The following is a 230,686-nucleotide window of genomic DNA, read 5'->3' on the forward strand; positions in this document are numbered from 1 at the left end:
ACCTGACCCCATGCCGAACTCAGAAGTGAAACGCCGTAACGCCGATGGTAGTGTGGGGATTCCCCATGTGAGAGTAGGTCACCGCCAGGTATTATATTATAGCCGAGAGGCAGAAGTCCTAGCAGGAATGCTGGGGCTTTTTTGTTATAGGTAAACTATGTTTGCCTATAAAAACCATACGCTATGCGTATGGATTAAAAGAGCTTAAGCGGTGAGCAAAATAAAAAATCCTCGCTATATACTGAACAAGGCTGACAACCAAAATTCAAAATATAGGAGGAATATTAAGGCAGTTATGTAACTACAAAAATGTAGAAATAATAGAAGCGTATGCAATGAAAGATCATATTCATATGCTGCTAAGGAGCCCATCCAAATTGGCTGTATCAAGTTTTATGGGATATTTGAAAGGAAATCATCACTGATGATATTCGAAAGGCATGCTAATCTAAAATATAAATATGGCAATCGAAACTTTTGGGCAAAAGTTATTATGTAAGTACAGTAGGTTTAAACACAAAAGTCGTAGAAGAATATATCAAGAATCAGGAAAAGAAGATATGATTCAGGATAATTTATCGAACAAGGAATATGTGGACCCCTTTAAGGGGTAAGCCATAGAATTATTGTGCGGTTGTCGGTCTTTTCACATGCCCCTTGAGGGGCATGTGAAGTCCTAGGCCCTTATAGGGTAGCCTAAAAACCGCCCGTTTCACGGGCGGATTGTTATTGTTATAAAACGCAAAAACGGCAGAGAATAAATGATGAGAAATGAATGATGAGAACTGCATGATGAAAGAGGATGATTCTTAATCATAGGTTATCCCATTCATTATTTTTATGTACCGATATTCTAAGCATTAGCACTACAGATATTTCCATATATGATTTCATCTTTCCCTCTTCTACTCATTCTAAGTAAAGTGCGGTCATTTCCCCTAAAATTTCTGTCTCTGGCATTTCTATTCCTAACTGAGTTTTGAAATAAATAAAATAGCTTAATAATAATTCGTATTAGAGATAGAAAGTGAATTATTGGGTATTTAATCCACTTGAATAACACATAATTACAGCCGTAATAAAAGTATTTACCATCAAACCTCCTAATAGATTGCAAGATTTATTGCAACTTTAAATCATTGAGGGTTTAATAAGTTAAGGCTATATCCCTTAAGAACTCAAAAGTGCGGTCATTTTTTTATGAAATTTTATAGGATACTCTTACATAATATTAATATCTAAGTTAAACATTAGTTTTCCATTCTGAATAAATACAAACCTTTTTTAATTAAACGATAATGTTGTTCGCGTATTAAGAAAGAATTAAATCAGATAAAATTAATGAAAAATAGACCGTACTTGTGTGAGTTGTATTGATTTTTCTTAATTTAGAAAGTAAAAAGCCTACCCCGAAAGGTAGGCTTAAAATTTATAATTATTAACCTTGTGAAGAAATGCGTTTCATATCTGTCATATAGCCACGTAATTCTTGACCGATTAATTCTACTGGGTGGTTACGGATTGCGTCATTAATATCGCGTAGATACACATTATCAATTTCTGCAGCTGGTGTTGGTTCACCTAAATCACCTTTTTGTAGAAGTGGAATTAATTTTTCTGCAAGAATTGGGGTTGCTACATTTGAGAATAAATAGTTGCCGTATTCTGCTGTATCTGAAATCACCACGTTCATTTCATATAAGCGTTTGCGTGCAATGGTATTTGCAATTAATGGTAATTCGTGTAGTGATTCATAGTAGGCAGATTCTTCATAGATACCACTTGCTACCATCACATCGAATGCCATTTCCACACCCGCTTTTACCATCGCAACCATTACTACGCCATTATCGAAATATTCTTGTTCAGAAATTTTGATACCGTCCGCTTTTGGTGCGTTTTCAAAGGCAGTTTTGCTGGTTTCTTCACGCCATCTAAATAAATCTTTATCACCGTTTTCCCAGTCTGCCATCATAGTTGCTGAGAAGTGGCCGCTGATAATATCATCCATATGTTTTAAGTATAAGAAACCTAGCTGTTCTTTAATTTCTTCTGCTAATTCAAAAGCACGGATTTTGGCAGAATTTGAAAGGCGATCCATCATTAATGTGATACCACCATGTTTTAAGGCTTCTGTGATAGTTTCCCAACCGTATTGGACTAATTTGCCTGCATAAGCGGGATCTTTGCCATCGGCAACTAATTTATCGTAGCAAACAATTGAGCCCGCTTGTAACATACCACAAAGAATGGTTTGTTCTCCCATTAAGTCAGATTTCACTTCAGCGACAAATGAAGATTCTAATACGCCCGCGCGATCGCCGCCTGTTGCTGATGCCCAAGCTTTCGCAATAGCCATACCTTCGCCTTTCGGATCATTATCTGGGTGAACAGCGATTAAAGTTGGTACACCAAAACCACGTTTGTATTCTTCACGAACTTCAGTACCTGGGCATTTTGGCGCTGACATGACTACTGTAATATCTTTACGAATTTGTTCGCCCACTTCAACGATGTTGAAACCGTGTGAATAACCGAATGCAGAGCCTTGTTTCATTAATGGCATCACATCCGCCACCACTTTAGAGTGTTGTTTGTCTGGTGTTAAGTTAATCACCAAATCTGCAGTAGGGACTAATTCTTGATATGTACCAACTTTAAAACCATTTTCTGTGGCACGTTGGAATGATGCACGTTTTTCAGCGATAGCTTCTGCACGCAATGCGTAAGAAATATCTAAACCGCTATCACGCATATTTAAGCCTTGGTTTAAACCTTGTGCACCACAACCTATGATTACGATTTTTTTGCCTTTTAAAAAGTTGCAACCATCAGCAAATTCGCTGCGTTCCATAAAACGGCAACGACCTAGTTGGTCAAGCTTTTGACGTAAGTTTAATGTATTAAAATAGTTAGACATTGTAATTTCCTTTGTTTGAAGGGTTGATATTGTGTTGTGTTTGCACACTACTTTCTTGTTATGCGCTCGATTATACGCTTTTTTTGTGTTGCATAAATTGATATTATTGAAACTAATCATTGCAAATTCTGCAATCATTCTAATCTCAAGTGTGGTCAAATTTTATGGAATTTAACGATTTAAATCTTTTCATTCATCTAGCTCAAACTCAGAATTTCAGTAAAACAGCGGTGCAACATCATATGTCGCCTTCCACCCTTTCGCGCCAAATTCAACGTATGGAAGACGAACTGGGACAACCCTTATTTTTAAGGAATAATCGCCAAGTGGTGCTCACAGAAATGGGGCAACAGTTTTTGCAATTTGCCCAACGAAATTGGCAACAATGGCACCAATTTAAGCAACAAATTCGCACAAATTCAGAAGAATTATCTGGTGAACTTAAATTATTCTGTTCCGTCACCGCGGCTTATAGCCACCTGCCGCAGGTGCTGGAAAAATTTCGTGTACGTTATCCCAAGGTGGAAATTCAGCTCACGACGGGCAACGCCGCGCTAGCCGTGGAGCGCGTGCAAAGTCAGCAGGCGGATCTTGCATTAGCGGGTCGCCCGATGAATTTCCCTAACACGTTAGCATTTCATCACATAGATGATATTTCCCTGTCTTTAATTGCCCCGCGTGTTGCTTGCACCGCAACACAACTTTTGCAGCAAGACCCCATCGATTGGCAGCAAATGCCGTTTATTTTGCCTGTGGATGGTATGGCGCGTCAGCGTTTTGAACAATGGGCGAAAGAAAAGAAAATCAAACACCCAAAAATCTATGCAACAGTCGCTGGTCACGAAGGCATTATGCCAATGGTTGCACTCGGTTGCGGACTGGCGATTTTGCCTGATGTGGTGATCAAAAATAGCCCAATGCATACGCAGGTTTCATCGCTTCATTTGGATATGCCCATTGCGCCTTTCGAGCTAGGCATTTGCGTGCAGAAACAAAGCCTTGAATTGCCCTTGATCAAAGCATTTTGGCAAACCTTGCAAAATTAGTGCATTTCACCTTATTTTTGTGATCTGCATTCCAGAACTATCTCAAAAAACTCGTAAAATTTGACCGCACTTACATAATTTGATTTGGTATGAACTCAAAGTGCGGTCAAATTTATGGATAATTCTCTTGAGATCTTATTGCGTCTATCGCAAGTCCCTCGCCTAGGAGCAGCTGCAATACAAGATTTACTCGCTCAGATTTCTCTTTCTACCTTGTGCGATTATGATCGCGATGCGTTACGCGCAATGGGTTGGACGTCTGCGCAAATTCAACGTTGGTTTTGCCCTGAGCAGAAATTTATTGAGCCGATTTTAGAATGGAGAAGTCGGCACGGAAATCATATTTAGCATTGCTTTCATCCACAGTATCCTTATTTACTCAAGCAAATTGCCAGTGCACCGACAATTCTTTATCTGCAAGGCGAGGTGGAAACCTTATCTCAGCCCCAAATTGCGATGGTGGGTAGCCGTTATTGCTCGAGTTATGGCGAATATTGGGCAAAATATTTTGCGAGCGAGTTATGGGCGGCGGGTTTAGTGGTCACCAGTGGGCTTGCTCTCGGCGTGGACGGTTTTAGCCATCAAGCCGTGGTCGATGTGCAGGGCAAAACGGTTGCCGTATTAGGCAATGGCTTGAATAAGATTTATCCTTCGCGACACCGCTATTTAGCGCAACGAATTTTGGAATATGGCGGGGCGCTAGTTTCAGAATTTGCACCAGATCAACCACCCATCGCCGCCAATTTTCCAAGACGAAATCGCATTATTAGCGGTTTATCGTTAGCCACTCTCGTGGTCGAAGCCACAGAGCGGAGCGGTTCGCTTATCACCGCGCGCCTTGCGCTAGAACAAAATCGCGAGGTGTTTGCCATTCCTGGCAGCTTGCAAAATGGGCTAAGCCAAGGCTGTCATAAATTAATTAAACAAGGGGCGTTGCTGGTTGAGAATGTGGCGGATATTGTAGAAAATTTACCAAACTATTATTTCTCGAGCGGTTCATCTGAAACAGCCCATAAAACTTTGCCAAAATCGACCGCACTTAGCAGCCCAAACACGCCAAATATTGAGCCTGCGCATCCTGAATTATTTAATGCCATTCGCCACGAATTATTGAGTATTGATGAACTCGCGGCTAAGACCCAATTAACGGTTGAGACCTTGCTCACACAGCTGCTCGATTTGGAGCTGCAAGATTTAATTGTGTGCGAAGAGGGCTGCTATCGGAGACATTGGTAAAAGTATCAAAATATTCTATAAATCTTCTGAAAATAGTTTAAATTTTTGTTACAATCATCCCCAGTTTTTATTCGTTTAGGAATTTATTTATGTCTGTTGTGGGAAGATTTCATTCTTACGAATCCTGCGGTACAGTAGATGGACCAGGGATCCGATTTATTTTATTTTTACAAGGCTGTTTGATGAAATGCCTGTATTGCCATAACCGCGATACCTGGGATTTACACGGCGGCAAAGAGATCACCGTAGCAGAATTGATGAAAGAAGTGGTGACCTATCGCCATTTTATGAATGCGACAGGTGGCGGCGTGACTGCATCGGGCGGTGAAGCCATTCTGCAAGCGGAATTTGTGCGTGATTGGTTCCGTGCTTGCAAAGCAGAAGGCATTAACACTTGCCTTGATACCAACGGTTTCGTGCGCCATTATGAATTTATCGATGAATTATTAGATGTCACTGATTTAGTCATGCTTGATCTTAAGCAAATGAATGATCGTGTGCATCAAAGTTTGATTGGCGTGCCAAATAAACGTGTGATTGATTTTGCCAAATATCTTGAGCAACGTAACCAACGCACATGGATCCGCCATGTAGTGGTGCCGGGTTATACCGACAATGATGAAGATTTACATATGTTGGGCAAATTTACCCAAAATATGAAAAATATCGAGAAAATCGAATTGTTGCCTTATCATCGTTTAGGGGCGCACAAATGGGCGGTTTTGGGCGATGAATACAAATTAGAAGATGTTAAACCACCAACAAAAGAATCTATGCAACATATCAAAGCCTTACTAGAAAGCTATGGGCATGAAGTCAAATACTAAGAGCTAAGATCTTCAATCATTAAAAAGGGATGTAAAAACATCCCTTTTTTTGACCGCACTTTGCGCTTATTTCACTAAACCTAATTGCCCAATTTTCACACCTAAATTGCCGAGCGAAACAGCATCTAAATAATCCGCTAAAAAGATAAATAATTCATTTAAATCAGTAAAAGTGCGGTGAATTTTGACTTCATTTTCCACTTTTCGAGTAAATTCATATTGTACATTTTCGCCGTCAACATGGGCTTCAAGCGTAATATAAATCGTTTCAAAAAAATGGCTATGAGTGCCTTCTTCACCTAGATCGCTAATACGCACATTCCAATTATTGCTATATAAAAGTGTTGTTGTTGCCGACATATTTACCTCTAATGTTGTGTTTATATTGCTGTATTTATCGTGAAATCAGTGAAGAAAAACCCGATTATAAAATCTCTCAAACTAGACATTTTATAATCGGGCTTTTCAAAGTAATGATTGGTATGTTTTGCTTTACGTTGATAACTTCCTTTGCCTTTTAATTTTTTCTCAATGCGTTGTCGGAAAAGACGATCATGCAACAATGCTTGAATAGCATTATCTTTTATTACGCCTCGATTATGCTGATAGGTCGTTGCACCCTGTGCCTTGGAAACGCTAGGCACATTTTGCTTTTTCTTCGCCATAGTTTCGCTCCTTATGAATAAACGGCGGACATTATATATGTAAATCAGGAAAATTTTAACTTATAATCAAGAAAATTTTATGTAAGGATAGTTAAATGATTGATTTATTTAAGAGCTGGTATGAACGCCGTTTTAGTGATCCGCAAGCAATGGGGCTAGCCGCCATTTTATTCTTCGGTTTTGTGGCAATTTATTTTTTTAGTGATCTAATTGCGCCACTACTGATCGCCGTGGTGCTTGCCTATCTGCTTGAAATTCCCATTAAATTTCTCACCGAAAAATTAAAACTGCCACGAATGCTGGCAGTAACCTTTATTCTGGGGGGCTTTATTACCTTGGCATTGGCAATGGCGTTTGGCGTTCTTCCGACTTTGGTGAATCAAACCATAAAATTATTGAGCGATTTGCCCGCGATGTTCAACAAATTTCATGAATGGGTGGTGAGATTGCCAGAAAGTTATCCCGAGTTGGTGGACTACCAAATGGTGGACAGCCTGTTTAGCTCTACGCGCGAAAAGATCCTGACTTTCGGGGAAAGTGCGGTCAAATTTTCCCTCAGTTCGATTATGAATATGGTGACGATTGGCATTTATGCCTTTCTTGTGCCGTTGATGATGTTCTTTATGCTAAAAGATAAACAGGTGCTGATTGATTCATTTGTGCGTTTTTTGCCTAAAAATCGCACACTGGCGTTAAATGTTTGGGCGGAAATGCAACAACAAATTGCGAATTACATCCGTGGGAAATTGTTAGAAATTGCGATTATGACGGTTGTAACCTATGTCGCATTCTTATTTTTTGGCTTAAATTACCCACTTTTACTCTCTTTCGCAGTGGGAATGTCGGTGCTCATCCCTTATGTCGGTGCTGTGCTAGTCACAATTCCCGTGGCATTGGTGGCGATATTCCAATTCGGCGATCATTCCATGTTTTGGTATCTCATCTCGACCTATATCATTTTGCAACTTTTAGACGGCAACCTGCTCGTGCCATTCCTGTTCTCCGAAGCCGTCAATTTGCATCCATTGACAATCATTGTCTCCGTGCTAATTTTCGGCGGATTATGGGGTTTTTGGGGCGTATTCTTCGCAATTCCACTAGCAACCTTAGTCAAAGCCGTAGTGAATGCTTGGCCTGAAACGGTATAAATTTCGCAAAAAATGATCGCACTTTGAGCGGCAGAAATAATCTTAAATATAGAAAATCGTTTTTAAGTCAAGATGTTATTTTTAGCCCTAAGGTTGTTTAGGGCCTTTTTATAAAGTGCGGTCAATTTTGTGATTGTTTTATATGTTAGGCACTTTCACGCGCTATAAAGTCAGTGTCGATTTGAATGTACCTTGGTGTACTTTTTTGTCCGCTTTTCAGCAATTCTGCCAATTGTTCTCCTGCAATTTTGCCGAGTTTAGCATAGGGAATACGGAGCGTGGTTAAAGAGGGTGCGGTGGTTTGGCTGATTTCAAGATCGCCAAAGCCAATAATTGCTACTTCATAAGGCACGGCGATATGTTGGCGGTGAGCTTCAAATAATGCACCACAGGCGAGTTGATCGGATAAAAACACAAAAGCATCAATTTTTCCCCAAGTGGAAATGCCTTCGTTGAATAGCTTTGCTCCCGCCGAGAATGAAACAGGCTCAGAGCAATGCAAAATTTGATGTGAGTTAAGGTGCTTGCTATGCAAGGCTGAATGCCAGCAGGCAAGATATTGTTGGAAAATCGCTTGTTCTTGTTGTGCACAAAGCAATCCGATATCACGATAACCTTTTTGCACTAAAAAATTGACGACCTTTTGCACCGCAGTTTGGCTATCAATACAGACATTAATGCCTAAAGGTGCGGTCTGTTTCGAGCCAATTTCAAGGCAAATCAAACCACTATTACGAATCCATTCCGCTTCTGTTTCTGGACAAGTTAAATTTAACAATATTACCGCAAGTGGTGCATTATTAATCAGCTCCCGCAACCAGCCTTTTTGATTTGCAACGAGAATAATTAATTGCACGTCAAGATGTTGGAGTTGTTTTTGTAATCCATTGAGAATTAAATTATTTTCCGTTGAAATTAAGGATGATGTAACGATAACGATATTGCGGGATGAAACGGAAGCGAGTTCTCGTGCTGCAGAGTTTGGTACATAACCCAGTTTTTGCACCGCAAGGTGAATTTTTTTGCGTAATGTTGCAGAAACCATCTCAGGCGTGCGTAAAGCACGGGATACTGTCATCGTGCCAGTGCCTACTTCACGCGCTACATCAGCGAGTGTCACTTTGCCCGTTGAACGGCGGTTTCGATTAGAATGATTGGATAGCGACATCATAACTCTCCTACAACACCTGCCTAAAATTACAATAAAAAAGCAATAAATAAAAATATTTTATCTTAAAAATGTTACCGCTATCACAAAATTAAAATTTTCTGATTGATAACGCTATCATTCGGGTTTACATTGAAAATACTTCAGAAAAATAGAGGTGTGTATGTTAAAACAATTTTTACCTTTATCTCACATTCAGTTGCTCAATTCTGTCGATGACTGGCAACAGGCGGTGCGTTGTAGTGCTGCACCTTTGTTGGCGGAGGCGCTGATTGAACCTAGTTATGTAGAATCTATTTTCAAAACCCATCAAGAAATTGGTCCTTATTACGTGATAGCACCACAAATTGCGATGCCACATTCTCGTCCAGAAGAAGGTTCAAAAGCACAAGCATTGTCCTTAGTTGTGTTAAAACAAGGGGTGAATTTTGGATCAGATAATGATCCTGTTCAGCTGGTGTTAATGTTAGCTGCAAAAGACAGTGAGTCGCATTTAGAAATGTTGTCAGCGGTGGCAGATCTGCTTTCAGATGAAAATGCTGTACAACAAATTATTCAATCAAACAATGTGGCGGAAATCGCTGAAATTGTTCATCGTTATTAATTATACAGGAGAAATGATTATGAAAATTATGGCAGTCTGTGGTCATGGCTTAGGTAGTAGCTTTATGATGGAAATGAACATTAAAAAAGCATTAAAAGCCTTGGGAAAAGAAGCAGAAGTTGGGCATCAGGATTTAGCGTCTGTCACAGCAAATGAAGCGGATTTATTTATTATGGGAGCAGATATTGCGAGGAGTAGTGGTTTACCTGCGGAAAAAGTTTTAGTGGTGAAAAATATTGTCAGTGTCAAAGAGTTTGAAGAAAAACTTGCGGAATACTTTAATAAATAGGAGCGAGCTATGGACTCTATTCTTTTCTTTATCTTAGATATTTTGAAAGTGCCTTCCGTATTGGTGGGATTGATTGCGTTAGTTGGCTTATTAGCGCAGAAAAAGCCGTTTCCTGATGTAGTAAAAGGCACAGTAAAAACCATTTTAGGTTTCTTAGTATTAGGTGGTGGTGCAACGTTATTATTAAGTTCATTAACTCCACTTGGCAGTATGTTTGAACATGCTTTCAACGTACAAGGAATTATTCCAAATAATGAAGCTATCGTTTCTATGGCATTAGAAAAATACGGCACTGCGACCGCACTTATTATGGCGTTTGGTATGGTTGCAAATATTATTGTGGCACGATTCACCCGCTTGAAATTTATTTTCTTAACTGGTCACCACACTTTCTATATGGCTTGTATGATAGGGGTTATTTTAACTGTAGCAGGTTTTGAAGGCGTACAACTGGTATTTGTTGGTGCATTAACTATGGGCTTGATTATGGCATTCTTCCCTGCTTTAGTGCATGTTTATATGCGAAAAATTACGGGCAGTAATGATGTTGGCTTTGGTCACTTTGGTTCTATTGGCTATGCTTTGTCAGGCGCTATTGGTCAGCTTGTGGGAAAAGGCTCTAAATCTACCGAAGATATGGACTTGCCAAAAAATCTTAGTTTCTTACGTGACAGCTCCATCTCAATTTCTATTACGATGATGGTGATCTACTTTGTGTTGGCAATCGCATCTGGTAATGAATATGTATCTACTCACTTTAGTAATGGACAACATTATTTGGTTTATGCCACTATTCAAGCGATTACCTTCGCTGCAGGTGTGTATGTGATCTTATCGGGTGTACGTTTAATCCTCGCTGAAATTGTCCCAGCGTTTACTGGTTTCTCAGAAAAATTGGTGCCTGATGCAAAACCAGCGCTTGACTGTCCAATCGTATTCCCTTATGCACCTAATGCCGTGTTAGTTGGCTTTTTATCAAGTTTCGTTGGTGGTATTGTGGGATTGGCATTGTTAGGACAACTTAACTGGGTATTGATTTTACCTGGCGTTGTACCACATTTTTTCTGTGGGGCAACCGCAGGCGTGTTCGGTAATGCGACAGGTGGTCGCCGTGGTGCAATTTTAGGTGCATTTGTGCATGGCTTATTAATCACTTTCTTGCCAGTGTTCTTATTGCCAGTATTGGGTTCATTAGGATTCGCCAACACTACATTCTCTGACACTGACTTTGGTGGCGTGGGTATTGTGTTAGGCAATATGGCACAATTTATGTCAAAAGATATGATTATGGCAACGATTGTCGGGATTTTCTTGGTATTAGTGATTTACAACTATACGGCGAAGAAACCTGCGAAAGTGGAAGAATAATTGCGCTATAAGCGATAAATTTTGATGTAAAAAAAGTGCGGTCAAAATTCTTTATATTTTTTGACCGCACTTTGTGTTTGAGATAGGGGATAGCTTATGAATTAAGCCATTTCTTCGCTAATTCATCATTAATCTCTTCGTGTGACCACATACTCCCAAATTCAGGGGGAGGATATTTGCTGTGGTTGTAACCCACTAAACGGACGAAATCAAAAACGGCATGTGGGTAGCCATTAATTAATAAAAAGGCTTGATTGCCATCTTCGTTCCAACAAATTTGTAATTGGCGGGGTTCTTGCTTATTTTGGATATCCTCTGCGCTATACACAAATAAACTATCGACTACCGGGTTTTCTTGCTGACGTAAATCAAGAGCGTAGAAATAGCCTGTTTCGCCGTCATCTTCAAACATAACCACTAAATCATCATTGGTTGTGGAATGAGCGCCTTGGCGTTTGGCTTGGCCCATTAAATGGCGATCTTCTAAAACTAAATGTAACATATTATTTCCTTTTACTAATCAAATTCGGTGATCCAATGTGAGCTTTGATGCGCTTTAAAGCAGAGTAGCACTTGTTCTTTGGTATTCTTTTCATTATGCATATCGGGGATCTCATCAATGCCAAAATAGGCAGACTGTAAGGTTTCACTATTCGCTTGAAATTTACCACCGAGTAATTCACACATCACAAAGGTTTTGAGTACGCGGTGTGCGAAAGCGGGAACATTGCGTTTATGTTGATCGTGGATAGCGATCAAATATTGAGGTTTAACGTCTAATCCTGCTTCCTCTTTAACTTCTTTAATTGTGTTGCTATATAAGGTTTCTGTCACATCGACCCAGCCACCGGGTAAACTCCATTGCCCATTGTTTTCTTGAACAAGCAGAATTTTATTATCTTTAAAAATGGCGGCTCGACTGTCTATTTTAGGTGTTTGATAACCTTGTTCATTACAAAATAAGGATTTGACCTTGTCTTTTGGAATTTCAGTCTTATAACTCAACATTTCTGCCGCAATATCGCGTAGTTGCTGATAGCGTTCAATATCATATACATTGTCGCAATATGCTAATCCATTTTGTGCAATGGCTTGAATCTGAATTGCCCAACTCAGCCAAGGTTCATGAAGTAATCGCTCATCTGCCATCACGTTATACCTGAAAATATTGATAGAAAAAACCGCACTTTAATTGCTCAAAGTGCGGTGCGATTTTATTGCGTTTTAATCAAACTCAAAGTGCTGATTACGCTTGACCTTTAACCGCTTTTAAACCTAAGAATGGTGCTTTGTCACCTAATGCTTCTTCGATACGGATTAATTGGTTGTATTTTGCAATACGGTCAGAACGGCTCATAGAACCAGTTTTGATTTGACCTGCTGCAGTACCTACCGCTAAATCTGCGATAGTGGCATCTTCGGTTTCGCCAGAACGGTGTGAAATAACCGCTGTGTAACCTGCATCTTTAGCCATTTTAATTGCGGCTAAAGTTTCAGTTAATGAACCGATTTGGTTGAATTTGATTAAGATTGAGTTTGCGATACCTTTTTCGATACCTTCTTTTAAGATTTTAGTGTTAGTTACGAATAAGTCATCGCCGACTAATTGAACTTTATCACCTAAAACTTTAGTTTGGTATGCGAAACCGTCCCAGTCTGATTCGTCTTGACCATCTTCGATAGACACGATTGGGTATTCTTTGCATAAACCTTCTAAGTAATGTGTGAATTCTTGAGAAGTGAATGATTTACCTTCACCTTTCATTTCATACATACCGTTTTCTTTGTTGTAGAACTCAGATGATGCGCAGTCCATCGCTAGAGTTACGTCTTTACCTAAAACATAACCTGCTTTTTCTACTGCTTCTTTGATACAAGCAAGGGCGGCTGCATTTGATTCTAAGTTAGGTGCGAAACCACCTTCATCACCCACAGCTGTGCTTAAACCTTTAGATTTTAATACTTTAGCAAGGTTGTGGAATACTTCTGCACCGATGCGTAAAGCTTCGCGTAAAGTTTTAGCACCTACTGGTTGAATCATAAATTCTTGAATATCAACGTTGTTATCTGCGTGCTCACCACCGTTGATGATGTTCATCATTGGCAATGGCATTGAATATTGACCTGGAGTACCGTTAAGTTCTGCAATGTAAGCGTAAAGTGGTAAGCCTTTTGATGCAGCAGCGGCTTTTGCTGTGGCTAAAGATACCGCTAAGATTGCGTTTGCACCAAATTTAGATTTGTTCTCTGTGCCATCTAAATCGATCATGATTTGGTCGATTTCAGCTTGGTTTGATGCTTCTTTGCCAACTAATGCGCTTGCGATTTCGTTATTTACAGCGCCCACTGCTTTTAATACGCCTTTACCTAAGAAACGAGCTTTGTCGCCATCGCGTAATTCTAAGGCTTCGCGTGAACCTGTTGATGCGCCAGATGGTGCAGCGGCTAAACCGACAAAACCACCTTCTAGGTGAACTTCAGCTTCAACAGTTGGGTTACCACGTGAATCGATGATTTCACGACCAATTACTTTAACGATTTTTGCCATTTTATTTTCCTCTATGGTTAATCTAAAATAGGTATTTAAACGAGCGATATAGTAAATGTATTTCGCTCGTTTGTCTTGTAAAAAATCACGATTATTTGATCTAAGATCAAGTTTTCTTTGTTATTTTTACGATTTAGCTTGATTTTCTTTCGCCGCTTTCACAAAACCCGCGAATAATGGATGCCCATCACGCGGTGTCGAAGTAAATTCTGGGTGGAATTGTGCTGCAACGAACCAAGGATGGTTTGGAATTTCGATAATTTCGACCAATTTTTTATCCGCACTTAAGCCGGTCACTTTCAGACCCGCTGCTTCAATTTGTGGTAATAATCGGTTGTTGACTTCATAACGATGGCGATGACGCTCTTCAATGGTTTCTTTACCATATAATTCGCGCGCTTTTGATCCTTCGATGAGATGGCATTGTTGTGCGCCCAAACGCATTGTACCGCCTAAATCCGAATTCTCACTGCGTTGCTCAACATTGCCGTCTGCATCTTGCCATTCGGTGATTAAACCGATGACGGGTTGTTCACAAGTGCGGTCAAATTCTGAAGAATTTGCTTGTTTCAAGCCTGCGACATTACGCGCATATTCAATTAAGGCAATTTGCATACCTAAACAAATGCCTAAATAAGGAATGTTGTTTTCACGGGCATATTGTGCGGTTAAAATTTTGCCCTCTACGCCACGATAGCCAAAGCCACCTGGCACGAGAATACCGTCTAAGCCTTTGAGAATATCTGTGCCTTTGGTTTCCACATCTTGCGAATCAATATATTTAATATGCACATTTAAGCGGTTGGTTAAGCCCGCATGTTTTAAGGCTTCGTTGACTGATTTGTAAGCGTCTGGTAATTCTACATATTTCCCTACCATACCAATGGTGACTTCACCAACTGGATTGGCTTGGCGATATAGCACTTGCTCCCATTCTGAAAGATCCGCAGGTTTTGCTTCTAAATGGAAACGTTGGCAAACAAACTCATCCAAACCTTGTGATTGCAACAATGCAGGGATTTGATAAATCGAATCCACATCTTTTAGTGAAATCACGGCTTTTTCTGGCACGTTACAGAACAAGGCAATTTTTGAGCGTTCATTGGCAGGAATCATACGGTCTGAACGGCATACTAATACATCAGGCTGAATGCCGATGGATAATAATTCTTTCACGGAATGCTGTGTCGGTTTAGTTTTCACCTCACCAGCCGTTGGAATATATGGCACTAATGTTAAGTGCATGAAAATGGTTTTTTCACGCCCTACTTGCACCGCGAGTTGGCGCAGTGCTTCTAAAAATGGCAGAGATTCAATATCACCAACCGTGCCGCCTACTTCAATAATCGCAACATCATGCCCTGCCGCACCATCAATAACGCGGGCTTTAATTTCGTTTGTGATGTGCGGAATAACTTGAATTGTTGCTCCAAGATAGTCGCCACGGCGTTCTTTGCGTAACACTTCAGAATAAATTTTACCTGTGGTGAAATTGTTGCGTTTGGTCATTTTGGTGCGAATAAAACGCTCATAATGCCCTAAGTCTAAGTCGGTTTCTGCGCCGTCTTGGGTAACGAATACTTCACCGTGCTGCGTTGGGCTCATTGTGCCTGGGTCAACATTAATATAAGGGTCAAGTTTCATGATCGTGACATTTAAACCGCGCGCTTCTAACAATGCTGCAAGCGATGCCGCTGCGATACCTTTCCCTAAAGAAGAAACAACACCGCCTGTAACAAAAATATAATTGGTAGCCATATTGAAGAACCTAAATATGTTTGGGTTGAGAAAATAGAGTTGATGATATGTATCAAGACGGGAGCATAGTTTACAGGAAACAGCCTTTTAACTCAATCAAGTGCGGTCAGAATTGTAAGATTTTTTATGAGATTTCCGCTATAATTCCCCAAAATTTAAAGGAATACAAAATGTTAGATCTTGCTTATTTACAAACTCCGCCGCAACAGACCGCACTTTTGAAGGCGTTGCCTGAAGATTTTATTGTGAAAGAACAATTGGGTTATGAAATGTCAGGAGATGGTGAGTTTGTTGCGGTAAAGGTGCGTAAAACGCAAGCAAATACCCTTTGGGTGGGCGAGCAGTTGGCGAAGTTTTGTGGTATTTCCGCGCGTAATATGAGCTATGCGGGCTTAAAAGATCGTAATGCGGTGACAGAACAATGGTTCAGCTTGCAAATGCCTGGGCAGCCAACGCCCGATTTTAGCCAATGCCATATTGATGGCGTGGAGATTTTAGCGGTGACTCGCCATCATCGCAAAATTCGCACTGGCAGCCTTGAAGGCAATCATTTTGAGATTTTATTGCGTCAAGTGAGCGAAGATGATGCTCTGAAAGTGCGGTTAGAAATCGTGAAGAATTTAGGCTTTCCGAATTATTTTACCGAACAACGTTTTGGGCGCGATGGCCATAATTTGACGGAGGCTATGCGTTGGGCAAAGGGCGAGATAAAAGTTAAAGATCGCAAAAAGCGCAGCTTTTATTTGTCTGCGGCGCGCAGTGAAGTGTTCAATTTAGTGGTGTCACAACGCTTGAAAATGGGGTTGGCGACACAGGTGATGCCCAATGATATTTTGCAGTTAGCTGGCACGCACAGTTGGTTTCAGGCTGATAAAAATGATGAACTTGCCGCATTGCAAGTGCGGTTAGAAAATCGTGATATTTTTTTAACCGCGCCTTTAATCGGCGAAAATGACCAGTTGGCGAGTGAATTAGAAAATCAAGTGGTGGCGGAACATAGCATATTGCGTTCGTTGATGAAACAAGAACGCCTTAAAGCGGCTCGCCGCGCGTTATTAATGCAAGCAAAAGATTTTCAGTGGCAATTTGAAGAAAATGGATTGCGGCTAAAATTTTTCTTGCCCGCGGGCAGTTATGCAACAGCATTGGTGCGAGAATTGGTCAAAGTTGAGAATTTGTAATATTGACGTTAAAGCCCGTCTTTGCGCGGAAAATACAATTTATATTGTTCATAAATTTAAGAAAATGGAAGGGAAAAATGAATATACTTTTATCTAATGATGATGGTTATCACGCCGAGGGAATTCAGACTTTAGCCGCACATTTGCGTAAGTTTGCCAATGTGATTATTGTGGCGCCCGATCGCAACCGCAGTGCGGCTTCTAGCTCACTCACTTTAGTCGAACCATTGCGCCCACGCCGTTTGGATAATGGGGATTATTGCATTAATGGCACCCCTGCGGATTGTGTTCATCTTGCGTTAAACGGTTTTCTCACTGGAAAAATTGATTTGGTGGTGTCAGGCATTAATGCAGGGGCAAATTTAGGGGATGATACCCTTTATTCGGGGACCGTGGCCGCCGCCTTTGAAGGGCGCCATTTGGGGCTGCCTTCCATTGCCATCTCTCTTGATGGGCGTCAACATTATGAAAGTGCGGCGAAAATTGCTTGCGATTTGATCCCCAAATTACATGGCGAAATGCTAGGCAGCCATGAAATTATTAATATCAATGTGCCAGATTTACCTTTGGATGAAATTCGTGGCATAAAAGTATGCCGTTTGGGCGCGCGCGAGTCTGCTGCAGAAGTGATTAAACAGCAAGATCCCCGTGGCGAAAATATTTACTGGATCGGCCCAGCTGGCTTGCCAGAAGATAATGGTGTAGGCACGGATTTTTATGCGGTTAAACAGGGTTATGTCGCTATTACACCCATTACACCAGATTTAACCGCACATCATTCACTTCAGGCTTTACAAAACTGGCTAGAAGGTGAATAATACAGCGCCTATTTTGAACAAGGATAAAAAGGAATCGCGTGAAAATTTTTGGTGCAATGTATGATAAAACTATGGCGTGGTCGAAACATCGTTTCGCAACCTATTGGCTGAGTTTTCTCAGTTTTATTGAGGCGATTTTTTTCCCTATTCCGCCTGATATCATGCTGATTCCTATGGCGATGTCAAAGCCTAAAAGTGCGGTCAAATTTGCTTTAATTACGGCAATTGCTTCCGTGCTCGGTGGCATGATCGGCTATTCTATCGGTTATTATGCCTTTGATTTAGTTCAAGAATATATTGTTAAATTCGGTTATCAAGCCCATTGGGATAAAGCGATTTCTTGGTTTGAACAATGGGGCGTACTTGTGGTTTTTGTCGCAGGTTTTTCACCAATTCCCTATAAAGTCTTTACCATTGCAGCAGGTGTGATGCAAATGGCATTTTTGCCCTTTGTAGCAACAGCGTTTATTTCGCGAGCAGCTCGGTTTTTATTGCTCGCAAGATTGGCTGCTTGGGGTGGTGAAAAATTTGCCGCCAAACTACGTCGTTCTATTGAAGTGATTGGATGGTCAGTCGTGCTTTTGGCTATCATTGCCTATTTGATTCTTCGTTAGAAAAATTTTCTGAAAATATTAAGGATACAAAATGAAAAAATTAGTTTTTTTATTATCTATAACAGCAATGTTAGCCGCTTGTTCTTCATCTGAATCAGTTGCACCAAAATCATCGTCTAATGAAGTTGTTCAATCAACAAACGGAGCCAAGGCGGAAACTACGGCAGAAACTAAAGCAATAGAAGAGCAAGATGAAGAAGGTGTGGATGAAAATACTGCAGCGCCTGAAGTAGAACAAAATATGTCTGATGATATGGACTAAGGTTATTGCTTAATAACTAGCCCCAAAGTGCGGTCAAATTTGCTTATAAAATTAGCTGGCAGGGATGACAAGAATTTGTAGCTAAACTATATTGTGCAAGTTGTTCTATTGAAGTGATTGGATGGTCAGTCGTGCTTTTGGCTGTCATTGCTTACTTGATTCTTCGTTAAAAATTTTGGGAAATTTTAAGGAATATAAAATGAAAAAATTGGCTTTTTTGTTGTCTATAACAGCAATGTTAGCTGCTTGTTCTTCACCAGAGCCTGTTGACCCTGATGCATTGCCAAATGGAATTATGCAACCCGTCGCTGGAACTGGCGCTGTGGAAGGGGGAACTTTTATGCCTGAAGTAGAACAAAGCAGTATGCCTGCAAATATGAAATAAGTGATTTAGTGAGAATACAATGAAAAAGACATTTTTATTATTGCCTATTGCCGCCGCTGTATTAGCAGGCTGTACCTCTTCAACGCCAGCGCCTGTGGATAGTGTTGATGGCACGTTATCTTCGCAACCTATTCAACCGATTGAAACTCCAACTACAACGGGTTCATGGGAGCCGCAGGTGCAACCAAGCGCCATGCCAGCGGGAATGAATGCACCGGTCGTGAACCAACCTGTTGCTAATCAAGTGGGGACAATGGCTAATACCACGGCTGTTAATCAACAATCTCAATCCAATCAGCAGCAAACTCAACCTGCCCCAGCTGCACCAACTACAACCACGAAAACGGTTTGTAAAACCGTACAAAAAACGAAAGCGGCTAGCACTAATCAAAGCCAAAGCGTAGAGATCCCGCGTAATACACAAACGAATGCGCCTGATTATGCCAAAATTGATAAAGGTTTTTACAAAGCTAACGAATATACGGTGAAAAAAGGTGACACAATGTTCTTAATCGCTTATATCGCAGGAATTGATGTTAAAGAGTTAGCGTCATTGAACGGCATGAGCGAACCTTACACGTTGAAAGTGGGACAAACGTTAAAAGTATCTAATGGTTCAGCTGCGGTAACCACAGAACAACAATGTACTGAAGTGACGGTTCCTGTACAGCCACAAGTCACCTATACTCAAGCGGCAAATGGCACACAATATGGTTCTGATGGCACGGTTACAGGCCCTGTAAAAGCTGGTGTGGGATCATCATCAACTGTTGCTGCCCCTGTTGCGGGTGGTGTTGTGGCTGGCGTAGGGACAGCGGCGACAGCAGCCACAGTAGCTACAACGGCGAGTACACCAAGTTATTCGAGCTCGACAAGCCAAACTGTGGCACCTGCGTCTAACTTAAAATGGCAATGGCCAACGACAGGTAAAGTCGTGCAAGGCTTCTCCAGTGTTGATGGTGGTAACAAAGGTATCGACATTAGTGGCTCAAAAGGGCAGCCAATTTATGCAGCAGCACCTGGTCGAGTTGTTTATGCCGGCAATGCATTGCGTGGTTATGGCAACTTAATCATCATCAAACATGACAATAATTTCTTAAGTGCTTATGCGCATAACGACAGCATTTCGGTGAGCGATCAACAAGAAGTGCGAGCGGGTCAGCAAATTGGGAAAATGGGTAGCACCGGTACAACAAGTACAAAACTTCACTTTGAAATTCGCTATCAAGGAAAATCAGTGGATCCAACACGCTATCTTCCACGTCGTTAATCGCAAATCAACATAAATAAAAGAATGGGTAATCACAGAAGTGGTTGCCCATTATTTTTGTCGATGATTTAGCCTAAGGCTAAAAATTTTGCGAAAATTGACCGCACTTTTTGCTGAAGATGCTTTTTATATCGCTCGCTATCTGAACGTTTATTTTAGCGATAAGCTATTTCCAGCTAGCAATTTCATCGCTTAATGCTTTTGGCATACGGCGTGGCCCGCGAACAGCGGTAATGCCGAATTGACGCAATAGGTCGCGCGAAAGTTGAGTAGGGGAAAATTCTTTTAGACATTGAATGCGCATAACCCGATCAACGCGTAAATCTTTATGTTTCGAGCGGTGGGGAATATTGGCTTCAAGCACCAAACATTGATAACGAATCGCAGCAGTGGGCGCGGTGACATAAATATAAACAATATCATCCACGGCAACATTATTGCTTTGTTTCCAAAGGATTATGCCGTTTTCGCGCAGTTCTTTTTCCACATCATAATATTTAGGATTGGCTGGCACAATCCATTCTGTTTGCGTATCAATTTGCAACGCTTGTTTAGTCTGGCGAGTTGCCGTGATATCAAAACTGCTGTTAATTAAAAACAACAGCGTTTCTTGGTCAACACTGCCGTCTAATAATACGGTAATCCAGTTCGCTTTATTCATATGGTAAGCAGGCAAAAAGCCTTTTTGCTGCAAGAAATCGTCCACCATTTCAGTGGGGCATTTGAGATTGATCGCATCTATGCGCCCTTCGCCTTGCAACCCCAAACTTGAGCGCGGTATATCCATAATAATGGCATACCATTTGCGGTTATCTTGGTGGCGCAAAACCGCGTAATTAGGATCACGTTTCCATAAATATTCAGGAGCGGTATTGTAGTGGCGATCGACGTAATCAAGAATGAATTGGCGAAGATTTGGGTTTGACATAAATGCTCCCTTTCCCTTTAATGCAAAAGTGCGGTCAGAATTTTGCAAATTTTTGACCGCACTTTAGGATTAGGCATTAAGAATATTTTGAATTTCTTGCATACTTAAACGATAACCGTGTGGGCAAGCGTGCCATACATCAAGCATTTTGCTGTATTTATCCCACATTGGAGTTTGCGAATCGCAGCCGTGTTCGCATTGCATAAATTCTTGATATTTGCCTTCTACGCCCGAAATAAAACGTAAATAGTTCAAATATTTTTTCTCGCGAACCGCACAATAACCCACAAATTGCAAGCGAAGTGGCGTGATTGCCGATTTGTCCGCTAAGTTGTTGTAAGACACGTGCAATGCTTTATACATTTCAAGCGTATCAAGCACAATTTGACATTCTTGCTCTGTCACTTCACTGAAATCATGGCTGAGTTCTTTCAGCTCAAGTTCAAATCCGCCTCTCACAATGGCTTCTGCCCGTTGATAAGCTTTGGCATTATCAGGCTCTAACAAGCCCAAAAGTTTATATTGATTCGCTAATATCAAACGTTGAATTGTTGTCATTTCCATGGAAATTTTCTCCTAGTCAATACTATTTAAATCTTCTTGTGAAAGCCCTGAATCTTTGGCTTTGATCTTGCCGTCAGTGGCGCGATATTCTAAATTTTGGTAATAAGCTTCGCGGAATGTGATATACGGATCCGTTGCTTGATTTAACAGTGCTTCTTGGCTCATGGCTTTGGCTCGTTTATCAACAGCTTGCACCCCATATTTCACGAGCGACCAAGGTCCGCCAACCCAATCCCAGAAAGGATAAGTATAGGCAGTATCCACCGCTGCACCCGTTAATTCACGCGGGGTTGTCGCATTATATACAGGCAAGACTAAATAAGTACCCGGTTTCACGCCATAACTGCCCAAGGTATCGCCGAAAGTGCGTTGATTTTCAATTTTAAGCGGATCGCTATAACTTGCCCAGTCGATTAAACCACCTAAACCAAAAGTGGAGTTAATAATGAAGCGATTTAAATGCACCATCGCTTTTTGTCCTTCGCCTTCCCATAAACGGTTGATGAAACTCACGGGCTCATCAAGGTTATTCGCCACGTTAGATAGCCCTTTGGTTAATGGAGAAGGGAGCGCGTCCCAGCCTTTTGCAGCAGGTTTTAGCAAATAAGGATCCAATACTTTATAGTTAAAATCCCACATCGTGCGGTTAAATCCTTGTAATGGATCTGAACGTTCGCCAGTAACAGGATCTATTGTTCCAGCACAGCCTGTCAGCATAACTGAGCTGAAAAGTGCGGTCACAAATAATGGTGTTTTTTTCATTTATAACATCCCTATGTTGGATAAATTAAATGCATTGTAAATGAGTTGCCCGAAAACGACAAATAAAATGCGTGCAGTGGAAATTAGATTGAATATTAAGTTGAATAAAGTGAATTTTTATGCAATATTACAGCATAAATAATCACATTAACCTTTGCGAATTTGCTTGAAACCACATTCATTGTCCTTTAGAATAGCTGAAATTTGGCTATTAAAGCGAAATTAATGAGCGAATTTTGTCAATGTGATGCATCAGCGTTCTAAACTTGCCTAAAAGTGCGGTGATTTTTTGACAAAATTTGTGGTTAATGAACATTCGCAAGTGTTCGACCGAATAACAATTTATAGGAGATATTCTATGTCTGAACCAGCAATTTTAGTATTGGCTGACGGCAGTGTTTTCCACGGCACATCCATTGGGGCAGCAGGCTCCGCGATTGGAGAAGTCGTTTTTAATACCTCAATGACGGGGTATCAAGAAATTCTTACCGACCCTTCTTATTTCCGACAAATCGTCACACTCACTTATCCACATATCGGCAACACTGGGGCAAACCCTGAAGATCTTGAAAGCAAAGGCGTCTATGCCGCGGGCTTAATTATTCGTGATCTTCCGTTAATTCATAGCAATTTCCGTGCAAACCAAAGTCTTCCTGACTATTTAAAAGAAAATAATGTGGTTGCCATTGCGGATATCGACACTCGCCGTTTAACGCGTCATTTGCGTGATAAAGGTGCCATGGCAGGTTGCATTATGACAGGCGAAGTTGATGAGAAAAAAGCTTTAGAACTCGCCTTAAGTTTTGGTTCTATGGCAGGGAAAGATTTAGCGCAAGAAGTAACCTGTCAAGCGCCTTATGAGTGGACACAAGGGGAGTGGGAATTAGGCAAAGGCTATAATCCACAACCAGAACAAAAATATTACATTGTCGCCTACGATTTTGGGGTAAAACATAATATCTTACGTATGCTTGCTGAACGTGGTTGCAAAATCACCGTGGTGCCAGCAAAAACGCCAGCAAAAGACGCGCTAGCATTAAATCCAGACGGCGTTTTCTTGTCTAATGGCCCGGGCGATCCAGAACCTTGTGATTATGCGATTACCGCAATTCAAGAAATTTTAGCCACGAAGAAACCGGTATTTGGCATTTGCTTAGGGCATCAATTACTCGGATTAGCCGTTGGCGGCAAAACAAAAAAAATGCCATTCGGACATCACGGTGCCAATCACCCCGTGCAAGATTTAGACACACAAAAAGTGTTTATCACCAGCCAAAACCACGGCTTTGAAGTGGACGAACACAGCTTGCCAAAAAATGTAAAAATTACTCACCGCTCTTTATTCGATGGTTCAGTGCAGGGTATTGAACTCACAGACCAAGTGGCATTTTCATTCCAAGGTCACCCAGAAGCAAGCCCAGGACCGAATGATGTCGCCTATTTGTTTGATAAGTTTATGACAGCGTTAGCACAACAAAAATAAACGCTATGAAAGGCAGAAATAACAGTAAGATTTTAATGAATAGAGAGAAAGAATAATGCCAAAACGTACAGATATAAACACTATTTTAATTATCGGCGCGGGTCCGATTGTGATTGGGCAGGCGTGTGAATTTGACTATTCGGGGGCGCAGGCGTGTAAAGCCTTGCGTGAAGAAGGTTATAAAGTGGTGTTGGTCAATTCAAACCCAGCGACCATTATGACCGATCCGAATATGGCGGACGTCACTTATATTGAGCCAATTCAATGGCAAAGCGTTGAAAAAATTATTGAGAAAGAACGCCCAGATGCCATTCTTCCTACAATGGGGGGGCAAACCGCATTAAACTGTGCGCTGGATTTATCAAAAAATGGCGTGTTGAAAAAATATGGCGTGGAGCTGATTGGTGCTACTGAAGATGCCATTGATAAAGCGGAAGATCGCGGTCGTTTTAAAGATGCGATGGCGAAGATTGGCTTAAATACACCAAAATCTTTTGTTTGCCACAGTTTTGATGAAGCTTGGGCTGCACAGGCGGAAGTGGGTTTCCCAACCTTAATTCGCCCGTCTTTCACAATGGGCGGTTCGGGCGGCGGTATTGCTTATAACCGTGATGAATTCCAAGCGATTTGTGAACGTGGTTTTGAAGCGTCACCAACTCACGAATTATTGATCGAACAATCTGTTCTCGGTTGGAAAGAATATGAAATGGAAGTGGTACGCGATAAAGCGGATAACTGTATTATCGTTTGCTCCATTGAAAACTTCGACCCGATGGGCGTGCATACGGGGGATTCTATTACCGTTGCCCCAGCTCAAACCCTTACCGATAAAGAATATCAGATTATGCGTAATGCCAGCCTTGCGGTGTTGCGTGAAATTGGCGTGGATACTGGCGGTTCTAACGTGCAATTCGCGATTAATCCAGCCAATGGCGAGATGATTGTAATTGAAATGAACCCGCGTGTGAGCCGTTCTTCTGCCCTTGCGTCAAAAGCCACAGGCTTCCCAATCGCTAAAGTGGCGGCTAAATTGGCGGTGGGTTATACGCTTAACGAATTGCGTAACGACATCACTGGCGGTTTAATTCCTGCATCATTCGAGCCGTCTATTGACTATGTGGTGACCAAAGTGCCACGTTTTGCCTTTGAAAAATTCCCGAAAGCAGATGATCGTTTAACAACGCAAATGAAATCTGTGGGCGAAGTGATGGCAATGGGACGCACATTCCAAGAGAGCTTACAAAAAGCCTTGCGCGGTTTAGAAACGGGCATTTGTGGTTTCAATTTACTTTCTGAAGAACCTGAAAAAATTCGTAGCGAGCTTGGCAACCCAGGTCCAAACCGCATTTTATATGTGGCAGATGCTTTCGGTGCAGGTTTTTCATTAGAAGAAGTGCATCATTATTCAAAAATTGATCCTTGGTTCTTAATTCAAATTCAAGATTTGGTGCAAGAAGAGTTAGCCCTTGAAAAACGCCGTTTAGATGAACTAGATTATGCAGAATTACGCCGTTTGAAACGCAAAGGTTTCTCTGATAAACGTATCGGTCAGCTCACTAAAGCAGGGGAAAGTGCGGTCAGAAATAAACGAAATATTTTAAACTTACACCCTGTGTATAAACGGGTGGATACTTGTGCGGGCGAGTTTAAATCGGACACTGCCTATCTCTATTCTACCTATGAAGAAGAATGTGAAGCGAAGCCAACAGATCGTAAAAAAGTGATGATCTTAGGGGGCGGACCAAACCGTATCGGACAAGGGATTGAATTTGACTATTGTTGTGTGCATGCCGCCCTTGCTTTGCGTGAAAGTGGCTTTGAAACCATTATGGTGAACTGCAACCCAGAAACCGTTTCAACGGATTTTGATACCTCTGATCGATTATATTTTGAGCCATTAACCCTTGAAGATGTGCTAGAAATCGTACATAAAGAACAGCCTTGGGGCGTGATTGTGCATTATGGCGGTCAAACACCGTTGAAATTAGCCAATGCCTTACACGAAAATGGCGTGAATATTATAGGCACTTCGGCAGACAGTATTGATGCGGCAGAAGACCGTGAGCGTTTCCAAAAAATCTTGCAAGATTTAGGCTTAAAACAGCCGAATAACCGCACCGCGCGTAATGCAGAAGAAGCAGTGAAATTGGCGGAAGAAGTGGGCTATCCTTTGGTTGTTCGTCCGTCTTATGTATTAGGTGGCCGTGCGATGCAGATTGTTTATAACGTGGATGAACTCAATCAATATATGCGTGAAGCGGTGTCTGTATCTAACGACAGCCCAATTTTGCTCGATCATTTCTTAAATAATGCGATTGAAGTGGATGTGGATTGTATCTGCGATGGTACCGATGTGATCATCGGTGGCATTATGCAGCATATCGAACAAGCGGGCATTCACTCTGGGGATTCAGCTTGCTCATTGCCGCCTTATTCCTTGAGCCAAGCTATTCAAAATGAAATCCGCCGCCAAACAGCAGCAATGGCGTATGCATTGAATGTGGTGGGCTTGATGAATGTGCAATTCGCTGTGCAAAATGACGTGATTTATGTACTCGAAGTCAACCCGCGTGCTAGCCGTACCGTGCCATTTGTGAGTAAAGCCACCAGCCAACCGTTAGCCAAAATTGCGGCGCGTGTAATGGCAGGAATTAGCTTGAAAGAACAATCGGTGCAAGGTGAAATCATTCCAACACATTTTAGCGTGAAAGAAGCCGTATTCCCATTCATCAAATTCCCGGGTGTGGATACGATTTTAGGGCCAGAAATGCGCTCAACAGGCGAAGTGATGGGCGTTGGCATGACATTCTCCGAAGCTTTCCTAAAAGCACAACTTGGCGCCAATGAACGCATTCCGAAAACAGGCAAAGTGTTCTTATCAGTTGATAATGCGGATAAAGCTCGTTTATTACCTGTGGCGCGTGCTTTGCAAGAGCAAGGTTATGGCTTATGTGCCACTATGGGCACGGCAAAATTCTTGCGTGAAAATGGTATTGCAACGCAAATGGTGAACAAAGTCCGTGAAGGTCGCCCAAATATTGTCGATGCGATCAAAAATGGTGAAATCGCAATGGTGATCAACACCACAGGCAGCTTGCCAGAATCCGTTGCCGATAGTCATTCGATTCGCCGTAGCGCATTACAACAACGTGTGTTCTTGCAAACAACGATGGCAGCGGCAGAAGCCCTTGCTGAAGGTGTGAAAAGCATTGATAGTTGCGATGTTTATTCGGTGCAAGGTTTACACGCACAATTAAATTAAAAAATTAGTGTTCCTAATTTTTCGCTAATTTTGGCAGTCTATTATACTCACATCGAAAGGCGAGAGCTGATAGATGACAAAATGTTTTTTTCATAATAATGTATAACCGCGCTTCATCCAAAAGTGCGGTTATTTTTTTAATTATTTTTGTCACCATGGATAGAAAAGGATAATGCAATGCGAATTTTGCTGGTTGAAGATGATAGGATGATTGCTGATGCGGTTTCGGCAAATTTACAAGACAGCCATTATGCGGTGGATTGGGTGAATAATGGTAAAACGGCGGAAGAAGCCTTAATGAGTCAGGCTTATGATCTGGTTTTGCTCGATCTTGGTTTGCCGGGGCAAGACGGCTTAAAAGTGCTTGCGCATATCCGCCAAAATCAAAATAGCACGCCAGTGTTAATTGTGACGGCACGAGATGATTTAGAAAGCCGTCTTTCTGGCTTGGACGGCGGTGCCGATGATTATATTGTTAAGCCTTTTGATATGGCAGAATTGCAGGCGCGTATGCGTGCGGTGTTGCGCCGCCATAGCGGGCATAGTTCACCGAAATTAACCAATGGCACGATTACGCTCGATCCCACCACCTACTTGGTGGAAGTAAAAGGGCAAGCAGACGCCATCACCTTGAGCAACAAAGAATTTTCCGTATTGCAGGCTTTAATGACGCGTGCGGGCATGATTTTATCCCGTGCGGATTTAGAAGATAAAATTTATGCTTGGGGCGAAGAAGTGGAAAGCAATGCCATTGATTTTTTAATTCACAGCTTGCGGAAAAAAATTGGTAAAGAGCAAATTAAGAATGTGCGTGGCGTGGGCTGGATGATCCCCAAAGGAGAGCATAATGTTTAAATCCATTCGGGCAAAATTAATCACCAGTTTGCTGCTTTCTACCGCGATAATCAGCTTTATTGCGGCGGGGATCGCTTTTTATGATACCTATCGTGAAACCTACAAACAGCAAGACCGCACCTTGAAAAAAATCGCGTCCTATATCACTTCGCCTACTTATTTAGCCAGTGGTTTTAGTGAAGGTGATGATAACCGTATCGCTGTTACTTGGATTGCCAATAACCAACCGCACCCGCATTTTCAATTGCCCGAAAAATTAGAAAATGAGTTTTATAATTTTATTCAAGAGCAAGGCACATTTAAGCTCTCGAATAACCAAAACCCGCGGAATATTTTCACGAATTTATGGTATGGCGAAGTGAGTTATCGCGGTTATTTGCAGATTAGGGAAGACGGCATTCTGGTCATTATGCAAGAAAATGAATATCGAGAAGAGCTTGCGCTCCACGCCGCTTGGGCAAGTTTAATGCCATTATTAGTTTTATTACCGCTGATTGGCTGTTTAACCTTTTGGGTGGTAAAACGCACGATGTCGCCGATAGAAGAACTGTCGAATAGCCTTGCGTTGCGCCAAGAGCAAGATCTAACAGCGTTGCCACTGGAAGGTGTTCCCACTGAAATCACAGGTTTTGTGCAGGCAATCAATCAGCTTTTAGCACGAACGCGTGCTTTTATTGAACAGCAAAAACGTTTTATCGCCGATGCCGCCCATGAATTGCGCACGCCGATCACCGCGCTTTCTTTACAAGCCGAACGCCTTAACAATCAAGAAATGTCGGAAGAAGCAAAATCACAGGTGCAGAAACTGAATCAAGGCATACGCCGTAGCCGTGATTTATTAGAGCAACTTCTCTCTTTAGCCCGCACTCAAAATAAAGATCATAAAGATAAAACTACTTTGAATTTGCACAATATTTTCAGCCGAGTGATTGAAGATCTTTATCCGCTTGCAGAACAAAAAATGCAGGATCTTGGCGTGGTGTCTGAAGGCAAAACGGAATTTTACGCTAACGAAACAGATTTTTACTTATTAATCAAAACCTTAGTGGATAATGCAATTCGCTATACGCCAGCGGGTTCACAAATCGACTTAAGTGCGGTGGAAAAAGACGGAATTTTGGAAATTTTTGTGGAAGATAATGGCGATGGCATTCCTGAACAAGAACGCCAGCGTGTGCTTGATCCTTTTTATCGAGTATTAGGCTCGGAGCAACAAGGATCAGGCTTGGGCTTGGCTATCGCGAATCAGATTGTGCAAGATTATCATGGCAACATTCAATTACTTGATAGCCAAAATTTTGCGCGCGGTTTGATGATAAAAATAACGTTCAACAAATTGCAAAATTCATTCAATGCTAATTCTTAACTAATTTTCCCCATACATAATAGCTCTTAGGATACATAGCGTCTCTTACTTTGCTGAGCCGCTATAACGATTAAAAAATATTCGTATTTTTGACCGCACTTTAGGAGCTATCATGTCAATAAGCTTACCCCGTTGGAAAATGTCATCAATAAAATTAAATTTATTGTTGTCATTGTATTTTACACTGGTTCTTAATCTCGCTTTTTTCCGTCAAGTATTTTTGCTTAGTGGGCCGACAGACTACTTTTTACTCACCACGCCATTGGTGTTGTTTGTCGCCTGTAATATCGTATTTAATATTTTATCCGTTCCTTTTCTACACAAGATCATCATTCCGCTATTTTTATTAGTTAGCGCCGCAGTGAGCTACAACTCTCTGGTTTTTAACGTCTATTTTGACCGCGATATGCTAACCAATGTGTTGCAAACAAACCTTGCTGAAAGCTCACGCATGCTTAGCTTTTCATATATTGCGTGGTTGCTCATTTTAGGTGTTTTACCAACCATTTTATATTTATGTGTCAAAGTGGATTACAAAAAATGGACGACAGAACTTTTCGCACGAATAGCATCAATATTGGTTTCCGCATTGTTCATTTTTGCCGTTGGCACAATGTTTTATCAAGACTATGCGTCATTTTTCCGTAACAACAAATACCTACCGCATTTGTTAGTGCCTTCTAATTTTGTGGCAGCGAGCATAAGCAAAATTAAGCATGCGCGTATGGAAAATATGCCTTTTGTGCAAACGGGCATTGATGCCAAAATGGAAAAAACGGACAACAATGTGAACGTGTCTGTGATCGTAGTGGGCGAAACAACACGCGCGCAAAACTGGGGATTAAACGGCTACACTCGTCAAACCACCCCGAATTTAGCCGCCCGTATAAAGCGCGGTGAAAATTTAATTAATTTTACCGATGTGAGCAGTTGTGGCACCGCAACCGCCATTTCTGTGCCTTGTATGTTTTCTAGTTTAACTCGGGCGAATTATGATGCAGCACAAGCTGATCACCAAGATAATCTGTTGGATACCTTGCAATATGCGGGCGTGAATGTGCAATGGATTGACAATGATGCGGGCTGTAAAGATGTTTGCAATCGTGTTCCAACGATCAATACCTTGGATCTGCAAGTGCCAGAATATTGCAACGATGGCGAATGCCTTGACAATATTATGTTGCCCGAATTGAAAAAATTGCTAGCAAATGTGAAGCAAGACACCCTGATTGTGTTGCACACCATTGGTAGCCACGGTCCAACCTATTTTGAGCGTTATAGCGAAAAAGAGCGCCAATTCACGCCAGATTGCACCACAAAAGAAATTAATCATTGCTCCCGTGACGAGCTAGTGAATACTTATGATAACGGCGTGCTTTATATCGACCAGTTCTTAGACAAAGTCATTAGCCAGCTTGAAACCCATCCTGAGTGGAAAACCTCTATGTTATATGTTTCCGATCACGGTGAAAGTTTAGGCGAAAGCAATATGTATATGCACGCCGCACCTTATGCCATTGCCCCTAAAGAGCAAACTCAGGTGCCAATGGTGATGTGGTTTTCTCAAAAATGGGCGGAAAACAAACCCGTGGATTTAAACTGTTTGCGCCAAAACGCCAATAATGCCTACTCCCATGACAATATTTTCCATTCGGTGTTTAGCCTAATGGATATGAAAATGTCGAGTTTAAAAGAATATCGCAAAGAGTTAGACATTCTCGCCGCTTGCCGAAAATAGCGTTTAGGCTTAGAATTCAGCGTTAATACCGTTCATCATTCAAAGTGCGGTCGAAAATTGCAAAATTTTGACCGCACTTTGCTATTTCTAAAAGAGAAAATTATGTTAGATATCGTTTTATATGAACCTGAAATTCCACAAAATACAGGAAATATTATTCGCTTATGTGCCAATACAGGTTTCCGTTTGCATTTGATCGAGCCCCTTGGTTTCACTTGGGATGACAAACGCCTACGCCGATCTGGTTTGGATTATCACGAGTTTGCTGAAATTAAACGCCATAAAACTTTTGAACAATTTTTAGCCGCTGAACAGCCGAAACGTTTATTTGCAATGACCACCAAAGGCGGCCCCGCTCATAGCGATGTGCAGTTCGCCTTAGGGGATTATTTGATGTTTGGCCCCGAAACCCGCGGCATTCCTATGTCCATTTTAGACAGCCTAGCGATGGAGCAAAAAATCCGAATTCCAATGACCGAAAACAGCCGCAGTATGAATTTATCCAATTCTGTTGCCGTTGCCGTTTATGAAGCATGGCGACAATTAGGTTATCAAGGTGCGGTAAATCTTCATCGTTAATTTTACCGCTAATCTATTCTCAGGGTCGGGCATATTGCTCGACTTTTCTTTTGCAAAACTTCTCAAATTCTGACCGCACTTTGAACGGCATAAAACTGTGCTTTTTTGCCTATTTTCTGTTATAATTTCGGCTAATTTTTCATAGCAAAATAGAGAATTTTTATGTCAGAAAATACTACAGCCACACAAGCTTCAGAACAACAACCAGAATATGGTGCAAGTAGCATTAAAGTCTTAAAAGGCTTAGATGCGGTGCGCAAGCGTCCTGGTATGTATATCGGTGATACGGATGATGGCACAGGCTTACATCATATGGTTTTTGAGGTGGTGGATAACGCCATTGATGAAGCGTTGGCTGGGCATTGTAAAGACATCATTGTGACCATTCATGAAGATAATTCAGTATCAGTGCAAGATGATGGGCGCGGTATTCCTGTGGATATTCACCCTGAAGAAGGCGTTTCTGCGGCGGAAGTCATTATGACCGTGCTGCATGCTGGTGGTAAATTTGACGATAATTCTTATAAAGTATCGGGCGGATTGCACGGCGTGGGTGTGTCTGTGGTGAATGCGCTTTCCGACAAATTACAACTTACTATCCGCCGCCAAGGGCATGTGCATGAACAAATTTATCGACTTGGTGAACCGCAAGCCCCACTCGCCGTAATTGGCGACACCAATAAAACAGGGACAAGCGTTCGTTTTTGGCCAAGCCCAACAATTTTCACCAAAACCGTTTTTGAATACGATATTTTGAAAAAACGTTTACGCGAATTGTCATTCTTGAATTCTGGCGTTTCCATTAAATTAATTGATGAACGTGACGGCTCGCAAGATCACTTCCATTACGAAGGCGGGATTCAAGCATTCGTTGAATTCTTAAATCAAAATAAAACCCCAATTCACCAAAAACCGTTTTATTTCAGCTTAGAAAAAGACGGCATTGGCGTGGAAGTATCATTGCAATGGAATGACAGCTACAACGAAAATATTTACTGCTTTACCAACAATATTCCGCAACGTGATGGCGGCACCCATTTGGCGGGTTTCCGCAGTGCATTAACGCGTACCTTAAACGCCTATATGGATAAATCAGGGCTAAACAAAAAAGGCAAAAGCGAAAAAGATAAAGTGGATACCTCGGGCGATGACGCGCGTGAAGGGCTCGTTGCCATTATTTCAGTGAAAGTGCCTGATCCAAAATTCTCATCGCAAACAAAAGATAAATTAGTGTCTTCGGAAGTAAAAGGTGCGGTGGAATCCGCAATGAATGAACGCTTGCAAGAATATTTAGAAGAAAATCCGAACGATGCGAAAATCATTGCCACGAAAATTGTAGAAGCTGCACGCGCCCGTGAAGCCGCGCGCAAAGCTCGCGAAATGACGCGCCGCAAAGGCGTGTTAGACATTGCTGGCTTGCCTGGTAAATTAGCCGACTGTCAAGAACGCGATCCTGCCCTTTCAGAACTCTACCTTGTGGAGGGGGACTCTGCGGGTGGATCGGCAAAACAAGGGCGCAACCGCAAAAACCAAGCAATTTTGCCATTAAAAGGGAAAATCCTAAACGTAGAAAAAGCGCGTTTCGACAAAATGTTATCTTCCCAAGAAGTGGGAACGCTGATTACCGCGCTGGGCTGTGGTATTGGTCGTGATGAATATAACCCCGACAAAATGCGTTATCACAAAGTGATCATCATGACTGATGCGGACGTGGACGGTTCTCACATTCGCACGCTGTTATTAACGTTCTTCTATCGTCAAATGCCAGAAATTATTGAACGTGGCTATGTTTATATTGCACAACCGCCATTGTACAAAGTGAAAAAAGGCAAACAAGAGCAATATATCAAAGACGATGAAAGCATGACTCAATATGAATTGGCGATTGCCTTGGAAGATGCGGCTTTATATGTGAATGAAAATGCGCCAGCAATGAACGGTTTAGCCTTGGAAAGCTTAGTGTCGGAATTCAATGGCGTGAAAAAATTGATTTCACGTTTGCATCGCCGCTATCCAGAAACCTTACTCAATGAATTGCTTTATCACCCAACCTTGACTACGGAAGTTCTGGGCGACCAAAGTGCGGTGGAAAATTGGGCAAATTCTTTACTCGAAAAATTGTCTTCTAAAGAAACAGGCGGCAACCATTACAGCCTACGCACTCAATTCAATGATGAACGCAAATTATATGACATTGTGTTAACCGTACGCGCTCATGGTATCGATCACGATTATTTATTGGATTACAATTTCGCCAACGGCAATGAATATGCACGCATTGTTAAATTAGGTAATCAAATCAATGGGTTACTCGAAGAGGGTGCGTATGTTCAACGTGGCGAAACCAAGAAAGCAGTCGAAAGCTTTGAAGAGGCGATTAACTGGTTAGTGACACAATCTCGCCGTGGTTTAACGGTGCAACGTTATAAAGGGTTAGGTGAAATGAACCCAGAGCAACTTTGGGAAACCACAATGGATCCTGAAGCACGCCATATGTTGCAAGTGACCATTAAAGATGCGGTCGAAGCCGATCAATTATTCACTACATTAATGGGTGATGAAGTTGAGCCACGCCGCGACTTTATTGAAAGCAATGCGTTGTATGCAAATCTTGATGTATAACCACTAAAAATTAGATAAAAATCGACCGCACTTTACTTATTTATAAGCTCAAAGTGCGGTCGTTTTTTTATATATTTTTTGTGCTTTATTTTATGCGTGAATGCGTGCTTTGGCTTCAGCAATGGCTTCTGCGACACGCACTGGCGAAACCCCGCCTTTGGCGCAACGTTTATCTAAACAAGATTGTAGCGACAAGATTTCATACACGTCATCAGAAACCACATCGCTGAATTGGCGGAATTCTTCAACGGATAAATCTTCCAAGCCTTTATGAACGCTAATCGCATACACCACCGTTTCACCCACAATATGGTGAGAATCGCGGAATGGCACGCCTTTCGCCACTAAATAATCAGCCAATTCGGTAGCGTTTGAATAGCCTTTCAATGCGGCTTCACGAGTGCGTTCCACATTCACTTTAATGTCTTCTAAGACAAATGCCGCCATCGTCAAACAATCATGCCAAGTGTCTAAAGCATCAAAAATTCCTTCTTTGTCTTCTTGCATATCTTTGTTGTAGGCAAGTGGCAAGCCTTTTACTGTGGTCAGCATGCCCATTAATGAACCAATGACGCGTCCTGCTTTGCCGCGAATTAATTCGCAAGCATCTGGATTTTTTTTCTGTGGCATTAATGATGACCCAGAAGTAACACGATCAGATAATTCCACAAAATCGGCTTCGCCACTGTTGAAGATAATCATATCTTCAGCAAAACGGGAAAGATGCGCCATGCTGAGCGAAGCGGTTGAAAGCAATTCAATGATATGGTCGCGGTCTGATACGCTGTCTAAACTATTGCGTGTGGCGTAGGCAAAGTTTAGATCTTTCGCCAGCTGTTCGCGATCCACAGGATATGCGGTGCCAGCCAAAGCACCACTGCCTAATGGGCAACTATTCATACGATGGTAAGCGTCCGCCAAGCGGCTGTGATCGCGCTCTAACATTTCCACATAAGCCATACACCAATGGGCAAAGGAAATTGGCTGCGCTCGCTGCAAATGGGTATAGCCCGGCATTACCGCATCTTGAGTATTTTCTGCGGTTTCTACCAATTTCGCTTGTAATGCACGCACACTGCGTTGCAATTCAAGCACTTGTGCTTTACACCACATTTTGATATCGAGCGCCACCTGATCATTGCGCGAACGCCCCGTGTGCAATTTTTTACCCAAATTGCCCACTTTATCAATCAGTTTTGATTCCACCCAGCTGTGAATGTCTTCCGCGTCATCTTGTAAAATTGCTTGCGGATTTGACCGCACTTCGATCAATAATTCATTTAAAGCGCGCTCGAGTTGTTGTTGTTCATCGCGAGTTAATACATTCACGCTAACCAAGGCTTTTGACCAGCCGATTGAGCCTTCAATATCTTGTTTCGCCAAACGATAGTCAAAACGTAGTGAATCGTTGAAATCTTTAAAACGTTTATCTGCCGCTTGTGTGAAGCGACCGCCCCATAATGCCATATAATTTTCCTTTTTATTATTCCGTCAGTTGCTGATCTTGTTGAACCATTGACGGAATGGTGTCGATCTTTTGTTGAAATTAAGATTTTATTTTAAGGTTCAATTCTGGTGCCGATGATTTCGCCTGCAAAAAGTGCGGTCAATTTTTCAGGGTATTTCCAGTTAGCAATATCCACGCCTCGCCCTAAAATTTTTGCGGCATCCAAGGCAGCATTGACTTTCACGATCATACCGTCTGTAATCACATTGTCTTCAATTAATTGCTGAATTTGGGCGGAATTGAGGGTAGAAATCAGCTGTTTGTTCGCGTCTAAAACACCGTTTACATCAGACAGCATCACCAAATCACCATCAATTAAAGCGGCAATGGCAGTGGCAGCTTGGTCGGCATTAACATTCATCAGCAAGCCGTTTTCGTCCACTGCAATAGAGCTGATGATCGGTAAAAACGCATTGGAAAGCAAGCAATCTAATAAATCTGCTTTGTAAGGTTGTGCATTGGCAACGTGCCCTAATTCGGGATCAAAGGCTTTCGCTACCGTCATATTGCCATCGGCAAGGCTTAAACCCACAGGGTTTAATTTGAATTTTGCCGCTTGCGCCACGAGCGTTTTGTTGGCAATTCCAGCCAATGCGCCCGTGATAATATCAATTTGATCGCTTGGCGTAACGCGCAAACCGTTTTTTTTCTGCACGGGTAAATTTAGGCGTTTGAGTAAATGATCAACGACAACCCCACCGCCATGAACAATCACCAGTGGGCGATTGCCATTTTTAAAATAATCGCCAAGGGCTGTGAGCAAGTTGGTCATGGCTTCTGGCGTATCTAATAGCACGCCGCCGAGTTTAATGACTAATGGTCTCATATTAAATCAATCCTAATGTTTCGTTATAACCATAGCGAATATTGGCACATTGCACGGCTTGTGCGGCAGCGCCTTTGAGTAGATTGTCTTCTGCACCAACAATAATAATGTGTCCATTTTTTGTAGCAAAACCAATATCGCAATATGGCGTAAACTCTACGGCTTTAATGGACGGCAAGCCATTTTCATAGACCCGCACGAGCGGACGATTTGCATAATATTGCTGATAAGCCGCCTTGATTTGCTGTTCTGTTACGCCCGCATTCAATTTTGCTGTAATGGTTGCCAGAATACCGCGTTTAAAATTGCCTAAGTGCGGGGTGAAAATCACTTCCGCGCCCAAATGGGTTGAAATTTCTGGTTGATGGCGATGATTAAACACGCCATAAGCATTGAGGCTAACTTCACAAAATGAACTGGTTAAACTGGCTTTGCGCCCTGCGCCGCTCACACCGCTCACGGCATTTATGATCGGCAACTGATTGAGATCTAACAGATTATTTTCAATAAGCGGTTTTAAACTTAATTGGGAAACCGTTGGATAACAGCCAGCCACAGCCACTAAATCTGCGTCGGCAAGTTGTTTGTGATTCCATTCAGCCAAACCGTAAACCGCGCGGTTTAATAATTCAGGAAATTGGTGGGTAAATCCATAATATTGGGTGTAAAATTCCGCACTATTGACACGATATGCCCCCGAAAGATCGAACACTTTACATTGATTTTTTAGAAAAATTGGGGCGAGATTATGGCTCACTTCGTGGGCTGTGCCGAAAAAGGCGAGATCGGCATTTTGAGCAATCGCGGTTAAATCTTCAGGCAATGGTTGCAATGGCAAATCACAAATGGAACGCAGTTGGGGATAGAGTGCAGAAATTGGCTTATTTGCGTCCGCACTTTGGCTAGAAACATATAAGCCTGTTAATTCAAATTCGGGATGATGAGAGAGAATTCTTGCTAATTCGGCGCCTGTGTATCCGCTCGCACCGATAACGATTGCTTTTTGTGCCATAATCAATCCTGTATAATAATAAAACTCACTTTAGTGATTAGTTATGCTATTATTCTGCATAAATATGTAAAAATCAACCTTTATTTGCTGGTGAACCCTATGAAAAAACTTCCCCCATTCATTGATATGTATTCCCAACTTATCGCCATTCCAACCATTAGCGATATTGACAAAAATAATGATATTTCTAACCGCACTTTAATTGAATTATTAGCCACTTGGTTGCAGGATTTGGGGTTTAACACTGAAATTCTCGCGGTGGAAGGCAGCAACGATAAATATAATTTACTGGCGACCTATGGCGAAGGCGAGGGCGGCTTGTTATTGGCAGGGCATACGGACACCGTGCCATTTGATGCGGGGCGTTGGACATTTGATCCTTTCAAACTCACCGAAAAAAATGGCAAGTTTTATGGTTTAGGCACGGCAGATATGAAAGGTTTTTTTGCCTTTGTATTGGACGCCCTACAACAAATTGATTTAACAAAACTGACTAAACCGCTGCGTATCCTTGCCACGGCAGATGAAGAAACCACTATGCTCGGCACCCGCACTTTTATTCAGCACGCACATATTCGCCCCGATTGCGCGATTATTGGCGAACCAACAGAATTGCGCCCAATCCGCGCGCATAAAGGACACATCGGCAAAGCGTTGCAGATTATCGGAAAGTCGGGGCATTCAAGTGACCCTGCAAAAGGCATTAATGCCATTGAATTAATGCATGAAGCGACAGGCTATTTGCTGCAAATGCGCAATGAATTAAAAGAAAAATATCATCATGCAGGGTTTGCGATTCCATACCCTACGATGAATCTCGGGGCTATTCACGGCGGCGATGCTGTTAATCGCATTTGTGGTTGTTGCGAATTGCATTTTGATATTCGCCCATTGCCGAATATGTGCTTGGAAGATTTAGATGAAATGCTACAACAAAAATTAGCCCCCATGTTTGAACAATATGGTGATCGCTTAACCATCCGAAGTTTGCACGAACCAACGCCTGGTTATGAATGCGAGCATAGCGCGCAAGTGGTGCAAGTGGTGGAAAAATTATTGGGTGAAAAATGTGAACTAGTGAATTTCTGCACCGAAGCACCTTATATCCAGCAACTCTGCCCAACCTTAGTGCTAGGGCCCGGTTCAATTGAACAAGCTCATCAACCCGATGAATTTCTATCAACAGAATTTATCGCCCCTACTCGAGAGCTATTAACGAAAATGATTCACCATTTCTGTGCAGCTTAAAAGTGAAAATATAACGTGAATGTTCATTCACAAAAAGATAAAACCGCTAAGAAATTAGCGGTTTTTTTAGTTGATTAGTGAGCCTAAAATTAAGATTGCTCTGTCTAATTACTTCTCGTATTTATAGCAGAGTCAATCATATATAGTGGTATCCATATAAGATCGATTGCTAAAGTCAACGGCGTCAGCATTATATTCGCGGAGATAGCCTCTGCATTCAGCTCAGTTGTTTTGACATTAAATGTTAATTTAATTGGCACGCGTGTTTGGAAGTGGTAATCAGCTTGTGTTCCTGTTGGTTTGCTATAAATCATTCCTTTTACGGTAATGCAACGACTATAAATACCACTTTTGTTTAATTTTTCTAACTCAAATTTGCGTGAAGTTAATTGAGCCGTTTCGGTAGCATTTTGGGGTGTATAATTCAAACATAGATTGCTTTCAAATCGATTATTTTCCTGACGCGTGACAGGTAGTTCGGTCAACCTTTTGCCTTTATTATTGGTAAGTGTGTAGGGTTGTGGCAAGTTGATGGTTAATATAGGGAGTAGATAATCAGAAATATCTCTATCCACCACATACCAATAACGTTCGCCCATCATCACCACTTGTCCTTTTTGGAGTGGAGCTTTATCTGCTTGCGTGCGCCCAAAAGCGATTAAGGTATCAATGCCATCATCACGCTCTCTATCATGGGTCTTAACGATGGGGCTCATTTCCCAAAGCAATGCAGTGCAACCACTTAATAGTAATACTGCAAGCCCTGTGCTAAAAAAAGCGAATAATTTTTTCATAGTTTTTCCCTTTAAATAACCAAAACCAAAAATATATGCATTCTCTATTCATGATTGAAACGGTAAGACGATTATCGCATCAGCTGCGTTCGCGTTTTAGTATAGCACAGTGGCATGATAATGCAGTTTATCAATCGCGGCGATTAACTGTTCGTCCGCCACTTTTTCCTCTGCGATCACTTTCACTGAGCGGTCATTGAAATTGGCTTTGGTTGATATCACACCATCAATATTGCGAAGCTGTTTATTGACTAAATAAACGCACAGTTGGCAGTTCATTTCTTCAATGTGTAATGTCAGGTTGCGTTCAGCGGCAAGGCTTGCCATTGATGTGAAAAGTGCGGTCAAAAAAACGAAAATTTTTTTCATTCTATCAGCTCCAAAATATAGGGTAGCACATAGGGATAAGTTAAGAAAAAGCCAATCACTATCGCCATAATCCAATACAAAATTTGCAATGTTTTGCGCGAGAAATATTTGCTGCAAATAATTTTATTGGAAAAGTTGAGCAACCAAAATCCATAGCCGAACGCGCCTAGCGATATGATTAACATCGGTATTTGTAAAAATGAATATTCGTTTAAGCTGACAAGCCACGAACTGGAAATACCGAATAAAAGATAGAACAGGGGCGCGATACAACACAAGGTGGACGCCACCGCAGCGGCAACTGCTGTGGTGCACATTGTCCAAAAGCGGGCATTAGAGTTCTTTTGAAATGAACTCATAACCAAACTCTTTGGCATCAAATGAATTTAATGGATCGCCGCCCACTTCTGCGTAGGGATAGCCGAAATTGTTGATTGGCGCAAGTTCAGGTGCTGGGAACAGCGTGAAATCACGGGCATGGTTAAAGCCCATCCAGTTTGCTTCCCAATTGCCGAATAAATATTGCGAAACCGCTTGAGTGGCTTTGTCATCTACGGCTTTATTCTCGGCTAAACGATATTTTGCTACATCAGCAGAATCTACCGGCACCCAGCCAAAACCCGCAAGATAGAATTCAGCACGGCAATGTTGGTCGCTATTTTCGTTCGCAACTTTATCTTTTGCACCGCCAAATGCGGTTTTTGAATATTCCCCCATTTTCACGGCTTGTCCTAAACGAATGCCGAACACTTCACGCGCGGGAATATTGGCGGCACGGGCTAAGGCAACGAATACGGAATTAATGTCTGTGCATTTTCCTTTTAATACGCCAGTGGTTAAGATTTTTTCTACATCGCCATCGCCACAGCCTAATACAGAATTATCACGTTCCATATTGTTGACGATCCATTGATGAATCAATTGCGCTTTTTTCAATGGATTGGTTTCATTGCCAACGATTTGATCCGCATATTTTTTCACAATGCCATCGGTTTTAATGTGCGCTGTCGGTTTCAAATAGGGCTGAACATCAATACCATATTCAATTTTTCCCGGGGCTTGGTAATCTTTCAATAAGCCCTGTTTCATTGGCTCGCGATCTTTGGTTTCGACTACCAATTTGACTTCTAAATCACGTTTTTGCGCATCAGGTTCCCAAGTGGCAAATAAAGTGCTCGCACCATAACGGTTATTTTCTGTAATGTAAGCCTGTTTATAATTGCCGACAAATTCTATGGATTTGACGGTTTGATAATCGTTATTAAAGGGCAACGGCACCCATAATTTAGTTTCCCCAGAAGAACCTTTTGGCACTTGCAAATCATAGTGTTGAGTGAATTCGTAAGTATGGGTTGTTGTATTGGGATTAGGCAGTGTTTGAGCCTGTGAAGACATCGCCACAAAAAGTGCGGTGGCTAAAATGAGTTTTTTCATGGAAAATCCTTTGCGTTAAATAAACAAAACTTGTCATATTTACACTCAGAGCTGCAAGCAGGATAAGTGCGCGTATCATACAGGAAAATTTTCCAAATTTTAACCGCACTTTGGGGATTTATTGCGTTAGCGATGGCATTTTTCATACAAAGGCAACAATTCACGAATAGTATCCGTAATAAATTGCACCACATTGCACTGATCTAACTCGGCTTTTTCTTTATTTTTACCAATGCACCAAAAATCTTCATCGGAACGCAACAACAGATCAGCGGCTGAATGTTGCTTAACGGGGAGAAAATCATTGTATTCGCTCTCATCGCCACGCCATAGCTCGAAATCGGCAAAGCGTGCAAAATCGAAATTATCAAGCCATTGATTATATTGTTGAAGATTAATTTGCGAACGGTCGGCACGATAACAATGCCAATCTAGGCAAATTTGCAGACGGCGGCGATTCAAAATCACGGATAAAATCGCTGCAGAATTGCGGTTAAATTCATACTCAAAATAGGCAAAAAAATGCGCTCGCACCTGCCAGCCATTGCACCATTTTTCGATATGCGGCTCGGCAAAAGGGGAACCAAGTTGGCGCGATACCTGTAAAATCGTTTCTTTCCAATTATTCCACTCGCGTTTGTAATTGGCCTTGATGTTGGGAATTTCCTCAGGGCAATATTTTTTCATTTGAGAAAATTGGAAATAGGGAATCTTGAAAAGATCGCAAGTTTGGTTGTTAATCATAAGAAATTTCCGATTTTTTGACCGCACTTTGGCTGAATATTTGTTTGTCTTCCCAACGCAGCAAGGTCATACGATTGCCCCAAGCGCAGCCCGTATCAAGGGCGTAAATATTGCTCGGCGTTGGATAATCCACAAGGCTTGCCCAATGCCCAAAGAGAATATTCTCTGTGCTGAAAAGTGGATTGTTAAGCGCAAACCAAGGGTGAAGCTCAGGCGGTGCCTGTTCAACGGGCGATTTACAATCGAAATCGAGGCGATGATCCGCATAGCAAAAACGCATACGGGTGAAAACATTAATGCTGTAACGCAAACGTTCAATGCCACGCAATTCAGGCGACCAGTGGTCTGGCTGGCTGTCATACATTTGGCTGAGCAAGGCTTTAAAATCGCCTTGCTGCAAAATCTGTTCCACTTCTCGCGCGCAATGTTGTGCGGTGGCAATATCCCAATCTGGCGAAATGCCTGCGTGAGCAAGGCTAAAGCCTAATTGCGGATCGTGCACGAATAAAGGCTGGTGGCGTAACCATTCCACCAGTTCACCAAAGTCTGGGGCGGCAAAAAGTGCGGTCAAATTATCGCGAGTTTTGACTTTTTTAATGCCATAAGCGCAAGAGAGCAAATGCAAATCATGATTGCCTAACACGGTTTGCGCAGCACTGCCCAAATTTTTGATAAAACGTAAACATTCTAATGATTTATCACCACGGGCAATCAGATCGCCTGTGAGATAGAGCTTGTCTTGTTTGGGATTAAAAGCCACACGCTCGAGTAATAGTTGTAGCTCGTCAAAACAGCCGTGTAGATCGCCAACAAAGTAAGTGGACATTCAAGATTCCTAATTTTATTCATAAAAAGAGCAGGGAAAATCCCTGCTGCAAGATATTATGCGATGTCTTCGATGATTTCATCTTTTGTGTCATCGGCGGGCGGATTGTCGCATAGCCAATTTGCCAGACGCACATAATCTGCGATGGTTAAATTTTCCGCGCGGGCATTCAAATCCACGCCAAGTGCAGTGAGATTTTCCGCAGAAAATAATGTGGATAACGCATTGCGTAATGTTTTACGGCGTTGGTTAAAGGCTTGGCTGGTCACACGATTGAGCCAATAAAGATCCTTGGCTGGGTGTGGCAATTCTTGATGTGGAATCAAACGTACAACCGCAGAATCGACTTTTGGCGCGGGTTTGAAAGCGGTCGGTGGCACTTCAAGAACGGGCATCACTTGGCAAAAATATTGGGTCATAATGGTTAAACGACCGTATGCTTTGCTATTCGGGGCGGCGCATAAACGTTTCACCACTTCTTTTTGCAACATAAAGTGCATATCTTGAATTTTATCGTGGAATTTCAGCAGATGAAAAATCAAAGGGGTGGAAATGTTATAAGGCAAATTGCCAAATACGCGCAATTTCTGCCCTTGCTCTGCCAGTTTTTCATCTTCATATAACTGACCAAAATCAAATTGCATCGCATCGGTTTCGATGACATTAAGTTTTTGGTGTAAGAATGGGTGGTGGCGTAAACGCTCGGCTAGATCGCGGTCAAGTTCGACAACGGTAAGGCGGTCTAGCTGATCGGCGACAGGCTCGGTTAATGCACCAAGACCAGGACCAATTTCAATAAGATATTGCCCTTTTTGCGGATAAATCGCGGCAACAATGCCTTGAATGACGTTGTCATCATGCAAGAAGTTTTGCCCAAAACGTTTGCGGGCAGTGTATCCTAGGTGTTTTTTGGAATTACTCATAATAACGATATAACAATAAAAAAGAGTGGGCGAAAACGCCCACTGAGAAATAGATTAGTTAGTTAGCACTTTAATATCTGCCCCTTTGCGTAGGGCTTTGACCCAATCTTTCGCATCTTCTTGAAGTTGCTGATGGACTAACTGTTCATAGGCTTTTTGACGATAGGCGGCTTCGGTAACATCGCCTTGACGCGTATCGGTCACTTCTAAAATATGCCAACCGAATTCGGTTTTAAATGGCGCGGAAATTGTTCCTTGTTTGGTTGTTCTCACCATTTGCGCAAATTCTGGCACATAATTTTCAGGGAAGGCAAAACCTAAATCTCCGCCGTTTGCCCCAGAAAGAAAATCTTTTGAATAATCTTTCGCAGCTTCAGCAAAGGTAATTTTACCCGATTGAATATCAGCGCGCACTTGTGCTAATTTGGCTTTAGCCTGTGTATCATTAAGTAATGGATTTAACTTCAATAAAATATGGCTGACTTTATATTGTGTGGCAGTGACTGGTTTTCCGTTGCCGCTGCTTTTAGCCTGTTGCAACATTTTTTGGCTGAGCTCTTCCACTTGTTCGCGTGTCACATTAATATTTTTACCAATGCTACGATTACGCACTTCCGCCATCATAATTTGGTTAGCGATATTGGCTCTAAATTGGGCAAGGCTGATACCTTGATAATCCAACGCATCCAAAAGTTGCCCATAGGTCAAACCATTTTGAGTAGCGATATTATGCACAATTTGATCCACTTGCGCAGGGTTCACTTTCACCCCAGATTCTTTAATGGCTTTTTGCACGAGAAAATCATCAATGATGCTATCTAATGCAACGCGGCGATTGGCTTCCGTATTGGCTTTTTTGCCTAACGCACGTCTGACTTGGCTTTCTAAAATTGGATTGCCATCGACTGTGGCGACCACTTGTTCCACGGCGTGTACATTCGTTGCGAATGCGAGTAAACCCATTGCAACAAATAACATATTTTTCAGTTGTTTTAATTTCATTTTTATTTCCATTTAACGCTTAAAAATTACAGGATTTAGAACGGATTAGATTAAAAAAGTTCCCATTATTACGAGATAAGTGCCACTTCATAGCAGCTGTCAAATTTCATTGTGCGCACTTGCACTTTTTCGGCACGGCTAGTTGGCACATTTTTCCCCACATAATCGGCACGAATTGGCAATTCTCGGTGTCCACGATCGACAAAAATCACCAGTTCGACTTTTGACGCGCGCCCAAAATCAACTAATGCGTCTAAGGCGGCGCGAATTGTGCGCCCCGTGAATAACACATCGTCCACCAAAATCACCGTTTTGCCTTGCACGCTAATATAATCGCTAGAGCCATTATATACAGGCGATTGGCTATTGGGTTCTGCGTATTCTAAATCATCACGATAGAAGGTAATATCCAAATCAATGGACGGTAATTGTGAGCCTGTCAGATCACTGATTTTACGCTTAATCAGCTCAGCAATTTCCGCACCACGGCGCTTGATTCCAACAATAACAATATCATTGAGCGTTTCGTGTTTTTCAATGATCTCGTGAGAAATCCGCGAGATTGTGCGCATAAATTGAGCTTCATCAATGATGATTTTTTCCATTCAATGCATCTCCTACATTAGGTGACAAAAATTTGCGTTACTATAACAAAAATTTCAGCAAATTTGACCGCACTTTAGAAAATTATTCGGCAGCATAGCCGTTTGGGGGCAATAATTTGCCATCTAAATAGGCTTTGCCGTTCATTTCGGTTAAACGCCCATCAATAAACCATTTGATTACCAGCGGATAAATCTGAATTTCTTGGGCTTTGACGCGCTGTTCAATATCGCTAATTTCATCTTCTGGGAAAATCGGCACTTTCGCTTGCAGTATGACTGCGCCGCTGTCGAGTTCTGCGTTGACAAAATGCACGCTGGTGCCGTGTTCCGTTTCGCCCGCATCTAATGCCTGTTGATAGGTATTCAGCCCTTTGTATTTGGGCAACAAAGAGGGATGAATATTTAAGATTTTGCCGCTAAAATGCGCCGTGAATGCGGAGCTGAGTATTTTCATATAGCCAGCCAAAACAATGAGATCGGCGCCAAGCTGCTCAATATGCGCGGCAATAGCTTCGTCCATTTCTACATTATTAGCGTAACTTTTGCGCTCAAAAAGTGCGGTCGGAATTTTCGCTGTTTTCGCTCGAGTGAGCCCGTAGGCATTGGCGTTATTACTGATGACAGATACAATTTCCGCTTGAATATCGCCCGCTTGGCAAGCATCGATGATCGCTTGTAAATTGGCGCCATTGCCAGAGATAAGAACAACAATTTTTTTCATATTAAAAACTCGAAAGCCCAATCCATTGATTGGGCTTGATTTAGAGAGATGATGATTAACCAATAATCACTTGTTTTTCGCCAGCGGCTAAAGGTTCAATTTGACCGATTAACCAAGCGTCTTCGCCCGCTGCTTTCAATACCTTGAGTGCTTTTTCCACTTCGGCTTGTGGCACGGCAATCACCATACCAACGCCGCAGTTAAAGGTGTGGTACATTTCATAGGTGTCGATATTGCCTTTTTCTTGCAACCATTTGAATACAGGCTGCCATTCCCAGCTTTTCTCGTTAATAACGGCTTTCACGTTATCTGGCAACACGCGGGGAATATTTTCCCAAAAACCGCCGCCAGTTAAGTGGGCGATAGCATGCACATCAACTTGTTCGATTAATGCTAACACCGATTTTACATAGATTTTTGTTGGTGCAAGCACTTGCTCACTCAGTGGTTTGCCCGCTAATTGCTCTGTGGCTGGATTAACGCCTGCTACATCAATGACTTTACGCACCAATGAATAACCGTTTGAATGTGGGCCACTAGAGGCTAACGCAATCAATGCGTCGCCTGCGACCACTTTTGAACCGTCTAAGATTTTTGATTTTTCAACAACGCCAACGCAGAAACCCGCTAAATCGTAGTCGCCTGCGTGGTACATTCCCGGCATTTCTGCGGTTTCGCCGCCAACTAAAGCACAACCTGATTGAACGCAGCCTTCTGCAATGCCTTTCACCACATCAGAGGCAACGTCAACATCTAGTTTGCCCGTGGCATAATAATCTAAGAAAAATAAAGGTTCAGCCCCTTGCACCACTAAGTCATTCACACACATCGCCACCAAGTCAATGCCGATGGTGTCGTGTTTTTTCAAATCAATGGCAAGGCGCAATTTGGTGCCCACTCCGTCCGTGCCAGAAACCAAAACGGGCTCTTTATATTTGCTCGGTAACGCACACAATGCGCCAAAACCGCCTAAACCACCAATCACTTCTGGGCGAGTGGTGCGTTTAACATGGGGTTTAATGCGCTCGACTAATTCATTACCAGCATTAATATCTACGCCAGCGTCTTTATAACTTAATGATGCTTTGCTCACGGTTGTTTCCTTTTGAGTTTGAAAATTGAGGCTATTATACAAACTTACGTAATCGTTTGCGACTGTTTTTAGATAAGATATTTCCATTTAAAAAGAAATTGGGAATGACTATTTTCTGTTTAAAATTTAATCAGTTTTATTACCTTAAAACTCGCGCTATTTTCACCGTACTTTATTAATGATTTAACATATTGATAATAAAAAAGAAATGCTGAATTCGCGGTTTTGGTTTTATTTTTTATTCTTGCTTTGCGGAGATTCAACCACAAATTTATCCACAAAAAAGTGGAATAACTCACAATCTGATGACAAATTTAGCCAAATCTATAAAACTTCTGTGGATAAAATTAGAGATAACGGTGGGTTTAGATTTAATTTTGCACAAGGAAAAGTGCGGTCAAATTTGTCAAGATTTTTGCCGTTGAAAATTTAGTCAGATAATTTTTGGATGAAAAGATCCGTTGCTATTTTTGGTTGCGCAACAAAATTTATTTTTTCATTCTAGGCTTATCGCCAAGTTGTGCACAGAATTATCCACAATGCGAAAAAACTTACGAAAAAATGACCGCACTTTTTAGGGCGTATCAGAGGGAAAATTGAGATAGAGTATTGCGAAAATCCCACGCTGTGCCATAATTCACCGTTACAAATTTAGATCTAAATAATAAAGGTGAACGATAGTGATCGATTTCGATGGCTACCGTCCTAATGTTGGCATTGTTATTTGCAATCGCAAAGGGCAAGTGCTGTGGGCAAAAAGGTACGGGCAAAATTCTTGGCAATTTCCGCAAGGGGGCATCAACGATGGTGAATCTCCCGAGCAGGCGATGTATCGAGAACTGTTTGAGGAAGTGGGCTTGACCAAAAAGGATGTGAAAATCCTTTATGCTTCCAAGCTGTGGCTACGTTACAAATTGCCAAAACGTTTGCTGCGTTATGACAGCAAGCCTATCTGCATCGGTCAGAAACAGCGTTGGTTTTTATTGGAATTAACTTGTGATGAACAAGATATTGATATGAACCGCACGAAATCACCTGAATTTGATGGCTGGCGTTGGGTGAGTTTTTGGTATCCCGTGCGCCAAGTGGTTTCCTTTAAACGTGATGTGTATCGTCGCGCTATGAAAGAATTTTCACAATTTCTCTTCGATTCTACGCGTAATGAAGACGCGTTCACCGAACTAATAGAGCAGCGCACTGTCGCAAAAAGAACACCTTATTACCATAAATATCAACCTCAGGGTAAAAAGAAAAAAGGAAAAAAATACAAATGATGACGTTATTTTTAATCTGTCTATTAGTGGGCTGTTTAGTCGGTGTATTGGCAGGTTTATTTGGCATTGGTGGTGGCTTAATCATCGTGCCAATTTTGGTGTATTTATTGCCTATGGCGGGCGTGCCAGACTCTTTATTAATGGCGGTGGCATTGGGCACATCTTTTGCCACTATTATTATTACGGGCGGCGCTTCGGCTTATAACCATTATAAAGCGGGTAACATTGATTGGTCATCGCTGAAATTATTCGCCCCAGTGGTGATGGCGGCAACCTATATTTCGAGTTTCTTTGTAAGCCATTTACCAAAAGAATGGGCAAGTAAAATTTTTGCCGTGTTAGTGGTGTATCTCTCCATTAAAATGATTCTTTCCGTGCGCGCTAAAACAGGAAATAAACCCTTCACCAACAAATCAGCGATTGTTGGCGGCACCTTAATTGGCATTGCATCAAGTGGTGCGGGCATTGGCGGCGGCAGCTTTATTGTGCCATTTTTGAATGCGCGTGGCTATGAAATGAGACAAGCCATTGGTTCGTCTTCATTTTGTGGTATGTTACTGGCGGCTTCAGGTTGTTTGAGTTATATCGTGAGTGGTTGGCATAATGCAGAAATACCCGCATTTTCATTAGGTTATGTTTTTCTGCCAGCCGTATTGGGGATTACATTAACTTCTGTTTTCACCACAAAATTTGGCGTGATTTTGGCTTCTCGTTTGCCTGTGGCACAATTGAAAAAAGCCTTTGCGGTCTTTTTATTATTAATTGCCATTAAAATGATTTTCTAATTAGGAAAGCTATGACCGATTTCATTCATTTACCCTATATTGATCCCGTTGTTTTTAGCCTTGGACCGATTAGCCTCCATTGGTATGGTGTGATGTATTTGCTAGGCTTTGGCTTTGCCTATTGGCTAGGTTCACGCCGAGCTAACGCGTCCAATGGAGTGTGGACAACAGAGCAATTCGATAGCCTTTTATATAACTGTTTTGCTGGAGTCATTCTTGGCGGACGTATCGGCGATGTGTTCTTTTATAGCTTCGACCGTTTTGTGCAAGATCCGCTTTACCTGTTCCGCATTTGGGAAGGGGGAATGTCATTCCATGGCGGATTAATAGGGGTAATTGTGGCGATGCTATGGACCTCTTACCGCCAAAAACGCAGTTTCTGGCAAACCGCTGATCTGATTGCGCCATTGGTGCCCTTTGGTTTAGGTTTAGGGCGTTTAGGCAATTTTATTAACAACGAATTATGGGGGCGCCCAGTTGAGAATTTGAACGCCGTGCCTTGGGCAATGTACCCTTATGGCTACACGGGTTCTGTTCCCTTGCACCCATCGCAACTTTATGAAATGTTGCTAGAAGGTGTGCTCTTATTCATTATTTTGAATCTGTTTATTCGTAAAACACGCCCTATGGGGGCGGTTTCGGGCTTGTTCTTATTTGGCTATGGTGTATTCCGTTTCTTGATCGAATATGTGCGCGAAATTGACCATAATGTGAATACGGCAACAGATTTAATTACACGCGGACAAATGCTATCGTTACCAATGATTATTGGTGGTCTTGCCATTATGCTTTGGGCTTATTCACGCCAAAGTGCGGTCAAAAAATAGGGAATTTTAGGGAGTTTATCGTATGCGCCAATATTTAGATTTATGCCAGCGAATTGTAGATCAAGGCACTTGGGTGGAGAATGAGCGTACAGGTAAACGCTGCCTAACCGTCATTAATGCCGATTTAACCTACGATGTGGCGAACAATCAGTTTCCAATCATCACAACGCGTAAAAGCTATTGGAAAGCGGCTATTGCTGAATTTTTAGGCTATATTCGTGGTTATGACAATGCCGCTGATTTCCGCCAATTAGGCACAAAAACGTGGGATGCCAATGCCAATGAAAATCAGGTTTGGTTAAACAATCCTGCGCGCAAAGGCACGGATGATATGGGGCGTGTGTACGGTGTGCAAGGGCGCGCGTGGCGCAAGCCGAATGGCGAAACCGTGGATCAATTGCGTAAAATTGTAAATGATCTAACCCGTGGCATTGATGACCGCGGCGAAATCCTAACATTTTTAAACCCCGGCGAATTTGATTTAGGCTGTTTACGTCCTTGTATGTACAATCACACCTTTTCCCTGCTTGGCGATACTCTTTATTTAACCAGCTATCAGCGTTCATGTGATGTGCCGTTGGGCTTGAATTTCAACCAAATTCAAGTGTTTACGTTCCTTGCCTTAATGGCTCAAATCACGGGTAAAAAAGCGGGCACGGCATATCACAAAATCGTGAATGCGCATATTTATGAAGATCAGCTTGAACTAATGCGCGATGTGCAGTTAAAACGTGAGCCTTTCCCTTCACCAAAACTCGAAATTAACCCAGATATTAAAACGCTGGAAGACCTCGAAACTTGGGTAACAATGGACGATTTTAACGTGGTGGGCTATGAATGCCACCCACCGATTAAATATCCATTTTCAGTATAATTTGCGGCTTTCTTGCTCTTGAAGTGAGAAAGCCATTAATTAAACGTCAATATTTTTGCTGCTGAACAGAATTTCTTTTTACGCAAACTTTTTTAAAATTCTAATTTATCTTGCTTGAACGCAATGGGCTTATGCATTTTTTTAAGCAAATTAAAAGAATTATTCAGAAATAAAGCGAAGAGCGACAAAGAATTTTTCATCATTGAAACCTGATTTTTAGATTAACAAGAAATGCAATTAGACCCTATTTTTGATGAACGCATGATGGAGCACGCGCTAACATTGGCGGATAAAGCCCAATCCCTTGGCGAAATCCCTGTGGGCGCAGTGCTGGTGGACGAAAATGGGGAAATCATTGGCAAGGGCTGGAATTTATCTATTGTGAACAATGATCCCACCGCCCACGCCGAAATTGTTGCCCTGCGTAATGGCGCACGCAAAATCGGCAATTACCGCCTGCTAAATTGTACCCTTTATGTCACCCTTGAACCTTGCACCATGTGTGCTGGTGCGATTTTGCATAGCCGAATTAAACGTTTAGTGTTTGGCGCTTATGATTACAAAACTGGCGCAGTGGGGTCTCGTTTTCATTTCTTTGATGATTATAAAATGAATCATTTTCTTGAAGTAACGGCGGGCGTGTTGGCGGAAAAGTGCGGTCAAAAATTAACAAATTTTTTCAAAATGCGCCGTGAACAGAAAAAGCAAGCCAAGCAGAGCGATGCCAATAACGCCATAAATTTATGAAAAATTGACCGCACTTTTAGGAATATTATGGCGAAATCTCAAGGCTTTAGTTTTAAACAATTTCATATCAATCATGATCGCTGCGCAATGAAAGTTGGCACTGATGGCATTCTGCTCGGCGCTTGGGCAGATGTGAGCCAAGCGTCATCTTGCTTGGATTTAGGTACTGGCTCAGGGCTGATTGCGTTGATGCTGGCGCAGCGAACCTTGAACACTCAGATTGTTGGCGTTGAGATCGATCCCGATGCCGCTCAGCAAGCCTGTGAAAATGTGAAAAATTCCCCTTGGGCTGAACGAGTGCAAATTGTGCAACAGGATATTGCGTTATTTGCTAAAAAGTGCGGTCAAAATGGCCAACTTTTTGATGTGATTGTGGCAAACCCGCCTTATTTTCCGCAAGGGGTCGATTGTATTTCTGATGCACGAAACACTGCGCGTTATACCGCATTGCTTAGCCATTTAGATTGGTTGCTTCACGCTGAACAATGTTTAGCCCCAAATGGCACAATACATTTTGTGCTGCCTTTTGCACAAGGCGAAAATTTGCTAAATTTGACCGCACTTTTTTGCATTCGCCGTTGTGATGTGGTGACAAAATTAGGGAAGGCTCCACAGCGAATACTGCTCAGCTTTGCTCGCGAAAAGCAAGAATGTGAGCATACTGAATTGGTGATTTATGATGAACATAATCAATACACCGCTGAATTTAGGCAGTTGACGCAAGATTTCTATTTGAATTTCTAGAAAAAAAGCTCGTGATGACGAGCTTTTTATGATGAGAAATTTCGCTGATGAGTTATTTTTATGATGAGCGAATTATTTGGTGATTAAATTCATTAAGGCTTGATAAACCGCTGTCGCTGACTCACCAGAAAGGGCTTCTTTGTCTTTATTGGAAATAACCACTGCACTTTGGTTGCCATAGGCACTTAATTGCATGCTATATTCCCCATCTTCTAATTCAGGCTGAGTGGTGCCAAAACGCGCCCAGCTAGTCGCATCTAACGCTTTGTATTTCAACGAACGATAGCCGCGCCCTACGGTTTCTTCGGTAATCTCAAAACCTAATTCAGGTAAGACATTGCCTAATTTTGTCCAAGACTGATTGAAGTTTGAAGTCATTGCAAGCGCAGTTTGATTATTAACGTCATTAATAATTGCCGCTTGGATTGGCCCCGTGTTAGTTGGCAACGCGGTTTGTTGTTGCTGTGTGCGATAAGCAGTATTGAGCTCGCCAACCAATTGATTTAATAAATCTGACGCATATAATTCTTTTTCTTTGGTGGTTGGCGTGGTGACGATGTCATCACGTTTCATATCAGAAACTGCAACCACTAAGGCATTGGCTTGCTGATTGCCCAGTTCTTCAATAATGTAACGAACTTGAACATTGCCTGCATCATCATGGCGATCAGAGTGCGTCCATTCAGTTTGCACTTGGTTTCCATTAGCTTTGAAAGCAATGCCTTTTTCTGTTAATAAACGCTGAACTTGTTGAATGTTGTAAATAGATTGACGCTCTGCGGGATAAACGATTGAAGCGCGGTTACCATCAAATTGAGCCACTGAATTTTGAATAATTGCCATTGGTTTTGATGGCGGACGAATATCCATTGCCTCGCCTTTTTTGACATTTTCTGTTGGCAATTGATAGGTGTTTTCTGCACCAATAATGGTTAAACCTGCGGTGTCTAGTGTGGCGAATTTGATTGTGTCTGCGGCGTGTTTAGAGTAGCTATCATTGGCTAAACGGCGGCTTTCTGGGCTAGAACAAGCAGCAAGCGTTGCTAGCGCCGTAACAGCAAGTACCAATTTTTTCATAAAATTTTCCTTAATATCCTTATGGAGCGTCTAATCTGACAAGAAATATTGCAGAAAGTTTAACGCATAACAATAACAAAGTCCACGCATTGGCGTGGACTTCATCAAGGAGAATCAGCGATTAAAAATGCATTAGATCAAGCCGGCAATTTTCAATGCTTCTAATACTTTGGGCTGTGATTGCTCACTCAGAGTGGTGAGTGGCAAACGCAACACAGGCGCTTTAATTAATCCTAATTTATACGCCGCCCATTTCACTGGAATTGGATTGCCTTCAATGAATAAATCATGGTGCAAAGCATTTAAGCGTTCATTGATTTTTTCGGCTTCAGCAAAGTTGCCTTCAAGGGCGAATTTACACATTTTTGCCATATCTGCAGCCGCTAAGTTATTGGTGACAGAAATTACACCTTGACCGCCTAATTTCATACTTTCTAAACCTGTTGCATCATCGCCACTTAAGAAAATGAAATCTTCGCCCGCACATTCTTTAATAGCTTTCACGCGGCTTACATCGCCCGTGGCTTCTTTGATCCCTACAATATTTGGAATTTTGGCTAAACGCCCCACGGTTTCAGGTTTCATATCAGAACCCGTACGACCGGGAACGTTATAAAGAATTTGCGGAAGATCAGTACATTCAGCAATAGCTTTGAAATGTTGATACATTCCTTCTTGAGTTGGTTTATTGTAGTATGGAACAACGCTGAGACAACCTGCTACGCCACTACCTTGTAATTGTTTTGTCATTGTAATGGCTTCGCTGGTGGCGTTGGCGCCTGTGCCTGCGATAACGGGGATTCTACCCGCTGCAAATTCAACGGTTTTTAAGATCACCTTCACATTTTCATCAATGCTTAAGGTTGCTGATTCACCGGTTGTTCCCACCGCAACGATAGCATTGGTGCCTGAAGCAACGTGGAATTCCACTAATTTTTTGAGTTCGTCATAATCAACTTCACCATGGATATCCATTGGTGTAATCATGGCGGTGATACTGCCGTAAAATAATGGTGTATTTGCAGACATAAAAACCTCACAGAATTATTAATATGAATTAGCTCTAAGGATTGCTAAAATATCGGGGTTTTGCAAGCACTTTTTTGTGCTTTCTACGAAAAAATAACAATGTGATAGGAACTTTTTATGATTAATCCATTAAAAATTGGTGAAAATGCACCGCACTTTACTTTATTAAACCAACAAGGCAATCCTGTTTCGCTTACGGATTTTAAAGGTCAAAAAGTCTTAGTTTATTTTTATCCTAAAGCGCTTACGCCGGGTTGTACCACACAGGCTTGCGGGCTGCGAGATGTCAAAGCTGAGTTTGAAGCATTGAATACGGTAATACTCGGGATTAGTCCTGATTCCCCTAAAAAATTAGCGAATTTTGAAGAGAAGAAAGCGTTAAATTTCACCTTGTTGTCTGATGAAGATCATCAAGTCGCCGAACAATTTGGCATTTGGGGTGAGAAAAAATTTATGGGCAAAGTGTATGACGGCATTCATCGAGTGAGTTTTTTAATTGATGAAACAGGCGTTGTGGAGCAGGTTTTCGATAAATTTAAAACCAGTGAACACGCCGATGTGGTATTGGCTTATTTAAAATCGAAATAGTGATAATAACGGCAATAAAAAAGGTGGGCTTTAAAACCCACCTTTTGTTTTTATTGTTAATAATGTGAATTAACCTTGCGCTTTCACAGCAGCGAGTGCAACCATATTAATAATACGGCGAACGGATGCAGCGGAAGTAATAATATGCGCAGGTTTATTCATTCCCATTAAGATAGGCCCAATGGTGATTGGCTGCGCTGTGCCTTGTAGCAAGTTCAAGCTAATGCGCGCCGCTTCCATATTTGGCATTACCAATAAATTAGCCACGCCTTTCAATGGGCTGTCAGGCATTAATTCTTCACGCACTTTTGGCAATAATGCGGTATCTACGTGCATTTCACCGTCAATCGCAAGACTTGGATTTTGGGCGCGAACTAATTCTAAAACTTGGCGCATTTTGATCGCACTTGGCGTGTTGAATGTGCCGTAGTTAGAGTGCGAAACCAGCGCCACTTGAGGCTCAATCCCAAAACGGCGTACTTCTTGCGCTGCCATTAAGGTGATTTCCGCTAATTCTTCTGCACTTGGATCTTGGTTTACATAGGTATCTGTAATGAACAGGTTGCCACTTGGCATCACTAAACCGTTTACTGTGGCAGGCACTTTGACATTATCTTGCACGCCAATCACTTCTTTCACAATCGCTAAGTTTGCGGCGAACGTGCCCACGATACCACCAACCATTGCATCAGCATAGCCTAATTCTAATAAGGCGGAACCAATCGCAATAGAGTTGGTTAACATACGGCGTTTTGCCATTGCTTCGGTCACGCCGTGGCGTTTTTGTTTACTGTGATAAAGCGACCAACATTCGTTGTAGATTTTTTCATTATCGGTGTTAATGATCTCAAAATCTTTGCCGTTTTCGAGTTTCAAACCTAATTTTCTGATTTGTTGCTCGATCATATCCACACGGCCCACTAACACAGGGAAAGCAATGCCTTGAGTGACAATTTCTTGTGTCGCATAAAGTACGCGAGATTCTTCGCCATCGGTTAATAAAACGCGTTTTTTGTTGAGTTTAGCTTGGTCAAACACGGGTTTCATAAACAAGCTAGTTTTATAAACAAATTGTGTTAGTTTCTCGATATAAGCGTTCCAATCTGTAATTGGACGAGTTGCCACGCCACTTTCCATTGCGGCTTTTGCTACCGCTGGCGCAATGCGCACAATTAAACGCGGATCAAATGGTTTTGGAATGATGTATTCTGGGCCAAATGACACTTCACCGCCGCCATAAGCTGAAGTAACAACTTCATTTTGCTCTTCTAAGGCAAGATCAGCGATAGCATGCACGGCTGCCATTTTCATTTCTTCATTGATTGTAGTTGCGCCAACATCTAACGCACCACGAAAAATGAATGGGAAACAAAGCACATTATTCACTTGATTTGGGAAGTCTGAACGACCTGTACACACAATGGCATCAGGGCGTACCGCTTTTGCTTCTGGTGGTGTAATTTCTGGGTTTGGATTGGCTAAGGCGAGAATTAATGGATTTGGGCCCATGCTGCGCACCATTTCTTGTGTGAGTGCGCCAGCAGCAGAACAGCCTAAGAAGATATCGGCATCAGGAATCACATCTGCCAATGAACGAGCGCCTGTGTCTTTCTGCGCATAGAGTTTTTTGGTTTCGTCCATGTTCTGATCACGGCCTTGGTAAATGACACCTTTCGAGTCGCACACGGTGATGTTTTCAGCTTTCATTCCCAAAGAGACCAATAGGTTTAAACAAGCGATAGATGCTGCACCCGCACCCGAAGCCACTAATTTCACTTCATCAATTTTTTTACCGATGATGCGTAAGCCATTTAACACTGCCGCTGAACTAATGATTGCCGTACCGTGTTGGTCATCATGGAATACGGGAATATTCATGCGTTCGCGTAGTTTTTGTTCGATATAAAAACATTCAGGCGCTTTAATATCTTCTAAGTTAATGCCACCAAAAGTTGATTCAAGTGCGGCGACAATTTCAACAAATTTTTCAGGATCTTTTTCGTCAATTTCAATGTCAAACACATCAACGCCAGCAAATTTTTTGAATAAAACGCCTTTTCCTTCCATAACAGGTTTGCCTGCCAATGCACCGATATTTCCTAAGCCAAGCACCGCTGAACCATTTGAAATAACAGCGACTAAATTGCCGCGAGCGGTATAGCGATAGGCAGCAGCAGGATCCGCTTGAATAGCAAGACAAGGCTCTGCCACGCCCGGTGAATAAGCTAAGGCGAGATCGCGTTGGGTGGCAAGAGATTTGGTTGGGGTGACTTCAATTTTTCCTGGTTTTGGAAATTCGTGGAAATCTAAGGCAGCTTGACGTAAATCTGACATATTTCTTCCTTTTTATCTGTGAGTGGATATGACTATTTTTTATCTAAATCTCAGGCATTATACGCCTAAAAATCAAGAAAAAAATCTTCCCTTCGATTTTATTTCACAAAAAATTTACAAACTAGCAAGAAATTTGACCGCACTAAGTTTGGGCGGGTCTGGGCGAGTTTGGGATTTATTTGGGGCAATAGGCAGAAATAGGGTAGAATGGCGATATGTTTTTCCCATTGAGAAAATTATGCGTTTAGATAAATTTTTAGCCGAACAAACAGGGCTTACCCGTTCCCAAGCCACAAAAATATTGCGCCAAGGTGCGGTGGAAATTAACGGTAAAATTGAAAAATCAGGCTCAGTTAAAGTATCTGCTGAAGATGAAATTTTATTCGAAGGCGAGCCATTACAATGGCTAGATGGCCCCCAATATTTTATGTTGTATAAACCGCAAGGCTATGTGTGTTCGCACGATGATGGCGATTATCCAACGGTGTACCAATTCTTTGATTATCCATTAGCAGGCAAACTGCATTCGGCGGGGCGTTTAGATGTAGATACCACGGGGTTAATTTTATTGACCGATGATGGACAATGGTCGCACCGTGTCACTTCGCCTAAACATCATTGCGAGAAAACCTATTTAGTGACCTTAGCGGATCCTGTTGAAAGCCATTATCAAACCGCTTGCGAGCAAGGGATTTTATTACGTGGCGAGAAAGACCCTACCAAATCTGCTAGCCTTGAAATTATTGATGATTACAACGTCAATCTCACGATCAGCGAAGGGCGTTATCATCAAGTAAAACGCATGTTTGCCGCTTTAGGCAATAAAGTGGTGGGATTACATCGTTGGCGCATTGGTGGCGTGGTGTTAGATGAGCAACTGCAAGAAGGCGAATACCGCCCACTGACGCAAGCGGAAATTGAGAGTTTTCTATGAGTAATAACGTTGCAATAAAAACAGAATATAAAGCGAGCGCGATTTTTGTGCTCACTCTGGGCATTCTTTCTATGTTGCCGCCTTTAGGGGTGGATATGTATTTGCCCTCATTTTTGAATATTGCGCAAGATCTTGCCGTGAGCCCAGAACAGGTGCAATTCACTTTAACCTTTTTTACTTTTGGTATGGCGGCAGGACAGTTATTTTGGGGCCCTGTGGGCGACAGCTATGGACGTAAACCGATCATTTTACTTGGTGTTACGGTTGGCGCGGTGGTGTCATTTACCCTAACCCATATTAATTCTATCGAAAATTTCACCGCACTTCGCTTTGTGCAAGGCTTCTTTGGCTCTGCGCCAGTGGTACTCGTGGGCGCATTATTGCGAGATTTGTTCGATAAAAATGAATTATCGCGCATGATGTCTATGATTACCTTAGTCTTTATGATCGCACCATTGGTGGCACCGATTATCGGTGGGCAGATTGTAAAATATTGGCATTGGCACGCGATTTTTTATGTGATCGGCGTGATGGGCGTTTTTAGTCTATTTTTATTCTATTTCACTATTCCTGAAACCCATAAAGCAGAAAATCGCATTCCGTTGCGCTTGACGACCATTGGGCGCAATTTCGCCAGTTTATGGAAACAAAAAGAAGTGCTTGGCTATATGTTTTCTTCTGGTTTTGGCTTTGGTGGACTGTTTGCTTTTATCACTTCGGGTTCGATTGTGTATATCGGTTTATACGGCATTGCCCCTGAGCATTTTGGTTATTTCTTTATGTTGAATATTGGCATTATGACCTTGGGTTCTGTGTTAAATGGTCGCTTAGTGCATAAAGTGGGTTCGGAACGAATGTTGCAACTGGGCTTAACCGTTCAATTTATTGCGGGAATTTGGCTAGTTTTGACCGCACTTTTCGACTTCGGATTTTGGAGTATGGCCATTGGCGTTGCTTTCTTCGTTGGGCAAAATTCCTTGATTTCTTCTAATGCGATGGCATCTATTTTAGAAAAATTCCCAAGCATGGCAGGCACGGCAAATTCCATTGCTGGCAGCGTGCGTTTTGTTTTAGGGGCGACAGTGGGCTCTTTGGTTGCGTTAATGAAAATGGATACCGCCGCACCAATGCTTTACACAATGGCAGCCTGCACCTTTGCTGCCGTGGCGTGTTATTATTTTTTAACCTATCGAACCATTAAATAAAGCAATGGACGCCATTAGCGTCCATTTTTATAACTGACTGATCACCGACTATTTTCTCACTAAAATTAAAAACCTTAAATCATAAGGGTTCTCGCTATCGGCAGGGCGTGTTTGCTCAAATTCAATGCGCCATTCATTCCAATTTAACTCGGGGAAAAAGGTATCGCCCTCAATTTCTGCTTGGATTTGAGTGAGATAAAGTTTATCAGCCTGAGGCAAATATTGCTTAAAGAGTTCCCCGCCGCCAATCAATAAAATTTCTTCAGAATCTTTCACAAAATCGACCGCACTTTCCAGACTGTTTTTCCAAATGACCCCATCGTGTGCAAAAGGCTGGCGAGAAAGCACAATATTGGTGCGCTTCGGCAAAGGGCGCCCAATACTTTCAAAGGTTTTGCGCCCCATAATAACGGGTTTTCCAGTGGTATTTTGACGAAACCAAGCGAGATCGGCGGGAAGATGCCAAGGCATTTGATTATCTTTGCCGATAACGTGATTTTTTGTCATCGCAACAATTAAACTAAAGGTCATTTGTATTCCTTATTATGGCAGGCGGTTATTTACGAAAAATCTCACTGCTGAATGAACCGTCCAAGCCCTAAACGACGGGTTTTTGGCGGTAGAATAGCAGACGTGGCAACGCAAGTCCAAATACTAATGCGCCGAGTAAAAATCCTGTTTTCACAAAATTATCGGTCATTTGATGAAATAACTCGTTAGATGAGCCGTAATAATTAATTTGTACAATGGCGATCATCGCTTTATAGGCGTAAATGCCAGGGATCATCGGAATAATCGCTGCCACGGTGAATACTTTGGGGTGGGCCAAATAGCGTTGTGCGATTTGCACACCAATAAAGCCAATTAACCCCGAAGCGAAAAAGGTGGAAAGCACTAATGGCGCGCCAAAATGCAGCAGTAATGTGCGGAAACTATGCCCAACCGCCCCTAAAATCGCACAATAAATCAAGGCGCGTGGTGGCACATTGAAAATCAAGGCAAAGCCAACGGCAGGAATGGCAGCGAAAAACATATCATCGAGCAGTAATAGCAACAATTCCATCTTAATTTCCCCATTGTGAAATGTCTAACACGTTTAAGGCAAAGACAATTCCCATACAAGCGCCAAAGGTGAGTACGGTGGCTAATGTCCAACGCGCGATGCCCATATTCAGATAGCCTTTAAGAATATCTGCCAAGGAATTGACCAAAGGAAAACCAGGGACCAACAATAATACGCTGGAAGCCAAGGCAATTTGCGGATTATTGCCAAGATTAAATTTAAGCGCTAAACCCGAAACCAAGGTGGTAACAAAGGCGGTGGTGGCAAACACAATAAGGGGATTAAAATGGTAGCGGATAAATTCTTGGCGCACGAACATACCGATAGCGGAAGCCAAAAAGGTAATGGCAAATATTGTCCAATTTCCCCCTGCCAAATGGGCAAAACTGGCACAAGACAAGCCAATCATAAAAACTACGAGCCAGCGGTTATATTTAAAGGGTTTAATCCGTTCAAGGCGTTTATGCACCATTTCAGTGGTGATAATATGGTGTTCCGCCGCGATAATAATATGCTGCACTTCAGTGATCACGTGCATATTTAAGCCTTTATCCGCCACGGTGCGCGAAGTGGTTAAACAATGCCCATTTATGCGAGTGGTAACGATGACCGCATTCGGCGTGAGCGCGCATTCCACGCTATCCATACCTAATGCCACCCCAAGGCGCATCGTCATTTGCGCAACCTGCGCGCTTTCCAATCCGTGTTGCATTTGCAAGGTTGCCGCTTGCACACATAATCGAGTGATTTCGCGCTGCTCTGGTGTGGCAACTTGTAATTCTTCTGACATATTTTGCTCTCGGAAAAATTCAACTGCTGTCATTATATGACTATTCTTAGGTAGATCAAGGCAAGTGCAAAGTGCGGTCGAAATTTGTCGTGATTTTTATAAAATTTAATGCTAATTTAACCGCACTTTTAATGAATTTTTAGGCAGAATATGATGGATAATCAGCATAAAACCTCTGAACCCCAGAAAACCACCGAAACCCCAAAAACTATCGTGGTGAAGTTTGGAACCAGCACCTTAACGCAAGGCACGCCAAAGCTCAATCGTGCGCATATGATTTCAATTGTGAAACAAATCACCGATTTGCATAATGCAGGTTTTCGCATGGTAATTGTGACTTCTGGCGCAATGGCGGCAGGGCGCAATTATTTAGGGCATCCCCAACTGCCGCCCACGATTGCCTCCAAACAAATGCTTGCAGCCGTTGGGCAAAGCCAATTGATTCAAACCTGGGAAAAGTTATTTGATGTCTATGATATTCGCATTGGGCAAATTTTATTAACGCGTGCGGATATTGAAGATCGCGAACGCTTTTTAAACGCTAGAGATACCTTGCAGGCGTTGCTGGATAACCGAATTATTCCCGTGATTAATGAAAATGATGCCGTTGCCACCGCTGAAATTAAGGTGGGCGACAATGATAATTTGTCTGCGCTGGCGGCGATTTTGGTGCAAGCGGACCAGCTTTATTTGCTCACGGATCAACAGGGTTTATTTGATAGCGACCCACGCAAAAATCCTGCCGCAAAATTAATTCCAGTGGTGGAGCAAATCACCGATCATATCCGTTCTATTGCAGGGGGAAGTGGCACGAATTTAGGCACGGGCGGAATGTCCACCAAAATTAACGCCGCTGATGTGGCGACACGTTCTGGCGTGGAAACCATCATTGCCCCAGGTGATCGCCTGAATGTGATTTTTGATCTTGCCCACGGCGAAAGTATTGGCACAAAATTTACAGTGCCTTCTGCTCATTTAGAAAGCCGTAAACAATGGTTGTTTGCCGCCCCTTCTGCGGGTGTCTTAATTGTAGATGATGGCGCGGTTAATGCGATTACAGTGCAACATAAATCATTATTGCCCGCAGGGATTATTGCGGTGGAAGGGCGTTTCTCGCGTGGTGAAGTGGTTAAAATCTGCAGCCAAGACGGGAGCCAAATTGCGCTCGGTATGCCACGTTATAATAGCGATGCCTTAGCGCGCATCAAAGGCAAAAAATCCACCGATATTGAAAGCATTCTCGGTTACGAATATGGCGCAGTTGCCGTGCATCGTGATGATATGATCGTGAAAAAATAGCGAGCGTTTAGGGAAAACCATTCAACGCACTTTATTAATAGACAAAAAGTGCGGTCAAAAAATAACAAATTTTTCGGTATTATGTAGCAGTTGCACAAAGACCTAACCGCTTGAAAATACTAAAATCTCCATTGAAAATTTAACTCAATGGAGATTTTTATTATGGCAGAATCCCACCTTATTTCTCAACTTACCAAATTAATCGAAAGTAGCTATAAAGAAAAAGCAATTCTTGAACATCAACTTGATCAGTTAAACCAACAGAAATCAGATTTAGAGGATAAAATACTTTGTTTTGAGAATACCTTGATATACATTGAACCCAATTTCGATTTAAGGCAAATCAAAACACAATTCAATGTTTCAAGGCTAATAAAACCTCGATTGTTTAAGCAAAATCTTCAATTGTTGGTTGCAAGAGTATTAAAGCAAAGTGATAGTTGGAAAACATTATACTTTATTACAGAGGCGGCGTTGGAATTAGACACTGGCAAAAATTATCCTCTACCCCAAATAGAACATAAATTAGCTGTTGCTCGGGTATTGAAAGAACTGTATAAGAAAGGAATTATTGAACGGAAAGAAGTTGAATTACATAAACGGACACTAAAGCGAAGATTTTTCAGGCGTTCTGAATGGCGATTAAAACCTCTTGAGTAAGAATGAAGAAATAGAGGTAGAATTACCTCTATTTTATTATAAACTTTATCGCCTATATTTAACGCTTCCTGCAATGAATTTACTTTGGCAGTTGCCTCAGTAAATCCCTCCATGTGAAATAAAGAATGCCTCCGCTGTCTATAATAAGTATAAGCTTGTTCAAGACTTGAGCGTATACCATTTAACTTAGCATGCTTAATTAAAATATCTGTATTTAAAGTAATAGGGGTAGCTGTACAGTTAAATAATTCTCCAATATTATTTGGTATTTCCACTATTCCATTTTCAAGAAATTTTGCTTTGATGACACCTTCTAAAGCTTTTAATTCACAATATGTAAGCATTGAATATTCAAGTAAGTGGGGCGAGGCAGCCTTAACACAATAGCTTGATACTAGAAGATTTCTAATCAGGTCTGGTAACTTATCGTATGATTTACATAACTTAATTCTTAGTAAATCTTCAGAAATTTCTGTTCTTACTATAACTTTATCGAGTTCATCTTTTTTATAAAGAATTTTAGCTAGAGTATCAGTATCTATTTCCGTAGAAAGAGCATAAGCTACTATTTTATAGCAAGACAAAGGTCTACCCTGAATTAGTAATCGATTCTTTGATGGATAAAAAGAAATATTAAGTTGATCGTTAAATGTTAAGGATTTTAATTGGTATAACGTACCGCCATCTATTTGTTTTGACTCAACTATAACATCGTTTTTTTCTCTAATAGACTCTATCTCATCTAATATTAAATCAATGATGCTATCATTAATACCTGAAATAGACATATTTAGACTAGATATTTCATTTTGACATAAATGTAATCTAATATATTCAGCAACTTCTATATTTAACTCTTTATTCTTACCTTCAGTGACTTGAATAGTCGTCGTTCCATTAGTTTTTAGATGAAAAACTATGCGAGCTGGCTCGATACCTGCTTTAATGATTTTATAAATAATTTTTGATGATGATTCATTATCTACTAACTCTGGTGTAGCTTGTCTAGACTGACAAAATTGCCTTAAACAGCTTTCTAATTGCTCTCGGTCTAAATTTAGATCCTTGAATTGATTTCTATCACACATTATATATTGCAACTAATTACATAATAATATCAAGTAAAATTATCTAGTCATTATCTTCGATTTTGCACACAAAAACAACAAAATAAAGGTTGCTTTCTTAAATACTTTATATAACCTAGATTAATACTATCAAAAATAGCGGTAAAGATACCGCTATTTTTGTTTCCATTGCCAGTGAACCTCATTTCGACTAATTTGAACTCTATTAATCCATTCCCTTTTATAAAACTCATTCAGTTGTTTACGAACGGAATCAAGATGCTTTTCAGACGGTGTATCAGGATTTTGTTCAATATCGAAAATGCGCTGCGTGAGTTCTGCAATTGTAAAGGCTTTATTGGGTGCTTCTCGCATCATTTGTACGATGTATTTACGAATTTTCCCTTTAAAGAGCTTATATTTGGAACGGTACACAAAGTTATCCGTATTATAAAGGGCTACATCACTTTCCTGTTGAGTAAGCTCAATAGCACGTTTTAATGTGGCAATGTTCGCATCAAGTAAGGCTAGATGATGTAATACCTGTTTACGTTCAAACTCAAATTCTTTGAGCTTCTTATCTAGGTTGTATGCCATATATCTACTGCCAAATCACTTCTTGATGAATAATTTTTCGTTGCCAATAACCGCACCATTCATTGTTATCGTTGGTGGTTTTCAAACATCGACTTAATACATCAATAAACTGCGCTTTATTTGAGGTACGGCGATTGTCCTCACGGTACGCAATTTCATTAGCATAGTTAAGCAGGTATTCATTACTAATTCGGTGAACTTGTCCGTAGTACATACGTTTAAAACGACTGAACAAACTTTCTGCTTGATTGTTTGTTACACCTAAGTCGCTACGATATTCTTCCTTATGGTTTACCGTTCTCAAATCATAGTAGGGCAACAAGACATCATAAGCCGTACTTTCATCGGTATTGATTTGCGTATTAGGTTTAATGAATTTTTCAGCAAAACTTTTCACTACTGATTGCGATTCTGTATGTGCCACAAAAACGTGAGAGCGTTTTGCTCCACAATGCAGCGCATTACTGGCTTTTTCTTCTGGCGAATAATGCTCACGTGCAACCATGACACAACGTTTATCAGGATTCTGATTTTCCTTTAAACGATAGTCAATGCGGTCAGCTTTCTTATTTGCTTTACGTGGTGCAGGATGAATATAAGTGCCGTCCATATCCACTATACCTGACAATGGTTTCATATCACGACTTTCCAGTAATGCTTTACGGAATTTATGCGATAAAACAAATGCCGTGCGAGGATTAAGTTTTGCATTACGTGCTAATTGAAGGGAAGATAAGCCTTTGACGGCATTTACCCATTCCATTAAAGCATAGAGATAAACCTTAATTGGTTTCTTGCGATTGGCAAAAATGGTGCCAGAAGTGACACTGAAAGTATGATTACAATGTTTGCAGCGCCATTGTTTACGTGTAGAAATATAATAAGGCTTATGTTGCACCCCACATTTAGGACAAGTGATAAATTCTTTTCCACCCCATCTTAATTCACAAAGCAAATCATACGCATCTTCTTCCGAGAGTTGTGCAATCTCGTAAGAAGAAAGCGTGCGAGCTTTGCTAGAAAGTAAGAAATGCTGGGTCATCGTCTTGTTTAAAATTTATGTTAATAGAGATTTTAAATATGCTCAAACGTGATAAAATGCGTTTGAATTCAAAACAAATATACGCTCATTTGCGTAATTTGTCAATTGTAAATTGAAAATGGAACGCTCAAATGTGTATATCAGAAAGATTAAGACAAGTTTGTGAAGCTAAAAATTGGAAAATTACAGACTTCGCAGAACAAACAGGAATAGCCTATCGCACGATGCAAGGTTACATCGGTGGCGAACGAGAACCTAATGCGGAAGGGATGGCTGGGATCGCTAAAGCAGGGGTGAATTTAAATTGGCTCGTTAGCGGTGAAGGTGAGATGTTTCAAGCTGTAACGCCAAAAAATACTATCTCAGAGCAAGAAGAAAAGCTGATTGCAGACTATCGTACTATGCCTGAAAATTTAAAGGATGCCTTTGCTATTTCTTTTAAAGAAATATCAGAAAAACAATAAATATTTAACTTGACATTAACTCAATAAGGAACAAAAAATGTCCCTACAAGCCTACAAGCCTACAAGCCTACAAGCCTACAAGCCTACAAGCCTACAAGCCTACAAGCCTACAAGCCTACAAGCCTACAAGCCTACAAATAGCTTATTATCTAAATATCAACCTTGCAAATTTATTTTGGGAGGTTGTTAATGTCTAGAAGCAGTACAAAAGTAAGCGAATCCATTACTGAAAATATATTTAGAGAATTTTATTCTAAAGAAAATTTTATTGAAAAATCTGCAATTCCAAATGAATATGGATTTAAATCTAAGAATAATACTGGAGAAGTTGGTTATCCTGATTTTTTTAAAGATTTAGATGAATATTGCATTGTCGTTGAAGCTAAATCTACGAAACACTCTGATGCAGAAAATGAAGTTAAGTTCTATATGCTGGAAAACAACATAGATGTAGATATTATTGGCATTGCAATTTCAGGTCAATCAATAGAACAGTTAAAAGTAACTTATTTTTATAAGCTTTATGATAAGAATGAAATATTCACATTAAAAGTAAAAGATTCTTTAATAAGTATAGATTCACTTCATAAAAAATTTATAAAACATAAATATGGTGAGGTTATAACTGATGATGAGCTTATTACAGTAATTAAGTCCTTAAATGAAACATTCCACTCTGGAAACATTAGAGAAACAGAAAGAAGTTTATTCTTTTCTGGATTAATGATTGTTCTAACTAATCCCACATTTAGAAATACATATAAATCGATACAAAAACCAACAGAACAAGAATGTGCTAAAATAAAGATAACGCTATTACAAGCTCATCACTTAAATGCTGCGATTGTTAAAGCTATAAACATACAATTAGAATCAAAAATAAATTCTTTATCTAAGGAATACAGTTGGGAGGATAAGTTTTCTTTTATTAAAAAAATTGATTTTGGATTAATAGAGTATAAGAATATAATTAAGAAAATAGAAAGTAAAATATATACATCATATCTATTAGATGAAAAACAGGATCTTTTAGGGAAAGCTTATAAAATTTTTCTTTCAAGAGCTGGAAGTGCAGAAAGCAAAAATATTATTCTTACCCCAGATCATATTAAAGAACTAATGATAAAATTAGCTAGACTGAATGTTGATGATGTAATAATTGATACTTGTATGGGAACAGGTGGCTTCTTAATGGAAGCAATGAAAAAGCTAATTAACTTAGCCCAAGATAATGATGATAAAATAAAAAATATAAAAGAAAAGCAACTTATAGGATTTGAACTTGACTCTGTGTTATTTTCGCTTGCTTGCTCAAATATGTTTTTACATGGCGATGGTAGATCTAATTTATTATTCAGATCTAGTTTGTTAGATAATAATAGCCAAGTCGCGAATAATTATGATTCTGTGCTTTTTGATTATATTAAAAGTTTAAAGCCTACTAAATGTATTATTAACCCCCCTTATGAGAAAAATCAATCAATAAAATTTACATTACAAGCTTTAAAGTTTATCGAACAAAACGGAAAACTTATTATAATAATGCCGACCCCAACTTTAAATAAGAATAAGGATGGATTATTAAAAGATATTCTAAAGATAGCAAAACTTTATTTTGTAATAAAAATGCCAATGAATCTTTTTTCAGAACAAAAGAGAACTGTTAATACATCTATCTTTGGCTTTACAAAAACACCACATCATGAAAATGATAATGTCTTATTTTATAACTTAGCTGATGATAGATTTGTAAGTATCCAACATAAAGGTAGAATAGATAAGAATAACCGTTGGAATGATATTGAGAGTGAAATTTTAGATCATATAAGTGATTTCAAGGAAACAAAAGGATTATGCGAAAAAAGAAAAATATATGAAAAAAATATATTGAATCCAAATGGATACCAAAATGAACGAAACAGCACCTATCCACTACTTAAATTAAGCGATCTTTTTTATGTTAATGATGGTAATTTAGCTAGTAGTGATGCTAATGATAGTGGTGAATTTGATTTTATAACCGCATCGGAAGAATGGAAAAAACATGATGAATATACTCATGATTGTGAAACTATTGTTTATGCAGCAAAAGCAGGTTGATCGTTAGGTAGAACTCATTATATTAATGGAAAATTTATTGCAAGCAACCTTTGCTATATCCTAACATCAAAGAATAATGAAAAGTATCCTATAAATATGGAATTTTATAATATTTACTTTTCTGCAATAAGAGAAACTATCGTATCTAACCTAGCTGATGGAACATCAAAATTAACAATAGATAAGACATCTTTATCCGAATATCTTATTGAATATATCCCTATCGATATTCAAAATTCCTATGTTATATCACATATGGAAAAATATAAGAAAGCAATGGATGAGTTAAAACAAATAAAATATAAAATGAATAATGATATTTTATCTATCTTATAAAGAATAACTTTCTATACACATAAGCAACCTTGAAAAGGGTTGCTTTTTTCTTGCAAATCGATCAAACTTCGATCTAAAATACTTCCCACTTTAGGCAAATCTTCTCGTTTGCTTTTTTCATATTTAATTCGTTCAACCAATTTAGCAAGAGAAACATGACTTATTAGCTACAAAACAATAAGTTGAAAGTTGATTATGCACGTTGAACGAAAAAATGAAAAACAACAAGAAAACATCACCACTTTTACTTTCTGCACTTCGCAATCTCTCTGCGTTCGCTATTTACGATTTATCTGATACCGAAATACTCATCCTTCTTAAAAATGCTCGTTGGGGAAATTCTCATTGTTTTCATACTGTTCAATGTCCTCGTTGTCAGGTTGAGCATAAAGCCTATTTCATTTCTTCGCGTAAGCAATGGCAGTGCAAACATTGCCAACATCGTTTTTCTGTAAAAAGCGGCACGATTTTTCAGCACACCAAACTTTCCCTAAGAAAGCTACTGTTAGCGGTTTATTATTTCACTATCAATAGTAAAGGGATTTCTGCGCTTAACTTATCTCGTCATATTGGCGTGCAATATAAAACGTCATGGGCATTACTACATAAATTTCGTGAAGCAGTCGAAAAAACGCAAGATTACACACCACTCACGGGCATTATTCATATTGATGGTTGTTATGTGAATAACTATCTTCGCCCAAAAAATTTTAAACATAAGCGAATTGATAGACGTAAGAGATGTCACCAACGTAAAGATAAATCCTGCGTTATGGTTTTCCGACAACAAGCTGCAAATCAGGAAATAATAAAAGGAGCCGACCGCACACTCGTTGCGTTAGTTAAAGAGGAAAATGCTGATGATATGTTTGCTTTAACGCATCGCTTAGTCGCACCAAAATCTACAATTTGCGCTGATGAAAATCCTGCTTATGATGGCTTGGCATTTCACTATGACTTATGTCGTGTAAATCATTCACAAGAATATTGCTCGATTGATGGCACCACCAATAACCTAGCAGAATCCTTCTTTGCAAGATTTAGAAGAATGATTATGGGTGTGTATCATAAGATGGGAAATAATTACATGATGCACTATGCGAATGAAACTGCATGGCGTGAGGATTTTCGTCACCAGTCAGATAAAGACAAATTCGACAACGTACTAAAACGCTGTTTGAAAGCCAGACCTTCACGAGATTTAACTGGCTACTGGCAGGGAAATAAGAAACCTGTGGCAAAATTCGGATTGGAAAGTTTATGTTTGGAAGCCTCAAACGATAACCAATATTTAGCCGTAGCCTAAATAATTTAAAACAACATAAGGAACAATGATGGGAACCATGACACACACGCCACTTAACGTGGATTTAAAAAAGATGGACTATGAAACCTTCAAAACTTTTATGCGTGAACTGGCTCAGATGTATTCAAACGTAAAAGATGATGCCTATCTGTTGTTCTATCACAATTTGCGAGATCTTGCGAAAGAAGTCAGTACTTTACCCCGTAATCCATTGATATTTTATGGAGCCTATGAAATCGCTAATAATCAGGTAGTCGTGGCGATATTTGAAATGCAATTTACCGATGAAGTGTTTGAAACCGAAGATGGGAAACCTTATCAGATGCTTTCTATTATTAGTAGTTTTGCAGAAGATAAAATCTATCTACGTTGCCCGACAAAGATTAGAGAACACCTTACCCAACCTGAATACGTTGCTCTCTGCGAACAGGCTTACCCTGCAATGATGGAACAAATGCTGCTAGAGGAGCAACGAGAAAGACTGTTTAGAAGAAAACGGAAAAGTGAGTAATGGAAAAATAAGTAAAATTCTGCAAAATACAATTATAGTAAAAATAATGCCCTTATCGAAATAAGGGCATTTTTGTACGGTTTTGTTTAAATTTTGGTCTTTGTGCAACTGCTACATAATACCGAAATTTTTGACCGCACTTTTCAGATTAAATGTCTCTCGTTGAGATTAAAGAATATCTAATAATTCCACTTCAAACACTAATACGCTAAACGGCGGGATTGATACGCCTGCGCCACGTTCGCCATAAGCCAAGTTGTGTGGAATGGTTAAACGCCATTTTGAACCCACAGGCATTAATTGCAATGCTTCTGTCCAACCTGCGATAACGCCTCCCACTGGGAATTCTGCTGGTGTGCCACGCGCCACAGAGCTGTCGAACGTGGTGCCGTCTGTTAATGTTCCTGTGTAATGTACGCGAACGGTATCGTTACGGCTTGGTTTTGCGCCAGTGCCTTCACTTAATACTTCATATTGAAGTCCTGTTTCAGTCACTTTTACGCCGTCTTTTTTCGCGTTTTCTACTAAGAATGCGCGACCTCGCTCTTCAATTTCTTTAAATTTTGCTTGAGCCGCTTCCTGCGCTTCTTGTTGCAATTGCTGTAATGCGCCAGAAACCGCATTCAAGTCAATTGCTGGTGGATTTTGATTTAATACATCATAAATCCCTTTTGCAACCGCTTCAGCAGAAACTTTTAAACCGCTATCTGCAAGCTGTTGACCAATTTGTAAGCCCACACCGTAGCCGCCTTTTTCAGCTGTGCTTTCTAATTTTACTGAATCAAAAATTGACATTGTTTTTCCTTTCTTGTTTATAAATTATTTCTTGTACGCTAAGGTTTCACCCACGCGCGTGACGGTATCGACCGCTAAATGCTCAGCAAGTTTGACACGATCTTGTTGGAACAAATTAATCACGGTTGAGCCCAATTGGAACGCGCCCATTTCCTGACCTTTCACTAATTTGACCGCGCTTTCATCGTAATCCCAAGTTTTCACTTGGTTTGGACGCGGTGGATTGATGATGCCCGTCCAAACGGTGCGAATACTCGCTGTGATCGTCGCCCCCACTAAAATTTGCACCATTTTGCCAAATTCAGTATCAAAAACGCAGATTACACGCTCATTGCGCGCCAACAGATTTGGCACGTGCTCGTTCAAAAATGGATTCACCGAGAATAAATCCCCAGGCACATAAATCATTTTACGCAAGGTTGCATCACAAGGTATATGCACACGATGATAATCACGCGGTGAAAGATAAGTGGTGGCGAATTCCCCATTTTTAAAGAGTGCAGTTAATTCTTCATCGCCCGCTAATAAATCGCCTAAATTAAAGGCATGGCCTTTGGCTTGCAATAGGGTTTCGTCATCAATGTGTCCACATTGGCTGATTTTGCCGTCTGCGGGCATGCAAAGTGCGGTCGGATTTTCATCAATTTTTCGCGCACCGTCCTTGAGCTGACGAATAAAAAACTCGTTAAAAGAAGCATAATCGCTAAAGTTTTCTTTTGCCGCTTCACTCATATCAATGCCGTATTTTTTGGCAAATAGTTTGATAATAAAATGGGTAACCGCGCCCCATTTTTGTTTCGCCAACCAGCCCGCAGCTTGGGTGAGGTATTTTTGCGGCATCACATATTGAAACGCAATTTTCACACGCTGCCAGTAGCTTAAAGTTAAGGTTTTTTCTAATAAATTCATCAAAAATTTATCCTTTTGGCATTTCGCCCTTTTTGTTAGAATGACGAGCGATTATAACAATTTATTTGCGTGGTGCAATTATTATGAATGAACAGCAGTTGTTAGCCTTTGATAAACAGCATATTTGGCATCCTTATTCCGCTATGGATTCCTGTATGCCGATGTATGCGGTGGAACGCGCCGATGGCGTGGTAATCACCCTGAAAAACGGGCAGCAACTAATTGACGGCATGTCCTCTTGGTGGGCAGCATTGCATGGCTATAATCATCCACGTTTGAATGCGGCGGCTTCAGCACAGCTGAGCAAAATGAGCCACATTATGTTTGGTGGCTTCACTCATGATCCTGCGGTAAAATTAGCTGAAAAATTGACCGCACTTTTGCCCGCAGGATTGGATAAAGTTTTTTTCGCTGATAGCGGATCGGTGGCGGTGGAAGTGGCGATGAAAATGGCGGTGCAATATCAACATGCCATCGGCAAACCAGAACGCTGCAAATTTGCAACGATTCGTGCGGGCTATCACGGCGACACTTGGCATGCGATGTCAGTTTGCGATCCTGATACAGGAATGCACAGCCTGTTCCACGGCAGTTTGCCTGTGCAATATTTTTTGCCGCAACCTTCTGTAAAATTTGAGCAACCATGGCAAGATGACGCCATTCAACCCTTAGCCGATTTGCTAGCGCAAAAACATCACGAAATCGCAGGGCTAATTTTAGAGCCCGTTGTGCAAGGTGCAGGGGGAATGTATTTTTACTCGCCCCAATATTTAGTCAAAGCACAACAGCTCTGCCAACAATATGGCGTTTTGCTCATTTTCGATGAAATCGCCACAGGCTTTGGGCGAACAGGCAAGTTATTTGCCTTAGAACACGCAGGGATAACCCCTGATATTATCTGCCTTGGAAAAGCCTTAACTGGTGGTTATTTAACGCTTTCAGCCACAATCACCAATGCCCATGTGGCGCAAACGATTTGTCAAGGCGAAGCCAAATGTTTTATGCATGGGCCTACTTTTATGGCAAATCCGCTGGCTTGCGCTATCGCCTGTGAGAGCATTGATCTGTTATTGGAAAGCCCGTGGCAACAGAAAATTCAACAAATTGAACAACAATTAAAACAAGAATTACAACCCGCAACCCAATTAAGTGCGGTCAAAGAAGTGCGAGTTTTAGGGGCGATTGGCGTGCTAGAAATGCATCAGCCTGTGAATCTTGCCAGCTTACAACCGCGCTTTGTGGAAAAAGGCATTTGGCTGCGTCCTTTTGGGCGTTTGATCTATCTTATGCCGCCATTTATCATTGAATCTCACCAACTTAGCCAATTAACTCAAGGAGTTATCGAAGCTATCAAGGAAGAATATGACGCTTAAGTTTTTTACCGAAACCCTCGAACAATTACAACAGCAGGGACAATTCCGCCAAATTCCCCATTTGCAGCATCAAGGAAAATGGATCGTGCGTGATGGGCGAAAAATGTTGAATATGTCCTCTAATGATTATTTAGGACTGGCGAGTAACGACTTGTTACAGCAACAATTTTTACAAAAATTTGCAGAAAATTTACCGCACTTTACTTCTTCCTCTTCACGCTTGCTGACGGGATCTTTTGAGATTTATAGCCAATTTGAGCAGCTTTTAGCCCAGCGTTTTCAGCGTCAGGCGGCGTTGCTATTTAATAGTGGCTATCATGCAAATATTGGCATTCTCCCCGCTGTTGCCAATAAAAAAACATTAATTGTGGCAGATAAACTGGTGCATGCGAGTTTGATTGATGGCATTCGCTTAAGCGAGGCGGAATTTGTGCGTTATCGCCATAATGATATGCAGCATTTGGCGGATATTTTGGCGAAAAAGCACCGCACTTTTGAACGCATTATTATTGTGACGGAAAGCGTGTTTAGTATGGACGGCGATTGCGCCGATTTATCCGCATTAATTGCCTTTAAATGCCAATTTGATAATGTCATGCTATACGTTGACGAAGCCCACGCAATCGGCGTGTTAGGCGAAACAGGATTGGGCTTAGCCGAACAATTAGGCTGCATAGCGGACATTGATTTTCTAGTGGGAACTTTTGGCAAAGCCTTGGCATCGATGGGGGCGTATTTGGTTTGCGAACAAGTGATACGGGATTATTTAGTGAACAAAATGCGACCACTGATTTTCTCTACTGCACTGCCACCTTTTAACGTGGCCTGGAGCTATTTTTTATTTGATCAATTACATGCATTAACCCAGCCCCGTCAGCATTTGGCGCAATTAAGCCAACATTTGCGCCAAGCTTTAGTGGATATGCAATGCGAAATGCCAAGCAGCACGCACATCGTGCCTTATATTTTAGGCGATAATCATCTCACCGTGAAAACGGCGCAACATTTGCAACAACAGGGGTATTACTGCTTGCCAATCCGACCGCCAACAGTTCCCAAAGGCACTTCCCGCATTCGTTTGTCGCTCACGGCAGATATGACCGCTGAAGAACTCGAACAATTTATCGATTGTCTGCGTAGGGAGATAAAATGAAAACGCAGTTAATGACGACTCAGCCACAAAAACAGCCCAATCTCATTGTCTATTTTGCAGGGTGGGGAACCCCTATTTCTGCGGTGGCACATCTCGATTTGCCACAAGATTATGACTTATTGATTTGCTATGATTATCAAAATCTGCATTTGGATTTTGATTTTTCGCCTTATCAGCAGATTCGCGTGGTGGCTTGGTCGATGGGCGTGTGGGTTGCCGATCAAGTGATGCAAAACATTCCATTAAGTTCAGCCACGGCGATTAATGGCACAGGTCTGCCTTGTCACGATCAATTTGGCATTTCTTGTGAAATTTTTAAGGGAACATTAGAAGGTTTAACCGAAGAAAGCCGCGTGAAATTTGAACGCCGAATCTGTGGCGATAAACGAAATTTCGCGATTTATCAGCAATTAGCTGAGCCTAGAGAATTTGCAGAAATTCATGCAGAATTGACCGCACTTTACGAGATGATTCAAACTCAAAAGCCACAATCAATTTTGTGGACAGATGCCGTGATTGCGGAACAAGATCGTATTTTCCCCGCACAAAATCAGTTCGCCTATTGGCAGCGACATTCGCCAGCCGTCCATATAAGCAAAATAGCAGGCGCTCATTATCTGTTTCCCGCAATGTCAACTTGGGCTGAATTATGGGAGCCTAGGACTGTATGACCCGTTTATCGCAGGTTCAGAGATGTTTTAGTGCGGCAAGAAATAGCTATGATCAACAAGCGATTGTGCAATATAAAATTGCTAAAAAATTGACCTCACTTGTGGCGCAACAGCGTACCGATTTTGAGCATTGCCTTGAAATTGGCTGCGGCACGGGCATTTTCACCCGTGAATTAGCGAAGAGCCTAAACATTGACCATTGGGAACTGAATGATTTATGTGATAACCAGCATTGGTTGCAGCAGATTTTGCCCGCAGAACATTTTCATTTCCAACAAGGCGATGCAGAACAATTACGCTGCGATCAAGCTTATGATCTGATTGCAACCGCTTCAACTGTGCAATGGTTTAATCAAAAACAGCAATTTATTGAACGTTGTGCCGCCCAATTAAAACCGCAAGGGTTGCTGGTATTTAGCACCTTTGATTCTGATAATTTATATGAAATCAAACAGTTAACGGGCATTGGCTTAGATTATCCTAGTTTGGCGCAATGGCAACAATGGTTGGCGCCACAATTTGAGATCTTGCATTTGTCAGCAGAGAAAATGATCTTGGAATTTGAGCAGCCACGGGAAGTTTTACAACATTTAAAGCAAACTGGGGTAACGGCGACCAATCAACAAATGTGGACAAAAGGGAAATTGCAGCAGTTTTATCAAAATTATATGAAAAATTACCGCACTTTGGCGGGTAACGTGCATTTAACTTATACGCCGATTTTAGCTTTAGCAAAGAGAAAATAATATGGGACAAGTAATTTTTATTTCGGGCATTGATACCGATGTGGGCAAAACCATTGCAACAGGCTGGTATGCCAAAAAATTAATGACGCAAGGGCATTTGGTGATTACGCAAAAAATGATCCAAACAGGTTGTGAAGGGATCGCCGAGGATTTATTAGTACACCGTCAGATTCAAGAAATTCCACTGCAACCAGAAGATGAACAGGGCATCACCTCGCCTTATATCTTTGCCTATCCCTGCTCGCCACACTTGTCAGCCAAGTTAGAGCAACGCCAGATTTTGCCAGAAACGATTGAAAAATCGACCGCACTTTTGCAACAAAAATATGATTATGTGTTGTTGGAAGGCGCGGGGGGATTATTAGTGCCTTACAATCAACAGCAAACCACCTTAGATTATGTGCAAAAACAGGGCTATCCGATTATTTTAGTGACTTCGGGCAAGCTTGGCAGCATTAATCATACTTTGCTGAGCCTTGAAGTCTGTCAGCATCGGAAAATTCCCGTACATACCGTGATTTATAACCAATATCCGAAAATTGATTCTATTATTGAGCAGGAAACACAGCAGTATTTACGCCAATATTTAGCAACCCATTTTCCCACCACAAAATTTGATTGTTTGGATGAGATCAAGGTGAAATAAATTTGCGAAATTATCGTGTTTTTCGCATAAAAAATAATAATTTCCTTTGACTAATGGCTTCTCAAAAGGTAATATGCACGCCCTATGCAAAAGGTAAAACTACCCCTAACTGTTGACCCAGTTAAAGATGCTCAACGACGATTAGATTATGATGGCTATTATGCCATTGATCAACTTGAGCGTTTGTCTGCGTCAGTAGTAAGAGTGCTCAGCGATGCACAGGTGACGTTATCGTTTTTCATTGATCCACAAAAATTAGTGGTGATGAAAGGGAAGGCGCAAGTTGATGTTGAATTAGAATGTCAACGCTGTGGTGAAACTTTCAGCCAAACCTTGGAATGTGAATTTGCTTACAGTCCAGTGGCTAATTTAGATAAGATTGATGAGTTGCCAGAGATTTATGAACCGATTGAATTCAATGAATTCGGGGAAATAGATTTAATTGGTACGGTAGAAGATGAGTTTATGCTCGCGCTGCCTATTGTGCCAATGCATTCATCTGAACACTGTGAAGTGTCCGCGCACGAACAGGTTTTTGGCGAATTGCCTGAAGAATTGGCGAAAAAACCAAACCCGTTCGCTGTATTAGCTAATTTAAAGCAAAAGTAAATTTAGGAGTATAGCCAATGGCTGTTCAACAAAATAAAAAATCTCGTTCACGTCGTGATATGCGTCGTTCACATGATGCGTTAACTACTGCTGCAGTATCTGTAGATAAAACAAGTGGCGAAACTCACTTACGTCACCACGTAACTGCTGACGGTTACTATCGTGGTCGTAAAGTAATCAACAAGTAATTCCTTTTATAAGGTATTCACTTGAACCGTCTAACCCTTGCGTTAGATGTGATGGGCGGGGACATTGGTCCCCGTATTACTATCCCCGCATCCCTCAAAGTGTTGGAACAAGATCCTACGCTATCTTTGTTATTGTTTGGCGATAGCCAGCAAATTCAGTCTGAACTTGATATTCTCTTCAAACAATATCCAGCCAATTTACGTGATCGGCTAGAAATTCATCATTGTTCACGCGTCATTGCCAATGATCAGTCTTTTACAGATGCTTTACGCCATAGCAAGGGAACGTCTATGCGTTTGGCTATTGAAGCTGTACAAAAAGGTCATGCGCAAGGCTGTGTGAGCGCAGGGAATACTGGGGCATTAATGGGGCTGGCGAAGGTTATTTTGCAACCGCTAAAAGGCATTCAACGTCCCGCTTTAATTTCATTATTGCCAATGATAGAGGGCGGAAATTCCGTCATGTTAGATTTGGGAGCAAACCTTGAATGTAGTGCTGAAAATCTCTATCAATTTGCGCTAATGGGTGCCATTTTTGCAGAAAATCGGCTAAACTTAGTATTTCCGCGGGTTGCATTGCTCAATATTGGTGTAGAAGAGATTAAAGGCCATAAGTCTATTCGTGATGCTTCAGAATTGTTAGCCAAGGACAGCGCACTCAATTATGTGGGGTTTATTGAAGGCAATTACTTGCTTAATGGCAAGGCGGATGTCATTGTCAGTGATGGTTTTGCAGGTAATGTGGCATTAAAGAGTTTAGAAGGGGCAGCAACCAATGTGATTGCTTTGCTAAAAGGCAAATCCCGTAACCATCTATTGAAACCTTTGTTTGCTTATGTAATGAAAGCGTTGTTTAAAGATAGTTATCAACGTTTAAAAAGCATTAATCCAGATCAATATAATGGCGCTTCTTTAATTGGTTTAACTGCGGTGGTGGTAAAAAGTCATGGCAGTGCAAATGTAGATGCCTTTGCCAATGCGATTAAAGATGCGGCATTTCAGGCTCGTCAACAAATTCCTCAAAAAATATTAGACGGGCTAAGTAAATATTAATTAAACATTTAAAGATTTATAAACGAGAACATTATGAATAGCAGAATTTTAGCGACAGGGAGTTATTTACCCAGCCAAATTCGCTCAAATGCAGATTTAGAGAAAATGGTTGATACATCAGATGAATGGATTTATACGCGTTCAGGTATGAAAGAACGCCGTATTGCTGCCGCTGATGAAACCGTTGCTAGCATGGGGGCGATTGCCGCAAAAAATGCTTTAGAAATGGCGCAAATTGATCCGCAAGACATTGATTTAATTGTTGTAGGGACCACAACCAATTCTCACGCTTATCCAAGTGCAGCTTGCCAAATTCAAGGGGTATTAGGCATCAAAAATGCCATTTCTTTTGATGTTGCAGCGGCTTGTACAGGCTTTGTTTATGCCCTTTCTGTTGCTGATCAATTTGTGCGTAATGGACAAGTTAAAAAAGCCCTTGTGATCGGTTCTGATCTCAATTCTCGTCATTTAGATGAAACCGATCGTAGCACAGTGGTGTTATTTGGCGACGGCGCAGGCGCAGTGATTTTAGAAGCCAGTGAACAGCAAGGCGTGATCTCCACACATTTACACGCATCAGCGGATATGGATAGTATGTTAGTGTTGCCGCAAGCTCAGCGTGGTGATAGCCATTCAGGTTATATTTCAATGCAGGGTAACGCCACATTCAAATTAGCCGTGGGGCAACTTTCAGGTGTCGTTGAAGAAACCCTTGAGAAAAATAATTTACAGAAATCTGATTTAGACTGGTTAGTACCGCATCAGGCCAATATCCGTATTATCGCTGCCACCGCGAAAAAATTAGATATGGATATGTCGCAAGTGGTTTTAACCGTAGAAAAATATGGTAATAATAGTGCCGCGACTGTGCCCGTTGCTTTGGATGAAGCCGTGCGTGATAGGCGTATTCAACGTGGTCAGCTGTTGCTTTTAGAAGCATTTGGCGGTGGTTGGACTTGGGGTTCAGCGCTTGTTCGGTTCTAATAAGTGCGGTCAGATTTCAAAAAGTTTTAAAGGTGCGTCTTCACGCACCCTTTTCATCATTAAGAAGGAATAAAAATGAAAAAATTTGCAATGGTTTTTCCGGGTCAAGGTTCACAAGCCGTCGGCATGTTAGCAGAACTTGCGGAACAATTCCCTATTGTCACCGAGACTTTCCAACAAGCCTCAGAGGTTTTAGGCTATGATTTATGGGCGTTGGTGCAACAAGGTCCTGCGGAAGAGTTGAATAAAACTTGGCAAACGCAGCCCGCACTTTTAGCAGCGTCTGTGGCGATTTATCGCGTATGGCAACAACAATATCCAGAATTAAAACCAGAAGTGATGGCAGGCCATAGTTTAGGCGAATATTCAGCCTTAGTTTGTGCTGGCGTTATTGATTTCCAAGATGCCATTAAGTTGGTGGAATTACGCGGAAAATTAATGCAACAAGCGGTGCCTGAAGGCACAGGCGCAATGTATGCGATTATTGGTTTAGACAATGCCGCAATTATTGAGGCTTGTGCAACAGCGGCGGCAGAAACTGGAGAAGTGGTGTCTGCTGTAAACTTTAATTCACCAGGACAAGTTGTGATTGCAGGAACCAAAGCCGCTGCGGAAAAAGCAGGAGAATTATGTAAATCAGCGGGGGCAAAACGTGCATTACCATTAGCCGTAAGCGTGCCTTCACATTGTGCGTTAATGAAACCTGCCGCCGATCAACTAGCGGTTTCTTTAGAAAGCGTAGCGGTAAAAACCCCTGCTGCAGCAGTGATTAACAATGTGGATGTCAAAACAGAAACTGATGCGGCGGCAATTCGTAGCGCATTGGTTCGTCAACTTTATAGCCCTGTTCGTTGGACTGAAACCGTGGAAAAAATGTCAGCAAATGGTGTTGAAGCCTTGGTGGAAATTGGCCCCGGCAAAGTATTAACAGGGTTAACTGGTCGCATTGTGAAAGAGCTTTCATCACAAGCTGTGAATGATGTGAAATCATTAGACGCAGTAAAAGAATTATTGGCATAATTTTAAAGTGCGGTCGAATTTGTTAAAGTTTTAGTGGGAAATTCTTAAATTTCGGCACTTAATTTTCGACAGGTATGTCAACAAGTTCAGCCCAATTTAATTACGGAATGTTGTATTAAACAGCATCCATCACAAAAGGAAGAAAATATGCAAGGTAAAATCGCATTAGTGACAGGCGCAACGCGCGGCATTGGTAAAGCCATAGCAGAAGAATTAGCGGCTAAAGGTGCATTTGTTATTGGCACTGCCACTTCAGAAAAAGGCGCAGAAACCATTTCGGCTTATTTAGCCGAAAAAGGCAAAGGGCTTGTACTCAATGTTGCGGAGCAAGAATCCATTGAAAGTGTGTTAGAGCAAATCAAAAAAGAACATGGCGACATTGATATTTTGGTGAATAACGCTGGTATCACTCGCGACAACTTATTAATGCGTATGAAAGATGACGAATGGTTCGATATTATGCAAACCAATTTAACATCAGTTTACCGCTTATCAAAAGCGATGTTACGTTCAATGATGAAAAAACGCTTTGGTCGCATTATTACTATCGGTTCGGTGGTCGGTTCAAGCGGTAATCCAGGGCAATCAAACTATTGCGCAGCAAAAGCAGGCTTAATTGGTTTTAGCAAAGGCTTGGCAAAAGAAGTGGCTTCCCGTGGGATTACAGTAAATGTGGTTGCCCCTGGTTTTATCGCAACGGATATGACAGAAGTCTTAACTGATGAGCAAAAAGCTGGGATTTTAGCTAATGTGCCAGCAGGTCATCTCGGTGAGCCAAAAGACATTGCAAAAGCGGTAGCTTTCTTAGCCTCTGAAGATGCAGGCTATATTACAGGCACAACTTTGCACGTAAACGGCGGTTTATACATGGCATAAGCCAAAAATACGGATCCCAATCTAGCCAAAGTGATCGGGATTTGTTAAAATCCGTAGCGGTTGTGTAACGCGAGTTATATATTAGTCTTTCATTTTTCTCGTCGTTCTGCCAAAAATTGTGGTTTGACCATTCAAAAAAATGGCTTGCAACTTCAGAAAAAATACATACACTATATACCCAATCGCATTTTGCGAGAACTATAAAGGAAACAAAAATGAGCATTGAAGAACGCGTAAAAAAAATCATTGTTGAACAATTAGGTGTTAAAGAAGAAGAAGTAAAATCTGAAGCTTCATTCATCGAAGATTTAGGTGCAGACTCTTTAGACACAGTTGAATTAGTAATGGCTTTAGAAGAAGAATTCGACATCGAAATTCCAGATGAAGATGCTGAAAAAATTACTACAGTTCAATCAGCGATTGATTACGTACAAAATCATCAATAATTCTTAGTTGGGCGGTTTTCATAACCGCCTAATTTTTTGGCTAATACCCGTTCAATATTCCTTTCTTAACCAAGCATTTTCTCACACCAAAACCTTATCATTGCCGTTAGCACCCGAAAAAAATTAGCTTTTTTGACCGCACTTTTCTGTCCTGAAACAAATGAAAAATCATTTCAGCGCAATTTTTTGATCCAAAATAAACTTTTATTAAATTCTTTTGTAAATTTTCATAAAAATATTGTGCAAATTCGTTGTTACAGTATGATTGCCATAGTTTTTATTATTAACTCTTAATGGTGATATTTATGCTTTATTTAGAATTTTTATTTCTATTATTAATGCTCTATACTGGTAGCCGTTTTGGCGGTATCGGTCTTGGCGTGATCTCAGGAATCGGGCTTGCAATTGAAGTCTTTGTACTTCGTATGCCACTTGGTAAAGCACCAATTGACGTTATGCTTGTTATTCTTGCGGTGGTAACCTGTGCTTCTATCCTTGAAGCCGCTGGCGGTCTTAAATATATGCTACAAATTGCAGAACGTATTTTACGCAGCAATCCAAAACGTGTAACCATTCTTGGACCTATCGTGACTTACATCATGACATTTATGTTGGGAACAGGGCACTCAGTTTATTCTGTCATGCCAATCATTGGTGATGTTGCATTAAAAAATAAAATTCGTCCAGAACGCCCAATGGCAGTGTCGTCCGTAGCCTCTCAATTAGCGATTACATCAAGTCCACTTTCTGCTGCCATTGCTTACTATCTCACCCAAATCACCAAAATGCCAGGTTATGAACACATCACATTATTAAATATTATTTCAGTGACTGTGCCTGCGACATTTATCGGTACCATTGCTATGGCGCTTTATAGCTTAAGACGTGGTAAAGAATTGGAAGATGATCCAGAATATCAACGCCGTTTACAAGATCCTGTTTGGCGTGAACGCATTTTAAATACCACATCCACTTCGTTAGATACCGAATTACCAAAATCAGCGAAACTTGCCGTATGGCTATTTGTGTTATCACTTATTACAGTGGTGGTTATCGCAATGTTGCCTGAAATCCGCACTGTTGGCGTGCCAGTGGGCGACAAACCAGTCAAACCAATTTCAATGTCATACATCATTCAAATGATGATGCTCTGCTTCGGTGGTATTATCTTAATTGCAACCAAAACTAACCCACAAACTGTGCCAAATGGCGTGGTGTTTAAATCTGGTATGGTCGCTTGTATTGCAATTTTCGGTATCGCATGGATGAGTGATACTTACTTCTCATACGCAATGCCAGAGTTCAAAGCGGCTGTAACCACAATGGTAGAAGAATATCCTTGGACATTTGCGTTTGCCTTATTCGCGGTATCTGTGGTTATTAATAGCCAAGCTGCAACCGCGGTAATGATGTTGCCAGTGGGGATTCAGTTAGGTTTACCAGCGCCAGTATTAATTGGTTTAATTCCAGCCACTTATGCATATTTCTTCATTCCTAACTATCCATCAGATATTGCTACGGTGAACTTTGACGTAACAGGTACCACAAAAATTGGTAAATACTACTTTAACCACAGTTTCATGGTGCCGGGTTTAATCGGGGTAATTACCGCTTGTTTAGTGGGCTATACCATTGCGCACATAATCATTGCTTAAGCGATAAATCATTCATTTTCTGATAAACAGCCAGCATTGTGTTGGCTGTTTTTTGTTTGGTACATATTCCCAACAATATAGTTTTAAACGCATTCAAATATTTTCAAAAAACTGACCGCACTTTTTGCGTATCCATAAAACATAAAGAAGATTTTTCTATTTCCTTGATCTATTTACAAGCACAATGCCTATCTTCTGCGTATAATACGAGCTTTCTGAATTTTGAAATATTTTTATGTCTTATTATACCTTGTGGGCGATTGCCTTTGGGCTGTCGATGGATGCTTTTGCGGTGGCAGTGGCAAAAGGTCTATGTTTAATTGAATTTAGTTGGAAATTTGCCTTACGCATCGCCTTATGTTTTGGGCTATTTCAAGCCTTAATGCCATTGCTTGGCTATTACATCGGTTCTCATTTCAGCCAGTTTACTCGCGAAATTGACCATTGGATCGCATTTGCATTGCTCGGGCTGATTGGCATTAATATGATTCGCGAAGCCTTGAGCGAAGATAATGATGAAGAAGATCTCACGGATTTTACTCTCAAGCATTTGCTGACCTTAGGCATTGCCACCAGTATTGATGCCCTTGCGATGGGCATTTCCTTTGCATTTCTGCAGGTGAACATTGGCGAGAGCGTGGCTATTATTGGCGCGACAACAGCGATTCTCTGTATTATCGGGGTGAAAGCTGGGCATTGGCTCGGTAGAAAAATTCGTCAGCAAGCCGAATTGCTGGGCGGTTTAATGTTAATTGCGATTGGTGTGCATGTTTTGTATGAACACCATGTGTTTGGTTAAAACTTTAAAAAAATCGACCGCACTTTGAGCGTTATAAATCAAAGTGCGGTCAATTTTGTTGAAATTATTGCCCTTGATGTTGTTTCACTAACTGCGTCCAGTTGTAATAACCGTAAATTGAATTACATAAATACATCATATACATCACTAATAATGGCAAGCTCGTATCGCCAGTTTTGAAATACATTGCCGCCCACAGCGCGATAGTGAGAAGATTGACGATAATCCATAACGCCCATTGTTCACGATAGCGTAAGATCATTAACACTTGCGCCACTAAAGAAATCACTACTGTTGCTCCGTCTAATTGCGGCAACGCACTTTCTAAATGGGTGAGCCATAAACTATAAGCATAGGTGCCGATTGCCATAATGGCGATGACCATTGCCCATTGTTTTGCGCTCAACGCTTTTGCGATAACTTCTTCAACCCCTGCGTGATTCACCGTGTTTTCTGACGTCATATGTTTGCGCCAAACATAGAAACCAATAAATTGCACTGGCACATAAACAAATAAATTCAGATGCATTTCCCCGTATAATTGGTAGGTGTAAGAAGTATAGGCGTAGAGCGAAACACTAATCAAACCAAAAAAATAGTTACTGATTTTCCCTTTTCCGACAAAGACTACGCATAAAATCCCTGTTATCGAAGCAATGCTGGCAATCCAACCGTCTGGCTGAATGGCGAAAATAGCGAGCTGAATCGCCAGAAATAAAATAAGCCAAGTGGCTTCAAATTTTGTCCAGCCACCGAAGAATTCATCTTTAAGTTTTATAGTGAGCGTCATTGTTGATCCTTATTTATGTCAATTTCGCACGATTTTTGCACCGCACTTTATATTAGTCAAGCATAAATTACATTTAATACGATATGAAATAAAACTGTTTTATATTTGTAAAATATTTGATACATAGATTTTGCGACTAGAAATTTATAGAATAAATCAATTTTTGAATGATGAATAGGAATAAACGATGTTTGTGGTAGGACAACGCTGGCTCAGCGAAAGTGAAAATGAATTAGGGTTAGGTGTGATTACAGAAGTCACCAACCGCACCGTGCAAATAGCTTTTCCCGCAGCAGATGAGGAGCGTATTTACGCCGTAGCAACCGCGCCTTTGACGCGAGTTTTATTTAACAAAGGGGACAGCGTTAAACACGTCGATGGCTGGCAAGCTGAAGTGATCGATATTATGTTGAATAATTTGACCGCACTTTATTTGGTGAAACGCCTTGATAACGGCGAAGAAGCGGTGATAAAAGAGTGGGAACTGGCACATCAAATTAGCTTTAGCAAGCCACAAGATCGTTTATTTATGGCGCAAATTGATCGCAGTGACCGCTTTGCTTTGCGCTATCAAGCGTTACAACATCAGCAAGCCCAATTCCAATCGCCATTACGCGGCTTGCGTGGGATTCGCGCGGGCTTAATTCCCCACCAATTGCACATTGCCTATGAGGTGGGGCGACGCATTCACCCACGAGTTTTGCTGGCAGATGAAGTGGGATTGGGCAAAACCATCGAAGCGGGGATGATCTTGCAACAGCAAATCTTTGCAGGGCGCGCGGATCGGGTTTTGATTATTGTGCCAGAAACCTTGCAGCATCAATGGTTAGTGGAAATGCTGCGCCGTTTTAATCTGCATTTTTCTTTGTTTGATGAAGAACGTGCAGCCGATTTTGCGGAAACAGAAGAGCGCGCAGCCAGCAATCCTTTTGAAAGCGAAAACTTGATTATTTGCTCCCTTGATTGGCTGATTACTCATCCGCAACGTGGAGAGCAAGCGCTCAACGGGCAATTTGATATGCTAATTGTGGACGAAGCGCATCATTTAGCTTGGTCGCCTGATTCTGCTAGCCGTGAATATTTATTAGTGGAACGCTTGGCGCAGCGTATACCATCTGTGCTATTGCTCACCGCAACCCCTGAGCAATTAGGGCAAGAAAGCCATTTTGCCCGTTTAAAATTGCTAGATGCAAATCGTTTTTATGATTACCACAGTTTCCTTGCCGAACAGCAAAATTATCGCCCTGTTGCCGATGCGGTGCAGACCTTAGTGGCGGATAAGCCCTTAAGTGCGGTGGAAAAAACGGCAATTTCTGATTTGCTGGAAGAACAAGATGTAGAACCCTTGCTGAAAGCTCTGCAAACGACTAATGCGGTGGAAAAAAATAACGCTCGCCAAGCATTGATTAACAATCTGATTGACCGTCATGGCACAAGCCGCGTGTTATTCCGCAATACTCGTCAAGGGGTAAAAAGCTTTCCGCACCGTGTTTATCATGAAGTGCGCCTTGATATGCCAAGCCAATATGCCAACGCGTTAAAAGTGTTGAATTTATTGGGCGAAAGCCAACCGCAGGATTTATTTTACCCAAAACAGGTCTTCCAAAAGCTCAATCCTGACACTAAGTGGTGGGAATTTGATCCACGTTTGCAATGGCTCACTACTTTCTTAAAAAATCATCGAGATGAAAAAGTATTGGTGATTTGTCGCCATGCCGCCACCGCCATTCAGCTAGAACAGGCGTTGCGTGAAAAAGAAGGGATCAGGGCCGCGGTGTTCCACGAAAAAATGTCTATCATCGAACGAGATCGTGCGGCGGCTTATTTCGCCAACAGCGAACAAGGCGCGCAGGTGTTGCTGAGTTCGAGCATTGGTTCGGAAGGGCGCAATTTCCAATTCGCCGCAAATTTGGTGCTGTTTAATTTGCCAGATAACCCTGATTTATTAGAGCAATGTATCGGGCGTTTAGACCGCATTGGGCAAAGCCGCGATATTCAAATTCATGTGCCATGTTTCAGCCAAACGCCACAAACTGTATTGGCGGATTGGTATCATCAAGGTTTAAATGCCTTTGAAGAAACCTGCCCAATGGGAATGGCTTTGTTCACCAAGTGCGGTCAAAAATTGCAAAATTTTTTACAAAATCCGACTGCACTTGAGGGCTTTGACGATTTCTTAAAAGACACCGCCAAGCAGCGTGAGCAGCTCAAAGCCGAGTTGGAAAATGGGCGCGATCGTTTGTTAGAACTCAACTCAAATGGCGGCGATCAAGCCCAGCGTTTAGCGCGAGATATTGCCGATGAAGACGCAGAAATCAATTTAGTGAATTTCACTTTGAAGCTGTTTGATATTATCGGTGTGGAACAAGAGGATTTAGGCGAGCGTTCTATTGTTATTTCCCCCACAGGCACCATGCTTGTGCCTGATTTCCCAGGCTTAAAAGAAGAGGGCGTCACTGTGACTTTCGACCGCGACATTGCGCTGGCGCGTGAAGATGTTGAATTCTTAACTTGGGATCATCCAATGGTGCGTAACGGCATTGATTTGGTGCTTTCAAACGATATTGGCAAAACTGCGGCTTGTATGTTGGTGAACAAAAATCTGCCTGCTGGTACATTGCTATTGGAATTGGTTTATGTGGTGGAAAGCCAATCGCCAAAAGGCTTGCAGCTTAACCGCTTCCTGCCACCGACGCCAGTACGCTTATTGCTCGATGTGAAAGGCAATAATCTAGCCAATAACGTTCCGTTTAACATTCTCGAAAAACAGTTAAAGCCAATGGGTAAAGCCTTAGCTAACCAAATTGTGAAGAAAGTGCGGTCAAATATTGAGAAATTATTGAAAACGGCGGACAGCAAAATTGCAGAGCAAGCAAGCCACGTGATAGAGCGAGCGAAGTGGCAAGCCAGCCAAACCTTAGGCGATGAATTAGCGCGTTTAAATGCCTTAAAAACCGTGAATAAAAATATCCGCCAAGATGAAATTGATGCATTGGAGCAGATTGCGGAGCAATCGCAAATTGAGTTGGATAAAGCCACTTGGCGACTAGACAGCTTGAGATTGATCGTTACCAACCATGCTTAATTCCTTTTTTATTCGCAAAAAATCGCCGCCGAAATAAGCCGTACCGCTCACATCGCACACTGCAATCTATGCGGAAATTAATGCAAAAAAACTGGGGTTCGTATAAACTACGCCCCAGTTTTTTTATGGAAGGTTTTTGAATTATGGCACTGATTGAATACCACCCACCGTTAGACCCCTATCTTGACGTGGTTTATCACGATAATCATCTTTTAGTTGTAAACAAGCCGAGCGGTTTGCTTTCTGTGCCGGGCAATCAGCCGCAATATTATGACAGTGCGATGAGCCGTGTAAAAGAAAAATACGGATTTTGCGAGCCTGCCCACCGCCTAGATATGGCAACGAGCGGTATTTTATTGTTTGCAATGAGTAAAGCCGCGGATAGCGAATTGAAACGCCAATTTCGTGAGCGTGAAACGGAAAAGCATTATGAAGCGCTGGTATGGGGGTGGTTGCAAAATGATCGTGGCGTAGTGAATATGCCGCTGATTTGCGATTGGGAAAATCGCCCGCGCCAGCGGATTGATTATATTGTTGGCAAGCGTGCGGTGACCGAATATGAAGTGTTAGCGCGTTTGCCGAATAACAGCACAAGGGTTAAACTCACCCCGATTACAGGGCGTTCACACCAACTTCGCCTGCATATGCTAGCGTTAGGGCATCCGATTTTAGGCGACAAATTTTATTCTCACCCTCAAGCGAAAGCGATGTCCCCACGTTTATGCTTGCACGCGGAAGGTTTGACGATCACACACCCTATCAGCAAAGAACGCCTCACTTTTGCGCGCCAAGCCGAATTTTAATGCAAGCGCGGTGCCTAAGTGAAAGCTCGTGCGTAAATGACAGTGTTGTGTCTAAATGAAATCGCCGCGCATAAGTGCGGTCAATTTTGGGATTATTTTGCTAAGATTTTCTTGGCTTCAGCAAGCACCGCATCAACGCTAATCTGCGCCATCAGATTTTTGCCTTTGAGTTTCGTCGCCCAAGGCAACTCTGTTGACGGTTTGCCGAATTCTTGTTGCGCATTTTGTTCATAAACAGAAATCACATTTTGCAGATTGTTATAGGGGCCCGTGCGCCAAGGGTTGTGATAAGCATAAAGCCCAATCACTGGCGTGCCAACCATCGTGGCGATATGCGCCGGGCCACTGTCTGGCGCGATAACCAATTGGGCATTTTTGATCAGCGCACAAAGTTCATTTAAAGCCGTTTTTCCGCAGAGATTGATCGCATCAAAATGGCAAAGTGCGGTGATTTTTCGACAAATTTCCATTTCGCGTTCTGCTGGCGAGCCGCAAATTACCACCGCAAAGCCGAGCTGATTGAGTGCATTGGCGGTTTCTGCATAACGCTCTACTAGCCAATCTTTTTCTGCTTTACTGGAACAAGGGGAAATGACGATGTATTGGTCGGGTAAATTAAATTTCTGCGGAACCTGTTCAGGCAGTTTAAGCGCCCATTTAGGCGTAAACGCAGGCACACCAATTTTTTCTGCAAATGCCATAAATCCGCGCATAACATGCAGGTTTTCAGGATCTTGCACACGTTGATTCACAAACCAAGCCTGCCCTTCACGACAACGTTTTTCCCCAAAGCCAATTTTATATGTGGCTTTAATGCCCAAAGACAACACTGACGCACGGATCGCCGTTTGCATATTGAGCAAAGCATCAAAATGTTGATTGGCAAGGCATTTCCACAAGGCAAACATCCCTTTCCAACCTGCTTTTTTATCATAGGCGAGCAGATTTAAGTCGGTTACCGCTGACAACAAAGCATATTCCGCCTTGCCCACAATCCAAGTGATTTTGCATTCAGGATAAAAACGCTGAATTTCTTGCACAACGGCAAGGGCGTGAGTGACATCGCCAATAGCGGATAAACGCAGAATGCAAAGGGATTTCGGGGGTCGTTGAGCAGTAAATAAGGGCGTCATTTTTTCTTCCTAATTTTGCGAATTGCCGTTATTTTAGAGTAGAATGCGCCTGTACGCTAGAAAGGATATGAAAAATGCTTGAAATACAAGAGAAAAATTGTTTTTACCTGTTCAATTTTGACGCGCCGAAAGCCGATCAGCAGCGTTTTTTTTCGCCCGAGTTCTGGCAGGAAAAACAGCGTATTCTGGGTTCTGCTAAAGGGCGTGGCACCACATGGTTTGTGCATTCTGAAGATCTCTTTGGCGTGAATACGGCGTTGCGCCATTATTATCGTGGCGGTTTATACGGAAAAATAAATCGGGATCGTTATTGGTTTTCATCGCTGGAAAATACGCGCAGTTTCGCCGAGCTTTATCTGTTGGCACGTTTGCATCAAGCAGGATTGAATGTGCCAAAACCCATTGCGGCTAAGGTGGAAAAAACAGGATTATGCTGTTATCGTGCGGACATTTTGACAGAAAAAGTAGAAAATGCACGAGATTTGACCGCACTTTTACAAACAGAACAATTAACGCAACCCTTATGGCAGGAAATGGGCAAGATGATCCGCAAAATGCACGATTTGGGCATTTGTCATACAGATCTCAATGCCCATAATATTTTAGTTCAGCAGCTCGGCAATGAACAGAAAGTGTGGTTGTTAGATTTCGATAAGTGCGGTGAAAAATCTGGAAATGATTGGAAAGCGGATAACCTTGCCCGCTTGCATCGTTCTTTCTTAAAGGAAGTAGAGCGAATGGGCATTTTGTTCAGCGAGCAGCAATGGCATTGGTTATGTGCGGGTTATAATGGCGATGTTTAATCCTAATCTAAGCGTTTTTCGTTTGATTTTTAAACATCATTTATAGCCTTGCCATAAAAGCAAATGCTTAATTTGAATATGCCCTAATCATTAATACCCAAGCGATAACTTGTCATCAAGAGTTTAAATAAAAGATTAGGGCGACACACCAATATTTTACGCTCTTATTTCTTCGCTTCTAATGCCGCACACACTGGCGCTGGCACGAAGTGGCTGACATCGCCGCCATGCAAGAAAATTTCGCGCACGATAGTGGATGAAACATAAGACCACTTTTCCGTGGACGGCAAAAATAAACTTTCTACCCCTTGGGTGAGCGCGCGATTCAAATGCGCCAACTGTAACTCGTATTCAAAATCCATGGTGGTGCGCATACCACGAATAATTGCCGTAATGTTTAGTTGATTCACTACATTGGCTAATAAATCTGAAAATCCCATTACGCTAACATTGGCTAAATGGGCGCAAGATTGCTCGACGAGCTGCACCCGTTCTTCCAACTCAAACAGCGGCTTTTTGCTTGGGCTTGCCGCAACGGCAACGATAACTTGGCTGAATAATTTTGCGCTGCGTTCGATAATATCTAAATGCCCATAAGTGATGGGATCAAAGGTGCCGGGATAGATGACTGTGGTCATTGTGATTACTCTAAATAAGGTTTTAATAAGTGCATTAAACGTTGTAATGCGCCACGATTTTCCATTAATACGTTAAAGCCTGCCTCGCCGAGCTGTGCGCTGAATGCACTATCGCTAAGACATTGGCTAACCGCTTGCGAAAGTGCGGTCGAATTTTCTTCAATTTCAATGACGCCGTTCACCTGTTTGAGTTTGGCGAAAACTTCAGGGAAATTAAAGGTATATTTGCCGCTGATGACAGGGCATTTAAAGGCGAGCGGTTCCAATGGATTGTGCCCGCCACGTTTAATTAAACTGCCGCCCACAAAGGCAACGTCTGCCACGCCGTACATCAGCATAAGCTCGCCCATTGTATCGCCGAGCAGGACGGACGTGTTCGCTGTGGGGATTAAGCCTTGTGAACGGCGTGTATATTTCAATTCATTTTTTTCTAGCAATTCCGCCACAACATTAAAATGTTCAGGATGACGCGGCACCAAAATCAGCAATAAATGCGGAAATTGTTGCAATAAAGTGCGGTGGGCTTGCAAGATAATTTCTTCTTCGCCTGCGTGTGTGCTGGCGGCAATCCAAATTGGGCGAGTTCCGATTTCCGTTTTTAACTGATTGATTTTCTGCATTAAGTCATCGCTAATATGCAGATCATATTTAATATTCCCCGTGAGCTGAAGATCGCCTTGATAACCAATTTGCTGATAACGCTCACCGCTAAACGCATCTTGCGGGGCGATTAAACTGATTTCACTGAGCATTTCTTTCAAATGATTCTTAAACTTACCATAGCGTTTTGCGGAACGTTCGGACAAGCGCGCATTGGCGATGATAAAGGGAATGTTTTGCTGATGTAATTCATGGATTAGATTCGCCCATAGCTCGGTTTCAATCACAATACAGGCTTTAGGCTGGATAAAACGAATAAATTGGCGCATTGCACAAGGTAAATCATAGGGCAGATAAACGTGAGTAACTTTATCGCCAAAGGCAGATTTTACCCGTTCTGAGCCAGTTGGCGTCATGGTTGTGACGGTGATGGCTAAGGTGGGAAATTCCGATTGGATGCGTTTAATCAAGGGCGTGGCAGCGATTACTTCCCCCACTGATGCGGCGTGCACTAATACGCCTTGCGGTTTGGGGGCAGGGTGGTTTCCATAAAAGCCATAACGTTCAGCCAGACGAGCACGATAGTTCGGTGCTTTCAGACTACGAAATAACATAAACAGCAAGATAAATGGCTGTAAAAAATACATCAGAATCGTGTAAATATGACGCATTGGAATTCAAAACTAGAAAAAATTAGGAATAGTATAAAGATAAAAAAAGTGCGGTCAAATTTAACCGCACTTTGAAGAGATTTTTCTATTAAAATTAAGCTTTTGCTTTCGCTGCTGCTTTTACGATAACCGCAAATGCTGGGGCTTTAAGTGAAGCGCCACCAACTAATGCACCGTCAATATCTGGTTGTGTGAATAATTCTGCGGCATTCGCATCATTCACAGAACCGCCGTATTGGATAATCACTTGATCCGCCACTGCTTGTGATTTTGCTGCGATATGGCCACGAATAAAGGCGTGAACTGCTTGCGCTTGCGCTGGAGTCGCTGATTTGCCTGTGCCGATTGCCCAGATTGGTTCGTATGCGATAACCGCACCGTTAAAGGCTTCTACGCCCAATGCGTTAATTACGGCATCAATTTGACGCGTGCAAACTTCTTCTGTTTTGCCTGCTTCATTTTCTGCTTCAGATTCACCAATACATAATACTGGCACTAAACCTGCTTCTTTTAATGCAGCGAATTTTTTCGCAATAAATTCATCGCTTTCTTTGTGATAAGTGCGGCGTTCTGAGTGGCCGATAATGATGTATTTCGCACCAAAATCTTTTAACATAGCGGTTGAAATGTCGCCAGTGAATGCGCCTTGCACATTAACGTCCACATTTTGTGAACCTAAGGCAATTTGGCTGCCTTTGATTGCGGTTTCTGCTTCCGCAAGATACATCACTGGTGGCGCGATTGCCACATCACAACCTTCAACACCTGAAAGTTCCGCTTTTAAGCCTGCAATTAATTCTTTTGTAAACGCTTTGCTACCGTTTAATTTCCAGTTACCCATGACTAATGGTTTACGAGCTGCCATTTTGTTTCTCCATAATTAAATAAAATAACGGGGCTTAATATACCAAATTTTCATTGGTGTTTTAGCCTTTTTTCACTATTTTTTTGATCTAAGTGATGATTATTTTATGTTTAGCAGGTACAATTCACTGTATATTTTTGATATTTTTTAATCAATTATAGCATCTGCCTATGAAATATAAGCAGATCACGAACCTAAGTGAATGAATTATGCGTATTTTCAAAGCTGAACAATGGAACATAGCGGTGCTGTTACCGTTATTCGAAGAATATCGTGTAGCCCATGGAATGTCAGAGAATCCTGACCGCACTTTAACCTTTCTTAATAATCGTATCCGTTTTGGCGAAAGCATTTTTTTTATCGCGGTAGATGAATACGACCGAGCAGTCGGCTTTATTCAACTTTATCCTCGTCTTTCTTCTTTACAATTACAGCGCTATTGGCAGCTCACTGATATTTTTGTGCGCGAAGAAAAATACCAAAATGAAATTTATAAAGCCTTGATTGAAAAGGCGAAAGAGTTCGTGGCTTTCACTCAATCCACTCGTTTAACGGTGGAGCAAGATATGCAACAACGCCATATTTTAGAAATGGAAGGCTTTAAAGTGAATCCGAAAAAAGCGGTGTTTGAGTTGGTGTGGTAATCGACTGAAATACTCGAATTGAAATTCGCCGTTTTAGCAAATCAAAGAAAATGCCCTTTTAAGCAAAAGGGCATTTTTTATAGAACGAATGTGGAATAAATTTACCGCCTACGGTGTTTTACATAATCATTGCATCGGCGTTTATTCATTTTTATGAAAGCAAATGGGCGATTTCTTGCGGTATGATTTGCGGCGCAGGAATAAAAATCTGCTTATGGAGATTGAGTTCGCCTTTTTCTAATATAATGCGACTTTTCGGCACTTTAAACGCTTTACTGAGATATTTGAGTAAATGCGCATTTGCCGCACCGTCAATGGGCGGTGCAGTGATCGTGATTTTTAGTTCGTCATCGTGCAAGCCCACGAATGCATCTTTGCTGGCTTTGGGTTGCAAGAAAATGCGTAAGCGAATCCCTTCACTGTTTTGTTCGACTGCCGCCATAAAAATTCTCAAAAATTGACCGCACTTATGCCCACACCCAAAGATGGGCAAAAATATCGTACATCACGCGGTTTAGCCAAAATAGCGCGAATGCCAGAATCATAGGCGAGAAATCGATCATACCCGTTTTGGGCAAGATACGGCGAATAGGGCTGAGCAACGGTTCGCCCAATTGATAAAGCAAATAACTTAATGGATCGTTGCCACGGCGAAACCAACTTAGAATAGCGCCGATAAAAATCACATATAAAATCATTTGTCCGAAACTGCTCACAATGGTTAAGCCACCAATGATCACAATTTGGAAAAGGTTAGAGGTGATGGCTTCAAATGTCCATTCGCCCGCAAGAATCCACATCAATGGTACTTTAACCATTCCTAACACAAATACAAAAATGAGCGAGGCAATATCAACGCCTTTCACGGGTTTAAAGGTTTTTCGCAAAGGCACGAGCACAGGATCAGTGAGTTTTACCACCGCTTGTGAAATTTGATTATAGAAATCTGCCTTGCTGTATTGCAGCCACATACGCAGCATAACAAGCATGCAGTAAAGGTTGATGATAGTGAAAACCAAATATTGGAGAGAATTAAAGCCTGTCATAATATTCCTTGTGTGAGAAAATTGACATTTAGATGGGGGATTTTACAGCAAATTCAAGTAAAGTGCGGTGAAAATTCGATGATTTTGACCGCACTTTGGGTTGATAACTATAACCAACCTTTACGTTTAAAGTAAATATAAGGCGTCAATGCGGCAACAATCATTAAGCCGATTGCCATTGGATAGCCGTATTTAAAATGGAGCTCAGGCATAAAGTCAAAGTTCATTCCGTATGTGGATGCAACCAGCGTTGCTGGCAGAAACATCACAGATACAACGGAGAAGAATTTCATGATTTTATTCTGTTCAATATTGATATAACCCATCGCTGCTTGCATTAAGAAATTCACTTTTTGGAATAGCGATTCATTATGCGGCTGCAAGGATTCAATATCGCGTAAAATCTCGCGGGCTTGTTCCAACTGATTGGTCGGCAAGCGCGTTTTACGCACCAAAAAACTTAAGGCGCGTTGCGTATCCATTAAGCACATCCGCACTTTTGAGCTGTTATCTTCTTGCTCTGTTAATGTACTCAGCGCATCATTAAAGGCTTCGCCTTGTTTGCCGTCTAAAATAACACGGCTTAATTGTTCTAGCTCGGAATAACCCGTTTCAATCACATCAGCAAGTTGCTCAATTTTGGTTTCAAATAAATCTAACAATACTTCATAAACATTACATTCATCTAAGCGCTGATAACGCGAACGCATTCGATACAAGCGGAACGCCGGCAATTCGCGATCACGCAAGGTGAACAAGCGGCCGTCACGAATGGTAAACGCCACAGAAGCCAAATCGGCATAATCGTTTTCATCTTCGCAATAGAAGAATGAGTGCAAGTGCAAACCGTCTTCGTCTTCGAAAAAACGCGCAGATGCTTCGATGTCTTCTAATTCTAAAAATGAGGCAAGGCTTTGGCCTAAGCTTTCTTGTAGCTCGTTACGCTCGTCTTCGGTTGGCTCAATTAAATCAAGCCAAATGGCGTTATTGAGTTCAGCGCCTTCTTCTTCAAGACGAGTTAAACGGGCATTTTCAAGGGCAAATGCATTAATCATTGTTTCATACTCCGTTTGAGAGGTGGTATGAACAAACAAAATGAACAAACACGCTCAGCCAAAGTGCGGTCAAAAAACGCGGTTTTTTGTTGATGGCTTGCTTGCTAACTGCGATAGCGTTATAACTAATCCGATTGCGATTAGGTATAAATTAGCGTGTGTTTTTGGATACCAATTAAGGCGGAAGAGCTTATCCGCGAACGTGTCGCCGATAAGTCAAAAGACGGGCGACAGTTAAAATAAAAGATTAAGTCGGTATCGACTGTGACTGTCCAAGTGTGTGTCCTTCTGGTAATAAAATCGGGCGAATAATACGCCCGAATGTAGGTTTCGTCAAGCTTTACACTAATACAACTTTAATGATGGACGAATAAAGCGATTTAAACGGCCGATTAAAATAATTAACCCTGTTTTAAAACAGCCGTGTAATTTTTGCTGGTGCAAGCGATAGAGCGAAATATAAGCAACGCGGGCGAGTTTTCCTTCAATGGTCATTGAGGTTTTCTTGCCGGTGGTGATGCTTCCCAATGCAGTAAATTTCGATAATGACACCAATGAGCCTTTGTCAAAATATGTGAAGTCTTTCAATGGTTTATTATCAAATAATGCCACAATATTTTGTCCGCAAATGGTTGCCATTTGGTTTGCCGCTTGTCCACGCGGTGGCACTGGCATGCCATTTTTTTGTAACAAGAATGCACAGTCGCCAATGGCAAAAATGCTGTCATCAACGGTAGTTTGCAAGGTGTCTTTAATGCAGATTTGGTTAATGCGATTGAGTTCCAAGCCATCGAATTGTTGCGTGATCGGCGAAACACAAATCCCAGCCGCCCACACCATTAAATCGGCTTTAATTTCTGTGCCATCTTTGGTAATCAGGCTATTGGTGGTGGCTTCAGTGATCATCGTATGGGTTTTCACATCAACGCCTAATTCTTCCAATTCGGCGTGCACAGAAGATGAAATACGTTCAGGCAATGCAGGTAATAAACGCTCGCCCGCTTCAATTAAGGTAACGTTTAAATGACCGTCTCGGATTTTACCGTAGCCGTATGAAGATAAATGTTGTGCGGCGTTAAACAATTCTGCAGAAAGTTCCACACCTGTCGCCCCACCGCCAACAATGGCAATATTAACTTTATCTTCTTGAACTAATTTTTGTTGGCTGTCGTCTTCGCCAATTTCTGCAAGAGCATTGTTTTCCGCAAAGGTGAGGAAAAGTTCCAACATACGATGTTGGAAACGCAAGGCTTGGTCTGGCGAGTCTAAGAAAATACAATTTTCTTTCACGCCTTTGGTGTTGAAATCGTTAGAACGGCTACCAATAGCGATGACTAAATAATCATAGGGAATACGGCGCGCAATAACGATTGGTTTGCCTTCTAGCCCGACAACTGGAGCGAGTTCCACATATTTATTGGTGCGATCAATACGAGTGATCGAGCCTTGCTCAAAGTGGAATCCGTGGTTATGAGCATGGGCGCGATAGCTCACTGCGTCAGTTTCTGCATCAAGCACACCCGTGGCAACTTCATGTAATAACGGTTTCCATAAGTGGGTTTGGTTGCGGTCAATGAGCGTTACGTGAGCACGTTGTTTACGCCCGAGTTTTTTGCCTAGAAAAGTGGCGAGTTCTAAACCGCCTGCACCACCACCGACAATTACGATGTTTTTCATAAAGTGTCCTTTAATTAAAGTTTAAAATAATAATTCAACAAAATTTTAACAATTATAATATTTTTTTAATGTGAATACTATGAAGAAATTGCGGCTTTTAGAAAAAAGTGAAAATCCGCTATAATGCCGCAAGCAAAATACAAAAAGTGCGGTCAATTTTGAAGGAGTTTTTATGCATTCCGTTTCACCCGATACATGCGGCTATTGGCTTATTTCACAAGGCAGCAATATTTATTTTCCTGATGGCAATTTACCCTTTGGTCGCGCTCAAGAATTTGGATTAACAGAACGCCAAGCCTTGCACATAGGAAAATGGGATAACGAACCTTTGTTTGTGGTGCAAGAAGAGAGCGCAGAAGTGCGTGAATGGACGCCCTTGCGCGCTTTATTATGTTTACCCGCCACGAAATTTTATTTGCTCAATCGTGGCGTAGAATTGAATCATTTTGTGAAAACCCATCAATTTTGCGGAAAATGCGGGCATTCTATGAAAATGGCAAAGGAAGAATGGGCAATGCAATGCCAAAATGCGCAATGTGGCTATCGTGCATACCCTGTCATTTGCCCGTCAATTATTGTCGCTGTGCGCCGTGGCACTGAAATTTTATTAGCCAATCATCTGCGCCACGCTACGCCAGACGGACGTGGTGGCATTTACACTACCTTGGCAGGTTTTGTGGAAGTGGGCGAAACCTTTGAGCAAACGGTGGAGCGCGAAGTGTTTGAAGAAACAGGCATTAAAGTCAAAAACATCCGTTATTTTGGCAGCCAACCTTGGGCATTCCCGAATTCGCAAATGGTGGGATTTTTAGCGGATTATGACAGCGGCGAGATTGTGTTGCAAGAAACAGAAATTCATGATGCCAAATGGTTTCGCTATGATGATGAAATGCCAGAGTTGCCCCCAGAAGGCACGATTGCGTTGAAATTGATTAAGGCAACCTTAGAATTGTGCCGTCTTGCAGACAAATAGCAAAATTCTCTTTATAATGACCGCACTTTGATCGTGATTTTGACCGTAAAAGTGCGGTCAATTTTTTAGATAAAATGCGTTATTTTTAAAAATAATAATCTGAATAATTTTAAGGATAAATAAATGAGCCAATTAAAAAATGATCGTTATCTTCGAGCGTTATTGCGAGAACCCGTGGATATGACGCCCGTATGGATGATGCGTCAAGCGGGGCGTTATTTGCCAGAATATAAAGCAACACGCGCGCAAGCTGGCGATTTTATGTCGCTTTGTCGCAATGCAGATCTTGCCTGCGAAGTGACACTTCAGCCTTTGCGTCGTTACGATTTAGATGCGGCGATTTTATTTTCCGATATTTTAACCGTGCCAGATGCGATGGGATTGGGGTTAAGTTTTGGTGCAGGCGAAGGCCCGAAATTTGAACGCCCTGTGGAAAGCCTAAGTGCGGTCAAAAATTTGCCAATTCCTGATCCTGAACAAGAATTACAATATGTGATGAATGCGGTACGCACCATTCGCCGTGAATTAAAAGGGGAAGTGCCGTTAATTGGTTTTTCTGGCAGCCCTTGGACGCTAGCCACTTATATGGTGGAAGGCGGTTCTAGCAAGGCGTTCACTAAAATTAAAAAAATGATGTATGCCGAGCCGCAACTCTTACACACATTGTTAGACAAAGTTGCCGATGCCGTGATTTTGTATTTAAACGCTCAAATTAAAGCGGGTGCGCAAGCGGTGATGATTTTCGACACTTGGGGCGGCGTATTGGCTCATCGTGATTATCTTGATTTTTCATTGCAATATATGCATAAAATCGTGGATGGCTTGATTCGTGAAAACGAAGGGCGCAAAGTCCCCGTTACCCTATTTACCAAAGGGGGCGGTTTGTGGTTGGAACAAATCGCAAATACTGGCTGCGATGCGGTGGGATTAGATTGGACCGTGAATTTAGCCACGGCGAAAGCCCAAATCGGGCATAAAGTTGCCTTGCAAGGTAATATGGATCCTTCAATATTGTATGCGCAACCAGAGCGTATTCAACAAGAAGTGCGGTCAATTTTGGCAGATTTTGGCGCAGGTTCTGGTCATGTATTCAATTTGGGGCATGGCATTCATCAAGATGTGCCCGTGGAAAGCCCGAAAGTTTTCGTTGATGCTATTCACGAATATTCAAAAGCCTATCATAAATAATGCGAAACGGTTGCGAAGTTTACTGAATTATCCCTTTTGAATAAGCGTTTACGCGCAACCGTTTTTTAAGGAGCAATAATGCGAAATCCCATCCACAAACGCCTTGAGCGTTTTGAAACTTGGCAAAATTTAACTTTTATGGCGTGCCTATGTGAGCGTATGTATCCCAATTATCGCCTGTTTTGCCAAGTGGCTGAACAGCCTGAAAACGCCAAAATTTATCAGAATATTCTTAATTTAGTGTGGGAATATTTGACGGTGAAAGGGGCAAAGATCAATTTTGAAACTCAGCTAGAAAAGCTAGAAAACATTATTCCCGATGTCAACGAATATACTTTCTTTGGTGTCGTGCCCGCATTAGATGCTTGTGAAGCTTTGTCGGAATTATTGCATGCCATTATTGCTGGCGAAACACTGGAGCAAGCGATAAAAATTAGCCAAATTTCTATGCAAACTATCGCCACGCTCTTGGAAAGTGAACAAGAACGTGAATTGAGTGAAACTGATCTTAAAAGTGCGGTGGAAATTCAAGAAGAATTAGATGTGCAATGGCAAATTTATCGTACTTTGAATGAGTATGAAGAACGGGATATTGATCCTATTTTAGATCTTAAAGCTGAACTGCGAACCGCTGGAATCTCTAATATCGGTGTGGAAATTGACTAATTTGTGAACAATGTCACAAAATTTACAAAAATTTGCAGTTTTAGCACTTGGCTAAACTCTGAACTTGGATTATCCTTACCATGCTGTTTGACAGTACAATGTGTACAGGCTTTATTCCAAGCACACTTAAAACAACTTTTAAATCAAAAAACAATAGGTAATTTTATTATGAATAAAACGGATTTAATCGACGCTATCGCAAGCCAAGCTGGTTTAACGAAGAAAGATGCTAAAGCAGCATTAGAAGCAACTTTAGATGCAATTTCAGCAAGCTTGACAAAAGGTGACGCTGTGCAATTAATCGGCTTTGGTACATTCAAAGTAAACGCACGTAAAGCACGTACAGGTCGTAACCCACAAACTGGCGCAGAAATCAAAATCGCTGCATCAAAAGCACCTGCATTCGTTGCGGGTAAAGCATTAAAAGATGCCGTAAACGCATAATTTAATTTTTCGAATTCTAAAACCCTGCTATGAACATAGTGGGGTTTTTTATTATCTTCAAATCATAGCATTAGTATAAAGATACATAAATTTTATTTACTTTTCGGTTTAAATTATTATAATTCCGAACCGAAACTTAAATGTGAGCTTTGTTAATGAAACGAAACTTAAATCAGCGAAACACGCAACAGCGTCGTCATCATATTATGCAACTGTTGCAAGAACAAGGTGAAGTGAGCGTTGATCAGCTTGTACAACTTTTTGATACGTCAGAAGTAACAATTCGTAAAGATTTGACCGCACTTGAAGCAAGTGGATTTTTACTACGTCGCTATGGTGGGGCAATTTTAATGCCGCAAGACATTATCGAAGATGAACAAGATGAACTTTCGGAACGAAAGATGGTCATAGCCAAGGCTGCGGCAGAACGCATTCGCGATCATAATCGTATTATTGTTGATAGTGGTAGCACGACTGCAGCGTTAATTAAGCAGTTAAATCGTAAGCAGGGATTGGTGGTGATGACGAATTCCTTATCAGTGGCAACCGAATTGAGATCTTTAGAAAATGAACCCACGCTGTTAATGACTGGTGGCACTTGGGATACCCGTTCTGAATCTTTCCAGGGCAAAGTCGCTGAGCAAGTGTTACGTTCTTATGATTTTGACCAGCTTTTTATTGGCGCTGATGGCGTAGATTTAGAGCGTGGAACCACGACATTTAATGAATTGATTGGTCTTAGCCAAGTGATGGCGGAAGTTAGCCGCGAAGTGATCGTGATGGTGGAAAGCCAAAAAATTGGGCGAAAAATGCCTAACTTAGAATTAAATTGGCAGCAGATTGATGTATTGATTACCGATTATTTGTTGTCAGCAGAACACAAAGCAATGATTGAACAACAAAATGTTGAAGTCATCATTGCAAAATAAAATGAAATATTTAATGCGCTTATTTGGCTATTTATTTAGTCATTCAAGCAGGATATGGCAGTGCCTTTCATTAAATTTAAGGCGTGTCGAAATAAGGTTTTAACATTAAACGGTGCGTTAACCGCGCCCTATATATAAGGAAACAAACTATGTGCGGAATCGTTGGTGCAGTAGCAGAACGTAATGTGGCAGCAATCTTGGTGGACGGTTTACACCGTTTAGAATATCGTGGTTATGATTCAGCAGGCGTTGCCGTGCTTGGTCAAGATAAACATATGCAAATTGTGCGCCGTGTCGGTAAAGTAAAGGCTTTAGATGAAGCCTTAGAAGCCAATCCATTATTAGGTGGCACTGGCATTGCACACACACGTTGGGCGACTCACGGTGAACCCTCAGAAACCAATGCTCACCCGCATCGTTCAGGCAAAATTGCAGTGGTGCATAATGGTATTATTGAAAACTACGAAGAATTGAAAGTGGTTTTGCAAGAACGTGGATATGTATTCCAATCGCAAACCGATACAGAAGTTATTGCTCACTTAGTTGAATGGGAATTTCGTAGCGCAAAAAGCTTATTAGAAGCCGTGCAAAAAACGGTTGTGCAATTGCGTGGCGCATACGGCACGGTGGTGATGAACGAAGAAGATCCTGAACGCTTAATTGTGGCCCGTTCTGGTTCACCATTGGTAATCGGCTATGGTATCGGTGAGAATTTCTTAGCGTCTGACCCATTGGCATTATTAAGTGTGACACGCCGTTTTGCTTATTTAGAAGAAGGCGATGTGGCCGAAATTACACGCACAACTGTGGATATTTATGATCGCACAGGTAACAAAGTAGAGCGTGAAATTCACGAAGGCAACTATGAAAATGATGCCGCGGACAAAGGGCAATATCGTCACTATATGCAAAAAGAAATCTTTGAACAGCCAGTTGCGATTATGAATACCTTAGATGGACGTATCAAAGATGGTCGTGTAAATATTGATGCGATTGCGCCAAATGCCGCAGAAATTTTAAGCAAAGTAGAGCATGTTCAAATCGTTGCCTGTGGTACATCATACAATGCAGGTATGGTAGCACGTTACTGGTTTGAAGCCATTGCAGGCGTGAGCTGCGATGTGGAAATTGCTTCAGAATTCCGCTACCGTAAATTTGTTACCCGTCCGAACAGCTTATTGATCACCCTTTCACAATCAGGGGAAACCGCGGATACTTTAGCCGCACTTCGCCTTGCGAAAGAATCAGGCTATATGTCAGCAATGACGATTTGTAACGTAGCAAGTTCATCATTAGTGCGTGAATCTGATTTTGCTTTCATGACAAGAGCAGGCGTGGAGATCGGCGTGGCTTCCACAAAAGCATTTACCACACAATTAACCTGTATGTTGCTGTTAAATGCCGCAATCGGCCGCTTAAAAGGCAATTTAACCGATGAACAAGAACATCACATTATTCAATCGTTACAACGCTTACCGGCGCAAATTGAAAGTGCATTGGTGTTCGATAAACAAATTGAAAAATTGTCTGAAGATTTTGCAGAAAAACATCATACTTTATTCTTAGGCCGTGGCGAATATTATCCAATCGCCATGGAATCTGCATTGAAATTAAAAGAAATTTCATACATTCACGCAGAAGCCTATGCGGCAGGCGAATTAAAACACGGTCCATTGGCGTTAATTGATAGCGAAATGCCAGTGGTGGTTGTGGCACCAGAAAATGACTTGTTAGAAAAAGTGAAATCTAATATCGAAGAAGTGCGCGCACGCGGCGGCCAATTATATGTGTTCGCAGATAGCGATGCTGGTTTCACTGATGCAGATAACTTTAAAACGATTGTCTTACCAAAAGTGGACGAAGTGACTGCGCCAATTTTCTACACCGTGCCATTACAATTATTGTCATATCACATTGCGTTAATCAAAGGCACCGATGTGGATCAACCGCGTAATCTGGCAAAAGCCGTCACCGTAGAATAATTTAAAAATTCTTTAAAATTTGACCGCACTTTTCACAAAATTCAAGAAAAGTGCGGTCGTTTTTTTGTCGGTTTTTTATTGATAATTTAACACTTTTCCCCTAAACTACGCGCCAATTTCCCCGTGAGGAAATATTTCTCTCCTTAAACTTTAAAGGTTGCCTGCGAGCAACAAAAGGATCTCAAAATGACACACAACGTTGATAACTATGGCTGGAAAGCCTTACTCGGTTCTGCAGTAGGCTATGCAATGGATGGTTTCGATCTTCTTATTCTGGGTTTTATGCTCAGCGCAATTTCTGCAGATTTAGCTTTAACGCCTGCGCAAGGTGGCTCGTTAGTGACTTGGACACTGATAGGCGCTGTCGCTGGTGGCATTATCTTTGGCGCACTTAGCGACAAATATGGACGCGTTCGTGTACTGACCTGGACAATTGTCTTATTTGCGGTGTTTACAGGATTATGCGCGTTGGCGCAAGGCTATTGGGATTTGCTGATTTATCGTACCATTGCAGGCGTTGGCCTTGGCGGCGAATTTGGTATTGGTATGGCATTAGCCGCTGAAGCGTGGCCCGCGCGCCATCGTGCCAAAGCTTCCTCTTATGTTGCGCTAGGCTGGCAAGTTGGGGTGTTAGCGGCAGCATTGCTAACTCCACTATTATTGCCCGTGATTGGCTGGCGAGGTATGTTTTTAGTAGGAATCTTCCCTGCATTCATCGCTTGGTATCTGCGCGCCCGCTTGCATGAACCAGAAATTTTTATCCGTAAACAAGAGCAAGAAAAGCCCGCCCAATCATCATTCAAATTATTGGTGAAAGACAGCAAAACTGCCAAAGTGAGCGCGGGGATTGTGGTATTAACCTCAGTACAAAATTTTGGTTACTACGGCATTATGATTTGGCTGCCAAATTTCCTTTCTAAACAATTTGGCTTCAGTTTAACAAAATCAGGGCTTTGGACTGCGGTAACCATCTTTGGCATGATGGCAGGTATTTGGATTTTCGGACGACTTGCTGACAAGTTAGGGCGTAAACCAAGTTTCTTAATTTTCCAAGCAGGCGCAGTCATCAGCATTATTGTTTACTCGCAATTAACCGATCCGACAGCAATGTTATTTGCAGGCGCTGCACTTGGCGCATTCGTGAATGGTATGATGGGCGGATACGGCGCGCTGATGTCAGAAGCCTACCCAACAGAAGCGCGCGCTACCACGCAAAACGTGCTATTTAACCTTGGACGAGCTGTCGGCGGCTTCGGGCCTGTTGTCGTTGGGGCGATTGTTTCAATTTACTCATTCCAAATCGCCATCGCCTTTTTGGCGCTGATTTATGTTTTAGACATGCTAGCCACGATCTTCCTTATTCCCGAGCTGAAAGGCACAAACTTAGAATAAGGTTTACAAGCAATAAAAAAGCTAGATGATTTCTAGCTTTTTTATTGGATAGATGATTTGAAAAATACAGCCAAATTTGACCGCACTTTAAGATTAAAATTGGTAGCCTACACTGTGGCATAAACATAACACTTTTACGACTATTTTTAATTCGTTTAAGGCTAATCTAGTTCAACCCTTAATTATCCAATTAAATCTAACACTGCAAAAACAACCGCACTTTAAACAACTTGAGTCCTGTGCAATACAGCGTTCAATATTTAACACTCTAGTGTCTAGGATTTTTGAGGCTGATCATTCGTCAAAAGTGCGGTCAATTTTGCCAAAATTTTAAAGTTTGACGACTTTGGCTTGTTTTACCATGTTGTCAGCCACTTCTAAAATGGTGACTTTTAAACCATCGATTTCAAATTCTTTGCCTTCTTCGGGAATTTCTTCGAGATATTCCAAAATCAAGCCGTTGAATGTGCGGGCATCTTCGGTGTCTAAATTCCAATCGAATAATTTGTTAATATCACGAATATTGGTTGCGCCATCAATGATGATAGAACCATCGGATTGCGGCACGACTTCTTCTTCAATGGATGGGGCGGTAGAAGTGGTAAATTCCCCTACAATTTCTTCTAGAATATCTTCTAACGTGACTAAACCTTTGATGTCGCCATATTCATCCACCACTAAACCAATGCGTTCTTTATTGTTGCGGAAGTTGACTAATTGTGCGGTGAGTGGCGTGCCTTCAGGGATAAAATAAATCTCATCTACCGCGCGAATTAAGGTTTCTTTGGTAAATTCATTTTTATCCAACATTAAACGATAGGCTTCGCGCACACGCAAAAAACCTAATACTTTTTCATCAAGGTTATCTTTATAAAGCAACACACGCCCGTGCGCGGAATGATTTAATTGGCGCATAATGGCTTTCCAATCATCATCAATATCAATGCCCGAAATATCATTGCGTGGCACCATAATATCGTCCACGGTGACTTCTGCTAAATCTAAAATAGAAAGTAGCATTTCTTGGTGTGCTGTGGGGATAAATTTACCGCTTTCATGCACAATAGAGCGTAATTCTTCCGTGCTTAAATGGTTGGCTTTTGCTTCTGTTTTTAGCCCTGTGATTTGAATCAGCCCTTTGATGATGATATTCATAAAAAACACTAATGGCGAGAATATTTTCATCAATAAAGCCAAAATATGGCTAGAGAAAAAAGCCACTTTTTCGGAGTAAAGGGCGGCGACAGTTTTAGGATAAATTTCTGAGAACACCAGCATTAGGAAGGTGAGTGCGCCAGTGGCAATCGCCACGCCAGCATCGCCATATAAACGCATCCCAATAATGGTGGCAATAGCTGATGCACTAATGTTGACAAGGTTGTTGCAGATAAGGATAAGACTGAGTAATTTATCGGTTTTTTTCAATAAATTTTCCGCTTTGCGTGCGCCGCTGTTGCCTTTTTCAGCGAGATGGCGCATACGATATCGGTTTGCTGAGAGTAAACCAGTTTCAGAGCCTGAGAAATAGGCGGAAAGTACTAAACAGATAGCAAGAGAAATAAATAACGTACTAAGGGGAATACTGTCCAAAATAGGATCCTTTCGTTAGTGAGTAAAAAAGTTGGCATTTGGTGCGTTTGTCGCACCTTGTGCCAACTCGCCATAATTTTGTTTCGTTCTCAGTGAGATTGTCCACCGAAGAATTAAAGAATTTTGCTGCCAAAATAAGCAATTGTGAGCAGAATGATACCTGAAATGGTAAAAATGATCATTCTTTTTCCACGCCAGTGCCATTTCCAATGTCCAAAGAGCAATACCCCAAATACAATCCAAGCAAAGAATGAAAATAATGCTTTATGGATATTGGTTGGTTCAAAGGCTTCCGCCAAATAGAATGCGCCAGAAATCAGAGTAATGGTGAGCAAAATTTCTCCACTTAATAGCACACGGAAAAAATGGCGTTCAACCAGCATTAATGGCGGAATATCCGCAGATGGCATAATTTTTTTCTGTTTCAGATTGCGATCAAGCCAGACAATTTGAATGCTGTACAACATCGCGATAAAACAAACAGAATATGCCACCATTGAAAGGACAATATGGGCAAAAACGTGTTGATGTAGCTGCACCATTTGGCTTGGAATAAATTCAGCCATAATCAAATTAATGATAGCTGCGCTATACGCGATAGGTAATAAAAATGAGATTGTGCGTACTTTCAAACACAGCGGAATGGTTGCCAAAATAGCAATGACTAAACTCAATAATGAACTGACTTCCAGCAAGGTCATTGTCGTCCCATTTGGCGTGGTGTCTTGCCAATAATGCAGGCTTAAATAATGCAAAATCATCCCTGCAAGTGCGGTCAATAATACGAACATTTTATTGGTTGTTGCCGTTTTCCCCCGTGCTAATGTTGGGGCAATCAGCAAAATGCTCACGCAATAACAAATCATTGAAAAAATGGCGTATGACATTCTTTTTCCTTCATTCCTGTAATTAACGGCTATTCTAAGTTAAAAATTCAAATAGGGGAAGAATTCAGGTATAATCGGCACAATTTTTCAGTTTAGAAATGAGAGAAAATATGTTTGAAAATCTATCTGATCGCTTGTCGAAAACCTTGCGCAATATCACAGGAAAAGGGCGTTTAACCGAAGATAATATTAAAGAAACGCTGCGTGAAGTGCGCATGGCATTGCTAGAGGCAGACGTTGCCCTACCTGTGGTGCGTGAATTCATCAATAAAGTGAAAGAAAGCGCTTTAGGCGAAGAAGTTAATAAAAGTTTAACGCCAGGGCAAGAGTTCTTAAAAATTGTACAAAAAGAACTTGAAAGTGCCATGGGGGAAAGCAATGAAAGTTTAAATCTTGCTACCCAACCGCCAGCCGTGATTTTAATGGCGGGTTTACAAGGGGCAGGGAAAACCACTAGCGTGGGAAAACTTGCTAAATTCTTAAAAGAACGCCACAAGAAAAAAGTGCTTGTAGTGTCTGCCGATGTGTACCGCCCAGCGGCGATTAAACAATTGGAAACCTTGGCTCAAACTGTGGGCGCAGATTTTTTCCCGTCAGATGTCAAACAAAATCCTGTTGAAATCGCTAAAGCGGCTCTCGCCGATGCGAAACTGAAATTCTACGATGTGTTAATCGTGGATACCGCAGGGCGTTTGCACGTTGATGGCGAAATGATGGATGAAATTAAACAAATCCATGCCGTGCTAAACCCGATTGAAACCTTGTTCACCGTGGATGCGATGACGGGGCAAGATGCCGCCAATACTGCCAAAGCCTTTAACGAAGCCTTACCATTGACAGGGGTGATTTTGACGAAAGTCGATGGTGATGCACGAGGCGGTGCTGCGCTTTCTATTCGCCAAATTACAGGCAAACCGATTAAATTCTTAGGGGTAGGGGAAAAAACAGAGGCATTAGAGCCGTTCCACCCAGATCGCGTGGCATCGCGCATTCTTGGCATGGGCGATGTATTATCATTAATTGAAGATTTACAGCGTTCCGTTGACCAAGAAAAAGCGGAAAAAATGGCGCAGAAATTTAAAAAAGGCGATCTATTTACCCTTGATGATTTCCGTGAACAATTGGTCGAAATGAAAAAAATGGGCGGCATGATGTCAATGCTTGATAAATTGCCGGGAGCCAAAAATTTGCCTGACCATGTGAAAAATCAAGTGGATGACAAAATGTTCGTGAAAATGGAAGCCATTATTAATTCCATGACGCTAAAAGAACGTGCTAATCCCGATATTATCAAAGGTTCACGCCGCCGCCGTATCGCATTGGGCTCGGGTACTCAAGTTCAAGATGTTAACAAATTGCTGAAACAATTTGGCGAAATGCAACGTATGATGAAGAAAATGCGCAGTGGTGGCATGGCAAAAATGATGCGTGGTATGAAAGGAATGATGGGCGGAATGGGCGGTTTAGGCGGAATGTTTGGACGCCGTTAATCATGCGCTGTTTCGCTTTATATCTGTCAGTATTTGAAAAACAAGGCGAAAAATAATTCATCATTGCTTGATTAGCCTAGTTTACGGCTAGGCTAAAGGAAATAAAGACATTCTTAACGAAAGTGCGGTCAAAAAATAAAATGTTTTTTGACCGCACTTTTTTATGATTGATTTTATGTTCGAGTTATATTTGATTGGGCGCTTTATTTGACTGACTGCATCATTGCAACTGTTTTACCTTGTTTTTTATCCCACCAAAGGAAACCGTTCGCTAAGATCGTGCCTGAAATAGAATGCCATACGCAAGATACCGCACTGGCAATCGCCGCTTCAGCACTGGTTGGGAAGAATTTTGAACTTAATCCTGTGGCAAGCCCTGCATTTTGTACGCCCACTTCAATAGACAAGGTGCGTTTTTTCTCTGTGCTCATACCAAATAATTTGCCAGATAAATAGCCAAGCAAATAACCAATGCAGTTATGGAAAACGATGCAGACAAAGATAATCAAGCCTGATTCTAAGAATTTTGTGCCATGAACAGCAACCACGCCACCTACGATACAAGCAAACCCCACCACGGCTACGCCGGGCATTGTGCTTTGTACATCGTGAAACCATTTTTGTTTATGGCAAAAAATATTGAAAAGCGATCCTAAGGCAACAGGCAAAATCGTTACCAACAACATAAATTTGAACATTGCCCAACCGTCCATATCAATGGTTTCGCCCACTAAATAGCTAATCAACAATGGCGTCATCACCGGCGCAATAATGGTGGAAACTGTGGTCATTCCCACTGAAAATGCTACATCGCCTTTGCATAAGAAACTCATAATATTAGATGACACGCCACCAGGGCAGCAGCCGACCAACACCAAACCAAGTGTGAGACCAGGCGAGAGATCAAAGCCTTTTGCAATAGAAATCGCAATGAACGGCATAATGGTGTATTGTACAATTGCACCAATGATAATATCGAGCGGACGCTGTGCGAGAATTTTATAATCTTTGATCCCAAGCGTCATTCCCATCGAAAGCATAATCACCCCGAGTACTACCACTTGCGCATCGCCTTTAACCCATGTAAATGCAGAGGGCACATAAAAGGTCACAATGGCGGTAAGAATAATAAAAAGTGAGGTAAATTTGGTTAAATAATGGCTGAGATGTTTGAGTGTTCGCATCATATTGTGTTCCTTAGGTGAATAATAATGTGGTAAAGATTGGTTCAATAATGACTTATTTAGAAAGAATGTCAATATATAAAATAAGGTTGCTGTGATGATAAAGGTATCAAATTTAGATCATTTTGTGTTAACAATATCGGATATTGATAAAACCGTAGCATTTTATGCTGATATTTTAGAATTTGACGTGGTAAGGTTTGGCGAAAACCGTACTGCACTAGTTTTTGGTAAATCAAAAATAAATTTGCATTTACAGGGGAAAGAAATTGCGCCCCATGCGAAAAATCCGACATTAGGCAGCGCGGATTTGTGTTTTATTGTGGAAAATCCCTTAACGGAAGTGGTGGAGCATTTACAAAAACATCATATCCCTGTGGAAAGTGGCATTGTGCCACGCACGGGCGCGTGCGGCCCAATTGAATCGCTTTATTTGCGTGATCCAGACGGCAATTTGATCGAACTTAGCCGTTATTTATAGCGAAAGTAATTGTTTTAGTTGATGAATTTCTAGGGTCGGCAATAAGGTTGCTTCTGGGCATTGCGCAAGCGTTTTATTTGATAAATTAAGCCACGCCGCTTGGCAGCCAGCTTGAATTGCACCTTGAACATCGGTGACTAAATTATCGCCAACGTGTAAAATTTCCTGTGGTTTTAGGTGAAATTTTGCCGCAGTTTGCTGAAATAAATCAGCATGAGGCTTGGCTCGACCTTGCACGCCGCCTGTTAAGGTTAAGTCAAAATGCAAACCAATCCGCTTAGGATCAACATTGCCATTTGTAATGGCAACGAGCGGGTAGCGGCGTTTAAGTGCGGTGAGAATTTCGCGAGTTTCTGCTGAAATGGCTATTTTGTGGCGCCAGTCAAGGAAATGCGCTAACAGCTGCTGCCAAATTTGTTCAATTTCCACCGCACTTTTGTGATGATTTTGTAGAAATTGATGCACCGCTTCTTGGCGTCGGCGTGTGACGTCTTCACATAAAATAGGATTTTGTGCCGAAATTTTCATACACCAGTTTTGCCATTCTTCACGGCTCAGCGAAATTCCTGTGATTTCAACAAAGTGGCGAATAAACTGATCTTCTGCATCTTGAATGACTTGGCTGTTGTCATACAGCGTATCGTCAAGATCAAAGCTCATCAGCTTAAATGGGGTTAAAGTGCGGTAAAATTTCATAAAATTTCCCCTATTTATTTCGTTTAGCGCGTGGGTGCGCTTGATCATACACTTCCGCCAAATGCTGGAAATTCAAATGGGTATAAATTTGCGTGGTGGCAAGATTGCTATGTCCCAATAATTCTTGCACCGCACGCAAATCTTTGCTGGCTTCCAACATATGGGTGGCAAAGCTGTGGCGCAGTTTATGCGGATTTAAATGGGCATTTAGTCCCTGTTTAATGCCCCAAATTTCCATACGTTTTTGAATGGAGCGGTGGGTTAAGCGGTTTCCAAGAGAACTCACAAACAGCGCATCATCTTTCGGATTAAACAACAGACGCACTTTCAGCCAATCTTGAATGGCGTGCGCCGCATGATGGCCAAAGGGCAAAATCCGCTCTTTATTTCCTTTCCCCAACACGCGTAATTCGCGGGCACGCATATTGACGCTATTTAGGTTCAGCCCTTGCAATTCCGATAAACGCAAACCCGAGCTATACATCAGCTCTAGCATTGCACGGTCGCGAATATCAATGGGTTCTTTGCTGTGATTATTCAGCAATTTGCTGACCTGTTCTTCATCAATATTTTTAGGCAAATGTTTGCCCTGTTTCGGCGCAGAAATGCCCGTTGCTGGGTTCACTTTCAGTTCGCCTTGCACCACTAAATAAGCAAAAAATTGACGCAATGCGGATAAACGCAAGGCAAGGCTTTTTTCATGCAACCCTGATTTACGGCTTTCTGCCACAATAAAACGCACAACACTCGGGGACACCAACTGCCAAGTGGGAATGTCATTACGCTGTAAAATATCCACCACCGCAGTTAATTGGCGTTGATAAGCCGCCAGTGTGTATCGGCTGAGTTGGCGTTCAATGCGCAGATAATCGTAGTATTTTTGAAGAGAAGTTTGCATAGCCGTTCCTCGTTTGTTTCAGCTATTCTAGACGAAAATTCGCCAATAAAAAACCGCACTTTTCCTATTCTGGCAAAAGTGCGGTCAAATTTTAGAAAGTTTTACAGATCGTCAATCACGAGATAAATTTGGGCGACAGGGCCATGCACACCCACCACCTTGATTAATTCAATATCTGCAGTCGAGCTTGGGCCCGCGATAATATTGATACAAGATGGCATACGTTCGCCTTGTTGGGCTTTGTCATGCAAGGCTTTTGCCAATTGCGCCACGCGTGGAATAATTTGGCTTTTACGCACAACCACAATGGATTTCTCTGGCAATAGACTCACTGAACGTCCGCAATCTTTGCTGGAAAATAGCACAATCCCGCCTGTTTCACATAATCCATATTCGGCGTGTACGATCCCGATGTTCGCTTTTTCAGCTTTGCTGATATTGTCAGCTTGTGCGTTTTCTTCCCAAATATGGGTGGAATATTGCTGTTGAACGGCTTGAGTAATGCCAAGTGCGGTCAATCTAGCGTCATTATTAATGATAATCTCACCGCCACCATATTTTTCACACAAAGAAAGTATTGCTTCTTTGACCGAACTTTCGCTGGTTTCAACCACATCGACCATCATCACTTTGGCGAAATCCATAAATTCTTGCACCAGTTGGGCTTGTGAGCGATCCGTTAAACGAGTCGTTGGATAATCATTGACAAGTTTAGGCATTGGTTCTGGCACAGTTTGGCGTTCACGCCCCATACGTTGCGCTAATCGATTTAAAAAGGCTTCACGATTTTGAATTGTCATTAGTTTTTCTCCCGATTAGCAAACCATGAGCGGAAACTTTCCCCTTCAGGTTGTGGTAAATCTCGTGCTTTAGTCCATTCGGCAAGTGCGCCAGCTTGAATTGGTGCTTTGCCGTTTTTGATAAATTTGCCCGCTAATTTTGCGCCAATTTTCACGCTGCTATCCCATACTGCAGGGTGGGTGTTGGCGAAATTAAATCCTTTAATAGAAAGGCGCTCGGCAAGTGGCGTCATACCTGATTGGGCGATGTGTTCACGGTGGCGCAAAATCAGTTGAGCCAATGGAATTTTCACTGGGCAAACACTGTTACAAGCGGTGCAAAGTGAGCAAGCATAAGGTAATTCTTTGAACTCTTCATAACCGCCAAGCAATGGCGAAATCACTGCGCCAATCGGACCGGGATAAATTGAGCCATAGCCATGTCCGCCAATTTGGCGATAGGCAGGGCAGGTATTTAAGCAAGCACCGCAACGGATACAACGCAGCACTTCTTTAAACTCGCTTTCAAGGATTTTTGAGCGGCCGTTATCCACAATCACTAAATGGAATTCTTCTGGACCGTCTGTTTCCCCTTCCACACGAGGACCAGTGAGCCAAGTGTTATAGCCAGTTAGTTTTGCGCCCACTGCACTACGGCAAAGCATTGTGATTAATACATCCACTTCTTGGAAGGTTGGTGTAATGCGTTCCATACCCATCACTGCAATGTGCGTTTTAGGCACCGTCGTAGCAAGGCGCAAGTTACCTTCATTGGTGACTAAACAGCAAGATCCTGTTTCTGCCACCGCAAAGTTACAACCGCTAATGCCAATATCGGCTTCCAAGAAATCTTTACGGATCACTTGGCGAATAAAGGCGGTCATTTCTTCAGGGGTTTCAGTGCCTTGATAGCCTAATTTTTCTTGCAAGTCTTTGCGAATTTGGTGGCGATCTTTATGAATGGCTGGCACCACGATATGCGATGGTTTGTCGTCAGCGATTTGTAGTAAATATTCCCCTAAATCAGTTTCTACCACGTTAATGCCTTCCGCTTCCAAAACAGCGTTCATACCAATTTCTTCGGTAACCATAGATTTGGATTTAACGATTTTCTTCGCATTTTTGGCAAGGGCAATTTGGCGAATGTAATTAGTCGCTTCTTCAGCAGTTTCTGCAAAGAAAACGTGGCCGCCATTTTGTTCCACTTTTTCGCTGAGTTGATATAAATAGGCATCAAGATTGGCTAACACATGATTGCGAATTTGTTTTGCAGCATCATGCCATTCTTCCCAATGGCCTAATTCATCTACCATTTTTTGGCGATTAGCGCCAATTGTTTCCTGCGCTTTCACCACCGCACGGCGCATAATTTCGTTGTGAACTTGTTTTTCTACACGTTCTTTAAATGGCAAGTTACTGGTTTTTAAACTCATCTTAATTTCCCCCTTGCTCATCTTGCATTAATACTTCGGCGATATGCATCACTTTCACATTTTTGCCTTCACGGCTTAAACGCCCTGTGATATTCATCAAACAACTCACATCTGCGCCCACTAAATAATCAGGTTCAACTTCGCTAATATTCATGACTTTTTCTGTGACCATTTCGCCTGAAATTTCCGCCATTTTGACAGAGAAGGTTCCGCCAAAACCACAACAGGTTTGTTGATTATGAATCGGGAGCAGCTGCAAGCCTTTGACATTTTGTAACAAGGTGAGCGGCTCTTGCACCACGCCCAATTTACGCGTTAGGCTACAAGAGGGGTGATAAACCGCTTTGCCCGTGAGTCTTGCCCCCACGTTCTCAATTTTTAAGACATTGACAATAAAATCCGTCAGATCATAGAAACGCTCTGCCACTTTCTTCGCACGAATAGCCCATTCAGACTCGTCAAAACGTTCAAAATATTCGGAATAATTTTTGATCGCATAAACACAAGATCCCGCTGGCGCAACGATAGGGTAATCGTTCACTTCAAAGGTTTCCACAAGGGTTTTCATACCAGCAAGTGCTTGTTTGGCATACCCACTATTAATAGCAGGTTGCCCGCAACAGCCTTGCTTTTCGAGGAATATCACATTGCAACCGAGTTTTTCCAGCAACAACACGCTGTTTTTTGCTACACCGCTTTTTACAATATCTGCAATGCAGGTAACATAAAAATTAACATTCATAATCACTCCAACAGGAAAATAATGTTGGCAAGCCAGCCATAAGGGTTTGGACGCTGCTTGCCAACGCTTTGTTTAGAAACTAAACATTAAAAAATAAAGGAATAATAAATAATGCAACAAGCGCCGCAATTACGCCATACACAAACATTGGTAACACCGTTTGTTTAATAATATTGCCTTCTTGATTGTTTGTGCCAAGCACTGAAGAGACGGCTACGATGTTATTGATACACACCATATTCCCCATTGCACCACCCACCGATTGTAACGCCAACACAAGTGCGGTCGATAATCCAGTAATTTCTGCGGTTGATAATTGCACGCTACCAAAGGTTAAATTGGAAACCGTATTTGAGCCCGAGAAGAATGCACCCACCGCGCCTAAATAGGAAGAGAACAATGTCCAATGTTCGCCTGTGGCATCGGCAAAGGTTTTACCAATCGTTTTCACCATTGAAGCATCGCCGCCAACGAGCATTAAGTTCACCATAATCAACGCGCCCACTAAAGCAATAAATGGGTTTTTCGAGCGGCGCAAGCTATCGCCAAAAATTTCACGGGTTTGTGTCCAGCTCATACTAAATAATGGAATCGCAACCAACACGGTAACAATAAATGGAATGAGCGCAGGCACATAAAGTAATTTGTAGCTTGCACTGACACTGGTGTCGAAAATATTTTTCAAGCTAAAGATTAAACCGTGGCTAATTTCAAAATCTCCCAATGAGCCAATATGGGTAGCAAACCACGTTGTACTATCATTCATCCAGCCTTTGAATGGCAGCTGTTGCAAGCGAGTGATAATTAAAATCCCGATCAACATTCCCGTTGGCAACAAGGCTTTGAACACTTGTTTTTGGGTTACCGCATTGCTGTCTAAGTGATTTTCCATTTTCACTAAACCGATATTACGATTTGCCGCAAAAACAGAAATTAACAAGCCAATCGCCCCACCCACTAAAGACGGAAATTCATAGTTAAATTGAGCAATCACCAGATAAGGCATCACACAGGCAAAAACACTAATATAAATGAACACAATGTTTTGGCGAATTTCTTTCCAGCTCACTATCGCGCGCAATGCCATTAATGGAATCACAAATGCGGCAAAGCTATGAATGAGCGCGCTCATCGAACCGATGCTGAGAATTTCGCTCTCTGTTAAATTTAGTGGGCCGAAACCAAACCAAGTCGGCGTGCCTACCGCCCCAAAGGAAACAGGCACCGAGTTCATGATTAAGGCTAATACTGCTACTTTAATCGGATTGAACCCTAAACCGACCAAAATTGGCGCGGCGATTGCGGCTGGCGTACCAAAGCCGCTTGCCCCTTCAATCATAAAAGTAAATGCCCAGCCGATAATCATTAACTGCGCAACAGGGTTTGGGTTAATATTGCCTAACCAACGGCGCAACACATTGGTTACCCCCGACATTTCAGAGAATTTATTAAATAAAATTGCGCCAAAAATCACTGTGATCGGCGTTTGCACCGCCACTAAACTGGCAGTAACGTTGGCACTAATGGTGGCAATATCCGTACCAAAATAGGCAAGATGAATCATCAACACCACCACCGCAATCCACGGCAACGCCACATAAGACGGCAACGCATTGCGTTTCACCATTAAATAAATCAATAAAATAATGGGAAAAATACTTAAAATAAAAGCCATAAACTCACCCTTTTTGTGAAAAATGTGGATGAATTATATTTAAAAAATGTTAAATAAATAGTGTCAATTTGTAAAAGATTGAAGTAGATCACAAAAATTTAACAAAATAGATAAAAGAGAACAGAATTTGAGCAAAAGTGCGGTGAAAAAAAATGATAATTTTTGACCGCACTTTGGAGGCTAAGTGGCTGAAAGTATTATGCAGCTATATTTCTCTCTAATTAAGCCATTATCTCTAATATAAACTGATGAGAGCTATTGAGTGGATTTATTCCATATAAGAAAGGTGTGCTTTTAAGGCAAAATGTAAGGAAAAAGCGCTGCGTTTTTAAAATAACGGATAACTATAACCAACCTGTCTAATGCGATTAACATTGGTCTTAACTATAAAATAGCCGATATTTTTAATAAATTCATTCTTAAAATTAACGCAGGCATATTTATCCGTCACTAATATTTAATTGTTTTCACTTTTTCTGGCAGGTCGGGCAAAAATAACTATTTCTTTGTGCAATGACTAAACTTTCAATTTTTTGACCGCACTTAGGGCAAGGTTTATCTTTTTTACCATAGATTTGCAATTCTTGAGCGAAATAGCCAGGCTTGCCATCTGGCTGCAAGAAATCTTTTAACGTTGTTCCACCTTGCTCAATGGCGCGTGTGAGTTCAGCTTTAATCGTGCTGACGAGCAATGCAGATTGAGCTTGAGTAATTTTTCCCGCTGGCTTTTCAGGATGCAAGCCACAATGAAATAGCACTTCATTGGCATAAATATTCCCCACGCCAACAACTACGGCATTATCCATTAGAAAGGCCTTAAGTGCGGTCAATTTTTGACGAGATTTTTTGAATAGATAATCAGCCGTGAAGTCTTCAGAAAGTGGCTCGGGTCCTAATTTGGCGAAAAGATGAAATGTATCGAGATTGTCTGCCCATAACCAAGCACCAAAGCGGCGCGGATCGTTATAACGCATAATTTTGCCATTATTCATCACAATATCAAGATGATCATGTTTTTCAATAGGATCTTGGCTAGTGACAATACGAACAGAGCCCGACATTCCTAAATGCCCAATGATATAACCTTGTTCAGTGTGAATAATTAAATATTTCGCACGACGTGAAAGTGCGGTCACTTTTTGCTGAGAAATTTGAGCTAACTCAGGGCTGACAGCCCAGCGCAATTTAGGCTGGCGAATAATGATTTTTTCAATGATAAAACCCTCAAGATAAGGGGCGATACCATTTTTAGCAGTTTCGACTTCGGGAAGTTCTGGCATAATTATTGAATTTGCGTATCAGTAATATCTTGGTTATAACGAGCCAAGCCTTCAACTAGGCGTGAAATGGCATTGGTAAGTGGGTCTATGTTGAGATTTATCATCTTTATTCTCCTAGCGTGCGGGCATTTTAGCGTAATTCTAGGCATTAAAAAACAAAAAACCCGAATTTGCATTCGGGTTTTTTATTCGTTTTAAAACTAAATTATTTGATTTTAGCTTCACGATAAATAACGTGTTTACGCACTACTGGATCAAATTTTTTGATTTCCATTTTTTCAGGCATATTACGTTTATTTTTGTCAGTTGTGTAGAAGTGACCAGTTTCTGCTGAAGAAACTAAACGGATTTTCTCACGAGCACCTTTAGCTGCCATTTTTTAGCTCCTTAGATTTTTTCGCCACGAGCACGGATTTCAGCTAATACTGCATCAATGCCTTTTTTATCAATAATACGCATACCTTTCGCTGTTAAGCGTAAAGTTACGAAACGGTTTTCAGACTCAACCCAGAAACGGTGAGTGTGTAAATTTGGTAGAAAACGACGACGAGTCGCGTTTAATGCGTGTGAACGGTTGTTACCAACTGCTGGACGCTTGCCTGTTACTTGACAGACTCTAGACATAATAATCTCCAATAATCTAAATATAAGCTCGAGCTTACGGTTCGGATACAAATTCAAGGAAAGCCTTGAGAGCCACCTCGTCAGGTCGCTAGTCGCCGACCCGCTTACTATATTAAAGGTCGCAAATTATACTTGCTTTATTCTGTTTTCTCAAGGGGAAAATAGTTTTTCCGTAAAAAACCGCGAGATTTTACACGAAAAATAACTGCGATCCAACTTTTGATGTGAAGGATTACAACAAACCTTCTTCTGCAAAGGAAAAATAGCAACCTTTGCCGATGATAAAATGATCTAAAAGATGAATTTCCATTAATTCCGCCGCACTTTTGATCTTTTGCGTGATGGATTTATCCGCATGACTAGGCTGTGCGAGCCCCGAAGGGTGATTATGGGCTAAAATCATCGCAGCCGCATTACAATAAAGCGCGGCTTTAATGATTTCGCGTGGATAAATATTGGCGACATTGATTGTGCCGAGAAACATTTCTTCCGTTTTTATAAGGCGATGTTGATTATCTAAAAATAGCACCATAAAAACTTCGCGTTCGTGATGTTCTAGTTCTGCTTGTAAATAAATACGGGTTGTATTGGGATCGGTAAATCCGTGGGAAAATTTGAGCTCATCTAATAAATAGCGTTTTGTCATTTCTGTGCAGGCTTGCAACTGAATATATTGGGTGATGCCTATGCCTTTAAATTGGCAGAATTCTTTCTGTGTGGCAGAAATTAACCCGCGTAGTGTCGAAAAATGCGCCAATACATTTTCTGAAAGTTGCATGACGGGGCAATTTTTTATGCCCGTCCGTAAAAAAATAGCTAATAATTCTTGATCCGTTAAGGATTTCGCGCCAAATTGCAAAAGTTTTTCGCGAGGCATGAGTATTTGATTTTTCATTGAATTTCCAAAATTTCGCAACATTTGACCGCACTTTGAACGATGCTTTCGTGAAAATCTAACCGTTTAAGATAAATTTGGAATGAAGATCGTAAAATTAATTTAAGTATTCTTAAAAATTAAAGTAAAATGGTGAAATTCGTGGTAAGTGAAAGGGGACTAACAATGTTAAAAGGTAAACGAATTGTTGTTGGTATTACGGGCGGAATTGCTGCCTACAAAGCCATTGAGTTAATCCGTTTACTGCGTAAATCTGATGCAGAAGTGCGTGTGGTATTAACGCCAGCGGCAGCAGAATTTGTCACACCTTTAACCTTGCAAGCCATTTCTGGCAATTCAGTTTCACAATCATTATTAGATCCTACGGCTGAATTATCAATGGGACATATTGAGTTAGCCAAATGGGCGGACATCGTGGTTGTCGCCCCTGCTAGCGCAGATTTTATCGCCCGATTATCCGTGGGAATGGCAAATGATTTGCTATCCACCCTTTGTTTAGCCACCGCAGCTCCTATTTTATTGGCACCAGCCATGAATCAGCAAATGTACGCGCAATCTGTTACACAAGAAAATATTGTAAAATTAGCACAGCGTGGTATTCAATTTGTTGGCCCTAATTCAGGTGTTCAAGCTTGTGGTGATGTGGGCGCAGGACGAATGTCAGAACCGAGTGAAATTTTCACCGCACTTGTTCATATTTTTGCATCAAAACAAGATTTAGTTGGCTTAACCGTCGCGATTACAGCGGGACCGACTCGAGAATTAATTGATCCTGTGCGCTATATTAGCAATCATAGTTCGGGCAAAATGGGCTTTGCCATTGCTGCCGCTTTTGCAGAGCGCGGTGCTAAGGTCACCTTAATTTCAGGGCCTGTTAATTTACCTACGCCCAAAAATGTGGAACGCATTGATGTGACAAGCGCAGAACAAATGTGGCAAGCTTCCCTAAAAAGTGCGGTCAAAAATCAATTATTTATTGGCTGCGCAGCGGTGGCGGATTATCGTGTTGCCGAGATTGCAGAACAAAAAATTAAGAAAACAGCTGACAATGATGCGTTGACGCTAACCTTGGTGAAGAATCCAGATATCATCGCTGATGTGGCGCAGTTGAAACAAAATCGACCATTTGTGATTGGCTTTGCTGCCGAAACCCAAAATGTTGAACACTATGCCAAAGACAAATTACAGCGCAAAAATCTTGATATGATTTGTGCGAACAGCGTGGCGGGTGGTGCCGTGTTCGGCGAAGACCAAAATGCGTTACACTTGTTTTGGAAAAATGGCGAGAAGAAATTGCCGACCAGCTCGAAACAAGAACTCGCCAGAATTTTAGTTCAAGAAATTATGAATCAATATAAATCGTAGCCGATCTGCTTTCTTATTTATATGAAGAATGAGATATGGAGAGATTTAAAAGGAACCAAAATGAAAAAAATTGATGTAAAAATTTTAGATAACCGTATTGGCAATGAATTTCCGCTTCCTGCCTATGCAACTTCTGGCTCTGCGGGGTTAGATTTGCGTGCGTTAGTTGATGAAGCCTTTGAAATTCAACCAGGGGAAACAAAATTAATTCCAACTGGTTTATCGATTTATATTGCCGATCCTAATTTAGCCGCGGTAATTTTACCCCGCTCTGGCTTAGGCCATAAAAATGGCATTGTGCTTGGTAACTTAGTGGGCTTGATCGACAGTGATTATCAAGGGCCATTAATGGTGTCGATGTGGAACCGTGGCACGGCCCCTTTTTGTGTTGAAGTGGGGGATCGTATTGCGCAATTAGTCTTTGTGCCTATCGTGCAAGCAGAATTTAATATTGTGAACGATTTTGAGCAAACCGACCGCGGTGAAGGCGGTTTTGGGCATTCAGGTAAAAAATAGGGAATTATGGTAGAAGAACAACTTGAAATTGCGGAAATTGAACCTGCGACAACTGAAGTGAAAGTGCCTAAAATCGAAAAACGCAGCGTGAATGAACGCCGTCAACAAGTGTTGGCGGTGCTAACTAATATGCTTCATTCGGAATCGGGCATGGAACGAATGACAACCGCACGCCTTGCGGAGGCCGTTGGTGTGTCTGAAGCTGCGCTTTATCGTTATTTTCCAAGCAAAACCAAAATGTTTGAAGCCTTGTTGGATAATATCGAATTGAATTTATTCACACGCATTTCTCAATCGATCAAAATGGAAACCAATACCGTTAATCGTGTGCGCGATATTATGCAGATGATCTTGGATTTTGCCCGTAAAAACCCGGGGTTAACCCGTGTGCTAACAGGGCACGCATTAATGTTTGAAGACGGAAAATTGCAAGCCCGAGTGGCGCAATTTTTTGATCGTTTAGAGCTGCAATTCGTCAATATTCTGCAAATGAGTAAATTGCGTGAAGGCAAAATGTTTGCTGTTGATGAACGCACCCTCGCGATTTATTTAGTTACCTTCTGTGAAGGGCAATTTATGCGTTATGTACGCACTAACTTCCGCCGTATGCCAAATCAAAGTTTTGAACAACAATGGAAGCTCATTGAGCCGTTATTCGCATGATTATCCCATGGCAAAATTTAGAAGAAGAAACCTTGCGTAATATTGCTGAAAGTTTTATTTTACGTGAGGGAACAGATTATGGAATGGAAGAACTTTCGTTAGACCAAAAAACGCAAAATTTGCTGCACCTTATTCGCAACGGAAGTGCGGTCATTGTTTGGTCAGAATTACATGAAACTATTGATATTAAAAATAAAAAAGACTTTTTAACTGATGTCTAAAAGTCTGATTGCATATAATGGAGCGCTGTCTATGCAAGATTTAGAAATGATGAAATCAACGGATGTGCAAGAGCGTATCGGTTCGACAATTGATCCAACCATTGATTGGTTTATTTCCCATTGTCATATCCATAAATATCCCACCAAAACCACGTTGATTCATGCGGGCGAAAAAGCAGAGACGCTATATTATTTGGTGAAAGGCTCAGCGATGGTGATGGTGAAAGATGATGAAGGGAAAGAAATGATCCTCTCTTATCTCAGCCAAGGTGAGTTTTTTGGCGAAGTTGGATTATTTGGCGAAAACCAAACACGTTCTGCCTCGGTGAAAGCACGCACCACTTGTGAGATCGCTGAGGTTTCCTATAAAAAATTCCGTCAGTTAATTCAAGTCAATCCTGAGATTTTAATGTATCTCACAGCACAATTATCTCATCGTTTACAAAACACCTCTCGCCAAGTGACGAATTTGGCGTTTCTTGATGTAGCAGGGCGCATTGCACAAACGCTAATGAATTTATCTAAAATGCCAGATGCTATGACACACCCAGACGGTATGCAAATTAAGATCACGCGCCAAGAAATTGGGCAAATGGTGGGCTGTTCTCGTGAAACAGTCGGACGCATTCTCAAAATGTTGGAAGATGAAAACTTAATCGCCGCCCACGGAAAAACGATAGTTGTTTTTGGTGCGCGTTAATTTCCTTTTCTTCGTGTAAGTGCGGTCAAAAAATACAAAATTTTTGACCGCACTTTTTTATTGAATAAGAATAGATTTCATCTTCAAAATCCGATATATTTACTCGGGTAAAGAGAAGTGGAGCGATGATAATGAAGAAAGAAGAAGTCGGACATAATTTTTTAGCGCGTTTAGGCAAAACACGTTTACGCCCTGGCGGTCGCAAAGCCACAGAATGGTTAATTGCTAATGGCGATTTTAGTGCAGATAAAAAAGTGCTGGAAGTCGCTTGTAATATGGGCACAACGGCAATCGGGCTGGCGAAACAATTTGGTTGTCATATTGAAGGGGTGGATTTAGATGAAGCCGCTTTAGAAAAAGCACAGCGTAATATTATCGCCAATGATCTGCAAGACAAAATTCATGTTCAACGTGCTAATGCAATGAAATTGCCCTTTGAAGATAATCACTTTGATATTGTCATCAACGAAGCAATGCTCACAATGTTGCCATTGGCGGCAAAAAGCAAAGCGGTGGCGGAATATTTCCGTGTGCTGAAACCTGGTGGTTTTTTATTAACCCACGATGTGATGTTAAATACTAATGATAGCGAAGAGATTATTGCCCAATTGCGTGAAGCCATTAATATTACTGTTACGCCATTGACGAAAGATAATTGGAAAAAGCTGTTTCAAGAAGTGGGCTTTCGCAACGTAGAAACCTTTAGTGGCGAGATGACATTGCTCTCGCCACAAGGAATGATTTACGATGAAGGCGTGTTAGGTGCCGCCAAAATTGTGAAAAATGCCTTGAAATCTGAAAATCGTGAAACCTTTAAGAAAATGTTTAAGGTGTTCAATGATCCGCAGAAAAAATTAAATTTTATCGCAGTTTGTAGCCAAAAATAGTTTGCGCATTCTTGTATCAGTGATAAAAAGTGCGGTCAATTTTTGATAGAATTGGCCGCACTTATTTTTATAGATAAATAATTGGAGATTTATTCATGGCAGCCGAAGGCTCAACGCAACTTTTAACCGCAGTGATATTACTTGGCGCCGCAGTGATTGCCGTGCCGCTATTCAAACGTCTTGGGCTTGGCGCGGTGTTGGGATATTTGGCTGCAGGGCTGGTGATTGGTCCTTTCGGTTTAGGATTTATTTCCGATGTGGACTCAATGCTGCACGTGGCAGAATTAGGCGTGGTGATGTTTTTATTTCTCATCGGCTTAGAAATGAACCCCTCGCATTTATGGGGCTTGCGTAAACAGATTTTTGGTTTAGGCGCCTTGCAAGTGCTGATTAGCGGTGCGTTGGTGATGTGTATGGGCAAATTGCTCAATTATTCATGGCAAACGGCATTTATTATCGCCTCAGGTTTTGTGCTGAATTCTACCGCGATTATTATGCAAATTTTGAGCGAGCGCGGGGATATGGGCTCATCTCATGGGCAAAAAATCATCTCAATTTTGTTATTTGAAGATCTGATGATTGTGCCTTTACTCGCGATTATTGCGTTCCTTTCACCAGTAGAAACATTAACGGATGCAGAACCCTTGTGGCAAAAATTTGCGGTTGCAACAGGATCATTAGCGCTATTAATTGTCTCGGGAATTTGGTTGTTAAATCCTTTATTTAAAGCCTTGGCATGGACAAAGTTACGCGAAATGATGACTGCGGCAGCATTATTAGTGGTATTAGGTGCTGCATTTTTAATGGAACACGCTGGGCTTTCCGCGGCGATGGGGGCATTTATTGCCGGCGTATTATTGTCAAATTCGAGTTTCAGACATCAGCTAGAAGCGGATATTGAACCCTTCCGCGGGCTATTGCTTGGCTTATTTTTTCTCGGCGTGGGAATGTCTTTGGATCTGACCCTTGTGTTCAATCATTTCTGGGAAATTTTAATTGGCGTATTGGCATTGATGCTTGCCAACGGAACGGGCGTATTTTTAGCCGCACTTTTCACTCGTTCGAATATTATGGAAGCATTGGATCGCGCTTTTATTATGGTGATTGGTGGGGAATTTGCGTTTGTCCTTTTCTCTGCCGCCGCATCTCAACACGTGATTACCGCACAACGCCAAGCAATGGGGGCGGCGATTATTATCCTTTCGATGGTATTGAGCCCGCTCTTTATTTTATTCTTCAAAAAAGTGATTGTGCCACGTTTGCATAAGCCTACGGCAGAACGTGAAGATGACCACATTGATGAAATCTATCCCATTATTATGGTTGGCTTTGGGCGCTTTGGGCAAATTGTGAATGACGTGTTAGCGATGACAAATCATCAAGTCACCATTATTGATCGTGATGAAGAAATCATCGCAGGCATGCGCAAGATAGGCATTAAGGCGTATTATGGTGATGCCGAACGCCCAGAACTTTTACATTACGCTGGTATTGAATCCGCGAAATTGTTAATTGTCACCTCGGGCAATAAAGCAAAATGCACGCATATTGTGGAAATGGCGCGCAAAATGAACCCTAATATTCGGATCTTAGCCCGTGCTTATGACTTGTTCCACGTGTATGAGCTTTATGAAAAAGGCGCAGATCGTCAGGTGCGAGAAACCTTTGATGCCGCTTTGCGTACCGCACGTTATGCTTTGGAAGATTTAGGCGATATTGAGCAAGAAAAAATAAATGAAATTACACGAGTGTATTATGAAGAAAATAGCCGCCGCTTGCGTTTAATGTCGGAAGTGCATGATCCTAAGATAACGAAGAAATTTGAGAATAAAGAAATGATTCGTGTGGCGTTGGAGCACGATCAAAAAACAATGTCACATATTCAGCAGATTATTCAGCGAGAAGATTAACGAAAATATTAAGGGAAATATTAAGGGAAATATTAAGGAAAAGTGCGGTCAAATTTGACCGTATTTTTTATGCTTTCACTAATCCCTAAGGTTGGTTGATTATCCAAGCGGCGAAATCTTGCCTTCTTGCACGGCAAAAGTGCGGTGTTTTTCAGGTTGCATTTGTTTCAGTTGGTCTGCTGTAATGGCAGTGACAAACACTTGCGATTGGCTTTGTTGTAAGCGTTCGGCTAATAATGCGCGTTTGTTTTGATCTAATTCAGAGGCAAAATCATCAATCAAAAAAATGCAAGGGCGTTCTTTTTCGTGCATCAAATGTTCGCCTTGGGCAAGACGTAATGCGCACATTAACAATTTTAATTGACCGCGAGATAGCACATCTTCCACTGGTAACCCATTGGCTTTAAAGCGGAAATCTGCTTTTTGTGGGCCAGAAAAGGTGTAGCCAAGATGTTTATCACGCTCAAAATTTTCGCGTAAGAGATCCGCATATTCGGTATTTTTATCCCAACCTTGATGAAAACTCACACTAATCTCTAATTCAGGCAAAAAAAGTTGGCAAGTTTGTTCGATTTCTGGGCGTAAGGCTTCTGCATATTCGGCACGCCATTGGCTGACTTGATGTGCCAGTTTGGCGAGTTCGACATCCCAAATTTTTAGGCTGCTGTAATCATAGGTTTGTTGTAATGCAGCATTGCGCTGTTTTAAGAAACGATTTAGCGCCGACCAAGCGGAATGAAAACTCGGGTGATGGTGGAATAATCCCCAATCTAAAAACGCGCGGCGATATGCAGGGCCGCCATTGAGCAAGGTTAGCCCTTCTGGGGTGATGATTTGCATTGGGAGCAAGTGCGCAAGATCCGCAATTTTATTGCCATCTTCACCATTAATTTTAACGATGGTCGTGCCGTCTTTGCGATGTTTTTGTAGCCCGACAGACCACTGATGTTGGCTTTCTTGGATGCGCCCGTGCAGGGTGAAATGGGGTTGCTCATAGGAAATTATGCGCGTTGTGACCGCACTTTTGAATGAACGACCATGGCCGAGATAGAAAATGCTTTCTAGCAAACTGGTTTTACCGCTGCCATTATTGCCGACCAAAAAGTTAAAACCGTGGTCAAATTCAAGATCCACGGCATTAAGATTACGGAAATGTTCAACGATTAAACGAGAAATAGCCATAAAAGTGCGGTCAAAATGACGATATTTTTTTACAGCTTCATTGGCATGATGACATATTCAGCGCTGCTATCTGACACATCTTCCATCAAACAGCTTGATGCGGCATCGGTTAAACGCATACGAACTTGCTGGCATTTAATCGCGTTGAGTACATCTAAAACGTAGCTGACATTAAAACCAATTTCCATTGGCTCGGCTTGATAACTCACATCGACGATTTCTTCTGCTTCTTCTTGTTCTGGGTTTTTCGCCGTGATTTTAAGCTGATTATTCGCTAACTCTAAACGCACGCTGCGCACTTTATCGCTAGACAAAATAGAGGCACGCACAAAGGCTTGTTTAAGGCTTTCCCAATCCGCTTCTAAAATGCGATCAGCATTTCGCGGCAACACACGGCGATAATCAGGGAAACGACCATCAATTAATTTGGAGGTGAAGATAACCGAGCCAAGTTGAACACGCAAATTATTGGTGCCAATTTGTACACGAGCGGGTTCCTCGGCGTTCACATCAAGCAAACGAGCAAGCTCTAACACACCTTTACGCGGCAAGATCACCGAGTGGTTTTGCAACTCTTGCTCTAGCTCAATGGTACAAACCGCTAAACGATGTCCATCTGTGGCAACGGTGCGTAATAAATTGCCTTCGGTTTCAAATTTCATTCCGTTTAAGAAATAACGCGCATCATTATTTGCCATAGAAAACTGTGTGGCATCAATTAAACGGCGTAAATTCGCTTGCGAAACAGTGAAATCCACTTCAGACTGCCAATCCGTGAGGTTTGGATATTCTTCAGCAGGGAAGGTGGCGAGATTAAATTTAGAACGCTCAGAGCGGATTATCGCACGATCTTCTTCAAAATCCACATTAATGACCGCACTTTCATGCAGGCTGCGGCAAATATCTAAGAATTTTTTTGCTGGAATGGTCACATCCCCGTTTCCATCATTCTCTAGAATCGCGCTGGTGGATAATTCTACTTCGAGATCGGTTCCTGTAATGGTTAATTGATTGCCACGAACTTGTAGCAACACGTTATTCAACACAGGAATATTGGGGCGGTTGCTTAATACGCCACAAACTTGCTGTAATGGTTTTAACAGATTTTCTCTTGAAACGATAAGCTGCATACGATTTCCTTATGCTGATAAAATACGGACTAAATTTAACCAATCTTCTTGCAGATTAGCATCTTGCTCACGGAGTTCGGCAATTTTATCACAAGCGTACATCACCGTGGTATGGTCACGATCACCAAAATTTTTGCCAATCTCTGGAAAACTGCGGTTGGTGAGTTCTTTCGCCAGCGCCATGGCTAGCTGACGCGGGCGAGCCAATGAGCGTAAGCGACTTTTGGATTTTAAATCAGACACTTTGATCCGATAATATTCCGCGACTTCTTTTTGAATATTTTCGATGGTCACTAATTTTTCTTGCAAAGCAAGCATATCTTTTAACACTTCTCGTGCGAAATCAACGGTGATTGGTCGCCCCGTGAATTCAGTATTCGCTTGCACTCGGTTTAGTGCGCCTTCTAATTCACGCACATTGGCACGAATTTTCTGCCCAATAAAAAATGCCACTTCTTCGGGTAAATCAATATGGCGTTCTTCGGCTTTTTTCATCAAAATTGCCACGCGCGTTTCTAGTTCTGGCGGCTCAATTTGTAAGGTTAAACCCACGCCAAACCGTGAGGTTAAACGTTCGGTAAAATTATCAATACCCTTTGGCAATTTATCTGAAGTTAGGATAATTTGACGCCCACCTTCAAATAAGGAATTAAAAGTGTGGAAGAATTCTTCCTGTGTCCCGTCTTTGCCCGCGAAGAATTGAATATCATCAATCAGCAATACATCAAGTGAACGATAGAATTTTTTGAATTGCTCAATACGCTCGCTGCGCAAGGCTTTCACCATTTGTTGCACATAACGCTCGGAATGAATATATACAATGCGCGTGTTCGGATTATCTGCCAAAATCGCATTGCCAATGGCGTGCAACAAGTGGGTTTTCCCCAAACCAGAACCACCGTATAAAAAGAGCGGATTCGTCAGCACATCGCCCGGTTTTTTCGCCACTTTCAATCCCGCAGAACGCGCCAATTGATTTGATTTGCCACCTACAAAATTCTCAAACACATAGTTAGCGTTGAGATTAGTGCGAAATTCTATTTGTTCAGAATCTTGCTGAGAATTGACCGCACTTGCGCTGTGCGTCATATTTTCTGTTATTGGCGCACTTAGAGTTTTAGGCGCAGCGGGTTTCACCCCTTCCACTAATTTAATCAATAATTCTGGATTTTGGCTTAACGCTTGGGCGGTTTTAATGATTTGCGCTAAAAAATGTGTTTCCACCCAGTTTTTCACAAACACGTTAGAGGCATAAAGGGTAATGAGATTATTGTTATTAACCTCAGCTTGTAAGGGGCGCAGCCACATATTGAGATCATTTGACGACACTTGATCTTGCAGCTGGGATAAGCAATTTGCCCAAAGTGATGACAGTTGGTGTTCCATTTTTATCTTTATTATGAAGTGGTTAACAGAAATGACCGAAAAGTGCGGTCGAAATTGGCGTAATTTTACCTGAAAATTGATCAAAGATCTTCCCTGAAAGATCAAAAAAATGGCTTGAGATTTTTCGGGAAAAACGTATAATTCGCCGCGCTTATTTAGATAAAAAGAAAATTTCTTCTATTCTAATTTGACGAACGTTGATTTTATCAGTAAAATTCCGTTCCTTATTTTGAATAACCTTGTTTTCAAGTAATATGTTTTGTTCGCTTTGGCTTTCAGTGCGAATAAAGCGATCAATACGAACATTTTTTGATTTAGGTAGATTTAATATGAAACGTACATTTCAACCATCTGTATTAAAACGTAGTCGTACTCACGGTTTCCGTGCGCGTATGGCAACTAAAAACGGCCGTCAAGTTTTAGCTCGTCGTCGTGCTAAAGGTCGTAAAAGTTTATCAGCTTAATTCGCAACGCTTGTGAATAAGCAAGACTTAACTTTTCATCGGGGGCTACGTTTGTTAGCCCCTGAACATTTCAAATACGTCTTTCAAGACCCACAGCGTGCATCTACACCTGAAGTCACCATATTGGCTCGTCCCAATTCTCTATCTCATCCACGCCTTGGCTTAACTGTTGCCAAAAAGCACTTGAAACGCGCTCATGAACGTAATCGAATTAAACGTTTATGCCGTGAAAGTTTCCGCTTATTGCAACATGAATTGCCGCATTGTGATTTTGTAATCGTGGCGAAAGCAGGAATTGGCAAGTTAGATAACCGCACTTTCAGCCAAACATTGAGTAAATTATGGCAACGTCACATTCGCTTGGCGAACAGATCCTAATTAAGCTCATTCGAGGCTATCAAATTTTTATCAGTCCGATGATGGCACCGCGCTGTCGTTTTGTGCCCACTTGCTCTTGTTATGGGCTTGAGGCGATAAAAACGCATGGCGCATTAAAAGGTAGTTGGCTTACGCTTAAACGTGTATTAAAATGTCACCCTTTGCATGAAGGTGGATACGATCCTGTGCCACCGAAAAACCATAACCATAAAGAGAACAACCAATGAATTCAAGTCGTGGCTTATTAGCACTAGCTCTACTTTTCATCTCGTTCCTTGTTTATCAACAATGGGAAATCGACAAAGCGCCGAAACCTGCTGTTGCACAAACAAATGTAACGCAATCTTCAACGGATACGCCAAGCAGTCCAACTGCGAACACTGCAACGCCAGATAGCGAAGCAAAAGGTCGTGTAATTACCGTTGCCAATGATGTATTCCGCTTAAAAATTGACACATTAGGTGGCGATGTTGTGGAAAGTGAACTGTTAAATTACGCTCAAGAATTGAACAGTGAAGCGCGTTTTACTTTGTTGGACAATCAAAATGGTAAAACCTATATCGCTCAAAGTGGCTTAGTGGGTAAAGATGGTATTGACAGCGCTGCTGGTCGTGCCGCTTATCAAGTGGATGGCGATAATTTTGTTTTAGCCGACGGTCAAAACGAATTGCGTGTGCCACTCACATTTGAAAAAGATGGAGTTACTTACCGTAAAGTTTTCGTACTTAAACGTGGCGCTTATGATGTAGCGGTGAATTATGAAATTCAAAATAATGGCGCAGCAGCGATTGAAGTACAGCCTTATGGTCAATTAAAACATAATTTAGTAGAAAGCTCTGGCCACATCGCAATGCCAACTTATACTGGTGGTGCATATTCATCTTCAGAAACTAATTATAAAAAATACAGTTTCGATGAAATGAAAAAAGCAAACCTTTCCATTGATACCAAAGCAGGTTGGGTGGCAGTATTACAGCACTACTTCGTATCTGCATGGATTCCAAGCCAAGATGTGGATAATCAGCTTTACACTAGCACGAACAATGGCGTTGGATTCATCGGCTATCGCGGCCCTGTTACAACAGTGCAACCAGGCGAAAGCAAAAGCATTAACAGTTCATTGTGGACTGGCCCTAAATTACAAGAGCAAATGGGGGCCGTGGCAAACCATTTAGACTTAACTGTGGATTATGGTTGGGCGTGGTTTATTGCTAAACCGTTATTCTGGTTATTAACGCATATTCACGACTTAGTGAAAAACTGGGGTCTGGCTATCATTGGGGTAACGCTTATCGTTAAAGGATTGCTTTATCCATTAACCAAAGCGCAATATACTTCAATGGCAAAAATGCGTATGTTGCAACCAAAATTGCAAGAAATGCGTGAACGTTTTGGCGATGATCGTCAACGTATGAGCCAAGAAATGATGAAATTGTATAAAGAAGAAAAAGTGAACCCATTGGGTGGCTGTCTTCCATTATTAATTCAAATGCCAATTTTCATCGCCCTTTATTGGACGTTTATGGAAGCGGTTGAATTGCGTCATGCGCCATTCTTTGGCTGGATCCAAGATTTATCCGCACAAGATCCTTACTATATTCTTCCGCTATTAATGGGTGGTTCAATGTTCTTGTTGCAAAAAATGTCGCCAACACCTGTGGCTGACCCTATGCAACAAAAAATTATGACATTCATGCCTGTTGTCTTTACCGTATTCTTCTTATGGTTCCCTGCTGGCTTGGTATTATATTGGTTAGTATCAAACCTGATTACCATCATCCAGCAACAACTTATCTACCGCGGATTAGAGAAAAAAGGTTTACATAGCCGTAAGAAATAATGAATGAGTTCGGAATAAAAGGTATCCTAGTGATACCTTTTATTTTTAGTCGTCAATGAAGATTGATTAGCGCACTGGATAAAAGTGCGGTCATTTTTAGGATAATTTTATGACAGATTTTACAAAGGATACGATTGTTGCCCAAGCCACGCCCATCGGCCGTGGCGGTGTTGGTATTTTGCGTGTATCGGGGCCGCTAGCGACCGAAGTGGCAAAAGCTGTTGTGGGCAAAGAATTAAAGCCACGTTTAGCCAATTATTTGCCCTTTAAAGATGCAGATGGCACTGTTTTGGATCAAGGAATCGCACTTTATTTTAAAGCCCCCAATTCTTTTACAGGGGAAGATGTCGTGGAATTCCAAGGGCATGGCGGTCAAGTGGTGTTGGATCTTTTGCTCAAACGAATTTTACAGGTGAAAGGCATTCGCCTTGCCCGTCCGGGGGAATTTTCTGAACAGGCATTTTTGAATGATAAACTAGATTTGGCACAAGCCGAAGCGATTGCGGATTTAATTGATGCGACTTCTGAACAAGCGGCTCGTTCTGCCTTAAAGTCTTTGCAAGGTGAATTTTCTAATAAAGTGAATCAATTGGTGGAGCAAGTGATTTACTTACGCACCTATGTCGAAGCTGCGATTGATTTCCCTGATGAAGAAATTGATTTCTTGGCAGACGGCAAAATTGAAGGACATTTAAATGAGATTATTGCTCAATTGGATAAAGTGCGCTCTGAAGCCAAACAGGGTTCAATTTTGCGTGAGGGCATGAAAGTGGTGATTGCCGGTCGTCCGAATGCTGGAAAATCTAGCTTGTTAAATGCTCTTGCAGGGCGAGAAGCAGCGATTGTCACCAATATCGCTGGCACGACTCGAGATGTGCTGCGCGAACATATCCACATTGACGGTATGCCGTTGCACATTATCGACACTGCAGGATTGCGTGATGCCACCGATGAAGTCGAGCGCATTGGTATCACTCGCGCATGGCATGAAATTGAGCAAGCGGATTTGGTGATTTTGATGCTAGATAGCACTGATCCTGATAGCCAAAATCTGGAAAAAGTGCGGTCAGAATTTTTGGAGAAATTACCGAATAATATTCCCGTAACCATTGTGCGTAATAAATCAGATTTGAGCGGTGAGCGAGAAAGCATAGAACAACAGGACGGTTCGGTGGTGATCCGATTATCTGCGCAAACCCAACAAGGCGTGGATTTATTGCGTGAACACTTAAAACAATCTATCGGCTATCAAACTGGCGTAGAGGGCGGTTTTTTGGCACGCCGCCGTCATTTAGAAGCCTTAGAATATGCCGCTGAACACTTACAAATAGGGCATGTTCAGCTTACCCAATTCCATGCAGGCGAATTATTGGCAGAAGAATTGCGTAGAGCGCAAAACTATCTCAGTGAAATCACGGGGCAATTCACATCCGATGATTTGCTGAGCAATATATTTAGCTCATTTTGTATCGGTAAATAAACAAAAATCCCACGTCTTGAACGTGGGATTGTTTTATCTGCGTGCGAGTAAATCTTCTTTTCTTATTCTCAATAAAAACAGCACCGTTAAATAGCTCACCGCCGCCGTAGCGATTAACCAAACCAGCCAATGTACACGTTTAAGGAAACTCATTGCATTCCAAGCATCAAGGCTAGGGCAGAAGTGCCACACCAATGCGCCCATAATGACCGCGGCGATCAAAACTTTGAGAAAAAAGACCGCACTTTGGCGACTGAAATGATAGACATCGCCTTTAGCTAAACCACGGTAGAGCAAAAAGGCATTTAAGGTTGCCGACATTGCTGATGCCATTGCCAAGCCAACATAGCTAAACCAAAAGGCGAGAATGTTAAAGCCCATATTGCAGACCATCGCGATGATACCAATTTTCACGGGGGTTTTGGTGTCTTGGCGTGCGTAATAACCATTGGCAAGAATTTTGATGAGCATAAAACTGAGCAAGCCCGCGTTAAATGCCCAAAGCGAAAGTGCGGCGGCTTGTACATCTGAAAGGGAAAATTCGCCACGCATAAAGAGCGTAATTAACATAGGTTCGGCGAGCACGGCAATACCAATCATCGCAGGAACACCGAGCAATAAAATCATCCGTACACCCCAATCCATCGTGCGATGAAAATCGGTCGCGCTGTTTGGATTATCGCTTTTATTCACATGTTGGCGAGCGAGCGTTGGGAGAATCACCGTTGAAATCGCAATCCCAAACAAGCCGAGCGGAAATTCCAATAAACGATCTGAATAGTAAAGCCAGCTAATTGAGCCTGTCATTAAGAAACTGGCGATAAAGGTGTCGAGTAATAAATTAATTTGGCTCACGGAAACACCAAATAATGCAGGGATCATCAACGTGCGGATCTTTTTCACCCCCACATCATTCCACGCCCACTTGGGTTTGACCAACAATCCCGCTTTCTTTAAAAACGGAATTTGGAATAAAAACTGCAACAACCCACCCATAAAAATACCAATGGCTAACGCCAAATCGGGATCATTCATCTGTGGTGCAAGCAAAAGTGCGGTGGAAATCATCGCAATATTGAGTAAAACCGGCGAGAATGACATCACGCCAAACTTGCCTAAGGTATTTAAAATGGCGCCAGATAGGGCGACAAAAGTGATAAACCATAAATAAGGAAAGGTGATCTTGAGCAACAACGACGCCTGCTCAAATTTATGCGCATTTTCACCATCGTTAAGCCAATCCATGAACCAGCCCGTACCAAAAATCGCCGCAACCACAGGCGATGCCACCATTGCAACTAGCGTAACAATGGTAACAAGTCCGCCTAACGTGCCTGACACTTTGGCGATAAATTCACGAGTTTTGTCCATATCGCCCGATTTTTGATATTCGGCAAGCACAGGCACGAAAGCTTGTGAAAACGCCCCTTCTGCGAATAAACGACGTAAAAAATTAGGAATGCGGTTGGCAAATAAAAAGATATCCGCCGCGGCGCCTGCACCAATAATATTGGCGATAACCACATCGCGTACTAAGCCTAATACGCGTGAAAGCAAAGTCATCGAGCTGACAATAATGCCCGATTTAAGAAGTCGTTTACTCAAAATTTTGACCTATGGAAAAGAAAATTGCGTTAATTTTATAGAAATTTCATATTTACGCTATATTCTAGCGGAAAAAACTGATAAAATCTCGTGCACATCGTTGATCTCGTCGCGAATGGCTTAATGCGACCCCTTAAAACGGTGGAAACATTCGGTTGTGTCTCACCGAAAATCAACATATTTTCAATTAGTTAATTTAATAAATTTTTAGGAGTTTGACCTTGGCTAATATCAAGTCAGCAAAAAAACGTGCGATTCAATCTGAAAAACGCCGTCAACACAACGCAAGTCAACGCTCAATGATGCGTACTTACATCAAAAAAGTTTACGCAGCAGTAGCAGCAGGCGAAAAAGCAACAGCAGAAACAGCATTCGTAGAAATGCAAAAAGTGGTAGACCGTATGGCGTCTAAAGGCTTAATCCACGCGAACAAAGCTGCAAACCACAAATCTAAATTAGCTGCTCAAATCAAAAAATTAGCATAATTTCAGATTAGAATAAAAATTAACCGCACTTTTTTGAAGTGCGGTTTTTTGTTTCCTTAAATCCGTCTGCGGCGGCGATGAAAAGCAAGCGCACGATTGGTCGTCGTGTTTTTCACTGTTTGATGATTGCTGCGATTTTCTTTTGAACGGTGCGCACGGCGATAGTGGCTGAGAAAGTAATGTAACGAGCTAGCAAGGAGCACGCCGGCTAAAAATACCACAATGAGTTCACCATATAATTGATGAAATAATTGATTGATTTTGCTTTGCGTGGTTTGCCCGTATTTGCTATCGAAAGTTACCCGCAGAAATCCTTCCACACCATTATTGGAATAAATCGGCTCCACAATTTGTTGGTGGTGGGGCGCGGTGTTTTGTTCTAAGCCTAATTGGGCGCGCAGATTTTGGCTATTTTGGCTTTGCGCTAACAATTCGCCATTGGCACCGTAAAGCGTTGCATCAATAATAAATATTTCTTTGGCGAGATTATCTAAACTTTCCGTGAGCTTTTCTGTTTGCGCATTATTCACCAACAGCATAGATAGCAAGGTGGTTTGCTGGCGCACTAATAAATGGGATAAATTTGCCACTTGGTTAACACTTGCTAACTGTGAGCCAATCTGAAACTGTTTTACGCCAAAGAGAATGACGCCAAGCGCTGTAATACAAAGCACGACAATGCTAGCAAATAGGGCGGATTTCGCCATTTTTTCACGCAGAATTTGCAAGTTATTTTCCTATCCTAAATAGAATGATGTATGATTGTACCATTATTTTTCTGAAAGGATCATCCATGCAAAGTATTCTTCAAAAATATTCGCTATTTCCGACCGCACTTTCTGCGCAACAACCGCTGCCCGCACGTCAAGGCTATTCCATTTTATTTGGCACGCAATTGAATGCAGACACATTAGCGCAATTTCATACAAAGTGCGGTCAAAATTTTGAAATTTTAAGCTGCTGGCAAGTCGTAGAAAATGTGGTGGTGCTCGTCAAAGGTAAGTTTTCGGCGCAACAAATTTCACTTGCTCATCAACTGGGTTTAGATGCAGCGGTGATCAATTTTAATGCTCGCTTAAGCCAATCAGGCTTGCTAGTGATGGATATGGACAGCACAGCGATTCAAATTGAGTGCATTGATGAAATCGCCAAATTGGCTGGCACGGGCGATAAAGTTTCAGCGATCACGGCAGCAGCTATGCGTGGCGAATTGGATTTTGAACAGAGCTTACGGCGCCGAGTAGGCACGTTAAAAGGCGCACCAGAAAGCATTTTAGCGCAAGTGCGAGAGAATTTACCTTTAATGGACGGCTTGCAAGAAACGATTGTCGAATTGAAAAACTATGGCTGGAAAACTGCCATTGCCTCTGGCGGCTTCACCTATTTTGCGGATTATCTCAAAGAAACGCTTGAATTAGATGCCGCGGTATCAAACCAATTTGAAATTATTGACGGCACGCTAACGGGAAATGTGAAAGGGGATATTGTGCACGCGCAATATAAAGCCGATACGCTACAACGTTTGGCGCGAGAATTTGGTATTGCCCCCGAAAATACAGTCGCTATCGGAGATGGCGCCAATGATTTGGCGATGATGGCGGTGGCAGATTTGGGCGCGGCTTTTCATGCTAAACCAAAAGTGCAACAACAGGCGCAAGTTGTGGTAAACTTTGCCAACTTAACTGGCTTGCTCTGTTTGCTCAGCGCCAATGATCAAATTCAACAGATTGAAAAATAAGGAGAAAATAATGCCATCATTTGATATTGTTTCAGAAATTACTATGCATGAAGTGCGCAATGCGGTGGAAAATGCCAACCGTGTGTTGAGTACACGTTATGATTTTCGTGGCGTGGAAGCGGTGATTGAATTAAATGAGAAAAATGAAAGCATCAAACTGACGACGGAATCGGATTTCCAATTGGAACAGCTGATTGAGATTTTAATTGGCTCTTGTGTAAAACGTGGGATTGACAGCACGTCATTGGATATCCCCACAGAAAGTGAACACCACGGCAAACTTTATAGTAAAGAGGTGAAGTTAAAACAAGGCATTGAAACGGAAACAGCGAAGAAAATCACCAAGTTAATTAAAGACAGCAAACTAAAAGTGCAAACTCAAATTCAGGGTGAACAAGTTCGAGTAACGGGAAAATCTCGTGATGATTTGCAAGCAGTCATCCAATTAGTGAAAGGCGCAGAACTAGGGCAACCATTCCAGTTTGAAAACTTTCGTGATTAAGCATTAAATTTTATCTATTCTAGGGCAGCCAATCGGTTTGCCCTTTCTTTTTAAAAATTTTCTGTTTTTTGACCGCACTTTTGCCTGATTTTTCTATCAGCTTTTCTTAAATGAAGAAAATAGATCATTTTCTCGATAAAAAAATTGAACTTTTCTATTGACTTAAAATGCAAAGATAAATGATAATCTTTATCAAATTTCGTAATTTTTTATTCATCCTCATTTAGTCTTTAGTCATTTTAAGGAATCAGTCTATGAAGAAGGCACAGTTTGTATTATTGCCATTAAGTGTTTTTGTCGCGTTAAATGTGCAAGCGGCAGAGCAACTCGATACCATTGATGTGGTGAGTGATAATCTTTCACCACAAAAAGAAAATGTATCAGCCAAAGGGGTTGTGCGTGTGCGTCAAGCCACCAAAATGTCAGATGTGTTGCGTGGTGTGCCGGGCGTGAATGTAAATGGCGCGCGTTCAATTGTAGAGCGTTATAACATCCGTGGTGTTAGTGAAGAATATCTCAATATTACCGTAGATGGCGCACGCCAAGAAGGCTATTCATTCCACCATTCGGGTAACTACGGGATTGATCCAGAGATCTTAAAACGTGTTGATATTGATGTCGGCGCGAATTCTATCGCTAGTGGTGCGGGTTCATTAGGCGGTTCAATGAAGTTTGAAACCGTAGATGCTGCCGATTTATTAGAAGATGGTCAAAATATTGGCGCAAAAATTAAATATGCTTATGGCTCTAATGATGATTCTAATCAAGCAATGGCAACGTTATATGGGCGTGCGGGCAATTTAGATTTATTAGGCTATTTCAATTATCGTCATCAAGAAAATGGTAAGGACGGTAATGGGCTTAAAAATGAAAATAAAGGTAGAGCGCAAAACTATCTATTCAAAGCAAAATATAACTTCGGTGAGAATCACTGGGTAAATGTTTCCGCAGAACATTATTACAATACGGCAGTAAACTGTTATCGTGCTAACTTTGGTATGTGTTTAGGTGATGTACCAGCGCCTGGACAAGATGGATATCGTATGCAAAATCATGGACGAGCTACTTCTGAAATTGAACGTGATACCTATACGTTGAATTATCGTTATAATCCGAGTGATAACAAATGGGTAAACGTCAAAGCGAATGCTTATTATACCGAAACAGAAAATTCTTCTATGAATCGTAAACAAACTAATGTTAAAACAGCGGGCGGTTCATTGTCTAACCGTTCTGATTTTGACTTAGGGGTAACGAATCACAGCGTATTAGTGGGGAGTGAGTTTTATAAAACAACCGCATTGCGTTATGCGAGCGCTAGAAGTAATACTCCTGACTATAAACAACGTGCAACATCCACGTCCATTTATTTAGAAGACGCAATCGGTATTGGTAACTTTATTATTACGCCAGGGGTACGTTTTGATCATTACCATGCTGCACTAATTGATTCTGACAAAAGCCATCATCGTGTTTCTAAAGCATTTGGCTTAAAATACTTAGCGACAGATGATTTGGCGTTATTTGCTAATTATACTGAAGTCTTTAGAGGTCCTGGTTTTGGTGAGTTAGCCTTAGTTAAACCTGGTTATTATTATACAGGTTCTGAATCACCAACCCGTGGTGACAATAAAGAAATTGGATTTAATTATACGCACAGTAGCGTATTCTCTGATGTCGATGGTATGTCATTAACCGCAAAATATTTCCGCACTGATTACGACAATATGAATTTATCTTTACCTGTTGGCAATCAAGGTAGTCTATATATAAATATTGGTGAAGTAAAATTAGACGGTGTGGAAGCACAAGCGCGTTATTGGTTTGATAATTTAAGTGCGCGTGTTAGCTATGCTCGCGCTCGTAGTGAACAAAAAGATAATGGCTTTGTAGCATTCCCTGACGCAGGCGACCGTTATACCTTTGGTTTAGATTATCGCATTCCAAGTGTTGGTGTTGAAATGGGTTGGAACACTATGCTTGTTCGCGGTTTAGCTTATGCAACTAACGCAACATCAATTACCACGAAAGGTAGTTATGCCGTAAGCAATGCTTATGTATCTTGGCAACCTAAACCAATTAAAGGCTTAGAGCTAACATTTGGCGTAGATAACATCTTCAACAAAGCCTATAAAGATCAAAGCACTCAATACTATGATTCGGTTGATTTAGATCCAGGTCGTAACTACAAAATCAGCGTAGCGTATAAATTCTAATTTAGATCAGTTAATAAATAAGGCGTTTTTAAAAAACGCCTTATTTTTTGACCGCACTTTTTGATCTGTATTATGAAAAAACGATTTAGTTTGTTTACGCAACAGTTGAAATTTGCTAGAATTCTCGCCTTAATTGAAATTCATTCTCAATTAGATTAATGAAACCATTTTATTTATGTAAGGGTGTATAATGCCAGCGTTATTTCAATTTTTAAAAGCATACAGTGACTATATTATTCTCGGTTTATTGGGCGTAATGAGCTTTATTATGCTGTGGTTCGTGATTGAACGTTTTATCTTCTTAACACGAGTGAAAGTAAAATCTTATAGCAATATTCATGAATTAGATATTGATCTGAACCGCCACTTAACCACGATCTCAACCATTGGCGCAAATGCCCCTTATATTGGTTTATTGGGAACGGTTATCGGAATTTTGCTGACATTCTATGATTTGGGCAATTCTTCTGGGGATATTGATGCTGCCGCAATTATGCTGCATTTGTCATTGGCTTTGAAAGCCACAGCGGTGGGTATTTTAGTGGCGATTCCGTCAATGGTGTTTTATAGCGCACTAGGGCGTAAAGTTGAAGTTCAGCGTTTAAAATGGAAAGCGTTAAATAGCACAAAAAATATTGGTGCATAAGATAAACAAAAGGAGCTTTCCATGAAAAAGTTTGATGAAATTAATATTATTCCTTTCATCGATATTATGTTGGTGCTGTTAGCGATTGTGCTGATTACCGCCTCTTTTATTTCGCAAGGCAAAATTCAAGTTAATGTGCCAAAGGCTTCACAAACTGTCTCATTTAAATCCGATGATCTGGCTAAATTGCTCACCGTTACTCACGATGGAAAATTATTCTTCAATGATAAACCCATTGAAAAAGCCGCATTAGAACAAGAAATTGCTACTTGGGATAAAGCACAAAAAGTGACGTTAAAAGTGGATGCCGAAGCCTCATTTCAAGATTTTGTCTCGATCACGGATTTAATGGCAAAAAATGAAATTAAAAACGTGGCAATTGTAACCATGAAAGACAAAGGTCAATAGCATGAAGAAAAATTCATGGTTTGGTTTTTTCGGATCTGCGTTTTTTCATGTAGGCGTAGCCTCTGCGTTATTTTTTGCGCTAAAAGAAGATGATGCCGCCAATAGCTTCAGCGCAGAGACGCTTTCTACCAATATTTCCATGGAAATGATGATGGCGACAACGGTTGAATCAGCACCGCCAGAACCAGAGACTGCAAAAAAAGCAGAGCCAGAGGCTGAGAAAAAAGAAGTGGTGGCAGATCCAACGAAAAAAGCGGAAAAACCAAAGGATAAGCCAAAAGAAAAGCCTAAGGAACAAAAGAAAGAAAAACCGAAGGAAAAACCAAAAGAACCCGTTAAAAAGCCAACGGATAAAGTCGTGGCGAAAGTTGCACCAAATCCAAATGCGGTGGTGGCTGATAAGGTGCAAGCAGGGAATGCCAATATTAATTCGCAAGCCACATCTACGGCTAACTCAGCAAATACGAATGCGAATATGTCGGGCAATGGCACAAATACTTCAGAAATCGCTGCCTATAAATCTAAAATACGCCGCGAAATTGAACGCCACAAAAAATATTCTCAACGCGCGAGAATGATGCGCAAGCAAGGCACGGTGGTTGTGGTCTTTAACATCACTGCCGATGGTTCTTTAACAGGCGCGCGTGTTGCTCAATCATCGGGGACGGAAGATTTGGATAATTCAGCGTTAGATGCCGTGCGATCCGCCCGTTCCGTGGGGCCGAAACCTGCAGGTATGGCGAGCGAAATTAGTGTGCCAGTGAGTTTTAGAATTCAATAGGCATTTTTCATCATCGGAAAATCAGCGTACAATGAAGTGCGGTCAAAAATAACAAAATTTTGACCGCACTTTCTTTTTATATCAAACAATTTAAGCCTACCAAATGTAGGTTATGCAATATGAGTGTTGAGGTGGAAATGATAGTTGGTCCTTATATTAATGCGGCTGCAATTGTCGCGGGCGGGATTATTGGCGCATTGCTAGGTGGGCACGTGCCTGAACGTTTGCGCACAAATTTAACGTTGCTTTTTGGGCTTTGTTCGATGGCAATGGGCGTTACCCTTATCGCTAAAGTCAATAGTATGCCTGCGATGGTGCTCTCTGTGTTGCTTGGAACCATTATTGGTGAGCTTATTTTACTGGAAAATGGAATCAATCATCTTGCGGCATCGGCGAAAAAACTGGTTGAAAAATTCACACCCGCTCAATCTAGCGAACACTCACATGAAGAATTTTTACAAAAATTTGTCGGGTTAATGATTTTGTTTTCTTTCAGCGGAACAGGCATTTTCGGCTCAATGAATGAAGGCATTACAGGGGACAGCAGCATTTTAGTGATTAAAGCCTTTTTAGATTTTTTCACCGCAATTATTTTTGCCACGACCTTAGGTTTTTCCGTGAGCACCTTATGCGTGCCGCAAACAATATTACAAGTGTTATTGGCTTATTGTGCGATGTTTATTTTGCCTTTTATCACCCCCGAAATGCGTATGGATTTTGGCGCAGCAGGTGGCGTATTAATGGTGGCAACAGGCTTGCGTATTTGTGGAATTAAGAATTTCCAAGTGGCGAATATGTTGCCTGCGCTGTTTATTGCTATGCCAATTTCTTCTGTTTGGGGACTGATATTTTAGTAATAAACCATCCTGATTTCTGAAAATAAAAAAGTGCGGTGAAATTTTGTTAATTTTCACCGCACTTTTGCATTTAGTGTATTTAAAGTGAGTTTTATTGCACGATCATCATGCCAATCGCGCCTTTATCCGCTTGCATTAAATCACTGGAGCCAAAAATAAAAGGCTGTGTAGCGGAAGCTGTATTATCAAATTTGACTAGCAACACCGCTTTATTATTAACCAACACGGTATCTTGCCAAGTTAATTCATTGGCAGCCGTTGCTTGATCATTTTGGCTTTCCACCAAGAACTTCGCACCTTGCACGCGAAACCCTGTTGCGGCATTGCTTGTTATCGTCCAACGTTCTACTGAACCTTGCTGAGCGTTCACGTCAATGCGGCGTGGGTCAAAGCGTTTTTGATTAATCATCGCATTTTCACTATCAATATGAAACGCGCGTTCTTTGGTTACGTTGCTTGGCAAGCTGGCAACATCGCTAAATTGATAGCTCGGTTGGTTGTTAAAGGCAGAAAGCAAGCCCTCGGGGCGAAGTTCTAACACCGTATTGTCTGCCAATTGACCATCGCCATCAAAAAATAAACTTATTTTATCGAACACATTGCGTTTTTTTCCTGCAATGAGCGTGGCATTGCCGCCTTCATTTAAATCCACCAAAATTTCTGCACGCTCACCACTGCCCAGCAACAACGATTTGATTGTTTTAGGATCAGCTAAAAAACCTTGTTCTTTGGCGATTAACAAAAACTCACGTTCATCATCAAAGCGCAATTCGTAGTGGCGAGAGAGAGAAGCGTTTAATAAACGCAAACGCACCCAGCCTCGGGCAATATCTAAATAAGGCGCTTCTTGTCCATTGACAAAAAGGCGATCGCCTAAAAAGTGCGGTTGATTTTGCGAAAATAATTGGGTGCCTTGGTCATTCAAATGAACATCTTGCAAGATGAGCGGAATATCGTTCACCCCATATTTATTGGGGAGCTGAACTTTACGGCTTTCGTCATCTTCAATGATCCAAAATCCCACCAAACCGCGATAATTTTGATAAGCAGAGCTTGCCAATGAACAAGATTGATAATAACAAGTCGCCGCCGATTGCGTGATTGGCACGATTGGCGACCAGGTTTCACCCGTTTTTAAGCTATGCCCGATGCCACCCATCGTGTCGCTATTGGCTTGCAAACCTTGAATATTGATAGCAACAGATTGCGGCAAATTATTGCGATAATTCATTTTCACAAAATCGCCTTTGCGCACTCGCACCGTTGGGCCAAGGTATTGCCCATTAAAGCCCCATACTTCTACCAAATTATTATTCAGCAATTTTGTTTGGATACTTTCAAATCCAAGAAAGACAGGCTTGCCACGGCGGCTTTCTAGCAGTGGCGGTATCGCTAAAGGCTGACGTGATGCCGCTAATACCGCAGTCGGCAATGCGGTAAGTGCGGTGGCAATGAGCGTTTTTTTAAAGAATTGGCGGCGTGATGAATTCATAGCTTGAGGTGTTTCCTTATGCTTTTTCTGCCGCGATTTCTGCGTCTAATTCGGCTAAACGTTGCGCCATAATTTGATGACAATGTTCAGCAAATGCACGCACGTTATCTTTGCTAAATTGCGCACTATCAATCGGCTCCATCATTTCACAAATAACTTTACCGTTATGCCAACGATTTAAGTCAATTTGATTGTGGGTGCTAGAACAAATAACAGGCACAACAGGCACGCCCGCAGCAAGTGCGGTGTGAAATGCCCCCGTTTTAAATGGAAGTAAGCCACGCCCACGGCTGCGAGTACCTTCTGGGAACATAAAAATGCTTACGTTATCGTTAATAATATGTTTCGCCACTTCTGCCATTGTATTATGAGCTTTACTACGGTTTTCACGATCAATAAAAATGTTGCCAGTAATCCAATAAAGCAAACCGAAAAACGGGATCCAAATAAGGCTTTTTTTGCCCACAGTAACCGTGCGTGGCATCATCATATAAGAAATGGTCACCATATCGTAATTGTTTTGGTGATTGGCGATATAAATGCAACGCCCCACTTTATCCACATCTTTAGCAAAGCGATGTTCCACTTGCAGCCCAAATAATGGGTATAAGCGCCCAAAACAACGCGCCACGACACCTGCATTACTCGGGTGTTTGAAACGAATTAACGAATAAATTGTACCGAATATACAAATAACGATACACAAAAATACTACGATGATGATTCGGAGTAGTTTTAACATAGTTGTAGGTCCTTTTGGAAATTTGGTAAAGTATAGCGAAATTAGGCGGGGATTGCTATTTGCAATGATAGCGAATTGTGCTTTTGTTTATGAAATTAGCCAATTTTTTTGCACAACCGCTAGCTCACTTTATTGGCTGATGACTTTTATTTTGTTCGCCGTTTCAACTCGCTTAGATAGGCTCAAAGGGAAGCCATTTGAATATTAAGAATATTATTTAGGAATATTATGATTTTATGAATAAAACTTATTTTATTGCGGATCTGCATTTGTCGGAAAATCGCCCAGATTTGACCGCACTTTTTGTGGATTTTATGCAAACGAAAGCCCCAGCGGCGCAGGCATTGTATATTTTGGGCGATTTGTTTGATTTTTGGATTGGTGATGATGAAAAATCTCCCGTGATTGCTAGCGTGATCGAACAGATCAAGTGGGTTTCATCACAAGGTGTTCCTTGCTATTTTATTCATGGCAATCGCGATTTTCTCATCGGGAAAAAGTTTGCTCAAGCCTGCGGATTAACCCTGTTGGGCGATTATGAAGTGGTGAATTTATACGGCGAGCCAACATTAATTTGCCACGGCGATACTTTGTGTACTGATGATGTGAAATATCAAGCATTTAGGCAGAAAGTGCATCAAAAATGGCGTCAGTGGTTGTTTTTACGCTTGCCGTTAAAAGTGCGGTTAAAAATCGGGCAGAAAATTCGGGCACAAAGCCAAAAAGATAAATTGAAAAAGACCGAAATGATTATGGATGTGAACCCAGAATTTGTGTTACAGACTTTTCAACGTTTTGGCGTAAAGCGAATGATTCATGGCCATACTCACCGCCAAAATATTCATCAAATTCCACCGCACTTTGAGCGCATTGTGCTTGGGGATTGGGGCAAAACCGCCTCGATTTTAGAAGTGACCGCCTCTGGTGTGCGCTTTATTGCATAAAAAAGGTGAGATTTTATTCTCACCTGTATTTAAGCTTATTTTTGCGTTTTAACGCTTTGCCTAAATCAAAATAGGGCAGTTTTGCCTTTAACTAAGCGTTATTTTGAGACAATGTCATTGTTATTTCTTGTCGCCACATCTGTGCGCTGATTGCCACGCCATTCTGGCGAAAGTGCGGTCGAATTTTGCGTTTTTTCGCTGCGAGAGCCGTTATACAATTCTTTCCGATAAGTATCCACCCACATCGCCGTTGCCCCACAAACAGCCACAGGAATCACCACCAAATTAATAATCGGCACTAATGTGCAAAGAGTGATTAATGCGCCAAATATCAAGCTTTGCGTGCGATTTTGAGCAAGCTTAAAACGCATACTGTGGAAAGAAATTTTGTGATTATCAAAAGGGTAGTCGCAATATTGAATTGCCATCATCCATGCACCAAACACAAAGACAATAATCGGCACAACGGTTTGGCCAAAATATGGCATAAAACCAAATAAAAACAAGACGATATATTTGGGTAGGCTATAAACCAATTTTTGCCATTCGCGTGCCAACATTCGCGGCACATCTTTGATAAAGTCCGAAATATTGGTGTCGATCATCACTTCGCCCGTGAGCATTTTTTCTACTTTTTCCGCGAGCAAGCCATTAAAAGGGGCAGCGATAAAGCCCGAAAGCATGGTAAAAGAGAAATAAAATACGGTGAGAATCATTGCCAATGACGCAATAAACATGAGCGAACTCATCCAAGCGAGCCAATCAGGTAAGAACGCCATAACCCAATCGATGATGTCACCAATTTTGCTGATAAACAGCCAAAATAGCCCGATCATAAGTAGGACATTTAATAGGATTGGCATAATCACAAAGCGGCGTAAGCCTTGCTGTGTAATCAAATGCCAACCCATCACAAAATAATGTATAGCGGATTTTACTTGTTTTTCTGTGCTCATTCTTTCTCCCGTTTAGGTTGAACTCATCGTCATAAAGTGCGGTCAAATTTTGTAAATTTCAAGATCCATAATCTGTTGAAATATGGTAAGCTAGCGTCGCTTAGGCTGTTAAGAAAAGGAAAAGTTGCAATGGATTTAAATACTATTTTAATCATTCTAGGAATTATCGCCTTAATCGGTTTAGTTGGGCATGGGATTTGGTCTAATCGCCGTGAAAAATCCTTATATTTTGACAACGTGAATACCTTTAGTCGTGAGAGTTCCCGTACTACCTTAAAATCCGCAGAAACGACAACCCCTGATTTCGCACAGAAACCGCAAGGGCAAGCATTGCAACAAGAAAATCAGCCCGTTCAACAAACGTTAGAACAGCATGTAGAAACAGCGGCTGAAGCCTACTCACCAGCACCGCAATCGGCGCAATCTGTGAACGAGATTCGCATCACTCTTCCTAATGAACAGCCAACCGTTTCTATTCAACCCGAACCTGCTCCAGCGGCCACCACTGCAATGAATGCACCTGTTCATTATGAATATCAACCAGAAATTAAACAGCCTTCAGCAAACCCTGTGGAACGCAGCTTAGATGAATTATCCAGCTTTGCAGAAATCGATGACGGCGTGAATTCCTCAAATCCTGAAATTCGTATTTCATTGCAAGATGCCGCGATCAGTTCACCGATTTCACAGCCAAAACCTGTTGAGCCGATTCAGCCCGTGGCGCAAGAAACGCAGAATGTTGAAAGCTCGCCCGAAGGCTATGTAATGTTGTATGTCGTTGCTGCTGAAAATCGTCAGCTGCAAGGTGCAGCGTTGGCACAAGCCTTAGACAGTTTAGGCTTTATTATGGGGCATGACGGCATTTATCATCGCCACTTGGACTTAACCGTTGCCAGCCCAGTGATTTTCAGCGTAGCCAATGTGAATCAACCTGGTACATTCCCATACAATATGCATGAATTTGCCACCGTGGGCGTGGTGCTTTATATGCAATTACCGTCTGTGGGCAACAATCGCACGAATTTGAAGATGATGATCCAAGCGGCAAAAACGCTCGCTACACAGCTTGAGGCCTTTGTATTGACCGATGATGAACGAGAGTTCGATGCCAACGCCGAAGAAGATTATCTAGCCCGAGTGTAATCAAAAATATTCGCAATATTGACCGCACTTTTGAGTAATTAAAAGTGCGGTTTATTTTATAAGAGTTTTTTATATGACTGATATTTCAAACCAAATCAATACGTTACGCAAAACATTGCGCCACCATGAATATTTATATCATGTGCTGGATGCACCCGAAATTCCAGATAGCGAATATGATCGCCTGTTTCATCAACTCAAAGCCCTAGAGCAACAACACCCTGAATTAATCATGCCAGATTCGCCCACTCAGCGAGTGGGAGCGAAACCCTTGTCGAGCTTCGCACAGGTAACTCACGAAATTCCAATGCTATCGTTGGATAACGCTTTTTCTGATGAAGAATTTTACGCCTTTGTGAAACGTATCCAAGACCGTTTAATTGCGCTGCCCGAAAAATTAGAGTTTTGCTGCGAGCCAAAATTAGATGGTTTAGCGGTGAGTATTTTGTATGTGAACGGTGTGCTAACTCAAGCGGCAACCCGTGGCGACGGCACAACAGGGGAAGATATTACTTTAAATATCCGCACCATTCGCAACATTCCATTGCAGCTGTTCACCGATAATCCGCCCGCACGCTTAGAAGTGCGTGGCGAAGTCTTTATGCCGCAAGCAGGCTTTAACAAACTGAATGAAACAGCGTTAGCCAAGGGCGAAAAAACCTTTGCTAATCCCCGCAATGCAGCGGCTGGTTCACTGCGTCAGTTAGACCCTAAAATTACTAGTCAGCGTCCGCTTACCTTAAATGCCTATGGCATTGGTGTCGCCGAAGGGGTGGAGTTGCCTGATACCCATTATGGGCGTTTGCAATGGCTGAAATCCTTGGGGATTCCTGTTAATCCAGAAATTCAGCTCTGTGATGGCGTAGAAAACGTGCTCAAATTTTACCGCACTATTCAGCAAAAACGCCCTAATTTGGGTTATGACATTGATGGCACCGTGCTAAAAATTAATAGCATTCCCTTGCAAGAAAGACTCGGTTTTATTTCTAAAGCACCACGTTGGGCGATTGCTTACAAATTCCCTGCGCAAGAAGAAATGACCATTTTGAATGATGTGGAATTTCAAGTGGGGCGCACGGGGGCGATTACGCCTGTTGCTAAATTAAAACCTGTTTTTGTTGCGGGCGTTACGGTGAGCAACGCCACTTTGCACAACGGCGATGAAATTGCCCGCTTAAATATTGCCATTGGGGACACCGTCGTGATTCGCCGTGCGGGCGATGTGATCCCACAAATTATCAGCGTGTTGCATGATCGCCGCCCAGCCAATGCTCGCCCAATAGTCTTCCCTAAAAATTGTCCTGTTTGCGGCTCAGCGATCACGCGCATTGAGGGCGAAGCAGTGGCACGTTGCACTGGCGGTTTGTTCTGTGATGCGCAGCGCAAAGAATCCCTTAAACATTTTGTTTCGCGCAAGGCGATGGATATTGACGGCGTTGGCGCAAAATTAATCGAACAGCTGGTGGATCGCGAGCTGATTCACACCCCTGCGGATTTATTTAGATTGGATTTGCTCACCTTAATGCGCCTTGAGCGAATGGGCGAAAAATCTGCGCAGAAAGCGTTAGATAGCTTAGAAAAAGCGAAGAAAACCACGCTGGCCCGTTTTATTTTTGCGTTGGGAATCCGTGATGTGGGCGAAGCAACGGCATTAAATTTGGCGAATTTTTTCAAAAATTTGACCGCACTTCAGCAAGCGGATTTGGAACAATTACAAGCGGTGCCAGATGTCGGCAATATCGTAGCAAATCGTATTTTAGCCTTTTGGCGTGAACAGCATAATTTAGATGTGGTGAATGATCTGATTGCGCAGGGCGTTCATTGGGACGATGTGGCGGTGCAAGAAGTGGGTGAAAACCCATTTAAAGACAAAACCATTGTGTTGACGGGAACGCTTAGCCAAATGGGGCGCAATGAAGCCAAAGCCTTATTACAACAGCTTGGCGCCAAAGTGTCAGGCAGCGTTTCCTCAAAAACGCATATCGTGATTGCAGGCGATTCTGCGGGTTCTAAACTGGCGAAAGCGCAAGAATTAGGCGTAGAAGTTTGGTCTGAGCAAGCATTTTTAGATGCGGTTCAGCCTTATATGAATTAAATCTTGCGTTATATTTTGCCCAAAGTGCGGTCAAAAATTTTTATTTTTTTGACCGCACTTTTTGTTATAACGACTATAACCAGCCCATTTTTTGTTTGAAATGTTGTCGGCAAAGGGAAAGATAGCTTTCGTTGCCGCCAATTTGAATTTGCTCGCCGTCTTTCACGACCTCGCCATTGGCATTTAAACGCACCACGAAATTCGCCTTTCGTCCGCATTCACAAATGGTTTTTAATTCTTCCAGTTGATCCGCCCAAGCGAGCAAATATTGGCTGCCTTCAAATAAATTCCCTTGGAAATCTGTGCGAATGCCGTAGCACAGCACGGGGATCGATAATTTATCCACCACATCACTCAGCTGATAAACTTGCTCTTTCGTTAGAAATTGCGCTTCATCCACCAAGATACAACTGAGTTTTTCTTGGGCGTGATGTTGTCTAATGTCTTGCTCGAAATTTGTGCTGGCAGAGAAAAGATTCGCTGGCTGGTTAATGCCAATGCGTGAGGTGATCTGCCCCACTGCAAAGCGATCATCAATGGCAGCGGTGTAAAGGCGCACATTCATATTGCGCTCTTTATAATTATAAGCCGATTGTAGCAAGGTGGTGGATTTCCCTGCGTTCATCGTGGAATAGTAGAAATAGAGTTTAGCCATTTTTATTATTGGTTTATCGTTTGAGTGCGCTGTCTGACGATTTCAAATAAACATACGCCTGTTGCCACGGAGACATTCAATGATGATACCGATCCCGCCATTGGAATGCTGACTAATTGATCGCAACATTCTCGTGTTAAACGGCGCATTCCATCGCCTTCCGCGCCCATTACAAGGGCGATTGCGCCTGTTAATTTCGTTTGGTATAGATTTTCGCTTGCTTCGCCAGCGGTGCCGACAACCCAAACATTGTGCGCTTGTTGAATTTCTCTTAAGGTGCGTGCGAGATTGGTGACACGAATGAGCGGAATCACTTCTGCCGCACCGCACGCCACTTTACGCGCGATTGATGTGAGCTGCGCTGATTTATCTTTAGGCACAATCACCGCATCCACGCCAGCGGCATCGGCGGTGCGTAAACAAGCACCAAGGTTATGGGGATCAGTGATGCCGTCTAGCACCAATAATAATGGCGATGGTTTATTGGCTAGAATTTGCTCAAGATCGTGTTCATTGAGTTCTTTTGCGGGTTGTACCCGCGCGATAATCCCGTTATGCACCTCGCCATTGGCTTTATTATCCAACGCTTGGCGATTCAAAAATTGCACAGAAATCCCCAAACGGTGTAGATCATTTAATAAAGGCTGCAAACGCTTATCTTCTCGACCTTTTAATACATAGACTTCAATAACACGCTCGGGGGTGCGATCTAAAAATGATTTTACGGCATGAATGCCGTAGAGTTGCTCTGACATGGATTATCCTTTATTTTTCTTTGCTTTAGTCTTTTTCTTTTTGCTCGAATTACGCGATTTTTTCACTGCACTTTGCTCTTTTTTCGGCTGATTTTTATGCTGAGCCTGCGAAAGTGCGGTCGGTTTTGCCGTTGTTTTTGCGGCATTCTTCGCTCTTGTTTTGGCGGTTTTGCCCACTCGGCGTGGCAAGCGTTCGCTTGATACCAAACTGAAATCTACTTGACGTTGTTCCAAATTCGCAGCTTCTACACGCACTCGAACACGGTCGCCAAGGCGATAAAGCATACCACTATTTTCACCAATCAAGCGTTGTCCCGCCGCATCAAATTGATAATAATCGTTACTAAGTGTGGAAACATGCACCAAGCCATCAATAAAGAGATCATCTAAGCGCACAAAAAAGCCGAAACCAGTGACCGATGAAATCACGCCGTCAAATTCATCGCCAATATGATCCTGCATAAATTCGCATTTTAGCCAATCTGCCACTTCTCGCGTAGCATCGTCTGCACGTCGTTCGGTCATAGAACAATGAGCGCCGAGTTCGTCCATTTCATCAATGCTATAATGATAACCGCCTGTTTCAGTGGTTTTCCGTTTCGCCCCTTTTTCTTTCGCCAGTAAATATTTAATACCGCGATGCAAGGTTAAATCAGGGTAGCGGCGAATTGGCGAAGTGAAGTGCGCATATTGTTCTAAGGCAAGCCCAAAATGCCCAATATTATCCGCATCGTAAACGGCTTGGCTTAAACTGCGTAATAACATTGTTTGGATCAACTCGTGATCAGGGCGTTCTTTGACCTGCGTGAGTAATTTGGCATAATCTGCTGTGCTTGGCTTCATTCCCCCTTCAAGAGAAAGACCACATTCGCCTAAAAATGCGCGGAAAGCCGTGAGTTTTTCTTCACTAGGGCCAGCGTGAATGCGGTATAAAGCAGGTTCATCTGCGCGTTCCATAAAGTTTGCAGCGGCAATATTTGCCAAGATCATACATTCTTCAATAATTTTGTGGGCATCATTGCGTTCGACAGGTTCAATGCGCTCAATGCGTCCAAGTTCATTGAAGATGAATTTGCTTTCGATGGTTTCAAAATCAATCGCCCCACGCTGATGACGTGCTTGCAATAAGACTTTGTACATGGCGTGCAGCTCTTCTAAATGTGGCACTAAACCCGCATAACGCTGGCGCAATTCTTCATCGCCGTCTAAGATTTTGGCAACCTTGGTGTAAGTGAGACGTGCGTGGGAATTCATCACTGCTTCGTAAAATTGATAGCCCTTTAACTCGCCTTTGTTGGAAATTTGCATTTCACATACCATACACAAACGATCCACTTGCGGATTGAGCGAACACAGCCCATTGGACAGCACTTCAGGCAGCATTGGCACCACACGGTTAGGGAAATAAACGGAGTTACCACGATTGCGCGCTTCTTGATCCAAGGCGGAACGCAAACGCACATAATAGCTCACATCAGCAATCGCTACCCATAAACGCCAGCCATTTTTTTCTTTACGGCAATGCACCGCATCGTCAAAATCGCGCGCATCTTCACCGTCAATCGTCACCAGGGGCAAAGCACGCAAATCAACACGCCCTTGCTTGGCTTGTTCAGGCACGTCTTCGGTAAATTTTTTCACGTATTTTTCCACCGCACTTGGGAATGTGTGTGGAATATCATGATTGCGCAACGCAATTTCCACTTCCATGCCTTTCGCCATATTGTCGCCGAGAATTTCAACAATATCGCCGACTGGCGCACTCAAACTTGCCTTGCGTGGGCGTAACGCCACCACGACCACCTGCCCCATACGCGCCCCTTTACGGCTTTCATTTGGCACAAGAATATCGCGCCCAATGCGGCTGTCATCAGGCACCACATAGCCAATGCCATCTTCTAAGAAAAAGCGCCCAACGATTTCTTTTTTACGGCTTTCTAACACGCGCACAATGCGCACTTCTTGACGCCCTTTGCGATCAAAGCTGGTTGGCTGCGCAAGCACAAAATCGCCATGCATAACACGTTGCATTTGTGCGTTGGGGATAAATAAGTCTTTGTTATTTTTGCTATTTTCTAGTTGTAGGAAGCCATAGCCATCACGATGTCCCACCACTGTGCCTTTGAGCAGATCTAATTTTTCAGGCAAGGCATAACGTTTACGTTTGGTGAATACCAGTTGTCCGTCATTTTCCATCGCGCGTAAACGGCGGCGAATTCCCTCGGCGCGTTCATCATCTTGAATATTAAATATCGCCAGAATTTCTTCACGGCTCATCGGCTGATTTTGTTCTCGAATAATTTGCAGAATAAAATCACGGCTCGGAATTGGGTTATCGTATTTTGCTTGCTCTTGTTGATAATTTGGATCGAGATGAATGGAATCTAAAAGTGCGGTCGATTTTTTGTTTATTTTGACCGCACTTTGAGTGGCAGATTTTGCCGTCGTTTTACGCGCCATAATATTCCTCCTTTGAAAGTGGGTATAGCCCCGAATGGGTTAAGTTTGACAGCTTGTTCTTGATTAAGCAAGGAAAGAATAAATTTGTTATAGGCTTTGCAATTTTGGAAGTATAAGAGTAATATCCGCTTTACTTTTTTCTGTTAATTTAATTTAGATTTTTAAAAAATGGAAAATAAATATCGCAAAACGATAGATTCTACCGCAATCCCAACTTTGCTTTGTGATTTCTATAAAGTGTCTCATCGCATACTGTATCCTCAAGGTGCGCAGTATATTTATAGCACTTTCACGCCGCGTAGCAATAAAGTCGCGCCTTATTTGCAGCGCGCGGTGTCTTTCGGTTTTCAAGCCTTCATCATGAAATATCTCATCGCTTATTTTAATGAGAATTTTTTTGCCCGTTCTGAAGCCGATGTGGTGGCGGAATATTCTCAATTTATTGACCGCACTTTGGGGCTGGAAGACAACGGTGAGCATATTGCGGCGCTACATCGTTTGGGCTATTTGCCCTTGCGAATTAAAGCGATTGCTGAAGGAAAATCGGTGGCGATAAAAATTCCGATGATGACCATTGAAAACACCCATCCTGATTTCTTTTGGCTGACAAATTATTTAGAAACCTTAATTAATGTGTCATTGTGGCAGCCGATTACGTCCGCTTCGATTGCTCGTGCTTATCGCCTTACGTTGATGCAATTTGCACAAGAAACCTGTGATGACAGCGATCACGTGCCGTTTCAATCTCATGATTTTTCTATGCGCGGAATGAGTTCTTTGGAAAGCGCAGAAACTTCTGGCGCTGGGCATTTAACCGCATTTCTAGGCACGGATACGATCCCCGCGATTTCTTTCGTGGAACATTATTATGGTGCAAGTGGTTTGATTGGCACATCGATTCCCGCTTCCGAACATTCTGTAATGAGTGCGCACGGCGTGGACGAATTGCCGACATTCCGTTATTTAATGCGTCAATATCCCAATTCGATGCTATCTATCGTGTCGGATACCACCGATTTTTGGCACAACATCACGGTAAATTTGCCGATCCTGAAAGACGAGATTATGGCGCGCCCAGATAACGCACGCGTGGTTATTCGCCCCGATAGCGGCAATTTCTTTGATATTATTTGTGGAAATCCGACCGCACTTTCTTTGCACGAACGTAAAGGCTTGATCGAATGTTTATGGGATATTTTTGGCGGCACGGTCAATAAAAAAGGCTACAAAGTGCTCGATCCGCATATTGGCGCGATTTATGGCGATGGCGTGACATTTGAGAAAATGACTCAAATTCTGCATGGATTGAAACAAAAGGGATTTGCTTCGAGCAATATTGTATTTGGCGTTGGAGCGCAAACCTATCAACGCAACACGCGTGATACCCTAGGTTTTGCCGTTAAAGCCACGTCAATTACCATCAATGGTGAAGAAAAAGCGATTTTTAAAGATCCGAAAACCGATGATGGCTTGAAAAAATCGCAACGTGGACGGGTAAGAGTAACAAGTTTGGATAGTTATGTTGACGGTCTCACGGCACAAGATGATTTCGCCAATGATCTTTTAGAAGTGATTTTTGAAAACGGAAAACTCGTCAAAGCAATTTCCTTTGACGAGATTCGGGCGAATGTATTGGCTGAATAAAGCCAATTTTGCAGGGTAGGCTCATTGAGCTACCCTGAATTTTATAATAAATTCACAGGGATTTTTACGACCAGTTTTTTGATTTTGCTGACTTTATCCGCCACGTTGCAACAGGGTTTGTGCGGTTCGTAAGGTAAAAATACCGCAAACATTTTAGGGCGTAAAACGACCGTACTTTTGAGCTCAATGTCTTTGCCAGCTAATGTCAGTTGATAGTCATTTTCTTCGTTATAAGGCTCATAATCCGCTAAGTTTGGTTGGGTGACGCCATATTCCATTTTTTCTTCGCCAGAAATTAAAACTTGAATATCAAGGTATTGGCGATGAATTTCTGATTTTCGCGCTTCTGCAGGCTCGCTTTCTACTTCCATCACATTCATAAAAATGTGTTCATTAATTTCGTGACGACCTGTGGCAAGGCTCGCTAAATCTAGCGTATTCAAATAATCGCAGGTGTCCGCAATAATTTTAGGTAAACCACGTTTGAAATCGGGACGAGTTAAATCACCAAATAGCATAAAAACTCCTTATTTTCTTTGAAAAAATATCACGTTTTTTGACCGCACTTTGTCAAATCTATTGGCAGAGTGTAATACTGAGCGGCTGAAAGAACAAGGGATTTAAGGCAAGCAATGAGCGAAAATTTTAGTGGCTACAATATTATTTACAAAATCGTTTTCGGCAGGGATAAATAAAGTTACCAATCCATTGAAAAGACAGGTATAATAGAGCAGTTTTGTTTTCTGTTTTAGCGTGCGGCTATCAAAAGTAATTTTCAAAAGTAATTTTTCAGAGATTATTTTTGCTAGTCGCAATTTGGAAAATGAAACTTATCATTTATTCATTAAAAAGGAAAAAATAGTGAATCCAATTGTTAAGCAATTTAAATATGGTCAACATACAGTGACCTTAGAAACTGGCGCAATCGCGCGTCAGGCAACTGCAGCCGTGATGGCGAGTATGGATGATACAACAGTTTTCGTGACTGTTGTTGCCAAAAAAGAAGTGAAAGAAGGGCAAGATTTTTTCCCATTAACTGTTGATTACCAAGAACGTACTTACGCAGCGGGTAAAATTCCTGGTGGTTTTTTCAAACGTGAAGGTCGCCCAAGCGAAGGCGAAACTTTAATTGCGCGTTTAATTGACCGCCCAATTCGTCCGTTATTCCCTGAAGGTTTCTTAAATGAAATCCAAATTATCGCTACTGTCGTGTCAGTAAATCCGCAAATTAGTCCAGATTTAGTGGCTATGATCGGTGCTTCAGCGGCACTTTCATTATCAGGCGTACCATTCAATGGACCAATCGGTGCCGCTCGTGTTGGTTTTATCAATGATCAATTTGTCTTAAACCCAACTATGGCAGAGCAAAAACAAAGTCGTTTAGACTTAGTGGTTGCAGGTACAGATAAAGCGGTATTAATGGTTGAATCCGAAGCCGATATCTTAACTGAAGAACAAATGTTAGCGGCGGTAGTATTTGGTCATCAACAACAACAAGTTGTGGTTGAAGCGATCAAAGAATTTGCAGCCGAAGCAGGTAAACCGCGTTGGGATTGGGTTGCACCAGAGCCAGACACGGCATTAATTAATCAAGTTAAAGCAATTGCAGAAAGCCGTTTAGGCGATGCTTATCGTATCACTGAAAAACAAGTGCGTTATGAGCAAATTGATGTGATTAAAGCAGATGTAATCGCACAAATTACCGCAGAAAATGAAGAAGTGAGCGAAGGCAAAATTATTGATATTTTCACCGCACTTGAAAGCCAAATCGTGCGTGGACGTATCATCGCTGGTGAGCCGCGTATTGACGGACGTACCGTTGATACCGTGCGTGCATTAGATATTTGCACAGGCGTCTTACCACGCACTCACGGTTCTGCGATCTTTACGCGTGGCGAAACTCAAGCCTTAGCGGTTGCTACATTGGGGACAGAACGTGATGCCCAAATTCTTGATGAATTAACAGGCGAACGCCAAGATACATTCTTATTCCACTACAATTTCCCTCCATATTCTGTGGGCGAAACTGGTCGTGTTGGTTCACCAAAACGTCGTGAAATTGGTCACGGTCGCTTAGCAAAACGTGGTGTTGCTGCAGTCATGCCAAGTATTAGCGAATTCCCATACGTTGTTCGTGTAGTTTCTGAAATCACAGAATCAAATGGTTCATCATCAATGGCATCGGTATGTGGTGCATCGCTTGCATTAATGGATGCAGGTGTTCCAATTAAATCAGCGGTTGCAGGTATTGCAATGGGCTTAGTGAAAGAAGAAGACAAATTTGTTGTTCTTTCAGATATTTTAGGTGATGAAGATCACTTAGGCGACATGGACTTTAAAGTTGCGGGTACTCGCACTGGTGTGACTGCACTTCAAATGGATATTAAAATTGAAGGTATTACCCCAGAGATTATGCAAATCGCCTTGAATCAAGCAAAATCTGCACGTATGCATATTTTAGGCGTGATGGAACAAGCTATTCCAGCGCCGCGCGAAGAAATTTCAGAATTTGCGCCACGCATCTACACGATGAAAATTGATCCGAAGAAAATCAAAGATGTCATCGGTAAAGGCGGTGCAACAATTCGTGCATTAACAGAAGAAACTGGCACTTCAATTGATATTGATGATGACGGTACCGTGAAAATTGCCGCTGTCGATAGCAACTCAGCAAAAGCAGTAATGGCTCGCATCGAAGATATTACCGCAGAAGTTGAAGCTGGCGCGGTTTACCAAGGTAAAGTTACCCGTTTAGCGGATTTTGGCGCATTTGTGGCAATTATTGGCAACAAAGAAGGATTAGTACATATTTCTCAGATTGCGGAAGAACGTGTTGAGAAAGTGTCTGATTATCTTCAAGTCGGTCAAGAAGTGGCGGTAAAAGTCGTTGAGATCGATCGCCAAGGTCGTATTCGTTTAACAATGAAAGATTTAGCACCAAAAGCTGATGTGGCTGCTGATGCTGAAACAATTGTTGAACAAGAATAATTGAGAAAATCGACCGCACTTCTTTCGTAAAAGTGCGGTCATTATTCGTTTATTTTCCTAAGGCAACATTAATGACAGAATTTATGCATCGGTTGAAATTTGGAGCAATCTTCCCAATTTTATGCCTTGCTTTGCTTGCGGGCTGTGTAAATAGCAGTGCAGGTGAATTTGTGTCAAAAAATAAAGTGGTGCTGGCGGAACAATATCCCAATGTGCATTTTGATCAAGAAGTGATGATTGCACGAATCAGTCAAATACTGATTGTGGGGCAGCTGACTAATAAAGAACGTGCTGATTTGCATTTTGAACGTGGCGTGCTTTATGACAGCTTAGGGCTTTGGGGATTAGCGCGTTATGACTTCACCCAAGCACTTGCATTGCAGCCGAGAATGGCAGCAGTGTACAATTATTTAGGTTTATATCTCTTATTAGAAGAAGAATTTGATGGTGCGTTGGAAGCGTTCAACGTCGTATTAGAATTAGATCCTAATTATGAATATACCTATTTAAACCGTGGTTTAGATTTCCATTACACGGGACGTTATAATCTTGCGAATCAGGATTTTCTGCGCTTTTATTTAGCAGACACTAAAGATCCATATCGCGTTTTATGGTTATATTTCAACGACTTGAAGTTTAAGCCAGCTGAAGCAAAACAGAATTTAGTGCAGCGAGCAAAAACGCTCTCCACTGAATATTGGGGAACCTTCATCGTCCAATATTATTTGGGCAAGATTTCTGTACAAGATTTATTAGACAAAGCGAAAAAATTTGTGGACCCGCATTCGCCTCAATATGCGGAAATTTTGACAGAAACCTACTTTTATCTAGCAAAACAAAAACTCAATCAAGGTGATTTAGACGAGGCGAAAACCATGTTTAAATTAGCCGTAGCAAATCAGGTGTATAATTTTGTTGAGTATCGTTTTGCTTTGTTTGAACTAGACAAATTAAAAGACACAACGTCTAGTGAGCAAACGGAACAGGTTGTGGTACAGAAATAATGTCAGTAACACATTTGCTGAGCTAGACAAGGCATTGTAAAACTGAAGACAATATTTCAAATTTTCTGCCGAATGGCTAATGGTTCGACAAGTTCACCAAGTGCTATTCACTTTCGAGCGCAGTAACCACAACATTTATACACGAAAGCATTGAGCTTTCTTTACAAACAATTCGAGTATTTAATGACTGAAACTAATACTATTACTTTTGGCGACTTAGGTTTGCCAGAATCTATCCTTTCTGCTGTTTCTGATATGGGCTTTACTTCACCTTCTCCAATCCAACAGGCTTGTATCCCGCACCTTTTAAACGGTCGCGATGTATTGGGTATGGCACAAACGGGGAGTGGTAAAACAGCCGCCTTTTCTTTGCCATTATTGGCGAAAATTAATGCGGATGAAAGATATCCGCAAATGTTGGTGATGGCACCAACTCGTGAGCTTGCTATTCAAGTCGCGGAAGCTTGCGAACAATTTACAAAACATTCAAAAGGTGTACGTATCGTGACTCTTTATGGTGGGCAACGCTATGATATTCAATTACGTGCATTACGCCAAGGTGCGCAAGTGGTGGTGGGAACGCCAGGACGTATTTTAGACCACATTAAGCGTGGCACCCTTGATCTTTCTGCATTGAAATTCATCGTATTAGATGAAGCCGATGAAATGTTGCGTATGGGCTTTATTGATGATGTTGAAACCGTGATGGCTGAGCTGCCTGAAAAACATCAAACCGCACTTTTCTCAGCAACTATGCCTGAGCCAATTCGTCGTATTACAAAACGTTTTATGACGGATCCGCAAGAGGTGAAAATTCAATCAACCCAACGCACAAACCCAGATATTGCGCAAAGCTGCTGGTATGTGCGTGGTTTCCGTAAAAATGATGCACTATTACGCTTCCTTGAAGTGGAAGATTTTGACGCAGCAATTATTTTTACACGCACGAAAACGGGCACTTTAGATGTTACTGAATTATTAGATAAACATGGTTTCCGTGCAGCCGCATTAAATGGCGATATGACTCAACAAGCACGTGAGCAAACCTTAGATCGTTTACGCAATGGCAGCCTTGATATTTTAGTGGCAACAGATGTGGCAGCGCGCGGTTTAGACGTTGAGCGTATTAGTCTTGTTGTCAACTATGACATTCCATTAGATGCAGAAAGCTATGTGCACCGTATTGGTCGTACAGGGCGTGCTGGACGTTCTGGGGCGGCAATTTTATTTGTCGAACCGCGCGAACGCCGTTTATTAGGCAATATTGAACGCCTAATGAAGAAACCAATCGAAGAAGTAGGCGTGCCAGATCATGAAAAATTGCAAGTGCGCCGCCGTGAGAAATTTGTTGCTAAAATTACTAAACAACTTGAGCATCGCGATTTAGAGCAATACCGCAGTTTATTAGAAGATTTGTTCGCCGCAGATCAAGATCGTGAAGATATTGCCGCAGCAATGTTAATGTTATTGCAAGGTAAACAAAAACTGATTCTTCCACCTGACTCAACATTGCCAAAAATCAGCGAACGTGATCGTGGCGAACGCCGTGAACGCAATGGACGAGAAGAACGCCGTGGTTACGGCACACCAAAAGCGATGGATTTATACCGTATTGAAATTGGTCGCGTAGATGGCGTAGAAGTGCGCCATATTGTTGGGGCGATTGCAAATGAAGGGGATATCAGCAGCCGTAATATCGGCCATATCAAACTCTTCGATGATTATTCCACCATCGAACTTCCGCAAGGCATGCCAAAAGAATTGTTAAAACACTTTGAAAAAACGCGAGTTTTAAACAAACAAATGCAAATGAGCTTTGTGCGTGAAGTGCAAGGCGAAGAACGTGCAGAACGTTTTGAAAGCCGTGGTGGAAAACGTCATGGTAATGAACGTGGCGAACGTCGTTTTAATGACCGCAATGATCGTAGTTTTAGAGGCGATCGTAAATTCTCTGGAAAATCTGACCGCACTTCAAGAGAAGGCGGACGCAAAGAATTCCGTGAGAAAAGCTTTAAAGGCAGTCGTCATAGTTAATAAAGCAGATAAAGGGCGCAACCATTAGGTTGCGCTTTTTTATTCTCTTTTTCTATCAACTTCAACATCACATTATTTCTTGGATTTACTCAGAATTTATCATGGCAAATGAAATGCCTATTATCACTAGCGATATTTTCTTTTTACCTAAACAAAGGTTCGTTCTTGCCTAGTTGATCGTGCTAAAGTGAATCTTTTTCCGTTTCTTGTTCGTTATGCCACATTTATTTTTCTTGGCTTAACTCACTTTCCTGCAAGCGAATCTTACCGTAGGTTTCGGCTAAATCTGCACTGAAATTAATTTTTCTCAATTCGGGCACTGTATTGGATTTAACTAACATACGCAAAGGCTGAAATTGCATATTGCACATATAGAGTTGCTGATGTGGCAACATATGTTGAACAAATCGAGTTAAGGCGTGAATTCCCCCAGTGTCGAGTATATTGACCGCCTCGCATTGCAACACAATATGTCTGATTTCTTGATCGGTATGGACAGTTTTATCATGTAATTCTGCAAATAAATTATCTGCCGCTGCAAAAAATAATGGGCCGCTGACGCGATAGACTAAAACATTCTCTAAATCATCGGGATGAGCGGTTTCGATAGTCTTTGTCATTTCAGCAATGGTACGAATAAAGAGCAAGCTCGCCATTAATACGCCGACAGAAATAGCAATGACCATATCAAATATGACGGTGAGCAAGATACAAATCGCTAACACCGCAATTTCGTTTTTGCCTGAACGGCGAATGAGTGCAATGATGTTATGAATATCTGCCATATTCCACGCCACCATTAATAATAATGCTGCCATAGATGCCAAAGGCAAATAAGAGAGCGCGCGAGCAAAAACGAGTAACGCGAATAATACAAATAATCCGTGAACAATACTGGCAATTGGCGATGTTGCGCCTGCCTTGACATTTGCCGCCGAGCGTGCAATTGCGGCGGTGGCTGTAATTCCGCCTAAAAATGGCGAAACAATATTTCCCAATCCTTGCGCTAATAATTCGTTATTGGAATGATGTTTGGTATCCGTCATATTATCTAATACAACAGCGCAGAGCAGCGATTCAATCGCTCCTAACATTGCCATCGAAAATGCCGCAGGTAAAATCCCTTGAAGTGCGGTGAAATTCCATTGAATTATTTCGCCTTGGGCATTGGGGATATTCCAAGGCAATATCAATTCGGGTAACACATTGGGAATGCCATGATCTGTCGTGCCGTCAGAAAGGGTATAACTGAACGCCGAACCGATTGTGGCAACATTCATATCAAAATGGGCTAATGTCAATGCTAATACCGTACCGACAATAACCGCAGGTAAATGGCCTGGAATAGCCACACGCAAACGCCGCCATTGCGTTAATGTGATAAGGGTCGCCACGCCGACTGCTGTATCAGCCCAATTGATCGTAGGAAGTGCGGTCAAAATTGCTTGTACTTTGGCTAAATAATGAGAAGGCATCGTTGGAATAGTCAGTCCAAGAAAATCTTTAATTTGCAATGTGGCAATGGTAATCCCAATTCCGCAAGTGAACCCAAGGGTAACCGGCAAGGGAATGTATTCTATTAAACGCCCGAGGCGAAATAATGCCATTAAAATCAGAATAACGCCTGATAGCAAGGTTGCCATCAACAAACCGCCTAAACCAAATTGTTGGGTGACTGGGTATAAAATAACCACAAAAGCCGCGGTTGGGCCTGAAATATTAAAACGTGATCCACCTGTTACCGCAATTAAAATACCTGCCACAATGGCTGTATAAAGCCCATGTTGTGGGGCGACCCCGCTGGCGATAGCAAGCGCCATTGATAGCGGAATCGCAATAACCCCTACGGTTAAACCTGCGATAATATCTTTGATGAGATGTTGTTTGGTGTAACCTAAATGCAGACTCTCTTTCAGCGCGCTAAAAGGTTTGACCGCCAAGAATGCATTTTTAGTTAAGAACCATTTATTCAACATATCGCTCCCTGAAAAGAAAGAAAAGTGCGGTTATTTTACGTCTAATTTTGTGAAAATTTTATGCGCTAGCGCAAGAAAAGCGAAAAAAGACTAGACGCAAAGGCGGTAAATTCTTATAATCTCGCCACTTTCTGACTGATGAGCCTGATTCATCAGAATGATTTTCAAAACGGTGAGATGTCCGAGTGGTTGAAGGAGCACGCCTGGAAAGCGTGTATATGGGAAACTGTATCGGGGGTTCGAATCCCCCTCTCACCGCCATTCCTATAAAATGATTCATTATTAATTCCATTCATATAAACCTTCAAATACTTTCATTTGTTTCTACTTGAAATATCTTTTATATTCTCTATCATTCACGCTCCATTTAGAAATGGGTTTTAAATGAGTAACTTGGGTTCCCTAACCCCAATCAAATAAAAAGGTGTTTTATGAAAACCAATCTTTCGATCTTCACTGATCAGCAAAAATGTAGCGTGTTAATTATCCTAAGCTTGTTCCACATTTTGATTATTGCGGCGAGCAATTATCTCGTGCAAATCCCCTTTGAAATTCATTTGCCGTTGACCGCACTTGGTATGGCAGAAGATTTCAGCTTCCATAGCACATGGGGGACGTTAACCTTTCCATTTATATTTTTGGCAACGGATTTAACGGTGCGTGTATTTGGCGCGAAAGAAGCACGTTGGATTATTTTTATAGTGATGTTTCCTGCGTTAGTCATCAGTTATTTAGTTTCTACCTTGTTTTTAGATGCTCACTTTCAAGGTTTTGCTGCTTTAGCTGAATTTAATTATTTTGTCTTTCGCATCGCTGCCGCCAGTTTTTGTGCTTATGTTTTTGGGCAATTATTGGATGTTCTCGTATTTAACCGCTTGCGCCAATTAAAAACATGGTGGATAGCGCCAACAAGTTCGATGGTGTTTGGCTCAATGGCTGATACATTCTTGTTTTTTGCAGTGGCTTTTTATGCGAGCAGCGATCCTTTCATGGCGGAACATTGGGTGCAATTAGGATTTGTGGATTATTTATTCAAACTTTTCGTTGGTATTGTTTTGTTCGTGCCAGCCTATGGCGTGGTGTTGAACTTTATTTTAACTAAAATTTTGACCGCACTTTCAGACACGAAAGCGGGTTAATAGATAGGAGCCTATATGAGTTTAAGAGAGAAAATTGATAATAGCCCAATGTCAGGTTATCAGTGGCTGATTGTATTTATGGCAGTCATTATGAATTTGCTTGATGGTTTTGATGTATTGGCATTAGCGTTTACCGCCGCCAATATTCGCGCAGAGTTTGCGTTAAGCGCGGAGCAATTAGGTTATCTGATGAGCGCAGGGCTATTTGGTATGACGGCAGGATCTTTATTTCTTGCGCCATTAGCGGATAAAATCGGGCGCCGTCCTTTATTGCTCATATCAGTCGTAATGTCCGCATTGGGTATGTTAGGCTCTGCATTAATTGAACATTATCAAGCACTTGCCTTTTGGCGCGTGATTACAGGCTTGGGCGTGGGCGGCATTTTAGTTGGCACAAATGTATTAACCAGCGAATATTCATCACGCAAATGGCGTAGCTTTGCGATTAGCGTATATGCCGCAGGTTTCGGCATTGGCGCGGTGCTAGGCGGAATGTTCGCAATGACCTTGCAAGCTGAATATGGCTGGCGTTCAGTTTATCTTGCCGGTTTTGGCCTAACGGCATTATGCTTTGTTATTTTATTAGCATGGCTGCCAGAATCGATTGATTTTTTAACCACAAAACAGCCGAAAAATGCACAACAAAAATTAAATAGCATTGCCCGCAAGTTAGGTTTTTCAGGTGAATGGCCATTGCCAGAAAAAACGCAGCAAGCTACAAAGCTCCCTTTTACTCAAGTGTTCAATCATGAATATCGCCGTTCGACCCTATTAATTTGGATTGCATTTTTTGCAATTATGTTCAGTTTTTATTTTGTCAGCCAATGGACACCAGCATTGCTCACTCAAGCAGGAATGACAAAAGAACAAGGGGTTAGCGTGGGAATGATGATTTCCCTTGGCGGTACTTGTGGCGCGTTATTTTATGGATTATTGGCGAGCCGCTGGTCTGTGCGCCGCGTGCTTATTTTGTTCACGTTATTATCTGCCGTGGTCGCTGTCATCTTTATTCTTTCATCTTCAGTACTATGGCTTGCGATGTTGTTTGGCGTGTTGGTCGGCGCATTAATGAATGGCTGTATCAGTGGGCTTTATACCTTAAATCCAGCGATTTACGCCGCAGATATTCGTAGCACTGGCGTGGGTTTATCTCTCGGAGTTGGGCGCTTTGGCGCAATTTTAGCCCCGATTGCGGCGGGCAAATTATTAGATTTAGGCTGGGAAAAGCAAAGCCTTTATGAAGGTGTCGCCTTGGTTTTGCTGCTTGCTGTTTGTGCTTTGGCCTTGCTGAAAACGAAAAGTGCGGTCAAATCTGTGTAAGTTTTTGTCGTGACTGAAAAAGCATAAAGCGTATCTGCATAAGATACGCTTTTTTTGAGCCGAAAAGAAAGAAGAGTATTGCGCAATTAATGAGCGCTACCCCCCCCGGTATATAACGGTAAGCACAGGGTAATACGCAAGCCGCCCAATGGGCTTTTACTGGCGGTGACTTTACCGTGATGTTGGAAAATACTATTTTCTACAATAGCCAAGCCAAGCCCTGTTCCGCCCGTTTTTCTAGTTCTCGCTTCATCAATGCGGTAAAACGGCTGGAAAATTTTGTCATATTCTTCTTCCGCAATGCCAGCACCATTATCATCAATGACGATCATCAGTTTCTGATCTTCCAGATAAGTTTGCGCGGCGATTTTGCTTTTGGTGTATTTCAGCGCATTCCGTAAGATATTTTCTAGCGCACTCGTTAATGATTGATGATTTCCATATAAAAAATATTTCTCTGGGGCGTAAATATTTTGTTTAAAGTAGAAATTAATATTGCGTTGTTCTGCTTCAAATTCAGTGTCAATAATGACGTCATTCCATAATTCTTCAATAGAAAAAATCTGGCGAGATGCGTGGATATTCATTTGATTACGCGAGAGTTTTAATAAATCGTTAATCATTAAATCCATTCGTTCGGTTTCAGTTTCAATTCGCGTGATTTCATTATTTTCACCTAATCGTCTGCGCAATAATGCAGCCGCTAGCTGTAATCTAGTGAGTGGCGTGCGTAATTCATGGGAGATCGAAGAAAGCAACATACGATGGGTTTTTAATAAATCTTCCAGTGAATTGGTCATTTGGTTAAAACTTTTGCCCACTTGGCGTAATTCGTTCACGCCTTTTTTCTCTAATATGGGATTAACCATGAAATTCCCTTGGGAAACGGCTTGGGCTGCTTCATTCAAATTTCTGATTGGTCGGGATATTCTTAATGTTAAAAGCCATAATAAGGGCGATGACAATGCCATGATGATGAAAACGAGTAGTAGCGGTCTGTCAAAAATTTCAGTAACAAATTTTTGCTGTGGATCGACTCGCTGCACAAAGTAAAGAAGATAAGGTTCTTCTTGGTTGCCGTCTTGTGCGCTGATATGTACTGAAAAAGGCCCTGCAATTTCAATATCATAGAATGTTTTCACTAATGGGGTTTTCACATTTTGTGATGTTGTGGTGAATTGGCGTACTCTTTCTGACTCTGCTTCAGGTACCCCTAGAATTAGTTGGGTTTTCGTATTAAATAAAATAGGGCGAATTTCCGTGGTTTGTTCTAATGGAAATGGGCGATTTTTATATATCAATAATCGCGATAACTGGTTTTCGCGGAAAGTGGTAACAATTTGTTTTTGGTAAGTACGCAGATCATCACCACGAAGTTCAGCATAATTACGGCTGTCAAATTTAGGCACAATAAAGACAATGAGTAATAACAAAAAGAATACCACCCAAAAGGAGGCAAAGATTTGAGTTGTTATGCTGTTTAAGCGGGAAAAATATGCCGAGAATTTCATCATCTTGTTATACAAAAAATGCGGTCAAAATAACCGCACTTTTGGGAAAATTAGTCAATTAATAATATATAACCACGGCCACGCAGCGTTTTGAACCAAGGCAAATCGTTTTCGCATTTCGGTAGTTTCTTGCGTAAATTTGACATATGCATATCAATCGTGCGGTCAAATGGCGACAGTTGTTTGCCCAATGCATCAAGGCTGAGCAATTCACGAGATAATACTTCACCTGGGCTTTGAATGAGGCGTGATAACAAGGCAAATTCTGAGCCCGTTAAACCTAAATCCTGCTCATGAAAAGTGGCTTGTTGATGCCCCTTATGTAGCACTAACCCTTTGAATTTAATGAGATGATTTTCAGTTTGAGCATCGTCATTTTGTTCTGTAGTGATAACACTTCGGCGCAAAATAGCTTTAATGCGCGCCACTAATTCTCGGTCATTAAATGGTTTAGGCAGATAATCATCAGCACCTAATTCCAAACCTAATACACGATCAATGTCATCACCACAGGCGGTTAACATTAAGACGGGAATCGTATAACGTTGACGAATGCGTTTAAGGGTTTCAATGCCATTGAGAACAGGCATCATAATGTCAAGCAACACAAGAGAATAGGACGCGTCTAATTTATCTAGCGCCTCTTGCCCATTGTGAGCAACATCAATCTGAAAGCCCTCTAAAGACAATAATTCTACAAGTAGTTCTGTAAGTTCAAGATCATCATCAACTAACAAGATCTTAGCCATAAAACACATCCCTGAATGAGAAATTATTTCCAGAATTGCCACCAACTTGATTTTTCAACAGCTGGTGCTTCAATGATCGCGTTATTAACGACTTCTTTATGGTCATCTGGTAATGGTTTGTCTAAATCAAAATTGGCAACGCGATTGCTTCGGTCAAAGTTCACGACTAAAGTGTGTTGCTCTGGGCTTTCATACCCTTTTTGTTGTAAGAAAACATAATACCAAGTTGAAGTGCCGAACGGATCGTTTAAGACTGGTGTACCAAGTAAATATTGCACTTGCGGTTTCGTCATGCCCACTTGTAATTGTTTTACTGTGGCTTCTTCTAAGTAGTTTCCTTGTGGCACATCAATACGATACACCACTTTTTCTACTGATGAGCACGCAGAAAGACTGAATGCGACAAAAAGTGCGGTCATAATTGGCTTAATTTTCATTGTTTAACCCTTGTTTTTAATTGTGTTCAGATAATACGCTAAAGTTTAGGCATTTTTCAACTTTAATTATCTTTTAAATTGCGTTGTAATTGGTCTCGTAAATTCGCTGGCAAACCTTTAATCGTCAGCGTGTCGGCAGCTTCATCCCAAATGATTCGTTCGTTAATGAGTTCCGCATCAAAACTAATGGTTACGCCTTTCCCTGAGCCTGAAAATTTGGTGAGTGATTTCAATGCTGAGCGTACTGGCGGAATGCTCTCTGCCAAGCCATAGTCTTGTTCCTGAGCAAAATCAATAAATTGACGCTCATTTAGTGTGGGTAATGTCTCAGAAAGTTCCGTTAATGTGATTTCATCGCCCGCATTCATTTGCCCTTTGCAATATTCAAAGACTTGTTTTTTCACCGCTTGGCTTTGTGCATTGCTCAGTTCACCTTGTTCACAATAATCGCTCACCGCTTGCAACAGGCATTGATTTTGAACTTGTGGATTTAATCCTTCATCTGCCCCTAAAAAATCCATAAAAAAGTCGCCAATTTTACGGCCTACACGCCCTTTGATAAAGGTGAGATAACGATCCGAATTAGCGTTAATCTGCATTTCCGTTAAATTAATACGGGCGGCAATATCAAATTGGCTGATATTTAAGTATTGGGTGCGGTGAATTTCTAAGTTTTCATCCACTAACATACTAATGCGGCTGTCGAGCAAGGCGATGAATAGATAATCTGTCGCTAAAAAGTTATATTGGCACAACACAAAAGTGCCACTTTCCGCAAAAGGATATTTGCTTAATTCGCTGCTTAATAATTTTGCACATTCATGGCTGAATGGCAGAAAATCTAGCTCTTTTTCCAACAGACGGTTTAAAGATTGTGCAAAATTCGATTGTTCTTGGAAAATGCCATAGCCTTTCGCTTTGGTTTGATAGGCTTGATGTAGCTCTAACGTGAGTTGTTCCACTTCTGGAGTGATAGGCAATAATTGCTTGCGCAGCTGCGTATCAAGCTGGGTATTGCCTTCTTCTGTGCTGTGTTTGATCAGTTGGTGTAAGACTATTTGGTTAACGGTAATGCTCATTTCATTGTCCGAATGAATAAATTTAAAAAAACGCGTGTAATTATAACCGCACTTTGCCTGAAAATGTGGTAGGATCGCAAAAATTAATTTATTCACTGAAAATCATTAGATGGCAAGTAATTCAAAATTTCAAGATAAACAAGTAGATGCAATTTTAAATGATATGATTGCCGTGCTTGAAAAACACCAAGCTCCCGTAGATTTATCGCTCGTTGTGTTAGGCAATATGGTGACAAATTTGCTCACTTCTAGCGTGGGTAAAAATCAGCAACAGGCTTTGGCTAAAGCATTTTCTGATGCGCTGATGAATTCCGTCAAATAATCTCAAGTCTTAGCGAGAACACGATGTTTTGGTTTAAAAAAAGCAAACAGACTTTTGGAATGCAATATCGCGAACAAACGTCCATGAAAATTTCATGGGGGCATTGGTTTGCGTTTTTCAATATTCTGTGGGCAATTTTAATCGGTTCACGCTATGCCTTTATTATTGATTGGCCTGAAACTTTTTTTGGTAAACTCTATTTCTTTATTAGCTTGCTGGGGCATTTCAGCTTTGTCGGCTTTGCACTCTATCTTTTAGTGGTTTTCCCACTCAGTTTTATCATCAAAAATGAACGCACTTTCCGTGGTGTTTCAGTGATTATCGCCACGATTTCAACCACGTTATTGCTGGTGGATACCGAAGTTTTTGTGCGTTTCAATTTTCATTTATCTTCTGTGGTGTGGAATTTACTCGTTAATCCAGAAAACGGCGAGCTCTCACGAGATTGGCAAATTTTCTTTGTGCCAATGCCATTGATGTTGTTGGTGCAAATGCTATTTTCCCGTTGGGCGTGGTATAAATTACGCAGCCTTGAACGGCAAAAGTGGTTTCGCGGTGTTGGCGTATTATTCACTTGCTTGTTTGTGGCAACGCACTTAATTTATGCTTGGGCGGATGCTTATATTTATCGTCCGATTACCATGCAGAAATCCAATTTCCCATTATCTTATCCAATGACCGCCCGCTCGTTTTTAGAAAAACATGGTTTCTTGGATATAGAAGAATACAATTCTACCCTTGAGCAAGAAGGGCGCCCTGAGGCCCCTGCTATTATTTATCCAAAACATCCGCTCACTTTTGCAACCTCGAATACAGAAAAAGCGAATTTACTGATTATTACCGTGTCAGGTTTGCGAGCCGATGCGTTGCAAAATATGCCGAATTTGCATCAGTTTGCGCAGAATGCAACGCAATTTACTCATCATTATAGTAGCGGTAACACTAATAATACTGGGCTTACTGGCTTGTTTTATGGCTTGAATGCGAATTACACCGACAGTTTGTTGAATCATAAAACGCCGTCAGTCTTAATCGAAAAATTGAAGCAAGATCATTACCAATTTGGTTTGTTCTCGGCAACGAATTTTAAAGATACGCTGTTTGAGCAAGCGCTGTTTAATGGAATGAAGCTGCCAACATCTAAACGCATTCAACCGAGCAACGAAAGTGCGGTCAAAAATTGGCAAGATTGGTATCTAAAACGTGATGAAACAAAACCTTGGTTCTCTTATTTAAATTTAGATCTTAGCGATCTTATGCATGCTCAGAAAATCGATAATTTAGCCGATGAACAAGCGCTCTATCAGACGCAATTGGCAAAATTAGACGAGCAATTAGCGAAAATTTTCACTCAACTGAATGAAAGCCAGCAATTGGATAATACCGCGGTTGTGATCACTGCGGAACATGGTTATGTGTTCCAAGCTAGTGAGCAAGATGTCATCAATAATTTTAGTGATGAACAAGTGCAGGTGCCGATGATTGTGGCGTGGCGAGAATTAGCGTCGGGGAAAGAAGATAAACTTTCAAGCCATGTAGATATCTTGCCAGCATTAATGTATCACTTGTTTTGGGTGCAAAATCCAGATTCTGATTACAGCCAAGGGCATAATTTGTTTGATTTTACCCAAAGTCGAAATTGGGTATTAGCGGCGAATTACCGTTGGTTTGCGATTATCACTGCAAATGGCACGCAATATCATATTGATCGCAAAGGAAATTATCAAAAATTTGACCGCACTTATGAAAAACAAGCATCTGATCGTCCACCATTGGGATTATTTTTAGATGTGTTTAATCAAAGTGGATCTTTTATTGAAAAATAAAGCGCGTACGATTATACTACGCGCCTAGTACTTACAGTGCATCGAGACTAGACGACAATGTTATTAATGAAAAATCTGCGAATTTTTTATAACATTCCAAGCCAAATCTTTTTCATAGTCCCATCTGTCTATCCGCTAATCTCATTTATTTCACCAATTACGGAGTAATATATGAAGAATCATGTTCGTAGCTTTAAAACCTTTATTAGAGACGAAATTATTAAAAAAGGTGGCTGGGTCAACGCGCACGCGCACGCCGACCGTGCATTCACCATGACACCTGAAAAAATTAGCATTTACCATAACAGCAATCTTCAACAAAAATGGGATTTGGTGGATGAAGTCAAACGCACTTCAACAGTAGAAGATTATTACGCCCGCTTTTGCCAAGCCATTGAATTAATGATCTCACAAGGAGTCACCGCCTTTGGGACTTTTGTGGATATTGATCCCGTGTGTGAAGACCGCGCCATTATTGCAGCGCACAAAGCGCGTGAAGTGTATAAAAGTGATATAGCCCTAAAATTTGCTAACCAAACGTTGAAAGGCGTGATTGAACCGACGGCTAAAAAATGGTTCGATATCGGCTCTGAAATGGTGGATATCATTGGCGGGTTGCCATATCGTGATGAATTGGATTATGGACGCGGTTTAGAAGCAATGGATATTTTGCTCGATAAAGCCAAATCCCTTGGTATTATGTGTCATGTTCATGTGGATCAATTCAACACGCCAAAAGAAAAAGAAACGGAACAGCTTTGTGATAAAACCATTGAACATGGAATGGAAGGGCGTGTTGTTGCCATTCATGGTATTTCTATCGGTGCGCATTCCAAAGAATATCGTTATGCCTTGTATGAAAAAATGCGCCGCGCGCAGATGATGATGATCGCCTGCCCAATGGCATGGATTGACAGTAATCGTAAAGAAGAATTAATGCCGTTCCATAATGCATTAACGCCAGCTGATGAAATGATTCCAGAAGGAATTACTGTGGCGTTAGGCACGGATAATATCTGTGATTATATGGTGCCCTTATGTGAGGGCGATTTATGGCAGGAACTCAGCTTGCTTGCCGCAGGTTGCCGCTTCCCGAATTTAGATGAAATGGTGAATATCGCCAGCGTCAATGGGCGAAAAGTATTAGGCTTGCCACCGTTCTAAGTCTTGAAACTTGTTAAACACGCACCGTTGGGTGCGTTTTTTTATGGGCAATGAAATAAATGGAATTGCACCTTGGCGTTAAAAATTGCTTGCTTAATCATTTAACCCTAGTTAGTGAATTTACATCATTTAGTAAAAATCAAGCAAATAAAAAGTGCGGTCAAAATTTACAAAATTTTACCGCTCTTGTTGCTTTTACGAATTTAGCTTTTGAGCTTTAAAGCGTGACTGATACGTTTTCTTTCACGCGGCAGCTGCAGGCGAGCACATAACCTTGAGCGATTTCTTCTTCAGTTAAATCGCCTGTGTGAACCACTTCATATTCGCCGCCAGTAACTTTGGTTTTACATAAACCGCATAAACCCGTGCGACAGCCAGAAACAACAGGCTGTTCTTGCGCTTCTAATGCCGCTAACAATGTCATACCAACTGGAACTTCCGCGGTGATTTGTTTTGCGCTGTTAATGGTTAATGTGGTTTTCTTATCTGAGCTAATTTCGCCCGCTAATGCAGTATTGAAGAAAGCTTCGGTAAAGAAACGATCTTCGGTCACGCCTAATCCCATCACGATATCTTTTAACGCCGCCATATACGCTTCAGGACCACAAGTCATCACCGTGTAATCTTTCAGATTTGGCACCGCATTTTGGACGATTTCTGCAGAAATTCGACCGTTCGCAAAACCTTCAGTCGCATCGACAGAGGCATTAAACACTAAATTAAGGCGAGGATAGTTCGCTTTTAATTCAGCCCATTCGGCTTTAAAAATCACATCCTCTGGTGAATGCACGCTATGAATAACGGTGACGTTTGTTTCTGGACGATTAACCAATAACCAACGTGCCATCGACATAATTGGCGTTACGCCACTGCCAGCGCCCACTAATAAGTAATTATTGGCTAGCACATGTTGGCAAGAAAACTCACCCATTGGGTTAGAAAACCACACTTGATCGCCCACTTTCACTTCATTATTCAACCAAGTTGAACCCACACCGCCTTCAATTTCTCGCACGGTAATAGAAACAAAACGGCTTTCGCCTGGTGTTGAAGAGAGTGAATAAGCGCGGGTAATATGTGGTGTATTTTTGATGCTAACTAATGCATATTGACCAGGTTGGTATGGATAGAAGTCTTGCGCAATAAAGTTAATTGTTTTGACGTGCGGGGCTTCTTGTACAATTGAATAAACCTGTAATTCATTAATACATAAAGGGTTTTTATTGGTATTTGCCATTTTGTTGTTCCTCTTTATGGTCGGTTTTTCCCCGACCACTGCTTTCTTGAATTCGTTTCAGGCGGTCAAAATAATAAAATTTTGCAAATTTTGACCGCACTTTTTATTTGTCGATTATTTATTGATGATATGACCGAAATCTTGTTCAGGGGTAGTTAAACCGCTTAAACCAAATTTTTCGTGTAATAATTTCATCACATTGTCGTTTAAGAACGCTGGTTTGCTTGGACCTGAGTAAACATTTTTCACGCCAAGTGCCAAGAGCGTTAATAACACGATAATCGCTTTTTGCTCGAACCAAGAAAGTACGATTGAAAGTGGCAATTCATTTAAGCCGATACCTAATTTTTGTGAAAGCGTGATTGCTAACATAATAGCAGAATAGGTGTCGTTACATTGACCAGCATCTAATAAACGCGGTAAGCCGCCGTCAATTGTGCCGAAGTCTAATTTGTTAAAACGGTATTTACCGCAACCAAGCGTGAGAACTGCTGTATCTTTTGGTAAGGCGTAGGCTAAATCTGTATAGTAGTGGCGTTCTTCTTTATCACCGTCACAACCGCCGATTACGAATACGTGGCTTAATTTGCCTGCTTTCACTAAATCGATCACTGCATCAGAGGCATCAACTAAGGTTTTGCGACCGAAGCCCACGGTGATGTAGTGCTCTAATTCTGTGTATGGGAAGCCGTCACATTCTAATGCTTTTTCAATAACTGGGGCAAAGTTGTGTTTTTCTAAATGCATAACGCCTGGCCAGCCCACGATGTTACAAGTGAAAATACGGTCTGCATAATCACCCACATTTGGATCGATTAAACAGTTTGATGTCATCACGATTGCACCCGGGAAACGAGCAAATTCTTTTTGCTGATTTTGCCAGCCCGAACCATAGTTACCCACTAAATGTTTGTATTTTTTCAATTCAGGATAGCCGTGCGCTGGTAGCATTTCACCGTGCGTATAAACATTGATGCCTTTGCCTTCGGTTTGCTCTAATAACTCTTTTAAGTCTTTTAAATCGTGACCTGAAATGAGGATACATTTGCCTTTTACTGGACGAATGTTAACAGTTGCTGGCACTGGGTTGCCGAATGCTTCGGTTTCACCTGCGTCTAGCATTGCCATCACTTTAAAGTTCATAGAACCGATAGCCAACGATTTTTCGAGCAATTCGTTTAAATCACTTGGTTTTGTGCCTAACCAAGACATAAAGCCGTGGTATTCCACATATAAATCGTTGTCGTATTTGCCCAAGATATAAGCGTGTTCTAAATAAGCAGCAGCCCCTTTCAAGCCATAAAGCGCTAATAAACGCACGCCGTGAGCTTCTTCGCCGATTTCTGCTCGGTCAGTATCTAAAGCAAATTCTTTTGCTTGTTCAGCAAGTTGATCAATAGAAATGCCTTTTAGCTCAATATTCGCTAATGGGTGGTCTAAGCTTGGGTTTGGCTCAAATTCGCTGACGGCTTTGATTAAAGCGTTACGATAGATGATCGCTTGTTGTGCATAGCCAACGATACGATTTGAGTCAAAGTTCACATTAGTTAAGGTTGCGAAAAAGGCACGCGGGGCAAAGTTGTCCGCATCGTGGTTGATAATGCCGTATTCACGGGCTTTTAATGCCCACGCAGAAAGACTGTGTAAGCAGGCGATTAATAAATCTTGTAAGTCTGAGGTTTCTGCAGTTTTACCACACATACCTTGACCGAAACTACAACCGTTACCCACAGGGGTTACCATAGTTTGTTCACATTGAACGCAGTACATAAATCACTCCAATTGTTTTTAGAAATAATAATAAATATCAATAAACCTACTAAATGTGTAGGATTTAATGCGCAAATAGTATAGCTTTTTACTCAAGATTTAAAGTGTTTTTTTATGAAAATGAAATTTTACTTAGAATGGGGGAGTGCTGCTCAAGGAGAAGATAAAGAAGATAAAAAAGTGCGGTCAAAACTTGAGAAATTTTGACCGCACTTGAGTCGCGTTATAATGGAATAATCAATTGTTCGCTTTTATTGTGATTAAGCCTAGTTATGATTAAGACTAGTTATTAAGCATAGTACAATTCATATTCTACTGGGTGCGGTGTCATATTAACACGCGCCACTTCTTTGCGTTTGAGTGTGATAAAGGTATCAATGAAATCTTTGCTGAATACATTACCTTTTGTTAAGAACTCAAAATCTTGCTCTAGTGAGTTTAATGCTTCTTCTAACGAGCTTGATACCGCTGGAATTTCTTTTAATTCTTCAGGCGGTAAATCGTATAAGTTTTTATCCATTGCATCGCCAGGGTGGATTTTGTTCACCACACCGTCAAGCCCCGCCATTAACAACGCCGCAAAACATAAGTATGGGTTTGCTGATGGATCTGGGAAACGTGCTTCAATACGAATGGCTTTCGGATTTGTGACCGCAGGAATACGAATTGACGCAGAACGGTTACTTGCAGAGTAAGCTAATAATACAGGTGCTTCAAACCCTGGAACTAAACGTTTGTAAGAGTTGGTTGACGGGTTGGTAAATGCATTCAATGCTTTGGCGTGTTTGATGATACCGCCAATGTAATAAAGTGCGGTTTCTGAAAGACCCGCATATTTATCGCCTTGGAAGATATTTTTGCCGTCTTTGCTTAATGACATATTACAGTGCATACCAGAGCCGTTATCGCCTGCGAATGGTTTTGGCATAAAGCACGCAGTTTTGCCATGTTCTGCTGCGACATTTTGAACGATATATTTATAGATTTGGGTTTCGTCCGCTTTTAGGGTTAAGCTATTGAATTTTGTCGCAATTTCATTTTGACCTGCAGTGGCAACTTCGTGGTGATGCGCTTCAATCACGAGCCCCATTTCTTCCATTAATAAGCACATTTCTGAACGAATATCGTGGGCGCTGTCATTTGGTGCAACCGCACAATAGCCACCTTTCACTAATGGACGGTAGGCATTATTACCTTCTTCAAATTTACGATTGGTATTCCATGCCGCTTCAACATCATCAATTTTAAATGAAACATTGTTCATCGCTGTGCTGAAACGCACGTCATCGAATAAGAAAAACTCAGGTTCTGGACCAAAGAAAGCACTGTCTGCAAAGCCTGTTGAACGCATATAATCTTCGGCACGCATTGCAATTGAACGAGGGTCTCTATCATAGGATTGCATGGTGTTTGGGTCGTAGATGCTACAGCGAATTGAAAGGGTAGGGATTTGAGCGAAAGGGTCAACAACGGCGGTTTCTGGCATTGGCATTAATAACATATCGGCTTTATTAATGGCTTTCCAACCTTCGACTGATGAGCCGTCAAACATTTTGCCATCCTCGAATAAATCTTCGTCAATTGCACTGACGGGTAAGGAAACCGCATGTTCTTTGCTTTTAATGTCCGTGAAACGAAGAAGCGCGAACTTAATGTCGTTTTCTTCAATGAGTTTGAACACGCGTTCAATTGCTGCGTTAGCCATGATAAAAACTCCTGTGAGATATTTTGTTTATTTGCTTCGAGTAAAGAGGAAGTTGCGCTAAAAATACCATATATTGGGCTTAAAGCAAATATCATTGAATAATAAATTCTGATTAAGGTGTATTTTCTTTCTGCCAGCAAAAGTGCGGTCAAAAAAACGGGTAATTTCAGGATTTTTCATAGCTCAATGGCGGAAAAAGTTGTATAATTTCCGACCTTTCTCTGCAGTATAGAATTAAGTGCGGTGAAAGAAATGATAATTTCCTTATAGAACATATAATTAAGACAGCTCAAATGGCAGATTTAGATATTAATAAATTGCGTAACATCGCAATTATTGCGCACGTTGACCATGGTAAAACTACCCTCGTTGACAAACTTTTACAACAATCAGGCACGCTTGAAGCCGCGCGTAACGGCGATTCAGATGAGCGTGTAATGGACTCAAATGATCTTGAAAAAGAACGTGGTATTACAATTTTAGCAAAAAATACAGCGATTAACTGGAATGACTATCGTATTAACATCGTCGATACTCCAGGACACGCGGATTTCGGTGGTGAAGTAGAGCGTGTTCTTTCTATGGTTGATTCTGTGTTATTAGTGGTGGATGCCTTTGATGGCCCTATGCCACAAACTCGCTTTGTGACACAAAAAGCCTTTGCCCACGGTTTAAAACCGATTGTGGTGATTAATAAAGTTGACCGTCCTGGCGCGCGCCCTGATTGGGTGGTTGACCAAGTTTTCGATTTATTTGTAAATCTTGGCGCAACCGATGAGCAATTAGATTTCCCAATTGTTTATGCCTCAGCACTCAATGGTGTCGCAGGCTTAGATTACGCAGATCTTGCGACAGATATGACACCATTATTTGAAGCAATTGTAGAACATGTCGCGCCGCCTGCAGTGGAACTAGGTGCGCCATTCCAAATGCAAATTTCGCAACTTGATTACAATAATTATGTAGGTGTGATTGGTATCGGACGTATTAAACGCGGTTCAGTGAAACCAAACCAAGCCGTAACTCTAATCGATTCTGAAGGCAAAACCCGTCAAGGACGTATTGGACAAGTATTAGGCCACCTTGGTTTGCAACGTTATGAAACCGATGAAGCCTTTGCAGGGGATATTGTTGCGATTACAGGAATGGGCGAATTAAATATCTCAGATACCATTTGTGATATTAATGCAGTAGAAGCCTTACCTGCTTTAACTGTTGATGAACCAACTGTAACCATGTTCTTCTGTGTTAATACCTCGCCATTCTGTGGTAAAGAAGGTAAATATGTGACTTCTCGTCAGATTTTGGAGCGCTTGAATAAAGAGCTTGTTCACAATGTTGCCTTGCGTGTAGAAGAAACCGCAAACCCAGATGAGTTCCGTGTTTCTGGGCGTGGTGAATTGCATTTATCCGTGTTAATTGAAAATATGCGCCGCGAAGGCTATGAATTAGCGGTATCACGTCCTAAAGTTATCTTCCGTGAAATCGATGGTAAAAAACAAGAGCCATTTGAGCAAGTGACGATTGATATTGAAGAACAGCACCAAGGTTCTGTTATGGAAGCATTGGGGATCCGTAAAGGTGAAGTGAAAGATATGATCCCAGACGGTAAAGGGCGTACTCGTTTAGAATATGTTATCCCAAGCCGTGGTTTAATCGGTTTCCGTAATGAATTTATGACCATGACTTCTGGTACAGGTTTACTTTACTCTACATTCAGCCACTACGGTGATGTGAAACCAGGTGAAATCGGTCAACGTAAAAATGGCGTGTTGATCTCAAATGCAACTGGTAAAGCGCTAGCTTATGCATTATGGGGTTTACAAGAACGTGGTAAATTGATGATTGATCATGGTGTCGAAGTGTACGAAGGTCAAATCATCGGTATCCATAGCCGCTCAAATGACTTAACGGTAAACTGTTTACAAGGTAAAAAGCTAACCAATATGCGTGCATCAGGTAAAGATGATGCGATTCAGTTAACAACACCTGTGAAGTTAACATTAGAGCAAGCCATTGAATTTATTGATGATGACGAATTAGTTGAAGTCACACCAGTATCAATTCGTGTACGTAAAAAATTACTGACCGAAAATGATCGTAAACGTGCAAACCGTACAACAACCAGTACCAGCACGCATTAATAAAATTAGTTAAAAATCGACCGCACTTTACTAAAAAGTGCGGTCTTTTTTTCGGTTATTTTTGAGCATTTACTTTGCGTGTAAAAAATTTCCAGACAATAAAAAACCCAGCCTAAGCTGAGTTTTCTGATATCTTTGTTCAGATAAATTATTCTGCAACAACAATAACGTTTAATGCTGCGAATACTTCGCCGTGAAGTTGGAAACGAACTTCGTGATCACCAGTGGTACGTAATGGACCAGTTGATAAACGAACTTCTGATTTGCTTACTTCAACACCAGCAGCCGTAACTGCTTCAGCAACGTCACGAGTGGTGATTGAACCGAATAAACGACCTTCATCACCAGCTTTAGAAACGATAGTGACCGATTCTAATGCAGTAATTTTCGCTGCACGAGCTTGAGCTTCTGCTAATTCTGCAGCGGCTTTTGCTTCATATTCAGCACGACGCGCTTCGAAGAATTCAATGTTAGCTTTAGTTGCCATAACTGCTTTACCTTGTGGGATTAAGAAGTTACGTGCGAAACCTGATTTAACATTAACTTGATCACCAACTTGACCGAGGTGAGCAATTTTATCTAATAAAATAACTTGCATTACCGTATCTCCTTAATTACTGATGATTGTCAGTGTATGGAAGTAACGCTAAGTAACGCGCACGTTTGATTGCACGAGCTAATTGACGTTGATACTTCGCACGAGTACCGGTAATACGGCTTGGAACAATTTTGCCGCTCTCTGTAATGTAGTTCTTTAATGTAGCGATGTCTTTGTAATCGATCTCAACTACGTTTTCCGCTGTGAAACGGCAGAACTTGCGACGACGGAAATAACGTGCCATTTGGCTAGTCTCCTAATCTAAGAATTCGATATTTTCAGCATGTAATACTAATTGGCTTAAACCGTTTGCGGTTTTGTGTGAGCTAATAAATCCCACCACCAAAAGTTTCTTGCCGACCGTAATGCTTTGAATAGTTTGGGTAAATTGATTGCCACTGAGTTGTATCGGCATTTTGCACCAAGCTTGACGGCTTAATCCTGCTTCGTTTTGTTCAGAACGATGTTCTAATAAAAATCGGCAATGCGTGATACCACTAGGGCTTTTCGTTTGTTTCGGTTGGCTAGTAACTAACCCTATTAACGACAAACGATTATCAATTTTCAAATTATTCTTCAGCATCCTCAAAATCGTTGGTTTCAACTTCAGCTACAGCAGGTTTTTTTTCATCTTTTGCTTTAGCCATTGGGGACGCTTCTGTTACGGCGTGCTTAGTACGAATTACTACGTTACGAAGAATTGCATCGTTGTAACGGAATGTTGTTTCTAGCTCGTCGATTACACTTTGAGGCGCTTCTACATTCATAAGCACATAATGTGCTTTATGTAATTTGTTGATTGGGTATGCTAATTGGCGACGACCCCAATCTTCTAGGCGATGAATTTGACCGCCAGCTTCTTTTACAGAACCTGTATAACGTTCAATCATACCTGGTACTTGTTCGCTTTGGTCCGGATGAACCATAAAAACGATTTCGTAGTGACGCATTGTTGATCCTTACGGGTTAATCAGCCTCCGACTGTAGATCCAGTCACTAATCTGCGGAAGCAAGGAACGAAAATTGATGTGACTGCAAGGTGCAGATTATACCGAAATGGCGAGTAAAAACAAGTAAAAATTGCATAAAAATAGACCGCACTTTTGGGTTAAGTGCGGTCAAAAATTTATACATTTTCAAGAAAGAAAAAGTGAAGAGATTTACGCTCTGCAATTTTATTTTTATGACGGCGCAAAAGTTTTAGACGATGTGTACGTTGCGCGCGGGATAATTTTAAATGATGCGCATTTTTTAAATGCATTCTTCTTTTTTTAAGCATAACTATTCCTTATTATTATCATTGTCAGAAACTGAATCTGAGGGTGTTTTTTCTGCGTTTTGCTCTTCTTGTATGCGGTGATAGTTAATGATGCTGTTCATATAACGGCGGATATTTTCCACATATTGAAAGGCTTCATAACCACGAGCATAACCATATTTCAAGTTTGAATAATAACGTTTTTCCGCCAGTAACGGCAGATTTTTTTTCACATCAAGCCAATTATCGGGATCGTCACCTAAACTTTTAGTCAAACGGCGCGCATCCAACATATGCCCGAGCCCCATATTATAACCCGCCAAAGCAAACCAAATGCGATCTTCTTGGGGAATACTATCTGGCACCTGTGAAATGAGCCAATGTAAATATTCTGAGCCCGCTTTAATGCTTTGCTCTGCATCGGTGCGATCGGTAATTTTCATCCGATCTGCGGTGGATTTTGTCAACATCATTATGCCGCGAACCCCTGTTGGCGATGTGGCATTTTCATCCCAATGAGATTCTTGATAAGCCATCGCCGCAAGCAAACGCCAATCTAAATTGCCTTTGTATTTCTCAAAAAGTGCGGTGTATTTTGGCAACGTTTTTTCAATGGCTTGCGTGTAAGAGCGCATATCCACATAATCGAACTTGGAAAAATGATTGAAATATTTTTCTTCCACACGGGCGATTAAACCGTTTTCAATCGCGCTATTCATAAAATCAAGCAATGCCGCCTGCAGTTCATTATAAGAACTGTTTGGCAGATACCAATGCACCGTTGCTTCATCGGTTAAGTCAAATGCAACGGCAATTTGCGGTTTGATTTGCTGGATCGCTGAAACATCCACTGAATTAGCAATCGTGTAATCAATTTTGCCTTCTGCCACTTGTAACAACAAACTTTCTTGGCTTTGGCGATTTTTCACTTGCCAGGTGAGCTGCGGTAATTTTGCTTTACGTTCTGTCAAAATGGCATTTAAATCGCTGCTGTCGGTGACAGCCAAGGTGCCTTTTAATTGCTGTAAGGAATTTGGGCGCGTTTCCCCTTTGCGGTACACCAATTGCCAAGAGGCAGAATAATAAGCAGGCCCTAACTGGAATTTTTCGAGTTTTTGCGGATGATAAAGTAAATTCGCTGCGGCAATATCAATATCGTGATTCTCTAACGCAGCGAGTAAATCTTCTGTATTATCAAAGACTTTCATCTCTAAATTAACAGACAGATAATCGGCAAAGGCTTTGCTGAGATCATATTCCAACCCAGCTTGCCCTTCGGCACTGATAAAATAGGTAACGGGATTATTGATTGTGCCAACAATTAAGCTGTCGCGCTCTTTTAATGCGGTGTAGTGATTTTCTTCTGAGCGCATAAGCTGTTGCCAAGGGAAAACCATATCAACAGCCCATAATAATAGCGCAACCGCGGCGGCGATGCGGATAATTAAACCTTTCAATAAATAGACCTAATCTAAAAATACAAACCATCGCATTTTAACGGCTAATTCAGAAAATGCAAAGGCAAGCACTAAAAAGTGCGGTCAAAATTAACAGAGTTTTAATAAACGTGTTGATAAATGGCGCGCCCTAAAGGATTCGAACCTTTGACCCACGCCTTAGAAGGGCGTTGCTCTATCCAGCTGAGCTAAGGGCGCATTCAAATGGATGTGTCTTTTGGGAATTTCAATTTAACGAAATTTCAAAGGAAATATAAAAGAAGTGGTCGGCGAGATAGGATTTGAACCTACGACCCACTGGTCCCAAACCAGTTGCGCTACCAAGCTGCGCTACTCGCCGAAAGATGTGAGCATTATAATTGCCTTTTAGCCGCAGTCAATGACTTTTTCAAAAAAATCATTTGATTGATTAAATTTCTTGCAATTAGACTTACATTTGCTGATTTTTTTTGAGAAAATAGCAACCGTTTTCGTCTTAGCCATTAAAAGGAATAATGAATGACCGCACAAGTGATCTCAGGCACGGCGCTCGCTAAAAATATTAAAGCAGATCTTGCTCAAAAAGTTGCACAATATACCACTCAAGGCAAGCGTGCACCGGGTTTGGCCGTTATTCTTGTGGGGGCAGATCCTGCTTCACAAGTTTATGTGGGCAGTAAACGCAAAAGCTGCGAAGAAATTGGGATTTTGTCAAAGTCTTATGACCTGCCAGAAAGCACGACTGAAGCGGATTTATTAGCATTAATTGATCAGCTGAATGTGAACGACAGCATTGATGGCATTTTAGTGCAATTACCATTGCCAAAGCATATTGATAGCACTAAAGTGATCGAACGCATTGCGCCGCATAAAGACGTGGATGGTTTTCACCCTTATAATGTAGGGCGTTTATGCCAACGCATTCCAACCTTACGCGCTTGCACCCCTTATGGCATTATGAAATTGCTAGAAACCACAGGAAGAAATTTATATGGTCAACACGCTGTGATCGTGGGCGCATCCAATATTGTAGGGCGTCCAATGGCAATGGAATTATTATTGGCGGGTTGCACAGTGACGGTGACGCATCGTTTTACCCAAGATCTCGAAAGCCATATTCGCCAAGCCGATATTTTGGTGGTGGCTGTTGGTAAACCTGAATTTATTAATGGTGATTGGGTGAAGAATGGGGCGATTGTGATTGATGTGGGGATCAATCGTGGTGAAGACGGCAAATTGCGTGGCGATGTGCAATACGCCAAAGCCAGTGAACACGCGGCGTTTATCACCCCTGTTCCCGGTGGCGTAGGGCCAATGACCGTAGCAATGCTGATGTTCAATACCTTGTTTGCGTATGAGCGTAATACACAAGTGAACTAAATGATAAAAGTGCGGTCTATTTTATCGCATTTTTGCAATTATTAATCTATAACATAAGGAAAGAAAAAATGGGCTTATTTGATTTCGTAGGAAATATTGGTAAGAAAATCTTCAGCAAAGAAGAAGATGCATCATCAGCCGTGACTAACCACATTGCCGAAGATAACCCAGGCGTTGAAAATGTGGCTGTTACCGTTGAAAACGGCGTAGCAAGCATTTCAGGCGTTGCCACCACAGCAGAAGCAGTGGAAAAAGCCGTGTTAATGGCTGGCAATATCGAAGGGATTAGCACTGTTAATGTTGATAATGTAGAAGTGTTACAAGGCGAATTAGCAGGCGAAGAGGAATTCTATGTCATTCAAAAAGGTGATAGTTTATGGAAAATCGCCGAGCATAAATATGGCAATGGCGCAAAATATACCGCCATTGTTGCAGCGAATAAAGAAGTAATCAAAGATGAAAACAAAATCTTCCCTGGTCAAAAAATTCGCTTACCACGCAATTTATAATTGAATCTTTGTTTTCAAATCCCGCTTTATAGCGGGATTTTTTATGAGCGCGAAATAGAATGTTTTCTAATGCGAAAATCAAGTTTGGTTCATTTAACTAGAGATAGCATGGGTTTTCTGATTGATCAAATTGGCTTTATTAACCATTTGCGCATAAAAGTGCGGTCAATTTTTTCACCGTTTTATCAATCAATATTCCATTTATAGACGAAAATTTTCTCTCGACTATGCCCCTATCTTTCGATATAATTCGCCAGTTTTTTACCTAATTTCATTCAATCTTAAAGGAAAACAGAATGTCAACAATCGAAACAACTCAAGGTTTAGAGCGCCGCGTTACAATTACAATTCCAGCGGCAGAAGTAGAAACAGCAGTACGCGAAGAATTAAAACGTGCAGCACGCAATGTCCGTGTTGACGGTTTCCGTAAAGGTAAAGTGCCTGCTCAAATCGTTGAAAAACGTTTTGGTGCATCAGTACGTCAAGATGTATTAAATGACTTATTGCCACGTCATTTCTTTGATGTTGCATTCAAAGAAAAATTAAACCTTGCTGGTCGTCCAACTTTTGCAGTGGAAAACTACGAAAACGGTCAAGATGTTGTATTTACAGCGACTTTTGAAGTTTATCCAGAAGTTGAATTAAAAGGTTTAGAAAATATTAAAGTGGAAAAAGCTATTGTTGAAATCACAGAAGCTGACATTGACAATATGGTGAATGTGTTACGCAAACAGCAAGCAACTTGGGCTGAAAGCACAGAAGCTGCAAAAGCAGATGATCGTGTAACGATTGATTTCGTTGGCTCAGTGGATGGCGAAGAATTTGAAGGTGGTAAAGCATCAGACTTCGTTCTTGCAATGGGACAAGGCCGTATGATTCCTGGTTTTGAAGACGGTATAGTTGGCAAAAAAGCGGGTGAGCAATTTGATATCAATGTAACATTCCCTGCGGAATATCATGCTGAAAACTTAAAAGGTAAAGACGCAAAATTTGCGATTACATTGAAAAAAGTAGAAAACCAAGTATTACCTGAATTAACCGATGAATTTGTTGCTAAATTTGGTCCAAATACAAAAACTGTGGCAGATTTACGCGCTGAAATCCAAAAAAATATGCAACGTGAATTGAAAAATGCATTAACTTCACGTGTAAAACAACAAGTAATTGATGGCTTAATCGCTGAGAACGCTATTGAAGTACCAACAGCGGCGGTTGATCAAGAAATCGAAGTATTACGTGAGCAAGCGGCGCAACGTTTTGGTGGCAACACTAAACAAGCGGCTCAATTACCTCGTGAATTATTTGAAGAACAAGCGAAACGCCGTGTTCAAGTCGGTTTATTATTCGGCGCTGTTATCAAAGCAAATGAATTAACTGCCGATGAAGATCGCGTAAAAGCAATGATCGAAGATTTAGCATCAGCTTATGAACAACCAGCAGAAGTTGTTGAATTCTATGCAAAAAATGAAGAATTAACCAATAACATTCGCAATGTTGTTTTAGAAGAGCAAGCAGTAGATGCAATCCTTGCTAAAGCGCAAGTGACTGAGAAAAAAGCATCATTTGATGAAATTATGAATCCACAAGCTTAATTTAAGTTTTTGAATTCGCAAAGTGCGGTTGATTTTTCGCAAGTTTTAGAACCTGCAGAAAATTGACCGCACTTTTTCATTTATTATGCACGGTTGGCTCGTCCAGCCGAAAACAATTCTGCATTTTGCCTCGTTTTTAGGTAAAATAAACAAGTTATTTTTAGAACAGAATTATGGAGAACTTTATGGCATTAGTCCCAATGGTGATTGAGCAAACGGCACGCGGAGAGCGTTCCTTTGATATTTACTCACGCCTTTTAAAAGAACGTGTGATTTTCCTAACAGGCGAAGTGGAAGACAATATGGCGAATCTCATCGTTGCACAGTTGTTATTCCTTGAATCAGAAAATCCAGATAAAGATATCAATATTTATATTAATAGCCCAGGTGGTTCAGTGACTGCGGGAATGGCGATTTATGACACCATGCAATTTATCAAGCCAGATGTACGCACCTTGTGTATCGGTCAGGCTTGTTCCATGGGCGCATTTTTATTGGCGGGTGGTACGGCGGGTAAACGTGCTGCGTTGCCAAATGCTCGCGTTATGATTCATCAGCCGTTAGGCGGCTTCCGTGGGCAAGCCTCGGATATTTTGATTCATGCAAATGAAATTTTAAAAATCAAAAAAACATTAAATGAACGTTTAGCTTTTCATACTGGTCAACCTATTGAAATTATTGAAAAAGACACCGACCGTGACAATTTTATGTCAGCAGAAGAAGCGCGCGCTTACGGTTTAGTTGATAGCGTGTTAGTGAAACGTTAAGGATAAAAAATGGCAAACGAAAACGAAACAACCTGTTCATTTTGCGGGAAATCTCAAAACGAAGTCGGAAATTTAATTGCCGGCGTATCAGGCTATATTTGTGGTGAATGTATCGAGCAATGCCATGAATTATTGCATGACCATGCGGAAGAAAGTGCGGTCGAAAATCCGCCAGTTTTAGAGGAAAAATTGCCAACGCCCCATGAAATCCGCGCGCATTTAGATGACTATGTCATTGGGCAAGATTATGCCAAAAAAGTGCTTGCGGTGGCTTTATATAACCATTACAAACGCTTACGTTCTAATCATCAAACCGATACGGTCGAGCTTAGCAAAAGTAATGTGTTGCTAATTGGACCAACGGGGAGCGGGAAAACCTTATTAGCGCAAACCTTGGCACGTATACTCAATGTTCCATTCGCTATGGCGGATGCGACAACGCTAACGGAAGCGGGTTATGTGGGTGAGGATGTAGAAAATATCATTCAAAAATTGCTCCAAAACTGCGATTACGATACAGAAAAAGCAGAACGCGGCATCATCTATATTGATGAGATCGACAAAATCACCCGTAAATCTGCCAATCCGTCCATCACTCGAGACGTTTCTGGCGAAGGCGTACAACAAGCCTTGTTAAAAATGATTGAAGGCACGGTTGCGGCAGTGCCACCACAAGGCGGTCGCAAACATCCACAACAAGAAATGCTGCGTGTTGATACTTCAAAAATTTTATTTATTTGCGGTGGTGCATTTGCAGGATTAGATAAAATTGTAGAAAAACGCGTGCATATTGGCAGCGGTATTGGTTTTGATGCGGAAGTGAAAGGCGAGCAAGATGCGTTAAGTCTGACGGATTTATTCAAACAAATTGAAACAGAAGACTTAATTAAATTCGGTATGATTCCTGAATTTGTCGGACGCTTACCTGTGATTGCTCCGCTCAGTGAACTTGATGAAGAAGCGTTAATCCAAATTTTAACAGAGCCTAAAAACGCATTAACTAAACAATATCAAGCGTTATTTGGCTTAGAAAATGTGGAGTTAGAGTTTACTCAAGAAGCCTTAAATGCGATGGCGAAGAAAGCCTTAGCGCGTAAAACAGGTGCGAGAGGTTTACGTTCTATAGTGGAAGGCATCTTGTTGGAAACAATGTATGACTTGCCATCATTAGAGAATATTGCCAAAGTTGTGGTGGATGAAAAGGTCATCACTGAAGGTGAAAGCCCAAAACTAGAATATAAATAATGACGCCATTCTTGGACAATATGTGTCAAAAGTGCGGTTAATTTGACCGCACTTTTTGTCTTTTTTGAACAATTGCCTTGAATTCTTGTTTTCTGGCCCCACCTAATCCCTAATTTTCCTTATTTAGAAAAAAGAAGAGTACAAATTATGAACGCAAAACGCACTCAAGAACAAGAGATTCCCGTCTTGCCTTTACGCGATGTTGTCGTGTTTCCTTATATGGTTATGCCACTTTTCGTGGGACGCGATAAATCTATCCGTAGCCTTGAACATGCTATGGAAAGCGACAAGCAATTATTATTAGTCGCGCAAAAACAGGCTGAAATAGAAGATCCCCAAGTCGCCGATTTATACGAGATCGGTACGATTGTAAACATTATCCAAATGTTGAAATTACCTGATGGCACAGTCAAAGTGCTGGTTGAGGGGAAACAGCGTGCCAATATTTTAAAAATTAATGAAGATGACTATTTTTCCGCACTGGTTGAGCCGATTAAATCGGTGTTAGGTGATGAGAAAGAATTAGAGGTCGCGCGCAAAGTGGCCTTTGGCGAATTTGAAAATTACGCTAAACAGAATAAAAAAATTCAACCAGAGATGATCGTTGCCCTATCTTCGATTGCGGATGTTGATCGCTTTGCTGATACTTTAGCAGCGCATTTACCTATCGCTTTGCGCCATAAACAAGAAGTATTGGCTCGTTCAAGCGTGCAAGAACGCTTGGAATATTTAGTTGGCGCAATGGAGAGCGAGGCTGATTTATTACAGGTAGAAAAACGCATTCGCACCAAAGTAAAAGAGCAAATGGAGAAAACCCATCGCGATTATTACTTAAATGAGCAAATGAAGGCGATTCGTAAAGAATTAGAGGGCGATGAAGAAGCTGAGGCAGATTCAGAGGTCGATCAGTTACGCAAGAAATTAGAAGAAGCAAAATTACCTGCTGAAGCAAAAGAAAAAGTGGAAGCTGAGATCAAAAAGCTCAAAATGATGTCGCCAATGTCATCAGAAGCCACTGTGGTGCGTAGCTATATTGATTGGATGCTACAAGTGCCGTGGCATAAACGTAGCAAAGTGAAAAAAGATATTCAAAAAGCACAAGAAATTTTGGATGCCGATCACTATGGTTTAGAACGTGTTAAAGAACGTATTTTAGAATATTTAGCAGTGCAATCGCGTTTAAATCAGATCAAAGGACCAATCCTTTGTTTAGTGGGTCCACCTGGGGTGGGGAAAACCTCATTGGGGCAATCTATTGCCAATGCAACAGGGCGTAAATATGTGCGTATGGCATTAGGTGGCGTGCGTGATGAAGCAGAGATTCGTGGTCACCGTAAAACCTATATTGGTTCATTACCAGGTAAATTGATCCAAAAAATGGCAAAAGTAGGGGTGAAAAATCCATTATTCTTGCTTGATGAGATCGATAAAATGGCGATGGATCACCGTGGTGACCCTGCTTCAGCGCTGTTAGAAGTGTTAGATCCAGAACAAAACACCAAATTTAATGACCATTATTTGGAAGTGGATTACGATTTGTCAGATGTGATGTTTGTCGCTACATCCAATTCGATGAACATTCCAGGACCATTGTTAGATCGTATGGAAGTGATTCGTTTAGCTGGTTATACAGAAGACGAAAAATTGAACATCGCGACTCGCCATTTAGTTGAAAAACAAATGGAGCGCAATGGCTTGAAAAAATCTGAATTGAGCATCGAAGATAGCGCAATTATCGATATTATTCGTTATTACACTCGTGAAGCGGGTGTGCGTAATTTAGAACGAGAAATTTCTAAAATTTGTCGCAAAGCCGTAAAACAATTGTTGCTGGATAAATCATTAAAATCATTAGTCGTAAATAGTGATAATTTAAATGAGTATCTTGGCGTGCGTCGTTTCGATTATGGTTTAGCGGATACGGAAAATCGTATCGGTGAAGTGACAGGTTTGGCGTGGACTGAAGTCGGTGGCGATTTATTAACGATTGAAGCGGCATCTGTGATCGGCAAAGGCAAACTCACTTTCACTGGCTCATTGGGCGATGTGATGAAAGAGTCAATTCAAGCGGCAATGACTGTCGTGCGTTCTCGTGCAGAAAAATTAGGTATTACGCCTGATTTTCACGAAAAACGTGACATTCATATTCACGTTCCTGATGGTGCCACCCCGAAAGATGGACCGAGTGCAGGTATTGCAATGTGCACAGCCTTGGTTTCTTGCTTAACGGGAAATCCTGTGCGCGCCGATGTGGCAATGACTGGCGAAATTAATTTGCGCGGTAAAGTGTTGCCAATCGGTGGCTTAAAAGAGAAATTACTGGCTGCACATCGTGGTGGTATTAAAACCGTTTTAATTCCAAAAGATAATGTGAAAGATTTGGAAGAGATTCCACAAAATGCCAAAGATCAGCTGGTGATTCATGCGGTTGAAACCATTGACGAAGTCTTGACGTTAGCACTCGAAAATCCGCCGCAAGGCGTAGAATTCGTTAAGCTTTCTCCCGTGAATGCGGTGAAAGTACCACGTGCACGTAAGACATCGAAGGTGAAACCAACGGTAAATTAATAATGATGATAGAAGTGCGGTGAAAAATTTACTTATTTTTCACCGCACTTTACTTTATAATTCCGAAGCTTATTTATAAAACATAGGAAAAACCAGATGTTATTTATGGAAAAAATGCACCACTTAGCAAGTAGCTGGGTGGCGAAAGCAATTTTAGCGGCTATTGCGATTTCATTCGTGGTTTCAGGCATGTATGGTTATTTGGGATCATCATTGGATTCATCGGCAGCAAAAGTCAATGGTGAAGAAATTAGCCAGCAACAGTTTCAACAACGTTACAATGAAGAATATCAACGCATTAGTCAGCAATTAGGTACAACTGAATTTGCCGCGGTGGTAGATACACCTGAATTTACCAATGGTTTAAGAACGCGCGTGTTGAATGATTTAATCGATCAAGAGTTAGTGCGTCAATATACCAAAGAATTAAATTTAGCCGTGAGCGATGACGCGATTAAACGTGCCATTGTGACAACCCCAGCATTCCAAGAAAATGGCAAATTTAGCAATGAAGCTTATCAATATATGTTGCGCAACAACAATATGAATGCGGATATGTATGCACAGTATTTGCGTGAGGCTTTACGCTTAGATCAACTACAACAAGGTTTAATTGGCACCGATTTCTTGACACCAGAACAACAAAAAGAATTTGCCAAAGCATTTTTCCAACAACGCACCGTGCGTCTGGCTAAATTTCCACTCGCGGCAGAAATGACAAAACAAAGTGTGAGTGAGCAAGAAATTCAAGATTATTACAATAAAAATAAAAACAACTTCGCGATGCCTGAAATGGTGAAAGTTCAATATATTGACTTAACCAAAGCCGTGGCAGAGAAAAGTATCAAAGTCACTGATGTTGAAATTCAGCAATATTATCAAGATCACAAATCTGAATTCACGACCAAAGGGCAGCAACGCCTAGCACATATTCAATTTGCAAATGAAAAAGAGGCAAATGAAGGATATGCCGCGTTACAGTCTGGTACAGATTTTGCTGAATTAGCGAAAACAAAATCCACAGATAAATTATCCGCTAAAAATGGTGGTGATTTAGGTTGGTTAAATACGGGTGATTTGCCGAAAAACTTTGAAGATGCAGCAGCCGTGTTAGATGTAGGGCATTATAGTGCGCCTGTTAATGTGGATGGTAGCTTCCATATTATTAAAGTTGTTGAGCGTAAAGAATCGAAAGAATTGCCACTAGATCAAGTACGTGGTCGCATTATTGATGCGGTTCGCCAAGATTTATTAGCAAACCAATTCTATGCTATCGAAAAACAAGTGGCAGAAAAAGCCTTTGAAGATCAATCTTCTTTAGCTGCGGCAGCAGCGGTTGCAGGCGTTAAAGTTAATGAAACTGGCTATTTCAGCCGTCGTGAAATCCCTGCAGAATTGAATTTCCCTGTGGTGAGCAGTGCAATGTTTGATGGCGATGTTTCGCAAGGCAACGTGAATTCAGAGTCAATGAACGTGGGCGATCAGCATTCTATTTTAGTGCGAGTGTTAGATCACAAAGCGGAAGGCATTAAGTCATTAGATGAAGCGAAAGCCGAAATCAGCACCTTATTAACTCGCCAAAAAGCTGAGAAAGCAATGTTAGAAAGTGCGGACAAAATTGTCGCAGATTTACAACAGGGTAAAACACAAGATGAAGTGAAATTTGGTGCGGCAGAACAATGGGTTTACGCAGAAAATAAAGATCCTGCATTGAATAATGTGATTTTTGCTATGCCAAAACCTGAAAACGGTCAACCTACTTACAAAGCGGCGCAAGCGAACAATGGCGATGTAGTGATTGTGGCTTTAGATGCGGTTAAAGAGGGCGATCCTGATGCGAAATTGTTAGAACAGTTGAACGCTCAAACTTTACAAGCGCAAGCACAAGAAGTACAAGCTAATTTAGTGAAATCATTGCGTGCTAAGGCGAAAATTGAGTTGAACGATGCTTTCTTAAAACAAGAAGCTGAATAGTTCACCAGCTAAATATAAGCCGCTGTTTTCAGTGGCTTTTTTATTAGCCTAAAATCAAATCTTTTTACTCAGATGATTGCGCTGCGATAAGCTCTGATTTTTTCGCATCAATTTTCAAAATTAGCTAGTTTTTGACCGCACTTTATGGTATAAAAGGCGCCGTCATTTTGTCTAAACAATTTGATAAATTTAAACTTAAATAACACACACATATCGAAACGGTAAATCGGGGTGCCAAACGGTCGATTTACTTGGTATGTGGAGGCTCAACCCCAATAAAAGGAAAATATTATGGCACAAGTTTCAATGCGCGACATGATTAACGCAGGCGTACATTTCGGTCACCAAACTCGTTACTGGAACCCAAAAATGAAACCATTCATTTTCGGTGCTCGTAACGGTGTTCATATCGTAAACCTTGAAAAAACCCTTCCGTTATTCAACGAAGCATTAGCTGAATTAACTCGCATCGCGAACAACAACGGTAAAATCTTATTCGTTGGTACAAAACGTGCAGCAAGCGAAGCAGTAAAAGCAGCAGCAGTAGATTGCCAACAATTCTATGTAAACCACCGTTGGTTAGGTGGTATGTTGACTAACTGGAAAACAGTTCGTCAATCAATCAAACGTTTAAAAGATTTCGAAACTCAATCTCAAGACGGTACATTTGACAAATTAACCAAAAAAGAAGCGTTAGATCGCACTCGCGAAATGGCTAAATTAGAATTAAGCCTTGGCGGTATCAAAGATATGGCAGGTCTTCCTGATGCAATTTTCGTAATCGGTGCAGATTATGAACATATCGCAATCAAAGAAGCGAACAACCTTGGTATCCCAGTATTCGCCGTTGTTGATACAAACGCTAGCCCAGACGGCGTTGATTTCTTGATCCCAGGAAACGACGACGCAACTCGCGCGATCCAATTATATTTAACAGCAGCAGCAGAAGCCGTTAAAGAAGGTCGTAAAGCTGAAGCAGCAGTTGAAGAAAAATTTGCTGAAGAAGCTGCAGAGTAATCTGGCACTGTAATAGGCAAGCCCTATATAAAACAGGGGGCGTTCAGTTCCCTGTTTTACTTTCAAATATCAGAATTCATTAAAGTGCGGTCAAATTTTGTAAATTTTAAGATTTACCGTATTTCATATCAAAATCTAGAGGACATAAAAATGGCTGAAATCACAGCATCATTAGTTAAAGAACTTCGTGAACGTACTGGCGCAGGTATGATGGAATGTAAAAAAGCGTTAGTGGAAGCGAATGGTGATATCGAATTAGCAATTGATAACATGCGTAAATCAGGTCAAGCGAAAGCGGCTAAAAAAGCAGGTCGTGTAGCCGCTGAAGGTGTTATCCTTGCGCGTATTGGCGAAGGTTTCGGTGTATTAGTTGAAATGAACTGTGAAACTGACTTCGTAGCAAAAGATGCTGGTTTCTTAGGTTTAGCAAATGAAGTGGCTGATTATGCGTTAGCAAACAAAGGCACCACAATTGAAGCATTAGCCGCACAATTTGAAGAAAAACGTGCAGCATTAGTGGCTAAAATTGGTGAAAACATGACAATTCGTCGTATTAAATATTTAGACGGTCAAGTGATTGCACAATACTTACACGGCGCGAAAATCGGTGTGTTAGTGGCTGGTGCAGGTTCACAAGATGAACTCAAAAAAGTCGCAATGCACGTTGCAGCATCTAAACCTGAATTCGTGAATCCAGAAGATGTTTCCGCTGAAGTTGTTGCTCACGAACGTCAAATCCAAATCGACATCGCTATTAACTCTGGTAAACCAAAAGAAATCGCAGAGAAAATGGTTGAAGGTCGCATGAAAAAATTCACTGGCGAAGTGTCATTAACAGGTCAAGCATTCGTTATGGATCCTTCACAAACTGTAGGCGACTACTTAAAATCAGTAGGCACTTCAGTTTCTAACTTTATTCGTTTAGAAGTGGGTGAAGGTATCGAGAAAGTCGAAGAAGATTTCGCTGCTGAAGTAGCTAAAATCACTGGTGGCAACGCTTAATTTTTTCGATAAAAAATAGACAAAGCAGGCTTTATGCCTGCTTTTTGTTTGTCTGGAGAAAATTTTTGCATAATCGAAATAGGAAAGTAGATTATTATTAATAAGGGGATAAAATATATAACTAAAGTGCGGTGAGAATTAAAGAAGTTTTACTATGAATGAAATGATCGCTATGCTTAGTCAACTAAATAAAACTATTTTTTAGGATTTACAGTTTCATTAATTTATCTTTCCTATATCTGTAATATTTATTTTTGAAAAATACCCACAACAGAATTTTGCCAACTTACTGAAATATATTGAAAAATGGTTTATTATCCGCCACTTGACAGATAGCCCAGCAACTAATCGTTTGGATGAAATCTTTATTCGAGCAACAAAAACGCAACATAACGAATATAATGAGAAAATTCTATTGAATGAATTGAAAAAAGAATTACCTTTACAAGAACGAATCGAAGAAGCATTGCAAAGCAAGACATTATATGATGATAATCCAGCTTTAATACGTTATATTTTAATCTACTTAGAACAACAATACCGTACAGCTGAAAACCAAGTAGATTTTTGGGCGATCAATGAGAAAGGAAAAACAATTTGGTCGGTGGAGCATATTTATCCGCAAAAGCCCAAAGAAGATGAATGGCATGAGAATTGTAAAGAAAGATTGCACTCTTTGGGAAATCTAACTTTGTCCGCTTATAATAGTAATTTGTCTAACCGATCATTTAATGAAAAGGCTGAAGTGAAAGACGAAAAGGGGAATGATATTGGTTTAAAAAGTGGAAATGTGAAAATCAACGATTATTTACTTAATAAAGATAAGTGGTATCTTGAGTATATTGAAGAACGTGGTAAGCAATTAAAAGAGACCCTTTTAGAATATATCACTCCAATGTATGATAAATTAATATAGCATTATCAATTGCCGCCTGGACTTCAGACGGCATTCTTTTTTACTTATTCCTTCAAAGAACACTCCACAACTTGCAGATTATTCTATTCATATCCAACATTAAGAAATAGGTATTACTTTAAATACTCACTCTGGGTATCTAGATGAGCTCCACCTATTGCTTAAAGCATTGATGAAATTTTTGTATAACAAAACTAGTCTTAAAATTTGGTTTATTTTGTCTTGAAATTAACTAATAATATTAAAATTAGAAAATTGATTTTATTATCTGCCTACCTATCTTATTTTAACTACTTACTAAGAGTAAAGCGGTGAACAAACTGAAACTGTATTAACACAGACGTTGTGTCTTCCGGGTTCGATTACGGCAAAAGAAGATATTATTGTTGGAACGGCATTGCTTGATTCACAAATTCAAACGGTCAATGTGGAAGTGAGGGATATTGTTAAAAAGTGGCAGTTTTAGCTACGTTGGAAATAAACCATAATATCAATAAATTGAATTATCCTGATATTGGTAACTACCTTCTTTAGTTTTACTATCATTTAATCTTGTTGGTGCCGAAATAAATAAAAAAGCCTTATAAAATAAGGCTTCTCTTGGGATTTTGCTATTCTCTTACACAGAACTTAGAACGGTTGTTTCTATATCATTTATAAAATGTAAATTATAAAATGCTTTAAAATCAATCAATTAAATATTAACTTGTCAAAATTGAAGTGTGAATACGTAAAAATAAAGAATAAAAAGACTAGATTTCAGATTTTATTTTTACACAATGTACTTACTATAAAATACCAAACAGATAATATTTGTCTATAAATTCATTGAGTTGATTATGCCATTTTTACACTTATTGACTAATCACGATTAAATCCATCTCATCAGTCAGTAACTTTTCAAAAGTTGACACAATATCAATGTTGGGGAACCATGCTAATGCCCGAGTGGTTGAACGCTCAAAAAATTTTATCACGTTAAACCGATGATCATTTTTAAAAAAGGGAACGTGGAAAATACGGGTAGAATACCCACTCCCCACAATGGCAACATTAATTTTCTTCATATTTGGCTATCCTTAATTAATAAAATTGTGGCGAGTATAAGATCGTTTCTATCTATCCGCCATTTAGGTTATTTATACAAAATATCTAAATAGATTTAACTTTTGACATCTTTTTTCCTAAATAAAAAGAACCAAACCAAAAATCTTGTGCTGTAAGCCAGTGCAATTAAAATCGCAAGAAAGTCAAAATAAAAGACCGCTTGCGGTTCATCATAATTGAAATAGGCAAAATCTACTTGTAGCAATAAATAGGGTAACAACTCTCGTTGCACAAAAACGAAAATACCATAAGCGGCAATAATCAGCCAACAAGCTGGAATAAGCCTGCGTGCAAGCCAATGTTCAAGATCTAAACGGTAGCCATTTGCGAATAAATTAGCAATAGGTTTCCAATGTAACCCCAAATGTACACCCACTAAAATTTGCAACCAATGGGTGCTGGTCATATGAATTTTTCGCATTAAATCTGTGGTAGAGTGGAATAGCATTTCCACCAATAGATGTTTAGAAAGCATAATGCCACTGATACAAGCGGTTAAAAATAACAAAAAAGTTGAAAAATTGACCGCACTTTGCAAAATGCGATAGCTGTTATAACTGCCTGAAAAGGTCTTTTTGAGCCACCATGTATTCAGTGAAAGATGTGAGATAATCAAAGCAAAAAAGACCAAGCCGAGCCATTCGTGCGTGATTTCTTCATAAAGATGATAGCCAAAAAGAGAAAGCAATATTGCCGTTAGAACCAAATCTTGAGCGAGTTGGAGGAGATATTTTTTCTTCATAAAATTGAAATTTAAATGGTAGGGACATACGCTGTGTGCCCCTACATTTTTATTTTGTATAACCATTTTCGGTTAAGAATTTAGCTAATCTTTTTTCCACTTGTTGTTCAGCCCTTACCGTTTTATGCAAATACGCCTCAAAACCGTTTTTCACGTTGGCTTGTGGTTGAAGTTGCTGAATATCTTTATCCGTTCCACCCAAACGACTGCCACCGTGACCAACCACCGGCACAATATTTTTCCCACTAAAGTCTACTTGCTCGAGCAAAGAATAAAGCGCCATTGGCATTTTGTACCACCAAATCGGATAGACCAAAAATACCGTATCTACATCGGTTATCATGCCAAGACAAGTGAAATCGTGGCATTTGTTTGGGGCAAACGTGATTTGCAAACCGCTTTGGCTTTAAAGCAGCGTTTAAAAGCACTCAAAGTAAGCTATGAACGTATTGCCTGCGATAATTGGGATGCTTTTGTAAATGCGTTTTCTGATACCGGTGACCAATGGGTGGGTAAGCAACATACTAAAGCGATTGAGGGTAATAACTGTCGGATTCGGCACAGATTAAGTAGAGCCGTCAGGTGCAGTTGCTGTTTTTCCAAATCAATGTTTTATCATGTTAAATCTTTTAATATTGGATTTTAGGCAATCAATCATCCCAAACAAATTTAACCCAGCACACTTTTCAGGACACCACCAATGTTTTAAATAAATAAGGAAATATGCAAATGAATAAATTAACAGCAGGTCGCCCAAGCGCAACTAAAAGCAAACTTTCTGTTGCTGATGTCAGCGAGCAAGAGCGTATTAAGCGGATTAGCTTTGATATGACAGAAGCCAATCATCGTGAACTAAAAAAATATGCGGCGGAACAGGGCGCAACCATTCGGGAAGTGCTGAATGGTTTAATTGATGAGTTATTGGCGAAAAAGAAAAAATAATTGAAAGCAGTGTTGATGGGTAACAACACAGCTTAAAAATTTTACAATATAAAACAATGTTATATGAATAATTTGTAAAAAATCTTCAAAATTATGCAGGATTTGGGTGTTTGCAAATTAAAATAACTTATTTTGCCTTCAATTTTTAACCAGTCAAATTTACCATTTTTGCGCCGTAAAGCCCCGTTCTTCAGGTTGGGGATATAGCTTTTTTGACTTTTTCTCTTGCCCACTCTTCGTATTGGGAAGTTTGATTTTTAACTGGTTTTAAATTCATTTTGCTATGATATTCTGTTTAAGGTTTTTATTATTATACCTAATGAATGTTTAAATTGGGGTGTTCACGCAAAAACACATTGACTGCTTTAAATCCGTATGTGGCATTGTGGTGATGGTTATTTTATTTTCTGATATTTCAAAAGCTTGCGGCTCTCTTGTCCAGACAAGCGATTGGGGATGGAATGTGTGCATTATTACTCCTGAGTAATGAGACTGTATTATAGTAAAGATTTCATACATATTGAAAAACAAGCGGTAGGATTTTGAGAAAAATTTGCAAATTATTTTTTCAAATCCCTTGACCTTAACCCTAGGTTAAGCTTTAACATGATGTCCATTCAATCTCAATAAAAATAAGGACATCTTATGAAATTACATAAATTCACCCGCTCATTGTTGCTTTTAAGTTTAGGCATAACCGCTTTTGCTCAAGCACAAACACTTTCTATGGAAGTGTGGAAAAGCCCGACTTGTGGCTGTTGTAATGAATGGATCAGCTATATGCAGAAAAACGGTTTTGAGGTTAAAGTCAACGAAACAGGCAATTATGATGCTCATAAGCGCTTTAACATTAAATATGAACATGCTTCTTGCCACACAGCCGTGATTGATGGCTATGTGATTGAAGGACATGTACCTGCTGAGGATATCAAACGTTTACTCGCAGAAAAAACCGATGCAATAGGCTTGTCTGCACCGGGAATGCCAATTGGTTCACCAGGTATGGACGGTGAAGCATACGGCGGACGCAAAGATCCTTATGATGTTGTTTTGATTAAGAAAAACGGTGAAAGTGAAGTGTTTAAATCCTATAACCAATAGGGGGGAGGAAAGAATGAAACGTCGAGATTTTTTACGTTATGGAATTGGAATTAGCTTAGCCAGTAGCTCGCTTTATAGCCTTGCGAATATGATGAACCACGCACAACATGGCAATATGGCGATGATGCATTCAGTACCTACTGGCCTAATGCCAACTGAGGCAATGCCTTCAGGTTTATCGCTTAATGGGATGTTGCCAAAACTTGCTAATCAATCGACTCAAGCTGGGCTATTCAAAGCCACTTTAAAAGCAGAGCCAATTAAAATTCGCCTCGCAGACAATAAAGAAACGGAATTTTGGGCTTATAACGGACAACTACCAGGGCCACAAATTGAAGTATTTGAAGGCGACACCGTAGAAATTGAATTTATCAATCACCTACCACAACCCTCAACAGTACATTGGCACGGCTTAGATGTACCAAATGAAGCGGATGGTAACCCGATGGATATGGTTGAACCGCAAAGGAAAAAAGTCTATCGCTTTACGCTACCTCAAGGCAGTGCTGGGACATATTGGTACCACCCTCATCCACATGACTATGTTTCCGAACAAGTCTATAAAGGCTTAGCAGGCACTTTCGTTGTTAAAGCGAAAAATGATCCGCTTGCACACCTTCCTGAACAACATTGGGTGATTTCCGATCTGCGTTTAAATGCCGATGGCACCATTCCAGCAAACACGATGTTAGATTGGATGAACGGTCGTGAGGGTGAATTTGTGTTAATCAACGGTCAATATCAGCCCCAGATTCAAGTGAAAACGAATGAACGAATCCGTCTTTGGAATGCCACTAGCGCTCGTTATTTTCGTTTAAACATTCCAGGGGTGAAATGGATTGTGGTGGGTACCGAAGGTGGTTTACTTGAAAAACCTCGCTCGCCTGTTGATGAACTGCTACTTACACCAGCCGAACGCGTTGAAGTGATTATGGTGGGTGAAACGCAAGGAACAGTCAATTTACAAAGCGGTTATTATGATCGCCGTAAGATGATGGTTCAAGAACAGCCTAAAGATCTCACTTTAGCCACAATTCAGGTGAAATCAGAACCTGTTCAGTTACCTGAAAGCTTAAGGTCCTTGCCTAACTGGGATGAGCCAAAACAGGTTCGCCAAATTCGCTTTAGTGAAAAAATGATGAACCATACGAATATGCCAATGATGAATCACGGTACACATCACGCTACTACAACACCAACGGACAACCCTATTCCACCAATGATGAATGGTATGTTCTTAATCAACGGTCAAACCTTTGATATGAACCGTATTGATTTTGTTACCAAATTGAATGAAGTGGAACAGTGGGAAATCTTCAATGAAAGCCATATGGATCATCCATTCCATTTACACGGCACTCAATTTGAAGTAATTCAACATACGTTAAACGGTAAAACCTTTAAGCCAGAAGGCAGAGCGTTAAAAGATGTGGTTAATTTACGCCCTTATGAAAAAGTGATTATTCGCTTTAAGCAAGGACATACTGGGTTGAAAATGTACCATTGCCATATTTTAGAACATGAAAATCTCGGTATGATGGGGATGTTTAAAGTGGAATAGTGGTATCTAACTATAAAAATAGAGGGATTTTCGTGAAAATTTGTAAATTGCGAAAATCCCTCTGCTTGTCATTATTTATTCCAACGGTTTAACAACGCAACAAGTGAGAGCATCACAGGCACTTCAACCAATACACCGATAACAGTGGCTACATATGAACTTATTTAATAACCTATCTGGTAATTCACTTTCCGGTTATATAGATAATATTTTATGGTCTTGATGCTTTAATAAAAGTGAGTATTTTCTTCTCTTGGTTTTTTATGATTTATTTTTACAAAATTTAATTATTGATCTGCCCCCAAAAAGTTAGACTACGTTAATTCAAGGACTGAGTTCTGTATTGCACAGGGCTTAGCCCTTTTAGTCTCACTTGAATACGCTCGTGATTGTAATAATGAATATATTTGTGAATAGTTTGTTCGAGTTGCTCAAATGTTTCAAATCGTTTACCAAAATAACATTCCGTCTTCAATCGCCCGAAAAAGCTTTCCATCGCACTGTTATCCAAGCAATTTCCTTTTCTTGACATACTTTGCACGATGCCATTTTGTTTCAATATCGCCTGATAACCTGCCATCTGATATTGCCATCCTTGGTCGGAATGTAAAATCGGGCTTGCTCCTTGCGGGAGCTTTGCGACAGCTTGTTTCATCATTCGCATTATTTGCTCAAAGTTTGGGCTTCGGGCAAGGTCATAGGCGATAATTTCGCCATTAAATAAGTCCTTAATCGGCGAAAGATAAAGTTTGCCATCCGCACATTTAAACTCGGTAATATCCGTGACGAGCTTTTCATTTGGAGCGTTTGTGTGAAAATCCTGTCGCAATAAATTCTCGGCAATTTTACCCACTTCGCCTTTGTAAGAACGATATTTTCTCTGCTTACATTTTCCTTTTAAATCAAGCTATTGCATTATCGCTTGCACACGCTTATGGTTAATTGCACCGAACATTTTTCGCAATGCTAACGTAATACGACGATAGCCATAATTGCCGTCATTTTTGCGATAAATCTCAACAATTTCCTGCCTAATTGCCACATTTTTATCAATTTTAAGCTGTAAATGATAAAAGAATGAACAGCGTTTTAAACCTGTCAAATGGAGTAATATTTCCAAGGAAAAATTTACCCTCAACATTTTCATGATGGCTACTTTTTCCGCATTTTTGCTTGGTTGAGTTCCCTCAACTTTTTTAGGTAAGCATTCTCCGCTTCCAGTTCCAAAATCCGATAACGCAAGCGTTCTTCTTCGGTTTTGGGTGGGGGAGGCATTTTCGGGTATTTCGGTTTCATTGCTGGTCGTCCTTTCGGCTTTGGAAATAAGCCGTTTATACCTTGTTTTTCAAAGGCTTGCAACCACTGGCTAATCACCCCTGAATTAGCAATACCAAAATGCAGACAAGCACTTTCTGCAGAAAATTGCCCCTTTTTGACCGCTTGTATGACGGTTAATTTAAATTCTGGGGAATATTTTTGCTTCTTACCCAGTACGGCTAAACTATTGATTCCATTATAGTTATATTGCGAAATCCAACGACGTAGCGTGGAGGCTTTAAGCTGAAATTGCTGGCGAGTGAGTGAGCAATTTTTCCCGTTTTGGAGAAAAAATGCGCTCACTTCTTGTTTGAAAGATTGGTTGTATTTCGTCATAAAAAATCTGCACCTTAATCAGTTGGTTTTTAGTCCAACTTTTGGGGTGCAGATCAGACGCTCACTTTGTCGCCGATTTGAAATTCGCCAGCGTCATCGCCCACCGCCACGACCACGCCTGCCCCTGCATAACCCAAAGTCGCAGGGAACACAGGGTCAATCACATACGCCCCTTCCCGATACATCATCTCGGCACGGTTTAGTCCCAAAGCGTGCATTTGGATTTGCACTTCGCCCGATTTTGGGCGGGGATTTGTACATCAACGATTTGCAGGACATCAGGCGAACCTGTTTTTGTAAATTGGATTTGTTTGCTCATTGTTTTGACCTATATTAAAAATGGGCGTATTTTAGCGTTTTAAAATAACAATAAGAATGGCGAAAAATGGGAAGTTGTTTTTTAAAAATGGAAAGATTGGGCGTTTTAGTCCGTCTGAAAAAAATGCCGTCTTAAAAAAGCATCAAAGATGTAGGGTGCAACTTGTTGCACCATTTTCCTGATGAAATATTGGGTTGGTGCAATGACGCACACTGCGAAACTGTTTGAAAAACACAATGCCGTCTGAAAAAGTATTAAAGACCTTTTCAGACGGCATAAAAAACACCGCTTTATCAAAAGCGGTGTTTTTGAGGTCGTTTTGTCATTGGAAGAAGCCTGCGGGGCTGTGGTCTACAACTTGCTTTTGCGCAGCCGCAGTGCGTTGCCGACCACGGATGCCGAGCTTAGGCTCATCGCCAGTGCGGCAATCATCGGCGAGAGCAGCCAGCCGGTAAAGGGGTACAGCACGCCGGCGGCAACGGGAACCCCCAGTCCGTTGTATAAGAAGGCAAATAACAGGTTTTCCTTCATATTGCGCACGGTGGCCTCAGACAATTTGCGTGCGGTGGCAATACCCCGCAAATCGCCTTTGACCAGCGTGATTTGCGCACTGCTCATTGCCACATCGGTGCCGGTACCCATTGCGATGCCGACATCGGCTTTGGCCAGTGCGGGGGCATCGTTGATGCCGTCGCCTGCCATTGCGACCACCCGCCCTTCGTTCTGAAGCCGCTCGATCAGTGCCAGTTTGTCGGCGGGCTTGACTTCGCCGTGCACTTCGTCGATGCCCAGTTTTGCGCCCACGGCGTTTGCCGTGGTCAATCCGTCGCCGGTTGCCATAATGATGCGCAGGCCGGCTGCTTTGAGCGAGGCCAATGCTTCGGGGGTGCTGTCTTTTACAGGATCGGAGACGGCAAGCAGTCCCGCAAGATGTCCGTCCGCAGCCAGATATATCACGCTGGCACCTTCACTGCGCAGGGATTCGGCCTGCTCGATCAGTGGTTCGACGCTAAGCCCGTTCTGCTGCATAAACGCCGTGTTGCCCAGTGCCAGCGCACGCCCTTCAACCACGCCGCTCACGCCGATGCCGCTGCCTGAATCAAACTGTTCGGGTTTGCTCAGCTTCAGCTGTTGTGCCCGTGCGGCCTGCACAATGGCGTCGGCCAGCGGGTGTTCGCTGCCCTGATCCAAGCTGGCGGCCAAACGCAGCACTTCTTCGGCGGAAAAGCCTGCTGCCGCAACGGCACGGTCAAAGGCGGGTCGGCCTTCGGTGAGTGTGCCGGTTTTATCAATCACCAAAGTGTCTACTCGCCGCAAGTTTTCGATAGCGGCGGCATCACGGAACAATATGCCCCTGCCTGCCCCGCGTCCTGTGGCGACCATCACCGACATCGGCGTGGCCAGTCCCAGTGCACAGGGGCAGGCGATAATCAAGACCGCAACGGCGTTGATCAACCCGAACACCCAAGACGGTTGCGGGCCGAACACGCCCCAGACAAAGAAAGTGGCAACGGCGACGGCGACAACCGCCAGTACGAAATAGCCTGCCACCCCGTCGGCCATACGCTGCATCGGTGCTTTGGAGCGCTGCGCCTGGGCCACCATCTGGACAATCTGCGAAAGCACGGTTTCCGAACCGATGCGCTCGGAGCGGATGACGAGCGCACCGCCGGTGTTGAGCGTGGCGCCGATGACTTTGTCGCCGGTGGCTTTGCGCACCGGCAGCGGCTCGCCGGTCAGCATCGATTCATCTACCGAGCTTGCGCCCTCAACCACCACGCCATCGACAGGCACTTTTTCGCCGGGGCGCACACGCAGAAGGTCGCCGATGTGGATGTGGCTGAGCGGCACATCTTCTTCAGCACCGCCCGGGCCGATACGCCGTGCGGTTTTGGGCGCCAGTCCGAGCAGGGTCTTGATTGCCGCCGAAGTCTGCGACCGGGCTTTGAGTTCGAGCATCTGGCCGAGCAAGGTCAGCGAGATGATGACGGCCGCCGCCTCAAAATACACGCCGACCCGCCCCATCGATACAAACGATGCCGGAAAGATGCCGGGTGCAGCGGTGGCAACAACGCTGTAAACGAAGGCTGCACTCGTTCCCAGTGCAATCAGCGTCCACATATTGGGACTACGGTTTGCCAGCGACTGCCAACCCCGTGAGAAAAACGGCAGCCCCGCCCACAGCACGATCGGCAGCGACAGCACCAGCTCTACCCAGCTTTGTGCGGCCATATCCATCAGGTTCAGACGCTTGCCGAACATCGCCAGCACCAGCACTGCCGCCGTCAGGGGCAGCGTGTACCAAAAGCGTCGGGAAAAATCACGCAGCTCCGGATTGTCGTCGTCCAATTCAGGCATCAGCGGCTCCAATGCCATACCGCAAAGAGGGCAGTTGCCGGGGCGGTCTTGCCGGATTTCCGGATGCATCGGGCAGGTGTAGCCCGAAGCAGCCGCTGCATCGGACGGTGTCTGCACAGGGCGGTGCTGTCCGTGTCCGTGTCGGCACTCGTGGTGTTTGGGCGGTTTGTGTGTTTCTTGCTTCATCACAATTTCTCCTGTTGGGTTCATAGGGTCATAACCGGTCGTTTACCGAAAAAGCAGGTACGGATTGGGCCGGTCAGAATGACGGTTTTTTCAGGCTGCCTGCAAATACCGATGCCGTCTGAAAAAGCATAAGGTTCAGAACATCGCTTGCCGATGTGTCCGACAAGTCGGCATCATCATTTCCTTGGGGCTTGTTTTAAAGGCTGCCTGAAAACCCCAAATGCCGTCTGAAAAAGCCTTAAACCTGTTTTCAGACGACCTCAAAAGCACCGCTTTATCAAAAGCGGTGTTTTGCCTTATTGCCCCTGCTGTTTTAGCCAGTCTTGCATTAGCTTGATTTCAGGTTCTTGGGCTTTGATGATGTCTTGAGCGAGCTTTTTCATTTTTTCGTCTTTGCCGAACTGTAATTGCACTTTTGCCATCTCGACCGCCCCTTGATGATGCGGAATCATTGCTTTGGCAAAGGCAACATCAGGGTTTGGCTCATTGATTGCCGCCATCATCGCCTCGTGGTGCGCCTTGCCTGCGGCATAGGCCTTGGCGTGCGGGGCTTGCGGGTTTTGGGTTGCGGTGCCTTTACCCGCCAGCCAAGCGTTCATCAGGTCGATTTCACTTTGTTGCCCATCAATAATCGCTTGGGCAAGTTTTCTCATTGTTTCGTCTTTGCCAAATTCAAGCTGTACTTTTGCCATCTCAACTGCTCCGATATGGTGCGGAATCATACCTTTGGCAAAAGCGGTATCAGCATCGGCAAGATTACCCGCTTTGCTCATCTCATCGCCCATCTTGTTCATCATTGCAAGATAGGCTTGGGTATGGGGCGGAGCATTTTGAGTGTCCATCGCCATAGCAGAGTGGTTCATATTGGCGTGGTTCATCTCTGCGTGCCCGTTTTGGTTATTTGGGCAGTCGTGGGTGGTTTGGGTGTAGTTATTGTCGCACGCCATCGAGTGCGTCGGCACTTCGTTTTTGCCGTCGGCAAAAGCGGTTGAAGTCGCCAAAACAACAGCGGCAGCGACAAGATGTACGGCACGGTTTTTGATGAATGTCATTGGATTCTCCTTGTCAAAATGGGCATTGATAACATTGGGCAAATGACAGATTCGCCCAATGTCCATTTCACTATTTGGTTTTACGATTCACACGCACAGCCGTTGCAAGTGCAGTCATCACAAATGCAGGGCTTGCCGTTTTGGCATTGGCAGTCTGGACGGCAGTTTTGCCCCGTGCAAGACTGGCAGCCGCAATGGGCGTGTCGGTTTTGAACAAAATCAGCGTTCATAACAGTTTCTCCGAATGTTAAGTTAAAGTGGATTATCAAAACAAAGTGCTTTTAAGCGATTAAAAGCATTGCTTTTTTGTTTTGATGTGCGCATCATAAACCCTAACCTTGCGTTAGGGTCAAGGGTTATTTTTACTTGATAACATTTTTTTACACACCACTCAATAAGGAGCAACAATGAACATCGGACAAGCGTCTAAATCTACCCAACTTTCCGTCAAACAAATCCGTGATTATGAAAAAGCAGGCTTATTAATTAACCCATCACGCAGTGAAGCAGGTTATCGGATTTATAACTCCAATGACATCGCTCGGCTAAAATTCATCGCCAAAGCCCGCAGCGTCGGTTTTTCGCTTGCACATATTGGCGAGCTTTTGGCACTGCAAGACAATCCACACCGCACAAGTGCTCAGGTCAAAACGCTCACCGCCAGTCATATTGATTTTTTATCCAATAAAATCAAAGAATTAAAATCAATGCAACACACCCTGCAAGCGTGGAGCGATGCCTGCGGGGGCGATGACAATCCCGACTGCCCCATCTTAAAAGGCTTGGGCAATTTTTAACCACCATCAAAGCAGATGAATGCCATAGCTTGATAACAGCCTTTTACGATGGCACTTGTGGGCTGGTTGTTTTTTCGGGTGTTTTTTGCAGGTTGGGTGGACGCACAGTCGGCACAAGAATACATTGCCGGCATGATTTTGCTGGGCGTGGCACCGTGTACGGCAATGGTGTTTGTGTGGTCGCAACTGGTCAAAGGCGACCCCAATTACACTTTGGTGCAGGTTTCGGTCAATGATTTGATTATGATTGTGGCGTATGCTCCGATTGCAGGCGTATTGCTCGGCGTAAGCGACATAAAAATTCCGTGGGACACCTTGATTTTAAGCACGGTTTTGTATGTGCTGTTGCCCTTGCTGGCAGGCTGGCTTACCCGCTCTTATTTACAAAAATCGGGTAAATCGGTGGCACAATTTTCAGGCAGCCTGAAACCTTTTTCCATTATGGGTTTGATTTTGACGGTGGTGTTGCTGTTTGCCTTTCAAGCCCAAACCATTATTGCCAATCCCTTGATTATTTTGCTGATTGCCATTCCCCTGCTGGCACAGACTTACGGCATTTTTGCCTTGGCTCACGTTTTGGCAAAATGGCTCAAATTACCACACGAAATTTCCGCCCCTGCCTGCTTGATTGGCACGAGTAATTTTTTTGAATTGGCGGTGGCGGTGGCAATTTCTTTGTTCGGTTTGCACTCGGGGGCGGCATTGGCAACGGTGGTCGGTGTGCTGGTGGAAGTGCCTGTGATGCTCTCGCTGGTGTGGTGGATAAACCGAAAATCGCTGGGGAATAAAGGGGTGTAGGTTTTTCAGGCAGCCTGAAAGTTATTTTGCAAAATTTAAAAATAAAAACACCGCTTGAACATCAATCCAAACGGTGTTTTAAATTAACTGACTTTTAATTCCGCCCAAGCCCTTTTGATGATTTCTTGACTGGCTTGTAATGCCAAAAATGCCAAAACAAACGCCACAATTAAATCAGGATATTTTGATTGAAAAAAATAAACTGCCATACCCGCCAAAATTACCGCCACATTACCAATCGCATCGTTTCGGGAACACACCCACACACTGCGGACATTGCTGTCGCCATCACGAAATTTTAATAATATCAACAATGCCGACACATTGATCAATAACGCCAAAAATCCCACAATGCTCATTTCAGAATAACTGGGCATTTCCCCATAAAACACACGATAAATGGTTGTCATTAAAATAAATAAACCAAAACCGCCCATCGTTATCCCCTTAACCATAGATGCTTTGGCTCGGTAACTTAACGCCATTGGCAAAACAATCAAACTTATCAAATAATTGGCACTGTCGCCCAAGAAATCCAAACTGTCCGACAACAGCGAAGTTGAATCTGATTTAACCCCCATCACAATTTCCACAAAAAACATTGATAAATTTAATATCAAGACAATCCACAAGGCTTTTTTGTACTTGGGCGATTGATGAATGGGCTGATTTGAACCACAACAATTTTGGCACGCCATTTTTTTTGATCCTGTTTTAAGATGAAATTTGCTATACTATAAACTCCGTAGTCATTACAGGGTCAAGCCAAAATGTCAAAATTTTTTAAAATAAAACAAGCCAGTGAACAAACAGGCGTACATTTGGAAACCATTCGTTATTATGAAAAACAAGGCTTAATCGCCCCTACACATCAACAAAACGGCTATCGTGTGTTTGATGACAATCAGTTAGAACAATTACGCTTTATTAAAACTTGCCGTAATATCGGTCTTTCTTTAAGTAACATCAAAACGCTGTTGCAATTACAACAAACGCCTAACAAACAATGCAATGAAATCAATGCACTTGCCGAGCAACATTTGGCATATTTGGACGAACAAATCACAGAACTACAACAAGTTAAAACTTTTCTAATGCAATTTGTGGGTTGTGAAAATAAAACGGTTGATAAGTGTCAGATTATTCAAGGTATTAAAGAAAAAGAATAGCGGAATATTTTTCAGGCAGCCTGAAACCTTTTTCCATTATGGGTTTGATTTTGACGGTGGTGTTGCTGTTTGCCTTTCAAACCCAAACCATTATTGCCAATCCCTTGATTATTTTGCTGATTGCCATTCCCTTGCTGGCACAGACTTACGGCATTTTTGCCTTGGCTCACGTTTTGGCAAAATAGCTCAAATTACCACACGAAATTTCCGCCCCTGCGTGCTTGATTGGCACGAGTAATTTTTTTGAATTAGCGGTGGCAATTTCTTTGTTCGGTTTGCACTCGGGGGCGGCATTGGCAACGGTGGTCGGTGTGCTGGTGGAAGTGCCTGTGATGCTCTCGCTAGTGTGGTGGCTTAATCGGCAGGTAACGTCATCTTCTTTGGTGGCAATCACAAAATCCGCCCCTTTCTGTAAAAGCACATCGCCTTTGGCGTGCGTGCGAGACAGAGCAATCACGTTTGCCCCTTGCATTTTGGCGATTTGAATGGCGGCAATGCCTACCGAGCTGGTCGCTCCGCCCAATACAACAAAATCGCCTTTTTGCACCTTGCCAAATTCAATCAAACCGCCGTATGCGGTTACAAACATCATCCAACTTGCCGCAGCTTGTTCCATTGTGAGGTTTTCAGGGTGTTTTACCACAGCGTGAACGGGCATATTTACGATTTCGCCATAAGTGCCGTATTCGGTAAACATAAATGATGGAATTACGCTCACTTTGTCGCCAACGCTGAACTCTCTCACGTTCGTACCAACCGCTGTTACCACGCCTGCACCTTCGTAACCCATTGTGGTAGGGAAAACAGGTTCAATCACATACGCCCCTTCACGATACATCATTTCTGCACGGTTTAAGCCTATGGCGTGGATTTAGATTTGTACTTCGTGTGCTTTTGGGGCAGGGGCTGCCACATCAACGATTTGCAAGACATCAGGCGAACCTGTTTTTGTAAATTGGATTTGTTTGCTCATTTTTTTCTCTTTAATAAAATGGATTTAATCGTGGAAAAACACGGTTTCGCCTTGTGGGGCTCTGGGCTGATGAATGTCATTGGCTGGCGATTGGCTATCAGGTTTACCAAAAGACACGACCACCATCAACTGATAATCATCAGATACGCCAAATTCTTCTCGTACCACATCAGGATACATCGCCAAGAGTAATTGTGGCACACTACCAAAGCCACGAGCAGTCAAAGACAATATAAAGGTTTGTACAATCATACCCACGTCCATTGCCGAAAAAACGTTGTCGCCAATTTTGGGCATAAAGAAAAAAGCACAATGCGGTGCACCATAAAAACGCACATTCTCTTCGGCAAAATTTTTGCGACCTTCTTTGTCAGTACGAGAAATGTTAAACGCATCGTATAGCGATGGTGTTGTTAGTGCTGGTATTATTGTTCAAGGATTTCTTGCAACTGCTTACCATTTTGACCGCACTTCCGCTCTCTATTGGCGGCGCAGCAGTTGGCTTGCTCGCCTACGGTGCAGCGTTGGATATGTCTTCTGTGATCGGCATTTTGATGTTAATGGGCATCGTAACTAAAAACTCCATTTTGCTGGTGGACTTCGTGATAGAAAAACGTCAACAAGGAATGATACGCCATCAAGCCTTAATTCAATCGGGTTCGGAACGTGTCCGCCCGATTTTAATGACCACCATTGCAATGGTAGCGGGAATGATCCCGGCCGTGTTTGCCAGCGGTGCAGGCGCGGCATTTAGAGCACCTATGGCAATCGCTGTCATTTGTGGTTTAATCGCCTCAACCTTGTTGAGCCTAGTATTTGGCCTGTAGTTTATTCCTTAATGGATGACCTCAGAGAATGGCTAGCCCCGAAATTAGCCAAATTAACATCAGTAACACCGGAGGATAGAATCCCAAGAAGAGAAGGATAATCTTTTTGAAAAAATACTGTTTGAAATTTAAATTTCAAACGGTATCTCTTTATCGATGCTGGCGATTAACTGCAATAAGTGGCTTATTTAGCTTATCTTCTGTCATTCCATGCATATATGCATTATACTGCCATACAATGAATTTTTGCTTGTATTGCTCATTGATTTCTTCCAATCGTTGTACTTGAGCCTTTAAATTATTTACTTGTTTTTGCAAATAATCTATCGTTACATTTGGTTGAGGATTAGCTTTAGAGTTTTCTTTTATTCTTTGTTTCCGTGTACTAAAAGCCTTTTGTATATCACTATAATTAGCTAGTGATTGTCTTTCAATGCTTTTAATATTCAATAGTTGTGAAACTTCAGAACAAAGTAAATCCCATGTTAATTTACCCTCCCAAGTATTAATCAACATGATTATATCTTCTAAATTTTCTTCTGTAATAAGAATTTTAGGCATACTATAACTCCATTAGTCTATATAAATCATCGTCTAACTTAGCTGTTTCTTTCTTCTGTATATCTAGATCCATTCCTCTTTCCAACAAAGCTAATTTAATAGGGGAAGGATCATACTCATCAGGCATCCTTAATAAGGAACCATTTGGGATGCTCTCATTTTCTAAGAATTTAATTTTAGTTTTTATGTGAGTTAGTCTCCATCCTAAATTACTTATCCAGCGATCTGCACCAAAAACACCTATTTTATGGTGTTCTTTAGCTTTATTAAATTGTTCGGTTATCTGAGCTTCACGCACCTTTAAGATTTCTAAGGAGTGCTCTAAACCTTTAATACAAACAAGCTCTTTACATGTTTCACAATCTCCATGACGAGAACATGGAGACATTGCATAATCATGTTCACAGATCCCTATTTCTGTTACCGTTGCGATTCCAATTCTATCTTTCCCTAAGTCTTCATAGGTAATAGGAAGATTCAAATGAATTTTATCTAAGATAGAAATATCTTCGGGAATGAGTAAATTTCTAACTGATTCACTTTTTTCTTCTTCTGTTCTGTGATCATAAGCTTTGTTATCTGCAACTCTTGCTCGTCCTGCCCAATTAGCTAAAGTTAACTCATCCATTCCTCCTCGTTCAGCTTTTGTACTTAACCAATGTCTTGCATTGTGTGATGGTAATCTTATGAATTCTCCTTTGGATGTGCCTATACAATGTTTTTCCCATAATGATGTTTTAGGACGAGTTTCAGAATAGCAAAACCTAGCATTAATTTGATTCACCGTTGGTAACACAAAAGAAAAACTTTTAGGGGAAAAGTCATCATGAAATTCATTTTCTCTAAATAATAATAAAGCTTCAGAAACCTTAACATTTTTATGTTTATCAACATAAGGCCAATTATGAAATTTTGATGTATATTTTTTATATAAAAATTTTCCTAACACCTCATAAGTTATAATTCCATCATTTTCACTTATTAAATTTTTAAACCATTTAGTATTAGTGCTATTTTTGTCAATATCTAGTACTTCAACAATTTCACTTTTAGTTAAAGGCTTTTGGTATAAAGAACGGGATGGCGCAGCCTCTTTATTGGATAACATCAATATATTAGGATTTTCTTCTGCAAATTTAGCAACTCCTCTTGCTAAGGAGCCTATACTTGCTAAACGTTTAACTGCTTCAACAACAATATCTTGCATACAGCTAGGAACCCATTTTAATCCCTCTTTACCATTTTTTGCAGGTATCCATCGAATACCTAACTGCTTATTTCCCAAGCTATCATCCTCCCATTCTAAACAATTAATAGATAAAGACATTAACTCTGAACAACGAGATGGAGCAACCATAAGTAGAGCCATAACAGCCGTATAATATTCAGTTTCTTTGTCTAAATTAGGGGCATCATGAAAGAGTTTAGCAACCAGCATCATTTCTTCATCAGTTGGCATTTTACTTGAGCGGTATTCTTTTCCTTTTTCATCTAGTAATATAGTCAAATCTCTAGGGCGTTTGTAAGGACTTTTCCATAAAGGTAGTTGAGGTGTAATTTGATTTTCTCTACAAAAATCAAATAATTTTTGAATTTGATAACCTAATTTATTGACTGATTCCGTACCTTTTTTATATTTTTTTTATACGATATTTTCTACTTCATGAATAACTAAATAGTCAAGCTGAAGTATGTCAGCCTTTCCTTTAATATTGTAGAGAGCCATTTCAACTATACGTAAAGATTCAGTATGTCGGGCTAAATTCCGAATGGGATTTAGAGAATAAGTATAACGAATATAGGCTTTGGCAAATTCAATGAATGGTGCAGCTAATGGCTCATATTTATAAGCTGTAGATTTAATTCTTTCTGTGGAAAAACGAACCTGAACTGGATAAATGCTGAATGTTGTTTTCCATTGGTTGTTTTCCCAGCAATCACTTCCAAAGGTAGTAAGCTGATTTTTACTGAAATTAATAAATTGCTCTAAATTAGATTTAGGATTATTATCTTTCGGAGTAAAAATTAGATTGTTCATAATCAGTGGCTCCCCATAGTTCTTTTCATATCATTGCAAGCTTGAACAACATACTCAACAGCTAGAATAATACGATCTTTGGATGATGCATAATCTATGCTTTTAGTCTGTTTTAAACGTTCTTCCTTTTCCTCATACAACTTATTTAAGATTTGTTGATGAGGACCATCAACGAGCGGTCTAAACTTAGGACATAAATAACAAGTTTCATAGCCAGTTATACAAAAATCATTTGTACCACAAGCACCTATTGTATCTATTCCGTTATTGGTTATTAAAGATGTTGGATCATGCCCCCTTTCGCTTTCATTTAAGTTAGAAATAATTCTACCTGTAAATGCTTGAGCGAGTTTTCCCATTTCAGCACCCATAACACGATCAATGTATTGCACTGTATCAGCTGTATTTTCAGTATAAACTTTAACGTTTTGTGTATCTGTATGATCTAGGAGCTCTGCTATAATCGTTGCCCCAACCCCTTTTCTTCCTAGATTTGTTCCTCTAGTATGGCGAAAACGTCTTGCTGTTACATGAATAATCTCGCCTGTTCGTTCTGAAATTGCTTTTTGGTGAATACAGAATTTTCGTAATGCGTATAGCTCCAACGAAGAAGCAGAATAATGAAAAATATCTTTGTTTAATAATGAAAGATCAAAATTCCTATTTTTGATATTCTTCTTTAAACAATTCCAATCAATAAACATTGGTAATTTCATTTTATAACTAGAAATAAAGGTTTCATCAACCAAACTAAGCAATTTCTTATATTGATATTCTATAAAGTTTAGGAGAATTAAATATAAGTCCTCTGTGATAGCAAGTTTTTTAAATGTTTCTCTGAATAATCCTCCTCTTTTTTTGGCACTAGGGATATTTAGAAAATAATTCCATGTTCCTTGAGAGATTTCCTTTCTTAAATCTTCAAATTTTAAATGGCGTATTTGAATGGGTCTTCTAGCTGTAGATTGAAGTAAGTGAATATATGCATATGTTTCAAATGAAATAAGATCTTCTCTCCAAAGTCTAGCAAGTTCAGCCATTAAAGCCAAAATTTCATTTTCGGTAAATGCTCCTGTATAAGGGCATCTCATTAATACCGATTTACCTTTATCATTTCCACTCAACGTAAAGCTTTCTAGCAATGACACAACAGATTTATCAACTCCATAATAGCCATACTCATGCCATGACAATAAAAAACCCTTTAATGCTCCTAAATACCATTCATGTTCTTTTCCTAGTTTATTTTTCCAATCCAAGATTATTGGCACATTAATGACTTCTAAATTAGTTGAAATTACTAATCGTTGAAATTGTTGATACATGTGATATACGTGATAACTTGAGTATTTTTCGGCATATATTGCTAATGTTTTTCTAAACCCATCTAATGTTTTTTTATTTATATTTAATATGGGTTGAGAAAAGTTAATGGTTTTGTCTTTACTTATATGCCAAGAGTTTTCATTTTCATCAAATACATACCCATCTCTTGACTGTCTAAGACGTTTATTCTGATTCATAATTATCAACCTTTTTTTGAAACTGAATCTGAAGATCTAATAATATCTTGTTAGCTTTTTCTCTTATATAACGTTGATTATAAATATTTCCTGATTTCTCGGATGTATGCCCCATAAGATGTTGTCTCATCTTTGCTTCTTTTTCAGGAGAAATAAAATCTTTATGAGAAGAATCATGATTTACATTTTGATTATTTTTATCCACCTTTCGTGAAAAATCTAAGTTCCATTCATGACGAAAAATATGTGGATGAATAATAGAAAATTTAGAATCTATCTTTTTCATCGTTGGTACAATAACATTATCAAAAGAACTGGTACTAATTGGGTTTCCTTGCGTTTTTCCTTTTCGATGGGTTACAAATAAATATGGATGTTTATTAGCGTTAGGAATCTTAGAGCGATAGTTCATAATATAGTCATTGATAAGTTGAGCTATATTTTGTGAAATAGGAAGTCGCCTTTCTTTCGTTTTACTTACAGCTTGCTTCTTCCTTGTGTCAAATTTATCATCATGCGTTCGTCTAATTGTAATTGAGGATTTAGCTGTTCCTATATCAATAAATGGGATTTGAATTGATAATAGCTCTCCTCTTCTAATCCCTAATTCCTTTAATAAGATAAACATCAAATGGTTTCTTTTTCTAATTCCAATATCTTGAAATGGATTATTAGGATTAGAAAAGTTCGCAATAGACATAAACTCATCTAACAATCCATCAGGTAGTTCACTTTCTGGTTTGATAGATAATGTTTTATGATTTTTAGGTCTTGACTCTTTAATTAACGTAATTAGTTTCGTCAATTTTTCAATATATTCATTAGATACATTAATTACTTTAGATAGAAATAATATGTATTCTGAAAGCGTTGTTAGTCTATTATATTGATGACTAAGAGATACGGCAGAATAAATATCAATAAATTGAGTCCTACCTTTCATTAACACACTTTTTTTTGTATTGATTACATTCTTTCGCTTTTTTACATTTATTCTCATATGTTGGATAAGAGATTCTAATTGGTTTTCTGTTAAGAGTGCTTTGTTATGAATTAGATCGCTAATAACAAGATTATTCTGTTTTTCCCAATTCATTACCCACTGTATAGTTCCCAGCTTATTTCTAATTGTGTTTACTGCGGATTGATTACGTAGTTCTACAGTTACCCATAGGGTTGAATAAAAATCAGGGATACCAGTTTTAACATTAACCAATATAGGAAAACGTTCTCCATTTGAAAAAAGGACTGTTTCTAATCTATGCATAATCATTTAATTTACAAAAATATCATATATAAATACTATCAAATTAAAGATGTTGTGTCAAAATTAATGTAAAAAAAGAGAAGTCTTATTTTATAAGGCTTCTCTCTGGTTTCTATGATGTATTTTTACATAATTTCTGTATATGGATTTCAGAACGGAATATCATCGTCGAAGTTATCCATTGGTGGTTCAGCGGCTGGTTTAGCAGCTTGTTGACGAGGTGCGTTATAGTTGGATTGTTGTTGACCCGCAAAGTTTTGCTGTGGCGCACCTTGTGGGGCGAATCCGCCTTGTTGTGCATTACGACTATCTAACATTTGCATGACATCGCCTTGGATTTCAGTTGTATAGCGATCTTGTCCGTTTTGATCTTGCCATTTGCGAGTGCGTAAGCGACCTTCAACATAAATTTGCGAACCCTTGCGAAGATATTCACCCACCACTTCTGCTTGGCGGCGATAGAAGACGATACGGTGCCATTCTGTGGCTTCACGGCGTTCACCAGTATTGCGATCTGTCCAGCTTTCGCTAGTTGCCACACTTACATTTGCTACCGCTTCGCCGTTTGGCATGGTGCGGATTTCTGGGTCGTTACCTAAACGACCAACGATAATAACTTTATTAACGCCTGCCATAATTTTTCCTTATTTAATTCGTTTTTTATCACAAAAGTGCGGTCTATTTTGCCTGAATTTTGCAAAAAGATCTATAAATTTTCACTGAATATTTTAACAGAGTTGAAAATGTGCGATAATTGCCGAATTTCTATTCGAGAGCAAATTTTAGTTATGGATCAAATCGATATTCGTGGGGCGCGTACCCACAATTTAAAAAATATTAATCTCACCATTCCACGCGATAAGTTAATCGTGATTACGGGCTTATCGGGCTCGGGAAAATCTTCATTAGCCTTTGATACCTTATATGCGGAAGGGCAACGTCGTTATGTAGAAAGTTTATCTGCCTATGCGCGTCAGTTTCTTTCTTTGATGGAAAAACCGGATGTGGATAGTATTGAAGGTTTATCTCCCGCCATTTCTATTGAACAAAAATCCACCTCTCATAACCCACGCTCTACGGTTGGTACGGTTACAGAAATTCATGATTATTTGCGTTTATTATTTGCGCGCGTCGGGGAGCCTCGTTGCCCAACGCATAATGTGCCGTTGGCGGCGCAAACTATTTCACAAATGGTTGATAAAGTGTTGAGCTTGCCCGAAGAAAGCAAAATGATGTTGCTTGCCCCAGTTGTGAAAGCGCGTAAAGGGGAGCATGTCAAAGCCTTGGAGCTAATTGCCGCACAAGGCTATATTCGAGCGCGAATTGACGGCGAAATTTGTGATTTGTCGGATCCGCCTAAACTGGAATTGCAGAAGAAACATACGATTGAAGTGGTGGTGGATCGCTTTAAAGTGCGGTCAGATTTAGCCACAAGATTAGCGGAATCCTTTGAAACAGCGCTTGAACTCTCAGGCGGAACGGCAATCGTGGCAGATATGGATAACCCAAAAGCCGAAGAATTAATGTTTTCTGCAAATTTTGCTTGTCCGCATTGTGGCTATTCTGTTCCAGAATTAGAGCCACGTCTTTTCTCATTTAATAATCCTGCAGGCGCTTGCCCAACTTGTGATGGTTTAGGCGTGCAGCAATATTTTGATGAAAGTCGTGTTGTGCAAAATGAAACCATTTCGCTGGCGAGTGGGGCGGTAAAAGGCTGGGATCGCCGTAATTTCTATTATTATCAAATGCTGAAATCCTTAAGCGAGCATTACAATTTTGACATTGAAGTGCCTTATCAGGATTTGCCAAAGCATATTAAAGAGATTTTAATGCATGGTTCTGGCACGGAAGAAGTTAAATTCACTTATTTAAATGATCGTGGCGATAAAGTCGTGCGTAATCACCCTTTTGAGGGCATTTTAAATAATATGGCGCGCCGTTATAAAGAAACAGAATCGATGACCGTGCGTGAAGAATTAGCCAAAAATATCAGCACACGTCCTTGCCAAGATTGTTGCGGTTCCCGTTTGCGCCCCGAAGCCCGCCACGTTTATATTGGGCAAACAAATTTACCTGATGTGTCTGAAATGAGCATTGGGGAAGCGTTAGCATTTTTTGAGAAACTCGCATTAGCAGGTCAGCGTGCGCAAATTGCCGAAAAAATTCTCAAAGAAATTAAAGAGCGTTTATCTTTTTTAGTGAATGTTGGGCTAAATTATTTATCACTTTCTCGTTCGGCTGAAACCTTATCGGGCGGGGAAGCGCAGCGCATTCGCCTTGCAAGCCAAATTGGCGCAGGTTTAGTGGGCGTCATGTATGTGCTTGATGAGCCTTCAATTGGCTTACACCAACGTGATAATGAACGTTTGTTGAATACGCTTATTCACTTGCGTAATTTGGGAAATACGGTGATTGTGGTAGAGCACGATGAAGATGCCATTCGTGCCGCTGATCATATTATTGATATTGGGCCGGGAGCTGGTGTACATGGTGGGCAAGTGATTGCGCAAGGCACAGCACAAGAAATTATGCAGAACCCGAATTCGATCACGGGAAAATTTTTATCAGGCGAAGATAGCATAGAAATCCCTAAAAAACGCACCGCACTTAATAAGAAAAAATTGCTGAAATTAAATGGCGCAACGGGCAATAATCTCAAAAACGTCAATTTAGAAATCCCCGTGGGATTATTTACTTGTATTACGGGTGTATCGGGTTCGGGTAAATCGACATTGATTAACGATACCTTATTTCCATTGGCGCAAAATGCGTTAAATCGTGCAGATAATATTCATTTTTCACCTTATAAATCCATTGAAGGGTTGGAGCATTTTGATAAAGTCATCGATATAAATCAGAGTCCAATCGGTCGCACGCCTCGTTCAAATCCAGCCACTTACACTGGCTTATTTACGCCAATTCGTGAGCTTTTTGCGGGCGTGCCAGAAGCGCGTGCTCGTGGCTATAATGTGGGGCGTTTTAGCTTTAATGTGCGTGGTGGGCGTTGTGAAGCTTGCCAAGGCGATGGCGTGATTAAAGTGGAAATGCACTTCTTACCTGATGTGTATGTGCCATGCGATCATTGTAAAGGCAAACGCTACAATCGAGAAACCTTAGAAATTCGCTATAAAGGCAAAACAATTCATCAAGTATTGGATATGACAGTGGAAGAAGCGCGTGAGTTTTTCGATGCGATTCCTGTGATTGCGCGCAAATTGCAAACTTTAATGGATGTGGGATTATCCTATATTCGTTTGGGACAATCATCCACAACTCTTTCGGGCGGTGAGGCGCAACGTGTGAAATTGGCGACTGAGTTATCTAAGCGTGATACAGGAAAAACGCTTTATATTTTGGACGAGCCGACCACAGGTTTGCATTTTGCTGATATTAAACAGCTGTTGGAGGTTTTGCATCGTTTGCGTGATCAGGGCAATACGATTGTGGTGATTGAGCATAATCTGGATGTAATTAAAACTGCCGACTGGATTGTGGATCTTGGCCCAGAAGGGGGAAGTGGCGGTGGACAAATCATTGCCACTGGTACACCTGAAAAGGTTGCACAAGTCGAGGGGTCTCATACGGCAAGATTCTTGAAATCAATTTTAGCGCAAAAATGACCGCACTTTTGCCATAAAAAGGCTTTATAGCAATGGTGTGATCACTACGTAATCTTTGAAATACCTTCTTAGACGAATAAAAATTTGATGCCTTTAACCTTAGAAATAAAGTTAAAGGCATCTTTAGTTAATGAGAACCTATTTTCTTTCTTTGCCACTACCAGCGCTTCATTTCATTGAATAAGCCATCTTCCATGAATGCGAAACAATGATCTTTCAAGTTGGATATTTGTGAGCTAAGTAAGATTACCTATCAATCGAATTGGGGACTGAATTAGCATTTATCCATTTTGCTATTATCAGCTTTCGTATCAGCTCTTATATCAGTCCCAATTCTATTAACACTCACTGAAAACTTCAGTGAGTGTAGAGACTAGGCTTTTGGTGCTGCACAGCTTTCTAGTTCTTTTTTCATTTTTTTCGTTGGTCCAGTGACAAACTCAACAGGGCGCCAAGAATCGCCAGTTTTTTCTAACCAAGGCAATAATTCTTCTTTGATGAGTTTCTGTACCAATTCAGGATTGCTGTCTGCAATGTTTTTCATTTGGTATGGATCAGCAACATTATCAAAGAGTTTATATTTCAATGGTTCACCGTCTTGACGATCAACTTCTAAAGTATGGGTTGCTGTACGCACGCCACGTCTGCCGAAAGAAGGTTGACCATAAGGCACAAAGAGATAAAGCTGAGAACTTGGGCTTTCACCTTTGTCGTTTGTCACTTGTTCCGCAAGGCTGACACCTTCTACGCTATCAGGGATACTTTCTTTCAAGCCGAGTAATTCTAAGATAGTCGGATAAATATCTGGTGCAGACATTAAGGTTTCATTCACGCCAGCAGGGATTTTGCCTGGTAAGCGGAACATCATTGGTACGCGTAAAGATTCTTCATAGATATTATTTTTAGTCGGTGCACCGTGTGAACCTAAGCAGCAGCCGTGATCAGAGAAGAAGACGACTAAAGTATTGTCTGCTAAGCCTTGTTTATCCAATTCAGCAAGAATGCGTCCAAATTGTTCATCTACCCCAGAAACCATGGCGAGATATTCTTTGAAATATTGCGGGCCATAGCCTTCTTGGTATTCTTTATCCCAGTTGACATTTGGGCGAGTATTTAACTCTTTAGAGCTTTGCGGATACATATCCAAATATTTTTGTGGTACTTGGTCATAAGGAGAGTGCGGCGGGTTCATTGATACCACTAAAGCGAACGGTTTATTTGGATCGCGATATTTATTTTCTTCATTACGAAGATACTTGATCGCCATATCTGCTTCGTGTTCAGGGCCCCATTGGTTCACATATTCTGGATATTCACGAGGTGTATCATTTCCCCAATACATTGGTTTTAAGTGTAGATCGTATGTTCCGTAAGAATACCAGAAATCAAAACTGTGGCGGCGATCTGGTGGTGTCCAGTCATTCCAATAGCGTCCTTCCATTGGGTTGTTATAGCTCTTAATGTATGGTTTTTGTGGCACATCTAAATGCCATTTACCAATATAACCTAATGAGTAGCCTTCTTCTTTCAATACATCAGACCAGCATTTTGAATAAGGTGAAAGTTCAATACCTACTTTACCACCGTAGTCATGGGTATTCCCTGTTACCCCATTATGTTGTGGATATTTCCCTGTCATCAACATACCACGGAATGGCGAGCAAAGCGGATAATTAGAAATCATTTGATCCATCACTTTCGATTGTTTTGCAAACGCATCTAAATGAGGGGTAATGGCTGGATCTTGTTTCTTAAATCCCTGCGCCATTGCACGCATTTCATCAGGGAAAACAATCAGCAAGTTAACGGGTGGTGTCGCATTTTTAGATGATTTCGTTTCATCTTTTGCTACCGCATTGATTGAGGCGGCAGAAAGTGCTGTCGCCGCACTTGTAGTAGCCACTCCTTTAATAAAATTACGACGTGAAATGCTCATTAAAGCCTCCTGTTTATGATATTAAGTAAAATAATTTAGTACTTTGCCATAAGCAAGTGCGGTTATCTTTCCATAAATTTTTGTATTTCTCTATATTTTGACACACAGTTTCATAAGAAAAAATTTATTTTGTGAGTTAGATCACAAATTTCTATTTTTGTTATTTTTTGTTTTGTTATCTTTCGATATACTCATACCAAAGCAATACGAAATCATATTTCGGTATCGTATATGTGAAATGATATGTACCAAGAAGGAAGTAATAAAAGTGAGCGTTTTGTTAGATTTAATCAAAAAACATAAAAACGGTGAAGCAGTAGGTATCTATTCTGTTTGTTCAGCTCATCCACTTGTATTGGAAGCATCATTAGAACAGGCGAAACAAGATAACTCTCCGCTATTGATTGAAGCCACTTCTAATCAAGTGGATCAATTTGGCGGCTATACAGGAATGACCCCTGCGGATTTTCGTCGCTTTGTTGAAAAGTTAGCTGAACAAGTAGACTTTCCTCAAGATCAATTAATTTTAGGTGGGGATCACCTTGGTCCAAACCGTTGGCAAGGATTGCCGGTAGATGAAGCAATGGCAAATGCCGAAAAATTGATTGAGGCTTACGTTGCAGCGGGTTTTGAGAAAATCCATTTAGATTGCAGTATGTCTTGTAAAGGCGATCCTATCCCACTTTCTGATGAAATTGTGGCAGAACGTGCGGCTCGCTTGGCGGTGATTGCAGAGCAAACTGCGGCAAAACATGGTTTTGCAAATCGTATTGTTTATATCGTGGGAACTGAAGTACCAGTGCCGGGTGGAGAAGCAGAAGAAATTGCAGAATTAGAAGTCACTTCACCAAGTGCAGCAAAAGCAACAATTAATGCACACAAACAAGCATTTTCTCACGTTGGCTTAAGCAATATCTGGGAGCGTGTTATTGGATTGGTGGTTCAACCGGGTGTTGAATTTGACCATACAAAAGTAATCAATTTTATTCCTGAAAAAGCGAAAGCCTTAAGTCAAGTAGTAAATGATTACGAAAATCTTGTTTTTGAAGCACACTCTACGGATTATCAAACAGAAGAAGCTTATCAAGCATTAGTGAAAAATCATTTTGCGATTTTGAAAGTAGGTCCAGCGTTGACTTTCGCTTTGCGTGAAGGGCTATACGCACTATGCGAAATGGAAAACCTATTATTTCCAGCTGCACAACGCTCAAATTTACGCGATGTGCTTGAAGTTCAAATGCTAGCACACCCTGAAAACTGGCAAAAATACTATCACGGTGATGAATTAGAACAGCGTTTTGCGAGAAGTTTTAGTTTTAGTGACCGCATTCGTTACTACTGGACGAATGAAGACATCTCAGCAGCCGTAGATAAATTATTGGCAAATTTTGAGAATCTTGATATTCCTCTTCCATTACTTAGCCAATATTTACCAGAGCAATATGCCGCAGTGCGAGCAGGCACACTTGCTCCACGCGGAAAAGATTTAGTATTAGATAAAGTACGTGCGGTTGTCCGCCAATATGCTTTAGCGTGTTTTTTTCAATAAATAATGAAGGATAAATAAAATGGCAAATTATTTAGGTATTTCAGAAAGCGAGTTAGTAGCAGGGAAAGCTATCATGACCGCAAAAGAGATTGAACACCAACCTCAAGCGTGGTTACAGGTTTTGAATTCTGTTGATCAACAACGCAAACAAATTTTAGACTTTATTACACCAGTGATGAATGCCGCCAATGGTCGTGTAATTTTTACTGGCGCAGGGACTTCAGCTTTCGTTGGGCATTCTTTACAACCTTTTGCTTTAACTTTAACTGATAAACGAGTGGAATCTATTGCGACAACAGATATTGTCTCTAATCCTTATCAGTATTTTGCGCAAGATGTGCCTACATTGTTAATTTCTTTTGCACGCTCAGGAAATAGTCCTGAGAGTGTTGCGGCAGTAGAGTTGGCGAATCAATGTTTAACAAATTGCTATCATTTATTTATTACCTGTAATGAACAAGGTGCATTATATAAAAACGCACAAAAAAATGACCGCACTTTTGCATTATTAATGCCACCTCAAACCAATGATGGTGGATTTGCAATGACATCAAGTTTTAGTTCAATGATGTTATCTGCACTTTCTGTGTTCTTATTACCAAAAGGATCAGTAGTTGAACAACTACAATTTATTTGCGAAGCGACAGAAAAATTAATTCCTCGCTATGTGGATTATGCACGTCAACTTTCTCAAGTAGATATTGAGCGTATCATTTATTTAGGTAGCGGTGGATTACAAGGTTTAGCGCAAGAATCTGCATTAAAAATCTTAGAATTGACTGCGGGTCAAATTGTCGCAACTTATGACTCACCATTAGGTTTCAGACACGGTCCTAAATCTATCGTAAATACAAAAACTGCTGTAGTGGAATTTTTATCTAACCGACCTTATACACGTTTGTATGATATTGATTTATATAATGAATTATGCCGTGACAATATCGCAAGCTGTGTGGTTTGCTTAACTGCTCAAGCAGGTATTGAAGGCAAAGATGTGATTACTATTGAAGGCTTTGAAAATGCAGCGGATTATGCATTGTTATTCCCATACATTGTATTTGCACAAATTAATTCGTTTTATAGTTCATTTAGCCGTGGTATTACCACAGATAACCCTTGCCCAACAGGCGAAGTAAACCGTGTGGTTCAAGGGGTTATTATTCACCCATTTAATTCATAATTAAGGAGATCTTTATGTCAACACCTAATATTGTATGGACGCGTATTGATGAACGTTTACTGCACGGACAAATTCGTATCACTTGGGGTAAACATTCAGAAGCGAATTTAATTTTGGTTGCAAATGATGAAGCAGCAGAGGGTCCTAATGCAGCATTTATGCAAGCGGGAATGAAAGCTTCAGCTGGTGGTGAATATGCGGTACGTTTTTTCACAATTCAAAAAACTATTGATGTAATTCATAAAGCATCACCACAACAAAAAATCTTTATTTTATGTAATAACCCAACGGATGTTGCACGTTTAGTTGAAGGCGGCGTGCCAATTAAACATTGTAATATTGGTAATATGCACTACCACGAAGGCAAAACCCAATTAACCAAAACAGTATCTGTTGATGAAAAGGATCTTGACGCATTCCGTCGTATGGTGAACGCAGGTGTAACTTGCACAATCCAAAATACACCGGACGCACAAGAAGTCGATATTAAACAATATCTTTAATATTCATAAGGAGCGTTTATGTTAACTGAAGCGTTATTAGTCGCCGTTTGGGCGTTCTTCTGTGGTATCGATAAATACGATGTCGCATTAAATATTCACCGTCCGTTAATTACAGGTCCTGTTGTGGGCTTAATTATGGGGGATGTTCAATTAGGATTACTTACAGGGGCAACTCTTGAGCTAGCTTGGTTAGGTTTAGTGCCTAATGCGGGTGCTCAACCACCTGATGTAACAATGGGTACAATCGCAGCCGTTGCATTTGCTGTAATGACAGGACAATCAGCCGAAGTGGCAATGGGTGTAGGTATGCCAATTGCGGTATTAATGCAAATGTTAGTGATTGGATTCTTTGCATTAACTTCATTTACGATGGGTAAAGCAGATCGCTATGCAGAGCAAGCTAATGCAAATGGTATTGACTTCTTATTAATTTCAACCATCTCATTACGCTCATTAATGTATGCAATTGTTGCCTTTATCACGGTTTACTTCGGTGAACACGCGGCAGCATGGATTGATAATAATGCACCGAAAGAGCTTTTAGCAGGTTTAGGTATCGGCGCTCGTTTAGTTCCAGCAATCGGTTTTGCAATGTTGTTAAAAATCATGTGGTCAAAACAAGTGGCTGGTGTATTCTTCATCGGTTTTGTTGCAACAACTTACTTAAAACTTCCAATTATGGCAGTTGCAATCATCGGTGGTTCAATCGCAGTACTTTATTTCTACTTCTCAGGTAACGGCAATAACAATAAACAATCTCAAGCACAGGAGTTTGAAGATGGAATCTAAAAATGTAAATAATCAAGTAAGCCTTGTTGATGATATTGACGCATATCAAGATCAAACAGTTCGCAAAGTGATTACAAAAGGCGACCTTTGGAAATGTGCGATCCGTGGTTTATTTATGGAAGGTAACTTCAACTTTGAACGTATGCAAGCGGGGGGGTTTGCCTATTCCATTATTCCAGCGTTGAAGAAGATTCACGGTAATAACAAAAATGATTTAGCAAAATCATTAAAAAACCACCTTCAATTCTTTAATGCGAGTCCAAAACTCTTTACTTTCTTGCTAGGTACTGCCGTTGCAATGGAAGAAAACAAAGAAAAACCTTCTACAATCAATGTAATGAAAGTAGCAGGGATGGGGCCTACTGGGGGGATCGGTGATGGTATCGACCATATGACACTGATGCCATTAACGCTTGCTTTAGGTGCTTCAATTTCATTAGAAGGCTCTTTGGCTGGGCCATTTGTATTCTTTGTTTTATACCAACTCGTACACTTCTTTGTTTATTTTGGCTTAATGTTTATGGGCTACAAAGCAGGTACGGCAGCGATGGTAAATATGAGTGATTCAACAGAACGCTTAGCCAAAGCAGCGAATATTATGGGTATCTTCGTTATCGGTGCATTGTGTGCGACTTTCATTAATTTTAAGACAACGGCGACACTTGAACTCGGTGGTAAAGTAGTTACCCTACAAACGGATTTATTTGACAAAATTATGCCAAATATCCTACCGTTAGCCTTAGTATTCCTAATGTTTAAATTGGTAAAAGGCACCGGTTTCTGGGCAAAACCACCAGTACTGATTTTTAGTACCCTTGCCTTCGGTATAATTGGTCACTTAATTGGCATTCTTTAAAAAATCACTTAGTACTTAAGGAAAATGGGGGAAACCTTATTTTCCTTCTAGAATAACAATAAAATAAGGACAGATTATGTTAGGTATCGTTGTATCAGGTCATATTAATTTTGCTTCTGGAATGCGTTCTGCAGTAGAAGCAATCGTTGGTCAGCAACCACAATTAGAATTTGTGGATTTTTTAGAAACGATGACGACTGAGGATTTAGAAGCACAACTGTCAGCGGCTAAAGAGCGTGTAAATACTGGTGAAGGTGTGTTGTTCTTAGTCGATTTATATGGTGGCTCGCCTTGTAATCGAGCAGTGAATATTTTATTACAGGATCCGAATGTTGAAGTTGTTGCTGGAACTAATTTATCAATGATCGTTAATGCAGCATTGGAACGTGAAGATTTATCATTACGTGAAGTTACAGATTATTTGACCAATGGTGAATTTAGCCAAATCAAAGATTTACGTCAGGATTTAGCCGCACTTTCGCAAAATAATGATGACGGCGAAGAAGACGGGCTATAAGTATTCACATTATAAAACAATGAGAGGAGAAACAATGAACCCTCAACAACAAATCGTTGCCGTGATGAAAAAGGTTTATCAATGGCAAGCTGCAAATCAAACTCGTACAGTCATACGCAGAACAGGACGAGTACGTTTTATTAAAGATACAGACTGGGATCGTGCTGTTTTTTGGGGGAGCGTATCAAATGCTTGGAAAGTGACGGGCGAACAAGTTTTCTTAGATGGTGTATTAAATTATACCTTGCACACTGGTTTTCGCACGGGGCCACACGCCCGCTTTGCTGACGATTTAGTTTGTGCACAACCTTATCTTGATGTTTATCCACTATTCAATCAACCTGAGGCATTAGAACCAACCATTAATTTTGTTGAAGATATGCTAGCCAACCCTAAACCAGGGCGTGAAGATTGGTGGTGGTGTGACTCACTCTTTATGGCACCGCAAGTGTTCTTTACTTTATCTACATTGACAGGAGAAAGTAAATACCGTGATTACGCAAATCAAGCGTGGTGGGATTCTGTAGAGCATTTACAAGATAAAGGAACAGGATTATTTTACCGCGATCACCGCTATATTCCAGATGGAAAAGGCGGAGAATTACGCGAAGCGAATGGCGAAAAAGTCTTTTGGGGACGTGGTGTAGGTTGGGTAATTGCGGCGATTCCGCGTCTATTCCGTGATATGCCAGAAGATTATCCGGAACGTGATCGCTATTTAGCACTTTATCGTCAACTCGCTGAAACTATTTTACCATTCCAATATGAAGATGGTTTCTGGCGTGCAAGTTTACTAGATCCACAAAGTTTCCCAGCAAAAGAAAGCAGTGCAACAGCACTCTTCTGTTATGCTTTGGCTTGGGGC

Annotated in this window: 221 protein-coding genes, 3 tRNA genes, 1 rRNA gene and 7 pseudogenes (1 of these 232 cut by a window edge); 128 read left to right on the plus strand and 104 right to left on the minus strand. The window is 41.3% G+C overall.

The annotated features are described in order from the left end of the window. Both rrf and tnpA read left to right on the plus strand, forming a co-directional pair. A 5S ribosomal RNA gene (gene rrf / locus C8D76_RS01680) occupies positions 1-90 on the plus strand; the annotation flags it as partial. A gap of 176 nt (positions 91-266) precedes the next feature. Beyond that, positions 267-614, plus strand: a pseudogene (tnpA, locus tag C8D76_RS01685) (IS200/IS605 family transposase); the annotation flags it as partial. Positions 615-1,438: 824 nt separating this feature from the next. Here the strand turns inward: tnpA and ilvC are convergent. Next, entirely contained in the window at positions 1,439-2,920 is a 1,482-nt protein-coding gene (ilvC, locus tag C8D76_RS01690; protein WP_116631102.1) for a ketol-acid reductoisomerase, read from the minus strand. A 164-nt stretch (positions 2,921-3,084) separates the two neighbouring features. On the opposite strand from ilvC, the gene ilvY reads away from it, so the two are divergent. The 3 genes and pseudogenes from ilvY (at position 3,085) to pflA (ending at position 6,029) form a co-directional block, all read left to right on the plus strand. Further along, the gene (ilvY, locus tag C8D76_RS01695) at positions 3,085-3,966 is read left to right on the plus strand and encodes an HTH-type transcriptional activator IlvY (RefSeq protein ID WP_116631103.1); all 882 of its coding nucleotides are present in this window, start codon (positions 3,085-3,087) and stop codon (positions 3,964-3,966) included. A 114-nt stretch (positions 3,967-4,080) separates the two neighbouring features. Beyond that, positions 4,081-5,202, plus strand: a pseudogene (gene dprA / locus C8D76_RS01700) (DNA-processing protein DprA). Between the two features lie 89 nt (positions 5,203-5,291). After that, positions 5,292-6,029 (plus strand): pyruvate formate lyase 1-activating protein, encoded by a 738-nt coding sequence (gene pflA, locus C8D76_RS01705; RefSeq protein WP_116631104.1) that lies wholly within the window; start codon positions 5,292-5,294, stop codon positions 6,027-6,029. A 66-nt stretch (positions 6,030-6,095) separates the two neighbouring features. On the opposite strand, the gene C8D76_RS01710 is transcribed toward pflA, so the two are convergent. Beyond that, on the minus strand, positions 6,096-6,389 hold the full coding sequence (locus C8D76_RS01710; protein WP_116631105.1) for a DUF5377 family protein: 294 nt from the start codon (positions 6,387-6,389) through the stop codon (positions 6,096-6,098). Between the two features lie 20 nt (positions 6,390-6,409). Next, a complete protein-coding gene (locus C8D76_RS01715; RefSeq protein ID WP_116631106.1) occupies positions 6,410-6,694 on the minus strand; it encodes an alternative ribosome-rescue factor A in 285 nt (94 codons plus the stop codon). A 95-nt stretch (positions 6,695-6,789) separates the two neighbouring features. Between C8D76_RS01715 and C8D76_RS01720 the strand changes: the two genes are divergently transcribed. Next, positions 6,790-7,842: an AI-2E family transporter gene (locus C8D76_RS01720; RefSeq protein ID WP_116631107.1), complete on the plus strand. Its 1,053-nt coding sequence runs from the start codon at positions 6,790-6,792 to the stop codon at positions 7,840-7,842. A 145-nt stretch (positions 7,843-7,987) separates the two neighbouring features. Here C8D76_RS01720 and C8D76_RS01725 read toward each other — a convergent pair whose 3' ends face one another. After that, complete coding sequence (locus C8D76_RS01725) at positions 7,988-9,013, minus strand: LacI family DNA-binding transcriptional regulator (RefSeq protein WP_243405786.1); 1,026 nt, start codon at positions 9,011-9,013, stop codon at positions 7,988-7,990. A gap of 160 nt (positions 9,014-9,173) precedes the next feature. On the opposite strand from C8D76_RS01725, the gene C8D76_RS01730 reads away from it, so the two are divergent. From C8D76_RS01730 to C8D76_RS01740, 3 genes are read left to right on the plus strand one after another with little or no spacing between them, the layout of a single operon-like run. Next, positions 9,174-9,614: a PTS sugar transporter subunit IIA gene (locus C8D76_RS01730; protein WP_116631109.1), complete on the plus strand. Its 441-nt coding sequence runs from the start codon at positions 9,174-9,176 to the stop codon at positions 9,612-9,614. 19 nt (positions 9,615-9,633) lie between these two features. Beyond that, entirely contained in the window at positions 9,634-9,903 is a 270-nt protein-coding gene (locus C8D76_RS01735; protein WP_116631110.1) for a PTS sugar transporter subunit IIB, read from the plus strand. Positions 9,904-9,912: 9 nt separating this feature from the next. Next, complete coding sequence (locus C8D76_RS01740) at positions 9,913-11,271, plus strand: PTS ascorbate transporter subunit IIC (RefSeq protein ID WP_116631111.1); 1,359 nt, start codon at positions 9,913-9,915, stop codon at positions 11,269-11,271. 94 nt (positions 11,272-11,365) lie between these two features. Here the strand turns inward: C8D76_RS01740 and C8D76_RS01745 are convergent, their stop codons facing one another. The 4 genes from C8D76_RS01745 to pyrG all read right to left on the minus strand — a co-directional run bounded on the left by C8D76_RS01745 (position 11,366) and on the right by pyrG (position 15,577). Then, the gene (locus C8D76_RS01745; RefSeq protein ID WP_116631112.1) at positions 11,366-11,773 is read right to left on the minus strand and encodes a DUF2251 domain-containing protein; all 408 of its coding nucleotides are present in this window, start codon (positions 11,771-11,773) and stop codon (positions 11,366-11,368) included. A gap of 14 nt (positions 11,774-11,787) precedes the next feature. Continuing rightward, positions 11,788-12,420, minus strand: a complete 633-nt coding sequence (locus tag C8D76_RS01750) for an NUDIX hydrolase N-terminal domain-containing protein (RefSeq protein ID WP_116631113.1) — start codon at positions 12,418-12,420, stop codon at positions 11,788-11,790. 97 nt (positions 12,421-12,517) lie between these two features. Then, entirely contained in the window at positions 12,518-13,819 is a 1,302-nt protein-coding gene (gene eno / locus C8D76_RS01755) for a phosphopyruvate hydratase (protein ID WP_116631114.1), read from the minus strand. Between the two features lie 126 nt (positions 13,820-13,945). Next, a complete protein-coding gene (gene pyrG / locus C8D76_RS01760) occupies positions 13,946-15,577 on the minus strand; it encodes a glutamine hydrolyzing CTP synthase (protein WP_116631115.1) in 1,632 nt (543 codons plus the stop codon). Between the two features lie 170 nt (positions 15,578-15,747). On the opposite strand from pyrG, the gene truD reads away from it, so the two are divergent. The 7 genes and pseudogenes from truD (at position 15,748) to nlpD (ending at position 20,107) form a co-directional block, all read left to right on the plus strand. After that, positions 15,748-16,758, plus strand: coding sequence for a tRNA pseudouridine(13) synthase TruD (truD, locus tag C8D76_RS01765; protein WP_116631116.1), 1,011 nt, complete (start codon positions 15,748-15,750; stop codon positions 16,756-16,758). A gap of 77 nt (positions 16,759-16,835) precedes the next feature. Continuing rightward, entirely contained in the window at positions 16,836-17,576 is a 741-nt protein-coding gene (gene surE, locus C8D76_RS01770; RefSeq protein WP_116631117.1) for a 5'/3'-nucleotidase SurE, read from the plus strand. 38 nt (positions 17,577-17,614) lie between these two features. After that, positions 17,615-18,190 (plus strand): YqaA family protein, encoded by a 576-nt coding sequence (locus C8D76_RS01775; protein WP_116631118.1) that lies wholly within the window; start codon positions 17,615-17,617, stop codon positions 18,188-18,190. Positions 18,191-18,221: 31 nt separating this feature from the next. Then, on the plus strand, positions 18,222-18,452 hold the full coding sequence (locus C8D76_RS01780) for a membrane lipoprotein lipid attachment site-containing protein (RefSeq protein ID WP_116631119.1): 231 nt from the start codon (positions 18,222-18,224) through the stop codon (positions 18,450-18,452). Between the two features lie 68 nt (positions 18,453-18,520). Next, positions 18,521-18,622 (plus strand): annotated as a pseudogene (locus C8D76_RS09980) (DedA family protein); the annotation flags it as partial. Positions 18,623-18,651: 29 nt separating this feature from the next. Next, positions 18,652-18,837, plus strand: coding sequence for a hypothetical protein (locus C8D76_RS01785; protein WP_116631120.1), 186 nt, complete (start codon positions 18,652-18,654; stop codon positions 18,835-18,837). Between the two features lie 19 nt (positions 18,838-18,856). Continuing rightward, positions 18,857-20,107, plus strand: a complete 1,251-nt coding sequence (nlpD, locus tag C8D76_RS01790; protein WP_116631121.1) for a murein hydrolase activator NlpD — start codon at positions 18,857-18,859, stop codon at positions 20,105-20,107. A 166-nt stretch (positions 20,108-20,273) separates the two neighbouring features. On the opposite strand, the gene C8D76_RS01795 is transcribed toward nlpD, so the two are convergent. The 3 genes from C8D76_RS01795 to C8D76_RS01805 form a co-directional block, all read right to left on the minus strand. After that, on the minus strand, positions 20,274-21,035 hold the full coding sequence (locus C8D76_RS01795) for an MmcQ/YjbR family DNA-binding protein (RefSeq protein ID WP_116631122.1): 762 nt from the start codon (positions 21,033-21,035) through the stop codon (positions 20,274-20,276). A gap of 69 nt (positions 21,036-21,104) precedes the next feature. Next, positions 21,105-21,599 (minus strand): YfbU family protein, encoded by a 495-nt coding sequence (locus C8D76_RS01800; protein ID WP_116631123.1) that lies wholly within the window; start codon positions 21,597-21,599, stop codon positions 21,105-21,107. 12 nt (positions 21,600-21,611) lie between these two features. Next, a complete protein-coding gene (locus tag C8D76_RS01805) occupies positions 21,612-22,361 on the minus strand; it encodes an MlaA family lipoprotein (RefSeq protein WP_116631124.1) in 750 nt (249 codons plus the stop codon). Between the two features lie 358 nt (positions 22,362-22,719). Here C8D76_RS01805 and carA point away from each other — a divergent pair, with 358 nt between their 5' ends. The 7 genes from carA (at position 22,720) to gyrB (ending at position 34,266) form a co-directional block, all read left to right on the plus strand. Beyond that, the gene (carA, locus tag C8D76_RS01810) at positions 22,720-23,844 is read left to right on the plus strand and encodes a glutamine-hydrolyzing carbamoyl-phosphate synthase small subunit (RefSeq protein WP_116631125.1); all 1,125 of its coding nucleotides are present in this window, start codon (positions 22,720-22,722) and stop codon (positions 23,842-23,844) included. A gap of 55 nt (positions 23,845-23,899) precedes the next feature. Then, positions 23,900-27,106 (plus strand): carbamoyl-phosphate synthase large subunit, encoded by a 3,207-nt coding sequence (gene carB / locus C8D76_RS01815; RefSeq protein WP_116631126.1) that lies wholly within the window; start codon positions 23,900-23,902, stop codon positions 27,104-27,106. A gap of 177 nt (positions 27,107-27,283) precedes the next feature. Next, positions 27,284-27,961, plus strand: coding sequence for a response regulator (locus tag C8D76_RS01820; RefSeq protein WP_116631127.1), 678 nt, complete (start codon positions 27,284-27,286; stop codon positions 27,959-27,961). Beyond that, on the plus strand, positions 27,954-29,327 hold the full coding sequence (locus C8D76_RS01825) for an ATP-binding protein (protein ID WP_116631128.1): 1,374 nt from the start codon (positions 27,954-27,956) through the stop codon (positions 29,325-29,327). The genes C8D76_RS01820 and C8D76_RS01825 overlap by 8 nt, the downstream gene beginning before the upstream one ends. A gap of 112 nt (positions 29,328-29,439) precedes the next feature. Further along, positions 29,440-31,065 (plus strand): phosphoethanolamine transferase, encoded by a 1,626-nt coding sequence (locus tag C8D76_RS01830; protein WP_116631129.1) that lies wholly within the window; start codon positions 29,440-29,442, stop codon positions 31,063-31,065. Positions 31,066-31,167: 102 nt separating this feature from the next. Next, positions 31,168-31,644 carry a tRNA (uridine(34)/cytosine(34)/5-carboxymethylaminomethyluridine(34)-2'-O)-methyltransferase TrmL gene (gene trmL, locus C8D76_RS01835; RefSeq protein WP_116631130.1) on the plus strand — a complete coding sequence of 159 codons (477 nt, stop codon included), beginning with the start codon at positions 31,168-31,170 and terminating at the stop codon, positions 31,642-31,644. Positions 31,645-31,806: 162 nt separating this feature from the next. Continuing rightward, on the plus strand, positions 31,807-34,266 hold the full coding sequence (gene gyrB / locus C8D76_RS01840) for a DNA topoisomerase (ATP-hydrolyzing) subunit B (protein WP_116631131.1): 2,460 nt from the start codon (positions 31,807-31,809) through the stop codon (positions 34,264-34,266). A gap of 90 nt (positions 34,267-34,356) precedes the next feature. Here gyrB and argH read toward each other — a convergent pair whose 3' ends face one another. From argH to argC, 3 genes are all read right to left on the minus strand, one after another. Beyond that, on the minus strand, positions 34,357-35,733 hold the full coding sequence (argH, locus tag C8D76_RS01845) for an argininosuccinate lyase (RefSeq protein WP_116631132.1): 1,377 nt from the start codon (positions 35,731-35,733) through the stop codon (positions 34,357-34,359). A gap of 92 nt (positions 35,734-35,825) precedes the next feature. Next, a complete protein-coding gene (gene argB, locus C8D76_RS01850; RefSeq protein ID WP_116631133.1) occupies positions 35,826-36,599 on the minus strand; it encodes an acetylglutamate kinase in 774 nt (257 codons plus the stop codon). Position 36,600: 1 nt separating this feature from the next. Beyond that, positions 36,601-37,611, minus strand: coding sequence for an N-acetyl-gamma-glutamyl-phosphate reductase (gene argC / locus C8D76_RS01855; RefSeq protein ID WP_116631134.1), 1,011 nt, complete (start codon positions 37,609-37,611; stop codon positions 36,601-36,603). Between the two features lie 99 nt (positions 37,612-37,710). On the opposite strand from argC, the gene argE reads away from it, so the two are divergent. Continuing rightward, the gene (gene argE, locus C8D76_RS01860) at positions 37,711-38,859 is read left to right on the plus strand and encodes an acetylornithine deacetylase (protein ID WP_116631135.1); all 1,149 of its coding nucleotides are present in this window, start codon (positions 37,711-37,713) and stop codon (positions 38,857-38,859) included. Between the two features lie 104 nt (positions 38,860-38,963). Here the strand turns inward: argE and C8D76_RS01865 are convergent, their stop codons facing one another. From C8D76_RS01865 to purM, 11 genes are all read right to left on the minus strand, one after another. Next, positions 38,964-39,653, minus strand: a complete 690-nt coding sequence (locus C8D76_RS01865) for a hypothetical protein (protein WP_116631136.1) — start codon at positions 39,651-39,653, stop codon at positions 38,964-38,966. Between the two features lie 96 nt (positions 39,654-39,749). Next, positions 39,750-40,022 (minus strand): heavy-metal-associated domain-containing protein, encoded by a 273-nt coding sequence (locus C8D76_RS01870; protein ID WP_116631137.1) that lies wholly within the window; start codon positions 40,020-40,022, stop codon positions 39,750-39,752. Beyond that, complete coding sequence (locus C8D76_RS01875; RefSeq protein ID WP_116631138.1) at positions 40,019-40,381, minus strand: mercuric transporter MerT family protein; 363 nt, start codon at positions 40,379-40,381, stop codon at positions 40,019-40,021. The genes C8D76_RS01870 and C8D76_RS01875 overlap by 4 nt, the downstream gene beginning before the upstream one ends. Next, positions 40,356-41,456: a transglutaminase-like domain-containing protein gene (locus tag C8D76_RS01880; RefSeq protein ID WP_116631139.1), complete on the minus strand. Its 1,101-nt coding sequence runs from the start codon at positions 41,454-41,456 to the stop codon at positions 40,356-40,358. The genes C8D76_RS01875 and C8D76_RS01880 overlap by 26 nt, the downstream gene beginning before the upstream one ends. A 126-nt stretch (positions 41,457-41,582) precedes the next feature. After that, positions 41,583-42,200, minus strand: a complete 618-nt coding sequence (locus C8D76_RS01885) for an HI_0552 family protein (protein ID WP_116631140.1) — start codon at positions 42,198-42,200, stop codon at positions 41,583-41,585. Further along, the gene (gene apaH, locus C8D76_RS01890; RefSeq protein WP_116631141.1) at positions 42,193-43,026 is read right to left on the minus strand and encodes a bis(5'-nucleosyl)-tetraphosphatase (symmetrical) ApaH; all 834 of its coding nucleotides are present in this window, start codon (positions 43,024-43,026) and stop codon (positions 42,193-42,195) included. The genes C8D76_RS01885 and apaH overlap by 8 nt, the downstream gene beginning before the upstream one ends. Positions 43,027-43,082: 56 nt before the next feature. Continuing rightward, the gene (gene rsmA, locus C8D76_RS01895; RefSeq protein ID WP_116631142.1) at positions 43,083-43,949 is read right to left on the minus strand and encodes a 16S rRNA (adenine(1518)-N(6)/adenine(1519)-N(6))-dimethyltransferase RsmA; all 867 of its coding nucleotides are present in this window, start codon (positions 43,947-43,949) and stop codon (positions 43,083-43,085) included. A gap of 54 nt (positions 43,950-44,003) precedes the next feature. Then, complete coding sequence (locus C8D76_RS01900) at positions 44,004-44,951, minus strand: peptidylprolyl isomerase (protein ID WP_116631143.1); 948 nt, start codon at positions 44,949-44,951, stop codon at positions 44,004-44,006. A 68-nt stretch (positions 44,952-45,019) separates the two neighbouring features. After that, complete coding sequence (gene pyrR / locus C8D76_RS01905; protein ID WP_116631144.1) at positions 45,020-45,556, minus strand: bifunctional pyr operon transcriptional regulator/uracil phosphoribosyltransferase PyrR; 537 nt, start codon at positions 45,554-45,556, stop codon at positions 45,020-45,022. Positions 45,557-45,638: 82 nt separating this feature from the next. Beyond that, positions 45,639-46,277 carry a phosphoribosylglycinamide formyltransferase gene (purN, locus tag C8D76_RS01910; protein ID WP_116631145.1) on the minus strand — a complete coding sequence of 213 codons (639 nt, stop codon included), beginning with the start codon at positions 46,275-46,277 and terminating at the stop codon, positions 45,639-45,641. A 55-nt stretch (positions 46,278-46,332) separates the two neighbouring features. After that, a complete protein-coding gene (gene purM / locus C8D76_RS01915; protein ID WP_116631146.1) occupies positions 46,333-47,370 on the minus strand; it encodes a phosphoribosylformylglycinamidine cyclo-ligase in 1,038 nt (345 codons plus the stop codon). A 680-nt stretch (positions 47,371-48,050) separates the two neighbouring features. Here purM and rppH point away from each other — a divergent pair. From rppH to C8D76_RS01945, 6 genes are all read left to right on the plus strand, one after another. Then, positions 48,051-48,644, plus strand: a complete 594-nt coding sequence (rppH, locus tag C8D76_RS01920) for an RNA pyrophosphohydrolase (protein WP_116631147.1) — start codon at positions 48,051-48,053, stop codon at positions 48,642-48,644. Next, positions 48,641-49,429 (plus strand): sulfite exporter TauE/SafE family protein, encoded by a 789-nt coding sequence (locus C8D76_RS01925; protein ID WP_116631148.1) that lies wholly within the window; start codon positions 48,641-48,643, stop codon positions 49,427-49,429. Before rppH ends, C8D76_RS01925 begins: the two co-directional genes overlap by 4 nt. Positions 49,430-49,440: 11 nt before the next feature. Then, positions 49,441-50,256, plus strand: a complete 816-nt coding sequence (lgt, locus tag C8D76_RS01930; RefSeq protein ID WP_116631149.1) for a prolipoprotein diacylglyceryl transferase — start codon at positions 49,441-49,443, stop codon at positions 50,254-50,256. A 22-nt stretch (positions 50,257-50,278) separates the two neighbouring features. Further along, positions 50,279-51,130: a thymidylate synthase gene (locus C8D76_RS01935; RefSeq protein ID WP_116631150.1), complete on the plus strand. Its 852-nt coding sequence runs from the start codon at positions 50,279-50,281 to the stop codon at positions 51,128-51,130. A gap of 231 nt (positions 51,131-51,361) precedes the next feature. After that, positions 51,362-51,877, plus strand: coding sequence for a tRNA adenosine(34) deaminase TadA (gene tadA, locus C8D76_RS01940; RefSeq protein ID WP_116631151.1), 516 nt, complete (start codon positions 51,362-51,364; stop codon positions 51,875-51,877). A gap of 27 nt (positions 51,878-51,904) precedes the next feature. Then, positions 51,905-52,621, plus strand: coding sequence for a tRNA1(Val) (adenine(37)-N6)-methyltransferase (locus C8D76_RS01945; protein WP_116631152.1), 717 nt, complete (start codon positions 51,905-51,907; stop codon positions 52,619-52,621). A gap of 72 nt (positions 52,622-52,693) precedes the next feature. Here C8D76_RS01945 and bamC read toward each other — a convergent pair whose 3' ends face one another. Both bamC and dapA read right to left on the minus strand, forming a co-directional pair. Further along, a complete protein-coding gene (bamC, locus tag C8D76_RS01950; RefSeq protein WP_116631153.1) occupies positions 52,694-53,698 on the minus strand; it encodes an outer membrane protein assembly factor BamC in 1,005 nt (334 codons plus the stop codon). A gap of 132 nt (positions 53,699-53,830) precedes the next feature. After that, the gene (gene dapA / locus C8D76_RS01955) at positions 53,831-54,727 is read right to left on the minus strand and encodes a 4-hydroxy-tetrahydrodipicolinate synthase (RefSeq protein ID WP_116631154.1); all 897 of its coding nucleotides are present in this window, start codon (positions 54,725-54,727) and stop codon (positions 53,831-53,833) included. Between the two features lie 120 nt (positions 54,728-54,847). On the opposite strand from dapA, the gene bcp reads away from it, so the two are divergent. After that, positions 54,848-55,315: a thioredoxin-dependent thiol peroxidase gene (bcp, locus tag C8D76_RS01960; protein ID WP_116631304.1), complete on the plus strand. Its 468-nt coding sequence runs from the start codon at positions 54,848-54,850 to the stop codon at positions 55,313-55,315. A gap of 69 nt (positions 55,316-55,384) precedes the next feature. Here the strand turns inward: bcp and C8D76_RS01965 are convergent, their stop codons facing one another. Continuing rightward, complete coding sequence (locus tag C8D76_RS01965; RefSeq protein WP_116631155.1) at positions 55,385-57,649, minus strand: NADP-dependent malic enzyme; 2,265 nt, start codon at positions 57,647-57,649, stop codon at positions 55,385-55,387. A gap of 238 nt (positions 57,650-57,887) precedes the next feature. Here C8D76_RS01965 and rsuA point away from each other — a divergent pair, with 238 nt between their 5' ends. Both rsuA and C8D76_RS01975 read left to right on the plus strand, forming a co-directional pair. Further along, positions 57,888-58,583, plus strand: a complete 696-nt coding sequence (rsuA, locus tag C8D76_RS01970) for a 16S rRNA pseudouridine(516) synthase RsuA (RefSeq protein WP_116631156.1) — start codon at positions 57,888-57,890, stop codon at positions 58,581-58,583. Further along, positions 58,580-59,788 (plus strand): Bcr/CflA family multidrug efflux MFS transporter, encoded by a 1,209-nt coding sequence (locus C8D76_RS01975; protein WP_116631157.1) that lies wholly within the window; start codon positions 58,580-58,582, stop codon positions 59,786-59,788. The genes rsuA and C8D76_RS01975 overlap by 4 nt, the downstream gene beginning before the upstream one ends. 48 nt (positions 59,789-59,836) lie before the next feature. On the opposite strand, the gene folA is transcribed toward C8D76_RS01975, so the two are convergent. The 3 genes from folA to C8D76_RS01990 all read right to left on the minus strand — a co-directional run bounded on the left by folA (position 59,837) and on the right by C8D76_RS01990 (position 61,641). Further along, positions 59,837-60,319 (minus strand): type 3 dihydrofolate reductase, encoded by a 483-nt coding sequence (gene folA / locus C8D76_RS01980; protein WP_116631158.1) that lies wholly within the window; start codon positions 60,317-60,319, stop codon positions 59,837-59,839. Positions 60,320-60,386: 67 nt separating this feature from the next. Then, positions 60,387-60,851, minus strand: coding sequence for a threonine/serine exporter family protein (locus C8D76_RS01985; RefSeq protein ID WP_116631159.1), 465 nt, complete (start codon positions 60,849-60,851; stop codon positions 60,387-60,389). Position 60,852: 1 nt separating this feature from the next. Then, positions 60,853-61,641 carry a threonine/serine exporter family protein gene (locus C8D76_RS01990; protein ID WP_116631305.1) on the minus strand — a complete coding sequence of 263 codons (789 nt, stop codon included), beginning with the start codon at positions 61,639-61,641 and terminating at the stop codon, positions 60,853-60,855. Between the two features lie 153 nt (positions 61,642-61,794). Here C8D76_RS01990 and proB point away from each other — a divergent pair, with 153 nt between their 5' ends. After that, positions 61,795-62,940 (plus strand): glutamate 5-kinase, encoded by a 1,146-nt coding sequence (proB, locus tag C8D76_RS01995; RefSeq protein WP_116631160.1) that lies wholly within the window; start codon positions 61,795-61,797, stop codon positions 62,938-62,940. A gap of 497 nt (positions 62,941-63,437) precedes the next feature. On the opposite strand, the gene C8D76_RS09940 is transcribed toward proB, so the two are convergent. From C8D76_RS09940 to C8D76_RS02015, 3 genes are all read right to left on the minus strand, one after another. Continuing rightward, positions 63,438-64,688, minus strand: coding sequence for a type II toxin-antitoxin system RnlA family toxin (locus tag C8D76_RS09940; RefSeq protein ID WP_116631162.1), 1,251 nt, complete (start codon positions 64,686-64,688; stop codon positions 63,438-63,440). Between the two features lie 153 nt (positions 64,689-64,841). After that, a complete protein-coding gene (locus C8D76_RS02010) occupies positions 64,842-65,264 on the minus strand; it encodes a hypothetical protein (protein ID WP_005626903.1) in 423 nt (140 codons plus the stop codon). 4 nt (positions 65,265-65,268) lie between these two features. Further along, entirely contained in the window at positions 65,269-66,306 is a 1,038-nt protein-coding gene (locus C8D76_RS02015; RefSeq protein WP_116631163.1) for an IS1595 family transposase, read from the minus strand. Positions 66,307-66,437: 131 nt separating this feature from the next. Here C8D76_RS02015 and C8D76_RS02020 point away from each other — a divergent pair, with 131 nt between their 5' ends. The 6 genes from C8D76_RS02020 (at position 66,438) to C8D76_RS02035 (ending at position 71,023) form a co-directional block, all read left to right on the plus strand. Beyond that, positions 66,438-66,770, plus strand: coding sequence for a helix-turn-helix domain-containing protein (locus C8D76_RS02020; protein ID WP_116631164.1), 333 nt, complete (start codon positions 66,438-66,440; stop codon positions 66,768-66,770). Between the two features lie 37 nt (positions 66,771-66,807). Further along, a complete protein-coding gene (locus tag C8D76_RS09875; RefSeq protein ID WP_165814329.1) occupies positions 66,808-66,960 on the plus strand; it encodes a hypothetical protein in 153 nt (50 codons plus the stop codon). Further along, on the plus strand, positions 66,960-68,870 hold the full coding sequence (locus tag C8D76_RS02025; RefSeq protein WP_207774984.1) for an HsdM family class I SAM-dependent methyltransferase: 1,911 nt from the start codon (positions 66,960-66,962) through the stop codon (positions 68,868-68,870). The genes C8D76_RS09875 and C8D76_RS02025 overlap by 1 nt, the downstream gene beginning before the upstream one ends. Positions 68,871-68,966: 96 nt before the next feature. Beyond that, positions 68,967-69,206 (plus strand): hypothetical protein, encoded by a 240-nt coding sequence (locus C8D76_RS09945; RefSeq protein ID WP_207774985.1) that lies wholly within the window; start codon positions 68,967-68,969, stop codon positions 69,204-69,206. Positions 69,207-69,420: 214 nt separating this feature from the next. Continuing rightward, entirely contained in the window at positions 69,421-70,512 is a 1,092-nt protein-coding gene (locus C8D76_RS02030) for an IS1595 family transposase (protein WP_116631165.1), read from the plus strand. Between the two features lie 28 nt (positions 70,513-70,540). After that, positions 70,541-71,023, plus strand: a complete 483-nt coding sequence (locus C8D76_RS02035; RefSeq protein WP_116631166.1) for a hypothetical protein — start codon at positions 70,541-70,543, stop codon at positions 71,021-71,023. A 168-nt stretch (positions 71,024-71,191) separates the two neighbouring features. Here C8D76_RS02035 and bamJ read toward each other — a convergent pair whose 3' ends face one another. Both bamJ and asd read right to left on the minus strand, forming a co-directional pair. After that, positions 71,192-71,818, minus strand: coding sequence for a BamJ family beta-barrel-assembly machinery protein (gene bamJ, locus C8D76_RS02040; protein WP_116631167.1), 627 nt, complete (start codon positions 71,816-71,818; stop codon positions 71,192-71,194). Between the two features lie 24 nt (positions 71,819-71,842). Beyond that, positions 71,843-72,727 (minus strand): archaetidylserine decarboxylase, encoded by an 885-nt coding sequence (gene asd / locus C8D76_RS02045; protein WP_116631168.1) that lies wholly within the window; start codon positions 72,725-72,727, stop codon positions 71,843-71,845. An 83-nt stretch (positions 72,728-72,810) separates the two neighbouring features. Between asd and bioA the strand changes: the two genes are divergently transcribed. The 14 genes from bioA to C8D76_RS02115 all read left to right on the plus strand — a co-directional run bounded on the left by bioA (position 72,811) and on the right by C8D76_RS02115 (position 84,946). Continuing rightward, positions 72,811-74,100: an adenosylmethionine--8-amino-7-oxononanoate transaminase gene (bioA, locus tag C8D76_RS02050; RefSeq protein WP_165814330.1), complete on the plus strand. Its 1,290-nt coding sequence runs from the start codon at positions 72,811-72,813 to the stop codon at positions 74,098-74,100. Next, a complete protein-coding gene (bioF, locus tag C8D76_RS02055; RefSeq protein WP_116631169.1) occupies positions 74,090-75,253 on the plus strand; it encodes an 8-amino-7-oxononanoate synthase in 1,164 nt (387 codons plus the stop codon). Before bioA ends, bioF begins: the two co-directional genes overlap by 11 nt. Then, the gene (locus C8D76_RS02060) at positions 75,250-75,924 is read left to right on the plus strand and encodes a DUF452 family protein (RefSeq protein ID WP_116631170.1); all 675 of its coding nucleotides are present in this window, start codon (positions 75,250-75,252) and stop codon (positions 75,922-75,924) included. The genes bioF and C8D76_RS02060 overlap by 4 nt, the downstream gene beginning before the upstream one ends. Then, positions 75,921-76,670, plus strand: a complete 750-nt coding sequence (gene bioC, locus C8D76_RS02065; RefSeq protein WP_116631171.1) for a malonyl-ACP O-methyltransferase BioC — start codon at positions 75,921-75,923, stop codon at positions 76,668-76,670. The genes C8D76_RS02060 and bioC overlap by 4 nt, the downstream gene beginning before the upstream one ends. A 1-nt stretch (position 76,671) precedes the next feature. Continuing rightward, the gene (gene bioD, locus C8D76_RS02070) at positions 76,672-77,316 is read left to right on the plus strand and encodes a dethiobiotin synthase (RefSeq protein ID WP_116631172.1); all 645 of its coding nucleotides are present in this window, start codon (positions 76,672-76,674) and stop codon (positions 77,314-77,316) included. 84 nt (positions 77,317-77,400) lie between these two features. Then, positions 77,401-77,925 (plus strand): 23S rRNA accumulation protein YceD, encoded by a 525-nt coding sequence (gene yceD / locus C8D76_RS02075; protein WP_116631173.1) that lies wholly within the window; start codon positions 77,401-77,403, stop codon positions 77,923-77,925. Between the two features lie 17 nt (positions 77,926-77,942). After that, positions 77,943-78,113 carry a 50S ribosomal protein L32 gene (gene rpmF, locus C8D76_RS02080; RefSeq protein ID WP_011608316.1) on the plus strand — a complete coding sequence of 57 codons (171 nt, stop codon included), beginning with the start codon at positions 77,943-77,945 and terminating at the stop codon, positions 78,111-78,113. Between the two features lie 21 nt (positions 78,114-78,134). Continuing rightward, positions 78,135-79,166, plus strand: coding sequence for a phosphate acyltransferase PlsX (plsX, locus tag C8D76_RS02085; protein ID WP_116631174.1), 1,032 nt, complete (start codon positions 78,135-78,137; stop codon positions 79,164-79,166). A 33-nt stretch (positions 79,167-79,199) separates the two neighbouring features. Beyond that, complete coding sequence (locus C8D76_RS02090) at positions 79,200-80,150, plus strand: beta-ketoacyl-ACP synthase III (protein WP_116631175.1); 951 nt, start codon at positions 79,200-79,202, stop codon at positions 80,148-80,150. Positions 80,151-80,225: 75 nt separating this feature from the next. Beyond that, entirely contained in the window at positions 80,226-81,170 is a 945-nt protein-coding gene (gene fabD, locus C8D76_RS02095; protein ID WP_116631176.1) for an ACP S-malonyltransferase, read from the plus strand. A gap of 147 nt (positions 81,171-81,317) precedes the next feature. Further along, positions 81,318-82,046 carry a 3-oxoacyl-ACP reductase FabG gene (fabG, locus tag C8D76_RS02100; RefSeq protein ID WP_116631177.1) on the plus strand — a complete coding sequence of 243 codons (729 nt, stop codon included), beginning with the start codon at positions 81,318-81,320 and terminating at the stop codon, positions 82,044-82,046. A 215-nt stretch (positions 82,047-82,261) separates the two neighbouring features. Then, positions 82,262-82,492, plus strand: coding sequence for an acyl carrier protein (acpP, locus tag C8D76_RS02105; protein ID WP_116631178.1), 231 nt, complete (start codon positions 82,262-82,264; stop codon positions 82,490-82,492). Positions 82,493-82,797: 305 nt separating this feature from the next. Further along, positions 82,798-84,147 carry an anaerobic C4-dicarboxylate transporter gene (locus C8D76_RS02110; RefSeq protein ID WP_116631179.1) on the plus strand — a complete coding sequence of 450 codons (1,350 nt, stop codon included), beginning with the start codon at positions 82,798-82,800 and terminating at the stop codon, positions 84,145-84,147. A 235-nt stretch (positions 84,148-84,382) separates the two neighbouring features. Beyond that, positions 84,383-84,946: a manganese efflux pump MntP gene (locus C8D76_RS02115; RefSeq protein WP_116631180.1), complete on the plus strand. Its 564-nt coding sequence runs from the start codon at positions 84,383-84,385 to the stop codon at positions 84,944-84,946. Between the two features lie 64 nt (positions 84,947-85,010). Here C8D76_RS02115 and pnuC read toward each other — a convergent pair whose 3' ends face one another. Further along, positions 85,011-85,736 carry a nicotinamide riboside transporter PnuC gene (pnuC, locus tag C8D76_RS02120; RefSeq protein WP_116631181.1) on the minus strand — a complete coding sequence of 242 codons (726 nt, stop codon included), beginning with the start codon at positions 85,734-85,736 and terminating at the stop codon, positions 85,011-85,013. A 187-nt stretch (positions 85,737-85,923) separates the two neighbouring features. Between pnuC and rapA the strand changes: the two genes are divergently transcribed. After that, a complete protein-coding gene (rapA, locus tag C8D76_RS02125) occupies positions 85,924-88,821 on the plus strand; it encodes an RNA polymerase-associated protein RapA (RefSeq protein WP_116631182.1) in 2,898 nt (965 codons plus the stop codon). A 143-nt stretch (positions 88,822-88,964) separates the two neighbouring features. Further along, entirely contained in the window at positions 88,965-89,624 is a 660-nt protein-coding gene (gene rluA / locus C8D76_RS02130) for a bifunctional tRNA pseudouridine(32) synthase/23S rRNA pseudouridine(746) synthase RluA (protein WP_116631183.1), read from the plus strand. Positions 89,625-89,716: 92 nt separating this feature from the next. Here the strand turns inward: rluA and C8D76_RS02135 are convergent, their stop codons facing one another. Then, positions 89,717-90,757 (minus strand): glycosyltransferase family 9 protein, encoded by a 1,041-nt coding sequence (locus tag C8D76_RS02135; protein WP_116631184.1) that lies wholly within the window; start codon positions 90,755-90,757, stop codon positions 89,717-89,719. A 74-nt stretch (positions 90,758-90,831) separates the two neighbouring features. Here C8D76_RS02135 and C8D76_RS02140 point away from each other — a divergent pair, with 74 nt between their 5' ends. Then, entirely contained in the window at positions 90,832-91,560 is a 729-nt protein-coding gene (locus tag C8D76_RS02140; RefSeq protein WP_116631185.1) for a 3-deoxy-D-manno-octulosonic acid kinase, read from the plus strand. A 164-nt stretch (positions 91,561-91,724) separates the two neighbouring features. Here the strand turns inward: C8D76_RS02140 and coaD are convergent, their stop codons facing one another. The 3 genes from coaD to tpiA all read right to left on the minus strand — a co-directional run bounded on the left by coaD (position 91,725) and on the right by tpiA (position 94,334). Then, positions 91,725-92,198, minus strand: coding sequence for a pantetheine-phosphate adenylyltransferase (gene coaD, locus C8D76_RS02145; protein ID WP_116631186.1), 474 nt, complete (start codon positions 92,196-92,198; stop codon positions 91,725-91,727). Between the two features lie 5 nt (positions 92,199-92,203). Then, complete coding sequence (waaA, locus tag C8D76_RS02150) at positions 92,204-93,469, minus strand: lipid IV(A) 3-deoxy-D-manno-octulosonic acid transferase (RefSeq protein ID WP_116631187.1); 1,266 nt, start codon at positions 93,467-93,469, stop codon at positions 92,204-92,206. Positions 93,470-93,563: 94 nt separating this feature from the next. Next, the gene (gene tpiA, locus C8D76_RS02155; protein WP_116631188.1) at positions 93,564-94,334 is read right to left on the minus strand and encodes a triose-phosphate isomerase; all 771 of its coding nucleotides are present in this window, start codon (positions 94,332-94,334) and stop codon (positions 93,564-93,566) included. 209 nt (positions 94,335-94,543) lie between these two features. On the opposite strand from tpiA, the gene C8D76_RS02160 reads away from it, so the two are divergent. After that, positions 94,544-94,978 (plus strand): GNAT family N-acetyltransferase, encoded by a 435-nt coding sequence (locus C8D76_RS02160; RefSeq protein WP_116631189.1) that lies wholly within the window; start codon positions 94,544-94,546, stop codon positions 94,976-94,978. Positions 94,979-95,129: 151 nt separating this feature from the next. Here the strand turns inward: C8D76_RS02160 and yggU are convergent, their stop codons facing one another. The 4 genes from yggU to C8D76_RS02180 form a co-directional block, all read right to left on the minus strand. Then, positions 95,130-95,420, minus strand: a complete 291-nt coding sequence (gene yggU, locus C8D76_RS02165; protein WP_116631190.1) for a DUF167 family protein YggU — start codon at positions 95,418-95,420, stop codon at positions 95,130-95,132. 25 nt (positions 95,421-95,445) lie between these two features. Next, positions 95,446-96,024, minus strand: coding sequence for a YggT family protein (locus C8D76_RS02170; RefSeq protein WP_116631191.1), 579 nt, complete (start codon positions 96,022-96,024; stop codon positions 95,446-95,448). 107 nt (positions 96,025-96,131) lie between these two features. Beyond that, the gene (corA, locus tag C8D76_RS02175) at positions 96,132-97,079 is read right to left on the minus strand and encodes a magnesium/cobalt transporter CorA (RefSeq protein WP_116631192.1); all 948 of its coding nucleotides are present in this window, start codon (positions 97,077-97,079) and stop codon (positions 96,132-96,134) included. Between the two features lie 345 nt (positions 97,080-97,424). Next, positions 97,425-98,756 (minus strand): NAD(P)/FAD-dependent oxidoreductase, encoded by a 1,332-nt coding sequence (locus C8D76_RS02180; protein WP_116631193.1) that lies wholly within the window; start codon positions 98,754-98,756, stop codon positions 97,425-97,427. A 172-nt stretch (positions 98,757-98,928) separates the two neighbouring features. Between C8D76_RS02180 and nudC the strand changes: the two genes are divergently transcribed. The 7 genes from nudC (at position 98,929) to C8D76_RS02215 (ending at position 106,330) form a co-directional block, all read left to right on the plus strand. Then, positions 98,929-99,729, plus strand: coding sequence for an NAD(+) diphosphatase (gene nudC, locus C8D76_RS02185; protein WP_116631194.1), 801 nt, complete (start codon positions 98,929-98,931; stop codon positions 99,727-99,729). A 123-nt stretch (positions 99,730-99,852) separates the two neighbouring features. Further along, positions 99,853-100,917 carry a uroporphyrinogen decarboxylase gene (hemE, locus tag C8D76_RS02190; protein ID WP_116631195.1) on the plus strand — a complete coding sequence of 355 codons (1,065 nt, stop codon included), beginning with the start codon at positions 99,853-99,855 and terminating at the stop codon, positions 100,915-100,917. A gap of 78 nt (positions 100,918-100,995) precedes the next feature. Beyond that, positions 100,996-101,583, plus strand: a complete 588-nt coding sequence (locus tag C8D76_RS02195; protein ID WP_116631196.1) for a YjaG family protein — start codon at positions 100,996-100,998, stop codon at positions 101,581-101,583. A gap of 168 nt (positions 101,584-101,751) precedes the next feature. Then, positions 101,752-102,027: an HU family DNA-binding protein gene (locus tag C8D76_RS02200; RefSeq protein ID WP_116631197.1), complete on the plus strand. Its 276-nt coding sequence runs from the start codon at positions 101,752-101,754 to the stop codon at positions 102,025-102,027. A 155-nt stretch (positions 102,028-102,182) separates the two neighbouring features. Further along, positions 102,183-102,956 carry a DeoR/GlpR family DNA-binding transcription regulator gene (locus C8D76_RS02205; protein WP_116631198.1) on the plus strand — a complete coding sequence of 258 codons (774 nt, stop codon included), beginning with the start codon at positions 102,183-102,185 and terminating at the stop codon, positions 102,954-102,956. A 149-nt stretch (positions 102,957-103,105) separates the two neighbouring features. Further along, positions 103,106-104,938, plus strand: a complete 1,833-nt coding sequence (gene glmS / locus C8D76_RS02210) for a glutamine--fructose-6-phosphate transaminase (isomerizing) (protein ID WP_116631199.1) — start codon at positions 103,106-103,108, stop codon at positions 104,936-104,938. A gap of 186 nt (positions 104,939-105,124) precedes the next feature. Next, positions 105,125-106,330: an MFS transporter gene (locus C8D76_RS02215; RefSeq protein ID WP_116631200.1), complete on the plus strand. Its 1,206-nt coding sequence runs from the start codon at positions 105,125-105,127 to the stop codon at positions 106,328-106,330. Between the two features lie 330 nt (positions 106,331-106,660). Here C8D76_RS02215 and C8D76_RS02220 read toward each other — a convergent pair whose 3' ends face one another. After that, on the minus strand, positions 106,661-107,920 hold the full coding sequence (locus tag C8D76_RS02220; RefSeq protein WP_116631201.1) for an HlyC/CorC family transporter: 1,260 nt from the start codon (positions 107,918-107,920) through the stop codon (positions 106,661-106,663). Between the two features lie 113 nt (positions 107,921-108,033). Beyond that, positions 108,034-108,807, minus strand: a complete 774-nt coding sequence (locus C8D76_RS02225) for a cytochrome C assembly family protein (RefSeq protein WP_116631202.1) — start codon at positions 108,805-108,807, stop codon at positions 108,034-108,036. Positions 108,808-108,917: 110 nt separating this feature from the next. Between C8D76_RS02225 and ffh the strand changes: the two genes are divergently transcribed. Then, a complete protein-coding gene (ffh, locus tag C8D76_RS02230) occupies positions 108,918-110,297 on the plus strand; it encodes a signal recognition particle protein (RefSeq protein WP_116631203.1) in 1,380 nt (459 codons plus the stop codon). Positions 110,298-110,500: 203 nt separating this feature from the next. On the opposite strand, the gene C8D76_RS02235 is transcribed toward ffh, so the two are convergent. Beyond that, the gene (locus tag C8D76_RS02235) at positions 110,501-111,484 is read right to left on the minus strand and encodes a bile acid:sodium symporter family protein (RefSeq protein ID WP_243405788.1); all 984 of its coding nucleotides are present in this window, start codon (positions 111,482-111,484) and stop codon (positions 110,501-110,503) included. Positions 111,485-111,578: 94 nt separating this feature from the next. On the opposite strand from C8D76_RS02235, the gene C8D76_RS02240 reads away from it, so the two are divergent. Next, a complete protein-coding gene (locus tag C8D76_RS02240; protein WP_207774986.1) occupies positions 111,579-111,962 on the plus strand; it encodes a VOC family protein in 384 nt (127 codons plus the stop codon). Here C8D76_RS02240 and C8D76_RS02245 read toward each other — a convergent pair. From C8D76_RS02245 to radC, 10 genes are all read right to left on the minus strand, one after another. Next, positions 111,957-112,658, minus strand: coding sequence for an HAD-IA family hydrolase (locus C8D76_RS02245; protein WP_116631204.1), 702 nt, complete (start codon positions 112,656-112,658; stop codon positions 111,957-111,959). The genes C8D76_RS02240 and C8D76_RS02245 overlap by 6 nt on opposite strands. A 10-nt stretch (positions 112,659-112,668) precedes the next feature. Then, positions 112,669-113,556 (minus strand): tyrosine recombinase XerC, encoded by an 888-nt coding sequence (xerC, locus tag C8D76_RS02250; protein ID WP_116631205.1) that lies wholly within the window; start codon positions 113,554-113,556, stop codon positions 112,669-112,671. A 101-nt stretch (positions 113,557-113,657) separates the two neighbouring features. Beyond that, on the minus strand, positions 113,658-114,356 hold the full coding sequence (locus C8D76_RS02255) for a LutC/YkgG family protein (RefSeq protein WP_116631206.1): 699 nt from the start codon (positions 114,354-114,356) through the stop codon (positions 113,658-113,660). Beyond that, on the minus strand, positions 114,356-115,768 hold the full coding sequence (locus tag C8D76_RS02260) for a LutB/LldF family L-lactate oxidation iron-sulfur protein (protein WP_116631207.1): 1,413 nt from the start codon (positions 115,766-115,768) through the stop codon (positions 114,356-114,358). The genes C8D76_RS02255 and C8D76_RS02260 overlap by 1 nt, the downstream gene beginning before the upstream one ends. Position 115,769: 1 nt before the next feature. Continuing rightward, positions 115,770-116,510, minus strand: a complete 741-nt coding sequence (locus tag C8D76_RS02265; RefSeq protein ID WP_116631208.1) for a (Fe-S)-binding protein — start codon at positions 116,508-116,510, stop codon at positions 115,770-115,772. Positions 116,511-116,589: 79 nt separating this feature from the next. After that, positions 116,590-118,185 (minus strand): L-lactate permease, encoded by a 1,596-nt coding sequence (locus C8D76_RS02270; protein ID WP_116631209.1) that lies wholly within the window; start codon positions 118,183-118,185, stop codon positions 116,590-116,592. A gap of 467 nt (positions 118,186-118,652) precedes the next feature. Beyond that, complete coding sequence (gene mutM, locus C8D76_RS02275; RefSeq protein ID WP_116631210.1) at positions 118,653-119,465, minus strand: bifunctional DNA-formamidopyrimidine glycosylase/DNA-(apurinic or apyrimidinic site) lyase; 813 nt, start codon at positions 119,463-119,465, stop codon at positions 118,653-118,655. Positions 119,466-119,670: 205 nt separating this feature from the next. After that, entirely contained in the window at positions 119,671-119,841 is a 171-nt protein-coding gene (gene rpmG, locus C8D76_RS02285) for a 50S ribosomal protein L33 (protein WP_011978673.1), read from the minus strand. Between the two features lie 11 nt (positions 119,842-119,852). Then, positions 119,853-120,089 (minus strand): 50S ribosomal protein L28, encoded by a 237-nt coding sequence (rpmB, locus tag C8D76_RS02290; RefSeq protein WP_005599762.1) that lies wholly within the window; start codon positions 120,087-120,089, stop codon positions 119,853-119,855. 232 nt (positions 120,090-120,321) lie between these two features. Continuing rightward, a complete protein-coding gene (gene radC / locus C8D76_RS02295) occupies positions 120,322-120,984 on the minus strand; it encodes a RadC family protein (RefSeq protein ID WP_116631211.1) in 663 nt (220 codons plus the stop codon). Positions 120,985-121,149: 165 nt separating this feature from the next. On the opposite strand from radC, the gene coaBC reads away from it, so the two are divergent. The 7 genes from coaBC (at position 121,150) to C8D76_RS02330 (ending at position 127,246) form a co-directional block, all read left to right on the plus strand. Further along, positions 121,150-122,349: a bifunctional phosphopantothenoylcysteine decarboxylase/phosphopantothenate--cysteine ligase CoaBC gene (gene coaBC / locus C8D76_RS02300; RefSeq protein ID WP_116631212.1), complete on the plus strand. Its 1,200-nt coding sequence runs from the start codon at positions 121,150-121,152 to the stop codon at positions 122,347-122,349. A 60-nt stretch (positions 122,350-122,409) separates the two neighbouring features. Beyond that, entirely contained in the window at positions 122,410-122,865 is a 456-nt protein-coding gene (gene dut, locus C8D76_RS02305) for a dUTP diphosphatase (RefSeq protein ID WP_116631213.1), read from the plus strand. 6 nt (positions 122,866-122,871) lie between these two features. Next, positions 122,872-123,528, plus strand: coding sequence for a nucleoid occlusion factor SlmA (gene slmA / locus C8D76_RS02310; protein ID WP_116631214.1), 657 nt, complete (start codon positions 122,872-122,874; stop codon positions 123,526-123,528). Further along, positions 123,525-123,749 (plus strand): YheU family protein, encoded by a 225-nt coding sequence (locus C8D76_RS02315; protein WP_116631215.1) that lies wholly within the window; start codon positions 123,525-123,527, stop codon positions 123,747-123,749. The genes slmA and C8D76_RS02315 overlap by 4 nt, the downstream gene beginning before the upstream one ends. Before the next feature lie 31 nt (positions 123,750-123,780). Beyond that, positions 123,781-124,449: a cAMP-activated global transcriptional regulator CRP gene (gene crp / locus C8D76_RS02320; RefSeq protein ID WP_243405789.1), complete on the plus strand. Its 669-nt coding sequence runs from the start codon at positions 123,781-123,783 to the stop codon at positions 124,447-124,449. Between the two features lie 131 nt (positions 124,450-124,580). Further along, positions 124,581-125,336: a class I SAM-dependent methyltransferase gene (locus C8D76_RS02325; RefSeq protein ID WP_116631216.1), complete on the plus strand. Its 756-nt coding sequence runs from the start codon at positions 124,581-124,583 to the stop codon at positions 125,334-125,336. A 95-nt stretch (positions 125,337-125,431) separates the two neighbouring features. Continuing rightward, positions 125,432-127,246, plus strand: coding sequence for a monovalent cation:proton antiporter-2 (CPA2) family protein (locus tag C8D76_RS02330; protein WP_116631217.1), 1,815 nt, complete (start codon positions 125,432-125,434; stop codon positions 127,244-127,246). A 99-nt stretch (positions 127,247-127,345) separates the two neighbouring features. Here C8D76_RS02330 and recF read toward each other — a convergent pair whose 3' ends face one another. The 3 genes from recF to dnaA are packed head-to-tail and all read right to left on the minus strand — an operon-like array spanning position 127,346 to position 130,944. Then, on the minus strand, positions 127,346-128,428 hold the full coding sequence (recF, locus tag C8D76_RS02335; protein ID WP_116631218.1) for a DNA replication/repair protein RecF: 1,083 nt from the start codon (positions 128,426-128,428) through the stop codon (positions 127,346-127,348). Positions 128,429-128,457: 29 nt separating this feature from the next. Next, positions 128,458-129,558, minus strand: coding sequence for a DNA polymerase III subunit beta (gene dnaN, locus C8D76_RS02340; protein WP_116631219.1), 1,101 nt, complete (start codon positions 129,556-129,558; stop codon positions 128,458-128,460). Between the two features lie 9 nt (positions 129,559-129,567). Next, positions 129,568-130,944 carry a chromosomal replication initiator protein DnaA gene (gene dnaA / locus C8D76_RS02345; RefSeq protein ID WP_116631220.1) on the minus strand — a complete coding sequence of 459 codons (1,377 nt, stop codon included), beginning with the start codon at positions 130,942-130,944 and terminating at the stop codon, positions 129,568-129,570. Between the two features lie 329 nt (positions 130,945-131,273). On the opposite strand from dnaA, the gene rpmH reads away from it, so the two are divergent. The 5 genes from rpmH (at position 131,274) to mnmE (ending at position 135,106) form a co-directional block, all read left to right on the plus strand. Further along, on the plus strand, positions 131,274-131,408 hold the full coding sequence (rpmH, locus tag C8D76_RS02350) for a 50S ribosomal protein L34 (RefSeq protein ID WP_005539760.1): 135 nt from the start codon (positions 131,274-131,276) through the stop codon (positions 131,406-131,408). A gap of 12 nt (positions 131,409-131,420) precedes the next feature. Next, positions 131,421-131,786 (plus strand): ribonuclease P protein component, encoded by a 366-nt coding sequence (gene rnpA, locus C8D76_RS02355; protein WP_116631221.1) that lies wholly within the window; start codon positions 131,421-131,423, stop codon positions 131,784-131,786. After that, positions 131,750-132,013: a membrane protein insertion efficiency factor YidD gene (yidD, locus tag C8D76_RS02360; RefSeq protein WP_116631222.1), complete on the plus strand. Its 264-nt coding sequence runs from the start codon at positions 131,750-131,752 to the stop codon at positions 132,011-132,013. The genes rnpA and yidD overlap by 37 nt, the downstream gene beginning before the upstream one ends. Then, on the plus strand, positions 132,010-133,626 hold the full coding sequence (yidC, locus tag C8D76_RS02365; RefSeq protein ID WP_116631223.1) for a membrane protein insertase YidC: 1,617 nt from the start codon (positions 132,010-132,012) through the stop codon (positions 133,624-133,626). The genes yidD and yidC overlap by 4 nt, the downstream gene beginning before the upstream one ends. 109 nt (positions 133,627-133,735) lie before the next feature. Then, complete coding sequence (mnmE, locus tag C8D76_RS02370) at positions 133,736-135,106, plus strand: tRNA uridine-5-carboxymethylaminomethyl(34) synthesis GTPase MnmE (RefSeq protein WP_116631224.1); 1,371 nt, start codon at positions 133,736-133,738, stop codon at positions 135,104-135,106. A gap of 33 nt (positions 135,107-135,139) precedes the next feature. Here mnmE and murJ read toward each other — a convergent pair whose 3' ends face one another. Then, positions 135,140-136,711: a murein biosynthesis integral membrane protein MurJ gene (gene murJ / locus C8D76_RS02375; RefSeq protein ID WP_116631225.1), complete on the minus strand. Its 1,572-nt coding sequence runs from the start codon at positions 136,709-136,711 to the stop codon at positions 135,140-135,142. Between the two features lie 221 nt (positions 136,712-136,932). On the opposite strand from murJ, the gene rpsT reads away from it, so the two are divergent. Further along, positions 136,933-137,196 carry a 30S ribosomal protein S20 gene (gene rpsT / locus C8D76_RS02380; protein WP_116631226.1) on the plus strand — a complete coding sequence of 88 codons (264 nt, stop codon included), beginning with the start codon at positions 136,933-136,935 and terminating at the stop codon, positions 137,194-137,196. Between the two features lie 56 nt (positions 137,197-137,252). Here rpsT and C8D76_RS02385 read toward each other — a convergent pair whose 3' ends face one another. After that, positions 137,253-137,924 (minus strand): YtjB family periplasmic protein, encoded by a 672-nt coding sequence (locus tag C8D76_RS02385; RefSeq protein ID WP_116631227.1) that lies wholly within the window; start codon positions 137,922-137,924, stop codon positions 137,253-137,255. Positions 137,925-137,974: 50 nt separating this feature from the next. Between C8D76_RS02385 and serB the strand changes: the two genes are divergently transcribed. The 7 genes from serB (at position 137,975) to C8D76_RS02420 (ending at position 144,341) form a co-directional block, all read left to right on the plus strand. After that, positions 137,975-138,934 (plus strand): phosphoserine phosphatase, encoded by a 960-nt coding sequence (gene serB, locus C8D76_RS02390; RefSeq protein WP_423802738.1) that lies wholly within the window; start codon positions 137,975-137,977, stop codon positions 138,932-138,934. A gap of 10 nt (positions 138,935-138,944) precedes the next feature. Then, the gene (locus tag C8D76_RS02395; RefSeq protein WP_116631229.1) at positions 138,945-139,436 is read left to right on the plus strand and encodes a YajQ family cyclic di-GMP-binding protein; all 492 of its coding nucleotides are present in this window, start codon (positions 138,945-138,947) and stop codon (positions 139,434-139,436) included. A gap of 254 nt (positions 139,437-139,690) precedes the next feature. Then, a complete protein-coding gene (locus tag C8D76_RS02400; RefSeq protein ID WP_116631230.1) occupies positions 139,691-141,652 on the plus strand; it encodes a TonB-dependent receptor domain-containing protein in 1,962 nt (653 codons plus the stop codon). 190 nt (positions 141,653-141,842) lie between these two features. Continuing rightward, entirely contained in the window at positions 141,843-142,298 is a 456-nt protein-coding gene (exbB, locus tag C8D76_RS02405) for a TonB-system energizer ExbB (protein ID WP_116631231.1), read from the plus strand. Between the two features lie 21 nt (positions 142,299-142,319). Beyond that, positions 142,320-142,706 carry a TonB system transport protein ExbD gene (gene exbD, locus C8D76_RS02410; RefSeq protein WP_116631232.1) on the plus strand — a complete coding sequence of 129 codons (387 nt, stop codon included), beginning with the start codon at positions 142,320-142,322 and terminating at the stop codon, positions 142,704-142,706. 1 nt (position 142,707) lies between these two features. After that, positions 142,708-143,487: a TonB family protein gene (locus tag C8D76_RS02415; protein ID WP_116631233.1), complete on the plus strand. Its 780-nt coding sequence runs from the start codon at positions 142,708-142,710 to the stop codon at positions 143,485-143,487. 137 nt (positions 143,488-143,624) lie between these two features. Then, a complete protein-coding gene (locus C8D76_RS02420; protein WP_116631310.1) occupies positions 143,625-144,341 on the plus strand; it encodes a DUF554 domain-containing protein in 717 nt (238 codons plus the stop codon). A gap of 94 nt (positions 144,342-144,435) precedes the next feature. On the opposite strand, the gene C8D76_RS02425 is transcribed toward C8D76_RS02420, so the two are convergent. After that, a complete protein-coding gene (locus C8D76_RS02425) occupies positions 144,436-145,836 on the minus strand; it encodes a multicopper oxidase domain-containing protein (protein ID WP_116631234.1) in 1,401 nt (466 codons plus the stop codon). A 16-nt stretch (positions 145,837-145,852) separates the two neighbouring features. Further along, complete coding sequence (locus tag C8D76_RS02430) at positions 145,853-146,578, minus strand: 1-acylglycerol-3-phosphate O-acyltransferase (RefSeq protein ID WP_116631235.1); 726 nt, start codon at positions 146,576-146,578, stop codon at positions 145,853-145,855. 236 nt (positions 146,579-146,814) lie between these two features. Between C8D76_RS02430 and lpxH the strand changes: the two genes are divergently transcribed. After that, positions 146,815-147,522 (plus strand): UDP-2,3-diacylglucosamine diphosphatase, encoded by a 708-nt coding sequence (gene lpxH / locus C8D76_RS02435; RefSeq protein ID WP_116631236.1) that lies wholly within the window; start codon positions 146,815-146,817, stop codon positions 147,520-147,522. A gap of 98 nt (positions 147,523-147,620) precedes the next feature. On the opposite strand, the gene cysZ is transcribed toward lpxH, so the two are convergent. Beyond that, positions 147,621-148,478: a sulfate transporter CysZ gene (gene cysZ, locus C8D76_RS02440; protein WP_116631237.1), complete on the minus strand. Its 858-nt coding sequence runs from the start codon at positions 148,476-148,478 to the stop codon at positions 147,621-147,623. Positions 148,479-148,607: 129 nt separating this feature from the next. Between cysZ and zipA the strand changes: the two genes are divergently transcribed. Next, a complete protein-coding gene (gene zipA / locus C8D76_RS02445) occupies positions 148,608-149,621 on the plus strand; it encodes a cell division protein ZipA (RefSeq protein WP_116631238.1) in 1,014 nt (337 codons plus the stop codon). A gap of 73 nt (positions 149,622-149,694) precedes the next feature. Beyond that, the gene (ligA, locus tag C8D76_RS02450) at positions 149,695-151,716 is read left to right on the plus strand and encodes an NAD-dependent DNA ligase LigA (protein WP_116631239.1); all 2,022 of its coding nucleotides are present in this window, start codon (positions 149,695-149,697) and stop codon (positions 151,714-151,716) included. A 73-nt stretch (positions 151,717-151,789) separates the two neighbouring features. On the opposite strand, the gene C8D76_RS02455 is transcribed toward ligA, so the two are convergent. Genes C8D76_RS02455 through rnr form a run of 3 tightly spaced genes read right to left on the minus strand, consistent with a single transcriptional unit; the run spans position 151,790 to position 155,586 of the window. Next, positions 151,790-152,371 carry a thymidine kinase gene (locus C8D76_RS02455; RefSeq protein ID WP_116631240.1) on the minus strand — a complete coding sequence of 194 codons (582 nt, stop codon included), beginning with the start codon at positions 152,369-152,371 and terminating at the stop codon, positions 151,790-151,792. A 5-nt stretch (positions 152,372-152,376) separates the two neighbouring features. Beyond that, positions 152,377-153,126, minus strand: a complete 750-nt coding sequence (gene rlmB / locus C8D76_RS02460) for a 23S rRNA (guanosine(2251)-2'-O)-methyltransferase RlmB (RefSeq protein ID WP_116631241.1) — start codon at positions 153,124-153,126, stop codon at positions 152,377-152,379. Between the two features lie 3 nt (positions 153,127-153,129). After that, complete coding sequence (gene rnr, locus C8D76_RS02465) at positions 153,130-155,586, minus strand: ribonuclease R (RefSeq protein ID WP_116631242.1); 2,457 nt, start codon at positions 155,584-155,586, stop codon at positions 153,130-153,132. Between the two features lie 168 nt (positions 155,587-155,754). Between rnr and C8D76_RS02470 the strand changes: the two genes are divergently transcribed. Continuing rightward, positions 155,755-157,230: a nicotinate phosphoribosyltransferase gene (locus tag C8D76_RS02470; RefSeq protein WP_116631243.1), complete on the plus strand. Its 1,476-nt coding sequence runs from the start codon at positions 155,755-155,757 to the stop codon at positions 157,228-157,230. Between the two features lie 41 nt (positions 157,231-157,271). On the opposite strand, the gene nanQ is transcribed toward C8D76_RS02470, so the two are convergent. Continuing rightward, a complete protein-coding gene (nanQ, locus tag C8D76_RS02475; RefSeq protein ID WP_116631244.1) occupies positions 157,272-157,748 on the minus strand; it encodes an N-acetylneuraminate anomerase in 477 nt (158 codons plus the stop codon). Positions 157,749-158,091: 343 nt separating this feature from the next. Between nanQ and pnp the strand changes: the two genes are divergently transcribed. From pnp to C8D76_RS02490, 3 genes are all read left to right on the plus strand, one after another. Beyond that, positions 158,092-160,218: a polyribonucleotide nucleotidyltransferase gene (pnp, locus tag C8D76_RS02480; protein WP_116631245.1), complete on the plus strand. Its 2,127-nt coding sequence runs from the start codon at positions 158,092-158,094 to the stop codon at positions 160,216-160,218. 71 nt (positions 160,219-160,289) lie between these two features. Then, the gene (gene nlpI / locus C8D76_RS02485; protein ID WP_116631246.1) at positions 160,290-161,222 is read left to right on the plus strand and encodes a lipoprotein NlpI; all 933 of its coding nucleotides are present in this window, start codon (positions 160,290-160,292) and stop codon (positions 161,220-161,222) included. Positions 161,223-161,405: 183 nt separating this feature from the next. Continuing rightward, positions 161,406-163,256: a DEAD/DEAH box helicase gene (locus C8D76_RS02490; RefSeq protein ID WP_116631247.1), complete on the plus strand. Its 1,851-nt coding sequence runs from the start codon at positions 161,406-161,408 to the stop codon at positions 163,254-163,256. Between the two features lie 224 nt (positions 163,257-163,480). On the opposite strand, the gene dauA is transcribed toward C8D76_RS02490, so the two are convergent. Continuing rightward, complete coding sequence (gene dauA / locus C8D76_RS02495) at positions 163,481-165,232, minus strand: C4-dicarboxylic acid transporter DauA (protein ID WP_116631248.1); 1,752 nt, start codon at positions 165,230-165,232, stop codon at positions 163,481-163,483. Between the two features lie 171 nt (positions 165,233-165,403). Between dauA and C8D76_RS02500 the strand changes: the two genes are divergently transcribed. The 3 genes from C8D76_RS02500 to C8D76_RS02510 all read left to right on the plus strand — a co-directional run bounded on the left by C8D76_RS02500 (position 165,404) and on the right by C8D76_RS02510 (position 167,691). Then, a tRNA-Ser gene (locus C8D76_RS02500) sits at positions 165,404-165,493 on the plus strand. Between the two features lie 170 nt (positions 165,494-165,663). After that, positions 165,664-166,371 (plus strand): 7-cyano-7-deazaguanine/7-aminomethyl-7-deazaguanine transporter, encoded by a 708-nt coding sequence (locus C8D76_RS02505; protein WP_116631249.1) that lies wholly within the window; start codon positions 165,664-165,666, stop codon positions 166,369-166,371. Positions 166,372-166,386: 15 nt separating this feature from the next. After that, positions 166,387-167,691: an MFS transporter gene (locus C8D76_RS02510; protein ID WP_116631250.1), complete on the plus strand. Its 1,305-nt coding sequence runs from the start codon at positions 166,387-166,389 to the stop codon at positions 167,689-167,691. 86 nt (positions 167,692-167,777) lie between these two features. On the opposite strand, the gene cpxA is transcribed toward C8D76_RS02510, so the two are convergent. The 4 genes from cpxA to yejK form a co-directional block, all read right to left on the minus strand. Further along, positions 167,778-169,202, minus strand: coding sequence for an envelope stress sensor histidine kinase CpxA (gene cpxA, locus C8D76_RS02515; RefSeq protein ID WP_116631311.1), 1,425 nt, complete (start codon positions 169,200-169,202; stop codon positions 167,778-167,780). A gap of 50 nt (positions 169,203-169,252) precedes the next feature. Continuing rightward, positions 169,253-169,951, minus strand: a complete 699-nt coding sequence (locus C8D76_RS02520) for a response regulator (protein WP_116631251.1) — start codon at positions 169,949-169,951, stop codon at positions 169,253-169,255. A 23-nt stretch (positions 169,952-169,974) separates the two neighbouring features. Beyond that, positions 169,975-170,388, minus strand: a complete 414-nt coding sequence (gene bamE / locus C8D76_RS02525; protein WP_116631252.1) for an outer membrane protein assembly factor BamE — start codon at positions 170,386-170,388, stop codon at positions 169,975-169,977. A 62-nt stretch (positions 170,389-170,450) separates the two neighbouring features. Continuing rightward, a complete protein-coding gene (gene yejK / locus C8D76_RS02530) occupies positions 170,451-171,467 on the minus strand; it encodes a nucleoid-associated protein YejK (RefSeq protein WP_116631312.1) in 1,017 nt (338 codons plus the stop codon). Positions 171,468-171,576: 109 nt separating this feature from the next. On the opposite strand from yejK, the gene C8D76_RS02535 reads away from it, so the two are divergent. The 3 genes from C8D76_RS02535 (at position 171,577) to C8D76_RS02545 (ending at position 174,779) form a co-directional block, all read left to right on the plus strand. Further along, positions 171,577-171,789, plus strand: a complete 213-nt coding sequence (locus tag C8D76_RS02535) for a YejL family protein (RefSeq protein ID WP_116631253.1) — start codon at positions 171,577-171,579, stop codon at positions 171,787-171,789. A gap of 23 nt (positions 171,790-171,812) precedes the next feature. Continuing rightward, positions 171,813-173,615, plus strand: coding sequence for a DUF3413 domain-containing protein (locus tag C8D76_RS02540; RefSeq protein ID WP_116631254.1), 1,803 nt, complete (start codon positions 171,813-171,815; stop codon positions 173,613-173,615). 171 nt (positions 173,616-173,786) lie between these two features. Further along, entirely contained in the window at positions 173,787-174,779 is a 993-nt protein-coding gene (locus tag C8D76_RS02545) for an amidohydrolase family protein (protein WP_116631255.1), read from the plus strand. Positions 174,780-174,996: 217 nt separating this feature from the next. Here C8D76_RS02545 and hcr read toward each other — a convergent pair whose 3' ends face one another. The 3 genes from hcr to glnA form a co-directional block, all read right to left on the minus strand. Beyond that, positions 174,997-176,016 carry an NADH oxidoreductase gene (gene hcr / locus C8D76_RS02550; protein ID WP_116631256.1) on the minus strand — a complete coding sequence of 340 codons (1,020 nt, stop codon included), beginning with the start codon at positions 176,014-176,016 and terminating at the stop codon, positions 174,997-174,999. 114 nt (positions 176,017-176,130) lie between these two features. Beyond that, the gene (gene hcp, locus C8D76_RS02555; protein ID WP_116631257.1) at positions 176,131-177,786 is read right to left on the minus strand and encodes a hydroxylamine reductase; all 1,656 of its coding nucleotides are present in this window, start codon (positions 177,784-177,786) and stop codon (positions 176,131-176,133) included. 289 nt (positions 177,787-178,075) lie between these two features. Beyond that, entirely contained in the window at positions 178,076-179,491 is a 1,416-nt protein-coding gene (glnA, locus tag C8D76_RS02560) for a type I glutamate--ammonia ligase (RefSeq protein WP_116631258.1), read from the minus strand. A gap of 293 nt (positions 179,492-179,784) precedes the next feature. On the opposite strand from glnA, the gene typA reads away from it, so the two are divergent. After that, complete coding sequence (typA, locus tag C8D76_RS02565; RefSeq protein ID WP_116631259.1) at positions 179,785-181,635, plus strand: translational GTPase TypA; 1,851 nt, start codon at positions 179,785-179,787, stop codon at positions 181,633-181,635. Positions 181,636-181,783: 148 nt separating this feature from the next. Here typA and rplI read toward each other — a convergent pair whose 3' ends face one another. The 8 genes from rplI to C8D76_RS02600 all read right to left on the minus strand — a co-directional run bounded on the left by rplI (position 181,784) and on the right by C8D76_RS02600 (position 185,288). Then, positions 181,784-182,233 (minus strand): 50S ribosomal protein L9, encoded by a 450-nt coding sequence (gene rplI, locus C8D76_RS02570; protein WP_116631260.1) that lies wholly within the window; start codon positions 182,231-182,233, stop codon positions 181,784-181,786. Positions 182,234-182,249: 16 nt separating this feature from the next. Then, entirely contained in the window at positions 182,250-182,477 is a 228-nt protein-coding gene (gene rpsR, locus C8D76_RS02575) for a 30S ribosomal protein S18 (protein WP_005759927.1), read from the minus strand. Positions 182,478-182,489: 12 nt separating this feature from the next. Then, positions 182,490-182,816 (minus strand): primosomal replication protein N, encoded by a 327-nt coding sequence (priB, locus tag C8D76_RS02580; protein ID WP_116631261.1) that lies wholly within the window; start codon positions 182,814-182,816, stop codon positions 182,490-182,492. Further along, positions 182,803-183,183, minus strand: coding sequence for a 30S ribosomal protein S6 (gene rpsF, locus C8D76_RS02585; RefSeq protein ID WP_116631262.1), 381 nt, complete (start codon positions 183,181-183,183; stop codon positions 182,803-182,805). Before rpsF ends, priB begins: the two co-directional genes overlap by 14 nt. 176 nt (positions 183,184-183,359) lie before the next feature. After that, the gene (locus tag C8D76_RS09950; RefSeq protein ID WP_207774987.1) at positions 183,360-183,512 is read right to left on the minus strand and encodes a hypothetical protein; all 153 of its coding nucleotides are present in this window, start codon (positions 183,510-183,512) and stop codon (positions 183,360-183,362) included. A gap of 2 nt (positions 183,513-183,514) precedes the next feature. Beyond that, entirely contained in the window at positions 183,515-184,948 is a 1,434-nt protein-coding gene (gene mltF, locus C8D76_RS02590; protein WP_116631263.1) for a membrane-bound lytic murein transglycosylase MltF, read from the minus strand. Positions 184,949-185,069: 121 nt separating this feature from the next. After that, a tRNA-Arg gene (locus C8D76_RS02595) sits at positions 185,070-185,146 on the minus strand. A 65-nt stretch (positions 185,147-185,211) separates the two neighbouring features. Beyond that, a tRNA-Pro gene (locus C8D76_RS02600) sits at positions 185,212-185,288 on the minus strand. A 158-nt stretch (positions 185,289-185,446) separates the two neighbouring features. Between C8D76_RS02600 and folD the strand changes: the two genes are divergently transcribed. The 10 genes from folD to C8D76_RS02650 all read left to right on the plus strand — a co-directional run bounded on the left by folD (position 185,447) and on the right by C8D76_RS02650 (position 197,897). Continuing rightward, entirely contained in the window at positions 185,447-186,307 is an 861-nt protein-coding gene (folD, locus tag C8D76_RS02605) for a bifunctional methylenetetrahydrofolate dehydrogenase/methenyltetrahydrofolate cyclohydrolase FolD (RefSeq protein ID WP_116631264.1), read from the plus strand. Positions 186,308-186,375: 68 nt separating this feature from the next. Next, positions 186,376-186,816, plus strand: a complete 441-nt coding sequence (gene lysM / locus C8D76_RS02610) for a peptidoglycan-binding protein LysM (RefSeq protein WP_116631265.1) — start codon at positions 186,376-186,378, stop codon at positions 186,814-186,816. Between the two features lie 296 nt (positions 186,817-187,112). Beyond that, positions 187,113-188,408: a trigger factor gene (tig, locus tag C8D76_RS02615; protein ID WP_116631266.1), complete on the plus strand. Its 1,296-nt coding sequence runs from the start codon at positions 187,113-187,115 to the stop codon at positions 188,406-188,408. 185 nt (positions 188,409-188,593) lie between these two features. Beyond that, positions 188,594-189,175 (plus strand): ATP-dependent Clp endopeptidase proteolytic subunit ClpP, encoded by a 582-nt coding sequence (gene clpP / locus C8D76_RS02620; protein WP_116631267.1) that lies wholly within the window; start codon positions 188,594-188,596, stop codon positions 189,173-189,175. Between the two features lie 9 nt (positions 189,176-189,184). Continuing rightward, positions 189,185-190,420, plus strand: coding sequence for an ATP-dependent protease ATP-binding subunit ClpX (gene clpX, locus C8D76_RS02625; RefSeq protein WP_116631268.1), 1,236 nt, complete (start codon positions 189,185-189,187; stop codon positions 190,418-190,420). A gap of 147 nt (positions 190,421-190,567) precedes the next feature. Then, the gene (gene lon, locus C8D76_RS02630; RefSeq protein WP_116631269.1) at positions 190,568-192,988 is read left to right on the plus strand and encodes an endopeptidase La; all 2,421 of its coding nucleotides are present in this window, start codon (positions 190,568-190,570) and stop codon (positions 192,986-192,988) included. A 96-nt stretch (positions 192,989-193,084) separates the two neighbouring features. Then, positions 193,085-194,962 carry a peptidylprolyl isomerase gene (gene ppiD, locus C8D76_RS02635; RefSeq protein ID WP_116631270.1) on the plus strand — a complete coding sequence of 626 codons (1,878 nt, stop codon included), beginning with the start codon at positions 193,085-193,087 and terminating at the stop codon, positions 194,960-194,962. Between the two features lie 291 nt (positions 194,963-195,253). Next, the gene (rpsB, locus tag C8D76_RS02640) at positions 195,254-195,979 is read left to right on the plus strand and encodes a 30S ribosomal protein S2 (RefSeq protein WP_116631271.1); all 726 of its coding nucleotides are present in this window, start codon (positions 195,254-195,256) and stop codon (positions 195,977-195,979) included. A 150-nt stretch (positions 195,980-196,129) separates the two neighbouring features. Next, complete coding sequence (gene tsf / locus C8D76_RS02645; protein ID WP_116631272.1) at positions 196,130-196,981, plus strand: translation elongation factor Ts; 852 nt, start codon at positions 196,130-196,132, stop codon at positions 196,979-196,981. A gap of 325 nt (positions 196,982-197,306) precedes the next feature. Then, the gene (locus C8D76_RS02650; RefSeq protein ID WP_165814331.1) at positions 197,307-197,897 is read left to right on the plus strand and encodes an HNH endonuclease family protein; all 591 of its coding nucleotides are present in this window, start codon (positions 197,307-197,309) and stop codon (positions 197,895-197,897) included. An 854-nt stretch (positions 197,898-198,751) separates the two neighbouring features. Here C8D76_RS02650 and C8D76_RS02655 read toward each other — a convergent pair. The 3 genes from C8D76_RS02655 to C8D76_RS02665 form a co-directional block, all read right to left on the minus strand. Next, complete coding sequence (locus tag C8D76_RS02655; RefSeq protein WP_058652118.1) at positions 198,752-198,964, minus strand: Gfo/Idh/MocA family oxidoreductase; 213 nt, start codon at positions 198,962-198,964, stop codon at positions 198,752-198,754. Between the two features lie 95 nt (positions 198,965-199,059). Next, positions 199,060-199,746, minus strand: coding sequence for a DUF4405 domain-containing protein (locus C8D76_RS02660; RefSeq protein ID WP_165814332.1), 687 nt, complete (start codon positions 199,744-199,746; stop codon positions 199,060-199,062). 49 nt (positions 199,747-199,795) lie between these two features. Continuing rightward, entirely contained in the window at positions 199,796-200,140 is a 345-nt protein-coding gene (locus C8D76_RS02665) for a flavodoxin (RefSeq protein ID WP_243405790.1), read from the minus strand. On the opposite strand from C8D76_RS02665, the gene C8D76_RS10115 reads away from it, so the two are divergent. The 4 genes from C8D76_RS10115 to C8D76_RS02690 all read left to right on the plus strand — a co-directional run bounded on the left by C8D76_RS10115 (position 200,078) and on the right by C8D76_RS02690 (position 203,350). Then, the gene (locus C8D76_RS10115; protein ID WP_423802739.1) at positions 200,078-200,392 is read left to right on the plus strand and encodes an IS1 family transposase; all 315 of its coding nucleotides are present in this window, start codon (positions 200,078-200,080) and stop codon (positions 200,390-200,392) included. The two genes, C8D76_RS02665 and C8D76_RS10115, sit on opposite strands and share 63 nt — an antisense overlap. Before the next feature lie 83 nt (positions 200,393-200,475). Beyond that, entirely contained in the window at positions 200,476-200,688 is a 213-nt protein-coding gene (locus C8D76_RS02675; protein ID WP_243405791.1) for a plasmid partition protein ParG, read from the plus strand. Between the two features lie 645 nt (positions 200,689-201,333). Next, a complete protein-coding gene (locus C8D76_RS02685) occupies positions 201,334-201,789 on the plus strand; it encodes a DUF411 domain-containing protein (protein ID WP_116631276.1) in 456 nt (151 codons plus the stop codon). A gap of 13 nt (positions 201,790-201,802) precedes the next feature. After that, complete coding sequence (locus tag C8D76_RS02690; protein ID WP_116631277.1) at positions 201,803-203,350, plus strand: multicopper oxidase family protein; 1,548 nt, start codon at positions 201,803-201,805, stop codon at positions 203,348-203,350. 319 nt (positions 203,351-203,669) lie between these two features. Here C8D76_RS02690 and C8D76_RS02695 read toward each other — a convergent pair. The 5 genes and pseudogenes from C8D76_RS02695 to C8D76_RS09880 form a co-directional block, all read right to left on the minus strand. Continuing rightward, positions 203,670-205,003: pseudogene (locus C8D76_RS02695) on the minus strand (IS3 family transposase). A 53-nt stretch (positions 205,004-205,056) separates the two neighbouring features. Beyond that, the gene (locus C8D76_RS02700) at positions 205,057-205,221 is read right to left on the minus strand and encodes an alcohol dehydrogenase catalytic domain-containing protein (protein ID WP_013746103.1); all 165 of its coding nucleotides are present in this window, start codon (positions 205,219-205,221) and stop codon (positions 205,057-205,059) included. A 452-nt stretch (positions 205,222-205,673) separates the two neighbouring features. Continuing rightward, positions 205,674-207,866 (minus strand): copper-transporting P-type ATPase, encoded by a 2,193-nt coding sequence (locus C8D76_RS02705; protein WP_479768638.1) that lies wholly within the window; start codon positions 207,864-207,866, stop codon positions 205,674-205,676. Positions 207,867-208,162: 296 nt separating this feature from the next. Further along, complete coding sequence (gene copM, locus C8D76_RS02710) at positions 208,163-208,918, minus strand: CopM family metallochaperone (protein WP_116631278.1); 756 nt, start codon at positions 208,916-208,918, stop codon at positions 208,163-208,165. 70 nt (positions 208,919-208,988) lie between these two features. Next, a complete protein-coding gene (locus C8D76_RS09880) occupies positions 208,989-209,135 on the minus strand; it encodes a hypothetical protein (protein WP_165814334.1) in 147 nt (48 codons plus the stop codon). A gap of 190 nt (positions 209,136-209,325) precedes the next feature. Between C8D76_RS09880 and cueR the strand changes: the two genes are divergently transcribed. Next, positions 209,326-209,715, plus strand: a complete 390-nt coding sequence (gene cueR, locus C8D76_RS02715) for a Cu(I)-responsive transcriptional regulator (RefSeq protein ID WP_116631279.1) — start codon at positions 209,326-209,328, stop codon at positions 209,713-209,715. Between the two features lie 36 nt (positions 209,716-209,751). Beyond that, positions 209,752-210,513: pseudogene (arsB, locus tag C8D76_RS02720) on the plus strand (ACR3 family arsenite efflux transporter); the annotation flags it as partial. An 83-nt stretch (positions 210,514-210,596) separates the two neighbouring features. On the opposite strand, the gene C8D76_RS02725 reads toward arsB, so the two are convergent. After that, entirely contained in the window at positions 210,597-211,211 is a 615-nt protein-coding gene (locus tag C8D76_RS02725; RefSeq protein ID WP_116631280.1) for a cation diffusion facilitator family transporter, read from the minus strand. Between the two features lie 72 nt (positions 211,212-211,283). Here C8D76_RS02725 and C8D76_RS02730 point away from each other — a divergent pair, with 72 nt between their 5' ends. Together C8D76_RS02730 and C8D76_RS10090 are read left to right on the plus strand one after the other, a co-directional pair. Then, positions 211,284-211,682: a Cd(II)/Pb(II)-responsive transcriptional regulator gene (locus C8D76_RS02730; protein ID WP_005613541.1), complete on the plus strand. Its 399-nt coding sequence runs from the start codon at positions 211,284-211,286 to the stop codon at positions 211,680-211,682. Positions 211,683-211,696: 14 nt separating this feature from the next. Then, positions 211,697-212,053, plus strand: a pseudogene (locus C8D76_RS10090) (arsenical-resistance protein); the annotation flags it as partial. On the opposite strand, the pseudogene C8D76_RS10060 reads toward C8D76_RS10090, so the two are convergent. Together C8D76_RS10060 and C8D76_RS02740 are read right to left on the minus strand one after the other, a co-directional pair. Next, a pseudogene (locus tag C8D76_RS10060) lies at positions 212,023-212,655 on the minus strand (zinc-dependent alcohol dehydrogenase family protein); the annotation flags it as partial. The pseudogenes C8D76_RS10090 and C8D76_RS10060 overlap by 31 nt on opposite strands. 24 nt (positions 212,656-212,679) lie before the next feature. Beyond that, positions 212,680-212,991 carry a nitroreductase family protein gene (locus C8D76_RS02740; protein WP_279305823.1) on the minus strand — a complete coding sequence of 104 codons (312 nt, stop codon included), beginning with the start codon at positions 212,989-212,991 and terminating at the stop codon, positions 212,680-212,682. A gap of 80 nt (positions 212,992-213,071) precedes the next feature. Between C8D76_RS02740 and C8D76_RS02745 the strand changes: the two genes are divergently transcribed. Continuing rightward, on the plus strand, positions 213,072-213,482 hold the full coding sequence (locus C8D76_RS02745) for an efflux RND transporter permease subunit (protein ID WP_237601199.1): 411 nt from the start codon (positions 213,072-213,074) through the stop codon (positions 213,480-213,482). Positions 213,483-213,632: 150 nt separating this feature from the next. On the opposite strand, the gene C8D76_RS02750 is transcribed toward C8D76_RS02745, so the two are convergent. From C8D76_RS02750 to C8D76_RS02770, 6 genes are all read right to left on the minus strand, one after another. Further along, the gene (locus C8D76_RS02750; protein WP_005631033.1) at positions 213,633-214,043 is read right to left on the minus strand and encodes a hypothetical protein; all 411 of its coding nucleotides are present in this window, start codon (positions 214,041-214,043) and stop codon (positions 213,633-213,635) included. Between the two features lies 1 nt (position 214,044). Beyond that, positions 214,045-215,550, minus strand: a complete 1,506-nt coding sequence (locus C8D76_RS02755; protein WP_243405792.1) for an integrase — start codon at positions 215,548-215,550, stop codon at positions 214,045-214,047. 135 nt (positions 215,551-215,685) lie between these two features. Beyond that, positions 215,686-216,081 carry a hypothetical protein gene (locus C8D76_RS09990; protein ID WP_243405793.1) on the minus strand — a complete coding sequence of 132 codons (396 nt, stop codon included), beginning with the start codon at positions 216,079-216,081 and terminating at the stop codon, positions 215,686-215,688. Positions 216,082-216,083: 2 nt separating this feature from the next. Beyond that, positions 216,084-217,604, minus strand: coding sequence for a site-specific integrase (locus C8D76_RS02760; RefSeq protein WP_207774988.1), 1,521 nt, complete (start codon positions 217,602-217,604; stop codon positions 216,084-216,086). Further along, the gene (locus C8D76_RS02765) at positions 217,591-218,871 is read right to left on the minus strand and encodes a site-specific integrase (RefSeq protein WP_016533798.1); all 1,281 of its coding nucleotides are present in this window, start codon (positions 218,869-218,871) and stop codon (positions 217,591-217,593) included. The genes C8D76_RS02760 and C8D76_RS02765 overlap by 14 nt, the downstream gene beginning before the upstream one ends. A gap of 149 nt (positions 218,872-219,020) precedes the next feature. Beyond that, positions 219,021-219,506 carry a single-stranded DNA-binding protein gene (locus C8D76_RS02770; protein ID WP_116631282.1) on the minus strand — a complete coding sequence of 162 codons (486 nt, stop codon included), beginning with the start codon at positions 219,504-219,506 and terminating at the stop codon, positions 219,021-219,023. Between the two features lie 153 nt (positions 219,507-219,659). Between C8D76_RS02770 and uvrA the strand changes: the two genes are divergently transcribed. Then, positions 219,660-222,491: an excinuclease ABC subunit UvrA gene (uvrA, locus tag C8D76_RS02775; RefSeq protein WP_116631316.1), complete on the plus strand. Its 2,832-nt coding sequence runs from the start codon at positions 219,660-219,662 to the stop codon at positions 222,489-222,491. A 373-nt stretch (positions 222,492-222,864) separates the two neighbouring features. On the opposite strand, the gene C8D76_RS02780 is transcribed toward uvrA, so the two are convergent. Beyond that, entirely contained in the window at positions 222,865-224,427 is a 1,563-nt protein-coding gene (locus C8D76_RS02780) for a sulfatase family protein (RefSeq protein ID WP_116631283.1), read from the minus strand. 268 nt (positions 224,428-224,695) lie between these two features. Between C8D76_RS02780 and kbaZ the strand changes: the two genes are divergently transcribed. From kbaZ to C8D76_RS02815, 7 genes are all read left to right on the plus strand, one after another. Beyond that, positions 224,696-225,976 (plus strand): tagatose-bisphosphate aldolase subunit KbaZ, encoded by a 1,281-nt coding sequence (gene kbaZ / locus C8D76_RS02785; protein ID WP_116631284.1) that lies wholly within the window; start codon positions 224,696-224,698, stop codon positions 225,974-225,976. A 19-nt stretch (positions 225,977-225,995) separates the two neighbouring features. Further along, positions 225,996-227,156: an SIS domain-containing protein gene (locus tag C8D76_RS02790; RefSeq protein WP_116631285.1), complete on the plus strand. Its 1,161-nt coding sequence runs from the start codon at positions 225,996-225,998 to the stop codon at positions 227,154-227,156. Between the two features lie 14 nt (positions 227,157-227,170). After that, entirely contained in the window at positions 227,171-227,659 is a 489-nt protein-coding gene (agaV, locus tag C8D76_RS02795; protein ID WP_116631286.1) for a PTS N-acetylgalactosamine transporter subunit IIB, read from the plus strand. Between the two features lie 18 nt (positions 227,660-227,677). Next, a complete protein-coding gene (gene agaW / locus C8D76_RS02800) occupies positions 227,678-228,448 on the plus strand; it encodes a PTS N-acetylgalactosamine transporter subunit IIC (protein WP_116631287.1) in 771 nt (256 codons plus the stop codon). After that, entirely contained in the window at positions 228,438-229,304 is an 867-nt protein-coding gene (locus tag C8D76_RS02805; RefSeq protein WP_116631288.1) for a PTS system mannose/fructose/sorbose family transporter subunit IID, read from the plus strand. Before agaW ends, C8D76_RS02805 begins: the two co-directional genes overlap by 11 nt. Before the next feature lie 76 nt (positions 229,305-229,380). Then, a complete protein-coding gene (gene agaF, locus C8D76_RS02810; protein WP_116631289.1) occupies positions 229,381-229,821 on the plus strand; it encodes a PTS galactosamine/N-acetylgalactosamine transporter subunit IIA in 441 nt (146 codons plus the stop codon). 34 nt (positions 229,822-229,855) lie between these two features. After that, on the plus strand, positions 229,856-230,686 hold the 5' portion of the coding sequence (locus C8D76_RS02815) for a glycoside hydrolase family 88/105 protein (RefSeq protein ID WP_116631290.1). It continues 216 nt past the right edge of the window; 831 of the gene's 1,047 nt are visible here — the first part of the coding sequence; its start codon is at positions 229,856-229,858; its stop codon lies beyond the right edge, outside the window.

It is taken from the genome of Alitibacter langaaensis DSM 22999, assembly GCF_003096995.1.
Lineage (GTDB): Bacteria > Pseudomonadota > Gammaproteobacteria > Enterobacterales > Pasteurellaceae > Exercitatus > Exercitatus langaaensis.

What these genes read in the sequence shown, in the direction of transcription:
- ilvC (WP_116631102.1), bottom strand. Translation starts at nt 2,920, where the DNA reads ATGTCTAACTATTTTAATACATTAAACTTACGTCAAAAGCTTGACCAA.
- ilvY (WP_116631103.1), top strand. Translation starts at nt 3,085, where the DNA reads ATGGAATTTAACGATTTAAATCTTTTCATTCATCTAGCTCAAACTCAG.
- pflA (WP_116631104.1), top strand. Translation starts at nt 5,292, where the DNA reads ATGTCTGTTGTGGGAAGATTTCATTCTTACGAATCCTGCGGTACAGTA.
- C8D76_RS01710 (WP_116631105.1), bottom strand. Translation starts at nt 6,389, where the DNA reads ATGTCGGCAACAACAACACTTTTATATAGCAATAATTGGAATGTGCGT.
- C8D76_RS01715 (WP_116631106.1), bottom strand. Translation starts at nt 6,694, where the DNA reads ATGGCGAAGAAAAAGCAAAATGTGCCTAGCGTTTCCAAGGCACAGGGT.
- C8D76_RS01720 (WP_116631107.1), top strand. Translation starts at nt 6,790, where the DNA reads ATGATTGATTTATTTAAGAGCTGGTATGAACGCCGTTTTAGTGATCCG.
- C8D76_RS01725 (WP_243405786.1), bottom strand. Translation starts at nt 9,013, where the DNA reads ATGATGTCGCTATCCAATCATTCTAATCGAAACCGCCGTTCAACGGGC.
- C8D76_RS01730 (WP_116631109.1), top strand. Translation starts at nt 9,174, where the DNA reads ATGTTAAAACAATTTTTACCTTTATCTCACATTCAGTTGCTCAATTCT.
- C8D76_RS01735 (WP_116631110.1), top strand. Translation starts at nt 9,634, where the DNA reads ATGAAAATTATGGCAGTCTGTGGTCATGGCTTAGGTAGTAGCTTTATG.
- C8D76_RS01740 (WP_116631111.1), top strand. Translation starts at nt 9,913, where the DNA reads ATGGACTCTATTCTTTTCTTTATCTTAGATATTTTGAAAGTGCCTTCC.
- C8D76_RS01745 (WP_116631112.1), bottom strand. Translation starts at nt 11,773, where the DNA reads ATGTTACATTTAGTTTTAGAAGATCGCCATTTAATGGGCCAAGCCAAA.
- C8D76_RS01750 (WP_116631113.1), bottom strand. Translation starts at nt 12,420, where the DNA reads ATGGCAGATGAGCGATTACTTCATGAACCTTGGCTGAGTTGGGCAATT.
- eno (WP_116631114.1), bottom strand. Translation starts at nt 13,819, where the DNA reads ATGGCAAAAATCGTTAAAGTAATTGGTCGTGAAATCATCGATTCACGT.
- pyrG (WP_116631115.1), bottom strand. Translation starts at nt 15,577, where the DNA reads ATGGCTACCAATTATATTTTTGTTACAGGCGGTGTTGTTTCTTCTTTA.
- truD (WP_116631116.1), top strand. Translation starts at nt 15,748, where the DNA reads ATGTTAGATCTTGCTTATTTACAAACTCCGCCGCAACAGACCGCACTT.
- surE (WP_116631117.1), top strand. Translation starts at nt 16,836, where the DNA reads ATGAATATACTTTTATCTAATGATGATGGTTATCACGCCGAGGGAATT.
- C8D76_RS01780 (WP_116631119.1), top strand. Translation starts at nt 18,222, where the DNA reads ATGAAAAAATTAGTTTTTTTATTATCTATAACAGCAATGTTAGCCGCT.
- C8D76_RS01785 (WP_116631120.1), top strand. Translation starts at nt 18,652, where the DNA reads ATGAAAAAATTGGCTTTTTTGTTGTCTATAACAGCAATGTTAGCTGCT.
- nlpD (WP_116631121.1), top strand. Translation starts at nt 18,857, where the DNA reads ATGAAAAAGACATTTTTATTATTGCCTATTGCCGCCGCTGTATTAGCA.
- C8D76_RS01795 (WP_116631122.1), bottom strand. Translation starts at nt 21,035, where the DNA reads ATGTCAAACCCAAATCTTCGCCAATTCATTCTTGATTACGTCGATCGC.
- C8D76_RS01800 (WP_116631123.1), bottom strand. Translation starts at nt 21,599, where the DNA reads ATGGAAATGACAACAATTCAACGTTTGATATTAGCGAATCAATATAAA.
- C8D76_RS01805 (WP_116631124.1), bottom strand. Translation starts at nt 22,361, where the DNA reads ATGAAAAAAACACCATTATTTGTGACCGCACTTTTCAGCTCAGTTATG.
- carA (WP_116631125.1), top strand. Translation starts at nt 22,720, where the DNA reads ATGTCTGAACCAGCAATTTTAGTATTGGCTGACGGCAGTGTTTTCCAC.
- carB (WP_116631126.1), top strand. Translation starts at nt 23,900, where the DNA reads ATGCCAAAACGTACAGATATAAACACTATTTTAATTATCGGCGCGGGT.
- C8D76_RS01820 (WP_116631127.1), top strand. Translation starts at nt 27,284, where the DNA reads ATGCGAATTTTGCTGGTTGAAGATGATAGGATGATTGCTGATGCGGTT.
- C8D76_RS01825 (WP_116631128.1), top strand. Translation starts at nt 27,954, where the DNA reads ATGTTTAAATCCATTCGGGCAAAATTAATCACCAGTTTGCTGCTTTCT.
- C8D76_RS01830 (WP_116631129.1), top strand. Translation starts at nt 29,440, where the DNA reads ATGTCAATAAGCTTACCCCGTTGGAAAATGTCATCAATAAAATTAAAT.
- trmL (WP_116631130.1), top strand. Translation starts at nt 31,168, where the DNA reads ATGTTAGATATCGTTTTATATGAACCTGAAATTCCACAAAATACAGGA.
- gyrB (WP_116631131.1), top strand. Translation starts at nt 31,807, where the DNA reads ATGTCAGAAAATACTACAGCCACACAAGCTTCAGAACAACAACCAGAA.
- argH (WP_116631132.1), bottom strand. Translation starts at nt 35,733, where the DNA reads ATGGCATTATGGGGCGGTCGCTTCACACAAGCGGCAGATAAACGTTTT.
- argB (WP_116631133.1), bottom strand. Translation starts at nt 36,599, where the DNA reads ATGAGACCATTAGTCATTAAACTCGGCGGCGTGCTATTAGATACGCCA.
- argC (WP_116631134.1), bottom strand. Translation starts at nt 37,611, where the DNA reads ATGGCACAAAAAGCAATCGTTATCGGTGCGAGCGGATACACAGGCGCC.
- argE (WP_116631135.1), top strand. Translation starts at nt 37,711, where the DNA reads ATGAAAAAACTTCCCCCATTCATTGATATGTATTCCCAACTTATCGCC.
- C8D76_RS01865 (WP_116631136.1), bottom strand. Translation starts at nt 39,653, where the DNA reads ATGAAAAAATTATTCGCTTTTTTTAGCACAGGGCTTGCAGTATTACTA.
- C8D76_RS01870 (WP_116631137.1), bottom strand. Translation starts at nt 40,022, where the DNA reads ATGAAAAAAATTTTCGTTTTTTTGACCGCACTTTTCACATCAATGGCA.
- C8D76_RS01875 (WP_116631138.1), bottom strand. Translation starts at nt 40,381, where the DNA reads ATGAGTTCATTTCAAAAGAACTCTAATGCCCGCTTTTGGACAATGTGC.
- C8D76_RS01880 (WP_116631139.1), bottom strand. Translation starts at nt 41,456, where the DNA reads ATGAAAAAACTCATTTTAGCCACCGCACTTTTTGTGGCGATGTCTTCA.
- C8D76_RS01885 (WP_116631140.1), bottom strand. Translation starts at nt 42,200, where the DNA reads ATGATTAACAACCAAACTTGCGATCTTTTCAAGATTCCCTATTTCCAA.
- apaH (WP_116631141.1), bottom strand. Translation starts at nt 43,026, where the DNA reads ATGTCCACTTACTTTGTTGGCGATCTACACGGCTGTTTTGACGAGCTA.
- rsmA (WP_116631142.1), bottom strand. Translation starts at nt 43,949, where the DNA reads ATGAGTAATTCCAAAAAACACCTAGGATACACTGCCCGCAAACGTTTT.
- C8D76_RS01900 (WP_116631143.1), bottom strand. Translation starts at nt 44,951, where the DNA reads ATGAAATTAAAACAACTGAAAAATATGTTATTTGTTGCAATGGGTTTA.
- pyrR (WP_116631144.1), bottom strand. Translation starts at nt 45,556, where the DNA reads ATGGAAAAAATCATCATTGATGAAGCTCAATTTATGCGCACAATCTCG.
- purN (WP_116631145.1), bottom strand. Translation starts at nt 46,277, where the DNA reads ATGAAAAAAATTGTTGTTCTTATCTCTGGCAATGGCGCCAATTTACAA.
- C8D76_RS01925 (WP_116631148.1), top strand. Translation starts at nt 48,641, where the DNA reads ATGATGACGTTATTTTTAATCTGTCTATTAGTGGGCTGTTTAGTCGGT.
- lgt (WP_116631149.1), top strand. Translation starts at nt 49,441, where the DNA reads ATGACCGATTTCATTCATTTACCCTATATTGATCCCGTTGTTTTTAGC.
- C8D76_RS01935 (WP_116631150.1), top strand. Translation starts at nt 50,279, where the DNA reads ATGCGCCAATATTTAGATTTATGCCAGCGAATTGTAGATCAAGGCACT.
- tadA (WP_116631151.1), top strand. Translation starts at nt 51,362, where the DNA reads ATGCAATTAGACCCTATTTTTGATGAACGCATGATGGAGCACGCGCTA.
- C8D76_RS01945 (WP_116631152.1), top strand. Translation starts at nt 51,905, where the DNA reads ATGGCGAAATCTCAAGGCTTTAGTTTTAAACAATTTCATATCAATCAT.
- bamC (WP_116631153.1), bottom strand. Translation starts at nt 53,698, where the DNA reads ATGAAAAAATTGGTACTTGCTGTTACGGCGCTAGCAACGCTTGCTGCT.
- dapA (WP_116631154.1), bottom strand. Translation starts at nt 54,727, where the DNA reads ATGTCTGCAAATACACCATTATTTTACGGCAGTATCACCGCCATGATT.
- C8D76_RS01965 (WP_116631155.1), bottom strand. Translation starts at nt 57,649, where the DNA reads ATGTCAGATTTACGTCAAGCTGCCTTAGATTTCCACGAATTTCCAAAA.
- rsuA (WP_116631156.1), top strand. Translation starts at nt 57,888, where the DNA reads ATGCGTTTAGATAAATTTTTAGCCGAACAAACAGGGCTTACCCGTTCC.
- C8D76_RS01975 (WP_116631157.1), top strand. Translation starts at nt 58,580, where the DNA reads ATGAGTAATAACGTTGCAATAAAAACAGAATATAAAGCGAGCGCGATT.
- folA (WP_116631158.1), bottom strand. Translation starts at nt 60,319, where the DNA reads ATGACCTTTAGTTTAATTGTTGCGATGACAAAAAATCACGTTATCGGC.
- C8D76_RS01985 (WP_116631159.1), bottom strand. Translation starts at nt 60,851, where the DNA reads ATGGAATTGTTGCTATTACTGCTCGATGATATGTTTTTCGCTGCCATT.
- C8D76_RS01990 (WP_116631305.1), bottom strand. Translation starts at nt 61,641, where the DNA reads ATGTCAGAAGAATTACAAGTTGCCACACCAGAGCAGCGCGAAATCACT.
- proB (WP_116631160.1), top strand. Translation starts at nt 61,795, where the DNA reads ATGGATAATCAGCATAAAACCTCTGAACCCCAGAAAACCACCGAAACC.
- C8D76_RS09940 (WP_116631162.1), bottom strand. Translation starts at nt 64,688, where the DNA reads ATGTGTGATAGAAATCAATTCAAGGATCTAAATTTAGACCGAGAGCAA.
- C8D76_RS02010 (WP_005626903.1), bottom strand. Translation starts at nt 65,264, where the DNA reads ATGGCATACAACCTAGATAAGAAGCTCAAAGAATTTGAGTTTGAACGT.
- C8D76_RS02015 (WP_116631163.1), bottom strand. Translation starts at nt 66,306, where the DNA reads ATGACCCAGCATTTCTTACTTTCTAGCAAAGCTCGCACGCTTTCTTCT.
- C8D76_RS02020 (WP_116631164.1), top strand. Translation starts at nt 66,438, where the DNA reads ATGTGTATATCAGAAAGATTAAGACAAGTTTGTGAAGCTAAAAATTGG.
- C8D76_RS09875 (WP_165814329.1), top strand. Translation starts at nt 66,808, where the DNA reads ATGTCCCTACAAGCCTACAAGCCTACAAGCCTACAAGCCTACAAGCCT.
- C8D76_RS02025 (WP_207774984.1), top strand. Translation starts at nt 66,960, where the DNA reads ATGTCTAGAAGCAGTACAAAAGTAAGCGAATCCATTACTGAAAATATA.
- C8D76_RS09945 (WP_207774985.1), top strand. Translation starts at nt 68,967, where the DNA reads ATGGAATTTTATAATATTTACTTTTCTGCAATAAGAGAAACTATCGTA.
- C8D76_RS02030 (WP_116631165.1), top strand. Translation starts at nt 69,421, where the DNA reads ATGAAAAACAACAAGAAAACATCACCACTTTTACTTTCTGCACTTCGC.
- C8D76_RS02035 (WP_116631166.1), top strand. Translation starts at nt 70,541, where the DNA reads ATGGGAACCATGACACACACGCCACTTAACGTGGATTTAAAAAAGATG.
- bamJ (WP_116631167.1), bottom strand. Translation starts at nt 71,818, where the DNA reads ATGTCAATTTTTGATTCAGTAAAATTAGAAAGCACAGCTGAAAAAGGC.
- asd (WP_116631168.1), bottom strand. Translation starts at nt 72,727, where the DNA reads ATGAATTTATTAGAAAAAACCTTAACTTTAAGCTACTGGCAGCGTGTG.
- bioA (WP_165814330.1), top strand. Translation starts at nt 72,811, where the DNA reads ATGAATGAACAGCAGTTGTTAGCCTTTGATAAACAGCATATTTGGCAT.
- bioF (WP_116631169.1), top strand. Translation starts at nt 74,090, where the DNA reads ATGACGCTTAAGTTTTTTACCGAAACCCTCGAACAATTACAACAGCAG.
- C8D76_RS02060 (WP_116631170.1), top strand. Translation starts at nt 75,250, where the DNA reads ATGAAAACGCAGTTAATGACGACTCAGCCACAAAAACAGCCCAATCTC.
- bioC (WP_116631171.1), top strand. Translation starts at nt 75,921, where the DNA reads ATGACCCGTTTATCGCAGGTTCAGAGATGTTTTAGTGCGGCAAGAAAT.
- bioD (WP_116631172.1), top strand. Translation starts at nt 76,672, where the DNA reads ATGGGACAAGTAATTTTTATTTCGGGCATTGATACCGATGTGGGCAAA.
- yceD (WP_116631173.1), top strand. Translation starts at nt 77,401, where the DNA reads ATGCAAAAGGTAAAACTACCCCTAACTGTTGACCCAGTTAAAGATGCT.
- rpmF (WP_011608316.1), top strand. Translation starts at nt 77,943, where the DNA reads ATGGCTGTTCAACAAAATAAAAAATCTCGTTCACGTCGTGATATGCGT.
- C8D76_RS02090 (WP_116631175.1), top strand. Translation starts at nt 79,200, where the DNA reads ATGAATAGCAGAATTTTAGCGACAGGGAGTTATTTACCCAGCCAAATT.
- fabD (WP_116631176.1), top strand. Translation starts at nt 80,226, where the DNA reads ATGAAAAAATTTGCAATGGTTTTTCCGGGTCAAGGTTCACAAGCCGTC.
- fabG (WP_116631177.1), top strand. Translation starts at nt 81,318, where the DNA reads ATGCAAGGTAAAATCGCATTAGTGACAGGCGCAACGCGCGGCATTGGT.
- acpP (WP_116631178.1), top strand. Translation starts at nt 82,262, where the DNA reads ATGAGCATTGAAGAACGCGTAAAAAAAATCATTGTTGAACAATTAGGT.
- C8D76_RS02110 (WP_116631179.1), top strand. Translation starts at nt 82,798, where the DNA reads ATGCTTTATTTAGAATTTTTATTTCTATTATTAATGCTCTATACTGGT.
- C8D76_RS02115 (WP_116631180.1), top strand. Translation starts at nt 84,383, where the DNA reads ATGTCTTATTATACCTTGTGGGCGATTGCCTTTGGGCTGTCGATGGAT.
- pnuC (WP_116631181.1), bottom strand. Translation starts at nt 85,736, where the DNA reads ATGACGCTCACTATAAAACTTAAAGATGAATTCTTCGGTGGCTGGACA.
- rapA (WP_116631182.1), top strand. Translation starts at nt 85,924, where the DNA reads ATGTTTGTGGTAGGACAACGCTGGCTCAGCGAAAGTGAAAATGAATTA.
- rluA (WP_116631183.1), top strand. Translation starts at nt 88,965, where the DNA reads ATGGCACTGATTGAATACCACCCACCGTTAGACCCCTATCTTGACGTG.
- C8D76_RS02135 (WP_116631184.1), bottom strand. Translation starts at nt 90,757, where the DNA reads ATGACGCCCTTATTTACTGCTCAACGACCCCCGAAATCCCTTTGCATT.
- C8D76_RS02140 (WP_116631185.1), top strand. Translation starts at nt 90,832, where the DNA reads ATGCTTGAAATACAAGAGAAAAATTGTTTTTACCTGTTCAATTTTGAC.
- coaD (WP_116631186.1), bottom strand. Translation starts at nt 92,198, where the DNA reads ATGACCACAGTCATCTATCCCGGCACCTTTGATCCCATCACTTATGGG.
- waaA (WP_116631187.1), bottom strand. Translation starts at nt 93,469, where the DNA reads ATGCGTCATATTTACACGATTCTGATGTATTTTTTACAGCCATTTATC.
- tpiA (WP_116631188.1), bottom strand. Translation starts at nt 94,334, where the DNA reads ATGGCAGCTCGTAAACCATTAGTCATGGGTAACTGGAAATTAAACGGT.
- C8D76_RS02160 (WP_116631189.1), top strand. Translation starts at nt 94,544, where the DNA reads ATGCGTATTTTCAAAGCTGAACAATGGAACATAGCGGTGCTGTTACCG.
- yggU (WP_116631190.1), bottom strand. Translation starts at nt 95,420, where the DNA reads ATGGCGGCAGTCGAACAAAACAGTGAAGGGATTCGCTTACGCATTTTC.
- C8D76_RS02170 (WP_116631191.1), bottom strand. Translation starts at nt 96,024, where the DNA reads ATGACAGGCTTTAATTCTCTCCAATATTTGGTTTTCACTATCATCAAC.
- corA (WP_116631192.1), bottom strand. Translation starts at nt 97,079, where the DNA reads ATGATTAATGCATTTGCCCTTGAAAATGCCCGTTTAACTCGTCTTGAA.
- C8D76_RS02180 (WP_116631193.1), bottom strand. Translation starts at nt 98,756, where the DNA reads ATGAAAAACATCGTAATTGTCGGTGGTGGTGCAGGCGGTTTAGAACTC.
- nudC (WP_116631194.1), top strand. Translation starts at nt 98,929, where the DNA reads ATGCATTCCGTTTCACCCGATACATGCGGCTATTGGCTTATTTCACAA.
- hemE (WP_116631195.1), top strand. Translation starts at nt 99,853, where the DNA reads ATGAGCCAATTAAAAAATGATCGTTATCTTCGAGCGTTATTGCGAGAA.
- C8D76_RS02195 (WP_116631196.1), top strand. Translation starts at nt 100,996, where the DNA reads ATGCGAAATCCCATCCACAAACGCCTTGAGCGTTTTGAAACTTGGCAA.
- C8D76_RS02200 (WP_116631197.1), top strand. Translation starts at nt 101,752, where the DNA reads ATGAATAAAACGGATTTAATCGACGCTATCGCAAGCCAAGCTGGTTTA.
- C8D76_RS02205 (WP_116631198.1), top strand. Translation starts at nt 102,183, where the DNA reads ATGAAACGAAACTTAAATCAGCGAAACACGCAACAGCGTCGTCATCAT.
- glmS (WP_116631199.1), top strand. Translation starts at nt 103,106, where the DNA reads ATGTGCGGAATCGTTGGTGCAGTAGCAGAACGTAATGTGGCAGCAATC.
- C8D76_RS02215 (WP_116631200.1), top strand. Translation starts at nt 105,125, where the DNA reads ATGACACACAACGTTGATAACTATGGCTGGAAAGCCTTACTCGGTTCT.
- C8D76_RS02225 (WP_116631202.1), bottom strand. Translation starts at nt 108,807, where the DNA reads ATGTCATACGCCATTTTTTCAATGATTTGTTATTGCGTGAGCATTTTG.
- ffh (WP_116631203.1), top strand. Translation starts at nt 108,918, where the DNA reads ATGTTTGAAAATCTATCTGATCGCTTGTCGAAAACCTTGCGCAATATC.
- C8D76_RS02235 (WP_243405788.1), bottom strand. Translation starts at nt 111,484, where the DNA reads ATGATGCGAACACTCAAACATCTCAGCCATTATTTAACCAAATTTACC.
- C8D76_RS02240 (WP_207774986.1), top strand. Translation starts at nt 111,579, where the DNA reads ATGATAAAGGTATCAAATTTAGATCATTTTGTGTTAACAATATCGGAT.
- C8D76_RS02245 (WP_116631204.1), bottom strand. Translation starts at nt 112,658, where the DNA reads ATGAAATTTTACCGCACTTTAACCCCATTTAAGCTGATGAGCTTTGAT.
- xerC (WP_116631205.1), bottom strand. Translation starts at nt 113,556, where the DNA reads ATGCAAACTTCTCTTCAAAAATACTACGATTATCTGCGCATTGAACGC.
- C8D76_RS02255 (WP_116631206.1), bottom strand. Translation starts at nt 114,356, where the DNA reads ATGACAATTCAAAATCGTGAAGCCTTTTTAAATCGATTAGCGCAACGT.
- C8D76_RS02260 (WP_116631207.1), bottom strand. Translation starts at nt 115,768, where the DNA reads ATGAGTTTAAAAACCAGTAACTTGCCATTTAAAGAACGTGTAGAAAAA.
- C8D76_RS02265 (WP_116631208.1), bottom strand. Translation starts at nt 116,510, where the DNA reads ATGAATGTTAATTTTTATGTTACCTGCATTGCAGATATTGTAAAAAGC.
- C8D76_RS02270 (WP_116631209.1), bottom strand. Translation starts at nt 118,185, where the DNA reads ATGGCTTTTATTTTAAGTATTTTTCCCATTATTTTATTGATTTATTTA.
- mutM (WP_116631210.1), bottom strand. Translation starts at nt 119,465, where the DNA reads ATGCCAGAACTTCCCGAAGTCGAAACTGCTAAAAATGGTATCGCCCCT.
- rpmG (WP_011978673.1), bottom strand. Translation starts at nt 119,841, where the DNA reads ATGGCAGCTAAAGGTGCTCGTGAGAAAATCCGTTTAGTTTCTTCAGCA.
- rpmB (WP_005599762.1), bottom strand. Translation starts at nt 120,089, where the DNA reads ATGTCTAGAGTCTGTCAAGTAACAGGCAAGCGTCCAGCAGTTGGTAAC.
- radC (WP_116631211.1), bottom strand. Translation starts at nt 120,984, where the DNA reads ATGAAAAATCAAATACTCATGCCTCGCGAAAAACTTTTGCAATTTGGC.
- coaBC (WP_116631212.1), top strand. Translation starts at nt 121,150, where the DNA reads ATGTTAAAAGGTAAACGAATTGTTGTTGGTATTACGGGCGGAATTGCT.
- dut (WP_116631213.1), top strand. Translation starts at nt 122,410, where the DNA reads ATGAAAAAAATTGATGTAAAAATTTTAGATAACCGTATTGGCAATGAA.
- slmA (WP_116631214.1), top strand. Translation starts at nt 122,872, where the DNA reads ATGGTAGAAGAACAACTTGAAATTGCGGAAATTGAACCTGCGACAACT.
- C8D76_RS02315 (WP_116631215.1), top strand. Translation starts at nt 123,525, where the DNA reads ATGATTATCCCATGGCAAAATTTAGAAGAAGAAACCTTGCGTAATATT.
- crp (WP_243405789.1), top strand. Translation starts at nt 123,781, where the DNA reads ATGCAAGATTTAGAAATGATGAAATCAACGGATGTGCAAGAGCGTATC.
- C8D76_RS02325 (WP_116631216.1), top strand. Translation starts at nt 124,581, where the DNA reads ATGAAGAAAGAAGAAGTCGGACATAATTTTTTAGCGCGTTTAGGCAAA.
- C8D76_RS02330 (WP_116631217.1), top strand. Translation starts at nt 125,432, where the DNA reads ATGGCAGCCGAAGGCTCAACGCAACTTTTAACCGCAGTGATATTACTT.
- recF (WP_116631218.1), bottom strand. Translation starts at nt 128,428, where the DNA reads ATGGCTATTTCTCGTTTAATCGTTGAACATTTCCGTAATCTTAATGCC.
- dnaN (WP_116631219.1), bottom strand. Translation starts at nt 129,558, where the DNA reads ATGCAGCTTATCGTTTCAAGAGAAAATCTGTTAAAACCATTACAGCAA.
- dnaA (WP_116631220.1), bottom strand. Translation starts at nt 130,944, where the DNA reads ATGGAACACCAACTGTCATCACTTTGGGCAAATTGCTTATCCCAGCTG.
- rpmH (WP_005539760.1), top strand. Translation starts at nt 131,274, where the DNA reads ATGAAACGTACATTTCAACCATCTGTATTAAAACGTAGTCGTACTCAC.
- yidD (WP_116631222.1), top strand. Translation starts at nt 131,750, where the DNA reads ATGGCAACGTCACATTCGCTTGGCGAACAGATCCTAATTAAGCTCATT.
- yidC (WP_116631223.1), top strand. Translation starts at nt 132,010, where the DNA reads ATGAATTCAAGTCGTGGCTTATTAGCACTAGCTCTACTTTTCATCTCG.
- mnmE (WP_116631224.1), top strand. Translation starts at nt 133,736, where the DNA reads ATGACAGATTTTACAAAGGATACGATTGTTGCCCAAGCCACGCCCATC.
- C8D76_RS02395 (WP_116631229.1), top strand. Translation starts at nt 138,945, where the DNA reads ATGCCATCATTTGATATTGTTTCAGAAATTACTATGCATGAAGTGCGC.
- C8D76_RS02400 (WP_116631230.1), top strand. Translation starts at nt 139,691, where the DNA reads ATGAAGAAGGCACAGTTTGTATTATTGCCATTAAGTGTTTTTGTCGCG.
- exbB (WP_116631231.1), top strand. Translation starts at nt 141,843, where the DNA reads ATGCCAGCGTTATTTCAATTTTTAAAAGCATACAGTGACTATATTATT.
- exbD (WP_116631232.1), top strand. Translation starts at nt 142,320, where the DNA reads ATGAAAAAGTTTGATGAAATTAATATTATTCCTTTCATCGATATTATG.
- C8D76_RS02415 (WP_116631233.1), top strand. Translation starts at nt 142,708, where the DNA reads ATGAAGAAAAATTCATGGTTTGGTTTTTTCGGATCTGCGTTTTTTCAT.
- C8D76_RS02420 (WP_116631310.1), top strand. Translation starts at nt 143,625, where the DNA reads ATGATAGTTGGTCCTTATATTAATGCGGCTGCAATTGTCGCGGGCGGG.
- C8D76_RS02425 (WP_116631234.1), bottom strand. Translation starts at nt 145,836, where the DNA reads ATGAATTCATCACGCCGCCAATTCTTTAAAAAAACGCTCATTGCCACC.
- C8D76_RS02430 (WP_116631235.1), bottom strand. Translation starts at nt 146,578, where the DNA reads ATGTTAAAACTACTCCGAATCATCATCGTAGTATTTTTGTGTATCGTT.
- lpxH (WP_116631236.1), top strand. Translation starts at nt 146,815, where the DNA reads ATGAATAAAACTTATTTTATTGCGGATCTGCATTTGTCGGAAAATCGC.
- cysZ (WP_116631237.1), bottom strand. Translation starts at nt 148,478, where the DNA reads ATGAGCACAGAAAAACAAGTAAAATCCGCTATACATTATTTTGTGATG.
- zipA (WP_116631238.1), top strand. Translation starts at nt 148,608, where the DNA reads ATGGATTTAAATACTATTTTAATCATTCTAGGAATTATCGCCTTAATC.
- ligA (WP_116631239.1), top strand. Translation starts at nt 149,695, where the DNA reads ATGACTGATATTTCAAACCAAATCAATACGTTACGCAAAACATTGCGC.
- C8D76_RS02455 (WP_116631240.1), bottom strand. Translation starts at nt 152,371, where the DNA reads ATGGCTAAACTCTATTTCTACTATTCCACGATGAACGCAGGGAAATCC.
- rlmB (WP_116631241.1), bottom strand. Translation starts at nt 153,126, where the DNA reads ATGTCAGAGCAACTCTACGGCATTCATGCCGTAAAATCATTTTTAGAT.
- rnr (WP_116631242.1), bottom strand. Translation starts at nt 155,586, where the DNA reads ATGGCGCGTAAAACGACGGCAAAATCTGCCACTCAAAGTGCGGTCAAA.
- C8D76_RS02470 (WP_116631243.1), top strand. Translation starts at nt 155,755, where the DNA reads ATGGAAAATAAATATCGCAAAACGATAGATTCTACCGCAATCCCAACT.
- nanQ (WP_116631244.1), bottom strand. Translation starts at nt 157,748, where the DNA reads ATGCTATTTGGTGATTTAACTCGTCCCGATTTCAAACGTGGTTTACCT.
- nlpI (WP_116631246.1), top strand. Translation starts at nt 160,290, where the DNA reads ATGACAGAATTTATGCATCGGTTGAAATTTGGAGCAATCTTCCCAATT.
- C8D76_RS02490 (WP_116631247.1), top strand. Translation starts at nt 161,406, where the DNA reads ATGACTGAAACTAATACTATTACTTTTGGCGACTTAGGTTTGCCAGAA.
- dauA (WP_116631248.1), bottom strand. Translation starts at nt 165,232, where the DNA reads ATGTTGAATAAATGGTTCTTAACTAAAAATGCATTCTTGGCGGTCAAA.
- C8D76_RS02505 (WP_116631249.1), top strand. Translation starts at nt 165,664, where the DNA reads ATGAAAACCAATCTTTCGATCTTCACTGATCAGCAAAAATGTAGCGTG.
- C8D76_RS02510 (WP_116631250.1), top strand. Translation starts at nt 166,387, where the DNA reads ATGAGTTTAAGAGAGAAAATTGATAATAGCCCAATGTCAGGTTATCAG.
- cpxA (WP_116631311.1), bottom strand. Translation starts at nt 169,202, where the DNA reads ATGAAATTCTCGGCATATTTTTCCCGCTTAAACAGCATAACAACTCAA.
- C8D76_RS02520 (WP_116631251.1), bottom strand. Translation starts at nt 169,951, where the DNA reads ATGGCTAAGATCTTGTTAGTTGATGATGATCTTGAACTTACAGAACTA.
- bamE (WP_116631252.1), bottom strand. Translation starts at nt 170,388, where the DNA reads ATGAAAATTAAGCCAATTATGACCGCACTTTTTGTCGCATTCAGTCTT.
- yejK (WP_116631312.1), bottom strand. Translation starts at nt 171,467, where the DNA reads ATGAGCATTACCGTTAACCAAATAGTCTTACACCAACTGATCAAACAC.
- C8D76_RS02535 (WP_116631253.1), top strand. Translation starts at nt 171,577, where the DNA reads ATGGCAAGTAATTCAAAATTTCAAGATAAACAAGTAGATGCAATTTTA.
- C8D76_RS02540 (WP_116631254.1), top strand. Translation starts at nt 171,813, where the DNA reads ATGTTTTGGTTTAAAAAAAGCAAACAGACTTTTGGAATGCAATATCGC.
- C8D76_RS02545 (WP_116631255.1), top strand. Translation starts at nt 173,787, where the DNA reads ATGAAGAATCATGTTCGTAGCTTTAAAACCTTTATTAGAGACGAAATT.
- hcr (WP_116631256.1), bottom strand. Translation starts at nt 176,016, where the DNA reads ATGGCAAATACCAATAAAAACCCTTTATGTATTAATGAATTACAGGTT.
- hcp (WP_116631257.1), bottom strand. Translation starts at nt 177,786, where the DNA reads ATGTACTGCGTTCAATGTGAACAAACTATGGTAACCCCTGTGGGTAAC.
- glnA (WP_116631258.1), bottom strand. Translation starts at nt 179,491, where the DNA reads ATGGCTAACGCAGCAATTGAACGCGTGTTCAAACTCATTGAAGAAAAC.
- typA (WP_116631259.1), top strand. Translation starts at nt 179,785, where the DNA reads ATGGCAGATTTAGATATTAATAAATTGCGTAACATCGCAATTATTGCG.
- rplI (WP_116631260.1), bottom strand. Translation starts at nt 182,233, where the DNA reads ATGCAAGTTATTTTATTAGATAAAATTGCTCACCTCGGTCAAGTTGGT.
- rpsR (WP_005759927.1), bottom strand. Translation starts at nt 182,477, where the DNA reads ATGGCACGTTATTTCCGTCGTCGCAAGTTCTGCCGTTTCACAGCGGAA.
- priB (WP_116631261.1), bottom strand. Translation starts at nt 182,816, where the DNA reads ATGCTGAAGAATAATTTGAAAATTGATAATCGTTTGTCGTTAATAGGG.
- rpsF (WP_116631262.1), bottom strand. Translation starts at nt 183,183, where the DNA reads ATGCGTCACTACGAAATCGTTTTTATGGTTCATCCGGACCAAAGCGAA.
- C8D76_RS09950 (WP_207774987.1), bottom strand. Translation starts at nt 183,512, where the DNA reads ATGCTTAAAAAAAGAAGAATGCATTTAAAAAATGCGCATCATTTAAAA.
- folD (WP_116631264.1), top strand. Translation starts at nt 185,447, where the DNA reads ATGACCGCACAAGTGATCTCAGGCACGGCGCTCGCTAAAAATATTAAA.
- lysM (WP_116631265.1), top strand. Translation starts at nt 186,376, where the DNA reads ATGGGCTTATTTGATTTCGTAGGAAATATTGGTAAGAAAATCTTCAGC.
- tig (WP_116631266.1), top strand. Translation starts at nt 187,113, where the DNA reads ATGTCAACAATCGAAACAACTCAAGGTTTAGAGCGCCGCGTTACAATT.
- clpP (WP_116631267.1), top strand. Translation starts at nt 188,594, where the DNA reads ATGGCATTAGTCCCAATGGTGATTGAGCAAACGGCACGCGGAGAGCGT.
- clpX (WP_116631268.1), top strand. Translation starts at nt 189,185, where the DNA reads ATGGCAAACGAAAACGAAACAACCTGTTCATTTTGCGGGAAATCTCAA.
- lon (WP_116631269.1), top strand. Translation starts at nt 190,568, where the DNA reads ATGAACGCAAAACGCACTCAAGAACAAGAGATTCCCGTCTTGCCTTTA.
- ppiD (WP_116631270.1), top strand. Translation starts at nt 193,085, where the DNA reads ATGTTATTTATGGAAAAAATGCACCACTTAGCAAGTAGCTGGGTGGCG.
- rpsB (WP_116631271.1), top strand. Translation starts at nt 195,254, where the DNA reads ATGGCACAAGTTTCAATGCGCGACATGATTAACGCAGGCGTACATTTC.
- tsf (WP_116631272.1), top strand. Translation starts at nt 196,130, where the DNA reads ATGGCTGAAATCACAGCATCATTAGTTAAAGAACTTCGTGAACGTACT.
- C8D76_RS02655 (WP_058652118.1), bottom strand. Translation starts at nt 198,964, where the DNA reads ATGAAGAAAATTAATGTTGCCATTGTGGGGAGTGGGTATTCTACCCGT.
- C8D76_RS02660 (WP_165814332.1), bottom strand. Translation starts at nt 199,746, where the DNA reads ATGAAGAAAAAATATCTCCTCCAACTCGCTCAAGATTTGGTTCTAACG.
- C8D76_RS02675 (WP_243405791.1), top strand. Translation starts at nt 200,476, where the DNA reads ATGAATAAATTAACAGCAGGTCGCCCAAGCGCAACTAAAAGCAAACTT.
- C8D76_RS02685 (WP_116631276.1), top strand. Translation starts at nt 201,334, where the DNA reads ATGAAATTACATAAATTCACCCGCTCATTGTTGCTTTTAAGTTTAGGC.
- C8D76_RS02690 (WP_116631277.1), top strand. Translation starts at nt 201,803, where the DNA reads ATGAAACGTCGAGATTTTTTACGTTATGGAATTGGAATTAGCTTAGCC.
- C8D76_RS02700 (WP_013746103.1), bottom strand. Translation starts at nt 205,221, where the DNA reads ATGCACGCTTTGGGACTAAACCGTGCCGAGATGATGTATCGGGAAGGG.
- C8D76_RS02705 (WP_479768638.1), bottom strand. Translation starts at nt 207,866, where the DNA reads ATGAAGCAAGAAACACACAAACCGCCCAAACACCACGAGTGCCGACAC.
- copM (WP_116631278.1), bottom strand. Translation starts at nt 208,918, where the DNA reads ATGACATTCATCAAAAACCGTGCCGTACATCTTGTCGCTGCCGCTGTT.
- cueR (WP_116631279.1), top strand. Translation starts at nt 209,326, where the DNA reads ATGAACATCGGACAAGCGTCTAAATCTACCCAACTTTCCGTCAAACAA.
- C8D76_RS02725 (WP_116631280.1), bottom strand. Translation starts at nt 211,211, where the DNA reads ATGGCGTGCCAAAATTGTTGTGGTTCAAATCAGCCCATTCATCAATCG.
- C8D76_RS02730 (WP_005613541.1), top strand. Translation starts at nt 211,284, where the DNA reads ATGTCAAAATTTTTTAAAATAAAACAAGCCAGTGAACAAACAGGCGTA.
- C8D76_RS02750 (WP_005631033.1), bottom strand. Translation starts at nt 214,043, where the DNA reads ATGCCTAAAATTCTTATTACAGAAGAAAATTTAGAAGATATAATCATG.
- C8D76_RS09990 (WP_243405793.1), bottom strand. Translation starts at nt 216,081, where the DNA reads ATGAACAATCTAATTTTTACTCCGAAAGATAATAATCCTAAATCTAAT.
- C8D76_RS02760 (WP_207774988.1), bottom strand. Translation starts at nt 217,604, where the DNA reads ATGAATCAGAATAAACGTCTTAGACAGTCAAGAGATGGGTATGTATTT.
- C8D76_RS02765 (WP_016533798.1), bottom strand. Translation starts at nt 218,871, where the DNA reads ATGCATAGATTAGAAACAGTCCTTTTTTCAAATGGAGAACGTTTTCCT.
- C8D76_RS02770 (WP_116631282.1), bottom strand. Translation starts at nt 219,506, where the DNA reads ATGGCAGGCGTTAATAAAGTTATTATCGTTGGTCGTTTAGGTAACGAC.
- uvrA (WP_116631316.1), top strand. Translation starts at nt 219,660, where the DNA reads ATGGATCAAATCGATATTCGTGGGGCGCGTACCCACAATTTAAAAAAT.
- C8D76_RS02780 (WP_116631283.1), bottom strand. Translation starts at nt 224,427, where the DNA reads ATGAGCATTTCACGTCGTAATTTTATTAAAGGAGTGGCTACTACAAGT.
- C8D76_RS02790 (WP_116631285.1), top strand. Translation starts at nt 225,996, where the DNA reads ATGGCAAATTATTTAGGTATTTCAGAAAGCGAGTTAGTAGCAGGGAAA.
- agaV (WP_116631286.1), top strand. Translation starts at nt 227,171, where the DNA reads ATGTCAACACCTAATATTGTATGGACGCGTATTGATGAACGTTTACTG.
- agaW (WP_116631287.1), top strand. Translation starts at nt 227,678, where the DNA reads ATGTTAACTGAAGCGTTATTAGTCGCCGTTTGGGCGTTCTTCTGTGGT.
- C8D76_RS02805 (WP_116631288.1), top strand. Translation starts at nt 228,438, where the DNA reads ATGGAATCTAAAAATGTAAATAATCAAGTAAGCCTTGTTGATGATATT.
- agaF (WP_116631289.1), top strand. Translation starts at nt 229,381, where the DNA reads ATGTTAGGTATCGTTGTATCAGGTCATATTAATTTTGCTTCTGGAATG.